This window comes from Spirosoma endbachense, assembly GCF_010233585.1.
Taxonomy (GTDB): Bacteria; Bacteroidota; Bacteroidia; order Cytophagales; family Spirosomataceae; genus Spirosoma; species Spirosoma endbachense.
In genome coordinates this window covers 6086361-6317046 of record NZ_CP045997.1, presented here as the reverse complement: position 1 = coordinate 6317046, position 230686 = coordinate 6086361, and the positions used below count along the sequence as shown (strand labels likewise).

Below are 230686 nucleotides of genomic sequence, written 5' to 3'. Positions count from 1 at the left end.
TTGGCTACCATCGATCGATAACCACCAGCGCAATGAATGTAGACTGGCTGGTCACGACTAAGTTCAGCCAGGTAGTCATTCAGGTTATCAAGAGGGAGGTTTTCTGCATCTTTGACATGTTCACTGGTAAACTCACCTGGCTTTCGAACGTCTACAACACGTGTTTGATTGGCCTGCCATTCAGCCGCAAACGCTTCAGCTGAGATAGAGTTGATCGAATCAACTTCTTTTCCTGAATTTTTCCAGGTATCAAATCCGCCGTTGAGGTAGCCAATGCAATGGTCATACCCTACACGAGCCAGTCGGAGAATTGTTTCCTGCTCCAGGCCTGCGGGTGTTACGAGCGCAATTGGTTGTATCAGATCCGGAATTAATGCGCCAACCCAGGGGGCGAATTGCCCATTTAAACCAATATTAATGGCATTGGGAATAAAGCCTTTCGCAAAGTCAACCGCGTCGCGAACATCAAGAACCAAAGCTCCCGTTTCATTGACTGCTGCCTCAAAGGCATCGGCAGAAAGCGCATGACTGCCACGCTTGAGGACTCGATCGAGGCTTTCGTAACCTTCTTTGTTAAGCCGGGCATTCTCCGCAAAATAAGCCGGAGCCGTTGTCAGGCCATCGAGAACCTGTTCAATAAATTCATCTCTGGATTTAGCCCGAAGCGCGTAATTGAATCGTTTTTGGTTGCCGAGGGAGTCCGTAGTTTCCTTACTCATATTCTTGCCGCAGGCCGACCCGGCTCCATGAGCTGGATAAACAATAACATCGTCGGCAAGAGGTATGATCTTGGTCTGCAGGCTGTCGTAAAGCATGCCTGCAAGGTCTCGTTCGCTTAAATCACCTTTGATAGCGAGGTCTGGCCGACCCACATCGCCAATGAATAACGTATCACCCGTGAAGATGGCATGGTCTTTCCCTCCTTCATCGATAAGCAGATAGGTTGTCGATTCTGGCGTATGGCCGGGGGTGTGAAGTGCCTTGATACGCACGTTACCGAGCGTAAATGTTTCACCATCCCTGGCATGATAAGCGTTATAGCTCGTATTGGCATTAGGGCCATACACAATGGTAGCCCCCGTTTTTTTTGCCAGATCAAGATGACCCGACACAAAATCAGCATGAAAGTGGGTTTCGAAAACGTACGTTATTTTCGCACCCGCTTTTTCTGCTTTTCGAATGTAAGGAGAGGTTTCACGAAGCGGGTCAATAATGGCTGCTTCGCCATTGCTCTCGATATAATAGGCTCCCTGGGCCAGGCAGCCCGTATAGAGTTGTTCAATAATCATGGCCACAATTTTATCCAGGCTTAGAGGCTAGTCAGAGTGTAGATAATTCTTTCAGAATCATATAGCAGGCTACCAACAGTACGAACCAACCAAAACCTTTTTTGAGTCGGTCGGGCGCAACAAAACGGGCTAAGTACATTCCGACGAAAATCCCGACGATGGATAAACCCGTAAATGGTAGTAGAAAATTCCAGTCCAGGTCGGTATGATGAATATCACCCATAAACCCGACAAATGAATTAACAGCAATAATCAGCACTGAGGTTGCCACTGCCCGATGAATAGGTAAGCCTGCCATCAGGACCAGCATCGGGACAATCAGAAAACCGCCCCCAGCACCGATCGTTCCGGTTAGTAAACCGACAGCTAATCCATCGAGGGCCAGCGCCCCATAGCGCGGATTCCCGTCGGCTGCTTCACCCTGTTCGGGCCGGGCGCTTTGGATCATAGCACGGGCTGCCAGAATCATTACCGTTGCGAAAAAGTATAAAATGGCATCACTTTTAGGCAATACAAAGGTATTGAACTGAAATAGCGGATCGGGCAGGGCAGGGACTAAAAAGCGACGACTTAGATAGATTGAGACAAACGACGGCAGAGCAAATGTGGCCGTTACACGCAAATCGACCTTTTTTTGCCAAATGTGATTAAGTGATCCAACCAGCGATGTTGCTCCAACTACGAATAGCGAATAAGTAGTTGCCAGCACCGTTGGAATGCCGAATACGTATACAAAGATTGGTACTGTCAGAATAGAACCTCCACCGCCTGCCAGTCCGATAACCAGTCCAACCAGCAAGGCAGATGCGTATCCAATAAACTCCTGTCCACTCATTTCAGGGCAAAGGTACGCGTCCTGATGAGATGTTTAGTCTATAGACTATTGAAAAAAGTCCCTCGGTACGTTACCAAGGGACTTTTTCAGTCAATGAGTTTTACCGCGAAGAAATTAGTCCCGCTGATTCAGATGGCTATTCCGACGGCTATAGGTGAAATAAACGATCAGGCCTAATGTACACCAGATGACAAATGATATTTTGGTATCTGTCCGGAGATTGTACATCAGATACAGATTGGCACAGATACCTAACGTGGCAATGACAGGCAAAGCTGGTGTCCGATAGGGCCGTTCCAGATTTGGTTCACGCACCCGAAGCAGCCAGACCGCTCCGCAAATCATAGCGAAAGCCAGCAGCGTACCGGAGCTACAAAGCTCAGAGACTTTATCGATTGGTGTCAGCGAAGCAACCGTTGCAACGATCAGACCGACCAGGATTGTGCTTTTCCAGGGCGTTTTGAAGGTTGGGTGAATAGAGGCAAACATGTTTTTAGGTAACAGGCCATCTTTAGCCATGCCCAGGAAAATACGGGTTTGTCCCAGCATCATCACCAACATTACCGAAGTAAGGCCGCCCAGGGCTGCAATTGTGATGATATAAACGGCCCATGTTAAACCCTTATCTGCGAATGCCTGAGCTACGGGAGCTTTCAGGTCAAGATCTTTGAAGGGCACCATGCCTGTCAGTACAAGCGAAACGAGAATGTACAGTATTGTGCAAATGATCAGCGAAGCAAGAATAGCGAAGGGTACGTCTTTTTTCGGATTGATGGCCTCTCCCGCCTGAGTCGACACGGCATCGAACCCGATATAAGCGAAGAAGACAATACTGGCCGCTGTGACAATGCCATTGAAGCCATAGTGCTGCTGCCCTGAATTATCGATAACTGGTTGCGGAATAAATGGTGTCCAGTTGGTGGTATCGATATAAAATGCCCCTACGATAATGACGAAAATAACGACCACCACCTTTACGATTACGATGATGTTGTTTGTGCTGGCAGCTTCTTTGATACCCCGTACCAAAATATAGGTCACAACAAGTACGATCAGGAAAGCAGGCAAGTTTACGGCGAATGAAAAATCGGGGATAATTTCACCCGCAGCCCGCAGTTTTTCGGCTTTTTCCTGTGCCGTAATCGGGTCATTCATTAAATAGATAGGAGGATTTATGCCAAACAAATGGAGTAACTTTTCAAAGTAGCCGGACCAGCTTACGGCAACTGTCGTGGCACCCATCATATATTCCAGAATAAGGTTCCAGCCAATAAGCCAGGCAAAAATCTCGCCCACTGTGCCATATGAATAGGCATAAGCAGAGCCTTCTACCGGAAGAATTGAAGCAAACTCTGCATAGCAAAGAGCTGCAAATGTACAGGCTACTCCGGCCAATACGAACGAGAGCGCCAGAGCAGGACCAGCCCAGTCGTGAGCAGCAATACCAGTGAGCACAAAAATTCCACCTCCAATAACGGCTCCGATCCCAAGCGATGTTAGCCCCCAGCGGGTTAACACACGTTTGAGTTCACTTTTTTTCATATCAGCTTCGTAAGCCGCAAGGGGCTTCTTACGCCAAACACTGGTATCTACTGGTTTTAGTTTGGTTTCCATGCAGGAAAAGAGAGTTTGGTGATTGTGTCTTTTAGAGAAATATTCTTGGGTTAAAACGTCTGGAAAGATACAAAAAATAAAGAGTGAAAGCGTAAAAGAGTGGAAGAGTGAAAAAATCTATTGGATTGTTCCGCTCTTCCACTCTTTTACGCTTCACGCTCTACCTTATGATTGCGATGGACGAATCAGGGGTGTTTTTACCTTCTTCTCTTTTTTCGCCGTAAACTCTTCGGGCGTGGCAGGTGCTACACTCGTAAAGTCAGATGGAATGGCGTCGAATCCGGTTTTCTTTTCAATCGTGGCGGTCGGTGTTCCGTTATCTTTCTCCTGATCACGGCTCAGCGCATCAACCACAATCGGGGTTGCTACAAACAGCGATGAGTAGGTACCGACAATGACACCAATCAGCATGGCGAACGAAAAACCACGAATGGTTTCTCCGCCAAAGATGAAGAGTACCAGCAATACCAGAATCGTTGAGAAACCAGTTACGGCCGTGCGACTCAATGTGCTGTTCAGCGCGTTGTTGATAATGGTCGGAATGCTTTCTTTTTTGCCCCGGTTTTCACTGAGGTATTCACGAACCCGGTCGAATACAACAACGGTATCGTTCATGGAGTACCCCATAATCGTCAGCAACGCACCCACAAATGCCTGGTCGACATCGAGCGAGAAAGGCAATAGGCCGTTGAAGATCGAGAAGATAGCCAGAATGATAAGCACATCGTGGAACATGGCAACAACAGCACCATAGCCAAACGCCAGTCGCTTAAATCGGATCAGGATATAAATAAAGACGACCGCTACGGCCAATAAGATAGACCATAAGGCCGATGTCAGAATATCGTACGCAATGGTTGGCCCGACTTTCTGTGAGCTTTCGATACGAGCCGGATTACCGGTCAGGCTACTTAATCCTTTGTAGATAGCGGCTTCAGCCCGTTTGTCGGCTCCCTGCGAATTATCATCAACCAGATACGGTGTCGTTACTTTTACCTGATTGGCACCAATACCCGTACCACCATAGGTTTTAACTTCGGGCGATGAGCCTAATATACCTTCGAGTGAGTTACGAACTTCGTCGGTACTTACCGATTTCTCAAAGCGAACGACGTACGACCGGCCACCTTTGAAATCGACACCCAGTCCGAATCCTTTGAAAATAACGGAGATGATACCTGCCGCAATGATAGCCGATGAAACCGTGTAGTACAGTTTCCGACGGGAAACGAAATCGAAGTTAGAATCTTTGAACAGGTTCTTTGCCCACGACGACGTAAACGTCAGCGTTTGTCCATTCCGTATGTAATATTCCAGAATGATACGGGTGATGAAAATAGCCGCGAATAATGAGGTCAGAATACCGATAAGAAGCGTTGTCGCAAAACCCAGGATTAGGCCTGTACCGAAAATGAACAGGACAATACCGGTCAGGAATGTCGTCACGTTCGAATCAATAATAGACGACATTGCATTCTGGAATCCATCCGTAACAGCCTGTTTGAAACCCTTACCCAGCGCCAGTTCTTCTTTGATACGTTCGAAAATAAGTACGTTCGCATCTACGGCCATACCAATCGACAGTACGATACCCGCAATACCCGGCATGGTTAATACCGCACCCAGTGATGCCATTACGCCCATCAGGAAGAACAGGTTAATGATCAGGGCTATATCAGCAATAAATCCGGCCCGGTTGTAATAGAACACAACAAAACCCAGTACCAGCAGAATACCGACAATCGACGAAAGCACACCGGCACTTACGGCTTCTGAACCCAGCGTCGCTCCCACAACATTTTCTTCTACGATTGTGGTTGGCGCAGGGAGTTTACCAGCTTTCAGCACGTTGGCCATGTCTTTGGTCTCTTCTACGGTGAAGTTGCCGGAAATGCTCGAACGACCATTTGGGATCTCGTTCTGCACGTTTGGCGCCGTATAAACCAGGTTATCGAGCAGAATAGCTACCGGCCGACCAACGTTGGCGGCAGTCAGGTTTTTCCATTTGCGACCACCCTCAGCGTTCATGTTCATCGTCACTTCCGGACGGCCACGATCATCGTAATCGTTAGCAGCATCAGTAATAACATCACCTTCAAGCGGAGCGCGGCCTCCTGGTTTTTTCAGGAAGTAGAGAGGCAGAATTTCTTTGCCATCCGTTGCTTTGAAGGTCTTACGATCCCAGGCGAAGATAGCGTCGGCAGGGAACAAACTGCGTACTTCAGGAGCATTCAGAACGGCATTGGCACGAGCTGTATCTTTCAGGTAAACACCTAGCTGATCCTGGCCAACGGGCAGGAACAACTGGGTAAGAGCGGTACCCTGAGCAGCCGCAGCTGCAGTATCACTTTTAGCCGTCGAGTCTTTCTTTGATCCCTGAGCCAATTGCGATTCGAGGCTATTTCCTTTGGCAGCTGTTCCTGCAGCCGGTGTTGTGGCGGTTGTTTTTATGGCTGCTTTACGGGCGGCCTCTTCGCGTAACAGATACGCGCCCATTCCTTCAATAGCGGGAGCCAGTTCGTTCAGGCGGTAAACTTCAGTGAATTCGAGCTTGGCAGCACCCGTCAACAGGCGACGAATCCGCTCTGGGTTATCAACGCCCGGTAGTTCGATCTGAATCCGGCCCGAACCGGGTAACCGTTGAATGTTTGGGTTGGCTACCCCAAACTTATCGACCCGCGCCTGGATGATCTGGAATGCCCGCCCGAAAGCGCCATTCACTTCATCATTCAGTAATTTCCGCACTTCCGAATCCGACGACTGGAAGTTGATTTTGCTCCGGTTTGCGCTCGTCGCAAAAACACTCGCCAGTTTGGTTTCCGGAGCAAGCTTCTTGAAGTTGTCAGCAAACAAGTCTACGAAGCTTGTATTACTTGTCTTCTTATCTTCAGCCGCTAGTTTCAGCGCTTCATTGAACTTCGGATCGCGATTGTTTCCCGACAGCCCGCGTAGAATATCGGCAGGCGATACTTCCAGCACAACGTGCATACCACCCTGAAGGTCAAGGCCAAGGCCAAGCTCCCGCTCGGTAACTTCCTGAAGTGTGCTACCCAGATAGACCGGTTCTTTCCAGAGCGAATCAAGATAGTGCTGCTTTTTAGAACGGTCGACCTGACCTTGCTTGTTAGTTGCGTAAGCCTCAGCATCGTCTTTGATGCCCCGCGAGACAAACGTAAATGACAGGAAGTAAACGCAGATAGCTGCAATTACGCCCGTCAGAATGAGTATTCCGGTTCGGTTTTGCATTGATTTCCACGGATTAGTGTCCGTGATTAGGATAAGTGGTACTGATAGATGAAAAAGAATATGTTATCTGGTACGAAATCCAGTAAACACAGTAGAGACGTGCGAGCTAAAACTGAACGATCAGTCGGGGAAAAACACCTGCCCGCACGTACGTTAGGGCGCATTTGTGGCAATATGATGCCCAAAGACGAATTTGAAGTAAGAAAAATAGAAATGCGGTAGTGTAAAATGCCGGAGCAGGGGAACGCTCAACAGCAATAAAATCACGAGCGTCGGAGCCGGAAGCAGAAACGCAGTCTGGCTGCCTCCATCTAAAGTAATGGCTGGGGTAACGACCGCTTCGAATTGGGCCGCGCTCAGTTGGACATCCGACGAGTGAGAATCAGTCGTTTTGCCCGCTTTGCTTGCTTGAGCAACCGCTTTCGTTGTCGCTAACGTCTGGTGATTGACTAACCCACCACGTCCCCAAACTGCCGTGAATAGCAGTAATGAAGCCAGTAGAAGACTCGAAAGACGTTGTATGACGCGTGGTTGCTTCATAAATTTCCTTAGCGGATGACAAATTTCGTACCATTTACGGAACTATGCAAGTGGTTTAGACAGGATTAACCGTATTTCCAGGAATAGAAGCTACGTGAAGGCAAAATAAGTAATGACTCAAGGCCCATAAAGGCAAACCATCACGCAGGAATCAGCGAAAAAGACATGGTTTCGATCCTGATGAAAAAATAATCTTGTTACCTTGCGCCCATGAATTTGCACGAATTTATCCAGCTGGCTCTCGCCGAAGACGTCGGCGATGGCGACCATACATCATTATCCACAATTCCGGCTGATGCGCAGAAACGCGCCCGGCTATTGGTTAAAGAAGCGGGTATTCTGGCAGGGGTGGAAGTAGCACAGGCCATTTTCGCCGAAGTCGATCCGTCCTTTCAGGTAGATGTTCTGATGCAGGATGGAGCCAGTATCAAACCCGGTGATATTGTTTTGACGGTGAGCGGGAATGCCCGCAATATCCTGACTGCCGAACGGTTAGTGCTGAACTGCATGCAGCGTATGAGCGGCATTGCTACGCACACACGTCAGCTAGTCGATTTGCTCGAAGGAACGCGGGCAAAGTTGCTGGATACCCGCAAAACCACGCCCAATTTTCGTATCTGCGAAAAAATGGCAACTAAAATTGGTGGGGCTGTGAATCATCGGTTTGGTTTGTATGATATGATCCTGATCAAGGATAATCACGTTGACTACGCCGGGGGTATTGAAGCGGCCATTACGAAAGCCGTTTCTTATCTGAAAGAAACCGACCGGACACTGCGAATCGAGATCGAAACCCGCAATCAGGCTGAGGTGGAGGAAGTGTTACGGGTCGGACAGGTAGATATCATTCTATTAGACAACTTCGAGCCGGATGGTATCCGCGACATGGTAAGGCTTATCAATGGCCGGTTTATCACCGAAGCCTCGGGAGGCATTGATGAAACGAACCTGCGTGCGTACGCTGAAACCGGTGTTGATTTTATCTCGTCCGGAGCGCTGACGCATCAGGTAAAAAGCCTGGATTTGAGTCTGAAAGCGTATTGATAAGGATTTGCTACGACTCTTCGAATAACTAACTATCTGAAGAGTAGGTGTTTATCTTGTGAAATAAACTTTCGCAATCTTTCCTGCTTCGACCTTATAAATCGCCACGGCTTTTACGGGCTCTTTGTCAGCAGCGAACGTAACGCTTTCGTGGTCAATCACCGTACTGCCAACCACAATCCGGTTAACGAGTTCACAATGCAGGTTCCTGGTCTTCTCAAACATGCCGCTGTATTGCTTGCGCATGGCTTCTTTGCCTTTATACAATAGCTTATCCGGGAAGGTATAAACCTCTACATCGTCTGCATAGGGCTCCAGAAAGGCGTCGATGTTGCGGGCGTTATAGGCGTTAAGTTGTTTCTGGGCGAGATTTTCGGGCGAGTCTGGCCGGATTTTTTCCGGTGTTGTTATGAACCCCCGGTTTACAATCGTTTCCAGACTTGTCAGCGCATCAATATTTTCCAGCGGATTCTGTTTCAGTATCAGCACATTGGCCAGTTTACCCTCTGCCAGACTACCGATCTGGGCTTCTTTGCCGAAAATCTTCGCTCCATTGATTGTCGCTGATTTCAATACATCAGCGGTTGAAAGACCAGCCCCCTGCATTGCTTTCAATTCATCCAGGAATGACGTGCCATGAAACGTACCGGGATTACCGGCATCTGTTCCGGCCACAACATTGATGCCTGCATTCCAGACTTTTTTTAAGTTAACCCGCTTAATAGAATCCCTTTTGATCGAACGTGCCTGAAATTCCGGGCTGGCCAGTAAGCTGGTATATCGTTTGCGGATTTCCGGCTCAGGTAAATGTTTGAAATCAAAAAGGGTTCCCAGAACGTATGGATTGGCATTCGCAAATTCATAAGGAGTTAGCTTCCGATCGTCGCTGAAGAAACCTGTGATACCCCGGTTTACAATCATGGTTGGACCGTAACTTACCTTATTTTTTCGCATCAGATCGATCAGTTCATCGTCAATAATACCGTCTTCAGGACTATGAACCAGAAAGTCGGCACCGTATTTCACCCCTAGTTTAGCCGCCAGCAACTCCTGCGTATGAATAGCCAGCTTGAGGCCGTTTTTATGCGTTTCGTCAATCGCAGCCTGCACAATTGGGATCATCTCTTCGCCTGGCTTTCCCATTCCCCGGATTATGAACCAAACCTTGATAAAGTCAGGCTTATAGGCCAGTTGCCGACGTACTAACTCGCGGGCTTCTTCGGGGGTATTGGCTTTGATAATAGGCGAATCATCGACTTTAAAGGCTTCCGGCTGGTAGGTTGAAACGAGCGGCCCGGTCATCAAAATCTGTGGGCTGGTGTAGAGTTTGTTGAAACGATCGCGATAAGGAAACTGGTAAAGCGGCCCACCAATGTCGATCACGGTTGTGATTCCACATGCCAGATATCGACGTAGCAGATCGCCCATATTGTCGCGGAGCCATTGTCGTTCGGTTTCGTAAGGGCGGTATTTGGCCAGATTAATGCCATCGGGCCGGGTATAAATGCTCCCCGACTGAAACAGGTGGATGTGGCTATCGATCAGACCCGGCAGCAGCCATTTGCCTTTGGCATCAATGACCGTCGTATTGTCGGGTACTTTTAGATTCTTACCAATCTTTTTGATTAGTCCATTCTCGATCAGCAGGCTACTATTTTCACGCACATTGCCCGTTTCGACATCAATTAAATTGCCACCCAGAATTAAAACCGGTTGTTTGGGTAATAGTATGCTGTCAGAATTACTGGATTGGCTATTGGCGGCTATCGTTCCGAGTAGGAATAGGCTGAATAAAAAGTATTTCATTGGTTTGCCCGTATAAATCAAGCTTTAGCGATAATCCAGGTTGCTGTCTATTATCCCAACTATATTCTCAGTTTCACAAAGTCGTAGAGTGGGCTCCCAAAGGCGTTTAATTACTTTTCTGTATAAGCTCGCTTTGGGAACGTTTGAGAGCCGTATAAGTACAGCACTTACTTTTCCATTTCACGCAGCAACTTATTGGCATAAATGAACTCATTCAGTTCCGCTACGTCAGACTGAGTTATTGTATTACTATTTCCTTCCCAAAGTTTTTTGCCTTTATAGAGGAACATAATCTTTTCGCCAATTTCCATCATCGAGTTCATGTCGTGGGTAATGACGACGGTCGTGATCTTATACTCATCCGTGATTTCTGAAATGAGTTGGTCGATCTTGATGGATGTGAGCGGATCAAGACCTGAATTGGGTTCGTCGCAGAACAGATATTTAGGATTAAGAACAATGGCGCGGGCAATACCGACCCGTTTTTTCATACCACCACTGATTTCTGAAGGCATTCGATCGCCTGCACCCTCCAGACCTACGCGCCGTAGACACTCCTTCGCCCGATTTATTTTTTCGTCTTCCGACTGTTCCGTGAGCATATCGAGGGGAAAGCGAACATTTTCAAGTACAGTCTTGGAGTCGAAGAGGGCCGAGCCCTGGAATAATACACCCATTTCTCGCCGGATCGTCTTTTGTTCTTCCAGGTCGCCAGTCAGAAAGTTGCGTCCGTCGTAAAGAACCTCCCCCGAATCAGGCTTGATCAGCCCAATCATACACTTTAGCAAAACACTTTTGCCAGTACCGCTACCACCAATAATTAAGCTAGTGTCACCCGGTTTAAACGAGCCACTAATACCTGCCAACACCTGCCGGTCGCCAAAGGTCTTCGATATATCTTTGATTTCAATCATGGGCAATGAGTGAAAGCGTCAATGAATAAACGACCGCAACGATCTATTGCGATACGCATTGACGCTTTCGCTAATTAGGTCAACAATACCTGTGTCAGAATAAAATCAGCTGCTACAATCGCAATACAACTGTTGGTTACAGCGGCTGTAGAGGCAGCGCCTACTTCCAGTGCTCCACCTTGTACATTATACCCCTGAAAAGCCGAGATTGTCGATACCAGAAACGCAAATACGACGGTCTTGATCAGGGCGAACGTAACACCAAATGGCTTATACTCAAGACGTAATCCGGATACGTATTCTTCGGGAGAAATAACGCCAGCCAGAACCCCGGCAATATAACCTCCCAGAATCGACAGGAATCCGGCCATGATGACCAGCAACGGAATCATGAGTATGGAGGCAATTACTTTGGGGAGTACCAGATAAGAGCTTGAATTGATACCCATTACCTCTAAAGCATCGATCTGCTCCGTTATGCGCATTGTGCCCAATTCACTGGCTATATTAGAACCAACCTTACCGGCCAGCACAATGCAGGTCAATGTCGGTGCCAGTTCCAAAATCGTACTATCTCGTACAATGAGTGCAATGATGTTGTGCGGCACAAAGGGGTTGGTGAGGTTATACGCCGTTTGAACGCAGGTAACGGCTCCAATGAACGAGTTCACAAGCGCCACAATAAAAACAGAACCGACGCCAATCGACGTACACTCGTTCAGAATAAGCCCCAGATAAACCCGCATTTTCTCCCGATTACGGAAGAGTGAACCCAGAAAAATGAAATATTGACCTAACCGTGACATAAATGCAAGATGCGAAGCAACCAGCCGCTCCAACTACCGGATGCGACAACATCGAGAGAACCCCGGCAAAGATAGAATGGTTTCTAACGTAACTTGCGCCGTATCCTAAACCAACAGGGTTTATACATCGATACGGGTTATAATTAAAGAGTTTTGTCTGTTTTTATGAATCCACTGATTGTTGTAACGGGAGGGTCTAAAGGTATAGGCCGCGCTATTGTCGATCGATTTGTTGGCGAAGGGTTCGATGCCGTTGTTTGCGCCCGGTCAATTAACGGTCTACACGGTCCAGGTTTACTGCCTTTTACGGCTGATCTGTCAAACCGCACGGGTGTCAATGCCCTGCTGGAGTATATTCATTCCCTCAACCGCCCCGTCGACGTGTTAGTCAACAACACAGGATTGTTCCTGCCGGGGCAGATTCAGGACGAAGCCGAGGGTACGTTTGAACAACTGATGAATACAAATGTTGGTAGCGCCTACCATCTTACACGTGGCCTGGTTGGCAATATGGTATCCCGGCGTCAGGGGCACATTTTTATGATGTGCTCAACCGCCAGCATTACGGCCTATACCAACGGCGGTTCATATTGCATCTCTAAATTCGCTTTATTGGGTATGAGTCGTGTTTTGCGGGAAGAATTGAAACCTCACGGGGTTAAGGTCACTGCTATTTTACCCGGCGCAACATTCACCGCAAGTTGGGAAGGAACCGACCTGCCGGAGGATCGCTTCATGAAGCCGGACGATGTCGCCAATAGCGTTTGGGCTGCTTATTCATTATCAAAGAGTGCGGTAGTCGAAGAAATTCTTATTCGCCCGCAGCTCGGTGATATTTAGTAAGCGGTTCTTAAGGCTGCTAATTAGAATAAATCCGTTGCTAATGAAGGAGTGTTGACTGGGTGGGCGGCCCCGTAACGACTTTTTTGTATCTTGCGGCCCACTTCATCCATCCTAAACATAACTGTTCACTGTTAACCGATTACTGTTACGAATGTCTTCTGTTGAATATTTGGGTATTGACGTCGGCGGAACGAACGTCAAAATGGGTATTGTTGATGCCAACACCGGCAAAATCTCCAATTTCTACAGCCACGATACCATTAGCTGGCGGCAGTCTGGCCACTTCGTTGAGCGGTTTGGCGATGCAGTTGCACTGCAATTATTTTCCAACAAAGATGTCAAGCAGGTTGGTATCGGCCTGCCGGGCATGCTTAGTCGGGATCGAACGGTGCCTCTTGAAATTACGGCCATCCCCGAAATCAATGGCGTTCCACTCGTCGAAATGCTATCCAAACGGTTTGCGGGCGTTCAGTTTTTCCTGGAAAACGATGCGAATGCCGCTGCTTTGGGGGAGTATTACTTCGCAGAAGAAAAAATAACGGAAAATTACATTTTCATCACGCTCGGTACGGGTGTTGGCGGAGCGGCAATTATCAATAAGAAAATCTTTACGGGTGGCGATGGGAATGCCATGGAGCCCGGTCATATTCCGTCGCGTCATGGGCGGGTGCTGGAGCGAAACATTGGTAAGAAAGAATTGCTCGATCTGGCCATCGAACGCCGGAAAGAATATAAAGGCGAAACGCATTTACCCGATGATGGTGATATTTCTACGACTGGATTGGTTGCTGCGGCTGCTGAGGGTGATGAACTAGCGCTTCAAATTTGGACAGAAGTAGGCGAGATTTTAGGCGAAGGCCTCGCAGCTCTTATCAAGATCCTGGATATTAAACAGGTATTGATCGGTGGTGGCCTGTCGGCTTCTTTTGATTATATCCTGCCTGCTGTCGAAAAAACGCTTGATTACTGGCTCAATGATTACTATAAAAACGGGCTGGCTATTAAACGGGCAACGTTAGGTAACGATGCCGGGTTGCTCGGGGCAGCATCACTCTGTTTTGAATAAAAAAGACTGTATTAACAGGAACAATGAGTATAGTCCCACTTCTTGTTCCTGTTGTAATTATCTATACGACATTTACCTCTGGTGAAATTTTTATACCAAACAAGTCCAGTACTGACTTCTGGACTTGTTTGGCAAGGGCCAGAATCTCATTACCTGTTGCGTTGCCGTAATTCACCAGGACCAGAGCCTGTTTGGCATGCACGCCCACATCGCCTGAACGATAGCCTTTCCAGCCAGCCTGTTCAATAAGCCAGCCAGCCGGAACTTTTACGAGTGTATCGCCAATCGGATAACCTGGCAGAGTAGGATATCGTAGTTTGAGTGAATCGAATTGCTCCTTCGAGATTTCTGGATTTTTAAAAAAACTACCAGCATTACCAATTTGGGAGGGGTCAGGAAGTTTACTGCGCCGGATCTGGATAACCGCGTCGCTGATGGTCTTGATTGTCAGCTTGTCTTCAGAAACTCCCATTTCGGTAAGTGTTTCCTGAATGGCACCGTACCGTGTATGAAACGTAGGGTACTTGTCTAGTTGAAACGTTACGCCCGTAATAATGTATTGGCCTTTCAGCTCTTTCTTAAAGATACTTTCCCGATAGCCGAATACACAATCTGCATGATTAAACGTGCGTTTTTGGCCAGTGAGGACATGAATTGCCGTTAGTGATTCAAATACTTGCTCCAGCTCGACTCCGTAAGCGCCAATATTCTGCATAGGTGCTGCGCCAACAGTACCCGGAATAAGGGATAAGTTCTCTAGCCCAGCATAGCCTCGCTGAACACAAAACACAACCAGCTCATGCCAGGTAACACCAGCGCCTGCTTTCAGGTAAATATGGGCATCGTCTTCGCCAGTGACGTTGATACCCTGAATATTCATTTTGACGACTAATCCGTTGAAATCATGGCAGAGTAAGACATTACTGCCTCCGCCGAGAATCAATTTAGGTGTATCAACGAAGTCAGTTAATTGTAATAGTGTCTGAATATCGTCTTCGTGATTAATTTCAACCCAATACCGCGCAGAAACGTCAATCCCGAATGTATTATGGGGCTTGAGCGACACGTGGCTTTCTATTGTCAGCATGTGTTGTTCGTAATAAGCTCCAAAATTAACCAAAATATATGTCAGGTTAGCGTACGGTTGCCGGGCTTGCGCTGGAAGAATAACAAAAGGGCAAATTTTCATTACTCCGGCCTTCTAAGCTGATTACAGCATCTCCTATCTCTGGCAAGCAACAAATGTGGCCTTATAACCTTAAGCTGTTACATTTTTGCTTACCATTTTTTGTCTAACCTGCAATGATCATCGCATGAGTACGCCAATTGGCTCATGCACACATGTGATTGTCCACGACTGCGGTGGCCGGGCTCTGAGGTGGTCCGGTTTAGCGGCACACTGAACTTGCAAGTTTAGTATAATATTCCTGCTCAAACTGTTCAGGGCTTTTGTTGCCCAGCGACGAATGCCTGCGCACCCGATTGTAGTACATTTCAATATACTCGAAGATTTCGGTTCGAGCATCCTCCACACTTAAGAACATTCCTCCCTCTAATAATTCCGCTTTTAGGCGGCTGCTTCGGCAGTCCGATCCAAAATGACTCTACAAAGGCATTATCATACGGATCGGCGGCCCGGCTCATACTGGGCCTAATATGCCACAAATTGATTAGCTCATGCAAATCACTCGATACGTATTGACCTCCTCGATCCGAATGGGTAATCAGACCAGGGAATGGCTGACGCGATTGTAACGCATTTCGCAGCGGTATGACGATCAGGTCATCTTCCATATTGTCATCTACTCGCCAACCGACTACTTTGCGAGAAAACAGGTCCATCCAACTCCCCAAATAAGCCCATTTGCCGTTAACCAATGGCAAATAGGTTATGTCGCTGACCCAAGCTATATCTGGCTCTAAAGGCAAGGGCTGATCTAACAATAGGTTAAGCCAGTAACCTTTTTCATGGGTACTATCCGTCGTGCGGGGCACAAACGACTTAGGCTGAATGGATTGTAAACCAGCTAGTTTCATAAGTGTCCGCACCTGATGTCGTCCCACTTTATGGCCTTGCTCTTTCAGTTCAGCTACAATTCGTCGACTCCCATACCGTCGCTTATGATCGGCGAAAACCTGTTCGATCAAGTGCTGTTTCTTTCCGCGCCACGGTGGCCCTTTTCAACCGTTGGTTTGTAGCTATCTCCTCGCTGGTAACGATAGTAAGCGGTTCGACTCAGGCCTAGTACAGAGCAGAGTGTTTCGATCGTAAACGTATCGGCCAGCGTACGAATAAGCGTATAGTGTAATGTCAGGTCTGTCGGCTGAAAATGCTCAACGGGGCCGCCCGGCGGGCTTTTTTTAATATCTCGCGCTCAGTTTCCAATTGCCGTACTCGATCCTTAAGTTGCTGATTTTCCAGGGCGAGTTCATTTTGTTCACCACTCGCTTTTTTTACCCCTTGGTTCTGGTTTTTCCAGCGGTAGATTAGATTCTCTGAAATGCCTAAAGCCTTGGAAATATAGGCCGCTGTCTGGCCACTGCCCAACATTTTAACGACTTCGTTTTTGAAGTCGGCATCATATTTTCGCCGAGTTTTGGGTTTGTTGGCTTGCTGCATGGTCTTGCGAAGTTAAGCAAGTCCAGTGGGCCGATTAATTAGACCATCTCACTTTACTTAAGTCGCTACATCGTCGAGCACAAAGATGAGTATTATAGTGCCTTGGCTGGTGTCTCCCAGCAAGGGGATTGGCAACGGTGGCTACTTTACATGTTACGGGCGGTAGCTCAGACGGCCCAGATGACCTACGAGAAGATCAATCGTATTCTGCAAGCGCGTGATGCTGTTCTAGAGGTAGTCGCCAGCCAGGGGAATATTCGCCGTCCGGATCAATTAACTCAAAAGATCTTCACGCAGCCGGTTACCCGAGTGCGGCATCTAACCCAAGACCGCACGTATGCAGAGAATACCGCCCGTGATTATCTTAACAAGTTAGTTGACTTGGAGGTGTTGGAGCGTAAGACGGTGAGCGGGAACCACTATTATATTAACCGGGAGTTATACGCAATCTTAGCCGAGTAGCTGAATCATACTAACGTTAATCCAGTTAATTGAGATAGGAAAAGCCGTTTGCTGGTTAACAAGCTTAATTCATTTCCTACATTACTTCCCAAAATACAAAAACGACTGTCATTATTTGCTCTCAGCTCAGATTTTAGAAAGTAGGCGTCGCCTATTTTAGTATTCAACCTGTATCAATCAGCGAGTTAGAGGTAATCCTCGATGGTCAAATCACAAAAAACATGGCAGAAAGGCGAAATTTTAACACGACTAAAGCTCCACAGATGAGCAAAGTGTTTCCCCAAGCAGTGCTGGCGGACAAATTTATTTTTTTATCTGGAACGCCTGGTTTAGATAGTAGGTCCGGCCAAGTCGTTAGTGATGATTTTGAGGATCAAACCCGACAATGTTTTCAAAATATCAAAATTATTTTGGAAGAAGCGGGAAGCGACTTAAGCAAAGTGGTGAAGACGACCATCTTTATGGTAGCACATAATGATTTTAGTGTTATCAATAAAGTGTATACTGAGTTTTTCCCTGATAATCCCCCGGCACGTAGCACACCTCAGGTGATGCCTTTTCCGGCTGGCATTTTAATTTCGGTTGAATGTATAGCTCTCCAATAGAGAATTCTCTGGGAGAGCTATAAACGGCTTTAGCGGCATTATCAGTTTTCGTACGTTCTTACTGAACGAGCGAAAAAGATTACCTATAACTGCATTTGGATTGCCTCAAAGCCCACGTTTTCCATGAAATTGATTTCTTGCTTCCTAGGAAAGTACGATAGGTAATATCGCAAGAAACGCCCATTTTGTGAAGCAGACGCATGAACGATCCATCGGCGCAACCTTGGGCGGTTTCTTCTGTCAACGCGAAGTTGGACGTTGAAGCCTTGGAACCGAATCATTTAGGCATTTGGCCTGCCGACCGTAATCCGCCCAACGAACCCAAAGCTTACCCTATTTGGACGTGCGACTTGTCACACGAAGCCCAACAAACACACCTTCCCCGCTTTTTATAGCCGCACCCAATGGTTTCGGGCTTTGCGGTCGGGTTTCAGAGCACAAAACGGTCAACCAGAGCTGAACTTGAAGTGAAGCACAATGCTTCAAGGTTGCACCGCAACGGGGGATAGTGTCCGCCCATCTGATGCAAAACCCGGGTTAGCGGTTCGTTGCCTGCATTTTTTGTCCGCCTGGTTTAAGTTGCTCAAAGTCGTTCTGTTTGGTAAAATACTCCAGTCCTAAAACTAATAACATTGAACTGATGAAAGAAATCTTCTGCATTAGGGCCAATAATCCCCAATCGCCTGAACCATATAAGTATAAGGTATAGTAAAAAGTCAATAAGCAAATGATACAGGAAAATTTAAGCAAATGAAGCTTTGTCTTTAGGAGATATACAGTAATATAAAATAAACCAATCAAGAACAAAGTGCTCGATATGATTACCATTATGTCGTGCAAGGGCGTTGCGATTAAGGAAGTAAATAGTATGTTGACAGCGCCTATCATTTTTAAGATAGTACAAGTGTGTCTTTCAGAAATCTTTTTTGCCATATTGATAAAAAAAACTCCATAACCAACCGAGTGGAATGTCATTCCAATGAGTGCCCAAATTCTGGACGGGTTCTCTGAACCATTTATCGCTATTGCTGCAAACAAGTTGCTAAAAAAATTTTTCGACCAGTCAAACCCTGTAGAATTTATATCAAGCAATGAGCCGCCAGGATAAACTAAGGTTGCTATTACTATAAAAATCACAGAATTGACCAGGCATATCAAAACAGAATATTTCTTAATCACTTGCTTACGTGTTAAATTTTCTATTGGTCGCCTTCTAACAACCTGTCTGACCGGGGCAGTTGTGCTGTCGGCGTAAGGTTGACTGGCAAACCCGAACCTGGTCAGCCGGGGTGTTGGGCTTGTCGACCGAAATCTGGAAATGAAAGCCTAAACCTGACCTTATCGGCTTGTAACCTGTCGACCGAAACGCTGAAATACAGACACTTTATGGATGAACACCCAACAAGTTATTGTACGCAAACTCTCGGAATTACATTCCGCTCCGAATCAGGCATAGTGAGTTCTGCGAGTTTTTAACAGAATGGGTTAAAGGGCTTTAAGGTGCAAAGAATTATCCAAAAATGCATCTTATCAACAGTTGAACGGTGAAATCATTTACCGGTCGATTGTAGGGGGTAATAGGTTTTCATCTTGTGTTAGTCACGATTTGGCCTACCATTTTCTTCGCCTAATTTACCGTATTGTAAAACGCCCAATTATTGAGCAGACACATGAAGATGAAACCTTTGTCTCAAATTGGAGCAATTTCTAAGAATAAGTAGCTGCTAGTTACAGGATCCTATTGAGTAATCAATCTTTCTGGCCAAGTCGTGATTAGTTCAAAACAAGCTCATGCTGATTGGGTTACTTGGTCAAATAAGTGGTATGCACCGATTCTGCCTGATAAACGATTAGGTCAAAATGATTCTTTATCCTGATTTCTGCAAACTGAGTCGTTTCCTGGGGTCTTGAGCCGATGGACCGAAAACCGGCCGACTGGTTCAGGATCGGAATCGCACCCGTTGTTCTTAGATCCAGCAAAAAATTGGGGTAATCGCTTTTTGAAAAGAAATATTCGTAGGTGCCAACGTAAGGAGGATGAACCTCATAATACGGTTCCGGCCCGTAAGCCGAATAAGTACCCCTACCATACGTAAAGCCAACGGCCAGATAATCCTTTCCGTAGTGACGATGTAGGAAATCGCCCATCTTGCCACTGGATTTGGTTACGTGTGTATTGTCTGCCGAGACAATGATTTTACAAGCCGGTTGGCAAGTGCTTAAGAATCCTTCAATGGCCCTGGCCATCTGTTCATCCCGACTTTTGGTTTTATCCGCAAGGATGGGTCTGTCAAAACCCCGAAATTCGACCTTTTGACGAGCCGTTTTATTGTAGGTGAACAGCCATTGGATGATAGCCATCATCTCCTTAGTCTGCCAACTTTTGTAGCTTAGATTTTTAGCTACTTCCTGCCGTGTTCCCTTGCCATTGAGCAGGTAGTCATTGATCCGGTCGGCTTCCAGCATGGGCATTTCCAAGGCAAAAACGGTAAAGCCAGCTTGTTCTACCAGGTGTTTCACCAAGCGGAGTTTCAATTGGTAAATAGAGGCTGAACCATGAGAGTTTTCGCCAAGGGCTACGATTCGGGCACGGCCAATTAAGCGCTTGAGCGGAGCCAAATCGTTGCTTCGGGACTGGGGGTCAATTGACTGGATCGGAATGGCTTTTTTGTTCAAGGCTTGTAGTTCCGATCGGGTAGGTTCCTTAAAATCAGGGGCACCGTTACCCTGTTGGCGTCCATCGATTTTAATGCTTATTGCATCAATCCAGTACTCGCCAGTACCTTCAGCGGAGAGTGCGACCAACAACCGATCGGATGAATAATTGACGGGAAATGAAGCCTGATGAGCAACCACTTTCCAGGTCTTGTCTGCTGAAATGATCGATTCGGAAGCAATTGGGCTACTGGTGGAGGGATTATGAAACAGCAAACGGGCCTGAAGCGAATCGGATTGAGCGAATTTTACATATCCCTCCAGGGTCACCGTTTTCCCCGCGATGAGTTTAGCTGGAATGGGTACAAACAAAAAGACTTGCGCATTTTTCAAGACCAGGTGTAAGCTTCTGTGTCCGCTATACGTGGTTGTACTATCGAGTTGAGCCGAATAGTTTTCCCCTTCCCCTTCAATGGACCAGATTCGAGGCTGGGCTTTGTAGAGGCCATATTCGAAGTCCAGATTCCAAAAGTTTTGTGGGTATCCCCTGAAAGGAAGAAGAGTGCCTAAGCCGACCAAAAATAGAAAACAGGTTTTCATAGGCTAAACAGACCGTGTCTTGAGTGAGGCTGATTAATTGACAATTCATGAGACAGGTGTTGAACCGGGCGGGTTACAAAAATTTTAGTACGTGTGAAAGGCGCGACTTCACCTGAGACGATGCCCTGCCAATATGTTCATGTAACGCCCTGATTTTCCATCTTGCCCAATGCCAATTTTTGAAGCAGATGTATGTATTGTTATTTTGTCTCACGTGGGAGCATTTAATGAGAATACATCCTTATTCGTTAGAACACAGACGAATAAGGACGTATTAGAATAAGGTCGGAAACTAAATCCCTTTCGTTTTCAAAGTGACTTAATGACCTTGGCCGGAATCTCCCCTACGATTGTATTTGGTGGGACATCTCGACTAACTATGGCTCCGGCTGCCACAATTGAATTTTCGCCAACCGTAACGCCGGGAAGTATTGTCGCCCCGGCACCAATCCAGGCATTGCGTTTGATAACAACCGGCTTAGGAATCAGTGTTTGACGATCACCAGGATCTAATGGATGGTTTTCCGAGGTAAGATTGACACGGGGACCGATCTGTACATCGTCTTCAATAATGATGCCGCCAATATCCAAAAAAGAGCAGGCATGGTTGATAAACACATGCTTGCCAATATAAATGGACCGGCCAAAGTTGGTGTAAAAGGGTGGGAAGATCGTTGTTGATATATCGATCTGGCTACCAATAATTTTACTCAACTGATTCCGTACCTGATCAACGTCGGTAGCTGTGGCATTCATCTGGACACATAACCGGATCGCACGCGAAACCACTTCAGCAAATCTGCTGTACGCTGGGTCATCTTTTCGTAAAAGCTCTCCCGCACGTAGCCGCTCGAAAATGTCTGTGCTAGCTGCTGGCAGTTTATTCAATTCCTCTCTCATCATCTTTGGATAGGTGCCTATCTGTTATTATCGGCTTTCTGACAACTCTTAAGCCAACAAGTTACTTGTTTGTGCCGCCAACCAGGCTGACTTTTTCTTTCAGCTTGGTGTCCTTTAAATACTTCGTAAAGAACGAAGTGAGTTTATCAAAAGGGATCATGTCTGTCCTATCGTATAAATCAATGTGCCGGGCTTTGGGAACAATATAGAGTTCTTTAGGCTCAGCCGCCTGTTTGTAGGCATCCTCACTGAAATAGCGGGAATGGGCATTTTCACCGATGACAAATAAAACAGGTCGGGGTGAAATGGTTTCAATATAGTTCAGCAAGGGAAAGTTCATAAAAGCCAGGCTGCTGGTTTTGGTAAAGGCACCAATTGAATTCGGATGATGTCCCCGTTTCATGCCATAGTACTCAAAGAACTCACTGGCAATTGGGTCCAGGCCTGCTGGTATAGTAGTTACCGGTTCGCCTGGGAAGGATAGTGTTAATTCGGGTGTACCGTTGTCAACGTCTTTCCATCGCTGCTCGGCGAGTTGGTCAAGGGTCGTATTCCGTTGTTCGGCGGTCATACTATTCATCCATCCGTTTCGCATAACCCCGCTCATATCGTACATACTGGTAGTCGCCACTGCTTTAATCCGATGATCAATCTGAGCCGCTTTCAGTGCAAAACCACCACTGCCACAAATACCAATAGCGCCAATTTTGGCCCGATCAACAAAGGGACGGGTGCCTAAAAAATCGACACCAGCACTGAAATCTTCGACGAACACATCCGGCGATGAAACGTGTCTGGGTTCTCCGCCACTTTCCCCATTATAAGATTCATCAATCGCCAGGGCAATAAATCCCTGTTCGGCCATGTTTTGCGCATAGATGCCTGCCCCTTGCTCTTTAACGCCACCATACGGTGTACCAATGACAACGGCAGGGTACTTTTTAGCCGCATCCATATTTTTGGGTGTATACAAATGAGCGGCAATGGTAATACCGTATCGATTTTTGTATTGAACGTTTTGCTTGGTAACCTGATCGCTCAGGGTGAAGGTTAAATAGTCTGACTTCACTGTTTTCTGTTTTGTTTGAGATGATAAACCTTGACTGAATGCCTGCCCAATCATCAATAGGGACGTAGCTAAAAATAGGGTTAGTCGTTTCATGTTGTTATTCATGTAGAGTGATACAGAGTTACTCCAACTCAAAGGTGACCGTAACATTTCCCGAACCCGGAGCGGTTGCCAGCCCCTCCGAATTATCGACATGCCCTAGCTTGGTATAGCTGTAGGTCGTTTGAAATGGCTCATAGAAAAGCACCAACGTAGTAGAACCATACAGCATCAAATCACCGGTTTGAATCGCTCTGGGGTTAGCTGCGTTCGTCGGCAAAGGAGCTGGCAGTTCAGCGTACTTTTCATTTCGATTCAGCTCGTTCATCGAAAGAGTGATCGGCAATCTGGTTTTGAAGGCGGTTACTGTGGCATTGTTCAGCAAAGTCGCTGTAAAGGTGTAGGAGCCAACCTGGATACGTAGCCGATTGGAGGAATTATTATTACCGGTACTGTCTAGCCTAATCGGTTTGTCTTCTGCCATTGGGATATCCGTTTTGCAAGCCATACTGCCTACAAAAAATAGCAGGAATGGAATGAAAAATAACTGGTTTCGTTTCATAGTCGTTGACCGTTATAGGCCTCATAAACAGGAATTTATTTCGCCTTCTAAGAAACCCACCACAAAATTATCAGGTGTAACATCGTCGCTTTTATACATTTTACGGTTTTACCTACCACTTTTACTGACAGGGCTGTGAGGCACTGTTTTAAGCAATAGATTTGATTAAAAAATCGGGACGCCGAACCGTAAGCAATGATTGTCTACGACACCATAAAAAAATACGCGGATGCTTTTAACAATAAAACCCAGCACCCGCTCATCAGTTTGGTCGATTTAGATCAGTCCAAGCCGTTAAAACGGGAGAAATTTACGCTGAGTTTTTATGCCGTTATCCTGAAAGAAACCCTCTGCGGAGACATTCGGTATGGCAACCAGTATTATGACTATGCTGAGGGAACGCTGGTCTTTTTTGGACCTGGCCAAATCATTAGCAATGAACCGGAAGGCGAAGAGCATCAGCCTTATGGGAAGGCGCTCATCTTTCATCCTGACTTAATCAAAGGCACCAGCTTAGGCAAGCAGATTCATCAGTACTCTTTCTTCAGTTATCAATCCCATGAAGCCTTACATCTTTCCAATAAAGAACGAGACGTTGTGATGGCTTGTATTGGCAATATCGTTACCGAGATCAGCCAGAATATTGACCGTCACAGTAAGGAGTTGATTATAGCCAATCTGGAATTATTGCTGAAATACTGCTCCCGTTTTTACGACCGGCAATTTATCACCCGTGGGCATGTCAATCATGGTCTCCTTGAACAGTTTGAAGAGAAACTAACCGGGTATTTACTAGGCGATAAGCTGAAAACAGATGGTGTGCCAACGGTAGCCTACTTTGCCAATGAGTTACACCTTTCGCCCAACTACTTTGGTGATTTAATCAAAAAAGAGACTGGGAAATCGGCCCTAGAGTACATCCAGCTTCAGTTGATTGATTTGGCGAAAGAGCGGATTTTTGATATCAGCAAATCCGTTAGTGAAATATCATATGAATTAGGCTTCAAATACCCCCAGCATTTTACACGCTTTTTTAAGCAAAAAGTAGGGATTTCACCCATTGAGTATAGAGGCTTGAATTAAAGGCTTATAAAACGCCTGATTTAAAAAGCAGATACATGATTATTCCTTCGTCTCACTTGGGAGGGTTTTGAGAGAATAAGTTACTTGCGGTTACAATTCATACAGCAGAAATGTGTTGCTCCATTGGAAGCTGGTTAATCTAACGGATATGTCGAGGGTCTATTCGGACGATTCGAGTAGGCAAATGAACTATTGATTTCCGCCGATCCGAGCATTTTTCCAGTAACTTTTGCGGTAGGTTTCAAAGCCCCGACGTACTTCAGTCGGATATGTTCGGAAGAATTTGGCATGTCCTCAGCCAAATTCCGGCTTTTGCAATAATCCTCCACCTTTTTGACATAATCCTCCACCGCCTTCTGCCTGCCGTCAGCTAGACTTGCGGGGCGGTTCTGCTTCATTTCGGTTAGTCCGTTTCGATTGCCCGAAGCGGCTTTCCCGATGCCCATAGACTCGCTTAACACTACCCCCTAGCTACCATGCTGAACATTTTCGTTACATCCTTTTCTCAACCAACTGTCAGACGCTACCTAGGCCGCGCACGAATTGATCCGCTTATCACCAATAACTAAACCGTTAATCTAGTACAAATCAATAATTTCCATTTTAAAACCAAAAAATCATGGCAACAATCATCGCTCGTCACCAAGTAGGAGACATTACTATCTGGCTCGCAGGTCATCAGGAGCGGGTAGATACATTTGCTCCTGTTGCAACCATTTTAAATGAATTTCAGGATATGGATAATCCCAATTCAGTGCTTCTATTAATAGAAGCAACGGACATGGAAAAGTTTGGTGCAATGGTCAATGACCCCGCCAATGCTGATTTGAAAGACAGGCACACGGTCATAGAACCCATTATTATCTCGTTACCCATCGGTGGATGAGCTTGAATCCTTATCCATGAAAACGCAAAGCCCGGCTGTTGTCGCAACGGCGCACCGTCTGGGCTTTGTGTTTTTAATGGAATGTTTTTTAGATCATGCACTCATAACTATAACTGTTGGTTAATTGCCACATCTTTGCAGCCCAGGGTACATATACAACAACTTTATCGCCTAGCTCAACTTTACTACTTAATTCAAGTCGCGAGATAGTAGGCTCTGCCAGTCGATGCGGTATTTTTGAAGTATCTGACGCTTCAAACCCCTCATCTCATGACTGACAAGGCCATTGCAATCTACTGCTTTTTGGATGACTTTTTCAAGGCTGGTTCACCTCTAGAAGCTACCCATTGTAAACTCAATGATGCCGAAATTGCTACAACAGCACTACTGGCTGCCTTATTTTTTTTATGGTAATCAAGCCTCTGCTATGAAGTATAGGCAAGAACAGCATGGGCTGAAAATGATCCATAAATCAGGATTTAACCGGCGTATCCACCGGCTCGAAGCTCGGTTGGTCGCCGTCTTTCAGGCCTTGGGCATTACCCTTAAAAACCTCAATCTCAGTAGCCGTCTGCCGGAATTGCCGGATTCCAGTTTGTAAACGGCTGCCAGGCAAAGCCTATCATGGCTACAACGAAGCCAAAAAAGAATATTTCTACAGCTTTAAGATTCAACTCATTGTCGATGAGAACTGCTTACCCGTTGATTACTTCATAGTGGCAGGCAGTTTTGCGGATGTCACGGCCCTTCAATCAATGAGTATTGATCTGCCAGCGGGTAGTGAATTGTATGGTGACAAAGGCTATACCGACTACGACCGGGTCGCCGGAGCGACAGGAGGACTTGTATGCCGAGCATGAAGAGATTTTTCTACGGATTCATCGTAAAAAGAATAGCCACCGCCCCGACGCGGCTTGGGATGTATTTCTGAAGAATCACTTTCGCAAACCGATCGAAGGAGTTTTTAATCAAATCACGGATTTAATTCCACGCAGTATTCATGCTGTAACCGCCAAAGGTTTCCTCTTGAAAGTGCTTTTGTTCCTTCTTGCCTACACTTTTGATGGACTCACACCAGAGCAGCTATAACACGCAACTTAAATTAACTAAATGAAACTGACCTAATCATAAAGCTCCAACCAATGGAGCTCTTGGTTAATCCGTAAATTTTAGTGGAGTTACTAATCGCCATTCTGACTCCGGATTTTTGCGTTCAAACATAATGTTGAAGGCGAACTCTGTATTTTCTGCCTTAATCTCGGTCAGCTTGTGTCCGTCTGGCTGCTGCTCCTGATTAAGCTGTTTATACAGGGCTACTTTATAACGGGTACTTCGGATTTTCATCTGGTTAAGACGCTGGGTTAATTCCTGGGAAAAGCGTAATGAGATTGAATGCATGCTTATTGATTGATCGATCCTTTATTGTATCCCTAAAACGAGAGATAGCACTCCTAAAGTCTTCCTGTTAAATCCGATTTACCTAAATAAAATTAAACTATATAATTAGTTAATCGTGTTAATGTTTTAAAGAAGAGCAAACAAATGTCAATCTGCCCTAAGACACCAGTTTTAACTCAGGTTACTAAGTGGTACAGATCGACAATATTGAGGGTTACTGTACTAATAATTTATTAACCTACAAGTCAAAAATCTAACGAACTAGAGGCTTCAAAACCAACCCATTGCCTCTTGGTGTGTTCCGTCATTTGATTAATGAGCTGATTAACTTACTGGCTGGTAATAGCCAATATGTTCACCTAAGGCAGCAGCTGCTGTTTATCCTCGTGGTGCTTCTTTTCTTAATCGCTGCCTATATTTTTGTTTACTCCTGCTTTCAGATTGACTGACGAAGGGGTGTAATCGACGGGAGGTTATGTCGGTCTTTTGAGCTGCCCTAAAACGAATAAGGTGGCTCCCGGTATTGACCCGTTTTGATCCACTGCATAACGTCCTGTTGGGTTTGTATGCAGGGCTGCAATCGATTAGGACGGAGAATGTTCGGATTGAATAGCAACGAGCCAAAGTGACCTGATAGTGAAGGTGCCGATCCGGATAATACTCAATTTATAGCTCAGCATTGGCTTTCAAGGAAGTTGACTGGCTTGACAGAATCAATCCCGTATTGGGCGTCTGGCCATTGACTTTATGAACCAAATAGTTCAGCAGTACGGGGTATGCAGCCTCGGACTCAGTTTTTGAGCTCATGAAACGGATCGTTCGTCATCAGAAAGTGTTGCTAATAGGTCAGCGATCAGACAATCGCTGTTTAGGCAAAGATAACGAATAAATAAGCTTAGAACTTTTTGATAGTCGAGCACTTTGTTATTCTGGTAGAAGTATTCCACCTCCAAACGGCTATACCCTAAATCAAAACGCTCGGCCAAAAATGGCTGGGCGTTTTGATTTAGGATATAGGGGTTATTGCTTTGGGGCAACGATACTAATCCATTTTTTTATGGCTTTAGTGTAGGTAACATTCGACCCCGTAGGTGCAATGTAGGTATGGCGCTGGCGTTTGTATGCGCGAATCTATCCCCTGCGTGAGTTGTGCAACGGCGGACAGTAGCCACAAGGATTTGATGAGACCATGTAACTTGTTGCGACAAACATTCATTAAGAAAATTTGTCAGTTGACGTTGTGTCAATCACACTCCCAACGAATGTAGTCGTTGTTGGAAAACAGCACTGATTTTGCTATACAGAAATAAATCTTCCTATTCGTTCACTTCAATAGTGTAGGAGGTTATTTCAGCCAGTTTCCCATTCTCAAAACGATACCAATCACAGGAGGCCACCTTCGTACGCAACTGTTCGCCGTCTGCGTAAGTAGATAAACTGTCGATCACTATATCGTTCTCCGTAGAAAGTATTAAAAATTTATCGAACGTAGTGGTGACCGTTTTCAGATAAGCCGATGATTGTTCACACGCAGCAATGATGCTTTGCGTTCCAGTTAGCAGCTGGCTGCCAATTAGGTTCCACTGAATTGTTTCCGATAAGTACGGATAAGTACTCACAAAGTCATGCCGGGAAAAAGCTTCGGCAATTTGTTGAATGGTCATGTCCATAAGATGGTGTTGTTTATCTAGAGTCAAAAATAGCCAGATTGACCGGCTTTCTGGACGTGTAAAAACGACAACGTAAGGGGCCGACTGCGACATTTGCTAAGATTGCCGCTGGTCTATCAGGTGATTTTTAGTGCCCTTCCTTTTCAACCCTATATCCCTCGTCCGGAGCCTCTCCTGCCCGCCTTTTCCAGTCAGCAGGAGGTTATCCATTGGCTCAAATACGGTCGGGATCAATTCAATCCATTAAGCTTAAGACGTTGCTGTCGATTGATGATAAATCCAATCGTCCGTTTATTTGTTTAACACCTATCGGATGACAAAAACAAGCTTGTGTCAAATGGGATATGTATTTCAACCGAATCAATCAATTGCCGTCAATCTGAATCGGATATTGTCGGAGCAACTAGAGAAAGCCCTTGAGTCGTTAGAAAACCCAGGTCAGGAAAAAGAGGAAACGATTCACGATGTGCGGAAACGAATCAAAAAGATTCGATCACTTTTTCGATTGGTCAGAAGCGACCTTAAGAAGAAAGACTTCAAACGGCAAAATAAACAGTATCGAACGATCGCCCATCTGATTTCTCCCGTCAGAGATGCCACAGTCATGTGTAAAACACTGGAAAAGCTTCAACAGACTTATCCCGATCGGATTTCTTCCAGCCAGTACGCTGCCCTCAAAAAAGCATTGGTTAACAGGCAACATCAAGTATCCAGCCAATTTTTTGAAGTGACAGCAACTCTTCAAACGGTGGCTGATGGGTTGCGGCAGGCTCACCTGAAGGCGCCTGAGCTTTGCCAACGCTGCACTGGCTTTTCCGTTCTTAGGCCCAACCTAAAAACGATGTACCGTCAGGCACGCAAAGCATTGCAAGTCGCTGCTCGTCGTCCTAGTAGTGATCATTATCATGAATTACGAAAAGAAGTAAAAACGATTGGGTATCATACCCGATTACTCGAACCCATCTGGCCGGAGCTGCTGGAGGCCTATTCAAGCGAATTAAAACAGCTGGGAGAGCTGTTAGGTGATGATCATGACTGTGGAGTGCTGGCCGAGGAAATCGAGACTGGAAGGATAGCATTGAGAGCCAAAAAAGCACGGGAAACGGTTTTACAACTGCTCGATGAACAACGGACGACGTTACAGCAACAGATTCACCCTTTAGCCAACCGGCTATTTGCCGAGAAAGCCGGTGAACTGGTGGGCAGGTACTGTCAGTACTGGAAACTCTGGCAGACCGAGACCAGGTATGACCCCGCCTTAGAACACCTTCAAACCGTTTAAGCCATGGGCATCGAAATCGAACGAAAGTTTCTGGTCAAAGGAACCGATTGGAAGCAGGTAGGCAAGGGTCAGTTTTACCAGCAAGGCTATCTGAGTAACCATCCCGATCGGACGGTTCGGGTTCGACGGGTGGATGATCAGGGCTACATAACCATTAAAGGCAAGACATCGGGGGCCAGTCGGAGTGAATATGAATACCCAATTCCCATTGAGGATGCCCTGGAGATGCTCCATGAGCTCTGTGAAAAGCCAATCATTGTGAAGGTTCGCTACCGGATTCCGTATGAGGGGTTGGTTTGGGAAGTTGATGAATTTCAAGGGGAAAATCAGGGCATGGTCGTGGCGGAGGTCGAATTAAGCTCTGCTGATCAGACTATATCCCTGCCTGACTGGGTCGGCCAGGAAGTGACCAGCGAGGCAAAATATTATAACGCGAATCTCAGTAAACACCCCTTTCCCAATTGGAGCTCACATAGGGAGTAAGCTTTCCAGAATACCTATCAAAGGCACCTTTATCAGGGTTAGTGTGGCGTTTGGTAAAACAGAACGCGGGTGTGTGCCAAGTTCGAGATTACGGAGATATTGTCATAACCTGACATAGATTACCAGTTTTGGGTAATTGACAACCTATGTTAGGCTAAGGCATCAGCTTAATTGGTTCGGCAAATAAAGGCGCATTCATACAATAGGCGTTCGAATGGATATCTAGTCTGGATTTGCTCATAGCCAACAGATTGATCTTAATTTGATAATTTTCGGCTAACAAGGCTATCCTTTGGCGATGGGTACCTTTAAGGATTTCTATGATTCAAGCAAGGGCGATCGTATAAGTTTTATCATATTTTTTACCTCTCTTGACTACTGCATAGACCCGATGGATGAGTTTGTTGCGTAATGCGTTGATGACCAACATCTTATTCTTGCCCTCGGCCACTTTCCGTTGATAGTACTGCTGAAGGTCGCCCTTGACTTGAAGAGCTGACATAGCTGCCAGATGAAGTAAGGTCTTGAGCGATTTTCGAGCCTGATGATTCACGCGGGTTTTCCTGCGAATGCTACTGCCTGAAGAGTGTTCAAAAGGGGCCACTCCTGCATGGCAGGCTAGCTTTTTGGGGTCGTCAATGGCTTTAAACTCGTCGCTGGCCAGGATCAGTTCAGTCGCTACGACTTGACCGACACCGGGTACGGAGGTCACCAACTCAAAAAGTGATTTCAGAGTAGGGTCATCTGCGATGAGTTGTTTGATGGCTTTTTCAATTCCTTTCAAGTCGCTGACTAGCGCCTTGAGTGAACTACTGCAATGCTGACTTAATTGAGCGGTCAAGCTTTTGTCGCCAAAGCGTTTCTGTTCGGTCAGGGGCACTTTCAATTGACTGATCATACCTTGCAGTCGTTGACGCAGCCGGGTTAACTCGGCTAATTTTTTCATAACAGGGCGGGGCGGTTGCCACAGCCGAAGGCGGTCCCGAAAGCGATACGCATATTCAGCAATCCGTTGCGCATCAACGCTGTCGGACTTGCCTCGCTGTAACCCACTCGCTTGTTTAATGTGTAGGGAAGCCTCCAGCCAAATCGGAAATTGGGCCTGAAAGAGCACTTCTAGGGCATGGGCATTGTAAAGGCCTGTATGCTCCATACAAACTACGCAATTTGTGTTCTTAAAGCATGCCAGCGTCTGGAGTTGTTTAATCACCGCTCGGACAGCCACCGATGAATTCTCCGATTGGGTTTGCCAAACCATTCGCTGGTTAGCATAAACGGCCCAATCTAAAGTGATCTTCGAAACATCAATACCAATGTAATAGCGAATTTCCATGTGGGTACTTAATTTAGAGTTTCCAATCAGACGCTTACTTATCACTCGCTACCTTGCTAATGGATCTGAGAATCCAAATTTCTATTCGAGGTTAAGTAAGAAAGACCGAGCGGGACCTGAATCGGCCCATAGGACGCAAACCTGGCCGGAGACGCTAGGGAAGCCCGCTCGGTTGTCTGTCTGGCAAGCTACCAAATCTTGGTTTCTTACCAGTCCTCAAACCTAAAGGTATTCTATGACCGTAGTTGTTAGGTACTGATTGGTCCCCTTCACTCACGTCAACTGAGGGATCGCGGATCAGTTTAGGTTAAGAAAACGGGAAACGCTGGAACAATTTGTTTCCAGCGTTCTTGCTTATCACGGAGGCCGAATGAATGCTCTAGCAGAAGGAGGAAAAATTGTATCTGGCATGGCTCAAACATTTTTTCGGAACAAAAATCAGGTTGATGAGCCCAACTGGCTTGAATCGGATTGGAAACAACCCCTTAAGCGGTTGTTCTGGATTAACCAGGTTCCCGAATTTGGCTACCGGGGTGGCCATCGGCACCCTTCCTGCCAGATGATGTTACAATGCGTAATCGGTTCTGTTCATGTCTATGTTCAAACCCCGTTCGAAGATCATTTTTATTATTTATCAACACCCCATCATTATTTACTGCTGGCTCCTCAGGACTGGCGCTTTATGTACCGCTTTAGTCCTGATGCCATTCTATTGGTCATGGCAGAAGAACCGTTTGACAGGACTCACTATATTGATGAACCCTATCGACCGGTTAATCTCAATCGCTTGGTACCTATCTCCAGATCAGAAGCAAAGTAGTTTTCAACCTATTTCTTCACTACATGAAACGGGCCCATAATTTTTATCGAAAATCAGTACATAAATCCAGAACGTTTCAGGACTAGATACTACTTCACCTATTAACAATTTTATAAAACGTTACTTATAGACTATTGCTTAAATTTGTATTATATGTAGAAATTCTGATTTAAAGATTTTCATTGCTGCAGGCTTCTATTAGCAGAATGGCAAGATCAAAGTTATACTTATAGATAGTAGTTATGGCGACAAAGCTGCCAGCAAAGTCCGAACTCGAATTAATACACGCGCTCGCCAACAACCAGGTGGAAGCCTTTGACGCCTTCTATCATCAATATAAACAGCCAGTCTACGCCAATATTTTTAAACTGGTGAAGCAACCGGATGCGGCCGAAGACATCCTTCAGGAAGTTTTTTTAGCGCTTTGGGAAAACCGGTATATTATTCACCAGGACAAATCGGTAGCGGGCTGGCTGTTTGTTGTTAGCTATAACAAAGCGCTATCCTACCTTAAAAAGAAACTTAAAGAATCGACGGTAGTTACTCAGCAAACCGACCTTCCGGAAACAACGGTTGCGGAAGAACCGCTCGACGAAGATTTTTTCGTTAGCCAGCTCTCGATGATCGAAGCCGCTGTCAGCCAGCTCCCCGCCCGCAAGAAAGAAGTGTTTCAACTGTTGCGCTTCGAAGGCAAGTCCTATGAAGAAGTGGCCGAACGGCTGGGGATTTCCGTTCAATCAGTCAAAGATTACCTCAAACAGGCAACCCGTCAGGTAAAAAAACACATTGAGGAGCAAAATAGATCGTCTCGCGCATCGGCTGTCTCCGTATTAGTATTCGTTATAGACCTCTTATGACGTTTTCGATGCTGGCCTTCAGCCCAATCACTTGCCCCAAAAATTACGCTTAACAATTTGGTAACACAGAAAGGCATCCCCTATTTTTCCCTTCGGTGTATTTAGGGTGTACATGATGCAGGAACTCCACCATATCGTCGAAAAATTCTGGGCGGGAACGGCTACCGAAGCCGAGAAACAACGGCTTTTGCGCCAGTTCATGCAGGACGAGCAAGCCTGGGAGAATTCGTTACATAGTGACTATGACCAGAACTTACAGAGTGACGAAAAACCCTTGACCGACAGGCAATCATCAGTAATTCTGGCACGGCTCCACCGCCAGATTCTTGGTGAAGCGGTAATACGTCCGGTTAGTACCTTCCGACAAAACTGGTTGGCCTGGGCGGCAGCAGCCATGCTGGTGCTGATTGGCGGGTGGCTTTTCTATCAATACAAACCTACTACCACAACTACCGTCGTAGCCAAACCGGAAATTCGCCAACCCTGGCGGTTGACGCACAAAACCAATACCAGTCATTCGGTCATGAACGTAATGTTGGCGGATGGTTCGACGCTGAAGCTCCAGCCGGGTAGTCGTGTTAGTTACTACGAGCCGTTTGGCAAACCATCCCGCAACATCAGCCTAACCGGCGATGCGTTGTTTACGGTAGCTAAAGATCCCAACCATCCGTTTGAGGTGCTGGCTAATGGTTTTACGACAACCGCATTGGGTACCCAGTTCTGGGTACGAGCCAGGGAGTCAGGCCAACTATCGGTCGAGTTACTGGAAGGTCGCGTGGTCGTGCGAGCCACACCCGAAAGCGGTCTGAGCCTGGCCGATGCATACTTAACTCCTGGTCAGGCATTTACGGCTGATAGAACGACGAAGCAGGTACGTATTCGACGGATTGGCGAAGCGAGAACGTCGATCCGTCGACCACCAACCGCCCCATCGGCTCCACCACCGGTTGCGTGGTTGCGATTCAACAAAGAACCGCTGATGAATGTACTGGCCGAAGTTGGAAAACGATATAACGTACAGATTGAGGCCAACCCGGCAGACGTGCAGGGCTTGTCGTTTTCAGGTACGTTTATTCCATCCGACTCATTGCGGGTTGTGCTGGAAGCCGTGTGTTCAATGAACAATTTATCATTCAAACAAGATGCGGATAAGGTAATTATCCGCAAGTCGCCCGAGTAAATCATCGCTAATTTTCTGAACTAGGCCTAACGAACGGCCTACTTAAAAACGCCCTAAAGTAGGGTTACAGTAATCTTTTTGCCTAAAAATGACCAACTGTGTCTTATGAAACACTACGTACATAACTGTAGGAAACAACTAATCCTGATGACGAGCGCTCTACTGATGCTCCTGGCAGGAACAGCAATGGGGCAGCAAACCTCGTTGCTGAAAGGAAAAGTACTTGACGAAAAAGGAGAACCACTCGTTGGCGTTACCGTACTTCTCAACGAACCGGGCAGGTCTGATGCGCGTGGAACCACAACCGATACTGATGGGTTTTTCACCCTCAACAATCTGAAAGCGGGGACAAAGTATAGCTTTACGTTCAGCTACATTGGCTACGAAAAACAACCGATCAACGATTTCCTGATCAACGCTGGCGATAACAATAGCCTGCTGGTCCGGATGAAACTCGAATCCCGCTCGCTCAACGACGCAGTCGTCATTGGTTACGGTGCCCAGTCGAAAGCGAAGATAACGGGGGTTATCTCGCAGGTAAAAGGGCAGGAACTGAATCGATACAACGGTAGTAGTTTTGCCCAACAACTGGCCGGGAAAGCGGCTGGGGTAATCATCAACGATGCTTCCGCGCAGCCGGGTTCGAATCCGCAGATAGTGATTCGCGGCATCGGTACGTTAACAGCCGGACGTAATCCGCTGATTGTGGTCGATGGATTTCCGCTCTCGGAAGGATCCTCGTTTAACTCGATTAATCCGCAGGACATCGAAACGATGGACATCCTGAAAGACCCATCATCAGCCGCCATTTACGGCTCACGGGCTGCTAACGGGGTGGTACTAATTACGACGAAAAAGGGTAAAGCCGAAAAAATGAGTGTATCGCTCGATGCGTACACGGGTATTCAGCAACGTAGTGATAATGTGGAATATGTCGATGCCTATCAGGCAGCTCAATATTTTACCGAAGCCCGAGACTGGGGCTACGTATCGAAAAACCCAGCTAATCGGAGCATCACTGATGACCGCGCCACCCGCATTGCCAAAGGGGCCAGCCTACGCGAACTTCGCCTGAACTATATCCAACCGTGGCTCGACAAGCAGCCCGGCCTGACCAATACGAACTGGCTCAACGAGCTGTTTCGGAATGGGGTGATGAGTAGCTATAACATTGGTATTTCGGGCGGCTCGGCCAGAACGAATTACTATGTATCGCTCAACTACTTCAATCAGCAGGGGATTGTAATCAACAACGGCCTGAAACGATACAGTGGCACAATTAAGGTCGACTCCAGACTGTCAGACAAGTTCGATATGGGCGTAAGCCTTAACCCGTCATATAACTCGCAGAATTTTTTTGACAATAGCGGCAACCAATCGTTCGACCCGATTGCAAACATGTACATCATGTACCCGATGTTTTCGCCTTATAATGCCGATGGGTCACTGGCCATTAGTCAACAAATTATCGCAAACACCCCCGAAGATGGCGCCTTGGGTGAAAACGCTGTGGCGCTGGCGCTAAAAATCAAGAATCAGCGTGACTTTTACCGAACCTTTGGCAATTCGTATCTTGCCTATCAACCTATTGGTGGTCTGACATTCAAGACATTACTGGGAGGTGATCTGGTTAGCAACTACTTTGATTTCTACAATCCATCGGATGTGGGCGGCTACCGGACAGCAGCGCCTAAACCGGCAGTAGCAACCGAAACCCGCGATTTTAACGTCAGTTACCTGTCTGAAAACACGATTACGTATAATCGGCAAATTAAGGATCACAGCATCGACTTGTTAGTGGGGTATACCTTTCAGAAAGAAACGGGAAGCCGTACGTTCATTACGGGTTCGGGCATTGCCGATAACAACATTACGAATATCGGCGGGGCCAGCGCCTTTACGGCATCAGCGACTCGCTATGCCTGGACCCAGGCTTCTTATTTGGCACGTGCTCAGTATGCCTACCTGAACAAATACCTGTTTACCGCCACCATTCGGCGCGATGGATCGTCCCGCTTCGGTGACGACCGGAAATGGGGTAATTTTCCATCCATTACAGGCGGCTGGATTATCAGCAACGAATCGTTTTTTCCGAAAACGAATCTGATTACGTTCGCCAAAATTCGTGGAAGCTGGGGTCAATCGGGTAATAATCAGATTGGTAACTATGGCTCTCAGGCACTAGTCAATGCGGATAGTTATGTGTATGGTAGTACACTTGCCTCTGGTTTTGCGGCTACGACCACACCCAATCCCAACTTGTCATGGGAAGTTAAAACATCGACCAATGTAGGGCTGAATCTGGGCTTGGGAAGCCGTTTTACGGTTGCAGCGGACTATTATTCGTCCATTACCAAAGATTTGCTGCTGGACGTACCAGTGCCGGAGCAATCGGGTTTCAGTTCGTCGATCCAGAATATCGGTCGCATTCAGAACCGAGGGTTTGAACTCGAAGCGAGTGGCACGAACATCAATTTAGGGTCAGTTCAATGGGGTTTTAGTGGAAACATTGCCACCAATGCCAACAAAGTACTGGCGTTGGCTCCCGGTCAGAGTCAAATCATTACGGGGGCTTCGAGCAATTTCCTGACACGAGTTGGCGGTTCTATTGCTGAACTTTATGGCTATAACGTCACAGGTGTGTTTAAAACCGAGGAGCAACTAAACAGCACCCCGAAACTGGCCGGTACGTTGCTAGGTGATTATATTGTGGAAGACCTCAACGGCGATGGTGTCATTGACCTCAACGACCGCAAATCGTTTGGTACGTTCAACCCGAAGTTTACGTACGGTTTCTCCAGCAATTTCGCCTACAAAGGTCTTGAGCTTAGTTTTTCGTTCGTCGGCATTCAGGGACGTAAAATATGGGATACGCAGTTGTCGAATCAGGAAGAAGCAGGCGAAGGATTCGGTGTCCCGAACAAATATTATTTTGAAAATCGATACCACCCCGTCGACAATCCGGATGGTTTTCTGGCACAGCCTAATCTGGGGAACTTCTCGGCGGCCCGGCGCTTGACCCGCGCATCGAACCTATTTTTCAAAGATGCCGATTATCTACGGTTGCGGAATTTGCAAGTAGCTTACAACCTGCCTAAAATGTGGACTTCTGCCGTAAAACTGTCAGGAGCGCGGGTGTACATAACGGCCAACAACCTGGTCACGTTTACCAAATTTCTGGGATTTAACCCCGATGCTACCTCAACCGATAATGTATTAACGAATGGTCTCTCGCAGGCTAATTATCCGGTTGCCAAGTCATTTATTGTCGGTGTAAACGTCAACTTTTAAGCAGTTTCTCATGAAAAAGATATTCCTCCTTTGTCTGTCACTGAGCAGTTTACTCGGTCTGACATCCTGTGATAAGCAGTTGTTTCAAGACCCGATTACGTCGAAAGAGTTGGGTAATTTTCTTCAGAACGAAATTGAGGTTGAAGAGTACGTTAACGCTACGTATGCCAAACTTCAGGCTAATGGCCTGTATGGTTTGTATTTTCCGGCCTTCTCCGAAATTCAATCCGATGTTACCTACGACGAGGTACCTGCCAATGATGGTGGTACCTATGGGCAGATCGATCAGTTCGCCATCCTTCCAGCCAATGATATGGTCACGTTGGTCTGGCGTCACTCTTATCAGGCCATCCAACGGGCCAACGTTGTGTTGAACAGAATTGATAACGTTCCCTACGCTGTTGCCGCCACCAGGCAAGCCCGTATCGGCGAGATGAAGTTTATCCGGGCAATGTTGTATTTCAATCTGGTTCAGCTTTACGGCGACGTACCACTGGTAACACAGGAAACCGAAAATCCAAATACCTATTTCGGGCAGGGCCGCACGCCATCGGCGCAGGTATACGACCAGATTAAAAAAGACCTGACCGAAGCTGTTGCTACATTGCCAGAAACCTCAACGCAGCCAGGGAAAGTAGTGAAAACGGCTGCCCAAACCTTGCTGGCGAAAGTGCATCTTACCCAGAAAAACTACGCCGAAGCCCGAACATTGCTTCTGGCTCTGGTTGCTTCGGGGCGACATGCCTTGTTGCCCAATCCGGCCGATGTGTTCAGCATCACGAATGAAAACAACAAGGAGATTATTTTCGCGGTCCAGTTTGCATCGAACGTAAACGGTAATACCGAAGGCAGCACGATGTTTTAACAGAATGCACCATCGGGTACGGTGTCGGGTGCGAAAGGGCACAACCTTCCTACCAAAAGCCTGTATGCGCTCTACACCGCTGCCGATAAACGCCGTGGCACCTTCATCACGGCAACAACCTCCGGCATTCCCTGGAGTCGTAAACTGGCCCAACCGGCTGTCATTACCGACGGAGGCAGCGATGTAGTCGTGTTGCGTTACGCCGATGCCCTGTTAATGCTGGCCGAGGTGGAAAATGAATTAGGAAACACTACCGCAGCTGCTACAAATTTAAACCTGATTCGGACACGGGCCGGACTAGCGAATACCACGGCTGCGTCTCAGGCAAATCTTCGGATAGCTATCGACCTTGAACGTCAGTTAGAATTGGTCGGTGAAGGCTATCGTTGGTTCGATTTATTACGTAGCGGAACGGCTATTTCAGTCATGAACGCCTGGTTTAAAACAAATAACATCCTGATTACCATTGCTGCTAAAGACCTGCTGATGCCGATTCCGCAAAGCCAGATCGACACCGACCCGGCCATCAAACAGAATCCAGGATATTGAGTAGGTTTATTAGGACGGTATCGACGGACTGACAGATTTATTCGTGTTTGTTGGTTTGCCGACACCGTTCCATTTTTTATAAGAAAACACTCCTGCCAACTACAAAAAGTACATTTATGCGTCGTTCATTACTCTTCATTTCAACCATTCTGATCTCAGTCTCAACATGGGCTCAATCGGGCTCGGTGGATACAATCATTCGTGAATTACACAATCCGACCAGCAAACAGGTGTTGGTTGTAGCGCATCGGGGCGACTGGCGCGGAGCGCCCGAAAACTCGGTTCTTGCTATTGAAAATGCCATCAGAATGGGCGTTGATGTCGTCGAAATCGACCTCAAAAAAACAAAAGATGGCGTACTGATTCTGATGCACGACACGACTATCGACCGGACGACATCAGGGCATGGTAAACCAGAAGACTATACCTGGGAGGAATTGCAGAAACTGACACTAAAAAATGAACACGGCGGTCCCACGCGGCAACGGATTCCAACTTTCGAGAAGTGCATGCAACTGGCCAAAGGCAGAGTCATGATCAACATCGACAAAGGCTACGACTATTATAAAGATGCGTACCAAATACTGGTTAAGACTGGCACAATCGACCACGCGATTATCAAATCGAGCAAATCGTACGACGAAGCCAAAGCCGAAAATGGCGACTTGCTCGGCGGGAAACTCGCGTACATGCCCATTGTCCACCTCGACCGGCCGGATGCCAATGCCAAAATCAGAACGTATGAAGATAAACTGAAGCCCGTAGCCTATGAACTTATCTTCCGCACGGACAGTACGCTCGACCATTCGCTGTACCGGACCGTCCCGCAAAGCGGTTCACGCATCTGGTTCAATAGTTTGTGGGCTGATCAGAATGGCGGTCATGACGACGAACTCAGCCAGGAAGAAGGCAAAGCCGAGGCAGGTTGGGGCTGGCTGATTACCCACGGAGCTACGATGATTCAAACCGACCGCCCTAAAGAATTGATCGAGTATTTACGTAAAAAAGGACTTCATCGGTAGACGATAACCTGTGATAGCGTAGTGTATTGACTACCGATGAATCGCTCAAGCATCTATATGAAAATCAGTTTTTTTGCCTTTGCCTTTCTGTGTTACGTTCAACAAGTGTTGGCGCAGGCATCGGCTGATACGTCGTTACGCTGGCAATCGGGCTATATGGATATTCACCATATCAATACGGGACGGGGTAACAGTACGTTCTTTATTTTTCCTGATGGAACCACAATGCTGCTGGACGCGGGTGATCTCAACGCAACCGCTTTTCTGCGAAAAAATGCTCCGTTAAAAGTTGCTCCTGCGCGGCCCAATGATTCGAAAACGGCCGGCAAGTGGATTGCCGAATACATCAGGCAGGCAATGCCTGGCGGACGATCGCCAGAACTTGATTACCTGGTGATTTCTCACTTTCACGCTGATCATTACGGTGACTTAACCGAACGATCAAAACCCGCTGCGGGTCAGCCTTTTCAGCGTACCGGCATTACGGAAGTCGGTGATTTAGTGCCGATTAAAACGATCATAGACCGAGGCTATCCAGCGTATAATTTCCCGGTCGATTTACGGAAGTATTACACAGAAGACGGCAGTACATTTCTTAACTACGTAGCGTTTGTGGAGGCTAAAGTCAGGCAGGGGGCCAAGGCCGAAATGATGCTGGCGGGCAGCAATAGTCAGCTTGTCCTGCGGCAGCGACCGGCCGACTTTCCCACGTTTCGGGTGCAGAATGTAAAGGCCAACGGAACAATCTGGGCAGGAGCCGACACGAAAACATTTATACACTTTACTGCCGATTCGGTAGTGAACAAGCAGGGCAAATTTAACGAAAATCCGCTGTGCCTGGCCTTTAAAATTAGCTACGGTCCGTTCGACTATTTTACCGGCGCTGATAATACTGGACTTCGGGGGTATGGACTGCCGCTGTGGTTCGACACCGAAACCCCAATGGCGCGTGTCGTTGGCCCTGTAGATGCTATGACGCTAAACCATCATGGAAATCGAGATGCGAGCAATGAAACGTTTCTACAATCACTAAATCCAGCCATTGTGATCCAGCAATCGTGGTGTTCCGACCAGCCTGGGCAGGAAGTCATGCATCGCCTGGGTTCACCCGCACTGGGCCGCAAGCGTGAAGCTTTTGCGTTGCATCTGCTGCCTGAAAGCCAAAACTATCTCGGGTTCTGGCTAAAAGCTACATATCGAAGTACCGAAGGTCACGTACTTATTCGAGTGTTGCCTGGCGGCACTCAGTTTTGGGTAGGCGTTTTAGATGACATGAATCCAACGCTAACAGTTAAACAATGGAGAGGGCCTTTCTCTGCAACGAAATAGAAGAGATTGGTGGTTTTGACGGCACAGTTATCAAGATAATTAAGCCACTCTCAGATCAGGCTGTGGAGGCTTCCTGGCTAACCAATCACTTCATAAGATGAACAGAAGTTGGTTGATAAACGAGGTGAATGGGGTACTACTCATGTGGTCAAAATTGTACCCCTCACTTTCGTAGGCTAAAGCACTCATTTACTTGCTATTAGGCCGAGATGTTTACATGTCAGATGTAAAGTCTGTCACCAATTATTACTCGACCTTTTTTAAAACAATACATTTTCTACTGGTTTTATCCGTTCAGGTAGATCAGATTCACCCAGCATATCTTTCAGATCAATTTCTATAGTACGAACTATGCTTTGTATTGGTACGTCGTTTATCAATCCTTCAAAGGGGTTTTCGCTGTAATCACCCGTGTATTCCATTAACGAAAACACCCACGATACCACCAGGTTAAACGGGAGCAGTAACCAGATCAGCTCCGGGCCATTCGATTCAAACTCCTTCAGCATCCCAAATGGGAGCAGAAATGTGAAAATCAGGATAAAGATGGCGCTTGAGGTGGCGTATTGACGGGGTAAAGGCGAGTTTTTTATCCGTTCACTTCGGCCTTGTTCGGTATAGAGTTCGTTGATAATGTTCTGTAAGGCAATGTGCCGAAAATCAGTCAGTAAGCCCCGATGTTTAAGGGCTGTTAAATGCTGAGATTGCCGATCAAGCAGTTGGGTTGCCTTGTTTTGTTTGGTAGTTATCCAGGTCATCTCCTCGCTGCTGAGACAACTGGCCGCTTCCTCATCAAAGGAGAAAAAGTTGATGCGTTTATTGAAATAGTTACGCTGCCGAATACTATCTATCTGCTGATGCTCCCAAACGGTGCGTTGCCACATGGCGTGTTTTAAGGCAAAGAGCCAGGCTAAATGCCGGTATATTAACGTCTTCACTTCGGCGTTCACTTCGTTTTGGGTAATCGTTTCCGAAGCTTGCTCCAGGGTAATGAAGGCTCGACACGATGCCCCAAACGAGCGGCTACTATTAGTGATCCCACCCCATATTTTCCGGGCTTCCCAACTGCGATCATAAGACTGATTGTTCTTAAATCCCACATAAAATGCAACCGCAGTACCAATGAGCGAAACAGGCAACCAGGGAACAGCTACCCATTTCCAATCCAGATATTCGTACGAGATCAGGGCAATAAGGCCCGTAAAGAGTGACCAGAGTACCAGCCTCCAGCTGATAAAGTAGATGATATTAAAATTAAAGTAGTGTTTTACGTACATTTTGCGGACTAATCAGTAATTGAGGAAAATTTATACTGGTTAGAACCCCAATTGAGTAGTCACCAAGGGAGCGCGTTCAATCGGATATGACAAGTTATACGTTGCTAACTTGACAATCAAATGGGAATAGGCCGAAAGAAAAACTGCTTCGACAATAATGCCTTCCCTCTGCAAACCATCCCCGTTTAGTAGAGTCAGCCTTTCCTTATTTCGTCAGTACCAATTCGTCTTTAATTTGTCCGTCTTTATTGTAGACTGTATACGTCAGTTTTTTCCCTTGAATATCCATTAATTGGTAAAAGGGGCCGGTTTTGTAACGCAGGGCAGCATACGCTTCATCCGGCCAGATTTCATGCTCGCTGGGTATGCCTATGGAGATAGTATAGATCGTGCCCTGGGCAGCACTGGCCACACTTTTTCCGTTATAGGTGGGTTTGGAGCGCATATAATAATGCACGTGACCACTCATGACCATATCCACGTGGTATCGGTCGATCAGTGGCCCCCAGGCTTTCCGGATATCGGCGTAATCTTCTTCAAACGTGTAAGGCGGAAAATGGAAAAACATAAACTTCCAATCGGCTTTCGATTGAGCGAGTTGCTGCTTAATCCATGCGGTTTGTGCGTCAATAGGGGCAGTCGCATCGATGAAGAGAAACAAGGCATTTTTATAGGTAAACGCATAGGTTTGTTCGTCTGGTACCTCGGCGTGCCTGGGGCCATTGTGGGGTAAACTGAACATTTGCTGATACATCCAGGCGCCTAAACCATCCTGACTGTCATGGTTGCCCGGAATAGGCAACAGCGGTTTAGATTGGAAAACAGTTCCCGAATACTGCCATAATTCATCCCATTCATCGCGATGCAACCCTGTGCTGACTAAATCGCCAGCTATCGAGTAAAAAGCGATGTTGGGATGCCGGGTCAGTGTTTGTTGGGCAAGCGTTCCCCAAACAGGAGATTTGTGCGTATCGCCGAACCAGATAAACGAAAAGCCTTCCCTGGTGTTGGATTGGGTTTGGAAGGAGGCCACGGCAGACCAACGGCCTTTGGTCGAACCTACCTGATAGTCATAGGTCTGGCCGGACTTTAGTCCCGTTAACTTGGTCGTAAATCGATGTACGTATCGATCATTTTCCAACAGCCGATCTTCCATTGTATAACGAACGGCCGCTTTGACCAACGTGTCTGGGCTGCCCTTCTGCCAGTATTTGACAACCCCATTCGGTACGGAAGCGGCCGTTCGCCATTGAATGTCCTGGGTGTTGGCGGGGTTACCACTCCAGGTAAGCAAAAGCTGATCGGGCTGGGTAGTTGCCGGAAATTTGGTTCGGCGGAAAGCCCCGACTAAATGGGCCTCCCGGGCTCTACCCCGAATCGTCTGAAACAAGGTCTGCCCCCGTAAGGATTCGGGTACTTCGTTCAGTGTCAAATCGCTCCAGTCGTGGTAAGTATAGGCACCTGGTTGAAACTTGGTAAGTGTTTGATGAGCCGGAAAAATAGGCGTAATGTGTAAAGGAGCGCCGGCCTGCTGCGGCTTCACACTAATGAAATAGACGGGACGATGTTTATCAAAGCCATTAATTCCTAGCGATACCACGCCCGCATCATAGGGCTTTTGCCATACTTCATAGGTGTACTCTTCATTTTTGACGACCAGCCCAGTCTTACGGAATCCACTGTCTTTCAGCCAGAACGGAAGGACTTTCTGTGCCTGATCCCGCATTAGCGAAACGATAACCGGAACATTTGCCCGGAACGTCCAGTATTGGGTCGCCAATACCATTTTCTCCTGATTGGTCAAGACTGACAATACAAAATTCTGTTGAATTGTATCGAGTTGTTGGGGTTGGTAGGTTTTATACAAACGGGTGACAACGCCGTCTATCACCGCTTTGACACCTGGCTTGGCTTGGTGGCCATCCGTAGCCATACCTGTCAAGGATAAGATAAGTAGCAGGAAAAGAAAAGAGCCAGAAATTTTCATGTAGACAGCTAGTTGAAGAGACTTAGAAACTGATCGTTCCTTACTAGTACGCCCAGCATCCCAGCAAAGGCTATCGGCTGATTATTAATTTTTCGTAATTCGATAGTGCAAGGAAAGAGCCTTGTACCATCGAGTTACGGAGCGAAACCACTCCGATCGTAAACGCCATATGGTGAAAAGGGTGGTGCTTTATCTTGATATAGGCGGTCAATTTTTAACCAAATTTGACCGCACGGCTAACCGTAACGATGCAAGATCACATGTGCGAGCTGTTGCTCGCTTTCAATACGGTGTGGAACTCAAAAAAAACACTGTTTTTCGTACCCTCTGAATGTAGTTTCACGCAGATCAAGATCTAGGCGAAAGGGTTCAGAGCCAGGCACTTTTGAAGGCCTATGCTACTACTGAATTTGGCAGATATTGAAAATTCAGAAAATTTGCTCAAGAGGAAATGGAGGTTTTTCTGAACGATGGTCAGGTAGGAGGGAAGGGCCGGAAACGGCCTTTTTGCGTCCAATAAACCCGTTCAATTTAATAGTTTAGGGTTTTAAGACGAAATAAGGTTTATCTGTACGATACTTAACTATTTTTGTTGTCTAATTAAGCTATGCCTATGCGTTTCGGACTGAGTGGAGTTTCGGTGATCGCTTTTCTGATTTTGACAAGTTGTGCGGCAAACCGACCGACGGTGTCAACCAAATCGTCTGTAGACTATAATAGCTACGACGAAGATCTATCGTCGTCGCGACCAGTCTATAATTCGACCACTACTAACCGACCATCAACGACAACCCGGCCAACTACATCTGCACCATCTCCAGTAACGACCACTGCTCCTCGTAAGAATGAGCCGGTTAAGCCACCTGCTCCCGTAGAAGCGTTGCACGTGAACCGTAAGCTGGATGCAGTAATGGATACAATTGCCGTTAAAAATCGTGCTGTGCGCTATGCCGCCGGTTATCGTATTCAGGTATATGTAGGAAATCAACGACAGGAAGTAGAAGCAGCTAAGTTACTGATTTATCAAAATTTTCCCGAACTTAGCCCATATTTGAGTTACAATCAGCCAACTTATAAACTTAAAGTAGGAGACTTTATGCGCCATATTGATGCGGAACGATACTACTCATCAATTCGTCAATTATTGCCATCAGCCCAGCTGCAACCAGATAAAATAGATGTTCGGCGTAGCCTGTCAATAAAATAATTTATATGTTTTAGGTGTTTTGATGTAGCTTTGGTGAGTTTTGTACAATTCAGACGGCAATTTTTCTCCGTGTAACGAACTATGAAAAAAGCATTAATAACCGGTATAACCGGACAAGATGGAGCCTATTTGACCGAATTACTCTTAGCTAAGGGATATGAGGTACACGGCATCAAGCGCCGGAGTTCGCTGTTCAACACACAGCGGATCGACCACATGTATGAGGATCCGCACGAAAAAAACGTACGCTTCAAACTGCATTATGGTGATCTGTCCGATTCTACCAATATCATCCGGATCATTCAGGAAGTACAGCCCGACGAAATTTATAACCTGGGTGCTATGTCGCACGTGCAGGTAAGTTTTGAGGAGCCTGAATATACAGCACAGGTAGATGGGATCGGAACGCTCCGGATTCTGGAAGCTGTTCGTTTATTAGGTCTGACGGAGAAAACCCGTATCTATCAGGCGTCGACTTCAGAATTATATGGTGGCGTTCAGGGCCATGCGCAATCTGAAACAACACCATTCTACCCACGTTCGCCTTATGCCGTGGCCAAGCAATATGGTTACTGGATTACAGTAAACTACCGCGAGGCTTATAATATGTATGCCTGCAATGGTATTTTATTCAATCACGAATCGCCCCTCCGTGGCGAAACGTTCGTGACGCGCAAAATTACACGCGCTGTAGCCCGTATTGGCCTGGGACTTCAGGATAAAGTTTATCTGGGTAATCTGGACGCGCAGCGCGATTGGGGCCATGCTAAAGATTACGTTGAGGCTATGTACCTGATCCTTCAACAGGAAAAACCGGAAGATTTCGTTATTGCCACTGGCGTTACAACCCGTATCCGGGATTTCGTACGCATGTCATTTGCTGAAATCGGTGTAGAGCTTGAATTCAAAGGAGAGGGCGCATCTGAAACGGCAGTAGTCGTTAGCTCATCAAATGCAGATTTTCCTGTTGAAGTCGGCAAAGAAGTAGTTGCCGTTGACCCCCGTTATTTCCGCCCAACAGAAGTTGACCTGCTTCTTGGCGATCCAACCAAGGCAATGACTCAGCTAGGCTGGACACCAAAATATGATCTGCCAGCACTTGTCAAAGATATGATGACGGCTGATATTGACTTGTTCCGTCGTGATCAGTTGCTTGCGCAGAGCGGTCATCAGGTACTGAACTATTACGAATAGGCTCAAGACTATAATTGACCTGGTTATAATGAAGAAAGGCCATCCTGTTGAGGATGGCCTTTCTTCATTATAACTAATTATTCGGTATTAGATGGGGACAGCGTAGTAGTACATCCGCGAACTGTTGGGATATATACCAATCAGCATCAGGCCTTCTCCTTCTTTTACAGAGGATAGAATAGCTTGCAGATCTTTCGTCGTTTTGACGTTTTTGCTATTGGCCTTTACGATGATGAAACCTTCTTCAACATCGGTTTCAGCCAATTTTCCATCCACAATTTTCTTTACACGTACACCACCTGCAACGCCTAATTGCTTGGCATCCTGAGCACTAAGCTCTTCAAAGTCGGCACCTAATGAACTAAGAGCAGCATTTGCCGTTGAAACTTCAGCTTTCTTGATGACATCGCGGCCACCATTCCGGTTACGAAGTTCAATCTTAACATCACGTTCGGTACCATCGCGGTTAATAGTAACGTTCAGAATATCGCCCGGACGACGACGACCAATGATTTCACGCATTTGAGCGTCTGAATCAAGAGATTGCCCTTCCATCTTCACGATTACATCACCTTTCTCCAGACCAGCTGTTTTGGCAGCACCATTATCAACTACGCTTTCCACGTAGATACCACGGCCAATTTTAGCACCTTTTTCTTTGGCAACCGTACTGTTCAGTTCGATAGGGATAATACCCAGATAACCGCGTTGTACGTTACCATATTTCAGCAGATCGGCCGATACTTTTTTCACGAGCGATACAGGAACGGCAAAGCCATAGCCACTGTAATAACCCGTTGCCGAGGCAATCGCCGAGTTAATGCCAACCAGCTCTCCACGAAGGTTTACCAGTGCACCGCCCGAATTACCAGGGTTGATGGCCGCATCCGTTTGAATAAAGGCTTCGATTGGCGTATCGGCTTTTGGGTCGTTTTGCCGGGCATTCTGATTCAGAATACCAATACCACGGCCTTTAGCGCTAACAATACCAGCTGTAACGGTCGATTCGAGATCGAGTGGATAACCAACAGCTAATACCCATTCGCCCAGTTTCAGCGCATCGGAGTCGCCAAGCGTAATAGCAGGCAGGTTATTCGCTTCTACCTTAATAACGGCTAAGTCTGTCAGTGGGTCGGTGCCGATAACTTTAGCTTTAAAGCTACGTTTATCAGTCATAATTACTTCCACTTCGTCAGCATCCTGAACAACGTGGTTGTTGGTTACGATATAGCCATCTTTGCTGATGATAACACCCGAACCTGAAGCCTGACCTTGCTGACGGCGCGGGCGCTGGTTTCCACCAAAATCATCGCCGAAGAAATCCCGGAAAATATCAGGTACCTGTTGTTGGCGAACGGTTCTGGTCATGGTTGTGCGAATGTGAACAACCATTGGTGTTACGGCTTCGGCTGCGGTGGAGAAGTCGCCGGGTGTGGCCGTTGGGCCGTTACCTGTCAATGCGGCTAACCTCCCCGTAATCGTCGGTGTTGGTGACGATTCATTGAAAATTACGTCCCGCTTATTGAACCCCAAAAGGTTATAAGCAGCCAGCGTGACTACACTCGATAAGAGTGCCATCAACGCCAATAGTTTCCAGTTGCTTTTCATGATTAATTTGGGAAAATCTAAAATTGCTGTCCTTATGTGTAAGACGTGTACTAATTTACTTCTACTTGTCGATATAACGGAAACTTAGTAGCGAAAAATCCGGAGTTTATCCTCCTTAACATATTTTAACAACGCTTTGTTAGGGTGGGCTTTAGGCAATGAAAAGCCCATGAGAACCTCCCTCACGGGCTTTTGCCGTCTATATAAGTAAACCGCCGATTAACCACCAATTTCTATCTGGCGGGGTGGCTTTACTTTTGCCTCCTCACGTTTGGGAATCTCAATTTTAAGTACACCATCTGTGTATGACGCCTGAATATTGTCTGCATCTACCGACGTTGGGAGCGTAAATGTCCTTTGGAAAGAGGAATAGCTAAATTCCCGACGCGTGTACTTCTCATTAGGTGTCTCAGACTCCTCCTTTTTTGTTTCCTGATAACCCGAAATGGTCAGGTTGTTGTGGTTCAGGTTCAGTTTGAAATCGTCTTTTTTCAAACCAGGAGCTGCCACTTCAATACGGAAGCCGTCCTGATGCTCAACTACATTTACTGCTGGAACGTTGCTTACCGACGCGGTATTCGCATTGAAAAAGTCGTTCACGTCGCGACCGAAAAAGTTCTCGATCAACGACGGTAGGTTGTTGTTCGTGCGCATTAACGGATTCATGACTATTTGTTGGGTTTTGTGTTAGAAAATAAGTTAACAGTTATGCTACGTTATTTTTCAAACTTTGTGCCACGCCAATAGCTCCTCAATAATAACGGCCATAATGTCATTATTCTGACTTTTTATAGGCTTGAAGTTGACAAAATGACGCGGGATGAAGCCGTAATTTGCTTTGGGAGCAAATGAATTACAGATAAGACGACTAGGCTAGTGCGGTTAAGATTCTACGGATAATGGGGAAGAACGGTGACTTATTTAGCGTCTAAAAGCTCAAGGGCTTTCTCGGCGGCTGCCTGCTCAGCTTTCTTTTTGCTGTAGCCGCTACCAGTAGCAAATTGCTCTTCATCGATTGTGACCTGCGCAATGAATTCGCGAAAATGGCTATTGCCTTTTTCGGACAAAATTTCGAAACGGATTTCTTTGCCCGCCCGTTGCGCCCACTCGATCAGGCGGCTTTTAAAGTTTACATTATTCTGAACGACCGAATCGATGTCGTAATGAGAAAGCAATTCTTTCAGAATAAACCGGCGGGAAAACCGAAAGCCTTTGTCCAGATAGACGGCGCCAACCAACGCTTCCAGCGCGTCACCGTACATGGATGTACGGGCAGGAAGGCTCCGAGTTCGGCTACCGTCGTACTCGATCAGGTGATCGAGGCCTATCTTTCGTGAAATTCCGTTCAGCGTTTCGCGATTAACAATTCGTGAGCGAATCTCGGTTAAGAAGCCTTCGTCTTTGTAGGGATATTTTTTGAACAGGAACTCCGCAATAACCATCCCTAAAACGGCATCACCCAGGTATTCTAACCGTTCATTGGATTCACGAAAGCCCTCAATCGCTGTCGCCTTCGAAGCCGAGGTATGCCGTAATGCCAGTTGGTAAAGGCCTATGTTTGACGGACGTTCCCCAATGATATGAGCGATCGACCTCCGCAAATTTTTACGGGGGTTAGCGTCGCTTGACCGGAACCAGTCGAACGGATTGAACAAACTACGGGGCAGCGCGAGTTGCACGACTCAACTTAGTTTACGAAAAATAACGATGGCATTATGACCGCCAAAACCGAACGCATTACTCATCACGGTGGTCAGTGAACGTGTCTGGGCTTTTAGCGGTGTCAGATTGAAACGAGAGTCTATCTCCTCGTCCACATTAAACAAGTTAATGGTAGGCGGTACAAGCTGATGCTCCAAAGCCTTAATACTGGCAATCGCTTCAACGGCTCCAGCCGCCCCCAGCAAATGGCCCGTCATAGACTTGGTGGAGCTGATATTTATCTTAAACGAATGATCACCAAACAATTGATGAATCGCTTTCAGTTCCTGCGGATCACCAACAGGGGTCGATGTACCATGCGTATTGATATAATCAATCTCCGTTGGCGCAATACCCGCATCGTCGAGTGCATCTTTCATGGCCAGATAGGCACCGAGTCCTTCTGGATGGGGAGCTGTGATGTGATAAGCGTCGGACGACATACCACCACCGATCAGTTCGGCATAGATTTTGGCTCCTCTTGCTTTCGCGTGCTCGTATTCCTCCAGAATGAGTGAGCCAGCCCCTTCGCCCAGTACAAAACCATCACGATCTTTATCATAAGGTCTTGATGCCGTTTCGGGAGAACTGTTTCGTTCCGAAAGAGCACGATTTGCATTGAAACCACCAATACCTGCTCTGGTAACGGCGGCTTCAGAGCCACCGACAACGCACATAATCATCCGGCCTAACCGAATATAATTGAAAGCATCGATAATGCCGTTGTTCGTTGAAGCGCAGGCCGAAACAGTAACGTAATTAGGACCACGGAAACCGTAACGCATGGAAATCTGGCCCGACGCGCTGTCGGCGATCATGCGAACGATAAAGAATGGATTGATGCGGGGAGTGCCATCGCCTTTCGCATAGTCGATCATTTCGTCTTCGAATGACTTCAGACCGCCTATACCCGACCCCCAGATGACACCAACTTTGTTTCGATCAATTTTTTCGAGGTCCATTCCGGAATCCCGGATGGCCTCGTCGGTAGCGATGAGTGCATAATGGGTAAACGCATCCATTTTGCGGGCATCCTGCCGAGGGATGAACTGCGTGACATCGAGCCCTTTTACTTCACAAGCGAACTGCGTGCGAAATTTGGAGGCATCAAATTTCGTGATCGGGCCGGCACCGCTTACGCCGGCTGATAAGTTGTTCCAATAGGTCGGTACATCATTACCAATCGGCGTAAGTGCGCCTAAACCCGTTACGACTACTCGTTTTAACGTCATACAGTTTAACTGCGGGGGTAATTAGATGAGGAAAGCGTTTGTCGCTATGCCTCGGGGATTATTTACCGGCGTTTTCTTCCAGGTAGGTAATAGCCTGACCAACCGTACCGATATTTTCGGCCTGATCGTCTGGGATAGAAATGTTGAATTCTTTCTCAAATTCCATGATCAGCTCAACCGTGTCGAGGGAGTCCGCGCCCAGGTCGTTCGTGAAGCTGGCCTCAGGCGTCACCTCCGACTCTTCTACACCCAGTTTCTCGACAATGATATTCTTGACCTTTTGTGCAATTTCTGACATTTTAGTAGTCCTTTGGGGTTGAAAAACTGCGCAAAGAAAAGGATTTACCTTGGCATTGTCAAACAATTTTTTGAACCAGACAACGTTCGTCCATGCTGACGGAATAATATTATACTATTGATATTCAATAGATTGGACTGTCGTAGGGCAAGCATGTTGATACTGTATAGAAATACCTGAGTAGCTGTTTAAACAGTCTTGAACAGCTTTTACTGCTATTAAACACTTTACTTATTCGTGTAAATAGGCCTACTTTTTTCTGCCTTTTATCTTGAATAGAGTCTCAGCACCAGTGAGTAAACAGCATCTGGCTACTCCTGAACCAAGGCAAAGATAAAGCGTGTACGGCTACTGAAATGGAGGTGCCCCTGCCCGTCACTTCAGGTTATCAAGATTAAAATGCAGACCCCGGTTTTCACGCCGGGCCATCGCCATTTTAATCACCAGATAAGCAACCTCAATCATGTTACGTAGTTCGCAAATAGGAACAGAAACTTTCGATTGCCGATATAGTTCTTCATGTTCCAGATAAATCAGCTCAAGTCTATCCATTGCCCGTTTTAATCGCCGGTTTGAGCGTACAATGCCGACATAGTTGGACATAATTGATTCCAGTTCTTTCTTCATTTCAGTGACCAAAACCAGTTCTTCCTGGTGCGTTGTGCCAGCATCATTCCAGTCTGGAATGTTATCGGGTAGGACGGCCTGTCCAAACAATTCGGTGGTTTTTTGATAAGCCCGGTGGCCAAACACAACTGCTTCGAGCAATGAATTTGATGCCAATCGATTGGCTCCATGCAGGCCCGTGCAGGAACACTCACCAACGGCATACAGGAACTGGATGTTTGTCTGGCCCCATTCATTGACCCGAATGCCCCCACAGAGATAGTGTTGTGCGGGAACAACCGGAATATAATCTTTCCGCAGATCAAGGCCCAGATGGTCGCGACAATAGGCTGTAATGTTTGGAAAATGTTCGATAAATTTCTCGTAGTCACAGTGGGTCACGTCCAGATAAACGTGTGGATCACCGGCCTTTTTCATTTCAGAGTCAATGGCACGAGCCACAATGTCGCGCGGGGCCAGCGACAGGCGTGGGTCGTAATTCTCCATGAAAGTCTCACCTTTGCGCGTACGCAATACACCCCCGAAACCCCGTACGGCTTCAGAAACGAGGAAGTTTGGCTTTTTGCCAGGTTCATACAGGGCCGTTGGGTGGAACTGAATGAACTCCATGTCCTTGCCAATGCCTTTTGCGCGGTAAGCCATGGCAATACCATCGCCCGTAGCAATATTTGGATTGGTCGTATTTTGGTAGATGTTGCCAATGCCACCCGTCGCCAATAAGGTTGTTTTCGCCAAAAACTGCTCCACTTCACCCGTTCGTGTGTTTAGCACATAAGCACCAAAACACTTATTATCGGTGTCATAGCGATGAACCGTTTCGCCAAGCTGGTGACGAGTAATAAGCTCAACGGCGTAGAAGTGGGTAAAAATCTCGATGGATTTCAGCGAATTAGCCTTTTCAAGCAAAGCGCGCTCTATTTCGGCCCCAGTAATGTCTTTGAAATGCAGAATCCGGAAGTCGGAATGGCCACCTTCTTTAGCAAGATCGTAATCGTTACCACCGTGTTCTTTATCGAAGCGAGTGCCGTAACTGATCAATTCCTGAATGCGCCCCGGCGCTTCACGAACAACAATTTCAACAATATGCCGGTCGCTCAGAAAATCACCGGCAACCATCGTGTCGTCAATGTGCTTCTCAAAGGAGTCGGCTTCTGACCATACGGCTGCAATACCGCCCTGCGCGTATTTCGTATTGGTTTCGTCGGCCTGTACTTTGGTAATAACGCCAATGCGCACAGCCTGCTGTTGGGCTTCAAAGTGCATCGCCAGCTTGGTGGCGTAACTCAGGCCCGCGATACCGGAGCCAATAACCAGAAAATCGAATTGATGGGGCATTGGTGTCAGAATAATCAGAGCAAGTCGGCGTTTTTTTGCCGACATTCAATGTGTTTTTTAGTCAATCGCTTAACATAGATGACCCTACCTGTGGCTATTTCTAGGTTAAAGCTCATTAAGCATCTCGCTGGCTGAGATTTTAGTTTAATACCCAACACAAAGCAGCATTCACGCCTTTAGTACTTCACTTCGGTGATTCCTAATTACGAGGCTGTACGACTTGTGTATAGTTTGTTTGTTATCACTTACTCAACTCCAGCATCCGCGCTACCGATTCATACGCTTTCAACCGTACATCTTCCGGAACAATGATTTCAGGCTGTTCGTAAACCATAGCATTATAGACTTTCTCCAGTGTATTCATTTTCATGTAGGGACACTCTGAGCAGGCACAGGTATTGTTCTGACTGGCCGGGGCTGGAATGATTTTTTTGTGCGGGACAGCCTGCTTCATCTTGTGCAGAATACCCGCTTCCGTTCCCACAATGAACGTCTGCTCGGGGCTATCTACTACATACTTTAACAGAGCCGTTGTCGAACCAACGTAGTCGGCCTGGCTCAGAATGTGTTCCTGACATTCTGGGTGAGCAATGAACTTCGCTTCGGGGTATTCCTGGCGGAGTTTCTGGAGCTTTTCGAGCGAAATGTCGATGTGCACAATGCAGGCACCATCCCACAGTACCATATCGCGACCCGTTTTTTTCGAAACGAAGCGGCCAAGGTTGGCATCGGGCGCGAAGATAATCTTTTGGTCTTTGGGTAGACTTTCGACAATTTTTAGCGCATTCGATGAGGTAACAATAATGTCGGACAACGCCTTGATTTCGGCCGAGCAATTGATGTATGACAGAACGATATGGTCGGGATACTGCGCTTTGAAAGCAGCAAACTTGTCGGCGGGGGCGGAGTCAGCAAGTGAACAACCCGCGTTGAGATCAGGGATGACAACTTTCTTTTGGGGAGACAGCACTTTTGCGGTTTCGCCCATAAAATGCACACCACAGAACACAATCATATCGGCGGGGGTAGCAGCTGCCTGTTGCGATAGTCCAAGGCTATCGCCAATATAATCGGCGAGATCCTGAATGGCCCCATCTACGTAATAATGCGCCAGTATGACAGCATTTTTCTCTTTTTTCAACCGATTAATTTCGGCTACTAAATCTATATCGTCCGCAACGGGTTTGTTAACATAACCCACGCGTTGAACTTCTTCCAGCAGTGCTTCCATCGATGATATGACAGGTGGTTTTTTAGTAAACAACGAATAACAGCAAAATGTCACTGCATCCGTCGGTAAGCTTGTGCCAATCGGGTATACCGGCACGATGGAAGGCATCAGATCAGCGGTAGATAATCCTCCACAAAAGCGAACCGGCGGGGCGAATTTCAGTAAATCGTTTGGGCTTTCAAACAACGGCCCGTATTTGGTTAGTTTTGGCATAAAGTCAACCGCTTCATGACCGACGATTTTCTTAAACTTCGTATTGTTCGTATTCATTCCGAAACGTCAGATACCAGAAGTTACTATCTGGAATCCCTGGACGGACGACAGGTTCAACATCGTGCCGGACAATTTCTGACGCTTATTTTGCAACACCATACCGGCGGATCGAACGTCCACGAAGTACGCCGATCCTATTCACTCAGTTCGGCAACGGATGAGCCGTTACGCTTAACGATCAAGCGCATTCAGAATGGCGAGATCTCTCGTTATCTGCACGATACATTAATGGTTGGTGATGTATTGACAAGTTTACCGCCTGCCGGTCGCTTTACCGTTGACGAAAACTTACCCGGTGACCTGGTGCTTTTAGGAGCTGGCAGCGGCATCACACCGCTATTGGCGATTACGAAGCAGGTGTTACGAACAGAACCAGAGCGACGGGTAACGTTGCTTTACAGTAATTCCAGTGAACGAACAATTATTTTTCGGGAGGAGCTGAATGACTTACAACGGCAGTTCCCTGACCGTTTTCGATTGCTGTACTTGTTGAGTAATCCATCCGAAGATTGGTCCGGCCTTCGGGGGCGGCTGAACAATGTCATGCTTGAACGGTTGATTCCCGATTTAGTTGGAGGATCTGATCCACAGACCCTTCATTTTTATGTATGCGGCCCTGGCGATTACATGCGTATGGTGCAGTTTACGCTCGTGTTCAGTGGCTTCCGGCCCGATCAGATTCGGCGGGAAAATTTTGTGGTCGAGCCGGTCGTCTTGTCGCCACCTCCTCTACTAGCACAGGATCGAACGGTGATGATCCAATACCGAGGACAACAAGTGGAGATCCAGGTTCCTGCCTACAAATCTATTCTACAGGCTGCTTTGGATGACGGTATTGCACTGCCTTATAGTTGTCGGGGTGGACGTTGTTCAACCTGTGTTGCCCGGTGTTTATCGGGAAGCGTACACATGACTATTAATGACGTACTGACCGAGCGTGACCTTCGCCAAGGCTGGGTCCTTACCTGTACGGGCTATCCCGAAAGTGATGATGTCGTTTTAGACGTATGAACTTTCGGGGGATTTTGTTATGCTCTACTTTGTGAATAGATTGACGATCATTTATTGCTTCCGTCTATGCCGACTGATCTGAGTGCCATGAATTGGCTAAACGAACCCACCTATTGGTCGTTTAACGATGGTTCACTTCATGTTTCGACGGATGCCAGCACCGACTTCTGGCAGATAACGCACTACGGATTTGCCCGAGATAATGGTCATTTTTTTTATCGGGTTCAGCCCGGCGATTTTGAAGCAGGTGTCTGCATAATCGGACAGTACCGGGATCGATACGATCAGGCCGGACTAATGGTTCGGGTCGATGCTCAACACTGGATTAAAACGGGCATTGAGTATGTCGACGGAATTCAGCAAGCCAGTGCCGTTGTGACCCGGACGTTTTCCGACTGGTCGGTCAGGCCTTACCAGCTGGCGCCTGAACGAATCTGGTTAAAACTGACCCGGCAACGTGATTTTGTCGAGATATTGATCTCGACAGACGGACAAACATTCGACTTGCTACGGCTGGCCTATTTTCCTCCAGATATACCGCTTCAAATAGGGCCCATGTGCGCCAGTCCCGATGGAGCCGGGTTCGAGGTACTTTTTACTGACTTTTACATAAAGCCATTACTTAATCATGAATAGACCCCGTTTGGCCGTCAGCCTTATTTTTTTCGTATGCGGCTTCATTTACACCAGTTGGAGTTCTCGATTACCTCGTTTACAGGACTTGCTGGATATGGACAACAAAACCCTTGGCCTGATGCTGCTTGCTTCGGCCATTGGCTCATTGTGTTCAATGCCGCTCACAGGCTGGCTCACTGTTCGCCAGGGAAGCCGCTTTGCCACTACATTGTCTGTTGGGTTGTTTTGCGGATCACTGCTGCTGCTATCGTTAGCGACGACGACCTGGGAGTTATTCGCGGCCTTTTGGGTAGTAGGGGTTTGCACTGGTGCACTCGATGTCTCGATGAATGCACAGGCAGTTCTGGTAGAGAAACAGCAAGGCCGCCCATTGATGTCTACTTTTCATGCTACGTTTAGTGTCGGCATGATGGTTGGGGCTTTGGCTGGATCATTGTTTATCGAGTTATCGCCTTCGTTATTCGTGCATTTTGGTGCTGCCAGCCTTTTCTGTGCGATCTTATCCTTTTGGGCTGTTCAACAGCTTATTACAGATGCGCCAACACCTGTAGATGATCAGGCTACAAGCAGTTTTCAATTACCCAGCCCAGCCTTATTGGGTCTTGGCCTGATTGCGTTCAGCGCCATGCTGAGTGAAGGGGCAATGGCCGACTGGAGTACGAATTACTTCAAAAATGTGGTTGGTGCCAGCGAAGCTGCGGCTCCTTTGGGTTTAACGGTCTTTTCGGGAGCAATGATGACGGGCCGGCTCCTGGGCGACTGGGCGCGACAACGGTTGGGTGATCGTTTTCTGCTACGTTATGGGGCCGCGCTGGGCGCAATCGGCTTGGCTTTAGTTCTGCTGATCCCACTATATCCTGTTTCGCTGGCTGGACTGGCGGTTGTGGGCATTGGCTTATCAACACTTGTACCTATTGTGTACAGCATGGCTGGTCACCGTACGGATTATGCCCCAGGAGTAAGCCTGGCTATGGTAACAACAGTGGGCTACTTTGGCTTTCTGGTTGGCCCGCCTTTCATTGGCTTTCTGGCCGACTGGCAGGGCTTACGATTAGCCCTGGGTATCGTTGTCGTGTTACTAATTGCTACTGTTCTCGTTAGTGGTCTAAGCCAGCCAGTCAGAACCGGCCCATCCGTTAACGTACCTTCGTCTTCAAAAATGCAATGACAACTTCAAGGCCTTTCCTGTAGTGAACATTATTGGGAATAACGATGTCGGCTTCGGCGCGGTAAGGCTTAATAAATTGCCGGTACGTTGGCTTAACGTGGTATTTCCAGCGATACATCACATCATCGAGGTCATAGCCACGTTCTTCAGCATCACGTCTGACACGTCGTTCGAGTTTGATGCTGTTTTTGGCATCGATAAAGATTTTCAAATCCATCTGATCAGCCAGCTCTCGAAAATGAAAAACAAAGATTCCTTCAACGATAATGATCGGTGCAGGTTTGAACGTCAATAGTTTCGGGACAATAGTCGGATTATTGAACGTATACTCTAATTGCGTAACGATCTCGCCATTATGCAACTGACCAATATGCTGTGCGTAGAGATGATGGTCGATGGTTTCGGGTAGATCAAAATTATGAATACCCTGATCGTCTACCGGAATGACATCGCGGCTGCGGTAGTAATTATCCTGCGAAATCAGGCAAATCTCGTCTTCTGGGAATGCACTTATCACATCTTTCAGAAAGGATGTTTTGCCTGATGCACTGCCGCCGGTAATGCCGACGATAAACGGTTTGGTGGTCATAATAAGACAAAGATACGGAGCGCACAAAAATAGTTTACTTCTCCGATTGTCCTACAATGTGAAAAAACGAATCAATAATCCACCAATTACGGCTCCAGCGAGTGGCCCAAGCACAGGTATCCAGGCATAGCCCCAGTCAGAACCTCCTTTTTGTGGGATAGGTAGTATTGTGTAGGCCAGTCGCGGACTTAGATCGCGGGCGGGATTAATCGCATAACCGGTTGTGCCACCCAGCGAAAGGCCAATGCTCCAGACCAGTATGCCGACCAGGTAGGGGCCAACACCAATGGCTAATTCACCTAAATTTTTCGAAGAGATACCCGCTAGTCCAATAATAAGGACAATCGTAGCCAGCGTTTCGCTCAGAAAATTGGCACCCAGATTGCGGATAGCGGGGCCAGTAGCGAAGCAGGCGAGTTTAGAGGCCGAGTCGGGTGTAGCAGCCCAGTGTGGATAATATTGTAACCACACTAGTGTTGCGCCCAAAAAGCCACCAATCAGTTGGGCAAGGATATACGGAACAACGTTTGTGTAATCATTGGTAGCAACCGCAAAAGCAACCGTAACCGCCGGATTCAAATGAGCGTCTATACTGCCGAAAGCTTTGGCTACGAAAACGCCCATCGTGACGGCAAATGCCCAACCTGCCGTAATTACGATCCATCCGGCCGATTCGCCTTTGGTTTGTTTTAGAACGACATTGGCCACCACACCGTTGCCCAATAGGAGTAGTACAGCCGTACCAATTAATTCGCCAAGAAAGGGAGAGGTCTGCATAAAAAGGGATTAATGGCTAACGACAAGTGGACAGAAGGAACTGCCACAAGCCGTTGTAATCAGGGTTTAGGAATAGTTTGTGCGAATTAAGTCATATTTTTGGCACATACACAACAGAAGGCTTCATCGCTTATGAAAAGCATCATTTTTGAACAAACCGGCAAACCTGCTGATATTCTTAAAGCTACAGAAATACCAATGCCTGAACCAGGGCCGAATGAAGTCCGGATAAAAGTCATTGCGTCACCCATTAATCCGTCGGATATTACATTTGTACAGAATCTTTACGGCATCAGGCCCCATTTGCCGTCGGGGGCGGGTTTCGAGGGAGTTGGTATTGTCGATGCCCTGGGCGAAGGTGTACAGATGCGGACAGGAATGCGGGTAAGCTTCACAAGCATTGGTACCTGGTCAGAATATGCCATTGCACACCAGCGGAGCCTGATTCCTGTGCCTGATGCCATCTCCGATGACGTTGCCGCTCAGTTGTTTGTCAACCCGTTTACCGCATATGCAATGGTTCAGGATTCGGGTGTGCCGGAGGGCGGGTGGCTGATGCTGACAGCTGCCGGATCGGCATTCGGAAAAATGGTGATTCAATTGTGCAAAATGCGCGGAATCAAAATCATTGGTACGGTTCGGCGTGATGACCTCAACCATGACCTCAAAGCATTAGGTCTGACTGAAGTCATAAATATCGAGACCGAAAGTTTAACCACTCGCGTGAAGCAGATTACGGATGGCGCTGGCGTTTCGTGCGTACTCGATGCCGTTGGTGGACATACGGCCACTGAAGCCCTCAAATGTCTCGCAAAGGGTGGAACCATGATTATTTATGGCGTATTGAGTTTACAGGACCCAGCTATTAATGCAGGACTGCTTATTTTTCGGGAATTGACCCTGAAAGGTTTCTGGCTAACCGACTGGATGCGCAGGGTAGATAGCCAGACCCGGCAGGATGTTGCTCAGAATGTGATTAGTCTGCTGGCATCGGGCAAAATTCAGCTACCTGTCGAAGCTTCTTATGCGCTTGACCAGATTACGGAGGCCGTTGAGCATTCGGAGCGGCACGGGCGATGGGGAAAGATTCTGGTAAAACCTGAATGAAATTTTAGGGTTAGGTGTAGGCTTATAGTGATGAGCCAATCGGTAGTCGTAATCAATTTGGCAATGATCATGAACGAGGTTGCGCTTCTATTCACTAACTTTCTCTTTCTCATAATGCAGGCTTCATTATCTTTGGAACAATATCCGAGGAAACCGGCTCGTTTGTTCCAAAACAACTACTGGTCAAACTCATCCACTTACCCGACTCGTTCGTATGCTCTTGCTTCAGGTTCCGGCCGTTGACACCACGGCCGCATCGCTGTCGGCCACAGCGGCTGCTCAACCCCAAAGTTTACAATTGTTTGATCTGGTAGCCAAAGGCGGTTGGGTCATGATACCCATTGCGTTTTTGTTCTTCTCCGCTCTTTACCTGATTTTCGAGCGCTATTTCGTGATCCGTTCCCAAACGAAATCAGATCCGAACTTTATCGATAATATTCGGGATATGGTGGCGCAGGGAAATATCAAATCGGCAGAGTCCTTTGCCAAGAATCAGCGTACGGCAATGGGACGTGTTTTTGAAAAAGCCATCGGTCGGATTGGTTCGCCGATTAGGGAAATTGAAAGTACGGTCGAAACCGTTGGGCAAATCGAATTGTCCCGATTGGAGCGGAATATGGGTTATCTGGGAATCATTGCCGGTATTGCGCCAATGATGGGCTTTATCGGGACTATCTCCGGGATCATTCGTATTTTCTATGACATTTCTCTTTCCGACAATATCAGTGTCGGGATTATTGCCGGTGGTCTTTACGAAAAAATGATCACATCTGGCGCGGGTCTGATTGTCGGCGTTATTGCCTACACCGGCTACCACCTGCTGAATATGATGATTGAACGGTTTACGCTTGCGCTCGAAATAAACGCCTTTGAGTTTATTGAAGTGCTTCAGAAACCAACTGCCGAGCCCGCCCGGATGCGGTAGTATACTGATCCGGACTCTGGATGTTAGCGAATTGGTCACCGGCCAGTTGCTAGCGTATCTACTGTCTAATAGCCAGTTCTTTCTATGAAAATCAGAAGAAAAACTAAGTTTGCGGCCGAAGTTGCGACGTCTTCGCTGAACGACATCATGTTTTTCCTGTTGTTGTTCTTCCTGATCATTTCGACGGTAGCAAATCCGAACGTTATAAAACTCCTGTTGCCCAAGGCTGCTTCGACACAGCAGTTGAGCAAGAAGCAGGTAACGCTGTCGGTAGATGAGAAAAAGCAATATTACATCGATAAAAAACCGGTCGATCCGGCCAATCTGGAAACAGAACTGAAAACCATCATGGCCGGTATTGCCGAACCGACCGTTGTTGTGCGTTTTGATAAAACATTGACGGTTCAGGATTTGGTCGATGTGCTCCAGACGGGTGCGAAACTGAATATTAAGATGGTAATGGCTACCTCGAAGTAGTCTGAAACGATAGATAAGGATTGCCCATATCAAAAAGCCGATGTAGCAATTACATCGGCTTTTTAGTTGATCGTCAAGTACTAATTCCTTAACGCCGTAAGTTTCACTACCAAACCAGTCAGATCCATCTCTAGTTAAGCGCTTTTACGATGCAACCGGTAGCCTGGTTTGTAAATTAGGCCAGTGTCATCAATCAATCTATCCTGATTTGTAGTTTATAGCACAAACTCATTCATCCTTGCTGATTATGATCGCTGACTACACCGAAGCCGCCGTTTGCCGTGTTGATGATCTTGTCGATGGTCAACTAAAAGAAGTTCGCGTTGGTGATACCGACGTCTTATTAGCTCGTGCCGATGGGCAGTTCTACGCACTTCATCCTAAATGCGCTCATTATCAGGCACCTTTGGTGAAAGGCCTGCTCAATGGCCACCGGCTCATTTGTCCCTGGCATAATGCCTGCTATGATGTTAGAAATGGACACCGACTCGAAGCGCCAGCTCTGAATGGACTATCTACGCATGAAGTACGCATTGAGGGCGGCCAGGTGTTCGTGCGGCTAACGACCAATATAGAAAGCCTTGAAAATCCGATGGTTGCGCCTGATTCGGCTACTGAAGAAACCTATGTCATCGTTGGTGGGGGAGGAGCCGGTGCTTTTGCGGCCGAGGGCCTGCGTGAAGGCGGCTTTACCGGTAAAATCGTGATGCTTACTGCCAGCCAGGAAGCGCCTTATGACCGGCCTAATTGTTCAAAAGATTACTTGCAGGGAAAGGCCCCCGATGAATGGATGCCACTCCGTTCGGATGAGTTCTATAAGGATTATGGCATTGACATTCGTACCAATCAACACGTAATATCACTTGATCCTGCTACCCGGCAAATTGAGCTAAACACAGGTGAGTCCCTTACGTATGATAAGGCGTTGGTTTGCTCGGGCGGTAAGCCCAATCCATTGCCGGGATTAGACCCTGAGTTGAAAGGGGTTTATACATTGCGTAGCCTGCACGATAGCCAAAAACTGCGTGAAATGGGTCAGCAGGGAAAGCGGGTCGTTATTGTAGGAAGCTCCTTTATCGGATTAGAAGGAGCGATGAGTTTACGAAAACTTGGTAGTGAAGTAGATATCGTTGGGGTGGAAAGCGTGCCATTTGCAAAAATAATGGGAGAAAAGATTGGCCGTCTTATACAGGGCTGGCACGAAAAAGAAGGTATCCGATTTCATTTAGGACGCAAAATAGATCGTCTGGAGGGTAGTGGTGCGGTTAATGCGGTTTTGCTTGATAATGGCCAACGCCTTCCGGCTGACTTTGTATTACTGGGATTGGGAGTAAAGCCGAATACGGACTTTTTGAAGGCTATTCCACGCGAAAAAGACGGAGGGGTCAAAACAGATAATTATCTAAAACTGGCTGATGGACTCTATGCGGCTGGCGACATCGCCCATTACCCAGTCGCAGATGGTACGCAGCGGATTGAGCACTGGAAAGTTGCTGGTTTTCAGGGATATATTGCTGGAATGAATATGGCAGGGAAAGAAGAGCCTTATTCGTCTATCCCTTTTTTCTGGACAAATCAGCAGGGGAAACGAATCAATTACATTGGCCATGCGGATCATTTCGATGCTATTATCTACGATGGAGATCCTGAAACAGACGAAGCGTTTCTGGCATTGTATGTTCAGAATGATCAGATAAAAGCTGCTGCCGGACTTAAGCGTGATCAGGATATTATTGCTATTCGGGAGTTGATGCATGCTGGGCGTATGCCGTCGGTTGAGGAAGTTCGGCAAGGCATAAAATGGGTCGACGAACTGAAAAAAGCGTAAACCGAATTTAGGCCAAGTCATGCTTTAACCTATATGGGTGGCATAACTTGTCCGCCAAACGTTTTACCTTTGTGTCCTGACCGTGCTAAATACCCGGTTTGGTTATGACGCATCAACTTGTACTCAAAAAGCCGCTGGCCTTTTTCGATCTCGAAACAACCGGCATAAACGTCGCTAAAGACCGCATCATTGACATTTGCATCATTAAAGCATTGCCCAATGGTGAGGTTTCCAGCAAAAATCAGCGTGTCAATCCAGGTATGCCCATACCATTGGAGTCCAGCATGATTCATGGTATCTATGATGATGACGTGATCGATGCTCCTCCATTTAAATCGGTTGCCCGTACGCTTGCCCAGTTTATGGATGGCTGCGATCTGGCAGGCTTCAACAGTAATCGATTTGACGTACCCCTTCTGGTCGAAGAGTTTTTGCGGGCAAATGTCGATTTTGATATGAAGAACCGGCGGATGATCGATGCCCAGCGTATTTTTCATTTGATGGAACCACGTAATCTTTCGGCCGCCTATCGATTTTATTGCAACAAAGAATTGGTGGGCGCACACGGCGCTGAAGCAGATACGATTGCATCACTTGAGGTCCTCAATGCACAGGTACAACGCTATCTTGGCATGGTCGCCAAAACCGATAGTGGTCAGGATGTTGTTTTTGAAAACGATGTTGACATGCTTCACAGCCTGACTGCCAATAAAAACGTTGATCTGGCTGGTCGGATCGTTATCAACGAAAAAGGCGAAGAAGTTTTTAATTTTGGCAAACATAAAGGGTTTCCGGTATTGGACGTGCTGAAGAAAGAGCCCTCGTTTTATGACTGGATGTTAAAGGGTGAGTTTCCGCTCGATACGAAACGTCGGTTGACCGAAATTCGACTACGGATGTTTAGTAATGGTAACGGAAGAAAATAGATAATTGGGTAGGTAGAGCAACCCGGTGCTGAAAAATAAATGCCCGGATTAAGGTTAAAGCTTTATTAATTACCCGAATTCCCTATCTACCTTAATCAACCAAATTTGAGCAAGCCCGAATAATCTTTACATTTGCGGCACTTTCTATTAACCGGCAAGCCATGCAACCCACGCAGGACGTCCTCATTCCGGAAGTCATTCAGCAGATACCGCTCACGTATTACCTGATTCTCAGCACAGCGCTGTTTGTCATCGGCATCATCGGCGTATTGACCCGACGCAACGCCATCATCATCTTCATGTCGATTGAGTTGATGCTTAATGCCGTCAACTTATTGCTCATCGCATTTTCGTCCTATCGTTCCGACTCTGCAGGGCAGGTATTCGTCTTTTTCATCATGGCTGTGGCGGCCGCCGAAGTATCGGTCGGGCTGGCTATTATTGTCATGATTTATCGCAATACCCGATCGATCGACGTTGGGCTGCTTAATAAGTTGAAATGGTGAAATAAGTTTTCAGTTCACGGTTTGCGGGCTGAATAGGACCGTAGGCCGTAATTGCAAACCGTAAACGTCAAACAATTTCATGCAAATAGAATTACTCTGTGCGTTAATTCCGCTTTTCCCGCTGATCGGTTTTCTGATCAATGGCGTTGGCTTTCGTCGAGTACCTAAGGGCCTGGCCGGGGGCCTGGCTACGGTTACCGTATTAGCTTCTTTTCTGACATCCATTTACCTGTTTGGGGTCTTCCAATCGGGTAACAGCCAAACCATCGTTGCGACGCTTTTCGATTGGATCAGCGTTGGCGATCTGCATATCAACTTCTCATTCCAGATCGATCAGTTGTCTTTATTGATGCTGCTGGTCGTAACGGGTGTTGGAACGCTTATTCACCTATACAGTATTGGCTATATGAGTCACGATGAAGGATTTGGCAAATTCATGGCCTTCCTGAATCTGTTTATATTCTTTATGCTCTTGCTGGTAATGGGCTCCAACTACGTCATCATGTTTATTGGCTGGGAAGGAGTTGGACTGTGTTCGTACCTGCTCATTGGCTTCTGGAACAAAAACACCAGCTATAACAATGCGGCCAGGAAAGCCTTTGTTATGAACCGTATTGGCGATCTGGGCTTTCTGCTGGGTATATTCATGCTCATCAATACGTTCGGCACGGTTGAATATCTTGACATTTTTAAGCAGGCTACAAGCTTAGAGATCGGGGACAAAACGATTCTTCTGATTACCATGCTCCTATTTGTGGGTGCAATGGGTAAATCGGCCCAGATTCCGCTCTATACCTGGTTGCCCGACGCTATGGCTGGCCCCACGCCAGTATCGGCACTGATTCACGCGGCCACGATGGTGACAGCTGGTATTTATATGGTTGTTCGCTCGAACGTACTTTATACGCTGGCACCGCTAACCCTCGAAATCGTTGGCATCATCGCCATCGCCACTGCATTACTGGCGGCTTCTATCGGGTTATTACAAAACGACATCAAGAAGGTACTGGCTTACTCGACTGTTTCGCAGTTGGGCTACATGTTCCTTGGTTTAAGCGCAACTGCCTATACCGCGGGCATGTTTCACGTCATTACGCACGCGTTCTTCAAAGCCTTGCTATTCCTCGGAGCTGGTAGTGTTATCCATGCCATGTCCGATGAGCAGGACATTCGCAAAATGGGCGGTTTGCGAAAATCATTGCCCATAACATTTATTACATTCTTAATCGGAACGATTGCTATTTCGGGTTTACCGCCATTTGCCGGGTTCTTCTCGAAAGACGAAATTCTGGCGCATGTTTTCGAACACAACAAACTTTTGTGGGTGCTGGGTGTAATTGGGTCCGGTCTGACTTCTTTTTATATGTTCCGGTTGCTGTTCCTGACCTTCTTTGGCGAATTCCGGGGAACGGAAGAACAACGACATCACCTTCATGAATCACCCGCAACGATGACTGCGCCACTGGTTGTACTGGCGATTCTATCGGCAATAGGCGGTGTTTTAAATTTACCGGGTTCAGGCTGGTTAGGCGATTTTATGGCTCCTTTGTTTGAAGGATCGCGTCAGGTAAATCCTGAAGCGTTTGCTGAATCGACCATTGAACACACAACGGAATACGTTCTCATGGCTGTTTCAGCGGGTGTGGCTCTAGTGGCTCTGGTCATCGCTTATGTGATGTACATTAGCCGTGGAGCGGTTCCTGATCCTGAAACCGCCGACCGGTCATTGCCAGCACAGGTTGTTTACAACAAATATTACGTAGACGAATTATACGAGGCTATCATCATTCGGCCAATTCGTGGCCTGGGCGATACCTTATATAGTTTTGGCGAAGGGATTATTGATGGAGTTGTCAATGGTGTAGCGTGGCTCGTACGGCAAAGTTCAGCTCAGTTGCGACTCCTGCAAAATGGCTCTATTAGTTTCTATGTGTTTGCAATGGTGTTAAGCATTGCTGTCATTTTTGCCCTACGGTTTTTTATTCGGTTCTAGAACGATATACGGTATCCAGCTTCCGGTGTTTAATTTTTCTGCTTAACCGAAAACTGAAAACTTGTTTAAAAAATGCTTACACTATTTTTAATCCTTTACCCCGCCTTAGCGGCCACATTGATTCTGTTGTTTCGGGGAGAACGGGTAAAACAAGCGGCTTTGGTGGCTGCGCTGGTTGAATTAGTTTTAGCTGGCTTTGCTTTTTTCAGTTTTCAGCCCGATGCCACCTCCCAGTTTGGCTTCGATTATCCCTGGCTTGGTACGCTGGGCATTCGGTTTAGTGCTGGAATTGATGGCATCAGTGTTCTGCTGGTGTTGCTGACAGGGCTACTGGTACCCTTTATCATACTATCTACATTCAATCGCAGTTACGAACGGCCCAGTACGTTCTATGCGTTGATGCTTTACATGCAGGCTGCGCTGGTGGGTGTTTTCACCGCCCGCGATGGCTTTCTGTTCTACTTGTTTTTCGAAGCAGCCCTGATTCCAATTTACTTTCTGGCGGCTATGTGGGGCGGAGAAAATCGGATTCCGGTTACCTTCAAATTCTTCGTATACACCATTTTTGGTAGTTTGTTCATGCTGGTTGCGCTGGTATATCTGTACTACCAAACACCAGCTACCGGCCTCATTCCGCATTCGGCGGCTATCGCTGATTTCTATAAACTTAAGCTGACTCCCGAAGCACAGAACTGGGTATTCTGGGCGTTTTTTATCGCCTTTGCGATTAAGATGCCTGTATTCCCATTTCATACCTGGCAACCTGATACATACGTTGAATCGCCGACCCCAGCGACCATGCTGCTTGCCGGTATTATGCTGAAAATGGGGGTTTATGGGTTAATCCGATTCATTCTGCCTATCGTGCCGCTTGGTGTTGAAACGTGGGGAAAAACGGCAATTATTCTGTCGGTAATTGGCATTATTTACGGCTCTATTATTGCCATCCGCCAGCGCGATATGAAGCGGCTGATTGCGTACTCGTCGTTCTCGCACGTTGGCTTGATGGCCGCGGGTGTCTTCTCACAAACCGAAACAGGTATGCAGGGGGCATTAGTACAAATGCTGGCACATGGTATCAATGTGGTCGGGATGTTCTTTGTTGCCGACATTATTTTCTCGCGCACCAACACCCGCCAACTCGACCAGTTAGGAGGTATTACTCAAACAACCCCTAAACTGACGGTTTATTTCATGATTATGCTGTTGGGGAGTGTCGCCTTGCCGCTTACAAACGGATTCATTGGTGAGTTTCTGTTGCTGCATGGTGTTTTCACCTATAATCACTACCTGGGTTTGGCAGCTGGCTTTACGATCATTTTCGGGGCAGTCTATATGCTTCGGATGTTCCAGAAGAGCATGTTTGGGCCCACGTCATCCCGTACCGAATCCTTCGCTGATCTGACCACTTCCGAAAGCTGGGTATTTGTCCCACTCGTTGTCATGGTCTTCTGGATTGGCATTTACCCACATACATTTTTAAAAGTTACTGAACCAGCCGTTGCCAACCTGATGAAATACATCGGAACCACAGCGGTATCAATGAAATAAGTTTGAAAAAGTTTCCCTTTGGTCAGTTTGACGGTAGCAAGCAGAAGCAACTGAAGATCGACTAGCGGAAAACGGAAAACTCAAAAATTATGCTTCCCATCGTTCTGTTATCGGTTTTTGGTATTGTGCTGTTGTTCCTTGGCTTCCTGAAGTCGAAGACCGTATTATTGCCAGCGGCATTACTTTTTCTGCTGATTACGCTAGCTGCTAATTTCCTCGACTGGAACAAGACGTACTTGTACTTCAACGATATGTTGAGAACCAATAACCTGTCAATGATCTTCACGGCTATTGTGCTGGGATCAGCGTTTATGGTGGTGGCTTTGTCGAGTAGTTTTATTGAAGATGAATCAGCGCAACCCGCTGAGTATTATGCTTTAATTCTATTCTCGCTGGTTGGCGCGATCATGATGGTCAGCTTCGAGAACCTGATTATGCTGTTTGTTGGTGTCGAAATCCTCTCGGTTGCTATGTATGTGCTGACAGGAAGCGACAAACGAAATCTGCGATCGAACGAGGCAGCGCTGAAATATTTCCTGATGGGGGCTTTCGCTACGGGCATTATGCTTTTCGGAATGGCATTGCTTTATGGCGCTACAGGGTCATTTACACTAGCAGGTCTCGATGCGTATACGGCTAATCCACAGGCAGGTCTATCGCTGCTCATTTACGTGGGCCTACTCATGCTGTTGATTGGCCTGCTGTTTAAAGTTTCGGCGGCACCGTTCCATTTCTGGACCCCCGACGTATATGATGGCGCCCCCACAATCTTCACGGCCTACATGTCGACGGTTGTTAAAACAGCCGGTTTTGCCGCCCTATTTCGGTTACTGTCTGTTTCATTTGAGGGTGTATATAGTTTCTGGTGGGTTATTTTGGCCATTATCACGGCAATAACACTCGTCATTGGTAATATCACAGCAGCTTATCAGAATAGCTTCAAACGAATGATGGCTTATTCCAGTATCTCTCATGCGGGCTACTTACTGATCGGGCTGGCAGCACTAGGTGCACAAACTAAACAAGCCATCGTGTTTTATTCGCTGGCGTATTCGGTGGCTACTATTTCCGCTTTCGGCGTTCTCCTGTTAGTTGCACAGCAGCGTAGCACCCAAACATTTTCCAGTGAAGGCGCTAGTGACGGTGTCACCAGCGAAAATTTTGATGCGTTTAATGGCTTAGCCAGGAAGAATCCGTTATTAGGCTTTGCCATGGCAGTTTCAATGCTGTCGCTGGCTGGAATTCCGCTGACAGCTGGCTTCTGGGGGAAATTCTACATGTTTTCGACGGCTGTTGAACGGGGGCAAATCTGGTTATTGGTCGTTGCCGTACTGATGTCAGCCGTTGGTATTTATTATTATTTCCGCGTAATCATTGCCATGTACTTTCGGGAAGGCGCTCTTGAACCAATTCGGGTTGCCCCATTTTACCGATACGTACTGTTGGCGGCTACTATTCTGACACTCGGTTTAGGAATTGCACCTGGTTTATTGCAAGGTCTCTTTTAGTTAGTGAGAATAGATTTCCAGCCATAGCCTAAGTAATAAGACTGGATTTTATAGGCGTTTGGCATCTAAATTGTACTTTTGAGGAATTGGGTGATAAATTGATCGATAAATAGAGCGTCTCTTCTCAGGTAAAACGTGAACGTGAGCAGCATTAACCAGCCAAAACCTAAAGAATTTAAGGATATTTTTTCGTTCTTTCTAACGGCTTTGCTGGGTGCGTCCATCAACTTCGTCAGTCAAATTTTTTATCGCAACTATTTCGATTACGCTACCAGTGTACTTTGTGGGTATCTAACAGCTACTGTTCTAACCTTTATTCCCACCAAACGTTATGCTTTTTCGGCGGGGAAAACGGGGAACACAGGCCGAGAAGCCGTCAAATTCTTAGTTATTGCCTTAGTCGCACTCATTGTTCAGGTCTATGTTGCCAAATACACGCTGGAGTGGGTTGCTAATCCGCTCTTTCCTACAGCCTCAAAGCTTTGGCGTGAAAAAGGCTCACACGTGGTTGGTATGGGCATGAGTTTTATGGCTAATTATTTTGGTCATAAACTTCTTACGTTCCGCAGCACAGGAATGTATGATAAACTGCGCTCACGGTCACCTCGGGAAAACGAAGAACAGTTTTAACGACTGGGTTCGCCTTCTTCAATCGCATCTTCGATTCGTTTTATTTGTTACTGGATTTTTCTTAGACACAAAGCTCTTTATTGTAAAATAATAAGGTAACGTTTGCACTATTAAGAAAAAAGGTATATTTGCCACCGCAAACCTTAAAATACCACCAAAGGGCAATGAAAAAAATATTCGCTTTACTGTTCGTCGGCAGCATGCTGACTTTCGCTGCTTGCCAGAGCAAACCTAAAACAGAAGAATCTACGACCGATTCAACGGCTACCTTATCTACAGACACCACTACGATGGCTACGGATTCGGCAGCGACTGTTGTTGATTCTGCTGCTACAGCGGTTTCTGACAGCGCGAAGTAATCAGTTTGCTTCCCAACAGAAAACAAAAAAGCCTTATTTTTATAAGGCTTTTTTGTTTTAGATCTTGACAGACGTATTCACATCCTATTTCCCACTGGGAACCGACATTTATTGTCGACAGCTTTGGCAGCAATATGGATTCCATTTTCGGGTTGTAAAGCCACGGCGAACACGTCTGGGCGATTTTCGTGCTTTCCCGGATGGTAAGACTCAAATTACCGTTAATGCTAATCTGAATCCATATGCTTTTCTGATTACATATGTGCATGAAGTTGCTCATGCCGATGTGAATCGTGCCTATAAACGACGTGTTCAACCACACGGAAAAGCCTGGCAAACAGCCTTTCAGCGTCTCATGCAACCGCTCATGACTGAGGCCGTTTTTCCAACCGACATTCTTCTTCCGCTTCAGCGATACATGGCCAGGCCTGCTGCAACAACCTATGCAAACCCCGCTTTGATGCTGGCTTTGCGAAGGGAAGATACGAAATACAGCAGCCCCGCTGATCCGGGCCGGATACTTCTGCGCGATGTGCCGGAAGGTGAAGCCTTTCAATTTGATAAAAAGACGTTCGTGCGGGGTACGTTACGCCGGACTCGTATCGTTTGTAAAGAGGTGTCGACGGGTAAATCATACGCCATTTTAGCACATGCCTGGGTGGAAACGAATGGAAAATGAATACTGATAAATGTATGATTGGATGCGCTGTAAAGCCAACTTATCTGCCCTGGATAAAGGCAATAGGTCTCGTCATAATTTATTGTTCGTTAGCTGTTGTTCACTCCAGCGCGCAGTCTGTGCTTAAAGAAGGGACATGGATAAAAATCGGTGTAACAGAATCCGGCGTTTATCGATTGGATCAGGCTACATTGGCTCGTTTTAATCCCGCTTTCGCCACTGCCGACCCACGTAAGTTAAGGCTTTATGGGAATGGTGGAGCGGTATTGCCACAACCGAATGCCACCTCCCGAGCGGCTGATCTGACCGAAAATGCGATTCAGGTAATCGGAGAAGCCGATGGCAAGTTTGATTCGGGCGATGCGCTGTTATTCTTTGGCCAAAGCCCCCATGTTATTCGCTATGATTCACTGGCCAGACGGTTCAGTCATCAGATTAATCCCTACTCTGACACAACATTTTATTTTTTAACCATTGGTAATGCACCAGGACTACGCATTGCAGAACGTCCGGCAGGAACATTGACGACAACACCTTCGGTCACTGTTTTTGACGATTACCAGTTCCATGAGCAGGATTTATTGAAAGTACCCGCAGTGCATTCGGGCCGCGAGTGGTTGGGAGAATACATGACCAACGATACAATAAAGAATATTTCCTTCGATATGCAGGGTGTTGTTGCGCAAACGCCTGTTCGATTGACATCGTCTGTAGTTGCCGGAGCATTATCATCAACGCAGTTTCGATTACAATTGAACGGCCAAACTGTGGGCACTCAGTTTGTATCAAGTATATCGGGGTATGAATATGACTATCAGGGAATTACTCGTATTGATACCTTTTTTGTTAAACCGACTTCTGTTGCCAGTCCTGTACAAATTGCCCTTACATTTCAGAAGAATGGTCAGTCGTTCGCGCAAGGTTACCTGAACTACATAGGCGTTCAGACCCGACGCGAGCTGCGGCAATATGACAAGCCGATTTGGATACGTCGATTAGATCCGGGGCAATGTGCTATTCGGCAAGCTACGGCTGGGTTGCGAATCTGGAATATAAAGAATCCTTTAATTCCCCAGACGCAATCCTACACCGTATCGACTACAGCAGAGGCCCGATGGGCTGCAACAGATCGGGCAGATTATTTTTTGTTCACGGATAATCAACTGCTAACACCCGTTTCGCTTGCAGTTGTAGCGAATCAAAATGTAAAAGGCTTATCAACGCCTAATTTATTGATTATTACAGCGGCAGCCTGGCGCGATGAAGCCGAGCGGCTGGCAACGTTCCGACGGGAGCATGATCAGTTAGCCGTAGAGGTTGTCACGATCCAGCAGATTTACAATGAATTTGGCTCTGGACAAGCCGATCCAACGGCCATTCGGGATGCTGCCCGTTTTTTTTATCAGAAGCAACCTAACCAGCTTCGTTACCTGCTATTGTTCGGTGATGCCACCTTCGATTACCGGAACATTAATCAACAACTCAGCTCAGCTCAATTAGCGAATACAATACCCGTTTATGAGAGTTATGAGTCGTTGCATCCCGTGCTGAGTTACTCGTCAGACGATTATTTCGGTTTCATGGATATATCGGAAGGCGAATGGCCTGAAACCGACAAGGGCGATTATAAAATGGATATTGGCGTGGGCCGCCTGCCTGTAAAATCATCGGACGAAGCGAAAACGGTTGTCGATAAATTAATCCGTTATAGTGCCGATCCGTCGCTCGTCGGTGACTGGCAAACACGGGTAATGTTTGTGGCTGATGATGGCGATTATAACATCCACCAGCAAGACGCCAACTCTTTGGCCACAACCGTAGAAACAAAAGATCCTTCCTATCGGCCCGAGCGTATTTTCCTGGATGCGTATCCACAGGAATCTACATCGAACGGCCAGAAATCTCCTATTGTCAATCAATTGATTAATCGGGGTATTGCCGACGGAAGGCTGATTATTAATTATAGTGGTCATGGGGGAGCCGAAACGCTGGCTGATGAACAGGTTGTTACGCTTCAGGATATCTTATCCTGGAAAAATCGTCGGCTTCCCTTATTTGTAACGGCTACCTGCCAGTTTGGTCGATATGATGATCCTGGTAGCAATTCAGGCGCTGAATTGGCACTACTGAGCCGGCTTGGTGGAGCCATCGCTTTATTGACTACCACTCGCCCGGTATATGCCAATACGAACCTGGTGCTGAATAAATCGTTTTACAATGCAGTTTTTGCGCCGGTCAATGGGCAAATGCCCCGACTTGGCGACGTTATGAGGCTTACAAAAAATGAAAGCCTGGTGGGACCCGTAAACCGTAATTTTGCCCTATTGGGCGATCCATCCATGCGTCTGGCTTATCCATCGGCCCAGGTGATGCTAACAAAAGTTAATGGTCATTCCGTGAGTTCGAGCAAACCGGATACATTGCATGCATTAGAAACGGTAGAATTATCAGGCGAAATTCAGCAGGATGGGCAGCGGCTGACGGATTTTACGGGTACGCTTCGACTCACACTTTATGATAAATCAACAACTCAGACAACACTTGGCACAGAAAGTGCTAAAATGAATTATAAGGCGTATACTAGCACGTTATTTGCTGGTCAGGCAATTGTGCAGAATGGTCAGTTTACCGTTCGCTTTGTCATGCCTAAAGACATTGACTATACCGTTGGGCTGGCTAAATTATACACATATGCTGTTCGGAACGATAGTTTGTTTGATGCTTCCGGAAGTTATGATAGCTTACGAGTAGGTGGCAGCCTGATTGTCGATAGTCTTGATACACAGCCGCCTGTTATGCATTTGAGCGTTGATGGTGGCATTGCCGAAGGTGAACAGATTCATGTGGCAGGACCAGATGTAACACTGCACGTCGGTTTACGCGATAATCAGGGAATCAATACAGCTCGTGCTGGTTTAGGTCATGAGCTAACTATTCAACTCAATGATCAGTCACCAATAATTCTGAATGATGTTTATGTTGCTGTTGGTAATGATGGAAAACAGGGAGAAGCCGTTTATACGTTCCGTGATGTCACTCCGGGAACTTATGTAGTCCGGGCAAAAGCGTGGGATATAAACAATAATTCAACAGAAGAGACGTTGAGCATAGTAGTTTCCGGTAAACCAGCATTGGGCATTGGTGTACTACAAGCCAGCCCAAACCCGATAACAACACAATCAACGATAACTGTTGAACATAATCGGCCCGGTGAACCACTTGACTGGATGTTGCAAATTTTTGATCTGAATGGCCGATTGTTTAGTCAACAGAAAGGCCAGTGCAGCGACTGTCCGTCTAAACTCGAAATAGGTACATGGTATGGATTGACCGATGCCGGTCAGGCAGCACCGAATGGACTATATATTTTCAGAATACACATGCAATCAGCGGCCGATGGCTCGGTGGTTGATGGGAGTGGCCGATTAATTTTACTAAAATGATTGCCGGGTTAAGGTAACCCGTTTTTTCTAATCCAACGAATCGTGTAATTTTGACCGCTCAGGACTGCCCTATTCACTATAACCAGTCGCTGTTGTTGACCAACACACTTTGTATGAAGCGCAACTTTTTCCGTGTTCTTCTCGGCGTTTGCAGTTTTTTTCCCTTCGTCGTTTTTTCACAATCCAATCTAGCAGGACAGAATCTAGGCATACCTACATCGGCAGTCCCCTTTCTGAATTTTACGCCAGATGCCCGCTCGGGCGCATTGGGTGAAGCAGGAGTGGCTTTGGGCGATCCTGATGCAAATGCTATTTTCTGGAATCCGTCCAAATTAGTTTTTGCCAAACAGTCGAAAGGGGCGTCTATTTCCTATACACCCTGGCTCCGCGAATTAATAGGTGATATGTATTACACCTATTTATCCGGTTATTCTAAAATTGGCAAAAACTCGGTTATTGGTGGTTCCCTTATGTATTTCGATCTGGGAACAGTGAATTTCACAACCGCAACCGGTGTTGCAGCCGGTACGTTTAATTCTCGGGAATATGCAGTTACGGCAACATTTTCGCAACGCCTGTCTCAGAATTTCTCACTAGGCGTCGATTTGAAGTACCTCAACTCGAATCTTGCCTCTGGCTCTTCCAATCCGGGCTTAAAGCCAGGTGGAACGGCTGCTGCTGATATTAGCGCCTTTTACCGGAATGAAGCGCGTGATAATGCAACTGGCAGAGGGCTCGGCTGGGCTTTTGGGGGTATGATTTCCAATCTCGGTGGTCGTATCAATTATGGAGGTCAGGAGCGCTATTTCATTCCAACAAATTTACGTTTGGGAACGGCTCTAACGTATTATGTCGATCAGTATAACAAGTTTAACATCGTTGCCGATGTGAACAAGCTGATGGTTCCAACACCACCCGAATACGCACGGGATGCTAGTGGAAACCTGATCCCGATTGCTGGAAGCAGCCCCACGAAATATCAGATTGCCAAAGGCCAGGACCCTGATCGTAACTATTTCAGTGCTGTATTTGGTTCATTTGCTGATGCACCGGGTGGTTTCAGTGAAGAACTCAGAGAGTTTACCATTTCGACAGGTATCGAGTATTGGTATAATGAGCAGTTTGCTGTTCGGGCCGGTTATTTTGGCGAATCGAATACGAAGGGTGGCCGAAAATACTTTACAACAGGTATTGGCCTGCGTTTGCAGGAACGATTCGGTGTCGATTTCTCTTACCTCCTACCTGTTAAACAGGGGAATCCGTTGGCCAATACATTCCGTATTTCGCTTCTTTTTAACTTCAACGGCTCTAATGCAGTAGGCTCCGAAGACGATGAGCCTTTAAGTAATGATTCAAATAACTAGAGGCCATTAATTTTGGATAACTGTACTGGTTATTGAAATAAGTTAATTGGAAACTAGTAAATCAATTTAAATACCGTCAATCAGAAATGGCATTTCGAGCTGAGATGCCATTTTCTTTATAGCTATACATCAAATGGTACTCGATAGAACACAATCACCAGCTTTTCAGGTAATTCAGCAAGTACGGCTTCCGGCTGTTCAGACGCATAAACTGGACAATGGCATTCCGCTTCACCTGATCTCCGTTTCTCACCAGCCTGTGTTGAGAATAGAGTGTATTATTGAAGCCGGTACGTGGTATGAGCAAGTGCCAGGAACGTCATTTTTCGCACTAAAGATGCTGGCTGAGGGAACACCTGGTCGTTCGTCGGCTCAAATCAGCGAATATCTCGACCGCTATGGAGCCTTTCTGGAACTGAATAGCGGGCCTGATCGGGCAAGTATAGTCGTTTATTGCCTGACGAAGTTTCTGCCCAATGTTCTCCCAATCCTTCGCGAATTACTGACGGAGCCTACATTTCCGCAGAAAGAATTAGACGATCTCCGTAATATCACGCTTCAGAATCTTCGGGTTAATTACGAAAAGAATGCCTATCTGGCTGGCGTACTCTTTCGGGAGAAATTGTTTGGTCAACAGCATCCTTATGGACGTAGTCAGCGCCCTGATGCCATAGAACACCTCACCCGGCAAAACATCGTCGATTTTTACGAGCGGGTGATACGTAATCGTCCCTATAAGCTCCTGTTGGCTGGCGAGGCATCCGAGAATGAGATTATTCTGATTAATCGTGAACTGGGTCAGTTACCTATTTATAATGAAGTTGTGCCAGCGTTTGGCGCAGAGGCTATTGCCGACGATGGCCTGCCCGTATTGTCGGAAAAGGCAGACAGTGTTCAGTCATCGATTCGATTGGGCAGAAGGCTTTTTACCCGATCTCATCCCGATTTTTTCAAGATGCTTGTAACAAACGAGCTGTTGGGTGGTTATTTTGGCTCCCGGCTTATGAAAAACATTCGGGAAGAAAAAGGCTTTACGTATGGTATTTCATCAAACATGCCATCGTTCCGGCGGGATGGTTATTTCCTGATCGGGACGGATGTCAATAAGGAGAATACACAACAGACGCTGGACGAAATCCAGAAAGAAATCCGGATTTTGCAGACGGAGCCTGTTCCGCAGGAAGAGTTAGAGACTGTGAAGAATTTTATGGCGGGGGAATTTGTGGGTTCGCTTAACACGCCCTTCGAAATTGCCGACCGATTTAAGGTTATTTTGCTGGATGGTATGCCCGCTGATTTTCTGACGACTTACATCGAACGGCTGCGGTCAGTAACGCAGGAGGATATTATGTCGACAGCAAGCAAATACCTGGCTGAAGGCAGTTTACGGGAAGTTGTGGTCGGAGGAAAATAGGACCATTTAGAAATTTATTTAGTAACTAAATTGTTAAAAATAACATAAAGTTGTTGAATCCATAACAATCGCCTAATTTTGAGGTCACATTGCTTTAACTCACCGCGCACTTCTCGTCTCTTGTCCGCTTTACTAACAACCGTTTACTAAATTCGCGTTAATGAACGTTTTATTAATTAGTATTACCACAATAGTAGCGTATTTGCTCGGGTCGATTCCAACGGCTGTTTGGTATGGGCAAGGATTTTTTGGTATTGACATTCGGCAGCATGGTAGCGGGAATGCTGGAGCAACAAATACATTTAGAGTACTTGGTAAACGGGCTGGCACGATTGTGATGCTGGTTGATGTGTTGAAAGGCTATACGGCAGCTATTATGGCTAATCTGTTATGGCATTTCGATGTGATTACCCACAATGAGATAATGACCTTTGAAATTGTGTTTGGGCTGGTTGCCGTAATCGGCCATCTTTACCCGGTTTTCGCTGATTTTAAAGGTGGTAAAGGAGTGGCCTCGTTGCTGGGCATGGTACTGGCAATCCATCCCGAAATGGCTTTAGTCTGTATTGGTATTTTTCTATTGGTTGTCATAGCCTCCCAATATGTTTCACTAGGGTCTATTTTAGCGGCTCTTGCCTTTCCGGTCCTGCTGCTGTTGCGCGTTTTTGGTGAAAAAGAAAGCCCGCTACTCATTGTTTTTGGCTTTGTTGTCTTTCTGATGGTTGTTTTAACGCATCAGAAAAATATTGGCCGATTAATGCGCGGTCAGGAAAACCGAACTGTGCTGATCCGTTTGCGGAAAAAGCGTGAAGAATAAGAAACCTATTTACTGACTATACAGAAGGCCCCGAGGTTGCGCAAAATGTGCTTAACTTCGGGGCAAACTTTTTTACGTATGATCTAATGTGTATTCAGTAGAAAGCCATACACCCACGATCATACAGACAATAGCCTGCTATGACAACTTACCTTGACGCTAACAAACAACGGTTTCTGGATGAACTCCTGGAACTGCTGCGTATTCCCTCCGTTTCGGCTGATTCGAACTTCAAAGGAGATGTTCGGCGAGCGGCCGAGTTTGTCAAAGAAAAATTAACGGCAGCCGGGCTTGACAAGGCCAGCTTATACGAAACACCCGGACATCCGGTTGTTTATGCCGAAAAGATTGTCAATCCTGACCGCCCGACCGTTCTGGTCTATGGCCATTACGATGTTCAGCCCGCTGACCCGTATGAGCTTTGGTTGTCGCCACCATTTGAGCCCACCATTCGCAACGAACGGATTTATGCACGGGGTGCTTGCGATGATAAAGGGCAGTTTTATATGCATATTAAAGCCATTGAAGCCATGATCGCTACCGATGGACTGCCATGCAATGTAAAAGTGATGATTGAAGGGGAAGAGGAAGTTGGTTCTGATCACCTTGGTACGTTTGTTGCCGAGCATCGTGATATGCTCAAAGCGGATGTAATTCTGATTTCAGATACCAGCATTATTTCAAATGAGACACCTTCGCTTGAAATGGGGCTTCGTGGCCTTTCTTACGTAGAAGTTGAAGTGACTGGTCCCAATCGCGATTTGCACTCGGGTGTTTATGGTGGTGGTGTGGCTAATCCAGTAAATGTTCTGTGTGAAATGATTGCGTCGCTCCATGACGAAAACGGGCGTATCACAATTCCCGGTTTTTATGATAAAGTCGTGGATCTAAGTGAGACCGAACGCACGGAACTAGCGAAAGCTCCCTTTAATCTAGACGATTATAAGCAGGATCTGGGCATAAACGATGTGGCAGGAGAGACCGGCTATTCGACCAACGAACGCACGTCGATTCGGCCTACGCTCGATGTGAACGGAATTTGGGGAGGATATACGGGTGAAGGCGCTAAAACGGTATTGCCGTCGAAAGCATCAGCGAAGCTCAGTATGAGGCTGGTACCTAATCAAACACCCGATGAGATTACGGAACTATTCACAAAGCACTTCACCGCGATTGCACCAGCCAGCGTATCGGTCAAAGTAACTCCTCATCACGGTGGTTTGCCTTATGTAACGCCCGTCGATTCAGTTGAATTTGAAGCGGCTAGCAAGGCTTTTGAAGACGCGTGGGGTAAAAAACCAATTCCAACACGGGGTGGGGGTAGTATTCCCATTGTTGCATTATTTGAACAGGAACTCGGCGTTAAGTCTATTCTGATGGGTTTCGGCCTGGATAGCGACGCACTTCATTCCCCGAATGAAAGCTACGGCTTATTCAATTTTTATAAGGGGATAGAAACCATTCCGTATTTCTATAAAAATTACGCAGAACTTAAGCACTAATCATAATCCTGCTTTACCCGGCGCGGTTCTTTCCTGACCGCGTCGGTATTAACTTGTTCCGATTCTATGAAGAAAGTGCTACTAGCCTTCCTATTGAGTGTTCAGATAGGAACATTGGCTTTTGCCCAGCAGCCCACTACGCCAGCGAAAACAACGGCTCCAGCCTCCCGAACATTAACCCCGGCTGAACAGCGGCAGAAAGAAAAAATAGATCGCGAAGTGCAGCGCGAACGGCAGATTCGGGCCGAATGGGCGCAAAAGCAGCGTGAGTATGAAGCTAAACAGGCTGAAAAAGAACGGCAGAAACAAGCTAGAAAAGCCGAGAAAGAGCGTCAACAGCAGGAAAAAGAAACGGCTAAATCGAAGCCCGAACCCACACCCGCCAGCACACAACCAGTTGCCCCTCCAGTTACCGAGCCAGTTACGCCAACACCAACTCCAACGACTACTCCGGCTGTTGTAGAACCGACACGCAAAGAGAAGCGGGAAAAACGAAGAAAGGAAGCAGAGGAGAAAGCTGCGGAGAAAGCTGCAACGCCCGTTAAGGAGACTCCGCCAGTAGAGCCGACACCCGTGCCTGTACCTGTTGTTACTCCCCCACCTGTCGAAACAGCGCCTGTTGAAGCGCCTAAGAAAGTTGCTAAGCCTCAACGGCCAAAGCGGGAACGGAAACCGGTCATTAAACCCGTCGATTCTGTTGCCGTATCGACTGAAATCAGCGAGCCATCGGTAGTAAGACCGCGTCGGGAGTTTTTACCGAAAGGTCACCTGTTCGAGCCAATTTTGCTCGACCCACTCGAAGCGCAGACGTATGGTAGTGTATTGCCTTTGTATTACACGGAAGGTGAAAAATATAAAGGAAGTATTGTTCCCTTTGCCTTCGGATTTGCCAAAGCATTCTACCGTCGGACACCAGAGCCTGGTCGATCGACAGAATGGGTACTTGATCTGGCTTCGTTTACCCAGTTTGAAGCCTTTCATGACGATAAGCTGAATAAAGCACGTCGGCAAATCATGAATAACGACTATAAGATCAGCATTATCTATAACGTTCGGCGTGGAGCCAATAACTATCGGTTCCGGGTTTACCATATCTCCTCACATCTGGGTGATGATTATATCTACCGAAATAAAATAACGGCCCCGTCGCCTAACTCGGTAAATTACGAACAGCTCGATGCTACTTACAGCCGGAATGTGAATAACTGGCGGTTGTATGCTGGTGCTGGTATTGTACTACGTAAAACGGAAGAGCGAAAACTTTTGAGCGCCCAGCTTGGTGTTTTTTATAAGAAACCATCCGAAAAGGCTGCGCGTCTGGTCGGTGGTGCTGATATTAAATTCTGGCAACAAACGGACTTCCGGCCGGGTATTCATGCAGGAATTGGCTTAGAGGTTGGGCGGACACAAAATAACCTGACATTTTTACTCGAAGGTTATTCAGGTTTTCGTCCCTATAGCCAGTATGAGTCACAGCAGACAAATTGGTTAGGTATTGGGCTTTACCTGAATCCTTTTTGATTGACCTAACGCCAATCGCATTAGAACCTCCCGAAAATTAGAACTTTCGGGAGGTTCTAATGCGATTGGCGTTACCTTTGCGTTTTGTTTTACCGTATGGATTTATCAGCATTAACGGCCATATCGCCCGTTGACGGTCGCTACCGACGCCAGGTTGAAGGCCTGGCTCCTTATTTTTCGGAATATGGGCTCATTCACTACCGGGTTCGTATCGAAATCGAATACTTTATCGCGCTTTGCAACTGGCCAGTTCCGCAACTATCGGGTGTTGAGCCCACGCAGTTTCCGGTGCTCCGGGCTTTGTATGAGAATTTTACCGAGGCAGACGCTTTGCGCATCAAAGACATCGAAAAGACGACCAATCACGATGTTAAAGCCGTTGAGTATTTTATTAAAGAAAGGCTGAAAGGATCAGCGGTAGAGCCTTATCTTGAGTTTGTGCACTTCGGACTAACCTCTCAGGATATTAATAATACAGCTATTCCTTTATCACTCAGCGACGCCCTCAATACCGAAATTACGCCCCTTTATCGGGACGTATTCGTTCGGCTCCAACAGTTAGCCGAGCAGTGGAAAGACATACCCATGCTGGCCAAAACACATGGTCAGCCAGCGTCACCTACCCGGTTAGGGAAAGAATTGCTGGTATTTGTCGAACGTATTGAAAAACAACTGCAACTGCTGACTGCTATTCCAACGGCAGCTAAGTTTGGCGGAGCGACGGGAAATTTTAACGCCCACGCAGTTGCTTACCCGAACGAGGACTGGAAGAAATTCGGTGATCAATTTGTGGAAAGTCTGGGTATGGTACGCAGTCAGTTTACGACTCAGATCGAGCATTATGATATGCTGGCCGCTACTCTCGATGCTTACAAGCGACTAAATACGATTCTGATCGACCTTGACCGTGACATCTGGACGTACGTGTCCATGAATTATTTCAAGCAGAAGCTGAAAGAAGGTGAAGTTGGTTCTTCCGCTATGCCACACAAGGTCAATCCTATCGATTTTGAAAATTCAGAAGGGAATCTGGGCATTGCCAATGCCTTATTCGAACATCTTTCCGGTAAGTTGCCTATCTCCCGGCTCCAACGCGATTTGACCGACTCAACCGTACTGAGAAGCCTTGGTGTTCCGTTTTCTCATTCCGTTATCGCGCTGAAATCTTTGATAAAAGGCCTGAATAAACTGGAACTCAATCCGGCCGCCATCCACGCTGATCTCGATGATAACTGGGCAGTTGTAGCGGAAGGTATTCAGACAATTCTACGACGCGAAGGCTATCCGAAGCCGTATGAAGCCTTGAAAGCGCTGACCCGTACGAATCAGAAAATTACGGCTGATACAATTCGGGAGTTTATCGACGAATTGACTATATCAGATGCTGTGAAAGCCGAATTGCGGGCTATAACTCCGTTCAGCTACACGGGTTTGTAATAGCATTCGTCTGGGTCGGCAGCAGGGTGTTTCCCTGATCCGACCCAGACGACCGATTTAAAGCTCTATCCTTTAGACAACTCCGTTGCTCGTACTTGTGCTGCTTTAATTCCCGCCACTAGTGTATCGCTGAGTGCACCAGCTTCAAAGGTGCGTAATGCGGCTTCGGTAGTGCCGCCTTTAGAGGCAACTGCTTTAATGAGTTCATCGAGTGACTTATCCGCTGTATTAATGAGGTGGTAAGCCCCCAGCATGGTCTGTTTAACCAAAAGCGCGGAAACGGCATCATCAAACCCCATTTGTTTACCGGCTTCAATCATTGCCTTCACAACGTAATAAAAATAGGCCGGACCACTACCGCTAAGGGCCGTTACGGCGTCGAGCATAGCTTCATCTTCCAGAAAAATAGACCGGCCTGTGGCATTGATGAGGTTTTCGACCCGGCGAAGGCTGGCTAAATCGACTTCTTTAGCCGCTGTAAAGCCTGTAATGCCCATTCCCAGCATAGCGGGCGTATTAGGCATGGCGCGTACCACCAGCGGATGGGCTAGTTTTTCCTGAATCTGGGCGATTGGAATACCAGCCATGATCGACAAAATGATCTGGTGGGGTTGTACTACGTCCCGGAGCGCTTCGTAAACGCTGTTAAAATCCTGGGGCTTTACCGACAGAATCACTAAATCAGTCTGGCCAACGTGGGGGCCAATGGTATCGACCACAACGCCCGCTTTTTCATTTTTAAGTGCTTCGGAACGGTCAGTGCTTTTTTCAATTAGCAGCAGGTCATCTTTTTTTACCAGATCATATTGTAGAAATGATTTGGCAAATGCCATCCCCATGTTGCCGCAACCAACAATAGCAATTTTCATTTTTTTAATGAATGAGTGTATGAATTAATAATGTAGCTAGTGATGAAGCAGCCTTTTGGGCAGGTAGCAAAAGAAAAAGGGCCAGGTTAATAACCTGACCCTACAAAACTAATAACTTGTGTTTAACCTATTGACCACCTTTCAGGATTTCCTCAAGTTTCTGCTCCAAAGCATCGCCCCGTAGATTCTTGGCAATGATTTTACCTTCTTTATCGAGAAGAAAGGTAGCCGGGATCGCCTGAACGCCGTATTGTTGAGCCGCAGCCGATTGCCAGTATTTTAAGTCAGAAACGTGGGTCCAGGTGAGGTTATCGTTGCGGATTGCCTTGGTCCAGTTGCCTTTTGTCTGATCGAGCGAAACGCTGTAGATGGCAAAACCTTTGTCTTTAAACTTGTTATACATCCGCACAACGTTCGGATTCTCCATGCGGCAGGGACCGCACCATGACGCCCAGAAATCAAGCAGAACATACTTGCCCCGTAGTGATGACAATGGAATGGGGTTACCGGTTGTGTCGCTAAGGGCAATTTCGGGAGCTTGTGCACCAACCATAACACCTTTGATGCGAGCTACCCGGCCGATCAGCGATTTGGCGTGAGGGCTATTAGGATTCTCTTTCTCAAAACGCTGTGCTAAGGCATCATAAGTCGCGAAGTCGTTATCAATATTGATGAAATTCAAGGCAAACAACGACACGAGCGATGTTCCCATATCGGGAAGCATAGCCTTTACTTTGTTGACAACCTCCTGCTCGGCAGTCTGATATTCCTGTTCGATTTGGGTAATCCGCTTATTGTCCTTTTTTTCCGTAGCGGCTGCAACCTGCTTGTTCCAGTTCGATACGCGGGTTTCCATGTCGGTGCGTAACGTCGAGAGTTTCTCGTAGTACTCCATGTTTTTAGAACCGGTTATGGTGGCTTTGCCAGCCTGACCGGTTTTGGCATCCATACGGTATCCATCAGCCGTTACGTTGAGCATTTCTCCGCCTTCAACAAGCAATGCCAGTTTCTGGCCACCGCCTACATTCAGTACAAATACTTCACCACCATCCGCTACTTTGCCGTTTAACGTAAACGCTCCTGCTTCTACTTTCGCAGAATCTAGTTTGCGGGTCGGCTGCGAGTTGGCTTCCAGGTAAACAAAGCTTCCTGGAGGTGAGTTTTTAATCTTTCCAGTTACGGTAAAAGGCTTTGTCGTTTGTGCATTGGCCGCAAAACCGATGACTAAAAAGCCAGCTACGCTCAAAAACAGGTTTTTCATGTTGTTTGTAGTGTCTTCGTTACTAATTCATTCACCAATTTAGGGTCAGCAGAGCCTTTTGATTTTTTCATCACCTCGCCCACAAACATCCCTAGTAAATTCTTCTTGCCTTTACGGTATTGAGCTACTTTGTCGGGCCAGGCTGTTAGTACTTCTTCTACCAACGATTGCAATGCATCTGTATTGCGATTCTGAATCAAACCATGAGTTTTGGCTAACTCTTCCGCTGATGCATCGGGTTGGGCAATCAGTAACGTAAGCACTTGCTGAGCCGCCGTTTGGCTGATAGTGCCGTTGTCAACCAATCCAATTAGTGAGGCCAGCCGTTCGGCCGAGATAGGGAATTGACGGTCGCGCAGCATTTTTTCGGTGAGCTGGCTTTTAACAGGCCCCATAATCCAGTTCGACGCTGCTTTGTAGTTGGGTGTATACATACAAACAGCTTCGTAATAGTCGGCCAGTTCTTTCGAGTCGGTTAAAAGAGCCGCATCATAATCTGGTAAGCCATAGTGCGTTGTAAACTTCTGGTAAAGCTCAGCCGGAAGCATGGGCATTCTGGATTGAATATCGGCCAACCAGGCATCCGAAATAACCACGGGCGTAAGGTCAGGATCAGGGAAATACCGATAATCGTTCATGGTTTCCTTTTCGCGCATGGCATAGCTTAAGCCAGTAGAAGCGTCGAAGGTGCGGGTTTCCTGAATAATTCGCCCACCTGACTCGACAACCTCAACCTGCCGTTTAAATTCGCTATCAACTGCGCGCATTACGTTCCGAATAGAGTTCAGGTTTTTTACTTCAACTTTCGTACCTAAATTAGTCGCGCCCCTGGGTCGTATGGAAACATTGACGTCGCACCGCAGTGATCCCTCTTCCATGTTTCCGTCACAAATGTCCAGATAACGCACCAACCGGCGAACTTCGGTCAGATACTGTCCTGCTTCATCGGCAGTGCGAATACAGGGGTCGGTAACCATCTCAATGAGGGGAGTTCCGGCACGGTTGTAGTCGAGCTGTGTTGCCCACTCATCGCCATCGTGAATGGACTTACCGGCGTCTTCTTCAAGATGAATATGGTGTAACTGAATTGTTGTTTGATACGATTGGCCTGTTTGGGGGTCCTTGGCCTTCACTAAAATGCCACCACCTACACAAATCGGGCCTTTATCCTGCGAAAGCTGATATCCTTTAGGTAAATCAGGATAAAAATAATTTTTTCGGGCGAAGATATTATGGCGTGTAATCTCACTGCCACAGGCTAATCCTATTCGAACAGCGTATTCAACGGCCTTACGATTCAATTTAGGGAGCGTGCCAGGATGCCCAAGTGTAATGACACTGATATTCGTATTTGGTTCGGCACCAAACGCATTAGCGTCGGCGGCAAAGATTTTGCTTTGGGTAAGTAACTGGCAGTGCACTTCCAGTCCGATTACGGCTTCGTATCGGACTTCGGTTGGCTGCGCCAGCACCTCCGGCGAAGAGTTCGCTTCGGCTACCATTGACAGAAACTATATGATTTATAGCAAAGATAGCGAAAAGGGACGCAGGGCTGAATAACAGTTACCTCATTAGTTAGAGTATACTATGACCGTAACCTAAATTACATTCAGTCGAAACTTTAAATAGGTTTGCGCCAGTAGCGCTAATTTTTGCGGATTAGGCACCCGGATTCGTTCGTTTTGAATTCGGGAAGCGGGTAACTGCTTAATTTTGTTGAATAAGGTCTGGTAATAGGCATACGCTAAATAAACGCCTAGTTTAGCCCCACGTGGAAGGTTCATGATACCTTTGTAGGCTTCATCAAAGTCACACTGGATGTCATTTTCTATAACGAGCTTGGCATCGCAACCAAATTCCTTGAAATTCACCCCTGGAAAGTATGTACGGCCCCGATCAACAAAATCGCTCTTTAAATCGCGCAGAAAATTAACCTTTTGAAACGCAGATCCTAGTTTACGAGCGGGCTCACATAAGCGGTCGAATTCGGTATAATTACCTTCACAGAAAACCCGCAGGCACATCAGCCCTACTACTTCGGCTGAGCCGTAAATGTATTCATTGTATCCATCTGCATCATAATCCTGAAAGTACAGGTCCATTTCCATACTTTTCAGGAAGGAATCGATCAATTCGTGCTCAATTTTGTATTGTTTAACAACGAGCTGAAATGAATGCAAGATGGGATTCAGGCTAATACCCTCTTCGATGGCCTGGTAAGTGTCGTGCTTAAAACGGGCAAGTAGCGTCTTCTTGTCGTAGTCATGAAACGTATCAACAATTTCATCAGCATATCGAACGAATCCATAAATGGCGTAGATAGGCATGTGAAACCTGCGGTCAAGCGTTTTAATGCCTAACGTGAAAGACGTACTGTAATGCTCTGTAATCAGTTTACTACATTTCAGTGCGGTTGTGTTGAACAACGCCATCATAGATTGGAAAGGAAGAGGTTAGTTCTGTAAGTTAGAAAAATTCTTTGGCAACTTCGTCCGCAACGACAAGGCCAGAGATAAGTGACGGTGGGACTCCAGGACCCGGAACCGTCAGCTGACCCGTGTAGAACAGATTGTTCACTTTTTTGTTTTTTAAAGATGGTTTTAGCAGGGCAGTCTGTTTAAGTGTGTTTGCCAATCCGTATGCGTTTCCCCGGAAAGCGTTGTAATCACTCTTGAAATCGCGGTGGGCGTAACTCCGCTTATAAATCAGACTGCTCCGAATATCCTCACCCACATAGGCTTCCAGCCGGGTCATAATAATGTCAAAATAGCGCTCACGGGTCGCGTCATCATCCGTGAGGTCGGGGGCCACAGGAATCAGCAGGAATAAGTTCTCGCATCCTTCTGGTGCAACACTGGGGTCAGTCTTTGAAGGAGCCGACGCGTAAAACAAGGGTTTGGTGGGCCAGCGGGGCGTTTCGTAGATTTCCTGAGCATGTAAAGAAAAGTCTTCATCGAAGAAGAGATTATGATGCTGCAAACGTGGCACCCGCTTATTGACACCCAGATAAAATAGTAGGGAAGAGGGAGCCATAACTCGTTTTTGCCAATAGTTGTCATCGTAATTACGGTAGGCAGCGTCGACCAGATTTGTCTCTACATGATTATAGTCTGCCCCGGCTATTACTACGTCCGTTTCAAAAATACCAAGATCAGTGGTGATGCTGTGGGCTCTCCCGTTTGCAATGTCAATTTTTTGGACTGTCTGGTTTAAAAGCAGCTTAACACCTTTCTCTTCGGCCAAACTGACCATGGCTTTCACAATTTCGTGCATGCCACCCATCGGATACCACGTTCCCATTACCATCTCGGCATAGTTCATCAAGCTATACATGGCGGGCGTATTGCTCGGCGTTGCACCGAGGAACAATACCGGAAACTCTACGATTTCGAGCAGGCGTGGATTTTTGAAGAATTTACGGACATGACTGGCAAAGGATTGAAAAACATCAAGTCTGGTGACGTCATACAGCAATTTCAGACTCAAAAATTCCCCAATAGAACGACTGGGTTTCCAGACAAAATTGTTCATACCGACATCATACTTGTACGATGCCTGTTTTAGAAACTCCCGCAGACGAGGACCGCTACCTGGTTCTATCTGTTCAAATAACGTTTCAAGATTTTCCAGACCGGCAGGCAGATCGACTGCTTCGTTGGGGCCAAATACAACCGAATAAGAAGGATCGAGCCGGACGAGTTTGTAATAATCGGATGGTTTCTTGCCAAAACGGGCAAAATAGGTTTCAAATACATCGGGCATCCAATACCAGCTGGGGCCCATATCAAAGGTGAAGCCATGCGACTGGAATACGCGTGCCCGACCGCCAGACATGCTGTTTTTTTCGAGAATAGTAACGTCGTAGCCTTTATCGGCCAAGCTGGTTGCAGCAGCTAAACCGGCAAAACCGGCACCAATAACAAAGATGCGCTGAGGCATTAGTAAGCAGTTGATTGAGTAATTGGGTAAGTGAGTAAATAATTGACTAACCCTTTTGTTTAAAATACGTAATTACTCAATTCCGCTATGAGTATTGCTAATTAATGGAAATTTATACGTAATAAGTTGTATATCAGTAGTATAGTAAACAAAAAAGTTGGGCGGAATCCCACCCAACTTTTCGAACCTTCCTCTTTTTTAACCAAAAACTACTCAATCAATGTGTTTGAGACGGACCAAGGTCACAAAAGTCTCGTACAAATATGCAGTGTACACAAAATTTTTTTTTAACTGTTGAAATGAGCGTACACTTTCAGTTGATCTTTAAGCTCTTTTCTGGCAATGTGGATCCGGTTTTTTACGGTTCCGATAGGGATATCCAGCTTTGCCGCAATCTCGTGGTATTTAAAGCCCCGGAAGTGCATCATAAACGGTGTCCGATAGGTGTCATCGAGACCATTTACTGCCCGGTTAATATCTTCCTGAGCGAATGACGAATAAGCCAGATTATCTGTACTGCTTTCCATCGAATTAATGTAATGCAGGTTATCCGTGGTATCAATGAATGTATTTTTCCGAACCATTCGCTGGTAGTTAGTGATGAATGTGTTCTTCATGATCGTATATAACCATGCCTTCAGGTTCGTGCCGTCTGTGTATTTATCACGATTGGTAAAGGCTTTTAAAAGTGTATCCTGTAATAAGTCGTTAGCATCTTCAACATCTTTTGTAAGCCGCAGTGCGAACGGGCGCAACGACTTGGACACTTTTCCAATATGATGAGTGAATTCGAGCGCAGTCATGATTACGAATGTTTTTTTGTTGAACCTGATTTGATTAGCAATTAGACAAAAAAACAACCAGCCTTCAACGTTTTTTTGAGAAGTCTTAAATAAAACCGATAAATAGCTAGAAGACAATAAGTTATAAAACCTATTTTTCGATTTTAGAGGAGTATATGCTATAAAGCCAATTTACTAACTGTGGAATAATTCCCACAGAGTGTGGAATATGGAGTGTAGAATTTGTTTAATGAACATGATTGTATGATTAAACAAACCGGTGAAATGTGTAAAAGGATTTCCTATTGATAGCTACAAAAAAGCCTTCCTGAAATTGATCGGATCAATTTCAGGAAGGCTTTTTTGTAGAAGGGCTTATACTAACCCTTCTTTTAACAGGTCGTGCAAGTGAACAAAGCCCTTTACGTGACCGTTTTCGGTAACAATTAGCTGAGAAATGTCCCGATCTCTCATTAACTGGAGAGCACTTATAGCATATTCATCTGCATCAATGCAAACGGGCGAAGGCGTCATCACATCTTTTGCCTGAAGATCCCAAAACGCATCGTGTTGATAAGCCATACGGCGGATATCGCCATCGGTGACAATGCCAGCCAGTTGGCCAGTATGGTATACAACGGCTGTTGCTCCGAGCCGTTTAGCTGAAATTTCAAAAATTACATCCCTGACTAACGTATCGAGGGAAACCTGAGGGCACTGGTTGTGGGGAAAAATATCACCAACTTTTAAATACAACTTTTTGCCAAGGGAACCGCCTGGATGGTAACGGGCAAAATCATGACGCGTAAAACCGCGGGCCTCTAATAAACTAACTGCCAAAGCATCTCCCAGCGCAAGTGCAACAGTTGTACTGGTTGTAGGGGCCAGGTTCATTGGGTCTGCTTCGCGTTCGGCGTAGGCATGAAGAACATAGTCGGCATGTTGGGCCAGATACGACTCGCGGTCGCTAACCAGGGCAATTAGCCGTACGCTTGTCCGCTTCAACAAAGGAAGCAGCACCTTTATTTCGGCCGTGTTTCCACTCTTGGAAATTATAAGAATAATATCGTCTGCCTGAATCATGCCCAGATCGCCGTGAATGGCATCAGCCGCATGCATAAAAAGAGAGGGCGTCCCTGTAGAATTCATAGTAGCCACAATCTTTTGGCCAATAAGAGCACTCTTCCCAACACCGGTTACAACAAGTCTACCTGTGGAGTTGAGAATTATATCAACGGCTGCATCGAACTGGTCATCGAGCAACTCAACTGCATGACGAATGGCTTCGGCTTCGGCCAGTAGTACCTCCTGGGCGATCATTTTGGAATTTTTTAATACTTTCAACGTCAGTTTTCGCGATGAAGAATAGTTTGCAGTGTATATTCGCTAACTTTATATAGCAAAGATACGCTAAGCGAATAGAGTAAAGGTAACTTTTGTACGATTTGTAGAATGATGCAGGTTGATCAGACGGTCTATGCGACCATCAAAGAGCGGCTAAAAGAGATTTTTGGGTATAGTCAGTTTCGGGGCGATCAGGAGGCCATTATTCACAGCATTTTGGCGGGCCGTAATACGTTCGTTATCATGCCTACTGGCGCAGGGAAGTCCCTGTGTTATCAATTACCAGCTATTGTCAGCGATGGAACGGCTATTGTAATTTCACCCTTAATTGCCCTGATGAAAAATCAGGTCGACCAGTTAAATGCCTTTGGAATTAATGCTCAGTTCCTGAATTCGACGCTTTCCAAGGCGGAAATGAATAAGGTTAAAAAAGATACGCTCAACAGCTCTCTTAAACTTCTATATATTGCGCCAGAGTCTCTGACAAAGGAAGAGAATTTGGATTTTTTAAAGAAAGCCAATATTTCATTTGTCGCTATTGATGAAGCACATTGTATTTCTGAGTGGGGACATGACTTCCGCCCGGAATACCGGAAAATTCGTGGAATCGTCGATAATATAGGTAATCTGCCCGTAATTGCGCTTACCGCAACGGCTACTCCTAAAGTGCAGCAGGATATTCAGAAAAACCTGCAGATGGAGGACGCCAATCTGTATAAGACCTCATTCAATCGCAAAAACCTGTACTACGAGATAAAGCCTAAGGTCGACGCCAAAAAGCAGCTTATCAAGTACGTTAAACAGAACAAAGGAAAATCAGGGATCGTTTATTGCCTGAGCCGTAAGACGGTTGAAGAAATTGCGGAGCTGCTAAGCGTCAACGATGTCAAAGCACTACCGTATCATGCTGGTCTGGACCCACAGACTCGGATGAACAATCAGGATGCTTTTCTGAACGAAGACGTAGACGTTATCTGTGCCACTATTGCTTTTGGTATGGGTATCGATAAACCGGATGTTCGTTTCGTTATCCACTATGATGCTCCAAAATCGCTGGAGGGTTATTATCAGGAAACGGGTCGGGCTGGCCGCGATGGGCTGGAGGGTAACTGCGTGATGTTCTATAGTTACGACGACATCGTTAAGCTGGAAAAATTCAACAAAGACAAGCCGGTTACCGAGCGCGATAATGCCAAACATCTGCTAACCGAAATGGTCTCTTATGCTAACCTCGGCTCTTGCCGTCGTCGGCAGTTGCTGGGCTATTTTGGGGAGTATATGGATAAAGACTGTGGTTTTTGCGACAACTGCCTAAAGCCAACCGAAAAATTTAAGGTGCAGAATGAAGTTGTGCTTGCGTTGCAGGCCGTTCTTCAAACCGACCAGCGTTTTGACGTTGCCCACTTAAGCGACGTTCTTACGGCCAACAGCAATCAGTATGTGACCAGCTACGAGCATAATCGCCTGGAAGTGTATGGGAAAGGGCGCGAATTTAATGAAAGCCCCGAGTACTGGTGTTCACTCCTGAAACAGATTACCATATACGGCTATATTGAGAAAGATGTCGATAACTATGGTATTCTGAAGTTAACCCAGAAGGGCCTGAACTTTATTGAAGACCCTTATCCAATTTCGCTCTCGAAAGATCACGATTATGAGCAGGTAGTCGAGCAGAAAGAGGATGACGATAAGGATTCGGATACGGCGTCGGGCGGGGCTGCCTATGATGAAGAACTGTTAGGGTTGTTAAAAGCCTTACGCAAGAAAATTGCCAAAGAAAAGAATTTGCCGCCCTATGTTATCTTCCAGGACCCTTCTATGGAAGAAATGGCGACAACTTATCCCACAACCCGTGAAGAAATGGCGCAGATCAACGGCGTCGGCATGGGAAAAGTGCAGAAGTTTGGGCGGCCGTTTATTGATTTGATAACTAAATACGTTGAAGATAACGAGATAGAAACGGCAAAGGATGTCGTTATTAAATCGACCGTTAACAAATCAAAAGTTAAGATTTATATCATTCAGCAGATTGATCGTAAGGTTGATCTGGAAGAAATTGCCGAATCGAAAGCACTTTCGATGGAGGACCTGATGGAAGAGATTGAACATATCTGCTATTCGGGCACTCGACTTAATCTTGATTATTACATCAATCAGGTGATGGATGAAGATCGGCAGGATGAGATTTACGAATACTTCATGCGGGCAGAAAGCGATAACATTGCCATCGCCATGCGCGAATTTGGAGGAGATGATTTTACGGAACAAGACTTACGATTGATGCGGATTAAATTCCTCTCAGAAGTAGCCAATTAATGATGAATAATGGACGGTAAATGATAGCTAAAGCGGTATATCATTTATCAGTCATTATTTATCATTCATCATTTTTTATGAATATACTAATACTGGGTTCGGGTGGGCGCGAACATGCGTTTGCATGGAAATTGGCGCAAAGCCCGTTGAGTGATAAGCTATTTGTTGCTCCGGGTAATGCCGGAACAGCTCAGGTAGCCACTAATTTATCAATCGGCTATAATGATTTCCCGGCTATTGCTGAGGCTGTTCGGACCAATGCCATTGATCTGCTCATTGTTGGGCCAGAGGAGCCATTAGTGAACGGGGTTGTCGATTACTTTCGTCAACAACCTGACTTAGCTGATCTCCGAATCGTTGGACCAGATGCGCAGGGAGCGCAGTTGGAAGGAAGCAAAGATTTCTCGAAGCAGTTTATGCTTCGATATGGCATACCAACGGCGTCATCGCAGACATTTACTGCCACCACCATTGAGAGCGGTTTGGCTTATCTGGACGGCCATACATTGCCTGTCGTCCTGAAAGCTGATGGACTGGCGGCTGGTAAGGGAGTAATTATTGCCGAAAACCTAACCGATGCGAAAAGCGCCCTGACCGATATGCTCGATGGACAGAAATTTGGTGCTGCTGGCAGTAAGGTCGTGGTAGAGCAATTTTTGCGAGGAATCGAATTGTCAGTCTTTGTCCTGAGCGACGGGGTTAATTACAAAATCCTTCCCGAAGCTAAAGATTACAAACGTATTGGTGAAGGAGATACCGGTCTCAATACGGGAGGGATGGGTGCTGTTTCGCCGGTGGTTTTTGCGAATGAGTCCTTTCTGCGTAAGGTTGAAGAAAAAGTCGTAAAACCAACGCTTGCGGGATTGCAGAAAGAAGGTATTGTGTATAAGGGATTTATTTTTATCGGTCTGATGAAAGTAAATGGTGAACCGTATGTTATCGAGTATAACGCTCGGATGGGAGACCCTGAAACAGAAGTCGTATTACCTAGAATTCAGACTGATTTCGCTGAGCTAATGGTGGCAACGGCAGAAGGTACGTTAGATAAAATCGCAGTACAGGTTTCACCCCAAACGGCTGTCACAACGGTTGTGGTGTCGGGAGGGTATCCGGATGACTATGAGAAAGGTAAAATCATATCAGAACTGGAGCGTTTAGAAGATGTTATGGCGTTTCATGCCGGAACAATGGCTCATAATGGCCATGTAGTAACCAATGGCGGACGAGTGCTGGCCTTAACGGCCCAGGCTAATTCGCTGGAAAATGCTGTTCGGAAGTCGCAGGAAGCGGCCCGAACGGTTCAATTTGATGGGAAGCAGTACCGAAGAGATATTGGGCTTGACCTGATTCGGTACGCTGATTAACTATGAGTTATAAAGTCGTAAAGGTATAAAGTTGTGTGAACCCTTATCTGTTGTAGTCAACTTTGTGCCTTTGCCACGTTACAACTCGATAACTATATAGATATGAGTTGTAAATCCTGTGCAACTGGCGGTTGCGGAACCCAGCGAGGAGCATCCGATGGTCAGAAAACGGCCACAACGGGATGCGGTAGCGGAGGATGTAGTACCGGAGGATGCAATAAGCTAAATTCGTTTGACTGGCTCAGCGATATCGCAATGCCAGGTCTGAAATATGATGTTGTTGAGGTGAAGTTTAAAGGTGGTAGAAAAGAATACTACCGGAACGTTCATCAGCTCGATCTAACAACGGGCGACTATGTGGTAGTGGAAATGCAGTCTGGTTTTCATATTGGAGCTGTTTCACTACAAGGCGAATTGGTGCGGATACAGGTCAAGAAACGAGGAGTTAAAATAAATGATGATACGAAAGTCATTCATCGAATTGCAACGCCTAAAGACCTCGAACGGCATGATCAGTCTATTCTGCGGGACTTACCGGCTCTTTATCGTTCACGGGAAATTATTCGCGAACTGAAACTGAACATGAAACTGTCTGACGTTGAGTTTCAGTCGGACAATACAAAGGCAACCTTTTATTACTCATCCGAAGAACGCGTTGATTTTCGGGAGCTGATCAAGATGCTGGCCAGTGAATTCAAGGCCCGCATTGAAATGCGCCAGATCAGCCTTCGGCAGGAAGCTGGTCGATTGGGTGGTATTGGTTCATGCGGTCGCGAACTATGTTGTTCGACCTGGCTTACCGATTTCAAAAACATTGCAACCTCTGCTGCCCGCTATCAGAATCTGTCGTTGAATCCGGCAAAACTCTCGGGCCAGTGTGGCCGGCTAAAATGCTGTCTGAACTACGAGTTAGACACATATATGGACGCTCTGCGTGACATTCCGACCATTGAAAAACCGCTCGAAACCCAGAAAGGACGGGCTTATTTGCAGAAAACGGATATTTTCCGAAAACTAATGTGGTTCGGTTACGGAACCGAAAGCACCTGGTATCCACTGCCAATCGAGCGTGTGCTGGAAATTGCCGAATTAAATAAAAAAGGTGTGGTTCCGGAGTCGTTCGATGTGTTGACGCCAATAGGAGAGAAAGAATCACCTACGGCGGCTGCGCTGAATAGTGATCTCCAGAAACTGGACGCGAAGTACGCAACGCGAAGTGCTAAAAAGAAAAAGAAGAAGTCGAAAGGAGCCGGGGATAAAGTTTTAAAACCCGTACCCAACGGCAAAGCTCAGTAATACAAACCCCGGTCATAAAGACTGGGGTTTATTTTTTGTCAGTAGACCAGTCAACACGAGTGCCCTAACTTCAGAAATCACCCGTATAGAAAGGGCTGAATACATAATAGCTGCTATCGCGCCTGGCGCGCTTAGGTGTCGTTTGAATATAGAGTATAAAACGAGCCTGTCGATTTGGCCCGTCGGTCCATTCCTCAAAGGAGCGTTCGCGGGCATAGAGCCGGTCAACTTCGCGTACGTGTACACTTTCAATCTCTTTAGGGCGAACCGATATCCCGTTTATATAAGCTTCAATATCCGTTTTGTATTCGTCGTAGAGGGTTAAATGATCATCCTTCGTCCGTTTTACAAAAGCTAGTTTATTGCTGAAAAAGGTTGCTTCCAGCAACTTATTCATCGAAAATGTATTCGATACACCCAACGGATTATCGGATACAGCAGCAGCTTCCAGAAATTGCTTCCATTTTTCTCGTATCGGATCGTTAGCTATGGTTTTGTGCGTCGTACTGATAAAGATCCGGTAAGTCTCCGGAAATTTGTTCACCCCCTGAACATCGTCCCATTTTCGATAAATTAACAAATCATTTACTTCATCGAATGTTAAGGCCGATAATGATTGAGCTGAAGCCTCCTGTCCATTAATAAATACCTTAACCTGCTCGCCATTTTGAGTTTTGAGCGCCAGGTGGTTATTACGGAGACACAAAGCCTCTGGATAATTTATCAGGAGCCTGCTGAGTCTTGGGCGTCTGTTAAGCGGTTTACTGACTTCATCAGCTAGCAGAGATGACTGCCGGAACCAGGGCATATCAGGTTTGTGGAGTTCAGCAGCAGCTATTCGTGTAGCATTCGTTAATGGGAAAGGAGCCCTTGGTTTCGTACTAAGCGAATCATCTTCGGGTTGAATATGTCGGCAGGCAAGAGCCATACTGGCCAGGAGTGCTCCCCAGATCATATAACGCCCCCAGAAGTTCACCGGGTAAGATCGTTCACGATTGATCATCGCAATTCGCTGACGCAACGTTGGACCACTGAACTGATTGGTGAATACCGATCGCCCTGCCGATAAACCTACCTTGACTAGATTGTACTGATACGCGCGTACATCGACACCTTCTGCCAAAACAGCCTGATCAGCGCCGAATTCGAGCGTTTGATGCAGTAAATGCCGAAATAAATAAGCGGCTGGATTAAACCAGAAAACAATACAGATCAATTCGGCTCCAATCATATCCAGGCTATGCCAGGAGCGAACATGGACGCGTTCATGCCTCAGAATCTGGTCCAGTTCGTCGGATGAATGATGCGCAGGGGTAAGAACTACCCAACGAAAAAACGAAAATGGTGAAGACGTATTCTCATGCAGCACGAGCGTAAACCCATCATATGGGTCATGCGCTGACCGATTGATTACCCGGACAAGCGACGCCAGGCGAAGCCCAAACCGAATGAGAAAAAAGAGAGCCCCCAATATGTAAAGAGCGATCAGACTTGTTTGCCAAAACCTAACCGACTGGCTTTGTTGTGCCAGCAAGGCAGCCTGGGTATCCATCTGATAAGTCTGGCCGTTAGGAAAGGTAATCGTTACCTCTGGCGGTCTGATGTGTGAATTCGGGAATACTTTCGGGACGATAACCTGCGCCGTACGTTGCATCACTTTTCGAACGGGCCGTGGTCGCCAATCGGGTACTTCCAGCAGAGGAAGGATCAGAGCCGCGGCCAATCCTAACCAGAGGGCAATCCGATTGGCTCCAAAGAATGTTTCGCGTCGGAGTAAAACAAAGTAGGCTATACTCACAACGCCCAACAAACCATTAGCCAGTAGTACGTAGCGCAGGAGTTCCATACCGCTATTTTTTTTGTTCGATCATGGCCAGAATTTCCCGCAGTTCATCGGCAGAAATCTTCTCATTCTTTGCGAAGTAACTGACCAGGTTTTTGTAGGAATTATCAAAATAATCATCGACCACTTTCTTGAGTACGAATCGGTTCTGATACGTTTCCTTGCTTATGATCGGATAATACTCATGTGTATTCCCATAAGCCCGGTGCCCAACATATCCTTTTTCTTCGAGGTTACGAACAATGGTCGAAACGGTGTTATAATGCAGAGGAGGGTTGGTAAACTGCGGAACCATATCTTTTACATAGCCCTGTTCCATTTTCCAGAGCACCTGCATGACTTCTTCTTCTTTAGCGGTTAACTTTTCCATGTAACAAACTTATAACTATTTTTATCGTTTACAAGCCCTCGCTATCGTTTTTTGTGATTTGAAAAGCCAGTAAGCCCGTCGTAGCTTTGTAGCGTATTTAGGCATGGTATGAAACAACTGGGTTTATTGGTATTCACCGCTTTGCTGGTGTTAGGGTGTGATATGAACGCAGGAAATGCGGTGTATAAAGAATATACAGATATTGAAGATGGTAAGTGGTACATTAAAAACGCACCGACTTTTACCTTTACGATAGAGGATGCCTCCATACCGTATAATATCTATTATAACCTGCGAAATAGCCTTTCCTATGGCTACTATAACCTTTATCTGACCCGTTATTTACGCGATTCCAGCGGTAAAGAAATCGAATCCAGGCTCGACGAATTGCTTCTGATGGACCCCAAGACTGGAAAACCAAACGGTGACGGCCTCGGTGATCTCTTCGACCATAAGTTCCTGATGAAGCGCGACTACCGGTTTCCTAAACCCGGTAAGTACACCATTCAGCTTAAACAATACATGCGGCAAGATCCGTTACTCAATATTCAGAGTGTAGGCATTACGGTTGAAAAAGCGACGCCTGCCAACTAATTCACAAATTGGCTTCTAATGGTAGTTGATTTCCTGCGAAAAAATCGATTTTTCTTCCTGCCTTACGGATTAGCCCTGGTCATTCTGGGAGTTCTGCAGTTGATCTATACACAAGCCCAATTGATGCAATGGGTTAATGTTCGGAATAATCCGGTTGCCGATGTGTTTTTTACCTATGCTACCTACATGGGCGATGGCGCCTTTTTCGTCGTGGCCTGCCTAATTGTCCTGATCTATAATAGGCGCGTAGGTTTTGTGGCTTTTGCCAGTTTTGCCCTGTCTTCCCTGCTTTCGCTGTTCTTAAAAACGATTGTCTTTCCCAATTCACCCCGGCCCTTAAAGTTTTTTGAGCACTCGACTTTTGAGTATCATATCATAAAAGGGCTTGATATACACAGCTATAATAGTTTTCCATCAGGACATACAACCTCCGCTTTTGCCCTGTTTGGCTTATTAGCCTTTCTTGATGCAAGCAAAAAGCGAGGCTATTTATTTGTGCTGTTAGGCTTTTTAACGGGCTACTCAAGGGTCTATTTATTCCAGCATTTTGTGGAAGATGTGTATGTCGGCTCACTGGTTGGGACACTATCTTCGGTGATCATCTATTTGTTTTTATATCGATGGATGAAAGGTCGAGAATCTAGAGAGGAAGCTATTTCCTGAGGTTTTCAGGTCACTAAAAATGAACAAGCCATAACACGACTGTTTTCAACAACATCGGTGTTATGGCTTGTTAACGCATGATTTACACTGAACTGGGCTATCGTAGCCGGTCCGAATCCCGCACCATTTTTTCGTCCCGACGAATGAATCGGTTCGCTAGTGCGTTGAAAACCAGGGCAGCAATAATGGCATAAAAGCCTGTCAGAAAATTGCCCTGATCGGCCGGATTGCCGTACTCTTTACCTGCATAGAGCGCCCGGTAAAGTACAATACCCATGATCGCTGTCAACATCAGGGCGTTTACCGCGCAAAGGGCCGTTTGGGTAAGGCGGTTGCGGTACTGAAAAATGGCATACAGCGCAGACAGCGCTACCAATCCCAGCAGAAGGCCCAGGTACCAGACTGACGTGACAACAGTAGTGGGAGCTACTTGTGCCGGAATACCCGCCTGTTCGGAAGCACGTTGTTGTTGACTGAATTCTAAAGCTGTAAGACGTGCCATTTCGGGGGCTTGCAATCCTGCTTTTTCCCAAAGCGGATTAGCTAAAGCGACCCCCATTGCAACGGCGATAAGAAACAAAAATATCGTTTGAATGCGTTGGATCATTTGTGAAATAGATATTTGGGAGCGCAAAAATAGTTCAAAAATCGATAGTGTATGAAAGCAGATGTTCGGTTAGTGATTACTGCTGATGGTTCACACACCGCTATAAACCAGGTACTCGATAAAACATATCATTCTATCCACGGCGCTTATCAGGAGTCGCAGCGGGTTTACATTGAGCTAGGCTTGTACGCTGCGCTAAAAATGTTTCCCCATAGCCCTCTCCATATCTTTGAAATGGGATTCGGGACAGGGTTGAACGCCCTACTAACTGCCCGGGAGGCAGAAATACATCAACATCAGGTTTTTTACACCGCTATTGAGGCATATCCAATGCCAATAGAAGAGGTTCGGCAGTTAAATTATGATCAATTCCTGGGTACATCTTATTTGACGAAGCTACACGAATCGTCCTGGAACGAGCCCGTTGAGATCAATTCCTGTTTTAGTTTAACCAAACTAGAAAGCAATCTTCAGGATCTACAAACCGACGAACGTTTTCATTTGATTTATTATGATGCGTTTGCGCCTACAGCACAGCCTGAATTGTGGGAGACTGAAATCTTTCAGCAAATGGCAAACTTGTTGCTTCCTGGCGGTATGATGACCACATACTGTTCGAGGAGTTATGTACAGCGTAATATGCGAGCCGCCGGTTTAACCGTTGAAAAGCATCCCGGTCCAGCCCATAAACGCGATATTCTAAGGGCAATTAAGCCAATGTAACTCATCTGTATATTAAAAAATGGTCTAGTGCTAATTTTATTGAATCAGTGACGTTATTTTGAAAACAGTGCCTTTACATCCAACAAAGCTATGAATCGTCTGTTCCTTTTCTTTGCCGCTTTCGTGATGCTCACGATCAGCGCGTTTCGAACCACCTTGCCTATTGAACCAACGAATGGCCCTAAGGCTGAGGCAAAACACATAAAGTGGTTGACCATTCAGGAAGCCTACACGCTGACACAAAAAAAACCTAAAAAGTTTGTGGTCGATGTGTATACCGATTGGTGCGGCTGGTGTAAGGTTATGGATCGTGAAACCTTCTCTAAGCCTGCGATTGTAGACTATGTGAACGAGAATTTTTACGCCGTTCGTTTTAATGCAGAACAGACTCAGGACATAAAGCTTGGTAAAGAGACCTTCAAATATGTCAGTACAGGTGGCCGCGGAGTTCATGAACTGGCCGCGGCCCTATTACGAAACCAGATGAGCTATCCGACGACAGTTTTTCTGGATGAAAAATTCCAGCTTATTCAACCGATTGCGGGTTATCTGGAACCCCGTACATTTCATCAGATTATTACCTATTTCGGAAGAGATTATCATCAGAAAGAGCCCTTCGATCAATACAAGACGGGTACGTATGCCAAAGAATTCCAAACGGCACTGGCAGGCAAATAAATAAAAAGTCAGACAGGTAAAGGGAAGGGGGCCGACTGAACGAATCGATTCGTTCAGTCGGCCCCCTTCTGAATGTATACTCGTCAGAACGAACGCTATCCATTAACTAGAACAAACAGCATAGAGTCTGGAACTTTAAGAAAATGGATATGTCATTTACGAGTATTTTTGTTGTCTTCATTAACCCTAGGAGTTTCGTTTCGAGCCGTGCCACGGTTTGTTTACGCATCAGTAGTAACCGTGGCACGGCTCGAAACGAAACTCCTAAACCCAACCAGTGAGATTAGATGAATAAACAACTGATTTTTCTATCGGCGATGACCGTTGCTGTTAGCGTTAAGGCCACAGCTTCTACGGCATCCCGGTTTTACCTGAACAAACCTTCTTATACGATTGAAGGAAGTAAGGTGCCGCGGCCGGGTGTACCACCCCGTAAATTCATCGATCCGCAAAATATGGATCTGTCCGTCAAGCCCGGCGATAATTTCTATCAGTATGCAAACGGAAACTGGATTCGGACGAACCCCATACCTGCTTCTAAAACCTCGTGGGGAAGTTTTAATGAATTACGCGAGAAGAGTCTTGACGCTATGAAGTCGCTGCTCGAGGATGCGACCAAAACCACAACCAGAGGCCGGCTTTATCAAATGGTAGGCGATTATTATACCAGTGGTATGGATAGTGTAACGCTCGAAAAACGCGGCTTTGATCCGATCAAGTCCGACCTGGCCCGCATTGATAAAGTCAACAATAAAGCATTGTTTCTCGATGAACTGGCCTATCAGCGGACGCAGGGCAATGGTATGTTATTTGGCTTTGGTGTAACGCCAGACCGAAAAAACGTAAATAAGTATTTGCCTCAACTTGCTCAGGGAGGTACTACACTACCAGATCGCGATTACTATCTGAAAAATGATGCCCGGAGCCAAAAGATCCGTGATGCGTATCATGATAACCTGGTCAGTATGTTTGCATTGATTGGTGAAGAGCCAACCCAGGCGTCACAGGATGCCGATGTGATCATGCGTATGGAAACGGCAATAGCCAAAGCACAAATGCCGCGTGTTGAGATGCGTGACCCGTATAAAACGTATAATAAATTGGCAGTGGCTGCTTTTAGTCAGAAAACGCCCGGCATTAGCTGGGCCGATCAACTGATCAAATACGGTGCCAAAGGTCAGGATACGGTACTCGTGCAGAGTCCTGCCTTTTTTCATTCACTCGATAGCTTGCTAACGGCAACCCCAATCGAAGACCTGCGGACATACATGCGCTGGAATATTTTGAAGAATGCGGCCCCCTATCTGAGCGATGCTTTTGTTCAGCAGAATTTTGCCTTTACGAAGGTATTGACTGGTCAGAAAGAGCAGACACCACGCTGGCAGCGTGTAAGCAGCCTGATTGATGGTACACTCAGCGACCTCCTTGGGCAACTTTATGTGCAAAGCTATTTTAAGCCTGAAGCCAAACAGCGAATGCTGGCTCTGGTCGATAATCTTGAAGCTTCCTACAAAGACCATATCAAAAATCTGGACTGGATGAGCGAAGACACCAAAAAGAAGGCACTTGTAAAATTGCTGGCGTTTAAGCGAAAAATTGGTTATCCCGACAAGTGGAAGGTATACGAGGGCGTTGTCATCAGCCGGAATGATTTCTATGGCAACGTAAAAGCAGCTAATAAATGGCAGTATAATCACGTACTTGGCCGATTGGGCAAACCGGTTGATCGGACGGAATGGGGTATGACGCCACCAACCGTAAACGCACAATACAGCCCGGTCAATAACGATATTTCGTTTCCTGCCGCTATTCTGCAATTTCCATTCTTTGATTTCGATGCCGACGATGCCGTTAATTATGGCGGCATCGGTGCTGTTATCGGCCATGAAATGACACATGGCTTCGACGACTCTGGCAGGCAATATGACGCTGATGGAACCTTACGCGATTGGTGGAGTAAAGACGATGCTACGAAATTTAAAGAACGTGCCGACAAAGTACGGGATCAGTTTTTCGGCTTTAAAGTGCTGGATTCTATCAAAGTAAACGGACAACTTACATTGGGCGAAAACCTGGCCGATCTGGGCGGACTGGCTATTGCCTACGATGCCTTCAAGAAAACGCCACAGGGTAAGTCAAAAACCAAGATAGATGGCTTTACGCCCGATCAGCGGTTCTTCCTGTCATGGGCACAGGTGTGGCGTAGCAACCAATTGCCTGAATCGACAGCGCAACGAATTATGACTGACCCGCATGCACCTGACGTTTATCGGGTCAATGGGCCGCTATCGAATATTGATGCCTGGTATCAGGCGTTTGCTATTCAACCTGGCGATACCATGTATAAGCCAAAAGAACAGCGGATTAAGGTTTGGTAGAACAAGCCATTCAGTAATAAATAAGAGGGTAATTGATGGAAATAAGTAGCTGCCGGGATAATCTGGGCTTATAGTACACCAATTACCTTTTTATCTTTCCGACTGAATTTAGTACGATACCCTTAACCGCTCGCTTTACACGTATGAATGCGTCCCGACTTATAATAGTAGGCTTGTTAGCTATCAGTCTCTCATGCCAGACAAAACCAAAACAGGAGGCTACAACTGCCTCCGATACTGCCACTGAGCAACCCGACAGTGCAGCAAATTTGGCGAAACGACCCGGCCCTGATTCTCCCCGAACCGCTGCTGACCGATTGATCAGAGCGCTTTATTTTGAACATAATGCGAAAGAAAACCCATTCCGTGAAAAGAAAAACAGAACGCTGATCGATCAGTTTTTTGCTAAATCGACGGCCGATCTTATCTGGAATGACGCACAGAAAGCATCGGGCAAAGTAAATAGAACGAAAACCAACCTGCTTTTTAACGCTCCCGATGCAGCCGTTAAGAAAACCTGGGTCGAACCGGCAGCCATCGGTGGAAAAAGAGCAATCGTATATGTGACATTTCAGGATAACGGTAAGCCACAAGAAGTTAAGGTCGACATGAATCAGGTGGACGGGGGGCGGTGGCGCATCACAGAGATGTTCTATCCGGATGGTAAGCAACTGACGCAATTGCTGAAATAAACGTAAAGCCGTGGAATTGTGTTATCGATAGCAAATAGATTCGTCCAGTCAGGAATAAAGGAGACGCTAATAGACGAACGAACAATTTATCTTCTGCGCTGAATACCAGGTTGTATGGCTCAGTGTAGACAAAATAAATGCAGGGTTTGTGACGCTTAAAAAATAATTCAGTTCTATTTTCTCTAAATTATTTTTAAGTCATTTGTTGACAACACGATAAAAGCGTGTAATTTTGCAACTCCAAACCCGAAAGGGGGGCGGAAATTGTTCTTTACGAGTGTTTTTGGGGAGTTTCCAGAGTGGCCAAATGGATCAGACTGTAAATCTGCTGGCGTACGCCTTCGGAGGTTCGAATCCTCCACTCCCCACTAAAGGAAGTTATAAAGTTTATCTGGTCATAAAGTTCTGGAGTTGAAAGACTCAAAGACTTTAAGGCTCTCCAACTTTGTAACTTCTTTTTTGCGGAAGTAGCTCAATTGGTAGAGCGATAGCCTTCCAAGCTATAGGTTGCGGGTTCGAGACCCGTCTTCCGCTCTATTAATGAATCGTGTAGAATGAAAAATGTATCGTGCTGTAGTTTCTGCAACCTCATTTTCATTCTACATTACCCATTAGTAAGTAAGCCGTTATAGCTCAGCGGTAGAGCACTTCCTTGGTAAGGAAGAGGTCCGGGGTTCAAGTCCCCGTAACGGCTCAAGACTTCTTTAGTGAAGTCTTATTGACGGGGCCGCCCGTGCGGTTTCAAGCCAAAACGGTGTCAGACCTCAATGGGTAGATATCGTCTGGCCTTATTTACGTTCAGCGAGTTCACCCAATAACAAACAACAGTTCATAATAGCGTTTTAAAAACATGGCAAAAGAGAATTTTGACCGCTCGAAACCGCACGTAAACATCGGTACGATTGGTCACGTTGACCACGGTAAAACGACGCTGACGGCTGCCATTACGAAAGTGCTGGCCGGAAAGGGTCTGGCCGCAATTCGGGACTTCTCCTCGATTGACAACGCTCCGGAAGAAAAAGAGCGTGGTATCACCATCAATACATCGCACGTTGAGTATTCAACCGCAAACCGTCACTATGCGCACGTTGACTGCCCAGGCCACGCTGACTATGTGAAGAACATGGTTACGGGTGCTGCCCAAATGGACGGTGCTATCTTGGTAGTAGCTGCAACGGATGGTCCAATGCCCCAAACGCGTGAGCACATTCTGCTCGCTCGTCAGGTTGGCGTACCTCAGCTTGTTGTCTTCATGAACAAAGTGGACATGGTAGACGATCCAGAGTTGCTCGAACTCGTAGAAATGGAAATCCGCGAACTGTTGAGCTTCTACAACTTTGACGGTGACAACATCCCAGTTATTCAAGGTTCGGCTCTTGGTGGCCTGAACGGCGATGCTAAATGGGTCGCTACCATCGAAGATTTGATGCAGAATGTGGATGATTTCATCCCCCTGCCTCCTCGTATGACCGAATTGCCATTCCTGATGCCGGTTGAGGATGTGTTCTCGATCACGGGTCGTGGTACGGTGGCTACAGGTCGTATCGAACGGGGAATTATCAACTCGGGCGAACAGGTTGAAATCCTGGGTATGGGTGCTGAAAACCTTAAATCAGTCGTAACTGGCGTTGAAATGTTCCGGAAAATTCTGGACCGTGGCGAAGCTGGTGACAACGTAGGTTTGCTGCTCCGTGGTATTGAGAAAACCGATATCCGTCGTGGTATGGTAATCTGTAAGCCAGGTTCGGTAACTCCCCACCTGAAGTTTAAGGCGGAGGTTTATGTACTCTCGAAAGAGGAAGGTGGCCGTCATACGCCGTTCTTCAACAAGTACCGTCCTCAGTTCTACTTCCGTACCACTGACGTAACTGGCGAAATTACATTGCCTGCCAACGTTGAGATGGTAATGCCAGGTGATAACATTACGATTGAAGTTAGTCTGATCAACAAAATCGCTATGGAAAAAGGTCTCCGTTTCGCTATCCGCGAAGGTGGTCGTACCGTAGGTGCTGGTCAGGTAACAGAAATCCTCGATTAAGTAAGTAATTCAAAACAAGTGCATTTCTTTACGGGGTGCACTTGTTTTTTGATATTATTTCGTACTTTTGCAGTCCGAATTCGGAAGCACGCCGGTTCGGTTTTTCAATACGGGTGTAGTTCAAGGGTAGAATAGCGGTCTCCAAAACCGTTGATGGGAGTTCGAATCTCTCCACCCGTGCCAATCCCTTACATACAATGGACAAGTTTATATCGTTTCTGAAAGCCTCTTGGGAGGAGGTTCAGCATAACGTGACTTGGCCTAAATTCGGCGATCTGCAATCCAGTTCAACGCTGGTATTGGTAGCATCGCTGATTTTTGCGCTATTGGTCGGGTTAATTGATTTAGTATTTGAGAACGGACTGAATGCATTTTATCAGTCATTCTAACGTATGATTTGGGATTGCTGATTTATGATTGACAGAAATCATACGTCAAAAAATCAACAATCATAAATCTTTACCAATATGAGCGGCATACAGTGGTACGTCATTCGGGCGGTATCAGGACAGGAGAAGAAGATCAAATCCTATCTCGATAACGAAATTATCCGGCAAAAGTTGGATGAAATCATCCCGCAGGTTCTTATTCCTTCGGAGAAGGTGTACGAAATGCGTAATGGCAAGAAACGGGTTCGTGAGAAATCGTTTTTTCCGGGCTATATCATGATTTCGGCCGATTTGGGTAATAACCGTGCGCTCGATCTGATCCTGAACATGCCAGGTGTTCTGGGATTTCTGGGAAATTCGCAGGCAGGTACAACGACTAAAGTTCCAGTTCCGTTACGGCAATCAGAAGTTAATCGTATGCTGGGCCGGATGGAGGAAGAAGCACAGGAAGTTGCAGCTCCAACTGTAGGTTACCTCAAAGGTGAAAATGTAAAAGTTGTTGATGGACCGTTTGGCGGTTTCATTGGCACCGTAGAAGAAGTATTCGACGACCGGAAGAAATTGAACGTCGTTGTAAAGATATTTGGCCGGAGTACTCCGGTAGAACTCAGTTACGCACAAGTAGAAAAAGAAAGCTAATCAAAAATTGGCTTTCAATTGGTCAGGCCTCCTATGCTTCCCTCAGAGGACAAATGACTAAAACAGCCTGGTTCATGGTGAATGGGTCTGATTTTATGAATGTGACTAATAAATCAGGCATCAGACTTCATAAATCACAACTTTTAATACGATGGCAAAAGAAGTAGGTGGCTATGTAAAGCTGCAAGTCAAAGGCGGGCAGGCTAACCCCTCACCTCCGATCGGTCCGGCGCTTGGTTCCAAAGGTTTAAATATCATGGAATTCTGCAAGCAGTTCAATGGCCGTACGCAGGATAAAGTAGGTATGGTATTGCCGGTTTTGATTACGTACTATAAGGATAAATCCTTTGATTTCGTCATCAAAACTCCGCCAGCACCAATTCTGCTGATGGAAGCGGCTAAACTGAAAAGTGGCTCTGCTCAACCAAACCGCAACAAAGTTGGCTCTGTATCATGGGATCAAATCCGGACAATCGCTGAAACGAAAATGCCCGATTTGAACGCTTTCACGGTAGAGTCTGCAATGAAGCAAGTGGCCGGAACGGCCCGCAGCATGGGAATTACGGTGACTGGCGCTGCGCCATTCGAGAACTAATAGACTTGCCCAGGCAAACACAGAAATGGCTAAGTTAACGAAAAAACAAAAGGAAGCTCAGTCGAAGTACGACGCTGCCAAAGAATACTCGCTGGAACAAGCAGCTTCTATTCTGAAGGAGATTTCGTACACTAAATTCGACGCTTCCGTGGATATTGATGTACGGTTAGGCGTTGATCCGCGTAAAGCCGACCAAATGGTACGTGGCGTAGCTACGTTGCCACATGGTACGGGTAAAACGGTTCGCGTTCTGGTGCTTTGCACCCCGGACAAGGAGAACGAAGCGAAAGAGGCAGGTGCCGATTACGTAGGGCTGGATGATTACATTCAGAAGATCGAACAAGGCTGGACGGACGTTGACGTGATTATCACGATGCCGAACGTAATGGCTAAAGTTGGTCGGCTGGGTAAAGTTCTGGGTCCACGTGGTCTGATGCCGAACCCGAAATCGGGTACGGTAACACCTGACGTAGCAAAGGCTGTTCGCGAGGTGAAAGCTGGTAAAATCGACTTTAAAGTTGACAAAACCGGTATTATTCACACCAGTATTGGTAAAGTGTCGTTTACGCCGGAAAAACTGGCCGAAAACGCTCAGGAAGTTATATCGACTCTGATGCGCCTGAAGCCTTCATCGGCGAAAGGTACATACGTGAAGACAATCTACCTGTCGAGCACAATGAGTCCGGGAGTAAATATTGATAAAGGCACAGTCGCCGGAATTTAAGCCATGAAGCGCGAGGAAAAAGGAGCGATTATTGAGGAATTAACTGACAAGTTTCAGCGCATTCCCTTCTTCTACATCACGGAAGCCAATGGCATGACGGTTGCTGAAACCAACAATCTCCGTCGGATGTGTTTTGAGCGGGGCATCGAGTACAAAGTGGTGAAGAATTCCTTCATCAAAAAAGCACTCGAAACCCTGGATACGGATTTTACGCCGTTCAACGAAACGGTGCTGCATGGCCAGTCAGCGGTGATGTTTCACCCTGAAAATGGTAAAGCACCGGCGCAGCTTATCAAGGAGTTCCGTAGAACAAATGATAAACTGCAACTGAAGGCTGCATCGATTGATTATAGCCTGTTTATTGGCGCTGACCAACTTGATACGCTCATCTCACTGAAGAGTAAGCAGGAACTGATCGGCGAAATTATCGGCCTGTTGCAATCACCTGCCAAAAATGTCATCTCGGCATTGCAGGGTGGTGGTAACAAACTGGCTGGTATCCTCAAAACGTTGTCGGAGCGCGAGGAAGCAGCTTAGCTGTAATGCGGGGTTCGTCATAATGACATAAGCCCGCATCTTTCGACACTAAAAAGCGGGCTTCGCCCCGCGCTATTAACAAATCGTATCACAATCAAATTAAGAAAATACTACAATGGCAGATTTGAAAGCGTTCGCTGAGCAGCTTGTAAGCCTGACGGTTAAAGAAGTTAACGAACTGGCTGCTATCCTGAAGGATGAGTACGGAATTGAGCCGGCTGCTGCCGCTCCCGTAATGGTAGCTGGTGGTGCTGCAGGTGGCGGTGATGCTGCTCCAGCTGTTGCTGAGAAAACTTCGTTCGACGTAGTTTTAAAAGCGGCTGGTGCTGCTAAACTAGCTGTTGTGAAACTGGTTAAAGACCTGACAGGTCTGGGACTGAAAGAGGCTAAAGAATTAGTCGATACAGCACCGAAACCAGTTAAAGAAGGCGTTAGCAAAGACGAAGCAGAAGCACTGCGGAAACAACTCGAAGAAGCTGGTGCTGAAGTAGAAGTTAAGTAAGCAACCACTTGATCGTATATCGCTCCAGGCAGGGGAGGCCAGACCAACGTCTGGTCTTTTCCTGTTTGGAGACTTTTTTGTCTATGCCCTTGCAAAAGACAAACTTATTCGTATTGCATTACGTTGTCTATTCACGCCCCTTAGGTTGGGTGACGCCCGGGGCCTGAATGACCGCTTAGTTCGGGTGCCGTTGTAAATCTTCACAACGCGCTCATAGAGAATCGGTTACGCAACTAAACGAAGAACAATCTTGGCTACAAACGCGAAAATCAGTACGCGCAAAAATTTTGCGACGATTCAGCCAGTGATTGGGTATCCAGATTTTTTGGATATTCAAGTAAAATCCTTCAAAGATTTTTTCCAGCTTGATACCCCCTCGAATCAACGTTCGGAGGAAGGATTATTCAAGGTTTTTCAGGAAAACTTCCCAATTTCAGACTCCCGCGAGAATTTCAAGCTGGAGTTCATTGATTACTCTGTTGATCCACCGAAATACTCCGTTGACGAGTCTATTGATCGGGGGTTAACGTATTCGGTGCCTTTGAAAGCCAAGCTGCGCCTGTCGAATAACGATCCTGATAACGAGGATTTTGAAACGATCGAGCAGGAGGTATTCCTGGGTAACATTCCGTATATGACCGAGAAAGGCTCCTTCGTCATTAACGGAGCAGAACGGGTTATTGTTTCACAATTGCACCGTTCGCCGGGTGTGTTCTTCTCCATGAGCAAGCACACAAATGGCACCAAACTCTATTCAGCCCGGATTATTCCATTTAAAGGGTCCTGGATTGAGTTCTCGACAGACGTTAACAACGTCATGTATGCGTACATCGACCGGAAGAAGAAATTCCCGGTTACAACGCTGTTACGTGCAATTGGTTTTGGGTCAGATAAAGACATTCTTGATCTGTTTGGTCTATCGGAAGAAGTACCGGCAACGCCAGCAAACCTGAAAAAAGCGATCGGTCGCCGGTTAGCTGCCCGGGTGCTGCGTACATGGACCGAAGACTTCGTTGACGAGGACACAGGTGAAGTAGTTTCGATTAGCCGGAACGAAGTATTGCTTGAGCGTGACTCGGCTATCTCGGCGGACGATATCGATGTAATTACGGACTCAGGTCAGAAGTCAGTCATCCTGCATAAGGAGGACATGAATATGGCCGATTATAATATCATTTATAATACGCTGCAGAAAGACAGCTCAAACTCTGAAAAAGAGGCCGTTGAGCAAATCTATCGGCAGCTTCGGAATGCTGACGCACCCGATGAGCAAACCGCTCGGGAAATCATCCAGAGTCTGTTCTTTTCAGACAAACGGTATGATCTTGGTGATGTAGGCCGTTACCGGATTAACAAAAAACTCGGTCTCGACATTTCTTCGGAGATGAAGGTTCTAACGACAGAAGATATTGTTTCTATCGTGAAGTACCTGATTGGCCTGATTAACTCGAAAGCCGTTGTCGATGATATTGACCACCTCAGCAACCGGCGTGTCCGGACTGTAGGTGAGCAGTTATATGCCCAGTTTGGTGTTGGTTTGGCCCGGATGGCCCGGACAATCAAAGAACGGATGAACGTACGGGATAACGAGGACTTTAAACCCGTTGACCTGATTAACGCCCGGACTTTGTCGTCGGTGATCAATTCGTTCTTTGGAACAAACCAGCTGTCGCAGTTCATGGACCAGACGAACCCACTAGCCGAAGTGACGCACAAGCGTCGTATGTCGGCTCTTGGACCCGGTGGTCTGTCGCGCGAACGGGCTGGCTTTGAGGTTCGTGACGTACACTATACGCACTACGGTCGTCTGTGTACCATTGAAACCCCGGAAGGTCCGAACATCGGTCTGATTTCGTCACTTTGCGTCTATGCTAAAATCAATAGCATGGGCTTTATCGAAACGCCATATCGTATCATTGAAAACGGTAAGGTGTCAATGGATAAGCCTGTAATGTACCTGACGGCTGAAGAAGAAGATACGCACTATATCGCTCAGGCAAACGCCGGTATCGATGATAAGGGTAACTTCCAGGTTGATCGTCTGAAGGCCCGTTTCGAAGGTGACTTCCCAATGGCTGAGCCTGCGAATGTAACATTCATGGATATAGCGCCGAACCAAATTGTATCGGTAGCTGCTTCCATGATTCCGTTCCTTGAGCACGACGATGCGAACCGCGCCCTGATGGGATCGAACATGCAGCGTCAGGCAGTTCCACTGCTCCGCCCGGAAGCTCCAATTGTAGGAACAGGTCTGGAAGGACGCGTAGCTGTTGATTCACGGACGCTGGTTATTGCAGAAGCTGATGGTGTTATTGAGTTTGTCGATTCAACCAAAATCGTAGTTCGCTACGAGCTTGATGATGATCAACTGGCCGTAACATTCGATGAAGACCGGAAGACTTATAATCTGATCAAATTCCGCCGGACGAACCAGGATACTTGCATCAACCTCAAACCAACTGTCCTGAAAGGCCAGAAAGTGAAGAAGGGCGATGTACTCTGCGAAGGCTATGCTACACAGGCTGGCGAATTAGCACTTGGCCGGAACATGAAGGTTGCCTTCATGCCATGGCAAGGGTACAACTTCGAGGATGCTATTGTGATTTCGGAGCGGGTTGTTCGTGAAGATATTTTCACCTCGATCCACATCGAAGAATTTGAACTGGAAGTACGCGACACGAAGCGTGGTGAAGAGGAACTAACCTCCGAAATTCCGAACGTGAGCGAAGAAACGGTTCGTAACCTCGACGAAAACGGTATCGTTCGTATTGGTACAGAAGTGAAGGAAGGCGATATTCTGATTGGTAAGATTACACCAAAAGGAGAGAGCGATCCTACGCCAGAAGAAAAACTGCTCCGTGCTATCTTCGGTGACAAAGCCGGTGACGTGAAAGATGCTTCTAAAAAGGCACCACCGTCATTGAAAGGCGTTGTTATTGACACTAAGTTATTTGCGCGTCCGGCTAAAGAAGACCGGGGTAAGCACAAAGACGAAGTGAAAGCACTGATGAAGAAATACGGCCGTGAGCTGAATGACTTCCGTGCCCGCATGATCGAAAAAGTGGTTACACTGCTCGATGGCAAAACCAGCGTGGGTGTTAAGCATAAATTCGGTGACGAAATTGTCAGCAAAGGCGTGAAGTTTAACCGCAAGAACATTACGGAAAACTTATTCCCTGACAAGAACTCATACCGCGACGAAAGTGGTTACGCTGTGCCAGAAGAAGCGAACATCCTGATCGATGTCAATTTGGATGGCTGGACGGACGATGATAAGCTGAATCAGATGATCGTTCATCTGGTGAAGAACTACAACAATCGTCGGAGCGAAATTACGGGCCGATTCAAGCGTGAACGCTTTACGCTTGAAGTTGGTGATGAATTGCCAGCAGGTATCGTGAAACTGGCTAAGGTCTATATCGCCAAGAAGCGGAAGCTGAAAGTAGGGGATAAGATGGCCGGTCGTCACGGTAACAAAGGGGTAGTTGCCCGGATTGTACGGGATGAAGACATGCCATTCCTGGAAGATGGAACAAAAGTCGACATCGTATTGAATCCGCTTGGCGTGCCATCCCGTATGAACCTTGGGCAGATTTATGAAACCGTATTGGCATGGGCTGGTCAGAAGCTGGATCGGAAGTATGCAACGCCAATTTTTGACGGAGCTACGGAACAACAAGTTGTTGATGAGTTAGATGCTGCCGGTTTGCCATCATTTGGTCGTACATACCTCTATAATGGTCTGACGGGTGACCGCTTCGATCAACCAGTAACGGTTGGTATCATCTACATGCTCAAACTCGGACACCTGGTGGACGATAAGATGCACGCTCGTTCAATTGGGCCCTACTCGCTCATTACCCAGCAACCACTGGGTGGTAAGGCGCAGTTTGGTGGTCAACGGTTCGGGGAGATGGAAGTATGGGCGTTGGAGGCCTTCGGGGCATCGAACATCCTGCAGGAAATCCTGACTGTGAAGTCGGATGACGTTGTTGGCCGCGCGAAGGCATATGAAGCGATCGTGAAAGGTGAAAACCTGCCGAAGCCGAATATTCCGGAGTCGTTCAACGTACTCGTTCACGAATTGCGTGGTCTGGCACTTGAAATTACACTTGAATAAAGTATTAGAAGCGAGTATTAGGAGTGAGAAGCTGCGTAAGTGTCTTCTGCTCCTAATACCAATACTCGTTACTATTACTCGTTTTAACTTATAATCTCCAACCAATGTCGTTCAAAAAGAACAAGAAACTCAATAGCGACTTTGCCAGCGTGACGATCAGCTTGGCGTCGCCAGAGTCTATTTTGGAGAGTTCCTACGGCGAGGTGACACAGCCGGAGACGATCAACTACCGGACCTACAAACCCGAAATGGGTGGCTTGTTCTGCGAGCGCATCTTCGGGCCAGTGAAGGACTGGGAATGTCATTGCGGTAAATATAAGCGGATACGCTATAAAGGCATTATCTGCGATCGCTGCGGTGTTGAAGTAACCGAGAAAAAGGTTCGCCGGGAGCGTATGGGCCACATCGAACTGGTGGTGCCTGTTGCGCATATCTGGTATTTCCGCAGCTTGCCGAACAAAATCGGTTATCTGCTGGGTCTTTCGACCAAAAAACTCGATCAGGTGATCTACTACGAACGGTATGTCGTAGTTCAACCAGGTGTGAAGGCCGAAGACGGCATTAACCAACTCGATTTCCTGACGGAAGACGAGTACCTTGATATTATTGACAAACTGCCGAGCACGAACCAGCACCTCGACGACAAAGACCCGAATAAATTCATCGCAAAGATGGGGGCGGAAGCGTTGGAAATGTTACTGTCGCGCGTTGATCTCGACGAACTGTCTTATTCCCTGCGTCACTCAGCAGCAACCGACACATCGCAACAGCGGAAAGCTGAAGCCTTGAAGCGGTTGAAAGTTGTCGAAGCGTTCCGGGAGGCAAACGGCCGGATTGAAAATCGTCCAGAGTGGATGATCATCAAGATGGTACCAGTAATTCCCCCAGAGTTGCGCCCGCTCGTTCCACTGGACGGTGGTCGTTTTGCAACTTCCGATTTGAATGACCTGTATCGCCGGGTAATCATTCGGAACAACCGTCTGAAACGTCTGATCGAAATCAAAGCGCCAGAAGTAATTCTCCGTAACGAAAAGCGGATGTTGCAGGAAGCGGTTGATTCACTGTTCGATAACTCGCGGAAAGTGAACGCTGTTCGTTCGGAAGGTAACCGTGCCCTGAAGTCTCTGTCTGACATGCTGAAGGGTAAGCAAGGGCGTTTCCGTCAGAACCTGCTCGGTAAGCGTGTCGACTATTCCGGTCGTTCGGTTATCGTGGTTGGTCCTGAGCTGAAACTGCACGAGTGTGGTTTGCCGAAAGACATGGCTGCTGAATTATTCAAGCCGTTTGTTATTCGGAAGCTTATCGAACGGGGTATCGTTAAGACAGTGAAATCGGCGAAAAAGATCGTTGACCGGAAAGATCCTGTTATCTGGGATATTCTGGAAAACGTGCTGAAAGGCCACCCTGTACTGTTGAACCGGGCTCCAACGCTGCACCGTCTGGGTATCCAGGCATTCCAGCCGAAGCTGATCGAAGGGAAAGCAATTCAGTTGCACCCACTCGTCTGTACGGCTTTCAACGCTGACTTTGACGGTGACCAGATGGCCGTTCACGTGCCGCTGGGCCAGGAAGCTATCCTTGAAGCCTCGCTGTTGATGCTGGCATCGCACAACATTCTGAACCCTGCCAACGGTGCACCGATTACGGTACCTTCGCAGGACATGGTGTTGGGCTTATATTACGTAACTAAAGGTCGTAAGAACACGCCTGAATATCCAATTTCGGGTGAAGGAATGACGTTCTACGGTGCTGAGGAGGTAATTATTGCCATCAACGAAGGTAAAGTTTCCAAGCACGCCAACATTAAGTGTCGGGTTAAAGTCCGGGATGAAAGTGGTGAGCTGGTTTATAAAGTAATTGACACCGTTGCTGGCCGGTTGTTGTTCAACCAGGCTGTACCGGAAGAAGTAGGCTATATCAACGAACTGCTGACGAAGAAAAAGCTGCAACAAATCATTGCACTGATCTTCAAGATCTCGGGCGGTGCGCGTACGGCTCAATTCCTCGACGAAATCAAAGAACTTGGGTTCCAGATGGCGTTTAGAGGTGGGTTGTCAATCGGCTTGAGCGATGTCATGATCCCTGAAGCTAAACAGGGACTCGTTGAAGAAGCGAAGGCTGAAGTACAGAGCGTTTGGGACAACTACCTGATGGGTCTGATTACGGAGAACGAACGTTACAACCAGGTTATTGATATCTGGACGCGCGTAAATTCCCGTCTGACCGAGACGCTGATGAAGCAGCTCGAAGCCGATCAGGGCGGATTCAACTCAATTTACATGATGATGCACTCGGGAGCCCGTGGTTCTCGCGAGCAGATTCGGCAGTTGGGTGGTATGCGTGGTCTGATGGCTAAGCCACAGAAAAACCTGCAGGGTTCTGTTGGTGAGATTATCGAAAACCCGATCCTGTCGAACTTCAAAGAAGGTCTCGACGTATTGGAGTACTTTATCTCAACGCACGGTGCTCGGAAAGGTCTGGCCGATACAGCTCTGAAAACAGCTGATGCTGGATACCTGACCCGTCGTCTGCACGATGTAGCACAGGATGTTATCATCAGTGAAGATGATTGTGGTACGCTACGTGGTCTGCAAGTTTCGGCCCTGAAAGATAACGAAGACATCGTTGAACCACTGTCCGAACGGATTCTTGGTCGTACAACGGTTCACGATATCTACGATCCGCTGTCGAAAGAGTTGATTGTTGCTTCGGGTGAACTTGTTACGGAAGAAGTAGCTGCCCGTATTGACGAAACCAGTATCGAAACGGTTGAAATTCGTTCGGTATTGACCTGTGAGTCACGGCAGGGCGTTTGTGCAAAATGCTATGGTCGTAACCTGGCATCGGGGCGCATGGTAGACATCGGTGAAGCTGTGGGCGTAATTGCTTCTCAGTCCATTGGTGAGCCAGGTACACAGTTAACCCTGCGTACATTCCACGTTGGTGGTACGGCCTCTAACATTGCTGTCGATGCCTCGATCAAAGCGAAATTCGATGGTCTGATCGAATTTGAAGAAATGCGGACAGTACAGTCGGAAGACTCCGAAGGCAACGCTCAAACGGTCGTTATGGGTCGTTCGGGTGAAATTCGGATTGTTAATCCAAATGACCGTAATGTCGTTCTGATCAGCAATAACGTTCCTTATGGCGCGTTCCTGCGGGTGAAAGACGGCGATACGGTGAAGAAAGGTGACGATATCTGCGCATGGGACCCTTATAACGCCGTTATCCTGTCGGAACTGACTGGTACACTGAACTTCGACGCGATTGAAGATGGTATCACCTATCGCGAAGAGTTTGATGAACAGACGGGCTTCCAGGAGAAGGTGATTATCGAAAGCCGTGATAAAGCCAAGAACCCAGCAATTGTTGTGAGTGGAACAAGCTCGCTGTTGCTGCATCTTGACGAAACAGGCAATGGTCAGCTTCAGAAAGGCTATAACCTGCCGGTTGGTTCGCGCCTTGTTGTAAAAGAAGGACAATCGATTAAGGCTGGTCAACCGCTGGCTAAAATTCCACGTAACGTTGGTAAAACCCGTGATATTACGGGTGGTCTGCCACGTGTAACGGAATTGTTCGAAGCCCGGAACCCATCAAACCCGGCTGTAGTGAGTGAAATTGATGGTGTTGTTACGTACGGTACGATCAAACGGGGTAACCGCGAGATCTTCATCGAGTCGAAAGACGGCACCAAGAAAAAGTACCTCGTACCACTGTCGAAGTTTATCCTTGTACAGGACAATGACTTCGTACGGGCCGGTGCACCGTTGTCTGACGGAGCCATTACGCCGAGCGATATTCTGGCTATCAAAGGCCCGACTGCCGTTCAGGAGTATCTCGTGAACGAAATTCAGGAAGTATACCGTCTGCAAGGCGTAAAAATCAACGATAAGCACATTGAAGCTATTGTGCGTCAAATGATGCAGAAAGTTGAGATTATCGACTCTGGAGACACCAACTTCCTCGAAGGTCAGGTCGTTGACAAGTGGGCATTCCGTGAAGAAAACGATAAAGTTCTCGATGCGAAAGTGGTCATGGACGCTGGCGATTCGCCAAACTTCAAACCTGGCCAGATCGTAACGAGCCGTCAGCTGCGCGATGAAAATTCGAGCCTGAAACGTCGTGATCTAACGCTGGTGACTGTCCGTGATGCAATGGCCGCTGTTTCGCAGCCAACGCTGATGGGTATCACACAATCGTCGCTGGGTACTGATAGCTTCATTTCGGCTGCTTCCTTCCAGGAAACAACGAAAGTGTTGAGTGAAGCTTCTATCCGTGGCAAGCGCGACATGCTGGAAGGTCTGAAAGAAAACGTTATTGTTGGTCACCTGATTCCGGCAGGAACGGGTCTCCGCCGATACCAGAGCGCGATTGTTGGTTCGAAAGAAGAACTGGAGTCGATCACTGAGTCACGCGAACAGTTCGCCCGCAGCAAAAAACGGGCGACGGTATAAGCGTCAGACTGAGAATAGTTATAAAAATACCCCAACTGGAAACGGTTGGGGTATTTTTATGCTGAGATTAGAACAAAGAAGGTTAATTACAGATTATCTTGTAAAACATTCATCCAATACACAATATGCAACTCAACGCTGGTTGCGAACTTTCGTTCGAAGCTCAGGAACCAACCCCATTAATATTAATGCTACGTCCTCGCTCGGGAGCTGGACAATGGATTATCCGCGAAGAATATCAAATTACACCTGCTGTTAATGTTACTGAATTTACTGACATGTATGGCAATTTATGTCAGCGTGTTGTTGCACCGCAGGGGCCGTTCTCCATTCACTTTTCGGCAACCGTCCAAACGGCGGATCTTATTGATGTGTCAATTGGGGCACCTTATACCCCGGTTGAAGACTTGCCCGATGATGTATTGCATTATACCTTGCCTAGTCGTTACTGCCAGTCAGACCAATTAGGCGATCTGGCAACTGAGATCACAAGCAATAGTGAGCCCGGTTACGATCAGGCCGAGGCCATTCGGCGGTGGATTCATACGAACATAGTGTATCAATATGGAACTAGCGACGCCAGCACATCGGCAGTTGATACCGCCAATAAGCGCATTGGCGTTTGCCGGGATTTTACGCATTTGGGTATTTCGCTTTGTCGTTCACTCAATATTCCGGCCCGGATGGTAGTTGGTTATCTTTACCAGTTAGACCCAATGGATCTGCATGCCTGGTTTGAAGCGTATGTAGATGGGCGCTGGTTTACGTTCGATGCTACCCAGGATCAACCGCGTGGCAATCGAATTACGGTAGCATATGGGCGAGATGCCGCTGATGTTGCTTTTACAACTCAGTTTGGAGCAATGACGCTCAACGATATGAAAGTCTGGGTTGATGCCGTTGAAGTAGATAGTGAAGAAAAAAAGTAGATGGAGACGCAACCCTTTCAGTTTCAATGGAGTCTATAGAAAAAAAGGATACCAGCCGATGAACAGACAATTCCTTTTCTTTGCTTTGTTAGGGTCTATAACTGCCTGCCAGCATGAAAACGATATTCAGCCAAGTGCATCGTCATTGGCAGGCGAAGTGACTGGTAGCTACCAGACAAACTTTTTTCTTGATCCATCCTGTGTAGCTGTTCCAACCGATCAAATGCCTACTGCTGAGTTAAAAGCTGAATCAGATAGTACAGTTACCTTGCTTTATACAAAATTCTTTCCGAATAAAGAGGTTCGGCAACTATCGCATGTCAGCTTAAGTCGTCAGGCCGATGTGGTTCAGCTACGGATGGCTGATTCAAGTATTGGGTCATTTCAAACCGATCGTATTTTTACGAATAACGGCATGGAGAAACAGGGTAAAGTGTTACGGATAACCATGCAACAGAATCCACAGGAGGCACTGTTTTTTACCGGTTATAAAAAGTAAAAAGCGCGACACCGTTGGGTGCCGCGCTTTTAATTCATTTAAAATGGCTGTTATCTACCGAACTGCGAACTCGCCAGCTCCTATCCGGAACCCTTCTGAGTACAATTCAATAGTGTATTTACCGGGTTTGTAAGGAATTCCCCGCGTATACAGTAACTCGACGTTTTGACCATTGCTGGTGTAATTTACCGTTTGCTTGGTCGTGTAAATCGTTTCGTTACCGTCAACAGTAAAGGTGCCAGAGCCATTGGCCATATCAGACACTACAGCACCACTTGGGTCAAGTACGCGAACAAAAACTTCTTTCGGCTCTTCCTTCGTGAGTGGGTTATCGAGCAACGTATAAACTAGCTTGATTTTGTCCAGACGTTTTGCTTTGTAAGCATCATCCTCTTTAACCTTGCCTTTTGCGTTAACAGAAAAGACTTTAACGTTCTGAGCCTTCAATGCAGCCGCTCGGGTCACTTTCGTACTTAGTTCCTGATTCTGCGATACAACCGTTGTAACTGAGTCTGCCAGACGTTGCTTCTCCGTTTTAAGGCCGGTGTTTTCTTCATCCAGAACCTTGACATTGGTTGCCAGTGTTACGTTTTCTCGCTGGAGGTTAGCAATGAGGGTGTCTTTCTCCACCAGAAACGCTTCGTACTGTTTGATTTTAGTTTCATACTTAGCAATCGAAATCCGATTGCCTTTCCGCAGAGATGCTTTATCTACTTCCAGTTGAGCTTTCACTTTCTCCAGCTCCGATACGTCACCACCTAATTTTTGTACTTCGGCAATTTTAGCATCCAAAGCTGTCGAAATTGAATCCAGCTTAACACGAGTGGTTGACAGCTCCTCAACACGCTCTGAGATAGTTACTTCCTGATTCTCTGAAACTTTCTTCTGGTCAAAATACAGATAACTGGATACACCAGCTAAACCTGTCATTATAATCAGGGCCGCCAATAAGGCACCATTTGTCTTTGACCTTGGGGGATTGTTCTCCATAGCAAATTTTCAGTTTAACGGTTTAACATGCACAGACTAAAAAAAGCCGCTTGCGCGGTTGTGTAGAGGTTGTTACATCTGAGTGTAGTGTTGGGCTAAGAATCGTATATTTTTGTTATAGAAGAACTCGTTTAAAGCGCGACATGAATTTGGAACGCCCTCCGATACTGGCATATTGCATCAAACAACTCATTTATGTCCAAAAAAGTTTTTTTTAAGTATATGCCAGACAAAGGTAATGCATTGTGACTATCAATTTGTTAAACCGAATAATAAATAATTTTAGTAGCCTATATAAAATACCGTATAGTAAGAAAATACAGTGCCATACACAACAATAACAACTGACAAACACAATTGGTTATCTCCCCATGCCCGAACTACCCGAAGTTGAAATTCGACGTCAATATCTTGAAACATCTGCGCTTTATCAACCAATTAACCATATCGAGGTTGAGGATAAAAAGCTACTAACTACTGATTATAACACATTAATCAATACACTTGAAGGTCGCTCATTTACCGGTACACGTCGGATCGGTAAAAATTTGTTCGTCCTGACAGACAACACTGATATCATCGTTCACATGCATTTTGGCATGACTGGCGATCTGCAGTATTATCATGCTTCTCTTGACCGTCCGCGCTTCGCCCGAATCGTATTTGAGTTCGAAACCAATTTTAATCTGGGCTTTCTCTGTCCGCGAAAGTTTGAGCGTGTTGGCTTAATAGACAATATTGATGTCTTCCTGCAACGTAAAAAAATTGGCAAAGATGGTTTAGACATCACGTTGGACGAACTTTCGGAGCGAGTTAAACGCAAAAAAGCGCTAATTAAACCGGTGCTTCTTGACCAAAGCGTGGTGGCTGGCCTTGGCAACTGGATTGTCGACGAAGTTCTTTTTCAGGCATTTGTCCATCCCGAACAACGTGCTGACTCGCTCACTAACGGACAGCTTAGTCAGATTCATGCCGCAACTCGCCTTGTTCTGGAGACCGCGATTCGCAATGAGGCAACATACCGTGATTTCCCCAGCAGTTTTCTAATTCACGTCCGCGAATGGGACAACTCGCCTTACGACGACCTGGAGGCTCATAAGTTTTGTCCTCGATGTGGTACACGGATCGAGCGAATCGTTGTTGGCGGACGTACAACCTTCCTGTGCCCGAAGGAGCAACTGCTTTAATGAACTTGTCGATGTGGAACAATGTTGGCGTATTAAATGTATTTACATTAATTATGGCAACACAACGCGCTATTTCAGCAATACATACAGCTACCCCAAACAATGTTGGTGATGGCTTTATTGGCTTAAATGCATTTCATCCGCAAGGGTCCAGACCATTTAATCCATTTCTACTTTTAGATCATCATGGGCCAATGACGGTACAACCCTCCAATAAACCAAAAGGGGTTGATGAACATCCGCATCGGGGTTTTGAAACAGTGACAATTGTTTATAAAGGCGCTTTGGAACACCGCGATTCGGCAGGCAACCATGGAAAACTCTTTGCTGGTGATGTACAATGGATGACGGCAGCGTCGGGCATCATTCATGAAGAAAAACACGAGAAAGAATTTTCCCGTCAGGGTGGTCAACTGGATTTTGTACAACTGTGGGTTAATCTGCAAGCTAAAGATAAAATGAGGCCACCCCGTTATCAGGATATTGCATCGACAAGAATTCCGACGGAAACACTGGCTAACGGGGGGCAACTTCGGGTTATTGCCGGTGAACTATCGGGCTTGCAGGGGCCAGCTCAGACTTTTAGTCCAGTGGTTCTTGCCGACTTATCGTTGTCGGCGGGCCAGTCAGAAACCATACAGGTGCCTACCGATTATTCGCTGATGGTTTATGTCTTAAGTGGGTCGGCAGCTCTGAACGGTGAATCACTCCAACGTGGTCAGATTGCTTTACTGAATCACGATGGCGAGTCGATTACGCTTTCGACCACTGCTGATGCGAAATTACTCATCCTGGCCGGTGAGCCAATTCATGAGCCTCTGGCAGCTTATGGCCCATTTGTAATGAATAGCAGGGAAGAGCTAATAGAAGCATTTAATGACTTTCAGGCTGGCCGCATGGGCGTACTGAATTGAGTTTTAGTGTCTTCGTAACAGAAGTAGGAGTTCCGCTCAGAACTGTACCACGGTTTTTTTTCGTATCATTAGTAATCGTGGTATAGTTCTGAGCGGAACTCCTGAGGAGAAAACCAGTGGTAATTTTCATCCCTTCGCTTAAATACCTGTTCAACTAGAACAGCTCCAACCAAATACTATGGTCGGGTTTGGTCAATGGTCTTTAAAACAAAGAAATAAGGTCTTTAAAACAAAACCCTCAAAATCCGCTCGGCCTACTTTTGTTCCAACCATTTATCTCTTAAATCATGGAACAAGAAACAAGCGTAGACTATGCCAACGGGGCTCTGCAGAAGCCAATCCATTCCGGTTTTACAGCCACTTCCACCACCACTGACGTCATTAAAGGAATTGACCTTAGCGGAAAAACAGCCATCGTAACCGGAGGTTATGCAGGAATAGGGTTAGAAACGGTTAAAACCTTTGTAGAGGCAGGAGCACATGTTGTAGTGCCTGCTCGTGATGTTAACAAGGCGGCAAAAAATCTGGAAGGCATCCCGAACATTCTCATCGAACCGATGGATTTGATGGACTCACCTTCCATTGATGCGTTTGCGGCAAAATTCCTCAGTACCGATAGGCCGCTACATATATTAGTCAACAATGCGGGTATAATGTGGGTACCGCTCCAGCGGGATGCACGAGGATATGAATCTCAACTGGCCACGAATCATCTGGGGCATTTTCAACTCACGGTAAGGCTTTGGCCAGCCCTAAAAAAAGCGGGTAATGCCCGAGTTGTCAGTGTTTCTTCTTTTGGTCATCAGATGGCACCCTTTAACTTTGACGACCCCAACTTTGACCACCGAACCTATGAAACCCTGGTAGGCTATGGCCAGTCTAAAACGGCAAATAATCTTTTTGCTGTAGAACTGGATTCCAGGGCCAAAGCGTTTGGAGTTCGTGCCTTTTCGCTTCATCCGGGATCCGTTAATGGAACTGATTTAGGGCGGGTTGCTCCCATGGACTTATTTCAACAAATGGGCACCCATGATACCGAAGGCAACCTGTTTCCTGAGGTTGCCCGGAAACTAAAAACGATTCCACAGGGTGCCGCAACAACCGTTTGGTGTGCAACCAGCCCGCAACTGGCTAATCTGGGCGGAGTGTATTGTGAGAATGCCGATGTGGCCGAATTAGATCTGGGAAACATTGACCATCACTATGATGACCCATTGACACTTCGTGGTGTAAAACCTTATTCAGTCGATGCGGAAAATGCGAAACGATTGTGGACGTTGAGTGAAGAGCTAACAGGCGTTTCGTTTGTAACGGAGTAAGATCTGTTTTCTACCTACCAATGGGTTAAAACGGGTAAAAAGGTAGCGTTTAAGACTCTACCTTTTTACCTGGGTCGATGGGTGTGCCATTCGTATGACCGTCAGATTTTACAAAGAGTTTGTTTTGTACCATAGCCTTTAAAAATCGTGGGACATCAAGCCTACTATATCCATCCTGACCTGAAGCTGTCATCCTTCGATGATAAGTTTTATAAAGCCGACGTGCTGTTCGAGCATCATTTGCTGGTCTGGTTTATTTCAGGAGAAACCAAGATCGTGCAGGGGGATAAGGTTCATTGGTTCGGTGCTGGCGACATCTTATTGTTTCCCCGTAATCAGCTCGTGACGGTAATCAATTATCCTAAAGACGGTTTGCCGCACAAATCAGTAGTAATGCATCTGACTAAGAGTCGATTAACCGGGTTTTACGCTAAAAATAAGGTTGACGTTAAGCAGATGCAGCCTCCGAAATTCCACACATTTGACCAGCATCCGCTTCTAAAAAGCTGTCTGGCCTCCTTGATTCCCTATTTTGAGCTGAAAGAATCATTGCCCGATACAATTGCTTCCATAAAAATAGAAGAAGCCATTACTATACTTAGGATGATCGATCCCAATATCGACCATTTGCTGGCTAATTTTGATGAGCCCGGCAAGTTAAGTCTTGTCGATTTCATGGAGCAGAACTACATGTTCAACATGTCGATGGATAAGTTCGGTTACCTGACTGGCCGCAGCTTGACCACGTTTAAGCGGGATTTTAAAAAAGTATTCCAGACTACCCCGCAAAAATGGCTTATGGATAAGCGATTGGAACTCGCCCATTATCAGATCCGGGAAAAGAAGCGAAAGCCTTCCGAGGTTTATCTGGAGGCTGGCTTTGAGAATCTATCCCATTTTGGCTATGCCTTTAGAAAACGTTATGGTTATGCACCAACCGAAATAGTGGGTTAGCTAACTGACACCGAAAAAGTAAGTACTGGCACTATCATCGTTATAGCTTATTGAAATACCCGATTATTGTTTTCTCTTACAGGCAACCCTCTGTTGTACAACGTTATAAATCCTTAATATTCCCAGATCCAATTACGTCTCTATAAACAGGATTCTCACGAAGTTCCGTAGCGCGAACGAGTTTATCGGAGCCGAACTTTGTTTTTAGATCATAGAGTGTTTGCCGAAATTTATACTTACGTGTCGTATCGGTAAACAGACAATACTACTTCGGTTGGTATGAACCGGAAAACAACAACGTACATGGTATGCAGGAGTTCGTTTAAAACGGGTTCGCAACGATGAGCTGCCTGAAACTTATCCAATCGTCCCCGAATAATCTGATAAAGTTCGATACCATCCTGTTTCGGTTCAGGAAAATGAGCTTCGTAGTTAAAGGTCTTGCCCGTGTGGTATCGGCACGGGAATGACATATCCTGGCAAAATACGCCCTGCTTCACCATCCTTCGTTCGAGTGTAAGACAGAGCGACCGAAGTAATTCATCTAAGCGTTCTGGGGTGTGCCGCTGTTCAACTGAAATCGTTCGCATGGCAGACATGCTTTTGTTGCCGTCGTTCGTTTGTAAATCGACCTCTCCGCCAAAGTTTAGGCGCAAATGCCAGTGCCAGCCAATAATACTTTTGCAGATAGCCTTGAGGTGATTTGGGGAGGCATAACGGAGATCGAGCGGAGTGTATACTCCTCCTGCCTGCAACCGTGCGGCCATGCGGTGCCCAATGCCGGGCAAATCAGTCAGAGAAAGCGTTTGCAGCACATTGTCGATCGTATCTGGTGTAATGATGGTTAAGCCATCCGGTTTTTGGATATCTGATGCCAGTTTTGCCAGAAATCCATTAGGCGCAATCCCAATAGAACATTGCAGATAATCGCCCACTTTCTCCCGAATCACCTGCTTGATGTTTCGGCCACCTGTTGCATGTCTTTATAAACCAGCTGTTAACTCGTCAGATCAACGACAGCTTCGTCAACACTTTTTGGAACAACATCGTCAGAAAACGTACGCAGAACGGCAATAATCTTCGTATGATATTCCCGATACCGATTTGGGTGCGTCTCTATTGGTACTGGTTCCTGGCATAAGAAAATGGCCTGATTGAGCCGCATTCCTGTTTTTACGCCTTTCTGTTTAGCTTCTATCGAGGGAGCAATTACACAACCATGCCGACCTGTATACACACATACGCCTACAGGACGCCCACGCAGCCAATAATTTTCCTGCTGTTCGCAGGAAGCAAAGAAACTGTTCATATCCACAAACAGTACCGTTGGAGAAGTATGCGTCGTGAGTCGGTTGTGGTTCATTAATTTTACGAAAAGAAAGTGTCTTTTGGCCTATTCATTCGTCTGTATTTGTTGTATGTTTGTTGTAATACAAGCGCAATATATTTTACTTGTATTATGTTGTCGACAATCTATACGACAATGGCAGGAAAATGTTTAGAAAAAATTAATGACGCAGTGACTATACAAGATCGATTAAAGCAGGTGTTTGATGCGTTGGGCATTACTATCTATCAGATTGCCAAAGAATTAGGCGAAAATCCGTCTAAATTTTATAATATTCTGAATGGGCGGGCCAAACCATCGTATGACACCATCATGAGTTTACTGGCGTGTTATCCTCAAATCAGTGCAGATTACCTGATACGAGGGATTCTTCCTGTGCTGAATTCGCCAGAGCCCAATGCAAAAATGATGCCATCCGATGATGAAACCGTCGAGGTGCCGTTTGTGCCGGTCCGATTCTACGCCACATTTGTGGAGAGTTATGCCGATGGCTCCAGCGCGTCAGAAACAGAATCATTCCGGGTCCGAAAACCCGTTATGAAAGGACATAGGCAGGCGGTTGTGCTGGAAATCTCGGGCAATAGCATGAGTCCACAACTCGCCCACGGAGCCAAAGTATTAGCGGTACGCATCAGCGAAAGTGACTGGGAGTATCAATCTGGGGGTGTTTATGCCGTCATGTACCGTGATTACTTTGTTGTGAAACGTATCCGCGACAATGAACTGATCACACGGAAATACCTGACACTACACTCTGATAATCCAAATGGAGGGAACGTGACGGTTCCATTACAGGATATTCGCGGGATGTGGAAGATTGTAACAATCGTAGAAGCACCAGTAGAGTAAATTTACAAGCTATCGACTTGATGGTTTTCACCCTGCAAGGCTTCTTTCTGATGCGCCCACATTTCCTGAAAAGTAGGACTTCGCGTCAACAGCGTTGAGAAATTACCTTCATCGACAATACGGCCATCCTGCATAATGTAGATATAATCGAACAGCGGTAGTAAGTGGAGTCGATGAAGGGTTGATACTAAGGCCTTGTCAGAAAATTCGCGCAGAAGCTGACGATAAACAGCCAGCTCAGTTTTGGGGTCTACACTGCTTGTTGGTTCATCCAGGAGTACAATATCGCTCGTTCGGGCGGCTAATATGCCCCGCGCCAGCGCTAGTCGTTGCCGCTGGCCACCCGACAGATTCACACCTTTTTCCTGAATATTCGTTTCGAGACCATTCGGTAATTGCCTGACTACATCATCAAAACGAGCAATTTGACAAACCTGGGTAATCTCATCATCGTTAAAGGGTAAGCCAAGAGTAATGTTGTAGGCTATTGTGTTCTCGAAAATCTCCGGTTCTTGTGGAAACAGCGTTACCGTGTTAGAAACACCGTTTAGATTGGAAAAATGTTGACCATCTATCCGCACTGACAAGCCAGATTCTGGCGCATACAATCCGCGTAGGAGCGTCAGTAAAGTACTCTTGCCAGAACCACTTTCCCCAATAAAAGCAATTCGTTTGCCTCGGCTTAGGCTAATTTTTAGATTATTTAAGGTCGGGGCCTTACGATCTGTTGAGCCTGAGCGACTATGTGAGAAATTGAGTCCCGTTATGTCAATAGTTTGCCATCTATCGGGTAGCGTTTCGTAGTCTGGCCGTTCGTGTTGACCATAAGCTTCTTTAATACCCCGTGCTGTTTGGACATCTGTATTGAACTGTACGATCTGGGTATATTGCCAGGCTACATCATGAAAAACACTCGTAAATTGATTCACATAGCCCAGCAGTGTCACTAAACCCCCGATAAGAAAGACCTGTCCTGGTGTGTAATGCTGGTAAACATAGCCTGTTGCCAGAACAATATAAATGAGCGCTACCAACATTGAGGCTACAAACCACTTCCACTCATTGATTCGTACCTGCCTCATGAACGGCGGAAAAACGGCCGCGATTTTACTGCCTAAGCTCTCCTGAATCCGTTGTTCTAACCGTAGGGTTATGACAGTAATAATATTGGATAAACTGTCGAACAGAGTCGATGAAACAACGTGCTCGCGTTCATTCGTCTCGTCAAGTGCCTTAATGAAAGGACGGTCGAAGCGGAGAATAACCCAAATAGTTAAGGCACCCAATGCAACACCGGCCAGCCCAAATAAAGGAGAGAAGAATAGCATAGCTCCAAATGAGAACACAAATTTGGAGAGCGCCTGAATATAAATAAAGCCGTCCTGAAAAAACGTTTTCAGGGCATCGTAAGCCTTTCGGATTCGATTGATTGTTGCCCCACTGTGGTGATCTTTATGCCAGCCAACCGGAAGATAGAGGGTCTGGTGAAATAATTCGTCCAGAAAATTACGGCTTAAATTGAATGCTAATCGGCGTTCCATAACCCTTGCCGGTCCATGAAAAGCCCATTCTAGTAGTTCAAGGGTTACGTAACCACCCGCATAAAGCCAGACCAGCCGTAAAATGGCTGTGTCCTGCTGTTGAAGCTCCCCAATAAACCACCCGAATAGCAATGGTCGAATAGCCGCCACAACATTGGCCATAATAAATAGGAAATAAACCAGTATATACTGCCGCTTTTCGTGCCGGGCATACGTCCAGGCTGTTCGAAGTAGGGTTATATATGGATTTTGCATGATTCTAAGTTACAGACACGATTTTGTAATGCATTCCACTAACAAAATTGACAAAAAAGATGAAGAGTTTTCGTTATATTCTTAGTTTATTCATTTGTTTTCTGATTGGCTTTCAGTAATTTTGCGACCTGATTCGTGAAAGGTGCCGTTTGCGAACTTTGCGGCTCCTTCCTGCTGTTTTAGAATTAAATAACTCTCAGTATAACAAGCTAATGGCTCGCGATTTAAATTTCACGAGAAACATCGGTATCGCTGCTCACATTGATGCAGGTAAAACGACCACAACCGAACGAATTCTCTATTACGCCGGGGTAAGCCACAAAATCGGTGAGGTACACGATGGTGCCGCCACGATGGACTGGATGGAGCAGGAGCAGGAGCGTGGTATCACGATCACTTCCGCTGCGACTACCGTTGACTGGACCTACCGGGACAAGAAATACCACATCAACATCATTGATACGCCGGGCCACGTTGACTTCACCGTTGAAGTGAACCGTTCGCTGCGCGTTCTTGATGGTCTGGTGTTCCTCTTCAGCGCCGTTGATGGTGTAGAACCACAGTCAGAAACCAACTGGCGTCTGGCCAACAACTATAACGTAGCTCGTTTGGGCTTCGTTAACAAAATGGACCGTTCAGGAGCCGACTTCCTGAATGTGTGCAAGCAGGTAAAAGAAATGTTGGGTAGCTACGCTGTTCCTCTTCAGTTGCCAATCGGCGAAGAAGAGAACTTTAAAGGTGTAGTTGACCTCGTTAACTTCCGCGGTATCCAGTGGAATGAAGACGATAAAGGTATGACCTTCCAGGAAGTTCCTATCCCGGACGATATGCTGGACGAAGCCACCGAATGGCGCGAAAAACTCCTTGAAGCAGTTGCCGAATTCGACGACAGCCTGATGGAGAAATATTTCGAAGATCCAGAGTCGATTTCGGAAGACGAAATCCTGGCTGCTCTTCGTAAAGCTACCATCAGCATGAAAATTGTGCCGATGCTTTGCGGTTCTTCGTTCAAAAATAAAGGTGTTCAAACCATGCTCGACTATGTGATGGCCCTGTTGCCATCGCCTATGGACAAAGAAAGCATCAAAGGCACCAATCCAGACACAGGTGAAGAGATTTCGCGTAAGCCGTCATCTACCGAACCATTCTCGGCTCTGGCGTTCAAAATCGCAACAGACCCCTATGTAGGTCGTTTGTGCTTTGTTCGTTCTTACTCGGGTGTGCTGGAGTCAGGCTCTTACATCCTGAACAACCGTTCGGGTAACAAAGAGCGGATTTCGCGGATTTTCCAGATGCACGCCAACAAGCAGAACCAGATCGATCGTCTGGAAGCTGGTGATATCGGTGCTGTGGTTGGTTTCAAAGACATCAAGACGGGTGATACCCTGTCGGATGAGAAGCACCCAATCGTTCTGGAGTCGATGGTATTCCCTGACCCAGTTATCGGATACGCTATCGAACCGAAGAAATCAGCCGATCAGGATAACTTCTCGAAAGCGATCGGTAAACTGATCGAAGAAGATCCAACCTTGAAGGTTGAATCGAACGAAGAAACCGGTCAGACCATTATCCGTGGTATGGGTGAGCTTCACCTTGAAATCATCATCGACCGGATGCGTCGTGAGTTCAAAGTTGAAGTAAATCAGGGTGCTCCACAGGTAGCCTACAAAGAAAAGCTTACCAAAAACGTTGAACACCGTGAAGTTTATAAGAAACAAACGGGTGGTCGTGGTAAGTTTGCCGACATCGTATTTGAACTCGGACCACGGGGCGAAGACGAAAATGGTATCGTGCAGCCTGGCCTGGAATTCGTAAACGGTATTGTTGGTGGTGTTATTCCTCGCGAATTCATCCCAGCCGTACAGAAAGGCTTTGACGAATCGCTGAAAAACGGTCCGTTGGCGGGCTTCCCGCTCGAAAGCATGAAAGTTCGGTTGTTCCACGGTTCGTACCACGACGTTGACTCCGATTCTTTGTCTTTTGAAATGGCGGCTCGTCTGGGCTTCCGTGAGGCAGCTCGTCAGGCTGGTCCTAAACTGCTTGAACCAATCATGGCAGTTGAAGTACTGACGCCAGAAGAATATACCGGTCCAATCACGGGTGACCTGAACCGTCGTCGTGGTGTCATGAAAGGTATGGACACGAAAGCCGGATCGCAGGTGATCAAGGCCGATGTTCCTCTATCGGAACTGTTCGGTTATGTAACGGATCTACGGACGATGTCATCTGGTCGTGCTACGGCTAACCTGACGTTCGCGCACTACGAAGTTGTGCCACAGAACATTTCAGATACCGTTGTAGCCAAAGAAAAAGGTACAGTGAAGGCGTAAGCCTGTTCGATATTGGGCAGTAAGTTAAAATTGACTTACTGCCCATTTTTTGTGCTGTCGGAGTAAATGGTTCTTTCGGCGGCACTTCTTATAAACACATAACGAACCACAACACAATGAGCCAAAAAATTCGCATTAAGCTGAAATCGTTCGACCACATGCTGGTTGACAAATCGGCGGAGAAAATCGTAAAGGCCGTGAAATCGACGGGCGCTATCGTTAGTGGTCCCATCCCACTTCCGACCGACAAAGAGATTTACACCGTACTGCGGTCACCCCACGTCAACAAGAAAGCGCGGGAGCAGTTCCAACTGTGCACCTACAAGCGTCTGGTCGACATCTATAGCAGCAGTGCTAAAACGGTTGATGCATTAATGAAACTCGAATTGCCGAGTGGTGTTGATGTAGAGATCAAAGTCTAACGATCTTTTCCTACAGGCTTACAAAGCCGCCAGTATGATACGTAAACGTGTCAGGCTGGCGGCTTTTGTTTAATTCATTGGGGCACACAGATAATGATTCAAAAATACTTCAAAATATATTTTCCATTTCTCCCAACTATTTTATACTTTTGCACTCCCAAACTCGAACGAGAGTCGAAGATATACGAAGGTGAAGGTCCGCTATAAAGTGGAAACCACATCTGACTTTTGGGCAAACAAACCTTGTTCTGCAAGGTGTTGTCTGCCCATGAAAGGTCAGGTGTAATGCACCGGACCTTTTTTTATGTCTTTTTGGCCCTGATTGTTAAGCAGATATAGGATTCGTCCGACAATTTGTCTACCTTTGCGGCCCGATTCAGGTAATGCGACTGGTATTGCATGGCTGAGGACGGGAATAATTTTTCAATTACCTGCTTACTTTAAACAAACACAAATGTCTGGTTTAATTGGCAAGAAAATCGGGATGACCAGCGTGTACAATGCGGACGGGCAGGCTCTGGCATGTACAGTGATTGAAACGGGTCCCTGTGTCGTAACTCAAGTTCGTAGCGTCGAGAAAGACGGCTACGCGGCTGTGCAGCTGGGTTTCGGCGACAAGAAAGAAAAGCACACCAACAAGCCGGAGTTGGGCCACTTCAAAAAAGCTGGTACCACACCTAAGCGCAAACTCGTCGAATTTAAAGAATTCGTACAAGAGTTTAACCTGGGTGATACACTCACGGCGGCCGACGTATTCGGCGAAGGCGACTTCGTTGACGTAGTCGGGACAGCCAAAGGGCGCGGCTTCCAGGGCGTTGTGAAGCGTCACGGATTCGCCGGTGTTGGCGGTCAAACGCACGGTCAGCACAACCGGGGTCGTCACCCAGGTTCGATCGGTGCCTGCTCATTCCCATCACGGGTTTTCAAAGGTCTGCGTATGGCTGGCCGTATGGGTGGTAACCGCGTAAAGGTGCAAAACCTGCGCGTTCTGCGCGTTCTGTCTGAGCAAAACCTGCTCGTTGTTAGTGGTTCGGTTCCAGGAGCCAAAAATTCATACGTTATTATTGAGAAATAGGCCATGGACGTAATCGTATATAACAGCAAGGGCGAGGACACGGGCAAGAAGGTCACGCTGCCGGAAGAGGTTTTCGGTATTGAGCCGAACCAACACGCGATTTATCTCGACGTGAAACAATACCTGGCTAACCAACGTCAGGGAACGCACAAAGCGAAAGAGCGCGCTGAAAATGCACACTCGACTCGCAAACTGAAGAAGCAAAAAGGTACAGGTGGTGCTCGCGCAGGTAGCGCTAAATCGCCGGTATTCGTTGGTGGTGGTACGATTTTCGGACCTCGCCCCCGCGATTATAGCTTCAAACTGAACAAGAAAGTGAAATCGCTGGCCCGCAAATCGGCTCTTGCCGCTAAAGCACAGGCTGAAAAGATTTCGGTTATTGACAGCATTACGCTGGAGTCGCCCCGCACAAAGGATTACATACAGTTTTTGAGTGACCTGAATTTGACAGGCCGTAAAACACTGCTTATCCTGCCGGATGTGAACTTGAACGTTGTGTTGTCGAGCCGGAACGTGCAGAAGGCAAAAGTGACAACCGCTTCGCAGGTAAATACCTACGATCTGGTAAACGCCGACCAACTGCTGATTAGCGAAGAAGCTTTGTCAACCATCCAAACGCTGTTCGACAAATAATCATGAGCGTACTAAAACGACCAATCGTCACCGAAAAAATGACGGGCCTTAACAAGCAGGGGAAGTATGCTTTTGAGGTTGAATTGAAAGCGAACAAACTCGAAATCGTTAAAGCTGTCGAGAAATTGTATGGCGTAAACGTCGAGTCTGTAAACACATTGCGGTCGCTTGGTAAAAAGCGTAGCAAGAATATCAACGGACGCGTTGTAACGGGCAAGACCCCAACTACCAAGAAAGCAATCGTAACGGTTGCAGAAGGCGAAGTAATCGATATCTACGCTGACTTGTAAACCGGGCATTGCCCTACCAATTAATCAGTCATGGGAGTTAAAAAACTAAGACCAATAACGCCGAGTACACGTTTTCGCGTGGCACCCGACTTTGCGGAAATAACAGCCTCCAAGCCGGAAAAAAGTCTGCTGGAGCCCCTAAAGAGAACCGGTGGCCGGAATAATGAAGGTCACCGCACTATGCGCTACATTGGTGGAGGTCATAAGCGGCACTACCGTATTATTGACTTCAAGCGCGATAAAGTCGGCCAACCCGCCGAAGTTTTGACTGTAGAATACGATCCAAACCGTTCAGCCCGCATTTCGCTGGTACAATATGCTGACGGAGAGAAACGCTACATCATTGCACCACAAGGTATCACCGTAGGTCAGACGATTCAGTCTGGCGAAGGGGCAACCCCCGACGTCGGTAATGCGCTTCCATTAGCTTCTATGCCAATCGGTACGATCGTTCACAACATCGAACTGACTCCCGGCAAAGGCGCAGCAATGGCTCGTTCTGCCGGAACCTATGCACAGTTAGTTGGTCGCGAAGATAAATATGCAATCCTGCGCCTTCCTTCTGGTGAAACCCGTCGGGTTTTGAGTGCTGGTATGGCGACGGTTGGCTCTGTGTCGAACCCGGATCACATGAACGTTGTGGTAGGTAAAGCTGGTCGTAACCGTTGGTTAGGCCGTCGCCCACGTGTTCGTGCTGTGGTAATGAACCCTGTCGATCACCCAATGGGTGGTGGCGAAGGCCGGGCTTCCGGTGGTCACCCACGTTCGCGCAATGGCCAGTTCGCTAAAGGTCAAAAGACCCGCAACAAGAACAAGGCATCAGAAAGCATGATTATTAGCCGACGCAAAAAGTAACAGATACCAATGGCACGTTCACTCAAAAAAGGCCCATATATTGATTTTCGCCTGGACAACAAGGTACAGGCGCAGAATGATTCGGGCAAGAAATCGGTCATCAAAACCTGGTCGCGTCGTTCAATGATTTCGCCGGATTTCGTAGGCCACACATTTGCTGTACATAACGGCAACAAGTTTATCCCGGTTTACGTAACGGAAAACATGGTAGGCCACAAGCTCGGTGAGTTTTCGCCGACGCGCAACTTCCGGGGTCACACCGCAAAGAAAGACAAGGGCAAACGATAATAGTTAGCAGAAAGCAGTAGGCAGTCGATAATGACTTGTCAGCTGCCCACTGCAAACTGCAAACTGAAGACTAAACATGGAAGCAGTAGCAAGACTTAGAGATGTGCCCACGTCGCCCCGTAAGATGCGGTTAATCGCCGATCTGATTCGTGGTCAGCGCGTTAGCCGGGCGTTGGGTCTGTTAAAATATCAGCCGCAAGCCGGTGCCGCCGTATTGCAGAAAGTGCTGTTATCGGCAGTTGCCAACTGGCAACAAAAAAATGAGAATGAGCGCATTGAAGACGCCGACCTCTTTGTAAAAACGATCTTCGTAGACGGCGGTCCAATGCTGAAACGTCTGCGCCCCGCCCCCCAGGGTCGTGGTCACCGGATTCGGAAGCGGTCAAACCACATCACCATCGTGGTCGACAGCGCTGCTCAGCCGGTATTAGGTCAGGCAGAAGTAGAAACCCCAGAAAACGAGAACTAAGAAATGGGACAAAAAATTAATCCAGTTGGCCTGCGACTTGGTATTGTTCGAGGCTGGGAGTCGAGCTGGTACGGGGGTAAAGAATTTGCAGATAAACTCGTTGAAGACGAGAAAATCCGTAAATACGTTGCAGCCCGTATTCCGAAAGGAGCTATCGCACGGGTTGTGATCGAACGTACCCTGAAGCGTGTTACTCTAACGATCCACACAGCCCGTCCAGGCATTGTGATCGGTAAAGGTGGTGGCGAGGTCGATAAGATCAAAGAAGAATTAAAGAAGGTTACGGGCAAAGATGTCCAGATCAATATCTTCGAAATTAAGCGGCCTGAAATCGATGCGAAACTAGTTGGTGAAGCCATTGCTCAGCAATTACAAGCGCGTATTTCGTTCCGTCGTGCCATGAAGCAAGCCATTCAGTCGGCAATCCGAGTGGGTGCGCAAGGCATCAAAGTGAAAGTATCAGGTCGTTTGGGCGGTGCTGAAATTGCCCGTTCAGAGCAGTATAAAGAAGGACGCGTTCCTCTTCATACGCTTCGCGCTGATATTGACTATGCTATTTCGGAAGCACAAACCGTCTATGGTAAAATCGGCATCAAGGTGTGGATTTTCAAAGGCGAAGTTTACGGTAAGCGTGATCTGTCTCCAGCGGCTATGATGAGCCAGGCGCAGGCGGGCGAACGTAGTGCCAGTGCTAATGACCGTGGTGACCGTCGTGGCCCACGTGGTGATCGTGATGGTAACGACCGTGGTGGTCGTAACCGTGGTGATCGTGGTGGAAACGACCGTGGCGGTAACAACCGTGGCGGTGGTGGCCAGGGCGGCAACCGTGGTGGCGGTGGTGGCCAGGGTGGTAACCGTGGCGGTGGTGGTGGCCAGGGTGGTAACCGTGGCGGTGGAGGACCAAGACGATAAACTTTAGTCATCAGTTGTCAGTCGATAGTCATCCGCAAGTGAGCGACTAACGGCTAACCACTATCGACTCGCAACTTTTAGAGCTATGTTACAGCCAAAAAGAACAAAATTTCGCAAGCAACATAAAGGACGGATTCCTGGTATCGCATCGCGGGGCCACGAAATAGCGTTCGGTACGTTCGGCATTAAATCGCTGGAACCAGGCCGGATCACTGCCCGTCAGATTGAAGCCGCTCGTATTTCCGTAACGCGGGCTATGAAACGTGAAGGCCAGGTTTGGATTCGTATTTTCCCCGACAAGCCGATCACCAAGAAGCCAGCCGAAGTACGGATGGGTAAAGGTAAAGGTGCACCCGAGTACTGGGTAGCCGTAGTAAAGCCCGGCACGATAATGTTCGAAGCAACGGGCGTTGATTTAGCAACAGGTATGGAAGCCCTGCGGTTGGCAGCTCAAAAACTGCCGGTTCGGACCAAGTTTGTGGTCCGGCGCGATTATCAGGAGCAAGGCGAGTAATCCCCCTAAGCGACGAACAAGATGAAAAAAGAAGATTTGAAAGGATTGTCGGCTGACGAGTTACGCACTGAACTCGGTGTGGAACAGGACCGCCTGCTGAAACTAAAGTTCGCCCATGCGGTATCTCCAGTGGAGAACCCAATGCGCATCCGCGAGAGCCGCAAACGGATTGCTCGCCTGAATACAGAACTGACGGTTAAATCGCGGCAAGCCTAATAAGATACGACGATGGAAGAGCAACAAGCACCAGCACCGCAGGAAGAAGCAACTGCTTCGGCGGTCGTAGCAACAGAACAGCCGCAGGCAGCCGCTCCCGTAACTCCAGTAGTGAGTGAGGAAACGGCGTCGGAGCGGAACGCTCGGAAAGAGCGTATCGGACGGGTGACTAGCAATAAAATGCAGAAAACAATCACGGTTGCGATCGAACGCAAAGTGAAACACCCACTGTATGGTAAGTTTCAGAAGAAAACGAAGAAACTGACCGTTCATGACGAGAAAAATGAGTGTGGAATCGGTGACACAGTTCGTGTGATGGAAACCCGCCCATTGAGCAAGAATAAGCGTTGGCGTTTAGTCGAAATCATCGAAAAAGCGAAGTAAGCCATGGTACAGCAAGAATCTAGATTAGGTGTAGCCGATAACAGTGGCGCGAAAGAAGTGCTGGTTATCCGCGTTCTGGGCGGTACAGGTAAGCGTTATGCATCGGTCGGTGACAAGATTGTCGTCACGGTGAAACAGGCTCTGTCGTCCAGCAGTATGAAGAAAGGTACGGTATCGAAAGCCGTTGTCGTTCGGACTAAAAAAGAAGTACGTCGTAAAGACGGTTCATACATCCGTTTTGAAGACAATGCGGCTGTGCTGCTTAACAACAACGATGAGCCTCGCGGCACCCGGATTTTCGGACCTGTGGCTCGCGAATTGCGTGAGAAGCAGTTTATGAAAATCGTATCGTTAGCTCCAGAGGTATTGTAAGCAATGGAAAAGAAAATAACGCTGCCGAAGCACAAATTCCACATCAAGACGGGCGATACGGTCCTCGTGATTGGTGGTAACTCAAAAGGCCAGCGCGGTGTGGTGAAAGAAGTAATCGTGGAAAAAGATCGTGCTCGGGTTGAGGGCGTCGCCATGATTACCAAACACATGAAGCCAACCGCTTCAAACCCGCAGGGGAGCCTCGAAAAAACGGAAGGTTCAATCCACATCAGTAATCTGAAAGTGGTTGATCCGGCCACCGGCGAACCAACCCGCACGGGCCGTAAGTTGAACGAGAAGGGTAAGCTACAACGCTACTCGAAGAAAACCGGCAATTTCATCCCTGACCAGTCTGCTGGCGCGGGTCGTAAATAATAAAGGTCTAAGAAAATGGCAACGCCAAGACTGAAAGAAAAATATTTAAACGAGGTCGTTCCTCAGTTGAAAGACAAGTTTCAGTATAAGTCGGTAATGCAAGTTCCGCGTCTGAGCAAAATTGTTATCAACAAAGGGATCGGTGCCGCTGTCGCAGATAAAAAACTGGTCGATGTAGGTGTCGAAGAATTAACGACCATCACGGGTCAGAGAGCCGTTCCGACAATGTCGAAAAAGGCTGTTTCGAACTTCAAACTACGGGAAAAAATGCCCATTGGTGCGAAGGTAACGTTGCGTGGTGAGCGGATGTATGAATTCCTGGACCGGTTGACGAGTGTTTCGTTACCCCGCGTTCGTGACTTCAAAGGTATCAGCGATAAAGGATTCGATGGCCATGGCAACTACACGTTCGGTGTGCAGGAGCAGATCATCTTCCCTGAGATTAGTATTGACAAAGTAGCCCGGATTTCGGGGATGGACATCACATTTGTGACGACCGCCAATACCGATAACGAAAGCTACGAGTTGTTGAAATCATTGGGTATGCCGTTTGCAAATTCTGGCAAGAAATAACCGACCGACATGGCAAAAGAATCAATCAAAGCACGGGAACGGAAACGTGAAGCACTGGTAGCTAAGTATGCTACGAAGCGGGCTGCTCTGAAAGCTGCTGGCGATTATATCGGTCTGGACAAGCTGCCAAAAAATGCATCGCCTGTTCGTCTGCACAATCGTTGCAAACTCACAGGTCGCCCACGGGGTTACATGCGTAAATTTGGTATTTCGCGGGTAACATTCCGTGAGATGGCATCGGCAGGTAAAATTCCAGGTGTAACTAAGTCTAGCTGGTAGTTCCAGTCATCATTTCCATTTGTAATTCAGTTTCCGTAATTTTGCGAACTTTCTTGGAAACAGGGGTTTGCAAGTAACGCAACGCAAAGAATGAATACAGATCCAATAGCAGATTTTCTGACTCGTATCAGAAACGCTATCCGGGCCAAGCACCGGGTTGTGGAGATTCCTGCTTCCAATATAAAGAAAGAAATTACAAAGGTTTTGTACGAAAAAGGGTACATCCAGAACTATAAGTTCGATGATAGCTCGGTACAGGGTACGATTAAAATCGCTCTGAAGTACAACCCAACAACAAAGCAATCCGCTATTGTTGACCTACAGCGCATCAGCCGTCCGGGTCTTCGTCAATACCGGGGCGCTGATCACCTGCCCCGTATCCTGAATGGATTGGGCGTCGCTATCATCTCGACCTCGAAAGGCGTTATGACCGATAAAGAAGCGAAAACGCTGAACGTGGGTGGTGAGGTATTATGTTACGTGTATTAATCCGAACTGAACGATGTCACGCATAGGTAAGAAACCCATCGCCCTCCCAAGCAACGTTACGCTGTCTGTAGATGGACAGAACGTTGTGACTGTGAAAGGGCCCAAAGGCACGCTGACCCAAACGATTGACCCGGACATTTCGGTAGCAGTCGAAGATGGGCAGATCCAGGTGTCGCGCCCGACGGAGCAAAAACGTCATAAAGCCCTGCACGGCCTTTACCGTTCGTTGGTAAACAACATGGTAACAGGTGTTAGCGAAGGCTTCAAACTCGATCTGGAAGTGATCGGGGTTGGTTATAAGGCTTCAGTTGCCAACAATGTTCTCGAATTGCAACTCGGTTACTCACACAACGTGTACCTGGCCGTTCCTACAGAGATCAAAGTAACAGCTGTAACCGAAAAAGGTCAGAACCCGAAAGTATATTTGGAAGGCTCTGATAAACAACTGCTCGGCGATGTAGCGGCCAAAATTCGCTCGCTCCGTAAAGTTGAGCCTTACAAAGGCAAAGGTATCCGCTTTATTGGTGAGCAGGTTCGCCGTAAAGCTGGTAAGTCTTCGTCGAAGAAATAAATGATTTGTGGTTTGTTGTTGGTGCTTTACGGTCAAACGTCAAAGGCAAGCAACAAACCACGAATACCAAACTAACATTCGCCTATTTGGTCGGAATCAAATAACATGGCAACAAGTAAACAAGAAAGAAGACAGCGGATTAAGTTTGGCATCCGGGCAAAAGTTTCCGGAACGGCTGAGCGTCCACGGCTGTCAGTTTTTCGCTCGAACAAAGCGATCTACGCCCAATTGATTGATGACGTCGCTGGTAATACACTGGCTGCCGCTTCATCGGTCGAACTGAAGAGCGAAGTAGAAGGCAACACCGTCGAAACGGCGAAGAAAGTCGGACAACGGCTGGCCGAAAAAGCCCTTGCCAAGAACATTGACACTGTCGTGTTCGACCGTAACGGTTATTTGTATCACGGTAAAGTAAAAGCACTGGCCGACGCAGCCCGCGAGGGTGGCCTTAAGTTCTAAATGATGAACACGAACTCAGCAAGACCGACAAAGTTTAACGAAGCCGACCTGAAAGAAAAGGTGGTAGCCATCAATCGCGTTGCGAAGGTGGTAAAAGGTGGTCGCCGGTTCAGTTTTTCGGCAATTGTCGTTGTCGGAGACGGTAACGGTGTCGTCGGATACGGACTAGGAAAAGCCAATGAAGTAACGGACGCGATTGCTAAAGGTGTAGAAGATGCTAAGAAAAATCTGGTGCAGATTCCCCTCCTGAAGCATACGGTACCTCACGAAATGGAAGGTAAATTCAGCGGTGGCTTTGTCCTGCTGAAGCCAGCAGCACCAGGTACAGGTGTTATCGCCGGCGGTGCTATGCGGGCTGTTCTTGAATCAGCTGGCGTACGCGACGTATTGGCGAAATCGAAAGGTTCGTCGAACCCACACAACGTAGTGAAGGCTACCTTAGATGCGCTGCTGAAAATGCGCCTACCTCATCAGGTAGCATTCCAGCGTCAGATAAGTCTGGCTAAAGTGTTTAACGGTTAATTAGAAAGGAGCAACAGACATGGCACGAGTACGCATCACGCAGGTCAGCAGCACCATCAAACGACCGCTATCTCAAAAAAATGCGATCAAGTCGTTAGGCTTGGGCAAAATCAACCGTAGTGTTGAACTGGAATACAACGACTCTTTAAAAGGTGCTATCAACAAAGTACAGCACTTAGTGAAGGTTGAAGAAATTTAAGTATCTTTGCGATTCTTTTGGCTTCCTGTTTGCCATGGCCCGGTGTCATGTGCGTATTGAGAGGTCAAAAGAATCAGCTTTTTAATAATAATAAGATGAATTTAAGCAACCTTAGACCGGCAAAAGGTTCCGTCAGAGAGCGCAAGCGAGTCGGACGCGGGCAAGGATCAGGCATGGGCGGAACGTCTACGCGTGGTCACAAAGGAGCGCAGTCGCGTTCAGGTTATAGCCGTAAGACACACTTCGAAGGTGGCCAGATGCCATTGCAACGTCGTGTGCCGAAATTTGGCTTCAAGAATATCAACCGCGTCGAGTACAAACCCCTCAATCTGGATTCGATCCAGGCCTTGGTAGACGAAACCAAAGCAACTGTAGTGGATATCGACTTCCTGCTTCAGCATGGGTTGGTAAGCAAAAAAGATCTTGTGAAAATCTTAAGCCGTGGTGAATTGACATCGGCTGTAGAAGTTCACGCACATGCTTTCTCGAGCAGCGCTAAAGAAGCGATCGAAAAAGCAGGTGGTAAAGCAATTGTGCCCGCTAAACAAGCGAAAGAGGAAGCAACGAACTAAGTTGTGAGCACGGCATCAGCCGCCTACTTTTATGAACCGACTGATCACCACGTTTAAGAATATTTTTGCAATAGATGAGTTGCGGAGTCGTATCCTCAACACGTTATTGTTTATTACGGCGTTTCGTCTTGGTTCAGCAATTGTGCTACCGGGCGTTGACCCTAACAAACTGAATCTGAATCCGCAGGGATTACTCGGTTTGTTAGACACTTTTTTGGGTGGTGCGTTCAGCAAAGCGTCTATTTTTGCATTGGGCATCATGCCGTATATCTCGGCATCGATCGCTATTCAATTACTTACCCTGGCTTTGCCTTACTTCCAGAAAATGCAGAAGGAAGGCGAATCGGGTCGTAAGCGATTGAATCAGATCACACGTGTGCTGACAATTGGCGTAACGGCAGTGCAGGCAATTACCTACATCCGTACAACGATTCCTGCTGAAGCACTCCTGATCGATCGGGGTCTGTTCACGATCTCCTCCCTGTTTATCTTAACCTCAGGCACGATCTTTTGTATGTGGCTGGGTGAACGGATAACAGACAAGGGTATCGGAAATGGTATCTCCATGATCATTATGATCGGGATTGTTTCCCGGCTACCAGGCGCTATCATTGGCGAACAACAGTCGAGAGGCACAGGTGGTATCCTTCTTTTCGTACTTGAGTTAGTTGCTCTATACTTCGTTGTTATGGGAGCAGTTGTATTGACTCAGGCCGTTCGTCGGATTCCAATTCAGTATGCCAAACAGGTGATTGGAAACAAAGTGGTAGGCGGACAACGGCAATATCTGCCATTGAAACTGAATGCTGCTGGTGTAATGCCGATCATTTTTGCTCAGGCACTGATGTTCATTCCCGGTTATCTGTCAGGATTGTTTGCCGAGAAAAGCGATTTTGCCGCAGGTGTGCAAAATGCATTCCAAAGCTATACGACCTGGCAATATAACGTGCTGTTTGCGTTGCTGATCATCATCTTCACGTTCTTTTATACAGCGATTTCGGTTAACCCGACTCAAATTGCTGATGACATGAAGCGCAGTGGTGGATTCATTCCAGGAGTTAAACCAGGAATTCAGACTTCTGAATACATTGGTACGGTTCTGGACCGGATTACCTTGCCAGGGGCGATCATGCTGGCGATTGTGGCTATCCTGCCTGCCATTGCTAACTTGCTGGGAATGACCAGCGGTTTTGCACAGTTCTTTGGCGGAACGTCACTGCTTATCATGGTCGGTGTAGTACTTGATACATTGCAGCAAGTAGAAAGCTATCTGTTAATGCGTCGGTACGAAGGATTGATGAAGTCTGGTCGCGTACAGGGCCGGACTAACGAGACAGTTGCAGCCTAACAGAAATGGCTAGTTCTGATAAGAAAGAAAAAATGATTTATTACAGGAGCGATGAAGAAATCGCCCTGATAAAAATCAGTGCGCAGGTACTTGGGAAAGCCCACGCTGAAGTAGCCAAGCTAATCCGTCCTGGCATTCAGACGAAGGAACTGGATAGGGTCGCCGAAACGTTTATTAAGGATAACGGTGGCTCTCCATCTTTCTTAGGTTATAATAAGTTTCCGGCTTCATTGTGTATATCGGTTAATGATGTGGTTGTCCACGGATTTCCAAGCCGATATGAACTTCGCGACGGTGACATTATCTCGATCGACTGCGGAGTAAAACTTAATGGCTATCATAGCGATAGTGCTTACACCTATCCCGTTGGAGACGTTAATCCTGCAACACGGCGATTGCTGACCCGGACAAAAGAGTCACTCTATATTGGTATAGAAAAGGCTGTTGAAGGGAATCGGGTAGGCGATATTGGGTACGCCATTCAGACATACACGGAAAAATTCGGGTATTCAGTCGTTCGGGAGTTAGTAGGTCATGGCGTTGGTCAGAACCTGCATGAAGCTCCTGAAGTGCCAAATTATGGCAAACGAGGACAAGGGCCAAAATTGCGTGAAGGTATGATTTTGGCGATTGAGCCGATGATTAACTTCGGGAAAAAAGGAATTTTTCAGGAGCGGGATGGCTGGACAATTCGAACGGCCGATCGTAAACCCTCTGCTCACTTCGAACACACAGTAGCTGTTCGTAAAGGTAAAGCGGAGATTCTGACAACCTTTGAATACATTGAAGCAGTCACCGCGAACACAAGCCTGATGGTCGAAACACAGGAACTGATGGCGGCATAAAGCGAACATGGCAAAGCAGAATTCTATAGAACAGGATGGTGTGATTTTGGAGGCATTATCAAATGCAATGTTCCGGGTCGAACTGGCAAACAAGCACGAGGTAATCGCTCATATCTCTGGTAAAATGCGGATGAACTACATCAAAATTTTACCGGGAGATCGCGTGAAACTGGAAATGTCGCCTTATGATTTAAGTAAGGCACGGATTGTGTACCGATACAAATGAGTTTACAGTTTTCGGTTTAGAGTTTTCGGTCTGTATCTGACAACTCGCAACTGAGAACTTACAACTGAAAACTTTTTAATCATGAAAGTTAAAGCGTCCATCAAGAAGCGCAGCGAAGACTGCATCGTGATCCGTCGGAAAGGAAAGCTGTACGTGATCAACAAGAAGAATCCCCGTTATAAACAAAGACAAGGCTAAGAATGGCACGTATTGCAGGTGTTGATATTCCAGACAAGAAGCGTGGCGAAATCGCGCTGACATACATCTACGGCATTGGCCGCAGCCGGGCAAAGAAAATCTTGACCGACGCAGGTATCAATGTTGACAAAAAAGCCAGCGAGTGGTCGGATGAAGAAGCTAGCGCAGTGCGTAATGCGATCTCAAACGAGTACAAGGTAGAAGGTCAGCTACGTTCTGAAGTTCAGTTGAGCATCAAACGCTTGATGGACATTGGTTGCTACCGAGGCCTACGTCACCGGAAAGGCTTGCCCGTTCGTGGTCAGCATACGAAAAACAACTCCCGTACTCGTAAGGGTAAACGGAAGACTGTTGCTAACAAGAAGAAAGTCACCAAATAATTAATTGGTCGTTTCTGGTCATAATGATAGTCATGTGCGGTTATCGGCTGTTAATCAGCAAATAGATAACAAATTATGACAGTTTATGGCAATGACGATTACCTAAAAAACAATGGCTCAAGCAAAACGCAAAGACAAAGCGAAAAAGCGGGTGGTAGTTGTTGAATCGGTTGGCCAGGTACACATCCGGGCTACGTTTAACAATATCATCATTTCGATCACTAACATGAACGGCCAGGTAATCTCCTGGGCATCGGCCGGTAAAATGGGCTTCCGTGGCTCTAAGAAAAACACGCCGTATGCTGCTCAGACTGCCGCTCAAAACTGTGCTGCCGTTGCCCACGATCTGGGTATGCGCAAAGCCGAAGTGTTCGTGAAAGGTCCAGGATCAGGTCGTGAATCGGCGATCCGTACCATTCAGAACTCAGGGATCGAAGTAACCACGATTCGTGATATTACCCCGCTGCCGCACAATGGTTGCCGGCCGCCAAAACGTCGTCGCGTATAATTACGGATGGCATGAATAGGGGCAGGCGACATTCGGTTGTGTCTGTCCAATGTTTCACAATTATTCATTCATTGAAGAATGGCACGTTACACTGGGCCTAAAGCCAAAGTTTCGCGTAAGTTCGGCGAGCCCATCTTGGGACCGAGCAAGGCGCTCCAAAAGAAAAATTACGGACCGGGTATGCACGGTCGCGGACGCAAACGGAAACAATCCGAATATGCGCTCCAATTGCTCGAGAAGCAAAAAGTAAAATATACCTATGGCATTCTGGAACGCCAGTTCCGGGCATTGTTCCACCGGGCTCAGGTTCGGGAAGGTATCACCGGCGAAAACCTGTTGAAGTTGTGCGAAGCTCGGTTAGATAACACAGTTTATCGCCTTGGTATCGCTTCGTCACGTCGTGCAGCTCGCCAGTTAGTATCACACAAGCATATTATTGTTGACGGTGAAGTTGTCAACATTCCTTCTTATTCATTGAAGCCAGGTCAATTGATCGGCGTTCGTGAAAAATCGAAGTCGCTTGAAGCCGTTACTTCCAGCCTGTCAGCTCGTAACACAAAACGTTACAACTGGGTTGAGTGGGACAATCAGGAGCTAACGGGTAAGTTCATCAGCTATCCTGAACGTGATCAGATTCCTGAGAACTTCAACGAACAGGCCATCGTCGAATTATATTCGAAGTAATCAGGCTGGCAGAACTCATTCGGGTTCTGCTGGTTTTAGTATAAATCGTTTATGGTTTACTGTTTTGGTTTGTCGTTCCTGACAACGAAATGCTTCAAACTATAACCATAAACTTGTTTCAGTCTTCACGCCAAGGCAGAGAACTGCTGTAAACAATACGAAACGTATGTCAATTTTAGCGTTCCAAATGCCCGACAAAGTCGTAGTGGAGAAAGCTGACGACTTTCACGGGGTGTTTGAATTCAAACCCCTTGAAAAAGGATACGGTGTAACAATCGGCAATGCGCTTCGGCGTATTTTGCTGTCATCGCTGGAAGGTTATGCGATCACAAGCGTAAAATTTCCGGGTGTGTTGCACGAATTTTCTTCAATCGAGGGTGTGGTTGAAGACGTGACTGAAATCATTCTGAACCTTAAAATGGTTCGTTTTAAGAAGATTTCAGACATGGTTGACAACAAAATTACGGTCAACATCAAGAAGCAATCAGTCTTAAAGGCTGGTGATATATCCAAATTCTCGCCATCATTCGAGGTGCTGAATCCAGAACTGGAAATCTGCCACATCGATGATACACGGGATCTGGAAATGGAAATCTTCGTGGAAAAAGGTCGTGGCTATGTTCCGGCTGATGAACCACGGGCGAATGAACTTCCGTTTGGCCATATACCCATCGATGCTATTTATACGCCAATCAAAAACGTAAAATATAGCGTTGAAAACACACGGGTTGAGCAGAAAACAGATTATGAGCGTCTTTTACTGGACATCGAAACAGATGGTTCGATCCACCCCGAAGAAGCGCTGAAAGGTGCAGCTTATATTCTGATTCAGCACTTCATGCTGTTCTCGGATCAGACGATGACGTTTGAAACGACGAAGCCTGAAGAAGAAAACGTGGTCGATGAAGAAGTACTGCACATGCGGAAACTGCTCAAAACCTCGTTGGCTGACCTCGACTTGTCTGTTCGTGCTTACAACTGCCTCAAGTCGGCTGATGTGCGCACATTGGGTGATCTTGTTCGGTTAGAAATTTCGGACATGATGAAATTCCGCAACTTCGGTAAGAAGTCATTGACGGAATTGGAACAACTCGTTGCGGAAAAGAACCTGACGTTCGGTATGGACGTCGCTAAGTACAGATTAGACGAAGACTAAGTCGGTTTACGGTTTATGGTTTGCAGTTTCTCGTCGATATTTCGACATAAAGCTGTAAACTGTAAACCATAGACCGTAAACCTCACAAGATAATGAGACACGGTAAAAAAGATAATCACCTCAGCCGGACGCACTCGCACCGCGAAGCGATGTTGCAGAACTTGGCGTCTTCGCTAATCCTGCACAAGCGGATCGAGACGACCGTAGCGAAGGCGAAAGAACTCCGCAAATTTGTGGAGCCTATTTTAACGCGGGCTAAAGACGATACCTACCAGAATCGTCGGGTTGTGTTCCAATCACTGACCAACAAAGAAACTGTAAAAGAACTATTCGGTGCAGTAGCTGATAAAATCGCCAGTCGTCCAGGTGGTTATACCCGGATCATCAAACTGGGTAACCGGTTAGGTGATAACGCCGAAACCTGCCTGATCGAATTAGTTGATTTCAACGAAGTACTGATCTCGGCTGCTGCTGAAAAAGCTGCATCAACGACCAAAACACGTCGTAGCCGTCGCGGTAGTGCTCGCCCAACTGCTGAAGCTGCTCCTGCTGCTGAAGCGACCGAAACGCCTGTTGCTGAGGTTGTTGTTGAAGAAGCTCCTGAAGCTGCTCAAACAACGGGTGATGATCTGACGCTGATTGAAGGTATTGGCCCAAAGATTGCTGAGCTGCTCAACAACGCTGGTATCACTACATTTGCACAACTAGCTGCTTCAGAAGACGAAGCCGTTCAGCAAGTGCTGACAGACGCAGGCTCTCGCTTCAACGTACATGATGCAACAACCTGGAACGAACAGGCTGCTCTGGCACGTGATGGCAAACTAGACGAACTGAAAGAGTTACAGGATCGTTTGAAAGGTGGTAAAGAAGAATAATTGAGTGATCTACCAACCAGTCATATAGAAATGGGTTAGCCGCACTGGTTAGCCCTTTTTTTTAGTCTTTTAAGCCAAAACGCAAAAATGAAACATACGCAGCAACCTGAGGCCTTGCTTGTTTTGCAAGATGGTACCGTATATCGGGGATTAGCTCTTGGTAAAAAAGGTACAGCCGGCGGAGAAATTTGCTTTAATACCGGGATGACCGGGTATCAGGAAATTTATACCGACCCGTCTTATTATGGGCAGGTTATTATCAATACCACATCGCACATCGGAAATTACGGTGTGTTGAATGATGGCGAACAGGAGTCCAATAGTGTGAAGATTCGGGGGATGGTTTGCAACTTCTTCTCAAATATCCACTCGCGCTATACGGCCGATGGATCGCTACAGGATTACTTTGAACAGGCTAATATTGTTGGTATTCATGGCGTCGATACGCGGCAACTGGTACGTTATATTCGTTCGAAGGGCGTAATGAACTGTATCATCTCGTCTGAAATACTTGATCCGGTCGTTTTATTGGCAGAGCTGCACAAAGTGCCGGATATGGAAGGGCTTGAACTTTCGTCGGAAGTAAGCACAAAGGAATCTTACGAGCAGGGCGATCCGGAGTCGAAACTACGGGTAGCTGTTCTGGATTTAGGTGTGAAGCGTAGTATATTGTCCAACTTCAACGAGCGGGGTGTATTCTGCAAAGTGTTTCCAGCAAAAACACCATATAGCGAATTAGAATCCTGGAAGCCAAATGGCTATTTTATTGCCAATGGTCCCGGTGATCCCGCTGCGATGCCCTATGCTGTTGAAACCGTGAAGCAGGTATTGGATGCTGAAACGCCCATGTTTGGCATTTGTCTGGGCCACCAGATCTTATCGCTGGCAAGCGGTATTTCGACCTATAAAATGCATAACGGCCACCGTGGCCTCAACCATCCGGTCAAAAATTTGATTACGGGCCATTGCGAAGTGACGTCGCAAAATCACGGGTTTGCGGTGCGGGCAGAAGAGGTTATGGACACGGCTAATGTCGAGCTTACTCACATTAACCTGAATGATAAAACGATTGAAGGTATTCGTCGGACAGATAAACCCGCCTTTTCGGTGCAATATCACCCGGAATCGTCGCCAGGGCCGCATGATTCGCGTTACCTGTTCGATCAGTTTGTTGGCATGATGAATGAATAAACTAAAAAGGCCTGGACGAATCCAGGCTTTTTTAATTACCAGCTGATCGCCAGAATTCACGGCTCCAGAAGCGTTGAAAGGGCCAGTTTCTGGCTCGGAGCGCAATTGGTAAATAGGCGTGGGATTGCTTCAACGACTGTTGGTAATAAGCCTCATCATCGGTTAAAACAAGCGATTCATAGAACCCGTTAGCCTTAACCGTTAAGTCTGCGAAAGGAAGTTCAGTTCGCCAATTGGGGTGCTGAGCTTCTAATTGAACTTTTAATAGTGAATTGATCGCCAGAATTGGGTTTGGCTGATAATAAGACTCAAAATCTCCCTTAGCTACCCTGAGGGCGTACTCCAAGTAAGAGCGTAGTAATTTGGGGCCTTCATTTGCGGCCTCAGCCACATTTAATTGTTCGGGCCATAGACTGGTAACGACATACACACGCTCACGCGCTCGCGTGACTGCTACGTTCAGGCGATTAGCACCCCCTTTTGCATTTAAGCTACCAAATTGCATTGAAAGCCGCCCCCGTTCATCAGGAGCGTAGCCGATGGAGAAAATAATAATATCCCGTTCGTCACCCTGAACATTTTCGATGTTTTTTACCAGCAAAGGCGCTGAAAAGTCTCGCTCAGAATCAGCAGAAGATAGATTAGACCTGTCAACCATCTTAGTTTCCAGCATATCCTGAATCAACTGCTGTTGCGGATAGTTGAAGGTCACAACACCAACCGATCGACCGGGCATTTCAATGGCGATTTGATCGAGAAGTTCCAGAACGGCTTCGGCCTCAGCGAGATTCGTGTTTTTATCCCAGACGCCTTTAACGTTCAAATAGCGAATAGCGGGTTCGTGTCGGTTAGCATCGTTGAAATAAGGCAGGAGTTGTAATTTGTTCTGATAAAAATGCTGATTCGAGAACGTGATGAGGTCTAGAGAGCGGCTACGATAGTGTTCGGTTAGCGAAATCTGCGGCAATTGCTGAGCTGCTAATTCAAGTAACGATTCAACTTCAAGAGCGGTCGGGAGGGTTTCGTCAGCAGTTTCTGGATCATCTACCTGAACACGATAAAGATCACTGGGCCGAAGTTGTTGATTATCGCCAGTGACAACGACCTGCTTAGCCCGAAACATCGCAGGAATACCATTTTCTGCAAAACACTGAGAAGCTTCGTCGAAAATAACGAGATCGAAGAGACCTTCGCGAAGCGGGAACATCGCCGATACCGATTCGGGTGAGGCCAACCAGCAAGGCACTAGTTTAAAAACCTCCTCGGCAAACGACTCCATTAGTTTCCGAACTGGCCAGATGTTTCGCTTCTTGGTTGTTTGATGAAGCAGATCGCGGTAGGTTACAATGTTATTGAGCCGATTGAAGGTCAGATTACGGTAGGTTTGCTCCCGAAGTTTCATGAGCAGAATATCACGGCTAAGCGTCTGCTTACGCTGAACACTCTCCTGTAAGGCATCTTCAGTGTGCCCCATTTTCAGCGAAGAAACACTGCGCAGCTCAGGATATTTACGCTCCAGGTGATCGAGCCAGGCTAAGCGAAGGGAGTTCGTGAAGGTCTCGACCCATTCGGCTGGGTTCCTGGACCCCAGTTGTTCAACGACCAGTATTTCAATTTCTGAAAACCCCTCTTTGAGCCGGTCTGCTTCCACCAGCAAGTCAAAATCCTGACGGAGCGATTGCCGAAGTAGTTCAGCCAATGAACGATTCTGCCAGATTTCTTCCAGCTGGGAGTCAAGTAAGTATTTCTGTGAAGCGATTCGTTGCTGATCGACCATGCTTGCTGTTGAGAGCAAGCGGGCAATAGTGTCACGAAATGTAAGGCTCGTTAACCAGGCTGATATCGGCAATTGATCGAGTACCCGAATCGATTTTAGCCGCTCGACGAAGTGAATAGCCCGCCGGAGAAGCCGTAAACCGGCAGGAGTCTCGGCTAGTGGCAGATCGGCTAGTAGTGGGCTGATTTGCCGCTTAATCGTCTCGAGCTGGATTCGTTTTGCTACCCGGTCCCGAAGCGTTTGCAGATCTCTTTCCGACAGGGTCAACTGATTGGAAGCCGCTACAACCTGTAGCTGGGTTTTGCCCGTATTGGTTAACTGCCACCAGTTCCAGCGTACCCAGGACGGGCGAGCCTGTAACGCGTCGGCCACTAATAACGCAAATGCTGGGGTTTCAACTGTAGATAATGTCGATTCAGGACCTGGTGATGCCAGCGCTGTTTCCCAATCGTTGGCCAATGATTCGAGCTGAATCTCACTGCTACTGAAAACGGGATGGTTGGGAGTGCTTCGCAGATAGTGTATAATGGGCCAGAATTCTGTCTCATTGGTGTCATCGAGCAGAGACAGTAACGCGGTTAACTCCCAATCGTGCGCTAGCCAGTCAGTTAATTGAGGTACAGAGGGCGATTGTCCCAGAAGAATACTTGTTTGTTCAATTGCCGTTTGTGCCGTCTCAGACCATTGTTTAATAGTCTGATCAGCCTTCGCCAAATCCAGTGGTGCAAACGAACTGAAGCTAACTCGTTGACTCCAGAGATGGTTCGATCCTAGCCGTTGTTGGTAATCTGCATAAGCGCCGAGCCGCCGAAGAAAGTTATCCACAGCGTCAACAGGGAAATGTGGATAACTTTCTTCCAGCGGAATCGAAGGGACAGCTGGATTCGTCGTTAAATAAAGCTCCTTAGCAGAAACTCCGCACTCACTGGTATTAAATAGGGCATCTTTAAATACCTGAAGTTCAGTGACTGCCTCATCAATTCGACGGCTTTCCTGATCAAAATCCCGTTCAAGCAGCACCGCATTAAGGCTGTTGTTTTTCTGGCGGTAACTGTCCAGCTGCTCAACCTGTCCGGCAATCTGTGCATACAGTGCGCGACGGTCGTCCTGAAAGTCATGAATAAGGGCAAGAAACGGGGCCATACCGACCTGTCGGAGACGTTCCTGTACAACATCGAGCGCGGCACGTTTCTGGCAGACAAGCAATACCCGCTTACCTCCGGCGGCCGCGTCGGCCATTAAGTTCGCAATCAGTTGGGACTTGCCTGTACCCGGAGGTCCTTGCACAACCAGCGACTGCCCACTTTTCACCGCGCGTAAGGCGACTTCCTGCGAAGCATCGAGCGGCAGGGGAGTATGAATTTTATTTTCGGGCAGGAATGAAGGTGTGGGGAAGGAGAGGGCAGAGGGAAATAATCCCTGAAATTCGTCATTGTCCGCATCCTGCTCCTCGTCTCTTGCCAGAAGTGCATCATAATCGGGTACCAAAAACGATCCGGCCTGAGGAAAAATGCCTAAAACAGCTTCAGAATGGAGTTTTAGCTCACCAATGCGCTCCAGTTGACCAAGGCTTTTGGCCGTCTGTTTATCAAAAAACTGGAGGATATCAGTGAAAAGATTCTGATTGAAGTTGATTTCCAGCGGGCTGGACTTTAGCCACTCGTAAAGCTGTGTACGAAAAACGAGTACATCGCGGTCAAAGTCGTCCAGCGGTTTTTCAAGGACTTCATCCGAAATTTTGACCTGATTAAACTGCCCGTAAGCCAACGCGAACGTCGGGTTAAGAAAGACAAATTCGTCACCTCGCCGTATCAGTTTCCAGAACTTACCCTGTTGTTCGATTTGCACAGGGAAAAAAAGAAGCGGTGCATGAACTACGGTATCATCCAGAAATTTACCCCGCACAAATGGCCAGCCAATGTATAAATCCTCCGTGCCGCGTTCTTCGGTTATGAACGTAGCCGTCCGGGCAATACGCCTGATTTTTTGACTTACTTCATTGCTGCGTTCCTGTCGGGGGTCAAGCACTTCACTTATTGTCAGGGACGCTTTCCTCCCGATAAGATCAGCAATCAGGGTAAAGGATGGCTTGTTAAGCAGAAAATCAGTTTCGTGTAGGTCCAGAAATTGTCCGGCTGGTAAGCTTGTCAATAACAGGGACCGATTACGACTGCTAAGATTAGTCAGGCGTCGTCGGAACGAACGGAGTATGGTCTGAACCTGCTGGCGATTTTGATCGATTTTCACAAGATTTGTCTGATTCACAGAATTAAAACGCAAAATCCTGAAAATCTTCTTAATCTTAAGAGTCTGGGTTCGGACTTTTTTCGGGTATCAGCCAGGATGCCAGAATACTTACACTTAAAATACCGACAATAATATAAAGGGAATAAACCGGTTGGAAGCCCATTTCAGCCAGCCAGTGTTCAGTAAGCATCTTAATGCCAATAAAGGTTAAGAGTACCGCCAGGCCGACTTTGAGGAACCTGAATTTACTCATGATACTCGACAGGAAGAAGAACATGGAACGAAGGCCCATGATGGCAAAAACGTTCGAGAAGAAGACGATGTAAGGATCTTTCGTAATCGAGAAAATGGCCGGTATAGAGTCAACGGCAAAGACCAGATCGGTAAAGGCCACCACAATGACAATGATAAACAGGGGTGTAACAAATAGCTTATGGTCAGACTTACGGCGGACGAAGAAGTTGTCCGTCACGTTTCGGTGGTAGACGTTCAGGTATTTACTGGCGAACCGAACAACGGGATGTTTGGAGGGCTCAATCTTCTCGTCTTCATCTCCCTGAAAAAACAACTGAACCCCCGTATAGACCAGAAACGCGCCGAAGAGGTACATGATCCACTCGAACCGCTGAATCAGCGCTGAGCCGAGAAAAATGAAAATAAAGCGTAGAATGATGGCTCCCAGAATTCCCCAGACCAGAATTTTTTTATAAAACCGCTGATGAACGCCAAACGAATTGAAAATCAGAATGAATACGAAAATATTGTCGGCAGAAAGAGAATACTCAACCAGATAACCTGTTATGTATTCCAGTGACATATTTGACTGGAAGTTTGCTAAACTGGCCGGAAAATTGTTAGGTACTAATTTGACGTGTTCAGCGTAGCGGTTTCGGATTTCCTCAAGCCGGTCCATACCAGTAATGCCATGGACGAGATAACCGAATTGTTGTAGAAAGAAGTAGAAGGCAATAGAAAGAGCAACCCAGATCGTACTCCAGATTGCTGCTTCTTTAAATTCGACAATGTGACTCTTTTGTTTGGTAAAGGCTCCCAGGTCGATGGCCATGATGAGCAGAACAAACGTAGCGAATGCGAGGAAAAATACAGTTTCGTTGGAGAGCATAAACAGTAAGGCGGATAGAAAACTAACGCCGTGAAGACGGAAAAGTTGACATCAATCCGCAAATCTACGCTCAAACTGTTGAAGCTACCGGCTTCGTTGAGCAAATAATTGGCATAATGCCCCTAACCCGTTAGTTTTGGCCTATGTTTAATAATAAAAAAGTTATTGTGGTAATGCCCGCTTATCGGGCAGCACTAACGCTTGAGCGTACGTACCGGGAAATTCCGTTTGATCTTGTCGATGATGTAATTCTGGTAGACGATGCCAGTCCTGATAATACCGTTGACGTTGCCCGGCAGTTGGGTATCCGGCACGTTATCCGGCATGACCGGAATAAAGGCTATGGCGGTAATCAAAAAACCTGTTATGCCAAAGCCCTGGAGCTGGGGGCTGATATTGTTGTGATGTTGCATCCTGATTACCAGTATACACCCATGCTGCTACCCGCCATGATCTCTATCATTGGTAACGGGCTTTATCCTGTCGTTTTTGCGTCGCGTATTTTAGGAAAAGGGGCACTCAAGGGTGGTATGCCAATGTACAAATACATTGCCAACAGATTTTTGACGTTTGCGCAGAATCTGTTGATGAATCAGAAGTTGTCGGAATATCACACGGGCTACCGGGCTTTCTCTGGTGAAGTACTGCGGAGTTTGGACTTTACGCATAATTCCGACGATTTCATTTTTGATAACGAAATGATCGCCCAGATTTTCTACAAGGGTTACGAGATTGCCGAAGTTACCTGTCCAACAAAGTACTTCAAAGAAGCTTCGTCGATCAACTTCCGTAGAAGCTCCATCTATGGCTTAGGCGTTCTTCGGACCTCACTGTTGTATTTTTTTACAAAACTGGGACTAATGCGCTGGAAGATTCTGACGTAGCAAAATCAGGAATTATAGATGATTCATTGACAAGGGCTTCAAGAACCATCGCTTCCAGGGTCAGGCCCGGACCGAATGCGCAACTCAGAATATTGGGCCGGTCAGTATCGAGCCTGGCTACGCCGGAAATAAGATCCTCCCAAACCGCTTTTAAGACAAATAAGACCGTTGCCGAGGACATATTACCAAATTGCCGCAACACATTATACGCATAACGGTCATCATTGGCCGTGATACCGAGTTGTTCTTCGATTACTTCCAGAATTCGACGGCCACCAGGGTGTAGCGCATACTGACCAATATCGCCTAATGTCAAACCGCATTGAGCCAGCAGTCGTTGCATGAGCTGGCCAATACCTCGCTGAATGTGAGTTGGCACGTCAGCCGTAAGAGTCATTTCGAAGCCAAAATCGCTAATATGCCAGGCCATAGCGTCTTTTCCTTCGGGCAGCAAATCACAATAGAACGATCGCAGGCGAAACGATTGCTCAGGACGGGGTTTGCTTTCGACCAACACAGCAGCTGAGCCATCAGCAAACAGCGCGTTTGAAAGTAAATAGTCCGTTTCTGTTTTCTTCTGAAAGTGGATGGTACACAATTCAATACAAACGACCAGCACTTTTGCATCCGGCTCAGACCGAACGATGGCATTGGCCGCTTTCAGGCCGTTGAAAGCCCCATAGCAACCCATAAAATTGATTGCCAGCCGTTGAGTGGTGGTAGGTAATCCCAGCGCTTCAATGATCTCAATATCTGGCCCTGGTGCATACAGCCCCGTACAACTGACGGTAATCAAATGGGTAATGGTTTGTGGATCGAAGTCGGGATAGCTGCTAAAACAATCGCTAATGGCCTTCAAGGCTAGTGGAACGGCTTCCTGCCGATAAACGCCCATTCGCTGGCTCACCGTCGGAAACGGTTCCATACCAGGCGTGTTAGGATAGAAGGTAAATTCGCCCATGGAGCGCGTATAATCGGCCATAACCGTGTGCCGCTTTTCGATTCGGGTATAGCGGTACAAGGTCATCAATCGACGGCGATCGCGATCATCGAGCTGAAGGAGATCGGCCATGAATTCTGCCGCATGTTGTTGAGAGGCATAGTAAGCAGGTACTGAAGTACCGATAGCATTGATATAACCGTCTGGTTGAGATTGCCGTGGAGCCATTCGCCGAAGCGTTCATTTATTCATAGAACGCCATTGGTTGTATAACTATGCTGATTGCCGAAAGTTCTGTAAATTGACGACTCTCATTAAAAACACGCCATGACCGCCCGTACTATTTGGCTACACCTGCGCGTACCCTTCTCGTTTTTCTTATTGCCAATGTTCTGGTTTGCCATTAGTCAATCAGCGACTCCAGATATTACCAAATCTATAATCGTGCTTTTAGTTGTGCATTTGCTGCTTTATCCGGCCAGTAATGCCTATAATAGCTATTTTGATAAGGATGAAGGTAGCATTGGCGGCCTGGAAACGCCCCCTCCCGTCGACAAAGATCTGTATTGGGTATCGTGGGTGCTCGATGGGGTCGCGCTTTTGCTGGGAATGTTCGTCAACTGGCCTTTTGTGCTCTACTTACTTGTTTACGGGTTTGTTACAAAAGCGTATAGCCACGACCGAATACGACTCAAAAAGTACCCGATTTTGAGCTGGTTCCTGATCAGTATTCTTCAGGGAGGGCTAACGTACATCATGACCTATATTTCCATCAATGATTTGCCGTTATCCACTATTACAGAGCCTAAACTCCTCTTTGGCGGCTTGCTGGCTACCTTAAATCTGATGGCCTTATACCCTGTTACGCAGGTATATCAGCATGAGGAAGATGCCCGTCGGGGTGATATGACCATCAGTCGGATGATGGGCATTCGAGGTACATTCCTAAGTGCGGTGATACTTTATGCGTTGTCGCTAATTGGCTTCTATACGTATTTTGATGGTAGCTATGTTGTATTATTATATCTGGCGTTTCTGTTTCCGGCTGTTGTTTTCTTTCTGCGCTGGTTTTGGCTGGTATATCGAGACAGTAGTCTGGCGAATTATCGTACAACCATGCGGATGATGTGGATTTCGAGCATTGGCTTGAATAGTTTTTTTCTGGTTTTAATTGCATTAACTCGTTCGTAATCAGTTTTGAGCGGCTTATTTGAGGGGAGCAGGTAAATTTTTTTTCAGCGATAGACTTGACAAACGGATAAAACCCACTAAATTTGCATCCACAATTCGCCGAGGTAGGGCAAATTGAAAATGCGAAAGTAGCTCAGCTGGTAGAGCGCGACCTTGCCAAGGTCGAGGTCGCGGGTTCGAACCCCGTCTTTCGCTCCACGAAAAAAGGCACCGACCCACGGTGCTTTTTTCGTAAATGTCCGCTTCTGTGGAAGCGCCGGGATGGTGGAATTGGTAGACACGCCGGACTTAAAATCCTGTGGGCTTTACGGCCCGTGCGGGTTCGACTCCCGCTCCTGGTACAACACTCTCTAAAAAGGGAAAAACACAAAAGCCACTGACTATCAGTGGCTTTTGTGTTTTTTTGGGTCAATCTACCTTCTTGTAGAGGACATTGTTTTTTTCTATGTTTGTGGTTTTGCCGCGGAAACAGGTATACCGTGGTGATGTTACAACCTCGGATTCTTCGATAATCTAATTGATTCCCGTATTGCCGCATGAGCCCTACTTTCAGATGGATTTGTCGGAGCACTGTGTCGTTCTGGCGCGACACAGACAGCTCAGTCGGGTATTGCGAGGTAATGAATCTTAACTGGCCTTTCGTTCGGGTTAACCTAAATACGAATTGAGTATCCGGCGACGCCAATAAGCTATTAATGTGAAAATTACGGAGGCATAAATCCTATATCGTAATTGCAGGGTTTCGTTTGAAGTGACTATACTGTCGCCTTTGTATTTCTTATAAAGGGCAAGGCTTTATCAAAAAAAGACACAAAAAACGATTTCCAGGTTTGCCGTTTCTGCTCTATTGCATAGCCTATTATCATAGTGACGATGCCAATGCACAAAGCAATTGGCATCCACCATGTTGAGGTATAGCTTACCAGGGATTGAAATAAAATAATGAGCGGGTAATGTAGAATATAAAGTGAAAAGGTTAGATCGGCAATGAGCCTAAATTGGGTAAACCAGGATGGCTTTTGCAAGGGCAGGTCTTGAAACGGGAAGAAGTAGATGGCGGCTGCAACAAAAAGCCCAAATAGCCAATCGGTAATGAATTGATTGGAAAAATAAAATGGCGGATAACCAATTGAATAAGGCATCCCTGGATTTGAAAAGGCAATGACGGCTCCCGTAACTGACACTATTGATAGGATGCAAAGTAGACCGATTCCTAGATTTGATTTGGGAAGCCGTTGTATGTAACATCCCATTAGCCATACGGGCATGAGCAGTACTATTTGGGGGCCTGCCAGTAGGCCCGCCAGGACCGCAAGGAGTTTGCCTTTAGCGCTAATACGTCCTCTATAAATCCAGAGACCAAAAAATAGGTAATACCAAAATTCATAGCATAGCGACCAAAGCGGTGAATTTATGGTCGGGTAAGATGAAAGTCCCCAGATCTGGGACAAGAAGCAAACCGATAGTACATACCGAATCACTTCATACCTCCTGGTGTATTGGTGAGCCAGGACAGGATCAATGTAAAGAATGAAAAGGTGAATTAGTACGGTAATTAATAGGGCTGGGATTAGGACTGAATATAGCCTGGTAAGCCGCGCAATTGCGTACCCTAAGGCGCTTGGTTTTCCAGATGTACTGTATGAAATAACATAGCCAGAAAGCACAAAGAAAATAATAACGGCATAGTGGCCTGTATCACCTCTAAAGATTTTGGTAGAAGGAGAAAGCTTTTCTTCTGAATGAACGAGTAGGACTATGACAGCCGAGCAAATTCGGAGGAAATCCAGAAAAAGGCTAGTGGTCGTAGGCAGTGTCGATTTTCTGTTTTCCATATCTACCAATATAGAAATAGGACAATGAATCAAGGAACGAAGTGATTAACCGGCTACAAAAACCATAACCCACCACTTATTAATGATTGCCATCACCGGCGAAGCGGGCGAAATCCTCCAGCTTTTCGAGGATCAGAACCTGATCTACCGATTGTTAACCGAGTTTATAGGTCTGGATTGTCGATTATAAATGTTCTTATACTTGGATTAGTTCGCAGGCTGTTAACCTGGTATCCCCAAGGCTCTGTTTCTGTAATCCAGAAAATGCGAACAAAGAGCGTACGAAATCAGGGATCTATTCGGCCCGCAACTTCATTTTGGTAGTTCTAAGGCAGTATGTGCAGGTAGATGCAAGCCTTTAGCAGTTAGTGATTGACTACACAAGCCTCCATTTTAAGCCAATGAACTATTTAGTAACCCTTTTGCTTTTTGCTTTCCTGATCACATCTGGTCGCGCACAAACGCCATTGAAGCTTGCCATTGCCGGGTTAAGTCATGGACACGTAGGCTGGATTTTTAACCGACCGGATAAAAAGGACGTTGAACTGGTTGGTATTTACGAACCGAATCAGGAACTGGTTGATCGTTTTATTAAACGATACAATCTGGATAAGAAGCTGTTTTTTAGTGATTTAACGAAGATGCTGGATCAGACAAAACCAGATGCTGTTTCGGCTTTTGGAGCAATCAGTGACCATATCACGATTGTACGTGCCTGTGCACCCAGAAAAATAAATGTAATGGTGGAAAAACCACTGGCTACTACGTTTGCCGATGCAAAAGAAATTCAGACCCTGGCTCAGAAGAATACGATTAAAGTCCTGACCAATTTCGAAACGTCCTGGTATGCCAGCAACCAGTACGTTAATGAATTGTATCAGGCCGGTAAATTAGGGGAAATTAGAAAAGTTATGGTCAATGACGGGCACCAGGGACCTAAAGAAATCAACGTCAGCAACGAGTTTTTCGCCATTTTAACTGATCCTGCCAAAAACGGGGCGGGTGCTTTGGTCGATTTTGGCTGTTATGGCGCTAACCTGATGACCTGGTTGATGAAAGGCAAACGTCCCCTTTCCGTGATGGCCGTTACGCATCAGAATAAACCCGATATATATCCGAACGTGGATGATGAAGCGTCCATCATTTTACAATATCCGACAGCCCAATGCATTATTCAAGGCTCCTGGAACTGGACATTTGCCCGCAAGGACATGGAAGTGTACGGAACAAAGGGATATGCTGTGGCTATTGATGCAACAACAGTCAGGGAACGGTTAGACGGTAAAGCCCCGGAAGAGCGAAAAAAACTTGATCCCCGCCCTGCCCCTTTTACAGATCCTTTTTCGGTATTGGCCGACGTAGTGCAAGGTCGCCTGAAACTGGATGAAAACGATTTATATGAATTACCAGTCAACGTAACGGTTGTTGAAATTCTGGAAGCAGCCAAAGCCTCCGCAAAATCAGGCAAGTCAGTTTCGTTAAAGTGATTAAAGATACGTCTGATAGCCGTTTGGGCTCACTAACAGTAAGCCCAAACGGCTATTGATTTAATAATTTGCGAATTATCGCCATATCTGGATGGGTCAAACCGGCGGCTTCCAATTCATCCAGGTCGGCTAAAAACGTCTTTTTGTACCTGCCAGATCGGTGGGGTTTGTTTTTCAGATACGTATAGAGCGATTTGGCATCGTCAAGCTTGCCCTGCATCAGGTAGGCCATCGCTAAATTGGCATTAACCCATGCTTCGTGGTCATCGTAGGAAAGCGACTTCTCCGCTAATGATTGAGCTTTGGCAAACTTTCTGCTGAAAAGCGAGTGATACGACCAATTGCTCAATTCACGGGCCATCAGCGCCGAATCTGCATCACCAAATTGTTTTTCGACCAGTTCAACCACTTTTTGCTGTAAGGAATCAGCTTCCAGAAAATAGCTGCTACGCTCCTGTGCATCGCTTAGGAGCGCCAGTCGATGCAGGACCTGAATCTGTAGCGAGGTCGACTGTCCGCCATCTGTTGCGGCAAGTCGCTCCAGGATGTCTTTGGTCCTTACATACGCGCCTTTGGCTTCTCTGGGCCGTTCTGTGTCGAAGTAGAGATTTCCCATATCCATCAGTGTATACACCAGGTCGGGCTCAAAATCGATTGGCTTCTTTTTCGCAAGCTTTTCCTGAATCGTTTTGGCCTCTTGATAAAAGGCTTCGGCTTCGGGGTAGCGCTTCATTTCGGTGTAGAAAAAGCCCATATCGCCCAGAGTCATCGCCAGAGTCGGTTCGAACAGCTCGGCAAACTTACCGGCGAGTTTCTGCTGTATCGTTTTGGCACGCGTATACGTTGCTTCGGCTTCTGGATAGCGTTTTGTATCCCGGTAAAAATTACCGATATCAGTCAGGGTTTGTGCCAGGTCGCCCTCAAACTGGTCGGGGTTTTTCTGGGCGAGTTTTTCCCGAATGGTTTTGGCCTGTTGATACGAGGCTTCTGCTTCAGGATACCGCTTCGTCAGGCTATACAGATCGCCTAAATCATTAAGCACCTGCGCCAGACTCGGTTCATATAGGTCAGGGTTTTTCTGAGCGAGTTTCTCCCGAATGGCTTTAGACTGTTTATAGGCCGTTTCTGCGTCGGGTATCCGTTCCAGGTCAGAATTGAGCGTACCCAGATTATTCAGGGTAGATGCCAGATCCGGTTCATATTGATCCGCATTTCGGCGAACAAGCCGATCCTGTATCGTTTTGGCGCGGAGATACGTCTTTCCGGCGTCGCCTAACCGTTTGTTGATGTAATAAAATGTACCCAGGTTATTGAGCGAAAACGCCAGATCGGCTTCAAACTCATCGGCATACTTTTCAACCAGTTTCTCGCGGATGTTCTTGGCCTGAACAAAGGCTTTTTCAGCCTCATCGAATTGTCTTTTTTTCGAGTAAAGTGTCCCTAATCCATCCAGCACGTGGGCCAGACCCGGCTCATTCTGCTCAGGATTAGTCCGGGCCAGTTGCTGTCTTAGAGTTTTGGCTTGCTGAAGCGCGGCTTCGGCTTCCTCGAACCGATTGTTGGCCATGTGATAATAGCCCAATTCAACGTAGATGTCGGCCTTAAGCGAAGCGGGTGGATTGAGGTCCAAGGCTTTCTGATACCAACGCCCTGGTTCCAGAGGCCGATTCAGTTGCTGTAGGAAGTTGGCGTAGGTGAGTATGTTTTCCACCTGCGTCGGATCGGCCTGGATGGCTTCCTCATACCAATGTGCCGCCTGGTCCATGTCATACTGGCTGCGGTAAATGTTGGCTTTTAACAAGCACTTACCGATGTAGACAGCCCGATCCTCCACCGGTACTTGATTTGTTTGCTCATTTGCACTAGAAGAAGCACCATTCGGAGGAGCGCCGGTGCCTACCTGAGCGCTCTTCTTCATGGATTGTTTGATGCGTATATCATCATCGTCCAGCGCCGATAACGCTTTCGCAAACTGGCCTTCTTTATATTGCAGGAAGGCTTTCTGATAACTGCTGTCGATTGCGGTTTGCTTCGCAAAAACGGCCGCCATTGCCTGGGCTTCGCTCAGCTGTTTATCCCGTTCGCTCAGGGCCTGCTCATAGCGGTTTTGCATCCGGGACAGGCTGTCGCGCAGTTGCTCGATTGTCTTATTTTTTTCGGTACTGGCCAGCTCGTTCTGCCGGCTCTTTTGCCAGGCCAGTTCCTTTTTGCCCAGACTGTCGAGTAGTCGCTGGTTCTCCTGTTTTTGCTGTTCAACAAGTTTTCGTAACTCCCCAGACTTATCGTTCTGCCGGGTCGAATCCTGTTGCTGCACTAGTTTCGTCAGCAATTGCTGATTTTCCTGCCGCTGTCGATTCAGGATTTTTTCTAACTCGGCAATTTTACTTTGCTGGCTGGTTCCTCCACGGCCCAGACTGTCGATCAGTCGTTTGTCAGCTCCCCGCTGCTTTTCGAGTAATTTCTGCAACTCATCAATGCGACTGGTGAGCATCGCAGGCGCTTTGACCAGACTATCCAGTACGCGCTGATACTCTTTTTGTTGCTGTTGCAGCCGTTGCTCCAGAGCGCCGGTCGATGGTTGCGGTTGTCCCTCCGGTTTTTTCGCTCCATTTGCCATGAGCCGCTGTTGATCAACTACCAGATCGGTTAGTTTCTTGATGTCTCCTTTCATCGACGTCAAGCCTTTATCCAACGCCACGCCGGCAATAGTGGCGTAGTACTGACGCCTTGCTTTTTCGATGTCCTGGACTTGCGCCACAATCAGCTTAAACTGAAAATCAGAGGGGTCGGCCAGTTGGCGGATCGTATAGGAATAGATTTCGCTGTGGTTAACAATATCCCAATTGCTGCCGCCTAACTTGATGCGAACCGTCATGCCCGGACACTTATTCAGGCGATACCGAAAGATACCATTGGCATCGCTCAGTGGCCCCTGATTGCCGTCAATCACAATCGGTATCTGAGGTAACCGGCCTTTGTTGGTGTAAAGGGTTATTTCGCCCTTATATTCCTGTAAACAGGGAGCCTGCGCCTGCATTAGCAGCGGCAGACTCACCCAAACGATTAGTGCAATTACCGTTTTCATGGGCTATAGAGGAAGTGATACCGACGTTTCTTCGCGGGGAGTCGCGTGTACGGAGGCTTGCTGCTGGTTTTTACGGGCCGTCACGCGGATGCTGGTTTCCTGTTGGTACTGTACCGGCAACGGGAGGACAAAACGCCCTACGCTGTCAGTTTGCTGGGCCGGAAAGTTCTCCGCCCAAACGGTGGCTTTGGGAACGGGCTGGCCGTTGTTATCGTAGACCGTGCCACGAATGCAGCACAAATCCTGGTGCGGAATTAACAACAATGTGGCTTCGGTTTCGGCCAATAGGAGCGTATCGACGGATGTACCGTTGCTAAACGCCTGATCCGGGCTGTTGAGCAGTTCGATGCGAACGGGTTTTTCCTGAAACTGGGCCGGAATTCCCGCAATCACTACCCGGCCGTTTGCATCGGCTGTTTCCTCACGGGGCGTATTTCCCAGAAGCAGCCGTAGTTTGACTTTACCCGCAACCGGGGCCTGGCCTTGCCCAGGGCGTAGGTAAACGATGTAGTCGAAACTCTGATGCGTGCGAAAATACTGATAACTCCCGCCCACAATCGCTATACTGCCCAGAATCAGGGCCAGGCGGATGTTGCGGTCGTAGCGGGTCCGGCGCTCGGCACTACGCAACTCCTCCCCGGCGGGCAGCTTCCATTGCGTAGTTACTTCATCGGGTGTCGAGAAGTACCATTGATTTCGGCTTACCTCTTCCAGTTCGGTAACGATACCGCCCCGGATGGTTTCGATCACAGTTGAGTCTTTAACCTGGAGTTCCAGACGTGCCCGGTCCAGTGCTTCCGCCAGGGTCGTGCCACTGATCAGGGCGCGGTAAAACGTAATCGAGAACTGGGTCGCTACCGTATCCTCAACGGGGGTGCTGGTGGCAATGATAGCGGCTTTGCTGTTTTGCTGCCGAAGCAACTGGATGTGTTCCAGCGTGGAACAGCCATTTAAAAAGATCAATCGGAGCTGCGGGCAACGGGCCAGCAGTTGCGCAACCCCCACGGCTCTGGCTGGTGAATCTTCCAGATGGAGCATGGAAGCCCCCGCGTGTCCACTGTAATGAAACAGACACAACGAGTCCTGATACGTAATGATTTTGCTGGCAATGGAGTTGGTTGTGGCGAATGAATCCCGAATCTTTTGAAAGTGTTGTTGGCTGCTTAATGGGTCCAGCAACCGATCAATGGTATCGTCCTCGCGCCGTAGTTCTGGCAGCGGACGATCCCGGTCGTTGGCAAAGCAGAAAAGAAGGGTTTTCATAAGTGAAAGAATACAGAAATCACTATAAATCTAGCGCAAAAGATTATATATCAGCCTGTTTACCTGGGTAATTATTGAGTTGACGGTACGCCAACTTATGATCCATTAGTAACCGGTTACATCCTGTTTTCATACGGCTCATTTTCGTACATGGCAGGTCTCGGCTTAGGCAGCAGCGGAATGAGCGATTCGTTGGCCCCGACATCTATCAGCCCTCCTGTCCGGACTTGCAAAAGCGGACTGCGATCGTAGGAAGTTCCTGGGAACTCATGATCCAGAGGAACTAAGTGGTAGATAAACGTGAAATTCAGTGAAATTGCCTTCTTCCGTGTGAACGTCTATACGCCCGCCGTTGCCGTTGGTAACGATGTCGTAGCTGAGCGATAGGCCCAGCCCAATACCCTGTCCGGTGGGTTTGGTCGTGAAAAATGGCTGAAAAATCTTGGGACGGATCGACACGGGAATGCCTGCACCATTGTCGTATACGGTGAGTTTAACTTCGTTTTTCGTCCGTTCCGTCCGAACGCATACAGTTGGCTGATAATCGGCAGGCTGCTTCCGGGCTTTCTGAGCCACTTCGTAAAAAGCGTTATTGAACAAATTCTGCAACACCCGCCCCATATCCTGCGGCACCAGATCAATCATGCCCACCTTAGGGTCTAGGTCGGTAATTAGCTGGGCGTTAAGTTGAGCCAGCGAACCCGACTTGTCTTTGGCCAGCAGGGCGTGATAGCTCAAATGGATGTACCTGTCGGCCAAAGCGTTAAGGTCTGTGGGTTGGCGCGGGCCAGAGGTGCCAGTACGGGCGTGTTCAAGCATATTTCCAACGATGTCCGCTGCCCGCTGTCCGTTCTGTGCGATAGACTGTAAATTTTTTCGGATATCACCCGTCAGATCGGTCACCAACGGATAGTCGTTCGTTTCTACACCCTCTTTCAACTCATCGGCCAGCTCGACCGACATTTTGGCGAAATTATTGACGAAGTTGAGCGGATTCAGGATTTCGTGGGCAATACCCGCCGTCACTTCGCCCAGCGACGCAAGTTTTGCCTGCTGAATCAGTTGCGTCTGGGTGGCCTGCAGCGTGGTTAATGTTTTCTGCAATTCTTCCTTCTGACTATGTAGTTCCGCCGTGCGTAGGCTTACTTTTTCTTCCAGGATAGTGTTCTGCTGCGCTACCAGTTGCCGGTTGGCTTCGGTCAGTCGAAGCTGTTCCTGTACGGCAGCTTCCTGCTGTTGTTTGAGCAGGTTTACCTTGTTGGTCAGGGCGAGCGTAAATAGAATAATCTCAATGCCCGACCCCAGATGCAGGCTATTATAAGTCCAGAACGAGTACGGTAACGTCCCGTTGGCGTAAGCCAGAAAAAGGAAAATAGACGCAAAAAAGACCAGGTTACCAATGACGTAGAACAGGGCGGGCCGGAATCCCCGACGGAAGATGATGATCCCCGCCGTTACGCTGAAAATGCCTTCCAGCAAGGCAATTTGGGGAACAAAGTCCAACCGACGGCTTTCGCCCACTGACGCACTGACGCCGATGAGGTTGAGAACGATCCCGATCGCGTAGAGGATCAGTATGCCGATGCCCAGTTTGTAGAATAGCGGAGCTCGCTGGCGCAGACGAAGAAAGGCCAGCGTGAACGGGATATGCACCAGCCCCGTAAGCCCGGCCAGGACCGTAGCGTAGCGCTCGATAGCGGGGTTCGACGGCCAGAAAAACTCGTTGGTATGACCCCGAAAAAGGGCCAGTTGCAGCCCCATAAAAATGACCCAGATGCTATACAGGAGCGTATCGTTTTCCCGAAGCCGAACGTATAGAAGCAGGCTGTAAATAATGATAATCAGGATAAATCCGTAATAGAGGCCGTAAAACAGATCGTCCCGGTGCAACGTTTGCAACAACATCCCCGTGGCCTGGGCGTAGATGGGCAGCGCCGTAGTGAATACTCCGCGCATCTGCACATAGAAGACGTGCGTTTGGCCCTGGCGAACCGACGTAGGGCACACTTCATTACTTTTCAGATATGTGTATGTCCGTTGGGGTTGGAGCGTGCCGAGTTGATAGGTCTCCAGGAGCTTTCCATCAGCCACTTCATAAACGGTGATGTATTCGGTTCCAGCGTAAACGAAGTGCAGAAACAGGTCCGATGCGGTTTGGTTTGTCAGCTCGAACCGAAACCAGTATTCAAACTGGCGATAATAAGGTTTGATCAGCCCATGCTGGGTAGGTACAAATTGATACCGTTCTGGGTTTTGCAGCAAAGCCTTCATCGATAAACTCCCTGCTTTCGTCTCCAGCAGCGTACTGGCATTGAAGAGATTATAGGATTGAGCTGGGTCCTGAACAACGACCGGCGCTGCCCGAAGCGAACTAATCAGCAGGAAGGCCAACAAGGCGAAGAGATAACAGCGTTTTATGGGCATGGATCAACGGGTAATTAAGCGACTTCGGGCAGCAACGCCGTTCGAAGCATAACATCTATTTTGTGGGCGGCCGTTCCGAATTCCTGTTTGGCAATGCGTTGCAACGGCATTCGCAACAACACCGGCGGATGCACGATAGCGTCGCCCAACGCGGTGGCGTCGGCTTCAAGCTGGGCGAGCAGCCGGGCGTATTCGGTGGTGTCGGTTGCCCGATGAAGTTGTCCGCTTTTCTGCCAGGCCAGCTCACGGCCTTTTTTCATCACTTCGCTCTCAAGTCGTATGATTTGGTCGGAAAAGTAGGTCAGTATACGACCGAAAGGCCGGAAGATCCGCCCGACATTGTCGTTCATCTGGTGGTACAGATCGTCGAAGAGCGCGTTCATCTGGGTAAAATCGTCTTTGAACCGCTCAATGTCTTTACCTCGATATACCTCCGCTACGACAATGGGCAGGTCATACGTGATATGCGCGTTGGCTGCCGAAAAAATATGCTGATCGGTAGTGAGGAGCGTCTGGGCAGCATCGAACGAAAGTTGCCAGGGACCCGGTGCGGGTTTGCCGTCGAAGTACAGATTGATAGCCTCAAAATAACGGTTTCCAAATCCCACATCGACCTGTTCCATCTCCACCGGATTCTCAAATAGGCCGAGTCGGATACCAGCTGCCACGCGCTCCGTAACCAGTTTATAAACAGCACAGAACAGCCCCATTGGATTGTTCTGTGCCCGAAAGTGGCGCGCCAGTTTATCCAGGTAACTGATCATATCCTCAATACGATCGAGGGGTGGAATCCGAAAGTCGGGCGTGACGGCCTCCCAGTCGTCGGTCAGAGCCGAGGGTAAGTAAAACTGTTCGTGTTTCGCGGCATTGGTAAACCGCATGAATCCAGTGACCATGCTGTGGCTCAACGAGCGGCCCAAAGCTGCCAGCAGTAGGTTCCGCTCGTTCATTCCCCGAATGCCCTTGTCTAACCATTGAGCCGCTTCCAGTACAAACGAGTTGTCTGGATCGACGGTTGCGATGCGGAGCATGTCGGCGTAGTGATCGCCAATGAAAAATCGGACAAAATAAGGCGACAGCCGCTTGAGCGGCCCCACCACCATCCGCTCGTTCATGAGCTCGATGCACGCATTGGTTAGTTCGGCCCCTTCCATGGAAGGTCCGGCCTGGTGGTCCATAATGGCCTTCATCAGGGCACGAGCCTCGTTTTCGTCTTCTACTGCCAGATCGGGGTCAATGCCTATCATCGTCCCTACGACGCTCCACAGGTGCATATACGCACTACGCTCTTCGGGCGTGAGCATTACGCCGAGCTGGTCCAGCCCATCAAGGATAGTTACACTGAAGGACAAGAGCGTACCGGCTAAATCTTCCTGGTTAATGGGAATGCCGTAAGTATCTATGTCCCAGGCCCGCTGTTGCGCAAAGTACCGGATGGTCGCGTGTATAAGCCGGACTTTCTGCGTAGCGACAATGGCTGTACCGTCATGCTCAAAATTATTGTGCGTCATCATGTCTACCACAAACTGGGCGGTTTCCATTACCCGTCGGCTAAAGGCATCCAGAGAGCCGTCGTTAACGCGCAACCGACCGGTGCGATACAGCACTTTGGCCCCTCGCCAGCAGGTGTAGCAAAGCGGAAGCGACTTGCAGAGCAGAATAAACAGGATTTTCGGGCCATGATGCTTGAACACCTCGCTGGCGATCATCAGTTTGAACGGCTCGGCGTTGGCGGGTAGCTGGCGGGTTTGCCCGAAATAATTCTCAACGATGCGCTTAACCGGATCAGGCAGCACGTCGAAAGCAGGATTGGGAAAGTGTCGGTTTCGCACGAGCACCTGAAAAATCTGGTCGATTTCGCCTTTTTGGTTTTCGGCCAGCAATGTTTCGATAACGTGGTCGGCCAAAGGGTCGCCTAACAGGCGCTTGCTTTCCAGGTAAGCGGTTGACCAACGTTCGGGGGCGTCGCCATCCTCACCGGTTGCGTCGGTGGATGCGGCATCGATACTGTCGGTTTTTCCTTCCTTGTGGTTGATGTGGCTTACATATCGTGAAGCCAAACGCAGAAAGCCTTTGTCGTTGGGATGAACTTCATCGTACCAGTAATCGGCGGGCCGGTTGGTGCGCTGAATCGTACTGCGCAAATCAAGATACGTTACGTTCGAATAAGCATCCGACACCCGGCGGAGTTCGTTGTTAAAGGCATCGACTACATAGCGGATAATTGCTTCGCGCTCGTTGGCGTCCGTAATACCTTTGGCTACCAGGATTTTACCTAGCCAGCCGGGTTGCCTATTCATGGCGGTATTTGCCGGAATGACATAATCGTAACCGTGTATCAGTACGTTTACCTTCGGATATCCCTGCTGCACGAGTCGCAGCATACGGGTGAAGCGTTCATTTAGCTGCGCCAACGTTTCGTCAATAGCGTCGGACACATATCGGGAAGCATCCGATACGTCGGTACGGGGTACGTCGCGAATGAGTCGGGGAAAGGCTTCACCAAATAACTCATCGCCCCCTCCGCTTAGAAGGAAAAATGCTGGTTTTACCTGTGCGATAGCCTCCAGAAAACTACCCTCTTTCAGGTAGTCATCCATCGTGGCCCCCGCACTGGCTACGTTGTAAACGGTATAAACTCCCGACAGATAATCGACAATATCCCGCAGCAGAAACGGATAATGGAACCAGGAATCACCCTCCGCCACGATGCGGATACGGTCTGGATAGCGGATCAGGTTTTGTCGGTATTGCCGATTCCGTAACTGGTTCGCTATCCGATTGGCAATGCCTACTTTCAGGTCGTTCCAGAGCCCACGTTCGCCCTCGGCCGGGTGTATCAAAACCAGTTCGTCGCGGAGTTGTAAATCTGGCAGCAACCCATTGGCCTGGGTCATTTTGTAATATAAACCCAGTGCAAAATCAGTCTGAACGGAGTAAGACCCGTCAGCAACCGGTTCCAGCATTTGGCTTACTTCATCCGCCCGAACCTGGTTGTAAAGCGGATTAACTAGTTGAAGGGTAATAGTTTGCGTACTCCATTCGGGTAGGGGTTCGGTTTCGTCGGCGTCGATTTCGAATGCTCCCCGGTTCATTCCCTCCGGTTTGTTGCGGTCGGTCAGTACTGGGGGCGAAGGCAGCGCGTTTAACTTTATAAACGCCAGTGTTTTCTCCGACAGCGGCTCCGTCGTAATAAGTAATTTAATCTGTTCGAAAACCGTGGGCCAGTTATACTGTCGGATTACCTCTTCCAGTCCCAGCCGCAATGTTGTTTGCCGACCCGTCGGCGCTTTTCGATCGGCCAAACCCAACGCGACGTTTTGGCCAGCTTCCAGGCGGTAATTTGTGGGCAGAAAATCCAGAAACGAACCAAAATCCCGCGAAAGATACAGCACCGTACAATACAGCGCCTGATCATTGGGATTAGTCAGCCGAATGCGAAGTTGCGCCAAATAAGGTTTAGTTGGGTTTATACGGGTAAACTGAACAGGCAATGGCGCTGGATGGGCTTCAGTTAAGGGTATGGACTGCTCCGATGTGGTTTCTACCTCTACATTTAATACCGGATCAGTAACCTCGGGGTTACGGAGATGGGTCAGGTAGTGCCAGCGGGCCAGGTGGCGCAGGTCTTCCGCCAATCCCTCAAACGCCTGCGGATTGTCGGCCTGAACGGGGCGAATGAGTGGTCGCTCGTGGGCTAACGGATCGGTTATATCAGGATGGGTGATGTAATAGAGTCCGTTACGAACGTGCAGGCAATAGTCGGCTTTAGCCGGATCATCTTCCGTCACGAAGCAGGCGCCAGCCCGATTGTTTAGCTCGCTCAACAAATCGGGTAAATCGCTTGCCAGGCCACCGTGATTGAACAACTGAAGCCGAATGGGTTGACTCAACAGACCCGCCACTGTTGCCCGATAGACGATCATTTTGTCGAGTATAGGCCGTAAAGCATCGGGAAGGGTTACAACGCTATAATCGGCCCCGATCCGTTCAATACCGAGCAGATAACGTTCTCCATCGCGGTCATACAGATAAATAGTTTGATCGGACTTCCCGACTCCATGAATAGCCCCCACGTCGAGCAGCCAGCCTTCCTGTCTATTGAACATAACAGAGGCCGTGAGCGTATCGGCATCAAGCGGCTGGTTCAGAAATCCCCGGCTCAGCAGGCTATCCCCACCATCGCTGGGTGAGCCTGCCGCCGGTGTATATATTCGTAGGTGCTGTTCGTAGCCGAACCGCATCGTTTGCCGAACGCGGTTGTGCAAATCGCCATACGATAACTGCCCGTGAGCCGCTCCCAACACCGCCAGCAGATGTTTGGTAAAAACGCCTTCGCCATTAACTTCCACCGCACTCTCATCCGACTCACAGGCGGCCATCTGAACATGCGCACCCTGAGGCAGCGCCGTTTCGATGCCATGGCTTTTAATCAATTCAGCCGGCACCGTGGTGTGAAAACAAAAGCCATTATACGGGCGTTGAGGGGCGTTGAAGGTCAGTCGTCGTTCGCGCACATCCTGTTCGGCAAGCGCGGCCATCAGCAACACGTCGGATCGGGTATTATCGCCCGAATGACAGCAATCGAACGCGGTGACGACGTGCGCCCCCGTTGCGCCGACCTGACCGATGAGGTAGCGCAGTTCTTTGTCGGCCAGCAGAAAATCCCATGTATTGGCAGTGCCCGCATCATGGCAAACCAGGCATTCAAGTTGTCCGTCGGTTTCGGTGAGCCAGATTGTTGAATCGGCGGCTTCCTGCGTGCCATGCCCGGCAAAATAAAACAGCACGGTATCATCCGGACCCGCCTGAGCCAGATGGGTCTGAAACCCGTCAATAATGGCGGTTTTATTGGCTTGCTGGTCGGTTAGGACCTGTATGTTCAGGGTGAAATGGGGCGCTAATAGTCCTAAATAATTATTGACAGAAAGCGCATCGTTAACGGGCCCGCGTAAAGGGCGTACCCGTTCGTAAGCGCCAATACCCACAATTAAGGCATAAAGATTAGGGCTAGGCATGTTGACGAGTATAGAGGAAAGTATGCGTTAAGGTACGTAATGTTGGCGGAAAATTCTTTAAAATTTTGAGTGTTAGGTTAGTTGTATTTCGCCAACCGATGATTGAGTCGGACAGCCATTAAAATCGTCGAAATACGGCCGCGCCACAGAGGCTTCATCTGGCACATTTCGCCACCGGGTGCCCGGCGAAACCTGGGCTTTCGTTTACATTGATATGCATCTGATAGGGGCCGGGCGGCCAACTAGTTCAGGGAAGATGTTAGCCAAAGGAGCTTAGTAAGACAGTCTGCTTCGGCGTAGCGCGGCCTATGCCGTCCGATCAAATTAGTATTTGCTTCGAACTGGAGTAGGATTGTCATTTTTTTAATACCTGTCAAATACGATCAGTCGCATAGTATACACACTACGTTGCAAACTCCGCATTGAGCTGTGACTACAAACAAAGCTCATAAAATAACTCGTTTGATCGTATTCCGTCAGGCCACACTCGTTCTTCCGAGTGAGTGAAGTTGAAGCCAGCCTTCTGATTAGCCGCTTTCGACATTAGATTGGTATCACGGTGTGAAACTATGGCTTTATCGTATCCATTTTGTTTGGCCCAGTCGATCCGTGCATCGTAAAAGAGTTTCGATAATCCTCGGCCTCGATGTTCTTTCTTTATATAGGAAGCGACCAGAACAACCGAATTGCCCATGCTTGTTTGTCTTCCGATACCAGTGATGCCAACGCATTCTCCATTATCCAGAAACAGCCCAAAATACGCCTTATCTTTCGCAGCGAGCCTTTCCTGCCAGCTACTATCGGAAAGCAGTGATTCTTTTGCAAATGAGCTACCGAAGACTCCTGGTTCTTCTGTCAACGCTTCGAGTCTTATTTTTTTTAGAGACATCCAGTCCTGTTTTTCAAACTGGTAAAGGGAGTAACCATCTCTTTCAAAATTAGTACCACGCATACTTATCTGTAACCGTTCGTGACTTCATAATCCTTACTTTCTGACGACTTCCTTACCCCTTTATGATGAAGCATCTGACCTATCTCATTGGCTAAATAGATTGACGCTTCGATCTCGGCTTTGCGAATGGCAACGCTTTCGATATTGAAGCCGAAGGGGATAGAGCGTTCCATACAGTAGGTGGTCAGCTCCGAAGCGATATCGAGGCATATCTTTACAGATTTCTCCAGAATATCGTCTGATTTTTTCAGGTCTTCTTTCAATTCATCCGGTACGTGAATACCTAGCCACTCCATAAAATGCAGTGTTTTGGTAGATCCACAGGCGGTAATCGTGAAAATGATGGTCGGGGATTTTATGTGCTCCCTGTTACAACTGATCGCCAGGTCTTCGATGACCTGCTTTGCGTAGTCAAGATTGAAAACACACTGTGAAATAAAGTAAGATACTCCGCAGTTCATCTTATCCAGCATCCTGACATCTTCATCTTTCAGCACTTTATGCCTTTCGGGGATGGTTACAGCACCGATAACGGAGGTATCCTGGTGTTTGCTCCAGATCTTGTAAGCTTCCGGGAGGCTAGTTTTTACCGGGAAATCCGGCGCTGGTACGCCTACAAAAACAGGGTAGAAATTGTATCCGTGCAGCTCTTCCAGCCAAGCTGATAGCTCGACGTTAGAAAATTTGCCGGCAGGTCGGTAGATTATTTTCGGGATGTTTAAAGTCGACAGATAGTCGGCGGCAAAAACAAGAGGGTCAAGCGCATTTAAAAACGGAAAGGGCCTTTTTTCTGTTGTCCGGGCCGACTCATCCTGTACATCATATACCACGAGTGCATCGATATCCAGGGTAGACAGTCGCTCCATTGTTTTTTGGGCAATTTCGGCAATGCGTTCAGGGGTAGTACCGGCTTTGGGCGGAGTGATGCCGTAAAGCAGCACGCCTGATTCTCCGGATTTGATCTTTTCTAGAAACATGGTGGTATTTGAACCAGGGCTTAAGGCTTCTTCATCTGGTTTTTAAAGATACTATCTATATGATGGATTTTCCGCCTTCATCGCTTGTACTTCTGTAACTCCATCTCATCTTCGGGCCTACGGCATCGTGTCCTTACCCGTTTAGGCGAGTCTGTTTCGACTGGAGTTAAAAGTAGCTCAGTAGCATCTGGTCTTTCAAGGATAATCGGACATTTCCTACTTTGATTTAAGTACCTGTCCCACTTTTTCGTAGCCTACATACTACAACGCAAGCGGGGTGAGTAGCTCTCACAGGCTTATCGATGGTATGAATCACAAACTGAAACCCGACTTGAGCCTAATTGATTTTTCCTGGCTGGATAGAGGCTGAAGAAGTTTCAGTAATCGAGCAAAACGCATCATTTGTCAGGCCGGTGGCTAACTTCAACCAAAATGTAGGGGGCTGTTGGAACACCTCACTTACGAACAAAACCTATTAAGGTCTCAATACGCTTATTCTTCTTCAATGTTCAGTACTGATAAGAATCATCATTACACGAAGAGCCATAATACTTGACAAAAAGTCTATAATACTTGACAAAAAGAAACGTTTACATATCTTTGAAAGAAGCTAAACAATAGAACATAATGGAACACTCTAAAAAAAACTGAACCAACGCTCGGTTATCTTCGCCCTCCTGCACGTAGCCACCTATTTGCCGGCAACATGGCTGTTAACAGGTCAACGATTTAGTCAACCTGTTTCGGTACTTATTGCAGTAGTACCAATTATTACGTTCGCCATTTTTATTGTTAAATTCATCAACGACTTTTCGGTATTGGACGAAGTGAAGCAACGGGTGCAATTGGAAGCCGTTGTGATCGGTTTTGCATTGACAGCTATGCTGCTGATGCTGTTGTTTTTGCTTGGCCTATGTGATATTTCGAACCCCGACCTGTTTGGCTATGGACAACTGGCGGGCTATTGCTGGGGTTTTTATTTTATTGGCTGGTTGATTTCGAAAAAAAAGTACGGAGTATGAAAAACACGATTAAGGTGGAACGAGCTAAGAAAAACTGGACACAGGCCGACCTGGCAACACACATCGGGATATCCCGACAGGGGCTAAATTCGATTGAAACCGGGAAATTTATCCCATCCACGGTACTTGCCTTACGGATGGCTAAGGTTTTTAATACGACTGTCGAAGTTTTGTTTCAATTGGATGACTTAGAGGAGTGATTAAGGAGGAATCGGAAAGGATTTTGAAAAAGGTCAACTATTGAAAACTCAAATTTTCGGCTAAATAGCCGTTTCTGAATTAGTTAGTCATCAAAATTTCCGTTGGACCTTACCACAAATGAGTTATGCAACAATCACGTAGATTATCTTTTTAGTTTGTAGCTGCCTGTGAGGAACCATTAAAAGTAACTGCTTCTTCTTAAAGAGCATTTCTTCGCTAGTTGAAGTAGAGTCTGCTAATTGGCCCATAACTACTTCGTAAAGTAATTCAGCACTAATGACGACAAAACGATACGTCTTTTTAATTCTGATTTTGGGTTCCTTATCGGCTCTGGGCCCTTTCTCAATCGACATGTATTTGCCCGGTTTTCTGGCTATCGCCAAAGACCTACACACCACCGTTGCCAGTGTCTCGCTTTCCCTGTCGAGCTTCTTTATCGGCATCTCAGCCGGGCAATTGCTATATGGACCGCTACTTGACCGCTTTGGGCGGAAGAAGCCGCTTTGTCTGGGGCTGATTCTCTACGTAGTAGCATCCGCCGGTTGCCTTTTCATCCACTCTGTCGATACGCTGATCGCTCTTCGATTTGTTCAGGCGATTGGTAGTTGTGCCGCTGCTGTTGCTGCGGTGGCAATGGTCCGGGATTTGTTTCCCATTGAGGACAATGCCAAGGTATTCTCCCTGCTCTTGCTGGTGCTTGGGGCTTCACCCATGATTGCCCCCACAGTAGGCGGCTACGTAATCGCGGCTTATGGATGGCAGGCGGTATTTTTGATTTTAATGGTGTTGGGAACACTCATCCTGCTGGCTACCTTTTTCTGGCTGCCTGAAAGCTATCAACCTGATCCATCGTATTCGTTAAAGCCCAAACCAATTCTTACCCGGTTCTGGTCGGTGCTTCGGGAGCCCCAGTTTTATACCTATGCGCTGGCAGGTGCGGTTACGTTCTCGGGTTTGTTTGCTTATGTGGCTGGATCAGCGCAGGTATTTATGGGTATATACAAAGTCAGTGGCCAGGGATATGGATGGATATTCGCCTTTTTGTCTGTCGGCTTTATTGGCTCCAGCCAACTGAACAGTATCGCTTTGCGTTACTATCGAAGTGAACAGATTGTACCTGTCGCCTTACTGAGCCAATCGATAATTGGCCTCATTTTCTTAATTAGTGCGCTATTGGGCTTGCTGGGACTGTTTAGCACGATTGCGTTTTTATTTGCCTTTCTGTGTTGCCTGGGTTTTACCAATCCTAATACGTCGGCGTTATCATTAGCGCCGTTTGCGAATAATGCCGGAAGTGCATCGGCGCTGATGGGTGCTCTCCAGATGGGCATTGGGGCGCTTGCTTCGGTGGCCGTAAGCCTATTTGATGTTCAATCGGCAGTGCCCATGATCAGTATAATGGCCGTGGCTGCAACGGGCGCACTGCTGATTTTGCTCATTGGCCGTCGGAAGATTGTTCGACCTGTAGTAGAGGATGGTCAAACAGCGCCGGTTTTCCATTAATGACCAATTCAGTTTATACGTAGCAACTACTAGGTGCTCTCCCAAACCAGCCAGCATTTGGAGAACACCACATCTGTCTCTTTAGCTTGTTTTACAACCGGTTAGCCTGTATTTTTAGTCACTTCCAAATTAGAAACCCCACTTCACTGGAAAAATGAAACTATTTATAGTGCTCTGGAGTGCTATCCTGATCAGCCTAAATGGATATGCCCAGGCAAAATTTCCCACGGGTACCGAATCAGATTACGCAATCAAAAACTTCAAATTTGAAACTGGTGACGTTCTCCCCCAACTCAATATCCATTACACAACCCTTGGGCAGCCAGTAAAAGACAAAACCGGAACGGTGATCAATGCCGTCTTAATCATGCATGGCACGACCGGCAGTGGCCGTGGTTTTTTAAGCGATCTGTTTGCCGGGAATCTATTCAGCCCCGGCCAATTGCTGGATGTCGCCAAATATTATATCATATTACCCGATGCCGTAGGGCATGGAAAATCGAGCAAGCCAAGCAATGGTTTACGCATGAAGTTTCCTGAATACACCTATGATGATATGGTTGCCGCCAACTACCGACTGCTCACCGAGCATTTAGGTGTCAATCATCTTCGCCTGGTTTTGGGTACCTCCATGGGCGCTATGCAGGCGTGGGTATGGGGCTATACCTACCCTGATTTTATGGATGCCCTGATGCCGCTGGCGAGCCTTCCTGTAGAAATTGCGGGTCGAAATCGGATGGTGCGGAAAATGGCCATTGATCTGATTAAAATGGATCCGGAATGGAAACAGGGGGAGTATACCTCGCAGCCAAAGGTTGGCTTAACGGGTGCCATATCATCCCTGATTTTTATGACCAGCAGTCCGTTTCAGATGCAAAAAGGGTCGCCCACCAAATCAAAGGCCGATTCGTCCCTGGTGATGCTGGAACAGAGGTATTTTACGTCCCTGGATGCCAATGATTTTATTTATCAATTTGATGCCTCCCGGGACTACAATCCCGCACCTAATCTGTCTAAAATAAAAGCGCCTTTGTTTGCTATAAACTCTGCTGATGATCAGGTTAATCCCCCTGAACTCCAACTCATGGAAAAGCACATCGGAAGCGTTAAACGGGGTCGCTACATTCTACTGCCTATATCGGACAAAACGACGGGCCATGGTACCCATTCCAACCCGACCATCTGGGGCGGTTATCTTCAGGAATTATTGACGCTGACGGCTAAAGAATAAGGTAATTACTTTTTTTATTTTTCTGGGTGCAACTGATTGAGCCGCGACGGCGGGTATTAATTCATCTCTCATGCAATGCCTGCAAAGCGAACCGTCGGTTCATCGTGTAAACAAATGAGCAACTATTTTTTTTAGAAATATAAGCACTACACAACCCTGGTTTAATGCACACACTTTTACCTTTTCTGCTCGCCATGATAGCAGCCATCGTGTTGCTGAACATGTGGGCTAACAAACTGAAAATTGCTTATCCGGTTCTGCTGGTTATTGCCGGGCTGTTAGTTAGTTTTATCTCGGGTCTGCCAAGGGTACGAATCAATCCTGACCTTATCTTTTTTATTTTCCTGCCACCACTCTTATTTGAGGCTTCCTGGACGATCTCGTTTAAGGAGATGAAAAAATGGTGGCGTATCATTGGTAGTTTTGCCTTTCTGGTGGTGTTTTTTACCGCATTGTCGGTAGCGGTAGTGGCTACTCATTTCATTCCAGGATTTACCATTGCCTTAGGATTTTTATTGGGAGGAATCATATCACCACCCGATGCGGTGAGTACCGGAGCCATTACCAAATTTGTTAAAATTCCCAAATCCACTTCGGCTATTCTGGAAGGTGAAAGCCTGCTCAATGATGCTTCATCGCTGATCATTTTCCAGTTTGCCCTGGTAGCTGTGGCTACAGGTCAGTTTATCTGGCAGCAAGCGGCTCTGAGTTTTTTATGGATGGTAATAGGTGGTGCGGGTAGTGGCTTATTGCTGGCCTGGATTTTTGTTGAGGCTCATAAACGACTCCCTCTCGATGCTCAATCAGCTATAGCACTGACGCTTATTGAGCCTTATTTTATGTATTGGGTAGCTGAGCAGTTTCATTGCTCGGGTGTGCTGGCGGTAGTAAGCGGTGGCTTGTTTATGTCGACCAGGCGGCTTATTTTTCTAAACAGTGCCAGCCGTATTCAGAGCTTTAGTGTCTGGGAAAGTTTTGTATTTATATTGAATGGTATTGTCTTTCTGATCATCGGCCTGGAGCTTCCCGAAATTGTCGAAGGGCTACATGCTAAAGGCATTCCATTACGGACCGCCATTGGCTCTGGCGTATTGGTAACAGGCGTGTTGATTGCGGCCAGAGTCATTAGTTCTTATGTAGCATTACTGGCTACGTTTATCTTCCGTCCTGGCGTACTTCCTCGTGCCAGATCCAATAGAAGGCGTTGGCTGATGCCTCTGCTTCTGGGTTGGACGGGTATGCGGGGGGTGGTGTCGCTGGCTGCGGCTTTAGCAATACCCATCACGCTAGACAATGGTATCGCTTTCCCACAAAGGAACCTGATTCTGTTTGTCACGTTTGTTGTGATCCTGCTTACACTCCTGGTGCAGGGACTTACGCTCCCTTATTTGATAAAACGGTTGAGATTGTTTGACGGCTTTATCGAAGAAGAACCAGAAGAGTTGACCAGACGAAACATGAAACAAGGCCTGAAACAACACGTCTATCAGTTTCTGAAAAATAAATATGAAAGCGAGCTGAATGGTTACGCCGGTATGGAGAAATTCCTGAAGCAATGGGAAGAGCGGGCCAAAGCCACCGATGATAGCTGGATGACTGAAAAGACAAAGGTAATTTTTGTGGAATTGCTCGAAACTCAACGGCAATACCTTACCGAACTCAACAAAGACCCGAAGATTGATGAAGATATTATCCGTCAGCAGTTATATCAAATCGATTTGGAAGAAGAACGGTTGAAAATCATTTAATCCTGACAAAAACGGCAAGTTCACGTTCTATCATTCAGTTTATGCCTTTCGCTTCGAGCCTTGCCACGGTTAGTTTATCCATCCTTAGTACCGTGCCACGACTCTCAGCGAAAGTCCTATAAAGTAATATCGGATTATTTGCCAGTTAAAATAACGACCTATTACTTTTGGTATATGATAACAGAAACCTCGTCGCATTACGATCATTTGGAGCAGATGTCGGTTCACGACTTGCTGACGAATATTAATAAGGAAGATAAAACGGTGCCCTTTGCCGTCGAAAAGGCAATTCCTCAAATTGAAGCATTGGTTACCGCGATTGTCAAACGGATGAAAGAAGGCGGTCGCCTTATTTATATTGGCGCCGGAACAAGCGGGCGGCTGGGTGTTGTCGATGCCTCTGAATGCCCACCTACCTATGGCGTTCCGCATGATCTGGTGATTGGCCTGATGGCTGGTGGCGATGGGGCTATCCGCAAAGCGGTTGAGTTTGCCGAAGACGATGCCGAGCAAGCCTGGAAAGATATTGAACCGTATCATCCAGATGAGCATGATACCGTGATTGGTATTGCCGCATCGGGCAGAACCCCGTACGTGATTGGTGGTTTGAATCAAGCGCGGGCGGCTGGTCTTCTCACAGGTTGTGTCGTCTGTAATCCGGGTTCTGCCGTAGCGCAGGCCGCTGAATTTCCGGTTGAAGTGGTTGTTGGGCCAGAGTTCGTTACAGGCAGTACGCGTATGAAAGCAGGCACTGCTCAGAAGCTTGTGCTCAATATGATTTCTACCTCGGTCATGATTCAGCTAGGTCGGGTAAAGGGGAATAAAATGGTTGATATGCAATTGACCAATATTAAATTACAGGACCGGGCTGCCAAAATGGTGATGAGCGAAATTGGGGTTAGTCGGGAAGAAGCGGAGGAGTTGCTGGCAAAATATAGCAATGTCAGAGGAGCTATTGACGGCTATAATCAGTCCCGTTAATTGTCAACTTCCCGAATGCCTTAAACAAACGTTCGGGAAGCTCTTGAATGGCCAATTAAAAATAAACCTGTATCAGTTAGACGCCGTCCACGCAACCCGGCAGCAGACGCTTGTTTCAGAATTTATTGAAGCAGGAAGTCATACGTTTTCTACGTCAATTGCTGTAAATGACAAAAGCTCAATCAATTTTCTGGTTGCTGAAGTCAATACCCAAGAATTGGCCGTGATTGCTTTATAGTCGTTCAATTTATGCGAATATGTCGGCCTACTGGCTGCAATTGGGCGCATTTAGTTAGCGTCTGTGCCGTTTCGGCGAGGCACCGAATGAGCGAAAAGCAACCAATTGGGGCAATTGCCTTTGCCGCCAGCAACGGCTGATTGTTCTGACCAACGGCTACATGCCACCCAGTGTGTTTGGGGTCCGGAAAGTATTGGAACGTAAAATCATGGATACGCTTAATCCACTTCGGGCATTCTGGATGGCGAGTTTGAAAGTAGCTTTTAGCCAGCGCCGAGATCGCTTCAACCTGTACCCATGCCCATTTCTGGCTCCATTCGGGGAAAATCAGCGGTTGATTTTTCAGGTCTACATACTGATTGAGCCCCAGCGTCGACTCCGACCAGGCAAGCTCACACATGCGAAGACTCCAGGTTGTAGCCTGCATGGCTAATTTACGGTTACCTGATTCGGCGCAGAGATCAAGCAGAAAACCAATTGCCTGAAAGGTTAGTCCAACGTTAAGTCGTCGTCCATCGGGTGTATTGAAAAACGAACCTTCGGGCAGCACGTACTCGCGCAATGTATCCGTACGGCGATCCAGAAATTCGCGTAACAACACATTCAGTACAGCCTCTATGTTTTCCTTCCAGGTCTCCTCATCCAATAGCGATTGAATCTCAAGTAAAGTTTTAAGCAATAGCACCGGTTCGCTCAGGTGACACTGTTGTCGAAAACCACCCACGATCTGTGCCTGCTCTGTGCGCGTATTGGTCCAATGTTGGAATAGAGTCGAAAAAGTTTGCCTGGCCAGCATTGCCCACTCATCATCTTTGGTGGCGCGATGGAGCTGAGCATAGGCTATAACCAGCGAACAATCGGCTAAACAATCGTTGGAAGGGGCGACCGAACGACCCCGGCGATCGAGTTGACCATAGGCGTTTAGCGTTTCATTATGGGCAAACTGGCTCAGAAAAACAGCTCCGTGACGGGCATGTTCAAGCCAGGCGGGCTGGCCATCAAACTTATTGTGGAGCCAGGCAAATGCCCACACCTGTTGTGCCTGAGTGGTAACGAATTTATCGCCTTCAATAACTTGCCCCGTATCAGTCAGATAGTCAAAATAGCCACCACATTGCTCGTCGCGGCTGTGTTTAAGCCAAAACGGTACAATCTGGCGAAGCAAAGCCTGCTGATAGTCGGCGGAAAGTTTATGAAAATCAAGCACGGTGTAAAGATAAAAACGCGGCTCAAACGAATTGTACGACTCAAACGGATTATCCGCTTTTAGTTGTTAAAATTCGTTTGAGCCGCGCTCCTTTGGTACTTAATATACGCGCTCTACTTCACGCTGTTCTTTGTCTTCGGGTAACACAAACTTCATCGGCTTGCCGACTTTGCCAGGTAAAAGCGCCATTTCAAGTACCTGATCGACTGTATCTGCGTAATGAAACTTGAGATCTTTGATATAGGAGGCATTGATTTCCTCAATATCCTTACGGTTTTTCGAACACAGGATTATCTCCTTGATACCGGCCCGATTAGCTGCCAGAATTTTCTCCTTAATCCCGCCAACTGGCAATACCTTACCGCGTAATGTAACCTCACCGGTCATGGCCAGATAAGGCTTAACTTTACGCTGGGTATAAATCGACGTCATGGATGTCAGCATCGTAATCCCCGCCGATGGCCCATCTTTTGGTACGGCCCCCGCTGGAATGTGAATATGCAGATCGTAATGACTAAAAATTCGATAATCTATGCCCAGATCATCGGCGTGGGCTTTCAGGTAGGAGAGGGCAGTTATGGCTGACTCCTTCATGACATCACCCAATTGACCCGATAAGGTCAGGGCACCTTTCCCACGGCTCAAGCTCGACTCAATAAGCAGAATTTCTCCCCCAACCTGGGTCCAGGCCAGCCCCGTTACAATACCGGCGATGTCATCATCGGCATAAAGCTCTTTATCGAAAATCTCGGCCCCCAGCATTTTAGGGACGTCGGCAGCTTTGATCGTGTGATTATATTCCTCCTCCATTGCGATGGATTTGGCTATTTTCCGGACCAGAGCCCCGATTTTTTGCTCCAGATTCCGAACCCCCGACTCACGGGTATAGCCCTCAATGATCCGCAGAATGGCTTTGTCTTCAAACAGTAAATCTTTGGGCTTCAGGCCGTGATCTCTACGCTGCTTGGGAATCAGATACTTCTTCGCAATCTGGACTTTTTCTTCTACCGTGTAGCCCGCAATATCGATAATTTCCATCCGGTCGCGTAGGGCGGGGTGAATGGTATCGAGCGAGTTCGCCGTGGCAATGAATAACACCCTCGACAGATCAAACTCCGTTTCGAGGTAATTGTCCATGAACGTCGAATTCTGTTCAGGATCAAGAACTTCGAGCAGGGCCGACGATGGATCACCCCGGAAATCTGAACTAACCTTGTCGATTTCGTCCAGGATAAAGACCGGGTTCGATGTGCCGCACTTTCTAATGTTCTGGATCACCTTACCTGGCATAGCACCAATGTAGGTTTTACGGTGTCCCCGAATTTCGGCTTCATCGTGAACACCACCTAGTGCCATCCGGCTATATTTACGGCCCAATGCCTTAGCTACCGACTTGCCCAGCGAGGTTTTACCCACGCCCGGAGGCCCGTAAAGGCACAGGATCGGCGCTTTCATGTCGTTCTTTAACTTCAGAACGGCCAGGTATTCAATGATTCGCTCTTTTACTTTTTCGAGTCCGAAATGATCGGCATCCAGTATTTTCTGCGCTCGCTTCAGATCAAAATTGTCCTTGGTGTATTCATTCCAGGGCAGATCGACCATCAACTCGACGTAATTCATCGTCACCGGATATTCCGGCGCCATTGGGTTGATACGCTGTAGCTTATTTAGTTCTTTATCAAAATGAGAACGTACTTCGGTAGGCCATTTTTTGCGATCGGCCTTTATCCGTAGCTCGTCGATCTCACGATCGGGGTTATCCATGCCCAACTCGTCCTGCAAAACCTTCATTTGCTGGCGCAGGTAATAATCGCGCTGTTGCTGATCGAGGTCAGAGGATGCTTTGGACTGAATTTCGCGCTTGAGTTCAAGCAACTGGACTTCCCGGAGCATGTATTCAAGCAGCAAATTCGCCTGCTGATTGCCTTCAAGCGTTTCCAGAAGGCGTTGCTTATCACCTACTTCGGCATTGATGTTCGACGACAGGAAGTGTAACAGGAACGTTGGGCTCTCGATATTATCGAGCGCAATACGTGCTTCCTGGGGTATTTCCGGATTGAGCCGCAGAATTTTATAGGCCGAATCTTTAAGCGATTGCAGCAAGGCTTTTCCTTCCTTTTTCGTCACACTTGGAAACGAATCCTCAATCTGACGAACCTGTGCCGTCATGAAGGGTTCTTCCTGCGTGATCTGCTGAATTTCAAAGCGCTTTTTACCCTGAATGATAATGGTAATGTTACCATCGGGCAGCGTAATCATCTTGATGATATAGGCCACTGTACCGAAACGATAGAGATCGTCGGCGGTTGGTTCATCTTTTTGTTGATTCAACTGCGCGACAACACCAATGATCCGGTTTCCTTTATATGCTTTTTTTACGAGTCGGATTGATTTTGCCCGACCCACCGTAACGGGAATAACCATACCTGGAAACAACACCGTATTACGAACCGGCAGGATTGGCAGGTTCGGCGGAAGGTCATAATCATCATCTAACCCTTCTGGCGACCCAAGTGGCACAATCTCTAAATTGTCCGAGTCGAAATCGGCCAGCATCAAACGGGTAGCTAATTCTTTTTCTGAAATCATATGTGAACTGCCAAACTGACAGCTTTCATTATGTGGTAGGTGTCTTATAATGTCAGGAAAGGCAAGGTTATGAGCCAATTGCAAGAGCCGTGCCATAGCACTAACCTATGACGAACCGACAGGTCACCTGCGTTTACTGCAAAAGTAATTAAATAGGATGGGCACTGAACCAATAAATTTATTATTCAGAACGAAACATCCTGAACGGGCTGATTTTTTTTAAAAACAAATGTTTTTTTCTGTCCCTGATATTGAATATTGACCATATTTACCTGATCATCAAACAGTTCCATGAGTGCATTTTGCTTTAGCACCCCCCCCTTAAATGGTTCGGCATACGGCATTTCGAGATAAATCCAATTTGCATCGGCCTCAACCTCATTGCCCACATACTCAATAACCTTAGTTTGTTTTTGTGAATTTACGTAAGCAAAATGTGAACGAATATATTTTTCTATTAACGGGTCATTTTTATCATTCGGTCCGCCCGGAGATCCTGATAAATGTACTTTGGTATTTGTTTCCTGAGATAATGCTTTTTCAAAATCGTCCGTAAAAATTCGGACACTAATTTCAAACGTTCGTTCTTTCGAATTATACTGCATCTGCGTGACACTGGCATGAAAATCATGAAGTGTCAGTGGCCGGCTGCCTATCAGGCAACCGGCCACCATTATTATCAGCGCTGTGATTAATTTAGGCGATTTCAATGCTTAAAAAACAGCTTTAAAGACGTCATTGAAGATAGCAAAGGCCATTAAGCCAAGCAGAATCACCATACCAACCCGCTGAGCGGCTTCCAGAAAACGATCAGACGGTTTGCGGCCAGAGATGATTTCGTAGCCTAAAATCGTGGCATGGCCACCGTCGAGCGCCGGAATTGGTAAGGCGTTCATAAAGGCCAGAGCCATTGAGAGGAGGCCTGTAACAGTCCAGAAACGATCCCATACCCAAATGCCACCAAACAGGTTTTGGGCGATACCGATTGGGCCGCTCAGCGCTTTTGATGCCGATACTTCACCACGGAAAATCTTGCCAAAACCTTTAATGTTGTCAAACACAACCTGGAATGCTTTTTTGGTACCAATAGACAGCGCCTGGCCGAACGTGTACTCTTCTTTCGTAAGTGGAAGCAGCAGGTCAGGGTAGAAACCAATCGTTCCCTCTTCGGTGGTGGTCATATTGAGCGTAAGCGCCTGTCCATTGCGATTGATGCCCAGAGCAATGGGTTTCCCCTTCAGCGGTTTTACAACTTCGGTAAACTCATGATAAAACCGGATTGGCTTGCCATTGGCACTTGTTATAAAATCACCTTTCTTCAGACCAGCTTTGGTCGCTGGTTGACCAGGTACTAATTCGCCAACTTTAAAAGGCTCTATAGCTTCAACAAACTGACCGGCAGATTTCTTGTCGGCCAGCTTATCCACAAAATTATTGGGGATATAAATGTCTTCAAGCTTGCCGTTTCGTTCAACCGTATAGGAGCTATTATTACCAAGGAATACGTCAGAGCTACGAATTTCATTGAAATCGGTGATCGGCTTGCCGTTGACTTTAACAATCTTATCGCCTGTTTGCAAACCAATGCCCTTGGCCAAATCGTAGGCAACAATGCCGTATTTCGCATCTTTGGCCGCCAGATACGTATTCCCGTTTTTGTAGGTCAGGATCACGAAAATCAGGATGCCAACAATCACGTTTACGATGATACCGCCAAGCATAACGATGAGTCGTTGCCAGGCTGGTTTAGCCCTAAACTCGTAGGGTTGTGGTTCGGTATGTGTATGGGCCGTATCAAGGGATTCGTCGATCATCCCCGAGATTTTTACGAAGCCGCCGAGCGGAATTGCTCCGACGCCATATTCGGTTTCGCCCCGTTTGATACTCCATATTTTAGGAGGAAATCCAATGAAATATTGCTCTACCCGCATGCCAAAAGCTTTTGCGGCCAGCAGGTGACCTAACTCATGTAACCCCACCAAGATGGACAGACCCAGAATGAGCTGTCCGGCCATCACTAAAATTTCCATGTATTCAACAGAATGATAAGATCAAATTTAAGATTATTTAACGACTGCGTATCAACTGGGCCGATGCCAAAGGAGTAATTTACAGGATTGGTCAGCTAAATTCAATACGTCGTGATCGTAAAAACGATATGTTCAGGTCATATAATACAAACAGTTAAACAAAACTTTTAATTCGTTCTGAAGCTAATCGACGGGCTTCATCGTCCGAGTTGACGTAATCGTCATAAGTCGGATTCTGAACAAAGGTCGATTTCGCTAAGCATAATTCAATTATCTCCGAAATTTCCAGAAAACCAATCTGATCATGAAGAAAAGCATCTACGGCTACTTCATTGGCAGCGTTGATAATACAAGGGGCATTCCCGCCCCGATCGAGGGCTTCGAAAGCGAGTTGCAGATTCCGAAATGTTTCCAGGTCCGGCTTTTCAAACGTTAGTGACGGATAGTCCAGAAAATTGAAACGAGGGAAATTGGACGGCAATCGATTCGGATACCCAAGGGCGAACTGAATCGGCAGTCGCATATCGGGCAGACCCATCTGAGCTTTCAGGCTTCCGTCTTCGAACTGAACCAGCGAATGAATGATGCTCTGTGGATGCACGATTACGTCAATCTGGGCGGGTGTCAGGCCGAAAAGCCATTTCGCTTCGATTACTTCCAGTCCTTTGTTCATGAGCGTAGCCGAGTCGATCGTGATCTTGGCACCCATGGTCCAGTTGGGGTGTTTAAGCGCCTGCGCTTTCGTGACCGTCGATAGAAACTCCCGCGATTTCCCCCGGAATGGCCCTCCAGAAGCGGTCAGGATGATTTTCTCAATCGGGTTGTGGAACTCGCCAACCAGACACTGAAAAATAGCAGAGTGCTCAGAATCAACCGGATAGATGTTGACACCCTTTTGCGCAGCCAGTCGGGTAATTAGCTCGCCCGCAACGACAAGGGTTTCTTTATTGGCCAGCGCGATGGATTTTCCGGCTTCAATCGCCTTAATGGTCGGCAGTAAACCCGCATAGCCAACCATTGCGGTCAGGACCATGTCAATCGTGTCCATCTGCACTACCGACGCTATCGCTTTGGCCCCTGCATATACCTTAATGCCTAGCGGATCAAGCGCGCCAAATACCTGATCGTACCTGGTTTCGTTGCAGATCACGACAACGTTAGGTTTCAGGTCGATGGCCTGCTCAATGAGTAAGTCCGCATTGTTGTTGGTCGTCAGCGCTTCGACCTGAAACTGGTCGGGATGGCTCTTGACCACATCAACGGCCTGCGTTCCGATGGAGCCCGTCGAGCCAAGGATGGCGATATGGCGTTTTTTTATATCAGTCATTTAGTTTTCACTAAGTCAAAATTGACTTTTACCTGTAATTCTTCTTCAATGGCGCGGATGAAGTAAAGTCCGTCTCGGTCAGTCAATAATAAATCATCAATAAACCTTTGGCTAGTTTTTCCTGACCAACTAATGGTTTCTCGTATGCGTTTTATGTAGCGTTTACGTGTATTCGCCAATTGCTCATCATCCAATTTCAACAATCGAATCAAGTTTATTGCTGCACTGTCAGCTGTTGAAGCTGGATAATATTCACCTTCAACATATATAATACGGTTCTCGAAGTCAATAGAGGTTGGATGTAAGATAGGTCGGTCTGGGTTCCATTTCGTTGCTTTTTCGCTATTCCATTGCGATTTAACAAGGAACCAATTATCAAAGCCATCCTCTGCTTTACCCTTCAGAGTTGGATTGAAATGGTCAATATCTTTCTTGTCCGAACGCCCCAAATAGGTTTCCGTATAAGCACAGATATTATGTTGTTCATCACATAATGCTTTTGCAAGCTTTGAATTATTTCCTCCAACCTTGTAAATAAGCTTGTTCTTTAAAATCTCGGAGGTTACTGGCTTATTAACTCTTCGCATTCGACTCAGAAATTATAGCGATTACCTAATTCTATCCGCTCGACAATAAGTTGGTTTTTCTTTTCTTCATTTGTTTCCGACCGAATCTGCATCGCAAGCTGGCGGTACTTTTCGTAAGCTTCCAATCCTTTCTGTAACATCAAGTCGGCCATAGCAAAATCCTGTCGCAAAATATCATTTGGGTCGTCGCCTTCTGGCGCAATACCGTTATGGAACTTCACTTCGCCATTCTCGTCAAAATACAGAATGAACCGTTCGCATGGCTCAAAAGCAGATGCGATAATGGGCGAGTGAGTAGCGAAGAAAAACTGGGCCGTAGGAGCGAGGGATGTGTAATGGCTTATTAGTTCGCGCTGAATATCAGGGAATAGGGAACGCTCTGGTTCATCGAACAAGATAACTCCTTCACTAATATTGATTTTATAAATTGGAATTGATGTAGTTAGCAACTGTTTGGTCCCCGCACTAAGGTATTTTCCAGATATATGATCTCCCTGATTAGTTTTTAAAACAAGCCTAGACTCAGTGCCATCTGTATCTACTTCCAAATAAAGTAGACGAAGAATTTTATTCAAACAGTTTTCTGCTAAGTCTGCCCTTGGGTTTGGATGGTCTTTCTGCCACTGACTTATTTGACTAATTAAACGGTTCTCACTGAATGAATTTTTGCTCACCAGATTAGCTGCAAATTGCTTTAAATCATTATCATAACTATCTATATCGCCTAGTACACTTGACCATAAACTCTCAGAGGGGTATTCACTTAAGCCTAATATTGGCGTGTTGATTTTCGTATCAGTAAAACTAGATGCCTGCTCTTTAAGTATAACTATACTTTTATCTGCTGAATCTCTTTCCTCCAGAAGATTTTTAGATGAGCTAACAGCAGATTCATCTATGTACAAGCATAGTTTTCCTTCTCGTGTAATTTCTTTTAGATTTTTGTAAATATTTTGACCTTTTAACCAATGAAAGCCTAAAGATGCGAAGTCTGATTTTGTATCTAGATCTAACCAATCGGAATCTCCTCCAAGAAGGGAGCTACCCAGCGTAATTTTATTTTCTTCAAGAGTGGAGTGAATAGTAACTTCTTTGAAAGTTTTATAAGGTTCGTCGTTTACAGGAATATGTTTGTTAGCTAATCGCTGAAAGCTGGTGCTTACAACTTGAAAGAAATCCCAAATTACATTCAGCAACGTCGTCTTCCCTGTACCGCTCTGCCCGATAAAGCATACCTTATCCAACGGCAGACCTGCTTTGGTTGGGTGGTCGGCCGGATACGTAAAATCAAATTTTATATTTTTAAACTGGCGGTAGTCGCCAATGTCGATTCCTGTTATTTTCATTACCCATTATTCATTAGGCATTGGACATTATTCCTGCTAACCCCTCCGCAATTTTCCGATCATTAGCCAAACGTGGCACTTTATTTTGGCCACCTAGTTTTCCCTGCGACTTCATGTAGCGCTGGAATGCCCCACGAGGCAGGCTGGTTAGCTTGAGCGGTTGCAGGATCGAGCCCGTGATGAGGTCGTCGTAATATACGTTTAATCCGATTAATCGGTTGTCGATGTCGCGGGCAAAGGCAGCCGGATCGTTGGGGGGAGTGGCAAATTCAATTAACCATTCGTGGTAGGGTAATCCTTCTTTGGGGCTAACCATCGGCGCAACCGTAAACTCTACGACCTCTGTTTCGGGGTGAAGCTGCATCGCGTACTGCAAAGCCTTTTCAACTTCTTCGCCAATAACGTGTTCGCCGAAGGCCGAAATAAAGTGCTTGATGCGTCCTGTTACGAGTAACCGGTAAGGCTCCCGCGAAACAAATTTAACCGTATCGCCCAGAGAATAGCCCCACAGCCCGGCGTTGTTATTGATGATGACAGCGTAATTTTTACCTAGTTCGACCTCATCAATCGTTAATCGGCGCGGGTTTTCGGTAAAGTATTCGTCGGCCGCAATGAACTCGAAGAAGATACCACTGTCGAGTAACATCAACAAACCTTCTTCGGTCTGCGTATCCTGAAAAGCGATAAAACCCTCTGATGCCGGATAGGTTTCGATCGAATCGATCCGCTTGCCGATGCTCTCGAACAATTTGGCACGGTACGGTTCAAAATTGACGCCACCATAGACAAACACCGAAAAATCGGGGAAGACATCTTTAATCAGCTTTCCCGTTCGGTCCTGAATTCGGTCGAAATACATTTGGACCCAGGGAGGAATGCCCGAGATCAACGACATGGGCTGCGTCAACGTTTCGTCGATGACACGCTCCAGCTTGGTTTCCCAATCGTCGATAACATTGGTTTCGTAGCTGGGTAACTGATTCGACCGTAGATAAGCCGGAACATGGTGATTGGCTATGCCCGACAAACGCCCGATATTGATACCCGCTTTTTGCGCCAGTTCGGGACTACCCGATAGGAAAATGAGTTTTTTGTCGAGAAAAGCACTGTTTCCCGTTTCGTAGATGTAATTCAAAAGCGCATCACGGGCTGAGTTGATGTGGTTCGGAATGGAATCCTTCGTAATCGGAATGTATTTTGTACCGGAGGTTGTTCCTGAGGTTTTAGCCAGGTACAATGGCTGGCCTTTCCAGAGCACATCCGGTGTACCGGCCAGGATCTGATCAATGTAAGGTTTGAGATCTTCGTAATCGCGTACAGGAACCGCTTGCCGAAAATCGTCAACCGTTTGTATATCCCGAAAGTGGTGAATACGGCCAAACACCGTGTTGCGACCACCTTTAACCAACTCCTGCAACCAACGCTGCTGGGCCTCGGCGGGTTGATACATCCACGACTGCTGTCTTTCTACAACCCATTTAGCCAGTGGCTTACTTACGACTGAGCGAATTCCCATAATGATGCAAAGTTACGAAAACAGTTGGCAGTCTTCAGTAAGGGAGTTTGTAATGGGTAATAGCAGCGCGGGTTGGCAGGCCGATCTTGATTAATTGGTACAAACTAAGGGTCGAAAATTGCTAACTGTTCTGATTGTCATATAAAAAAAGCAATACTGTATTTACATAGCATCGTTGTTTCTCTTGAATAATCCATATTTTTGCAAACCTTTTAAAAACGGTACTTGTAAAAAGGAACAACAGCAACCAGGAATGGGACTTTTCAATTTTTTAACCAGCGACATTGCGATTGACCTGGGCACGGCGAATACCTTGATTATTCACAAGGATCGGATTGTGGTGGATGAGCCTTCGATTATTGCAATGGACAAAGCCAGCGGAAAAGTGCTGGCCATTGGCCATAAGGCCATGCAAATGCACGAAAAGACCAATGAAAATATTAAGACGATTCGCCCGTTGAAAGACGGCGTAATTGCCGACTTTACTGCCGCCGAACTAATGATTCGGGGCATGATCAAGATGATAGATACCGGGAGCAAACTGTTTTCACCTTCGCATCGGATGGTTATTTGTATACCATCGGGGATTACCGAAGTGGAAAAGCGCGCTGTTAAAGACTCTGCCGAACATGCCGGGGCGAAGGAAGTTTACATGGTACATGAACCAATTGCCGCGGCAATTGGCATCGGTATCGATATTACACAGCCGAATGGTACCATGATTGTCGATATTGGCGGTGGTACTACCGAAATTGCCGTAATTGCTTTATCAGGAATTGTCTGCGAACAGTCGATCCGGATCGCCGGAGACGTTTTCACCCGCGATATTGTCGATTACATGCGTCGGGAACATAACCTGCTTATTGGCGAACGCTCAGCTGAACAAATCAAAATGGAAGTTGGCTCGGCTTTGCCCGAACTCGACAACCCGCCCGCCGATTACGAAATCCGGGGTCGTGACTTAATGACCGGTATTCCGAAAGAAATTAAGGTTACCTACAGCGAAATCGCCTACGCTCTCGACAAATCAATTTCAAAGATTGAAGAGGCTACGATGAAGGCGCTGGAAATTTCGCCACCGGAACTTTCGGCCGACATTTACACGAACGGTATTCACCTGACGGGGGGCGGTGCCCTGCTGCATGGTCTCGACAAACGGCTGGGCGCAAAAACCAAGCTGCCCATTCACGTGGCCGATGATCCGCTCAAAGCTGTTGTAAAAGGTACGGGCGAGGTGATTAAGAATCTGGATATGTACAGATCCGTTCTGATTAGTTAAGTTTTGTAATGTAGCCTGGACTTTAGCCCGGTTAACCGAAGGCTGGATTGTAGCTGGTATTTTGTCTCTACAACCTGGCCTCCGGCTACCCGACCAAGTCCAGGCTACATTGTTAAGATGTTCCCCACTTTATGGGAGAGTTAGTCGACTTTTTTATTCGAAGCCGAAACTTCATCTTGTTTGTGTTACTGGAAGTGTTCTGCTTCTATTTTATCATTAACACAAGCAATTACTGGAGCGTGACCTATTTCAACACATCGAACCGGTATGCGGCTCAGGTGTTGGCGTGGTCCAACGCGGCCAATGAATATGCTCGTCTGCGGCAGGTTAATGCTGACCTGGCCATGGAAAACCAACGGCTCAATACCCAACTAACTCAGTTACTGCAAAGTAAGCCCGCGTCTCCAAGAGAGTATCTGGCCGACTCGGCTTTTGCCGACCGCTTTAAGTACACTGTTGCTAAGGTAATTGACAATACAACACAGTTCGCTAACAACTACATTACGATCGATAAAGGTACCGATGATGGAATCCGACCGGGTATGGGCGTGATTTCGCCAACGGGTGTCGTCGGTAAGGTGAAAGTGTGTAACCGACATTTTTCGGTCGTTACGTCGATTTTGCATTCTGGGTTTCTGGTGTCGTCAGCTTTAACGAAAGCGGATGAAATTGGGACGGCGAGGTGGGATGGCGTAGACCCGAGCCTGATCAAGCTGAATGACATTTCGCTGACAAAGACGGTTCACAAAGGCGATTCGGTCGTTACCTCGGAGCGTAACTCTACGTTTCCTCCGGGTATCTTGGTCGGCTATGTCCGAACAGTTGGCGTCCAGCCCAATCGGGTCTTTCACGATATTACACTTAATCTGGCCACAAACTTCGGCAGTCTGGCCTTTGTATATATCGTAGAAAATCGCCTGCAGGCAGAGCAGGAGCAGTTAGAAAAACAAGTTGAAACAGAGAAATAGTAAGCAGTAAGGAATGGGCAGCCGGCAGTGAGAAACTAGCCAACTGCCAACTATCGACTGCCCACCGCCTACTACAAGATGACTTTACGCGAAATTCTGTCTACTGCGTTTTTATTTTTGCTGTATCTGGTATTGCAGATCCTGCTTGTGCGGAATTTGGTGCTCTTTGATTACGCGTTCTGTTTCGTTTACATCGCCTGTATTCTGTTATTGCCCAACGAGACCAGCCTTACCTGGCTGCTGCTCATTGGGTTTGTGACCGGAATTATTGTCGATACGTTCTACAATACGCTCGGTATGCATGCGGCCGCTACGGTGCTGATGGCTTATTTTAGGCCGTTTGTCGTACGAACACAAATTGACGTGCCGGGTATGGAATCACGAATTGAGTTTTCATTGAAGGAACTGGGAGTCGGCGTGTTTTTTCGGTATGTATTTATATTGGCACTGATACATCACTCGGCCCTGTTTTTTATTGAAGCCAGCAGCCTGACCTTATTGATTCCTACGCTGATTCGGGTTGGAGCCAGTACGCTGTTTACGACCCTAAGTATCGTTCTCATTCAGTTTTTTACGCGGAACTAACTCCGTTTTGTTTTTTGTCATTCTACTACTGCATCAATAAGCAGTATCGATAAAAATGGCAGAATCCTTATTTCTCCCCCAGACCGCCGATCGTCGGCTGGTTTACGATAGCCTGATTCCGCAAATTGCCGCACTTATTGATGGCGAACCGGATCTAATTGCTAATCTGGCCAATATTTCGGCCGCGCTGAAAGAAGCCTTTGGTTTCTTTTGGGTTGGCTTTTATATCAAAAAAGAGAATCAGTTGGTACTTGGACCGTTTCAGGGGCCTATTGCCTGCACACGTATCGCGTTCGATAAGGGTGTTTGCGGAGCAGCCTATACCCGGCGTGAAACAATTCTGGTGCCCGACGTTGAGCAGTTTCCCGGACATATTGCCTGTAGTTCGGCGTCGAAATCGGAGGTTGTTGTGCCTGTGTTTGATCGGGCGGGAACAGTTCGTATGGTACTGGATGTCGATAGTGATCAATTAAATGACTTTAGCGACGTCGACGTTCAACATCTGGAACGCATCGCGGCATTGATTACCGATTTACACTATACTGCTGAATAGCCCTCTTCGATAAACCTGGTTAAGATGCTATTAAATTCTGGCGATTGCTTAAACCATAGGCTGTTGCAGGTCGTCTTAGGTTCGAATAAAACGATCACGAACCATGTTTAAGAAAATTGCATTTAGCGGACTGATGCTTTCGATGCTCTCTTTGTCGCTGTTGGCCCAGCAAACGACTACCCCCGATGCCCCCGCTTCAGCCCAGAGAGGTAGAGGCCGGGCCATGCAGGAGTATCAGGCTGGTGACCCAGCTACACGTGCCCGGAAAATGACCGACCGGATGACGCAGCAACTAGGGCTGGACGAGGCTACTTCTAAAAAGGTTTATGATGTAACCTTAGCCCGCGCTGAGAAAGTGGATGCGATTCAGAAAAGTTCTGATGACAACAAAACAAAAGCAGAGGCTTTGAAGGCTAATGCCGACGATTTTAAAAGTAAACTGCAAAGTATTTTGACACCCGATCAATTCACTAAGTTTGAATCGATGCGTGGCCGCATGGGAAGAGGCAAGGGTGGAAATCATGGAAGTAAGGACGATCAGGAAAAAAACTGAACGAATTAACCTAAACGGCAGAGGCCTGATTCTTGCTTTGAAGAATCAGGCCTCTGCCGTTTAGGCGTTTCCCGGAATCGGGCTACCTGCTGATTCGCCTGAGAATGGACAAGGCAGGCCAGTAAGCATGCTGGTAACAGTAAAGTTTAGGGCCAACTTCCTTTTTCTGTAAATAGTACAGACACCATGGCTTCTTCGTTTTCGCGTCGCTCATTTATTCGGCAGGCATCGCTCGTAGCAGCGGCAAGTACCTCCGTACCAACGATTCTTTCGGCAAAAACCAATCGTTATAGCGCCGAAACAACTGTTTTAGGGCATAATGGATTCCGTTATCGGGTAGTGCCAGGCTGGGGCGTATTGGATGCGGGAAAAAATCCCGTTAATGATTGCCACGAGATGGTACAGGACGCTAAGGGGCGAATCATTCTCCTAACCAACGAGACCAAAAATAATATTCTCGTTTATGATAAGTCAGGTAAGTTGCTCGAAACCTGGGGCCACGACTACCCCGGTGGTCATGGCTTAACGCTGGGTGGAGAAGGCAATGACCAATACCTGCTGATCAGCGATACCGACCGGCATCAGGTCATTAAGACGGATCTGAAAGGGAGTGAACTGATGAAGCTAGACTATCCGAAAGAAACGGGCGTTTATGCCTACCCGACGCAGTTTAAGCCGACCGAAACCGCTATAAACCCAGCCAATGGCGATATTTATGTAGTCGATGGGTATGGCCTGAACTACGTAATGCAGTATGACAAAGCCGGTAAACTTATCCGGTATTGGGGTGGTAAGGGCGAAGCGAACGATACGTTTGATTGCTGCCACGGTATTGTCGTTGACCGCCGAACCAGTAGCCCAACGCTGCTCATTACTGATCGCCGACGGAATGCGCTCAAGCGTTTTACACTCGATGGCAAATACGTTTCGACCATATCGCTGCCTGGATCATACATTTGCCGACCGGTTATTCATGGCGAAAATATCTATGGTGCTGTTTTTAGGAGCACATCTGATAATTATCCTGATTCGGGTTATATTACCATTCTGGATAAAAACGACCGGGTAATTTCGACCCCCGGCGGATCGGAGCCAGTCTATCAGGATGGCAAACTTGGTGAACAACGCAAAGAACGTGGCGTTTCGGCGTTTCTGCATCCACATGATGTGCTGGTAGATGAAGATGATAGCATCTATGTGGCGCAATGGAGTTCCAAGAAAACCTATCCTATAAAATTAGAACGGGTTTCCTGAATCGAGTGCTAACTATGAATAAACTGATTTTTTTGCAGGCGAATGCTGCTCAGCCCTCGGACTGGGTATTGTTTTTTGGCCATTTCCATCCGCTGATTGTCCACCTGCCGATTGGGTTTTTGCTCATTGCGGGCTTGCTCGAAATTGACCGTCTGACTCGCCGTAATTCGGTTAGTCCCCATACAATTACCCTGATTTTATTCTGGTCGGCGGTAAGTGCAACGATGGCGTGCGTGTTTGGTTATATGCTTTCTCTGGGCGGAGGCTATGACACCGAAACGCTCAATAACCATAAATGGGAGGGGATTGGCGTAGCAGCGTTTGCCTGGATTGCCTGGGCTGTAAAATCGGAGAATCTGGGCCGGGTGATCCCGTTTGCCCAATTGATGTATCTGCCTGCTCTGGGCGTATCGCTGCTGTTGTTGCTGGCAGCTGGGCATCAGGGCGGAAACCTGACCCACGGTTCGGATTTCCTGACTCAGTATGCACCCGGACCACTGAGAACACTGGCTGGCTTACCGCCTAAGCAGAAAGAATTTAAGGCGGAGCCGATCACCGACGTCAATCAGGCAATGGTGTATAAACAGATTATCAATCCTATTCTCCAGACGCGTTGCGTTCAATGCCATAATGCCGATAAGTCGAAGGCTGGCCTTCGGCTGGATTCGCCCGAAATGATAAAGAAAGGCTACGAAGATGGTCCTGTTTTCGTAGCGGGTAAAAGTAGCACCAGTGAAATGGTGAAGGTTTGCTTACTGCCCGAGGAAGATGATCACCACATGCCGCCAAAGGGTAAATCGCAGCTTAGTGAAGGGCAGATCGCCTTGTTGACCTGGTGGATCGATCAGGGGGCTTCTTTTGACAAAAAAGTATCGGAATTAGCCGTGAACGACGCCATCAAACCCGTGTTGGCATCGCTGGGTGGTAGCGGTTCGACCAATGCCTCCTCTGGCAGTGGAATTGCTGCGGGTCCTGCGCCCGAATCGCCCGTGCTGACAATGAAAGTTCCGGCGGCTGACCCTAGAGTAATTGAGGAACTTAAGAAAACCGGTTTACTGGTCTTGCCGCTCTCAAAAGAACAGAATCAGCTGGAAGTTAGCGCGGTTAATGCACGAACCTACAATGATGCACAGGCGGCCTTGTTACCCAAACTCAGCAACCAGATTGTTTGGCTGAAGCTGGGTGAGACCGACATATCTGATGCGACATTAGCGCAGCTATCTAAATTGAAAAACCTGCAAAAACTACATCTGGAGCAGACGAAAATAACTGACGCTGGCTTGAAACAACTAAAAGGGCTGGCTAACCTCGAATACCTGAACCTATATGGTACGGCTGTGACCGACGCGGGCCTGGCGGAGCTGACAACCTTGAAAAACCTCAAAACGGTTTACCTCTGGCAAACAAAAGTGACTGCTCAGGGACTGGCTACCCTGAAGCAAGCGATGCCAAAACTAGATGTTGTTGGTGGCATTGATGAGCAGGCCGTTGCCGCATTTGCCAAAGCTAACTCGGCTTCCGAAAAGCCGGAAGAATCCAAGAAGAATTAGCGCAGGTAATAGCTAAACGTGGCGATTCATGAACTTCAATCAACCAATTGCTCTAGCCCAGGAAATGGCGAAAACGGTCCATCCATCTGGCTCGGTTTGTAGTGAAAACGAAAAGCCATGATTAAGTAAAATCTCCCGTGTTAGGGTCAGGCCGATGCCCTGTCCGTTGGGGCGGGTACTATAAAAAGGGTTGAATAAATTAGCTACTACATCCTCTGGAATAGGAGCACCATTATCTCGAATGATCAGGTGACTGGGTGTAATCAGGACTTCTACACGATTGCCTGGCTCACAAGCCTCAATCGCATTCTTGACAATGTTGACCAGTACCTGTTCCAGTTGCCCTAAATCGACGGGGTGCATAACCGGAGTATCGGGAGCCGTGATGGTTAGCGCCACATTACTGGCTTCAGCCTGTGGTTGCATAAGCCGCACAACGTTACGCGTTAACTCAGCCATATCGCTGGGAGCCAGGTTAGGCTGAGGTAGCCGCACAACGTCGGCAAAGCGACGCATGAAGCGATTGAGCCGATCGTTGCGGTCGATCGCTACCCGAACGGCGCGTTTTAACTCAGAGTCGGGTAGTTCGGATTCTGTCACGCTCAGAATGGAGTTTACGGCCCCAATGGAGTTATTGACCTCGTGTGCCATCATCCGAATTACTTTGCTGTATGCTTTCTTTTCAGAAGCCAGAATCTCAGGCGTTAACTCTTCAATGATCAGAAACGATCGGCGGAATCCCCGATCGATGAAGTTTGACCGAAGTACTTTGTAGGTTTCAATCCCGTTGGGCTTCATCACCCGCGACTCGCCGTCGGCCAGATCGGCCATTTGAGCAAGCAAGGAGTAACCCAGCTCAGCCAACCGTTTCATGAGCATTGCTTCGGGTTGCATTCCCAGAAGTTGGCAGGCCCTTGGATTAACGGATGCAATTCGATCGTCGAAATCAAAGATCAGTATGGCAATTGGAGCGGCTTCGATCAGTTTATTTAGGAAGAACTGCTGCTCAACCTGCCGGGTGCGCTCCTGCCGAAGCTGGTCAATCATCAGATTATAGACCGTGATCAACTCATCGACTTCGTAATTACCAGTCGGCACGAATTTGACGGTAAAGTCTTTATCCCGAATCGCTTCGATTCCTGACGCAATGAATTCCGACGGCTGCTGAAACGCCCGATAAATACGAATGGCAACGTATACTGAAATCAGAATCAGAACCTCTGAGGCAATAAACAATGCTTTTTGTTCTCTCAATACCCAGCCGATTAAAGCGACCAGCGCGAGATGAACCGTGATAATGTAAAGCAGGTAACGCGTACGCAGGCGTAAATTCATTCCTCAGTTGTGTAGGGAATGCCAAATTTCTCTAATCGGCGGTAGAGTGCAAAACGAGTAATGCCCAGCGCTCTGGCAACTTTGGCAACCCGATTGTTATGAAAAGCCATCGCCTGTTGAATCATTTGGTATTCCATTTCTTCGAGCGTCATGGTTCCTACTTCGGGCAGTGAACGGGAAGCCTGGAGTTTGGGACTCACAGTGAGGTTTTGTTCGAAGTCAGCGATCATTAATTTGTCGTTGTGGGCCAGCAGCACCGTTCGCTCTACGACATTTTTCAACTGGCGAATGTTGCCCGGTAATGACAGCGTTTTGAGCCAGTTCATCGCTTCTTTGCCGATGTGCAGATCAGGTCGTCCGTAGAGCGTTTTCAGGTTGTTGACAAAAAAAGTCGCCAGCCTTGCAATGTCGTTCGGCCGTTCGCGTAGGGAAGGTAGCCGAACCATGATGAGGTTGATCCGGTACAGCAAATCTTCCCGAAATAACCCTTTGGCGACCATATCCTCCAGGTTTCGGTTCGTCGCGCAGATCACCCGCACATCAACCGTTCGACTTTTGCTGCTACCCAGCGGCTCGAACGTCCGATCCTGCAATACACGTAGTAATTTTACCTGACTGGCTGGGTCAAGGTCACCGATTTCGTCCAGAAAAATACTGCCTTTGTTGGCCAGTTCAAATCGCCCTACGCGGTCGGTTCGGGCATCGGTAAAAGCACCACGAATATGCCCGAATAGTTCGCTTTCAAACAGTGTCGATGAAATACCGCCCAGATTAACTTTGACAAACGGCTGTCGTTTTCGTCGGCTGTTCTGGTGAATGGCTTCTGCAATGAGTTCTTTGCCCGTACCACTCTCGCCCGTAATGAGTACAGGAGCATCGGTAGGTGCCACGCGTCCAACGGTTTTCAGAATAGTTAACAGGGTTGGATCTTCGCCAACGATGTTATCAAATGAAAATTGCTGATCAAGCTCCCGACGATCGGGTGAGACCGGATCTGACTGGGCCAGGTTTAGGGCCGTTCTGACCGACTGAACCAGGTAATCATTCTGCCAGGGCTTGGTAATGAAGTCTTTGGCTCCGGCTTTCATGCCCTCTACGGCGAGGTCGATGCTGCCCCATCCGGTAATCAGAATGACTGGTACATCCGGCAGGCGCTCCCGAATCCGGCGGAGCAAGCGTAAGCCATCATCACCGGAGGTATCGACGGAGAAATTCATATCCAACAGAATGACTTCCGGCGTTTCCTCCTGCAAAATCTCGAAGGTATCAAAAGGCCCGTCGGCCGTACGTACCGTGAACCCTTCTTTCCTGAACAGGAGGGAAAGAGACGTCTGGATGGCAATATCGTCGTCGATGATGAGGAGCATGCTGGTCTAATGGCGAATGGACAAGGGATACTGTAAAATGGTAGGTTTTGGGTTTTCAGGGTTTACAGCATTCACTCCCTGTTCATTCTTCATGAAGCGCTACGGCTGGTTGAATGGTTGCGGCCTGTCGGCTTGGGAATAAGGCACAGAGCGTAACGATCAGGTAGATGACTATGATTGAAACGACAATGGCTGTTATATAGACATTTGCGTGTAAATCAAATACGTTCAGGAGTGGGAATTGAGCGGCAAATAACAAACCAATCAGCATTCCAAAGGTGGCCAGCACCCAAATTTCACCAATGAACTGTGTCGAAATCCCTTTTTCTGTAGCCCCCAATGCCCGACGTAATCCTATTTCGCTCCGCCGTTTAGCAATGCTCAGATTGAGAATACCAAATAGGCCCAGGGCAACATTGATCAGCAGAAAGCTACACACGATCAGAAAAATTATGACAGGCACGAGTGTAAGATTATGCTGGTTTTTTCGGGAATCGGCCAGATGATCAACTTCTACACTCCATCCTGTCAGCATCGATGTAATATTCTTCACAATTTTAGCTTCAAACACGGCGTCCGTACCGGGTTTTACCCGAATAAGCAGCAAATCGTTCCAGGGACTTTTGGCATTTAATAATTCAAATACGGCGGGTTTATCAGCCATAAATTCGCCTTTCGCCTTAAAGGTATTAACCGTGCCTACTACCTTAAAACGTTCGCCAATGATCTTGCCCATTGGGTTTTCATCACCAAACAGGCCTTCTTTCGCCTTTTGATTGATGATAACGGGCGTGTATTTACCGATGCTGTCAGCATTTCGGTACCACTTCCCGGCAGCCATGGGAATATCGAGTGTTTTGGCGAAATTATCGTCAGTTACGTAAAAATCAGCCATTATCTTTTTTTTGTTGTACTCTACCCCATTGTTCATTGAGTTTGCTGAAAATGGGAAATTACTACTCATTCTCGTAGCGGATTCTACATCGGCGTATGTCTTTAACTGTTGCAGGGCTCGTTGAATTTTCTGCTCGACATTGGTAGTGTCCTGATTACTTTTCAGACTGATTGCCCAAACATTTTTGTACTCAAAACCTAAAGGTTTCGTGTAATTGCCGACATTATAGACAATCAGTGAGGCCAGCCCAAAGAGGACCATAAACGAAGCCCAGATCTCTATCATCAGCAGAGCGTGGGTTTTCTTCTTGTTCCAGATTAATTTGAAAAGATGACGGATCATGGTATAAAGAGTAGATGAATGAGCGAAAGTGTGAAACAGCGAATGACTGAAAGAGCGAAAGTGTGAATGCGTGATTAGTAGGTGAATATCTTGCGTCAGCAATTCACTCTTTCGCCATTCACGCATTCATTCTTTAAGCTTTAAGGGCTTCGGCAATATTAAGTTTCGACATACGCAAGGCCGGTAGCACACCCGATAAGAGTCCGAATACGAGACACACCAATAGGCTGATAATGAATACGTTCATGTTGATCGTTAGATCGGCATATGCGATCCATCCGCTGTTATTGATGAGCTGGATGATCATAAACGTGAGCACGAGTGCAATGGCCCCACCGATGAATGTGATGAAAATGTTTTCGACAATAAATTGCCACACAAGCGCTTTTACGGGTGCACCAAATGCTTTTCGTATGCCTATTTCTGACGCCCGTTCCATAATTCGACTAACGTTTATGTTTACCAGATTGATGGCCGGTAAACCCATAAGCATGAACATAATAAAGCCAATGACGCCAAAAAATATGGTCCTCAGGCCGGGGCCACCATCTAAAAGGGTGCCAATGAAGTTTTCCAGATAAGGATCACTTTTTACCTCCAGTACCGAGTACTTAAACCCATCCTGATTGCCAGGTAATGGAATCCGGTTTATATGACTTTGAAATTCATCCTGAATCGCTTTCAGGTCAGATTTATTTTTGGCTAATAATATCGCTACATAACCGCCCCGAAATCCAGACCGCTGATAATTACTTTTGGGAGTCGTATATGGAAAATAAACATCTGCATACGTAAACGGCCGGGTAACGGGGCTACCTTTTACCACACCGATTACCTTATAGTGAATGTTCTCAATTTCAACATCCTTACCAATGACCGATTCTGTCGTATTACCAAAATAGTGATTTTTAAAATCGTCGGTAATCACCGCTACATAGTCACCATTCGCTATATTTTGTTCATTATAGGGTTTCCCCTCCAGAAATTCAAAGTCAGTTACCTGCCAGAAATCAGCATCCGTAAATTTGGTATTAAGCTTTATTTTCTGGGAGCCTACATAGGCGTTCGAACTGTTGATGAAGGTGCAGAGTGTTACCCTTTCCGGCGTTTTCAGCGATTTAGCATAGTCTGTCAGAAATTTGAAGCTCATAGGACCCATACTTCTCGAACTTCTGCTCGAATCGGTCTGGAGCATCTGCATGATATAAAGCGACCGATCCCGTTTGGTTTCTGGATAGTGACTTCCAATCAGATGGTCGAGAAAGGAGGTTAGCACCATCAGCACTGTTAAGGTAAGGCTAATGCCAAAGAGTGTAATGAAGGTATAGAACGGATGCCGTAGCAGGACCTTCCAGGCGATTTTTATGTAGTTGATTAACATGGCGCAAAGAGTGGGAGGGGTATGGAACGCGGATACCCGTTGTGATTCGTAAGCCTATAAAGTTGATTGTTCTTCCGATGGGAAGACACGCCCAATACCGGTCTCCATGCTCAGAGCTCCTTGTCCAATGCTGGAGTCTCCCACCATCGATCCGTCGAACAGCCGTACAAGCCGATGCGTTTTTTTGGCCATCGATTCATCGTGCGTTACCATAACAATCGTGCTACCGTCGGTATTGAGTTGCTGGAGAATGGCCATAATTTCATTTCCCATCCCGCTGTCGAGGTTTCCGGTCGGTTCATCGGCCAGAATAATATCAGGACGACCAACAATCGCACGGGCAATGGCAACCCGCTGTTTCTGCCCACCCGATAACTGGTTCGGAAAGTGCTTTATCCGGTTGCTCAACCCCACACGCTCAAGCGCCTGACGCGCCAGTTCCCGACGTGACGCGCCCGTAGCATCGCCTTTCCGGTAGAGCAATGGAATCTCGACATTATCGAGTACCGATAAGTCGTTGATCAGGTGAAAGCTCTGGAAAATAAAGCCAATTTTCTGGTTCCTGAGCTGAGCCAGTTCTTTGTCGCGATAATGCGTTACAGCCTGACCACCAATTTCAACGCTGCCCTGGCTGGGTGCGTCTAACAGGCCCATCAGGTTCATTAGGGTCGATTTGCCGCAGCCGCTTGGCCCCATGATAGAAATAAACTCACCAGCCCGAATGTCGAGGTTGATGTTCGTCAGCGCCAGCGTCTCGATGCTGCTGGTCCGGTAGACTTTTTCGATGTTTTTGAGCGTAATCATGGCGTTGGGAAATGGATAATGGTGAATGTCGAATGTCGAATGGATGGCGGATGGTCTCATTCAGGTATTGACTCTACAATAGCTCCTGCCTTTCGCACAAAACCGTGCCACGGCTTGGGTATAGTCAATTGTAACATGGTTCTGGTCGAAAGGCATGCATCCATCATTTGATTTTCTGATTTGTTTCAAAATCATATAACGTCAATAAGCGAAGCGCATAAAATGCCTGCCAGTAATCGCGTAAGGCCAGAATCGCGTCGCGACGGGCACGATCTTTATCCTGCGTGGCAATTCCGAGATCGGTTACACTCAGGTTGCTGAGTTTAAAGCGATCCTGGGCGATCTGATAACGGCTTTGAGCAATTTGATCAGCCTCGGCGGTTAGTTTAACCTGCTGTCGAAGCATTTCCAGTAAGGTTACCTGCGTATAAATCTGCTGCTCGAATGTTCGTTTCGATTGTTCGACCGTTTGAACCGTGAGTTGCTGGTTGGCGCGGGCCGTTTCGGTTCGGGCCTGGGCTCGCCCCCACGTCATAATGGGAAGCGTAAACTGTATTTCGACAAACTCCCGATCCTGTGGGCGTACGTATACATCACCCGGCCGATTGCCTCGGTTCGACAAGCCAAAAGCTGCATTTAAGGTAGCATTTAGGCCGTTTTCTTTACGTGCTTTATCCAGATCGCGATCGGCTTCGAGAACCTGACGACGAAAGGCGATAGAAGCAGAGCGATTGGCAAATGCTTCAGCCAGAGCCTGGTTGATGTCTACCGAAAAATCGGTCAGCTGTGTCGGCACGACTAATTCAAATCGTTGCGGTTGCCCGCTGCCTTCATTTTTAGAGTTCAGGTATGATCGCAGTTTCAATGATGCAACTTCGGCTGTTTGGCGCGCCGATGCCAGATCTTTTTTTGCATTCAGAACGCTTAGTTGCAACTGGAGCAGATCGTTTTGTGAGATTTTCCCCAGCTCCAGCTTATGTTCGGCTATTTTGAAGAGCGTATCATTATTGGCGCGATTTGTTTCGGCAATCTGAAGGTTCACCTGCGACACCAGTAGGTCAAAATACAGACCTGTAGCATCGAGGGCAACCTGTTCGAGAGCCTCGATGTATTGCTGGTTACTTTCTGCATAGCGTAGTGGTTCGGTCCGGCGGTCCCATTTCATCTGGTTGAAACGAAACAGCGGCTGAGTCAGGCCGATGGCGAAGGGAATTCCGTTATAAAGCGTACTGCTGTTCAGGAAGTTATCGAATCGCTGGAGTTGTTGTTGAATAAAGATTGAGCCACCTGTTAATGGAATATTCTGACTCAGCGACAGGTTCAACACCGAGTTATTATTCGAAACGGGCTGAAAAGCAATGGTTCCATCGGGTTGTGTGACCTGAACAAACGAGCGTGTAAAGCTCGGCAACGATCCATCGAGGCTCAACTGCGGTTTAAAATCAGCCAGAAATGAGCGGTATTTCCAGTAATTGGTTTTCTGCAATGTAGCCGCCTGTTTGCCCGCTATCGATTGCTCGCGGGCTAGTTGTACTACCTCATCGAGCGTAAGCTTCTGGGTTTGTGCTACAGCCAGATGGCTCACAAGAGGCCATAATAGCCCTAAGCCCCATTTTGTCAGCGAGCGCATAAAGTTGCCCGTTCCAGTAAGAAGTGCGTTCATCGTCAGGGCTTGTTAGGGTCAATAGTGAGTTGTTCGAGGTGTTCATACTCACTCAAATCCGTCAGAATGACCCGGTCGCCAGCCTGCAATCCACTCTTGATTTCTACCCAGTCGAAGTTTGACAGTCCCAACTGCACTTCTCGTCGGGTAGCCACAGTAGGACTGGTCATTATATACACAAACTGCTTCCGTTTACCCTTAAAGGCAGGCCCATTGGCTACCCGCACCGACTGAGCAACCCGGTTTGTGACGATAAATACTTCGACTTTCTGATTGGGGCGAAGTGAGGTATGGTGGTTATCGTCCAGATCTACTGCAAACTGCACCACACCATTCTGGACAGACGGTTTTACCTGCGTGATCTGTCCGCGGAGGGAGGTTTCATTGATTTTTACGATTACTGGCAGGCCCACTTTTACCTGTTCGGCATAAATATCGGAGCAGGAACCTTCCACGCGAAAACTGCCCAGATCCGCTAATCTTGCCAGCATTTCGCCCTCGCTTACGGCCGAACCGATGTGTTCATTTACCCAGGTCAGCACACCTGCCCGGTCGGTGAGTATATCGGCTTGTTTGAGTTTATGATCGAGTACTTTAAGATTTGTGGCTTCGATTTGCGCCTGTAATTCAGACTCTTTCAGGCTGGCGCTCATCGACTGACGGTTATAGGCCAGATCGTTCTCGAGTTGTTTTTTTTCTAATTGAGCGATTTGCAGAAGGTTTTCGGCACGGGTTACATCTTCGGGTGTTTGACCGCCAACTTTCAACAGGCGTTTGGCATCGCCAAGTTCGGCCTTGAGCTTGTTGATTGTCAGTGATTTGATTTGATCGTCAACATCGGCATCGTAGAGTTCCTTGTTTAGTTTAAGCCGCAGTTGTTCGATGCTATTTTTCTTGAGAGCAAGCTGGTCTGCTATTTTTTCGTACTCAATCTGAGTTAGCGACTTATCAAGTTCAAGAATGGGCTGGTTGGGCCGAACGCGAGTGCCGGGTGTGAGCAATACCCGCCGGATACTGGCGCGAATGGGGCTGGTTATGATTTGTTCGTAAGCTGGAATAATCTCGCCCGTAGCGCTCAGGGTGTTTTCAACAAAACCGATTTGAGCAACCGCCGTTCGGATTTTGCTCGCTTCAACGGATGTTTTTAATATCTTTTGGAACCAGACGATGCCAGCTGCCAGACTGATAAACACGACGGCGCCAATCAGCCAGCTTCTTCGGCGGGTTCGGGCAACAAGTTCGGGTGCTAATTCGCGGTCCATTTTTGGCTAGTGTAGTTACCTACCTGGTACGCCAAACACTATGCCATGTATAAATGATTGTATATGAGGGTTTTATTTGGATATTGCTATGAAAAAACTGTGCGAAATCGCACAAGATGTGCGATTTCGCCCGATTGGGAAAGACTCCAGAATTTTACGACGTATCAATGTGTAGAAACTTACGTAAGCAATAACGATGAGCTGTGCCACGGTTCATATGGGAGTTATGGTTAACCGTGGCACGGCTCATCGTTATTGAAGGGTCAACTTTTCCGGTTGGGGTTTATAAGTGGAACCGGCCGGTTTTACGGCAACCAACGTGATAATTGCTGATAAGAAGAGAGAGCCAGCCATAAAAATATAGGAAGCGCCGAACCCACCGGTTGTTCCATTTAAATAGCCAACGATATACGAGCCAACAAATGACCCTAAAGCACCTAAACTGTTGATCAGGGCCATAGCGCCACCTGCCACATTTTTGGGTAAAACATCTGGAATAATGGCAAAAAATGGCCCATAGGGTGCATACATCGCACCGCCAGCAATGATCAGGAGCACGAAGGATATCCAGAAATGATTTACGCCGATTAAATATGAACCATAGAAAGCAATGGCACCCAATAATAAAAACGGCCAGACAAATAGCTTTCTGTTCAGGGTTTTGTCGGAAAAATAGGACGCACTTAACATACCGATTATAGCCAGTACGTAGGGCACTGAAGACAGCCAGCCGGTTTTTACAATATTCATGTTTGGTGCTGCATTGATAATGGATGGAAGCCACATAACAAATCCATAAACACCAATACTCCACAAGGCATATTGCAGACTCAACAGAATAACAATTCGGGATTTAAATGCTTCCGCATAGTTTTTAACCGGCTTAATTCCTTGTTGCTCTTGCTGTAACTGCTCTTCTACGGCCTGTTTTTCAGATTCGGTTAACCAGGTTGCATCTTTTGGCTTATCATCGACTAACCGCCACCAGAAGAAAGCCCAGACTATTGCCGGAAGCCCTTCCAGAATAAACATCCATCGCCAACCGACCGCTTTGATTAAATAACCCGAAAGAACTGACATCCAGAGTATGGTTGCCGGATTGCCAAGAATTAAAAACGTATTGGCCTGAGAGCGTTCAGCTTTCGTAAACCACCGGCTTAAAAAAAGCAGCATGGCAGGCATGACCGCGCTTTCGACAACACCAAGCATAAAACGAATAACAATCAACAAATTGACATTGCTGATTATTCCGGTTGCCATGGCTAATCCACCCCACAGAATTAACGACCAGAAAATTAGCTTTTTCGCACTTCTGTTTTCCGCATAGATCGCGCCGGGTACCTGGAAGAAGAAATAGCCCAGAAAGAATAGAGACCCCAACAAGGAAGACATGGAGGGCGTGATCTTTAAATCAGTAGCCATTCCACTGGCCGCTCCAAATCCAAAATTTGCTCTGTCGAGGTAAGCAAGGCTATAAGTAATAAACGCTATGGGTATCAGACGATACCAGCGGGATTTTGCTAAGGGTTGTCCCATTTTAAGCTTACTTTTATGAATATACGTACTGATTCAAAACCTGTGGTTGGCACCCTTGGCCATTAGAAAGAATAAAAAATAGAGACTAACTAGTATAAGCGGATAAATTTTCGGGCACTCACCGCTTGTCAATGCTAGTCCGGCACTAATTTATTTCGCCAAAACCTACCAGTCTTATAAAGACCGGTAAACCCTTTTATAAGACAGTCAGTTGCCTATTTTCCTCTATGTTGAGGTTTATTCCTCAGAATTTATTTGAATGCTATCTAAACGCCCTGCTCCAATGCAGGCCGAATCGTCTTTATGAGCTTCTGATCGGATCGTCAAAAAATTGACAGGAAGGGAAATAAGTATGGCTTCTATTCGCACTGGAAGAGACAGTTCAGGGCACATAAATGCCTTTTAACCATACGTCTATTAGTCTAGGCGGGTTTATCGATTGCTAACTGGCGCCGTTTTGCGATACGAGCAATTCCAGAAAATATATTGATAGGAAGAGAACTGGCCCGATAAGTAAATGAGAAGTCTATTGGTTTGACGATGATGAATCACTGGCAGGAAAGAAATTCGGCTACAAGTGTTTGAGCAGAGGTGTTGAAATAAGATTATACCTGGATTAATTCATCAAGTCTTCTGGCAACTTGCTGTTGATAGAGCTGCGATTTAGCCATTTGCTGCTCATACCGATCAATTTCCAGGTTATAATGGAGTATAAGTCTGGATCTTATGGATTGATCCCGAATGCTCACTTCAGCCCTTATTAATAAAGCTTTGAACCGGCTTATCACCAGTTTCTGGCTTGATACATTAGCCTCGCATTGATGCATCCGTTTCCTGGTCAGGTCAATCAACTCTTGATCTATAATAGAAATAGAGCGAACGGGTTGGCTTAACAGATATTTCCACTCATTCTCTAATTGTTGTATGGGCTCCAGACAGGGAAAACCGTCAAATACCTCCAGAGGGAGTTCACTCTCCTTACCATTCTCGATAAGCAATACCTTGATCAGCGTTTCTCCACCCGCGACTACAGTATTAAGAAAGTCAAAACCAACCTCAAGTTTATCGAGCATGCAGGAAAACTCTCGAAATTGGGCCTGGCGGTCTAAGATAGTTAGGCGGAATAGCATACAGTTTATTTAATCGGTTTAAAAACTCATTGATTTTAGAAACTGTAGTCATGTGACCTCATCACCTGCTTTTATCCCTGAGGTAATTAAACAACTATTTATGACCAATTGATTTAACAATGTACGATAACTAAACCAGATTGTGAACAAAAATGTCTTTTGATAAAACCTGAACGGCTGTAAATCACAGGGATAAGGCTGTTGCCGGATGGAATACTGTTCTCAAGACAAGATCTACTGATCCAGAAGGGGTATCCTGGCTCAGAGCAATAGAAATAAATTGGATGCCTGTTCAATTAGGATACGTTCGTGCGAAGCTAAGTAATCGGATTAAGCGCTGAACGGTAGGGAATTTTTTAGGGGTAACTACGATTTTTAGGTTTTTTGAAACTGTTGCTTTGATGTATAACTTAGCCAGTAACAAAACGTAGTAGATAGGTTTAGGAGAGGTCTGCCTGCCTAATCAAAGTTTGCCAAAAATTACCAATTGGTTAGTAGATTTAACTGTGGATAACGGAAATCAACACAGATTAATTCTAAAAAAACGCCCGATTAAGGTAAGCCGTAAAAGCGCCGAAAATTTTACTATTAATCAATATAATTCAAAAAAAGCTACGTCACAGGAGAATGGGGGCATATTTACTTCCTATAAATTTTTGCTGGATTTGACATGTGTAACCTCGCTGGCTTAATGCTAGTAAGTTGCTGGATTTTATAGCCGCAAAATAAGTATGAACGTTATATTTGTAGCTTATTAGAAGACCGTATCGCGATTGTATTCACCCTAACCTTGATAGTTTAGTTATGTTATTTGAAATTGGAAGCGCTGTTGAGTCAACGATTTATGGATATCAGGGGTCCATTGACCTAATAGCACCAAACTTCTGGCAGGTTTATGACGGACCCAAATCGGAAGGTATGTGGTGGCTGAATCAGCAAAGTGTTGAACCTACTAAAGATCAAATAAATAATGAACGTTGGTATCATGTAAAAGGCTTTGGGAAGGAAAGCTTTTTCTCCTGTGAGTCTCGTCTACGACTTATTTCGCCCGTTAACTTTAAAGATCCATTAAGTTTTGATGGCCAAATTGCCAGCGTTGAGAACCAGGCCGGTCGGTTATGTCTGGTATTAGATAAGCGAATAGAGTCCTGGTCTGGAAAGATGCCGACCCTGACCATCCAAAATCCTACAGTAACCCCTTTTGTTGGCGATTGGATCTATGGAACTAGTCAATCTGTTTCGATTGCTGCTGATGGACTTATTTATCCTTATAAACGTGAGCAGGATCTACTAACTCAAGGCTGGTAATACCAGCCGTTAAAAAAGTGAACCTCTATATGTGCTTAGGGCTTGCCAAAGCTAGTAGTGCCAGACTACATAATATTGAGCTATAATTATATAAACAAATCTGACAATCCGTTGATTATTAGTAAATTACGACTTTAAATTAAAATCCTGCCTGCTCCCGAAAAAGGACCAGGGCCACTTATATAATTTCCTGAGGATAATCGAACAAGAAACTAGTTTTTGGTTAGGGCACAAGTAGCTATATATTAGGGCCTGAATCAGGAGGCAGTTTCGGTTTGCCCGACTAGATAGATTGGAAAGCCTTTTTGTTTAGGCGGATCTAATCTCCAGCTGCAATGGGGAGTCAAAGCGTATGCTAACTGGGTTTTGTGCTCGAGGAAATCGACTCACCTGCTTCGGTTGTGTGGCTAACAGTAAAAGTGACTTGTCCTTGTCAACAGGTAATGAGTATCCCTGTCGTACTAAGGAATAGAATGATTCCGACTCCCTTCTCGTACCTGATCGAAGAGCATGAACGCAGGCTGGGCCGGTGAGTGGTTATTTTTTTGACAGATTGATTGTATGTTTGGCCAACATCTGTTTACTATTCCAGCCTTAGAATCTATAGTCAAGTTTACTATTATACTATATTCTAAAAATCAAAATTTTAGTTTTTTTGTGCAGTCTTATTAAAAATATTGATCGTAAATTTTATTAGATCACTAAAAAAGAATAAATATTTTCGGTTGTTTTAGATCGAAATTTTAGTGAAATGGCATGGTAATAAAAACAAACACTATTTTACAAATGTAGATGCGAAATAATGCCTTTCTTCTGCTATGCAAGTTTACTTGTTAGTCTGTTGGTGGCCACGTATTTATTTTTAACAAATTATTTCGCCGAATCATACAAAAAAGCTCATTTATTTTTAAACCAGAAGAAGTCTCGCCGTAAGATGCTGTACCTGGCTTCTTGAAGTATGAAGATTTGAGCCGAATCAGGTTTTTAGTTACTCAATAAAAACTATAAAAATGCCACTTACCTATTTATTCAGGGCTTTCTTATAAAACCAGTTCTTGATTCATGAACTGAATCAATGTTAGGAATTTGTCGGCAAAGTCTTCTAGTTGAGCAACCATATTTTTGGGCTTTTTTCGCCCTAACAAGTTGATAACCACATCGGCGAACCGTCGCATCGGCGAACCGTCGCATCGGCGAACCGTCGCATCGGCGAACCGTCGCATCGGCGAACCGTCGCATCGGCGAACCGTCGCATCGGCGAACCGTCGCATCGGCGAACCGTCCTCTCTGTGTCGGCTTTAAGAAACCTCTCCGTGTCAGTTTGAAGAAACTGCCATCACATCACCACAGCGGCTTCTTTACTACGAATTCACGGGTCAATGAGGCTGCTTCATTTCGTGATAAACAACCCGTAATAGGATCAATTACGTTGCAAAATCAGATCTATATAATTATCAAAACTTTACCATTTTTCTATTTTCCGACTAATACATTATACTCTTCAGGAATAGTCATCCCGGTAAAATGATTGGTCAATCCGTATAGAATCAGAACTGCCAAAATAAGCCCGGTATAGAGCAGTAATTTTGCCTGGACTTGTGGTGATAAACCAAATACTCTGACTGTCATTTTCTTTCTGTGTACAGCTGCAATGTGCCCCCATACAGCCATAATAGCGAAACTGTAGTAAGGGATAAAAAACAGGCTGAACGGGAATGTATTGATGCCTGCCGCTCCAAAGTATAAATTCGTATCAAGATGTAGAACAAGCCGCCCGAACAATATAGCAGATACATGAACCAGAAGAAAAAAAGCCAGATAGAGACCGGTCCATATTTGTAACTTATCAAACAAGCCGTTGACGTCCTTTCGTTTGCTAAAAAATAATCGCAAACCTGACGTAATCTGAACTACTACAGCCAGTAATAAAAACGTCTCAGCAATTCTATTTCGATATAGATGACGCAGAAACGCCATTGTCTTTAAATGGGCCTCTTCGCCCAGTACACTGATAGCATGGTTAGCTAAGTGAAGACCAATAAAAATTGATAGTGTTATCCCCGATAAGTAATGAATACGCTTCCAGTCCATTTGGTCTCATTTTTTCGCAAAGGTTGGGCTAAAATGAGGGGCTTCATTTGATCTAGATCAAATTCGTTTCTTCGGATGTCTAATTCGACTTAACGTCTCCAGCGTTATTCCTAAATAAGAAGCAATATGGCCAAGAGGAACCCGATTCGTGATGTCGGGGCGGATGGCCAGCAGATTTTCAAGTTTCTGGTGCGCAGGCTCAAACTGAACAGACACAATTCGCTGTTGCAGTTGTAACATCGTTTTCGTGACTATAACCCGGCATAATCGGTCGAAGCTATGATGCTTGTCACATAGCTCGAGCATGGTATCTCTGGAAACTTCTATTAGTATTGATGGCTCAATTAATTCAATAAAATGAGGACTTGGCACATCAAGAAAAAAGCTATTAATTGACGAGATAAAATCGTTTTCAAAGGCAAACCAATCGGTAATTTCTTTGCCATCTTTTAAGTAATAGGCTCTGGCAGCACCCTCAGCAATAAAAAAAGTTTTATCTGAATATTGCCCTTCTTTTACCAGAAGTGTATTTTTTTCAAACCGTATAGTTTTACAGCGATCAATTAAATCTTGAGTGGCATCGGTAGACAATTCTGAATAAAAGGTTTTGATAGTATCGATAATAGTCTGTACTGTAGTCTCCATTCAATATTTCAATGAGGAAAGGCTCATTTTTTAGCCTTTATTTTTGACGAATTGCCCAACCATAACAAGCTGTCGATAATCAGTTTATTCTGCGTTTCATTCGTAAATGTAAATGACAGTTCTTTATTGGTTTTGTTTTCATAATCAATATCATTATGCCCCATGTTTGCATAAATCATGTTGTATTTTTTATTCGTCCAGACTACCGGATAATAACCGCTATGCCATATTTCGTGCGGTTTTGGTCCCGTTCCCAATGGGTAACTTGTTGAGTCAATTGATAGTAGTATTTTAATATCCGGATTCGTACGCAGATCATTCGTCCACCTGTACCATTCATTCGGTGTCGACTTAAATGTTTCGGACAAATGCTTTGTGGCCGGGTGCTTCCGATCTTCAACCCGTAAAATAGCCGAAGTGGGTCGCCAGGTATTGCTTTTATATTGACCTGATCCTAAAAACTGGTTATGATACCAGTCCCAGTTCTGCGGAAAAGCAGATGGAGTCAAGGCAAATCCCGCAAAGTGAAAACCCATCCAGGCACCACCCTTTTCTATGTACTTCTGAAACGCTTCCCGCTGAGCAGGTTCCTCAGGCCGGCTGTCTAGAAACAAAACAACCTGATAATTGGCCAGAAAATCAGCATTTAGATTCGTCCAATTGTCTGTCGAATCGTAGGTAAAATTATGCCTGGCAGCTTCTTTAGGAAACCACCGATTAGCTTCATGTACGTAGCTAATGTGCGCCTGATCGCTTTTAGCCCTGTAAAAAGCGATCACGTTAAACTTGCCCGCCTTACTCTGTGCCTGTATAGTGGAGATGAAACAAATGAGGCAAAAAACAATGGCTATAAGTTCCTTACTGCTAACTAGGCGCATAATAAATCGGTAGATGAGGTCATCAAGGAAGGCCGGATTCGGGCAAACCTACTCACCCTTCACCAGACTGGCCCCAGGTCTTTCGCGGCTAATAACTCAATGCACCAAACGTCAGCGGTGTTTCGGGTACGTGTGTCGGTCGACGGCCCTGAACATCGGCCAATCGTACAGTTGGCAGATGCGGCAAAACCAATTTCCCAAAATACCCGCACTCCTCAATAAGTGGGTAACCCGAGAAAATAAACGACCGGATACCCATGTCCATGTAGCGGTTGAGCTGGGCCAGAATCTGCTCTGGTGTTCCGACCAATGCGCCACCTGCCCCCGATCGCGCCCGACCTATGCCCGTCCACAGAATTGGCTCCACAAAACCCTCCTCATCGGCTCCCTGTCGCATCTCATCCTGCCGCAAGACGCCCAGAGATTTACCGTCCTGGGTCCGTTGTTTCAGCGCTTCTGCCTGTTGTGCATTGAATTTGCTCATTAATCGTCGGGTGTACGCACGGGCTTCGGCTTCCGTTTCGCGCACAACGACGTGAATCCTCAGGCCAAAATCAATCGTCCGGCCGTGGCGAGCCGCCCGAGCCGACACATCCTGCATGGTAGCATACAGGCTTTCCTCTTTCTCGGGCCACATCAAAAATACATCACAGTATTGCGCACAAACTTCACGAGCCCCATCGGCAATACCACCAAAATACAATAGCGGCCCACCCTTTTGCTGATAAGGCTTAACAGGATCGGTAGCCATAGTAAATTGCCCATACACTGGTCCATTGTGAATAATTTGATTTTGAGTCCAGCCCTGGCGCAAAATCTCAATGGTTTCAGAACATCGCTGGTAACGAAGCGCCCCATCCTCTTTATAACCGGGAAGGTCAGAATTAATAATATTGATTGTCAGCCGCCCTTCGAGCAGATGGTCGAGTGTACTGATGGCCCTTGCCAGCATGGGTGGATGGAACTCTCCGGTACGAATGGCGACCAGTAAACTGATATCCTGCGTCAGGTGAGCCACTGCCGATGCAAACGCAATCGGCTCCTGCCCAACGACGTAGGAGGTTGGTAGCAAAATATTCTTGAAGCCCTGTTTTTCGGCGGTAAGCAAGATGTCGCGACAGTGCTCAAAACTACTGCGACGGTCCGGGTCGAGTTGGCCCAGGAATTCAGTATCTCCTCCGCAAAGATCACAGAACCAGGCAATTTCAGCCACGCGATCGGCAGTGCGAACGGCGACAGATTTTATAGTATCAATCATACAATTAATTCATAATCGGTTCTTACCGACCCCTTACGAACCAGCTCGTCACTAGCGAAACAACTCATCAAACGTAACGCTCACGTAATACAACCCGCCGATCCGGGCAAGGCCATAGCCCTGAGCGTAGTATTTATTGAAAATGTTGGTACCACCGAGTTTAACCGTTGATTTATAGTCCGGCACTTTATACGATACCTGCGCATCGACACTGCTCCACGATGGAAGCCAGACGTCGCCCGCTGTAGTTCCCTGTTCAACCCACATTTGATCTGTCCAGCGATAGGTAAGCGTGGCTCCGATCCGATCAGTCAGGCGTGCATTGTTCAGGCTGATGTTATAGCGATTTTCGGGCGAAATAAAGAAGTTCCGGCCTTTCTGCGCCACTTCAGGGTTACTCATTTTCCGCTTTACGATATCAAGACCCGCATTGTCTTTAATGATGTTGCCCTGTGCATCGCGAAGCGTTACGGTGCCAACCTGATAGGTGTAATTACCACTGAGCGTAAATCCCCGACCTAGTCCGTACTCCAGACCCAACCCGGCGCCATTTACGAAAATCTCGTTAAAGTTGTTGAAATTGATTTGTAGTGTCCGGTAGGTATTCGTTGCAAAATCAGCAATCTGGCCATTGGTTGGCTGATAAAAGCTCTGAGCGGCAATGAAATCGGTGTATTTGCTGTAAAAATAGAAGGCGTCTATGTACAGTTTATTCTGAATCAGGGCTTTGTAACCTATTTCCCAGGTTTTGATTTTTTCGGTCGTAAAATTAGCCGGATTATAGGCCCGACTACGCAGTTGAGCTTCTGTAATGCGCCCTGCCGCAAAATCTTTAACGTCGCTATCCAGATAAGCCGGATTGGAAAATAATCCGGCTGACTCAGCCGCCAGACGTGCCCCACCCACTTCGCCCCCTTTGCCAGCCGCCGGAACGGAAAACAACTGCCCCGGCGATGGATTCCGGAAAGCCGATTGCCACGAAGCCCGGAAATTATGAACCCCAGCGCTTATCACCGCCGATGCTCTGGGCGTAAAACCACCACTGAAATACTGATTCTTATCGTAACGAATGGCCACTGTTGGCTTTATCGTTAGCGAGGAGCCAAGCTTTACTTCTTTGGCAACCTGTAAATAGGCACCGTATTCGTTGATGGTGTACTCTGAACCATCCGCTTTCAGCGTAATGGCAGTTCCGCCAGTGTTCAGGGCATAATGCCGGATGCTGCCCCCCGCAATCACCTCAGCCACTTCGAACAGATTCGTGAAGTTGTACATACCTTCGTAGTGCCAAAGGGCTGAATTATCGCGAAAGCGTGTTCCTTTCGCGCCTTTATAGCCAGGAACGGTATCGGTGTTGAAGGTATTGGCAAACAGATCCCGCACGAGATTAAAGCTCGCAGAACCGGGCAAATAACGTCCACGATCGGCCTCATTCCGGGCCAGTCCGGCACTCACTTTATTTTCTACGTATACCTGCCCAAACTCAGTAGCCCACTGTGTCAGTGGTTTCCAGGCATTATTAATAGCAACGGCGGTCTGACCAATGTTCCAGCCTTCAGCTTGCTGCTGGGTGGTATACGCCCGTAGAAAGAAATTCTCACCCCGAATTTCAGCCTTGAACTGATGCCGCTGATAGTCCGGAAAATACTCCCGGAAACCGGCCGTGCGAATAAAATTGCCATTGCCGTAATACCAACCCAGTGAGGCCTCAATAGTACCCGACAGTTTGTAATGCAGGGATACGTTAGCGCGATTATTAAATACCTTACCATTGTTACCCAATACGGCCAGTTCGGTATAGCCAGTGCGGGTTACCAGCGTATTCCGCAGGGATGAATTGCCATAATTGGCGGGAAACGTGTAGGCACCTCCCGCATTGATGTCGTCACCATAGACATTCACGCCATCGTACTGAAGGTTCGTATTGGAGTCGTTGTTTGGCACAAAACCGATTCCGGTGGCAATGTTTCCCCGAGTAGCATCCGTTGCAAAAAAATTCTCCCGCGCACGAGTCGAGCGGTCGCTGTAGTCGTCGGCAATGAAATCGGTACCACTTAATCGCTGGAAATTCACTTTAAACGCAAAGCGTGTCCCGAGCTGTTGGGCGTATCGAATGGCGAAATCACCATACCCTTTTGGCCCAAACCCCGACTTCCCGACATTATTGACGCCTACTTTTACCTGAGCGCTCAGGCCCTGATACGTAAACGGATTCTTGCTGGATGTCAGCATTAAACCCTGCAATGCGTCAGGCCCATACAGAGCTGATGACGCCCCCGGAATAAGTTCAATGCTCTCAACATCCAGATCAGAAATACCGGCTACGTTGCCAAAGCCAAACCCTAAGCCCGGTGAGCGGTTGTCCATGCCATCGGTCAGTTGCAGAAAGCGATTGTTGTTGTTAGCCCCAAATCCCCGCAGATTAACTGATTTAAACGTCAGGCTTTGTGTCAGCAAATCGACTCCTTTCACGTTTTGCAACGCATCAAACGGACTGGCTGCCGGCGACTGCTGAAACTGTCGGGCACCGAGTTTCTCGACTGTTACGGCTGCTTTTCGGATATCTTCAGGAACACGGCTAGCCGATATGATCACCTCATCGGCAGTGATCGCTTCTTCGGTGAGCGTCACAGAAATACTGCGAAAGTTATTTCCTCTTACGGCCACATCCTGACGGCCATAACCGATAAACGAAATACTAATGGTCAGCGGTAATGATTCTGTGGTTGGTAATATAAAGTGCCCGTCTGGCTGCGTGACCGTACCCGTATTCGTTCCCCGAATAATAATGGTCACACCCGCCAGCGGCTGATCTTTTTCGTCAGTAACCCGGCCCTCGATATTTGTCTGTGCCCGGACACCGATCAGGCCGAACAGCAGAAACATCATTAGTAAAAGAAGTTTCTTCATAGCTGAGTTATTAAAAGTGTAATTTTTTATAAAAGTTGGATACAAATGACACAAAAATACAAAAGCTGACCACGTTAAATAAATTTAACGTGGTCAGCTTTCTAAAATCAAGTCAATGAATTAGCGCACTAACTCTCAGCAATGGCCCCTGCTAGTGTAGCTTCGGGTACATCAATCAACCTGCCGGTCCTAACGTCGTAAATGTAACCATAAACGGCAATGTCAGCAGGAACCAGTGGGTGGCTTTTAATGCGTTCAACGTCTTCCGTTACGCTGTCTGCCAGATTACTAATGGTCAGGAACGAAACGAATTTGGCTTCGTCGGAGCCACCTTCTTCTGTTACATTCCGCCATCCGCTGGCGTCGATCGTTGCGGTTTTCAGGCTTTTTTTCAACAAACCACGGATGATGTCGTCGGTAAAAAGCTCCATGCCACAGTCGGTATGATGAATGACAAACCACTCCGTTGTGCCAAGTAATTTGTGCGAAATAATGAGCGACCGGATCGCATCATCACTAGCCCGGCCACCGGCATTTCGAATAACGTGAGCGTCGCCTTCGGCCAGACCCGCATATTTGGCCGGGTCCAGGCGGGCATCCATGCAGGTCAGAATGGCAAAATGTCGGCCCGGTGGCAACGGTAAACTCCCTTTATCACCGAACGATTCAACATAGGCTTCATTGGCAGTCAATACCTCGTGTAATACCTGGCTCCGGACTTGGGTTTCCATAACAATTGATTGTTTATATGGTTGGGTATTCAGAAAACTCTTCCAGGTGGCAAGTCATCCCAACAAGCCAGAGCACCAGGTTTTACGTGTATCGAGTGATCAGGCTGTTTGCTCAATCCGTTAGAACGTGTATCGTAAGGTAACGCCATAGGTACGCGGATCGCCTACAATGCCGGCATAATGGCCTGCGCTTCCGGGAGCCGCCAATAATTGCTCAAAGTAATTGGTATTGAACAGGTTTCTACTCCAGACAAAAATCGAAATTCCGGTGGAAGCTCTAAAACCAAGCCTTCCATTTGCCAGGGTGTAATCGTCAATATTTAAATATTGAGACGGTGATGGACTCGACGAAAAGGAGGAGCGATAAAAAGCATCTAAGCCAACAAAGTAATTTCCTTTTAAACTGATGAGCTTTCCTTTAGCAGTTACCTCGCCACCTACCGAACCTGACCATTTTGAGATACCGGGTAACACCCCACCCGAAATGTCTTTGAAAGCCTGCTCACCGCCAGTTTCTTCGAGCGGCACTGGCGCATTCTTGAATGTCACATACTTGCCATCTGTATAAGCAAAGGCCGCGTTCAGGGTTAACCGATTGGCTATCCGTATATTTCCATCCACCTCAACACCCATTACACGCACTTTCTCGGCATTGGCCAGATAACCTCTGTTTACGCCCGGTTCAGGCGTTTGTACCTGTGTCTGATAATCTTTAATCTCTGTATTATAGAAGACCAGATTCAGGATCGAGTTAGGCGATGGTTTTGTTTTTAGGCCAAATTCGACGTGGTTTACATGCTCGGGCTTCACCCTGGCCAGGTCAAGTAATGTCTGCCCATTGGCCGTTGGCAATCCGCCAATATTAATCCCGACGGGTTTGTAGCTTATAGCATAGGTTGCAAAGGCATTGATCGCACTTCCTGCTCTATATTGCAGCGTAACCTGTCCGGAGAAATTATCCTCTGATACGTCCGTATCGAACGCCTGATTGGTATAAACTCCGTTCTTTAAGGCGATCAAAGCCGCATCGGTCGTTTGCAGACCTCCGTAGGTTTCTCGTTTATAGTTGGCTACCTTCTTGTCGTAATTATACCGGATACCTGGTAAAACGTGGATTTTATCTGTTAAGGCCCAGTCAAGTTGTCCAAATGCCGCCAAACCCGTGCTCTTGATTCTATTGGTTGTCCGAATACCGAAGTTATCGAACAGGCCCGGCGTTTTCCAGAGGGCACTTGTCGAGCTTTGGGCAAAGCGCCATTGGGCAGAACCGGCTTCTTCGGTCTGTACGGGGTCAGATTTCAAATCCTGCCAAAGGCCGAATAAGCCAACAACACCGCTCAACCGGGATGAAACTTTACCCGCATACCGTATTTCCTGCGACCACTGGTCATGAACCGAATTACCCGCCGAAATCGTAAAGACGGGTAAACCGATGTAGTCGCGGTCATTCAACGGGGTCCATTGCCAGTGACGCCAGGCGGTTGTAGAGGTTAGGGTACCACCCCCTATTTTAATGTCGGCGTTCACTGATACGCCACCAAGCTGATTATCTGCTTTTGATGGTGTATCCAGGTCAACAATCCGTTCAAAAGCGCTTGAATACGGGAGTTTGTAATTTAAATCGGCAATGATAGCATTGAATTGACGATAGGCAGCCCGCTTGGTGGGAACAACACCGGCTACTGGCCAGCCATAACCATTCGGTTTTTGATCAGAAACATCCCCGATTATGGTAATTCTTACATTTTCGCTTGGTGTATATAAGAGTTGCGCGCGCACACCAATATTATTAATGTCGTTGATTGGAAGCTGGGTATGTACATTGAAAAATGTGCCGTTCCGTTGCGTACCCGTAAACGATACCCGTGCGGCAAGCTTTTTACTCAGTGGCCCCGTTAGTGAGCCTTTAGCCTGGATATACCCATAATTGCCATAACTTAATTCAAAGCTACCGCTTGGGGTAAAACCAGCAGGACGCGTCGAAATGTTAAAAGCTCCGGCTGTTGTGTTTTTACCAAACAACGTTCCCTGAGGACCTCGTAACACCTCTACCTGCTCAATATCGATGAAATCGAGTGCTGTAGCTGCTGGACGAGCGTAGTAAACGCCATCGACATAAAATCCGACGCCCGGATCAATACCATCGTTCGTTAAGCCATACGTAGAGCCTAAGCCACGAATATTAAGCGTTGTATTTCGCGCATTGGAGGCATACAACTGAACGGTAGGCACCATTTCTTTCAATCGGTTCACGTTGAAAGCGCCAGCATCTTCGGCCCGGTTACCACTGACAACCGAGATCGGAATAGGAACGTCCTGTGCCGACTCCTGACGACGTCGGGACGTAATCACTACGTCGGCTAACTGATTGGCCCCCTCTTCGAGTTGAATTTCTGTGTTGTCATCAGATACCACAACTTCTTTGGTCTGATAACCCAGGAAGGACACAACCACTGCCAGGGGAAGCTTTTGAGCTGTTAGTAGCCTGAATTGACCGTTTTGATCGGTTGGCCCTCCATTGGTCGTTCCTTTAATGGTTACAGTAGCACCAATTAATAGTTCTTTCGTGCGGGCATCAATAACTTTCCCAGTAATAGTGGAATTGATGACGGGGGGATTTTGAGCTGATACGAATAAGGGTAAAAGAATAACCCCTATCAGAAACATTGACTTTAAAACTTGTTTCATTCCGATTTTTTGTGGTAAATGTGATTAGTGTCACGATATAAGACGTACATAATTGACGAAATCTCAATAGCTGCGCGTGCTTTCGTGCCAGTTCATTTTAGTGTTGTCTATGTATTCTCCCTATACTCCCGGTACTGGATAGACTATTAGTACTTATAATCTATTGATATTATAGACTTTACAAAGGAACAACCACTTCCCTCTCTTTTCCAAACATTCGCCTGGAAAAAATACTTAACCTAATGATTTTCTATAGTTAAAAACTCCGTTTAGTCGCAACAACAACCCTTGAAGAAACTCTACATTCTGCTTTGTAGTCTGTTACTGATTAGTAGCCAGAGCAGGGGTCAGGTACTTAAAGATGTCACGTCATCTAACCAGGTATGGTTTGCCTATTACAATCAAACCCGGCTAAGTGATAAGTGGAGCATCTGGTTCGACACGCACGCGCGACGCACCGATTTTCTGGGACGCTGGGCAACGCAGATTTTCAGGCCCGGCGCAGTTTATCACTTATCCGATAAGGCGCGACTCATGGCTGGATACGCTTATGCCCGTTTTTACTCCACTGAACCAGAGGGCGATGTTCGGCCAGAGCACCGTCCGTGGCAGCAGGTAAACTGGGAAGGCAAACTAGGGCGATTTGAAACCAATCATTGGATACGAATCGAGGAGCGGTTTCGCCGGAATCTGGTCAATGAGCAATTGGCCCCCGGTTATGGCTTCAATTTCCGATTTCGGATAATGGTATCCGCTCAGTTGCCACTATGGGGTAAAGAAGCAAAGCCGGGTGTCCCGTCTATACTTGCCCAGAATGAAATATGGTTTAACGCTGGCGGGGAAATCGTATATAATTACTTCGATCAGAACCGGTTATTTCTAGGGATCGTCTACCCGTTTTCGGAGCAGCTACGGCTTCAGGCAGGTTATATGAACGTGTTTCAGCAGCAGGAAGAAGGGAATGAATTTCAGAACAAGCATGTATTAAGGCTATTTCTCTACCACGATCTTGATTTCAGGTAGCGGCCGGATGCAGGCCCGTTTTTACTCAAAATAGCCTGTTAATTCGCCATAACCCAGAATGTGGCCTTTCATGGCGTCTATAACCTGTTGTTTATTGGGCACATCCGTAAATGATAGCGCTTCATCGAGGGCATACACACGAAATACATACGCATGGCGTCCTGCTGGTGGGCAAGGGGCGATAAACTTCAGATTACCAGTCGAGCTTTTTCCAATTTTACCACCCAGTAACTGCAATTGCTCGGTAGTCAGGGCTTCCGGAAGGCTTCGGACCGATGCGGGTAAATTGTACAATACCCAGTGCGAAAGGTTGAATATTGGAAAAGTTGGGGTTGGCACGTCGTAGTCAGTTACCAGAACAACGTAAGCCTCCGCATCGGCCTGATTGCTTTCCCACGCAAGCGCCGGTGATACCCCGCTTCCACGGCAACTGCAATTGACAGGCATATCACCGTTGGGCGGAAATGAACCGCTGGAAACCGTGATGCTTTTTCGTAATGTGGTCAGGTAAGCTTCTTCGTCTTCATGCTGGGACTTTGCCCTAAAGTGCATTACTATCATAAATAGCCCGAAAAGCACAATCAAGCCAAATAGTATCCGAGTAATTATACGCATAAAAAAGCCGGCTAGGTACATTCGCATCCTTAACCGGCTGATTATAAATAAAGTTTATGAAGTTTCCAGCGTCTATTCCAAAAAAAATCAGGAAATAGGGCTTCTTACAGCCTACGCGGCCCGGCTACTCTGCGGACGGCGCAGCGTTGTTGTGCGAAGCGGCTGCGTATTGCTCCGGGCTTCTTCAATTACCTGTTCCGAAACAAGCCCAAGGTGATTGGCACGTTTCAGCACATAATCGAAGGGCAGGTTAAAATAATTAGCCACTTCGCTCCGGAAGCTTTCGGGAAATTTTGACAGACGCAAGCCAAAAAACTTACGGACTTCATCTTCCGGCAGCATAGCCGCCAATGCCACACGCTCTGCTTCGGCCAGTAATTCCAGCCGCGATGGATATAAATACTCCAGCCCAATGGATGCTGACAGAATATTCAGGAACAGGTTTTTATACATTGCCGACAGTTCGGAAGGCATAATTACCCAGCCCTGTTCCCGGAATTTAGCCGAGAAGCCCGTCAATCCCTGCTCTCCGCGAATTTCACCCGCCATAAGCTCCGTAGGAAAACGAAGTCTTTCGTCGGTTTTCTGTAGCCGGAAAACGACCGCTTCAACGGGACTTTTGGTAAATAATAAATCGGAAGGCAAGACTCGAGTGCTTTCCCACTGGTCGGTCATGCGCATAAACAGACTTTCGTTGACTGGCAGATTTTCAGGGCTGCCAAGACTGATGAGTATCCGGCGGAAAGCCGCCAGAAAATCGATCTGGAGTTGGTTCGGATTTGAGCGTCGCTTCATGCGGTTGGCTTGCCGGTCAATTGCTTTTCAAGAGCCTAAAACCGGCATCATTAGTATGGTTGTCTGTTGGAAATTGGGGAGGTAAATATACACAACAGAACACGCAAAACAAAGCGTTAACGCCAACAATATCAGACAACTTACCGAATCAATGTTGCGGCCGGGCTTACGTTGATTTAGCGGCCAATTTGTGGTTGTTTAAGCCAGAAAATCATGACTGATCGGATCCTTTGCCGTGTCGGATCAGAGCAGTCATCGTTCAGAATCCGACCACTAATCGTACGCCGGGATAAACCTTCTTAAAAAACCCATTCATATACAATTCGGGCTGGACCTTAATGAACTTATTCTGATAAACTGTGCTGCCCAGCCGGATCGTGTTTGACTCAAAATACGGCCCTTTCCGATGAACTGGAATACCAACATAAAACGAAGCGATCTGACGGTTGAAATTTGTGAATCGACCGGTTTTATTTTTATGATAAAAGACGACTCCAACATTCAGAAAGTCGTTTCTGAAAATCGAAAATTGATCAGTGGTAGCGGGTCTATCAAAGAAGAAATTAGCCGTGTAACCGACAACATACCCTACCCTTTGATACTGACTGGGAATAAACTGAACATCAAAATTGAGCGATGGCACCCATTGATTCCGAATCAGGCCAACGCCAACACCGGCCGTAATTTCGAGAAACGGATTTTTTGCCGAACCCGGATTCAGGAATCTGGATTTGTTGTCGGCGCTCTGAAGCAGCGTAAACGCCATTTGGGGGCTGGTCAGATCATGGTTTTTATAGTCTCGCACCGATTCGAGCGCTTGATTCAGTTTCTGATTCATTCCTCCTGCCTTCAGCAAGCGTTCAATATCGCTTAGGCTATTGACCAGCAGATGTAAGCTAAAATTATTGGGTGTATCCTGCGATTCCAGTGATGTCCATAAAATCTGGAGTGTATCCTGCTGTGTTTTTACCTCAACCGGCTTGTCGTCTTCCTGAAATTGGAAATTCGTTGTTGGCTGGGGCGTGTAGCGCAACGCCAAAGCCTGATTCGTTTCGCCAAGCCGAAAGAGCGCATGTGTTGCCCGAGTCGGGCTTTGCGTTGTATCCTCCACTTTCTGATAGTCAGTCATGAACAGGTGCAAGACCGAATCAATATTTTTTCGGGCCAGAACCTGTGCATATTGATCGAATGCGATAAGCAGTGCGTTTCGCTGACCTAGATCAATTTCGATATGACTAAGACCCGGAAACTTCTGTCTAACCTCCTGTTTCGCAAAACGTGGGTTGGTCGGTTGAGATATGACAATCCCGACTATGCTCAGCATGAGCACAGTAATCAAACAAAATAGACGCATGTTTATTGGTTTGGTTTACTCGTTAAGGGCATTATTAAGGTAGAATGACGCTCTTCCTGAGCCGGTTCTTCACGCTGACCAGTGCCTAACCGGACAAAATGTTCGGTATGGTATACTTTGGGGCGGGTTTCCTCTTCAGCCCGCAGCTCGTTTTCGTGAACTATCCGAAACCTTCGTTTTGGCGTATTCGTCGCCACCGTCGGCTTACTGGATACGATTTGTTTCTCAACCACTGTCGGAATCTCCTCAACCGTTGGTAAAGAAGGAATTTGGGGCAATGCTGCGATTGGCTCTGGATCGACTGGTGTTGCTGGTTGGTTCGGAGTTTCTCTGGAATGGCTAGTCGTTTGTGGTCGTACGCCTAATCGTCTTTTTTCAGAAAATACGATTTTAGGGGTGATAACCTCATCCACTAGCTTCGCCTTACGACTGGCCGCCGACGATGTAGGTCCTTTACGATTAGTACCAGCCACGCTACCTTTAGTCTGTTCGTCAGTTGATTGATGTAAACCAAACCAGCCCAGAACCAACCCGGCCAGACAGGCTGCAATTGCCCATCCAATCAGGCCAGTTCGCCGACGAGGTTGGGTAGACTGAAGCTCGGGACGCATCTGTTGCCACAACCGGTCGGCATCAAACGAAGATCCGGGCGGTGGTGAATCGGGCAAACGGCTCAGTGACTGCCGCACCCAGAGATCAAGAGGTTCGTCGGGTTTCTGCTTCATAACCGTATTGTATCAACCAGGTTTGTAACAAGGCCCTCGCCTTGCTTAACTGCGATTTTGAGGTATTTTCGGAGATGCATAACTGATCGGCAATTTCGCGGTGTGTATATCCTTCAATAACATAGAGGTTGAATACCGTTCGATAACCAGGTGGTAACTCCATAATCAGCCGATGAATGCGTTCGGCATCGAGCATACTATCAGGCAGTGGCTCAGTGTCTGGCTGAATTTCGGCGAGCTCATCGGCCTGAAAAAGAGGCAGATTTCGATTAGCCCGCAGGTGTTGTAACGCTTCATTAACCACAATACGTCGAAGCCAGGCTTCCAGACCATTATCGTCCCGATAGGTAAAGCCCCCGATCGAGCGAAAGGCTTTCAGGAAACCGTTCATCAACACCTCTTCAGCATCTGATTCATTTCGGACATAGCGTAGACTTACCCGAAACAGTCGGTTAACAAACTGATCGAACAGTCGTTTCTGGGCAAAAGCGTTACCCTTCTGACATTGTTCAACAAGTTGTTGCGACATAATGGTGACTGGTGATTCGTTTTCAATGACAGAAATGCCGGGTTTGCCTAAAGGGTTGCCTGACGCACAAAAAAAGTCATTGCCCGTTCGAACAATGACCTGAATAATGGGCGGTTTTGGGTTCAATTAACCAGCATAGGGCTGTGTTCGCGCATATCATAGCGTTGTCGTGCATTCATAATCTGATCGCTGTGGTCGGTGGCCCATTCACCCAGATCAATGACTTGCACCAATAAGCTATAACCCAACTCTGTCAGTTCGTATTCAACTCTTGGTGGGATCTCAGGATACACCCGTCGCGAAACCAGACCATCGCGTTCCAGATTGCGCAGTGTTACGGTAAGCATTCGCTGGGAAACGCCATCGATCCGTTTCTTGAGTTCATTGAATCGAAGGGTTCCGGCATTGCCCAAATGAAAAATAGACAATATCGACCATTTATCGCTGAAACGGTCCAGAATATTCCGGGTTGGGCACCCACCCGATACACGACCTGAAGTTCCTAAAATTTTCTGCAACTTTTCTTGCAGTCTATCCTGCTGATTATCAACAATAGTTCTGTTCATGTTCCTGAGGCACTATAAAATGCCTTCTTGCGGTGATTACAGTTACTAAATACTTTTGAGTTACCAAAAGTAACTAAGTAACGAATAAAAACCAAGCATCTAATGATCGCAATTACCGGAGCATCTGGCCATCTAGGAAAAGCCACACTCGAATTTTTACTAGCTAAAACAAATGCCGATTCACTGGTTGCCATTGCCAGAGATCCCGAGAAAGTAGCAGATCTGGCCAGCCAGGGAATCATCGTTCGTCAGGGAGATTATGGAGATCCGGCTTCGCTCGTAGCCAGTCTGGCAGGTGTTGATAAAGTACTGTTAATATCCAGTTCTGTTCTGGGAGAGGAACGCGTTCGCCAGCACACCAATGTTATCAATGCGGCCAAAGAAGCCGGTGTGAAGCATATTTTTTACACCAGTGCTCCGAACCCATCCCCATCAGCGCACTTTGCGCCAGCTATTGATCATTTCCAGACCGAAAACCTGTTGAACGAATCAGGTCTGACGTATACTATCTTCCGCAATAATCTGTATCTGGATGTATTACCGGGGCTGATTGGCGACGCTGCCCAATCGGGGAAACTCTACTATCCGGGTGGTGATGGAAAAATCAGCTTCGTACTGCGAACAGACATTGCCGAAGCCCTCGCCACTGCGCTGACCAGCGAAGGTCATGAAAACAAGGTGTATGACATTGGCGCTCCAACGGCCTGGTCGTTCGGTGATATTGCCAGGGCGTTGAGCCAGGCTGATAAGTCTGTTGAGTACATCGATATTCCCAATACGGCCTACGAAGCCGAACTTGTCAAACACTTGCCTGCTCCAGTGGCCAAAGTCTACGCAGGAATGGCCGAAGGCATAAAGGATAATGACTTTAATCAGCCCGATTCAACCCTGGAAAAACTATTAGGTCACCAGCCCGTCAGTCTGGAGAGTTTTCTAAAAACTCTGGCCCTGGCATAAAATGAGTCGTTACG

Annotated in this window: 205 protein-coding genes, 6 tRNA genes and 1 pseudogene (1 of these 212 running past the window's edge); 123 read left to right on the top strand and 89 right to left on the bottom strand. The window is 47.0% G+C overall.

Annotation, left to right across the window (positions count from 1 at the left end; all coding sequences use genetic code 11):
- From GJR95_RS25730 to GJR95_RS25710, 5 genes are all read right to left on the bottom strand, one after another.
- A protein-coding gene (locus GJR95_RS25730) for an MBL fold metallo-hydrolase (RefSeq protein WP_162388588.1) crosses the window boundary here: on the bottom strand, window positions 1-1289 show its 5' portion. Its footprint begins 112 nt before the window's first position; only the first 1289 of its 1401 coding nucleotides appear in the window; the start codon lies at window positions 1287-1289; its stop codon lies off the left edge, out of view.
- A 31-nt stretch (window positions 1290-1320) separates the two neighbouring features.
- A complete protein-coding gene (locus GJR95_RS25725; protein ID WP_162388587.1) occupies window positions 1321-2124 on the bottom strand; it encodes a sulfite exporter TauE/SafE family protein in 804 nt (267 codons plus the stop codon).
- Window positions 2125-2238: 114 nt separating this feature from the next.
- On the bottom strand, window positions 2239-3738 hold the full coding sequence (locus GJR95_RS25720; protein ID WP_162388586.1) for an APC family permease: 1500 nt from the start codon (window positions 3736-3738) through the stop codon (window positions 2239-2241).
- A 165-nt stretch (window positions 3739-3903) separates the two neighbouring features.
- Window positions 3904-6984 (bottom strand): protein translocase subunit SecDF, encoded by a 3081-nt coding sequence (gene secDF / locus GJR95_RS25715; protein WP_162388585.1) that lies wholly within the window; start codon window positions 6982-6984, stop codon window positions 3904-3906.
- A 153-nt stretch (window positions 6985-7137) separates the two neighbouring features.
- Window positions 7138-7524 carry a hypothetical protein gene (locus GJR95_RS25710; protein ID WP_162388584.1) on the bottom strand — a complete coding sequence of 129 codons (387 nt, stop codon included), beginning with the start codon at window positions 7522-7524 and terminating at the stop codon, window positions 7138-7140.
- A gap of 210 nt (window positions 7525-7734) precedes the next feature.
- Here GJR95_RS25710 and nadC point away from each other — a divergent pair, with 210 nt between their 5' ends.
- Complete coding sequence (nadC, locus tag GJR95_RS25705) at window positions 7735-8568, top strand: carboxylating nicotinate-nucleotide diphosphorylase (RefSeq protein WP_162388583.1); 834 nt, start codon at window positions 7735-7737, stop codon at window positions 8566-8568.
- A gap of 51 nt (window positions 8569-8619) precedes the next feature.
- Here the strand turns inward: nadC and GJR95_RS25700 are convergent, their stop codons facing one another.
- The 3 genes from GJR95_RS25700 to GJR95_RS25690 all read right to left on the bottom strand — a co-directional run bounded on the left by GJR95_RS25700 (window position 8620) and on the right by GJR95_RS25690 (window position 12094).
- Window positions 8620-10374 carry an amidohydrolase family protein gene (locus tag GJR95_RS25700; protein WP_162388582.1) on the bottom strand — a complete coding sequence of 585 codons (1755 nt, stop codon included), beginning with the start codon at window positions 10372-10374 and terminating at the stop codon, window positions 8620-8622.
- 167 nt (window positions 10375-10541) lie between these two features.
- Window positions 10542-11288, bottom strand: a complete 747-nt coding sequence (locus tag GJR95_RS25695; RefSeq protein ID WP_162388581.1) for an ABC transporter ATP-binding protein — start codon at window positions 11286-11288, stop codon at window positions 10542-10544.
- Window positions 11289-11362: 74 nt separating this feature from the next.
- Window positions 11363-12094 carry an MlaE family ABC transporter permease gene (locus GJR95_RS25690; protein WP_162388580.1) on the bottom strand — a complete coding sequence of 244 codons (732 nt, stop codon included), beginning with the start codon at window positions 12092-12094 and terminating at the stop codon, window positions 11363-11365.
- 165 nt (window positions 12095-12259) lie between these two features.
- Here GJR95_RS25690 and GJR95_RS25685 point away from each other — a divergent pair, with 165 nt between their 5' ends.
- Together GJR95_RS25685 and GJR95_RS25680 are read left to right on the top strand one after the other, a co-directional pair.
- Complete coding sequence (locus tag GJR95_RS25685; protein WP_162388579.1) at window positions 12260-12934, top strand: SDR family oxidoreductase; 675 nt, start codon at window positions 12260-12262, stop codon at window positions 12932-12934.
- A 154-nt stretch (window positions 12935-13088) separates the two neighbouring features.
- Entirely contained in the window at window positions 13089-14003 is a 915-nt protein-coding gene (locus GJR95_RS25680; RefSeq protein ID WP_162388578.1) for an ROK family protein, read from the top strand.
- Between the two features lie 61 nt (window positions 14004-14064).
- Here GJR95_RS25680 and murB read toward each other — a convergent pair whose 3' ends face one another.
- From murB to GJR95_RS25665, 4 genes are all read right to left on the bottom strand, one after another.
- The gene (gene murB / locus GJR95_RS25675; RefSeq protein WP_162388577.1) at window positions 14065-15090 is read right to left on the bottom strand and encodes a UDP-N-acetylmuramate dehydrogenase; all 1026 of its coding nucleotides are present in this window, start codon (window positions 15088-15090) and stop codon (window positions 14065-14067) included.
- Between the two features lie 301 nt (window positions 15091-15391).
- Window positions 15392-15547, bottom strand: coding sequence for an IS3 family transposase (locus GJR95_RS42285; RefSeq protein ID WP_232540865.1), 156 nt, complete (start codon window positions 15545-15547; stop codon window positions 15392-15394).
- On the bottom strand, window positions 15498-16151 hold the full coding sequence (locus GJR95_RS25670; RefSeq protein ID WP_162388576.1) for an IS3 family transposase: 654 nt from the start codon (window positions 16149-16151) through the stop codon (window positions 15498-15500). The genes GJR95_RS42285 and GJR95_RS25670 overlap by 50 nt, the downstream gene beginning before the upstream one ends.
- Window positions 16152-16314: 163 nt before the next feature.
- The gene (locus GJR95_RS25665; RefSeq protein WP_162388575.1) at window positions 16315-16623 is read right to left on the bottom strand and encodes a transposase; all 309 of its coding nucleotides are present in this window, start codon (window positions 16621-16623) and stop codon (window positions 16315-16317) included.
- A 102-nt stretch (window positions 16624-16725) separates the two neighbouring features.
- On the opposite strand from GJR95_RS25665, the gene GJR95_RS25660 reads away from it, so the two are divergent.
- Window positions 16726-17085, top strand: coding sequence for a Fic family protein (locus GJR95_RS25660; protein WP_198424745.1), 360 nt, complete (start codon window positions 16726-16728; stop codon window positions 17083-17085).
- Window positions 17086-17306: 221 nt separating this feature from the next.
- Window positions 17307-17690, top strand: coding sequence for a RidA family protein (locus tag GJR95_RS25655; RefSeq protein WP_162388574.1), 384 nt, complete (start codon window positions 17307-17309; stop codon window positions 17688-17690).
- A gap of 537 nt (window positions 17691-18227) precedes the next feature.
- On the opposite strand, the gene GJR95_RS25650 is transcribed toward GJR95_RS25655, so the two are convergent.
- The 5 genes from GJR95_RS25650 to GJR95_RS25630 form a co-directional block, all read right to left on the bottom strand.
- Window positions 18228-18869 (bottom strand): hypothetical protein, encoded by a 642-nt coding sequence (locus tag GJR95_RS25650; protein ID WP_232540864.1) that lies wholly within the window; start codon window positions 18867-18869, stop codon window positions 18228-18230.
- 624 nt (window positions 18870-19493) lie between these two features.
- Window positions 19494-20945: an erythromycin esterase family protein gene (locus GJR95_RS25645; RefSeq protein ID WP_162388573.1), complete on the bottom strand. Its 1452-nt coding sequence runs from the start codon at window positions 20943-20945 to the stop codon at window positions 19494-19496.
- Window positions 20946-21254: 309 nt separating this feature from the next.
- Entirely contained in the window at window positions 21255-21848 is a 594-nt protein-coding gene (locus GJR95_RS25640; RefSeq protein WP_162388572.1) for a DapH/DapD/GlmU-related protein, read from the bottom strand.
- A 58-nt stretch (window positions 21849-21906) separates the two neighbouring features.
- A complete protein-coding gene (locus GJR95_RS25635) occupies window positions 21907-23007 on the bottom strand; it encodes an alpha/beta hydrolase (protein ID WP_162388571.1) in 1101 nt (366 codons plus the stop codon).
- Window positions 23008-23035: 28 nt separating this feature from the next.
- Window positions 23036-23515, bottom strand: a complete 480-nt coding sequence (locus GJR95_RS25630) for a cyclophilin-like fold protein (protein WP_162388570.1) — start codon at window positions 23513-23515, stop codon at window positions 23036-23038.
- A 195-nt stretch (window positions 23516-23710) separates the two neighbouring features.
- Between GJR95_RS25630 and GJR95_RS25625 the strand changes: the two genes are divergently transcribed.
- Window positions 23711-24598 carry a helix-turn-helix domain-containing protein gene (locus tag GJR95_RS25625; RefSeq protein WP_162388569.1) on the top strand — a complete coding sequence of 296 codons (888 nt, stop codon included), beginning with the start codon at window positions 23711-23713 and terminating at the stop codon, window positions 24596-24598.
- A 134-nt stretch (window positions 24599-24732) separates the two neighbouring features.
- Here the strand turns inward: GJR95_RS25625 and GJR95_RS25620 are convergent, their stop codons facing one another.
- Window positions 24733-24996, bottom strand: a complete 264-nt coding sequence (locus GJR95_RS25620; protein WP_162388568.1) for a hypothetical protein — start codon at window positions 24994-24996, stop codon at window positions 24733-24735.
- A gap of 221 nt (window positions 24997-25217) precedes the next feature.
- Between GJR95_RS25620 and GJR95_RS25615 the strand changes: the two genes are divergently transcribed.
- Together GJR95_RS25615 and GJR95_RS42975 are read left to right on the top strand one after the other, a co-directional pair.
- Window positions 25218-25484: a hypothetical protein gene (locus GJR95_RS25615; protein WP_162388567.1), complete on the top strand. Its 267-nt coding sequence runs from the start codon at window positions 25218-25220 to the stop codon at window positions 25482-25484.
- Between the two features lie 270 nt (window positions 25485-25754).
- Window positions 25755-26573 (top strand): annotated as a pseudogene (locus tag GJR95_RS42975) (IS982 family transposase).
- 66 nt (window positions 26574-26639) lie between these two features.
- Here the strand turns inward: GJR95_RS42975 and GJR95_RS25605 are convergent.
- From GJR95_RS25605 to GJR95_RS25595, 3 genes are all read right to left on the bottom strand, one after another.
- Window positions 26640-26882, bottom strand: a complete 243-nt coding sequence (locus GJR95_RS25605; protein ID WP_162388566.1) for a hypothetical protein — start codon at window positions 26880-26882, stop codon at window positions 26640-26642.
- A 666-nt stretch (window positions 26883-27548) separates the two neighbouring features.
- Window positions 27549-27689, bottom strand: a complete 141-nt coding sequence (locus GJR95_RS25600) for a hypothetical protein (RefSeq protein WP_162388565.1) — start codon at window positions 27687-27689, stop codon at window positions 27549-27551.
- A gap of 509 nt (window positions 27690-28198) precedes the next feature.
- The gene (locus GJR95_RS25595; RefSeq protein WP_162388564.1) at window positions 28199-28546 is read right to left on the bottom strand and encodes a nuclear transport factor 2-like protein; all 348 of its coding nucleotides are present in this window, start codon (window positions 28544-28546) and stop codon (window positions 28199-28201) included.
- 343 nt (window positions 28547-28889) lie between these two features.
- Between GJR95_RS25595 and GJR95_RS25590 the strand changes: the two genes are divergently transcribed.
- Both GJR95_RS25590 and GJR95_RS25585 read left to right on the top strand, forming a co-directional pair.
- Window positions 28890-29834, top strand: coding sequence for a CHAD domain-containing protein (locus GJR95_RS25590; RefSeq protein WP_198424744.1), 945 nt, complete (start codon window positions 28890-28892; stop codon window positions 29832-29834).
- A gap of 3 nt (window positions 29835-29837) precedes the next feature.
- Window positions 29838-30317 (top strand): CYTH domain-containing protein, encoded by a 480-nt coding sequence (locus GJR95_RS25585; protein ID WP_162388562.1) that lies wholly within the window; start codon window positions 29838-29840, stop codon window positions 30315-30317.
- A gap of 325 nt (window positions 30318-30642) precedes the next feature.
- Here GJR95_RS25585 and GJR95_RS25580 read toward each other — a convergent pair whose 3' ends face one another.
- Complete coding sequence (locus GJR95_RS25580) at window positions 30643-31650, bottom strand: IS110 family RNA-guided transposase (protein ID WP_162388561.1); 1008 nt, start codon at window positions 31648-31650, stop codon at window positions 30643-30645.
- A 370-nt stretch (window positions 31651-32020) separates the two neighbouring features.
- Here GJR95_RS25580 and GJR95_RS25575 point away from each other — a divergent pair, with 370 nt between their 5' ends.
- The 8 genes from GJR95_RS25575 (at window position 32021) to GJR95_RS25545 (ending at window position 41563) form a co-directional block, all read left to right on the top strand.
- Window positions 32021-32470 (top strand): sugar 3,4-ketoisomerase, encoded by a 450-nt coding sequence (locus GJR95_RS25575; protein WP_162388560.1) that lies wholly within the window; start codon window positions 32021-32023, stop codon window positions 32468-32470.
- A gap of 242 nt (window positions 32471-32712) precedes the next feature.
- The gene (locus GJR95_RS25570; protein ID WP_162388559.1) at window positions 32713-33327 is read left to right on the top strand and encodes an RNA polymerase sigma-70 factor; all 615 of its coding nucleotides are present in this window, start codon (window positions 32713-32715) and stop codon (window positions 33325-33327) included.
- 112 nt (window positions 33328-33439) lie between these two features.
- Entirely contained in the window at window positions 33440-34507 is a 1068-nt protein-coding gene (locus tag GJR95_RS25565) for a FecR family protein (protein ID WP_162388558.1), read from the top strand.
- Window positions 34508-34654: 147 nt separating this feature from the next.
- Window positions 34655-37798, top strand: coding sequence for a SusC/RagA family TonB-linked outer membrane protein (locus GJR95_RS25560; protein ID WP_162388557.1), 3144 nt, complete (start codon window positions 34655-34657; stop codon window positions 37796-37798).
- Window positions 37799-37808: 10 nt separating this feature from the next.
- Window positions 37809-38663: a RagB/SusD family nutrient uptake outer membrane protein gene (locus GJR95_RS41890; RefSeq protein WP_198424743.1), complete on the top strand. Its 855-nt coding sequence runs from the start codon at window positions 37809-37811 to the stop codon at window positions 38661-38663.
- 21 nt (window positions 38664-38684) lie between these two features.
- Window positions 38685-39212: a RagB/SusD family nutrient uptake outer membrane protein gene (locus GJR95_RS41885; RefSeq protein ID WP_198424742.1), complete on the top strand. Its 528-nt coding sequence runs from the start codon at window positions 38685-38687 to the stop codon at window positions 39210-39212.
- A gap of 116 nt (window positions 39213-39328) precedes the next feature.
- Window positions 39329-40234: a glycerophosphodiester phosphodiesterase family protein gene (locus GJR95_RS25550; RefSeq protein ID WP_162388556.1), complete on the top strand. Its 906-nt coding sequence runs from the start codon at window positions 39329-39331 to the stop codon at window positions 40232-40234.
- 57 nt (window positions 40235-40291) lie between these two features.
- Window positions 40292-41563: a ComEC/Rec2 family competence protein gene (locus tag GJR95_RS25545; RefSeq protein WP_162388555.1), complete on the top strand. Its 1272-nt coding sequence runs from the start codon at window positions 40292-40294 to the stop codon at window positions 41561-41563.
- A 260-nt stretch (window positions 41564-41823) separates the two neighbouring features.
- Here the strand turns inward: GJR95_RS25545 and GJR95_RS25540 are convergent, their stop codons facing one another.
- Together GJR95_RS25540 and GJR95_RS25535 are read right to left on the bottom strand one after the other, a co-directional pair.
- On the bottom strand, window positions 41824-42840 hold the full coding sequence (locus GJR95_RS25540) for a bestrophin family protein (protein WP_162388554.1): 1017 nt from the start codon (window positions 42838-42840) through the stop codon (window positions 41824-41826).
- A gap of 205 nt (window positions 42841-43045) precedes the next feature.
- Window positions 43046-44827, bottom strand: coding sequence for a purple acid phosphatase family protein (locus GJR95_RS25535; protein WP_162388553.1), 1782 nt, complete (start codon window positions 44825-44827; stop codon window positions 43046-43048).
- 607 nt (window positions 44828-45434) lie between these two features.
- On the opposite strand from GJR95_RS25535, the gene GJR95_RS25530 reads away from it, so the two are divergent.
- A complete protein-coding gene (locus GJR95_RS25530) occupies window positions 45435-46034 on the top strand; it encodes an SPOR domain-containing protein (RefSeq protein WP_317167018.1) in 600 nt (199 codons plus the stop codon).
- An 81-nt stretch (window positions 46035-46115) separates the two neighbouring features.
- Window positions 46116-47228, top strand: a complete 1113-nt coding sequence (gene gmd / locus GJR95_RS25525) for a GDP-mannose 4,6-dehydratase (protein WP_162388552.1) — start codon at window positions 46116-46118, stop codon at window positions 47226-47228.
- A gap of 87 nt (window positions 47229-47315) precedes the next feature.
- Here the strand turns inward: gmd and GJR95_RS25520 are convergent, their stop codons facing one another.
- The 7 genes from GJR95_RS25520 to nadA form a co-directional block, all read right to left on the bottom strand.
- Window positions 47316-48836, bottom strand: a complete 1521-nt coding sequence (locus tag GJR95_RS25520) for a Do family serine endopeptidase (protein ID WP_162388551.1) — start codon at window positions 48834-48836, stop codon at window positions 47316-47318.
- A gap of 219 nt (window positions 48837-49055) precedes the next feature.
- Complete coding sequence (locus GJR95_RS25515) at window positions 49056-49502, bottom strand: Hsp20/alpha crystallin family protein (RefSeq protein ID WP_162388550.1); 447 nt, start codon at window positions 49500-49502, stop codon at window positions 49056-49058.
- Between the two features lie 251 nt (window positions 49503-49753).
- Window positions 49754-50515: a ribonuclease III gene (rnc, locus tag GJR95_RS25510; RefSeq protein ID WP_162388549.1), complete on the bottom strand. Its 762-nt coding sequence runs from the start codon at window positions 50513-50515 to the stop codon at window positions 49754-49756.
- Between the two features lie 3 nt (window positions 50516-50518).
- The gene (gene fabF / locus GJR95_RS25505) at window positions 50519-51769 is read right to left on the bottom strand and encodes a beta-ketoacyl-ACP synthase II (protein ID WP_162388548.1); all 1251 of its coding nucleotides are present in this window, start codon (window positions 51767-51769) and stop codon (window positions 50519-50521) included.
- A 58-nt stretch (window positions 51770-51827) separates the two neighbouring features.
- On the bottom strand, window positions 51828-52067 hold the full coding sequence (locus tag GJR95_RS25500; protein ID WP_009284998.1) for an acyl carrier protein: 240 nt from the start codon (window positions 52065-52067) through the stop codon (window positions 51828-51830).
- 375 nt (window positions 52068-52442) lie between these two features.
- Entirely contained in the window at window positions 52443-54029 is a 1587-nt protein-coding gene (gene nadB, locus GJR95_RS25495) for an L-aspartate oxidase (RefSeq protein WP_162391855.1), read from the bottom strand.
- A gap of 241 nt (window positions 54030-54270) precedes the next feature.
- Window positions 54271-55260 carry a quinolinate synthase NadA gene (gene nadA / locus GJR95_RS25490; RefSeq protein ID WP_162391854.1) on the bottom strand — a complete coding sequence of 330 codons (990 nt, stop codon included), beginning with the start codon at window positions 55258-55260 and terminating at the stop codon, window positions 54271-54273.
- Window positions 55261-55488: 228 nt separating this feature from the next.
- On the opposite strand from nadA, the gene GJR95_RS25485 reads away from it, so the two are divergent.
- From GJR95_RS25485 to GJR95_RS25475, 3 genes are all read left to right on the top strand, one after another.
- Window positions 55489-56544, top strand: a complete 1056-nt coding sequence (locus tag GJR95_RS25485; RefSeq protein WP_162388547.1) for a ferredoxin--NADP reductase — start codon at window positions 55489-55491, stop codon at window positions 56542-56544.
- A gap of 66 nt (window positions 56545-56610) precedes the next feature.
- Entirely contained in the window at window positions 56611-57180 is a 570-nt protein-coding gene (locus GJR95_RS25480; protein WP_232540860.1) for a DUF1349 domain-containing protein, read from the top strand.
- Entirely contained in the window at window positions 57173-58348 is a 1176-nt protein-coding gene (locus GJR95_RS25475) for an MFS transporter (RefSeq protein ID WP_162388546.1), read from the top strand. Before GJR95_RS25480 ends, GJR95_RS25475 begins: the two co-directional genes overlap by 8 nt.
- On the opposite strand, the gene udk is transcribed toward GJR95_RS25475, so the two are convergent.
- Complete coding sequence (gene udk, locus GJR95_RS25470; RefSeq protein ID WP_162388545.1) at window positions 58317-58937, bottom strand: uridine kinase; 621 nt, start codon at window positions 58935-58937, stop codon at window positions 58317-58319. The two genes, GJR95_RS25475 and udk, sit on opposite strands and share 32 nt — an antisense overlap.
- Before the next feature lie 51 nt (window positions 58938-58988).
- On the bottom strand, window positions 58989-59714 hold the full coding sequence (locus tag GJR95_RS25465) for an MIP/aquaporin family protein (protein ID WP_162388544.1): 726 nt from the start codon (window positions 59712-59714) through the stop codon (window positions 58989-58991).
- Window positions 59715-59846: 132 nt separating this feature from the next.
- On the opposite strand from GJR95_RS25465, the gene GJR95_RS25460 reads away from it, so the two are divergent.
- The 10 genes from GJR95_RS25460 to GJR95_RS25415 all read left to right on the top strand — a co-directional run bounded on the left by GJR95_RS25460 (window position 59847) and on the right by GJR95_RS25415 (window position 71165).
- On the top strand, window positions 59847-60821 hold the full coding sequence (locus tag GJR95_RS25460; RefSeq protein WP_162388543.1) for a zinc-dependent alcohol dehydrogenase family protein: 975 nt from the start codon (window positions 59847-59849) through the stop codon (window positions 60819-60821).
- A 214-nt stretch (window positions 60822-61035) separates the two neighbouring features.
- Window positions 61036-61746, top strand: a complete 711-nt coding sequence (locus GJR95_RS25455) for a MotA/TolQ/ExbB proton channel family protein (protein WP_162388542.1) — start codon at window positions 61036-61038, stop codon at window positions 61744-61746.
- Between the two features lie 84 nt (window positions 61747-61830).
- Window positions 61831-62223, top strand: coding sequence for an ExbD/TolR family protein (locus tag GJR95_RS25450; protein ID WP_162388541.1), 393 nt, complete (start codon window positions 61831-61833; stop codon window positions 62221-62223).
- Between the two features lie 247 nt (window positions 62224-62470).
- Complete coding sequence (locus GJR95_RS25445) at window positions 62471-64051, top strand: FAD-dependent oxidoreductase (RefSeq protein ID WP_162388540.1); 1581 nt, start codon at window positions 62471-62473, stop codon at window positions 64049-64051.
- A 104-nt stretch (window positions 64052-64155) separates the two neighbouring features.
- Window positions 64156-64977: a 3'-5' exonuclease gene (locus tag GJR95_RS25440; protein WP_162388539.1), complete on the top strand. Its 822-nt coding sequence runs from the start codon at window positions 64156-64158 to the stop codon at window positions 64975-64977.
- 161 nt (window positions 64978-65138) lie between these two features.
- Window positions 65139-65483, top strand: coding sequence for an NADH-quinone oxidoreductase subunit NuoK (gene nuoK, locus GJR95_RS25435; protein ID WP_020597411.1), 345 nt, complete (start codon window positions 65139-65141; stop codon window positions 65481-65483).
- Between the two features lie 79 nt (window positions 65484-65562).
- Window positions 65563-67476, top strand: coding sequence for an NADH-quinone oxidoreductase subunit L (gene nuoL, locus GJR95_RS25430; protein WP_162388538.1), 1914 nt, complete (start codon window positions 65563-65565; stop codon window positions 67474-67476).
- A gap of 72 nt (window positions 67477-67548) precedes the next feature.
- Window positions 67549-69027 carry a complex I subunit 4 family protein gene (locus GJR95_RS25425; protein ID WP_162388537.1) on the top strand — a complete coding sequence of 493 codons (1479 nt, stop codon included), beginning with the start codon at window positions 67549-67551 and terminating at the stop codon, window positions 69025-69027.
- Between the two features lie 89 nt (window positions 69028-69116).
- A complete protein-coding gene (locus GJR95_RS25420; protein WP_162388536.1) occupies window positions 69117-70535 on the top strand; it encodes an NADH-quinone oxidoreductase subunit N in 1419 nt (472 codons plus the stop codon).
- A 135-nt stretch (window positions 70536-70670) separates the two neighbouring features.
- The gene (locus GJR95_RS25415; RefSeq protein ID WP_162388535.1) at window positions 70671-71165 is read left to right on the top strand and encodes a GtrA family protein; all 495 of its coding nucleotides are present in this window, start codon (window positions 70671-70673) and stop codon (window positions 71163-71165) included.
- Window positions 71166-71226: 61 nt separating this feature from the next.
- On the opposite strand, the gene GJR95_RS25410 is transcribed toward GJR95_RS25415, so the two are convergent.
- Complete coding sequence (locus GJR95_RS25410) at window positions 71227-71550, bottom strand: hypothetical protein (protein ID WP_162388534.1); 324 nt, start codon at window positions 71548-71550, stop codon at window positions 71227-71229.
- A 38-nt stretch (window positions 71551-71588) separates the two neighbouring features.
- On the opposite strand from GJR95_RS25410, the gene GJR95_RS25405 reads away from it, so the two are divergent.
- From GJR95_RS25405 to purB, 8 genes are all read left to right on the top strand, one after another.
- Complete coding sequence (locus GJR95_RS25405; protein WP_162388533.1) at window positions 71589-72203, top strand: SprT family zinc-dependent metalloprotease; 615 nt, start codon at window positions 71589-71591, stop codon at window positions 72201-72203.
- Complete coding sequence (porU, locus tag GJR95_RS25400) at window positions 72200-75646, top strand: type IX secretion system sortase PorU (RefSeq protein ID WP_162388532.1); 3447 nt, start codon at window positions 72200-72202, stop codon at window positions 75644-75646. Before GJR95_RS25405 ends, porU begins: the two co-directional genes overlap by 4 nt.
- 113 nt (window positions 75647-75759) lie before the next feature.
- Window positions 75760-77010: a type IX secretion system outer membrane channel protein PorV gene (gene porV, locus GJR95_RS25395; protein ID WP_162388531.1), complete on the top strand. Its 1251-nt coding sequence runs from the start codon at window positions 75760-75762 to the stop codon at window positions 77008-77010.
- 133 nt (window positions 77011-77143) lie between these two features.
- A complete protein-coding gene (locus tag GJR95_RS25390; protein ID WP_162388530.1) occupies window positions 77144-78424 on the top strand; it encodes a M16 family metallopeptidase in 1281 nt (426 codons plus the stop codon).
- 160 nt (window positions 78425-78584) lie between these two features.
- Window positions 78585-79241 carry a glycerol-3-phosphate 1-O-acyltransferase PlsY gene (gene plsY, locus GJR95_RS25385; protein WP_162388529.1) on the top strand — a complete coding sequence of 219 codons (657 nt, stop codon included), beginning with the start codon at window positions 78585-78587 and terminating at the stop codon, window positions 79239-79241.
- 140 nt (window positions 79242-79381) lie between these two features.
- Window positions 79382-80743, top strand: coding sequence for a dipeptidase (locus GJR95_RS25380; RefSeq protein ID WP_162388528.1), 1362 nt, complete (start codon window positions 79382-79384; stop codon window positions 80741-80743).
- Window positions 80744-80809: 66 nt separating this feature from the next.
- Window positions 80810-82264: a DUF1207 domain-containing protein gene (locus GJR95_RS25375; protein WP_162388527.1), complete on the top strand. Its 1455-nt coding sequence runs from the start codon at window positions 80810-80812 to the stop codon at window positions 82262-82264.
- A 96-nt stretch (window positions 82265-82360) separates the two neighbouring features.
- Entirely contained in the window at window positions 82361-83701 is a 1341-nt protein-coding gene (gene purB / locus GJR95_RS25370) for an adenylosuccinate lyase (protein ID WP_162388526.1), read from the top strand.
- A gap of 65 nt (window positions 83702-83766) precedes the next feature.
- On the opposite strand, the gene proC is transcribed toward purB, so the two are convergent.
- The 7 genes from proC to GJR95_RS25335 form a co-directional block, all read right to left on the bottom strand.
- On the bottom strand, window positions 83767-84570 hold the full coding sequence (proC, locus tag GJR95_RS25365; protein WP_162388525.1) for a pyrroline-5-carboxylate reductase: 804 nt from the start codon (window positions 84568-84570) through the stop codon (window positions 83767-83769).
- A gap of 127 nt (window positions 84571-84697) precedes the next feature.
- Window positions 84698-85831, bottom strand: coding sequence for a TlpA disulfide reductase family protein (locus GJR95_RS25360; RefSeq protein ID WP_162388524.1), 1134 nt, complete (start codon window positions 85829-85831; stop codon window positions 84698-84700).
- Window positions 85828-87333, bottom strand: coding sequence for an Asp-tRNA(Asn)/Glu-tRNA(Gln) amidotransferase subunit GatB (gene gatB / locus GJR95_RS25355; protein ID WP_162388523.1), 1506 nt, complete (start codon window positions 87331-87333; stop codon window positions 85828-85830). The genes GJR95_RS25360 and gatB overlap by 4 nt, the downstream gene beginning before the upstream one ends.
- A 96-nt stretch (window positions 87334-87429) precedes the next feature.
- Window positions 87430-88266: a phytoene/squalene synthase family protein gene (locus GJR95_RS25350; protein ID WP_162388522.1), complete on the bottom strand. Its 837-nt coding sequence runs from the start codon at window positions 88264-88266 to the stop codon at window positions 87430-87432.
- 31 nt (window positions 88267-88297) lie between these two features.
- Window positions 88298-89770 carry a phytoene desaturase family protein gene (locus GJR95_RS25345; protein WP_162388521.1) on the bottom strand — a complete coding sequence of 491 codons (1473 nt, stop codon included), beginning with the start codon at window positions 89768-89770 and terminating at the stop codon, window positions 88298-88300.
- Between the two features lie 287 nt (window positions 89771-90057).
- On the bottom strand, window positions 90058-90573 hold the full coding sequence (locus GJR95_RS25340; RefSeq protein WP_162388520.1) for an RNA polymerase sigma factor: 516 nt from the start codon (window positions 90571-90573) through the stop codon (window positions 90058-90060).
- 354 nt (window positions 90574-90927) lie between these two features.
- Entirely contained in the window at window positions 90928-91896 is a 969-nt protein-coding gene (locus GJR95_RS25335) for a KpsF/GutQ family sugar-phosphate isomerase (protein ID WP_162388519.1), read from the bottom strand.
- A gap of 108 nt (window positions 91897-92004) precedes the next feature.
- Between GJR95_RS25335 and recQ the strand changes: the two genes are divergently transcribed.
- The 3 genes from recQ to GJR95_RS25320 all read left to right on the top strand — a co-directional run bounded on the left by recQ (window position 92005) and on the right by GJR95_RS25320 (window position 96872).
- Complete coding sequence (gene recQ, locus GJR95_RS25330; protein WP_162388518.1) at window positions 92005-94212, top strand: DNA helicase RecQ; 2208 nt, start codon at window positions 92005-92007, stop codon at window positions 94210-94212.
- A 77-nt stretch (window positions 94213-94289) separates the two neighbouring features.
- On the top strand, window positions 94290-95576 hold the full coding sequence (gene purD / locus GJR95_RS25325; RefSeq protein WP_162388517.1) for a phosphoribosylamine--glycine ligase: 1287 nt from the start codon (window positions 94290-94292) through the stop codon (window positions 95574-95576).
- A 102-nt stretch (window positions 95577-95678) separates the two neighbouring features.
- Entirely contained in the window at window positions 95679-96872 is a 1194-nt protein-coding gene (locus GJR95_RS25320; protein WP_232540859.1) for a PSP1 domain-containing protein, read from the top strand.
- A 70-nt stretch (window positions 96873-96942) separates the two neighbouring features.
- Here GJR95_RS25320 and GJR95_RS25315 read toward each other — a convergent pair whose 3' ends face one another.
- Both GJR95_RS25315 and GJR95_RS25310 read right to left on the bottom strand, forming a co-directional pair.
- Entirely contained in the window at window positions 96943-98718 is a 1776-nt protein-coding gene (locus GJR95_RS25315; RefSeq protein ID WP_162388516.1) for a M56 family metallopeptidase, read from the bottom strand.
- A 4-nt stretch (window positions 98719-98722) separates the two neighbouring features.
- The gene (locus GJR95_RS25310) at window positions 98723-99085 is read right to left on the bottom strand and encodes a BlaI/MecI/CopY family transcriptional regulator (RefSeq protein ID WP_162388515.1); all 363 of its coding nucleotides are present in this window, start codon (window positions 99083-99085) and stop codon (window positions 98723-98725) included.
- A gap of 108 nt (window positions 99086-99193) precedes the next feature.
- Here GJR95_RS25310 and GJR95_RS25305 point away from each other — a divergent pair, with 108 nt between their 5' ends.
- Both GJR95_RS25305 and GJR95_RS25300 read left to right on the top strand, forming a co-directional pair.
- Window positions 99194-99679 (top strand): gliding motility lipoprotein GldH, encoded by a 486-nt coding sequence (locus GJR95_RS25305; RefSeq protein ID WP_162388514.1) that lies wholly within the window; start codon window positions 99194-99196, stop codon window positions 99677-99679.
- An 18-nt stretch (window positions 99680-99697) separates the two neighbouring features.
- Entirely contained in the window at window positions 99698-100342 is a 645-nt protein-coding gene (locus GJR95_RS25300) for a phosphatase PAP2 family protein (protein ID WP_162388513.1), read from the top strand.
- 97 nt (window positions 100343-100439) lie between these two features.
- Here GJR95_RS25300 and GJR95_RS25295 read toward each other — a convergent pair whose 3' ends face one another.
- Entirely contained in the window at window positions 100440-100949 is a 510-nt protein-coding gene (locus tag GJR95_RS25295) for a DUF4293 domain-containing protein (protein WP_162388512.1), read from the bottom strand.
- A gap of 51 nt (window positions 100950-101000) precedes the next feature.
- Here GJR95_RS25295 and mnmD point away from each other — a divergent pair, with 51 nt between their 5' ends.
- From mnmD to GJR95_RS25200, 19 genes are all read left to right on the top strand, one after another.
- Window positions 101001-101672 (top strand): tRNA (5-methylaminomethyl-2-thiouridine)(34)-methyltransferase MnmD, encoded by a 672-nt coding sequence (gene mnmD, locus GJR95_RS25290; protein ID WP_162388511.1) that lies wholly within the window; start codon window positions 101001-101003, stop codon window positions 101670-101672.
- 90 nt (window positions 101673-101762) lie between these two features.
- Window positions 101763-102350 (top strand): thioredoxin family protein, encoded by a 588-nt coding sequence (locus GJR95_RS25285; protein WP_162388510.1) that lies wholly within the window; start codon window positions 101763-101765, stop codon window positions 102348-102350.
- A gap of 287 nt (window positions 102351-102637) precedes the next feature.
- Complete coding sequence (locus tag GJR95_RS25280) at window positions 102638-104728, top strand: M13 family metallopeptidase (RefSeq protein WP_174260225.1); 2091 nt, start codon at window positions 102638-102640, stop codon at window positions 104726-104728.
- A 143-nt stretch (window positions 104729-104871) separates the two neighbouring features.
- Window positions 104872-105420 carry a hypothetical protein gene (locus GJR95_RS25275; protein ID WP_162388509.1) on the top strand — a complete coding sequence of 183 codons (549 nt, stop codon included), beginning with the start codon at window positions 104872-104874 and terminating at the stop codon, window positions 105418-105420.
- Window positions 105421-105705: 285 nt separating this feature from the next.
- Window positions 105706-105788, top strand: a tRNA-Tyr gene (locus GJR95_RS25270).
- Between the two features lie 93 nt (window positions 105789-105881).
- Window positions 105882-105954: transfer RNA gene (locus GJR95_RS25265), tRNA-Gly, on the top strand.
- Between the two features lie 88 nt (window positions 105955-106042).
- A tRNA-Thr gene (locus tag GJR95_RS25260) sits at window positions 106043-106114 on the top strand.
- Between the two features lie 156 nt (window positions 106115-106270).
- The gene (tuf, locus tag GJR95_RS25255) at window positions 106271-107458 is read left to right on the top strand and encodes an elongation factor Tu (RefSeq protein WP_162388508.1); all 1188 of its coding nucleotides are present in this window, start codon (window positions 106271-106273) and stop codon (window positions 107456-107458) included.
- Window positions 107459-107567: 109 nt separating this feature from the next.
- Window positions 107568-107641: transfer RNA gene (locus GJR95_RS25250), tRNA-Trp, on the top strand.
- Between the two features lie 14 nt (window positions 107642-107655).
- Window positions 107656-107847 (top strand): preprotein translocase subunit SecE, encoded by a 192-nt coding sequence (gene secE, locus GJR95_RS25245; RefSeq protein WP_162388507.1) that lies wholly within the window; start codon window positions 107656-107658, stop codon window positions 107845-107847.
- A 78-nt stretch (window positions 107848-107925) separates the two neighbouring features.
- Complete coding sequence (gene nusG / locus GJR95_RS25240) at window positions 107926-108486, top strand: transcription termination/antitermination protein NusG (RefSeq protein ID WP_162388506.1); 561 nt, start codon at window positions 107926-107928, stop codon at window positions 108484-108486.
- A gap of 151 nt (window positions 108487-108637) precedes the next feature.
- Window positions 108638-109081: a 50S ribosomal protein L11 gene (gene rplK, locus GJR95_RS25235; RefSeq protein WP_162388505.1), complete on the top strand. Its 444-nt coding sequence runs from the start codon at window positions 108638-108640 to the stop codon at window positions 109079-109081.
- Window positions 109082-109106: 25 nt separating this feature from the next.
- Window positions 109107-109805, top strand: a complete 699-nt coding sequence (gene rplA / locus GJR95_RS25230) for a 50S ribosomal protein L1 (RefSeq protein WP_162388504.1) — start codon at window positions 109107-109109, stop codon at window positions 109803-109805.
- Between the two features lie 3 nt (window positions 109806-109808).
- Window positions 109809-110342 carry a 50S ribosomal protein L10 gene (gene rplJ, locus GJR95_RS25225; RefSeq protein ID WP_162388503.1) on the top strand — a complete coding sequence of 178 codons (534 nt, stop codon included), beginning with the start codon at window positions 109809-109811 and terminating at the stop codon, window positions 110340-110342.
- 115 nt (window positions 110343-110457) lie between these two features.
- Entirely contained in the window at window positions 110458-110844 is a 387-nt protein-coding gene (rplL, locus tag GJR95_RS25220; RefSeq protein ID WP_162388502.1) for a 50S ribosomal protein L7/L12, read from the top strand.
- Window positions 110845-111094: 250 nt separating this feature from the next.
- Window positions 111095-114964 carry a DNA-directed RNA polymerase subunit beta gene (gene rpoB, locus GJR95_RS25215; protein WP_162388501.1) on the top strand — a complete coding sequence of 1290 codons (3870 nt, stop codon included), beginning with the start codon at window positions 111095-111097 and terminating at the stop codon, window positions 114962-114964.
- 104 nt (window positions 114965-115068) lie between these two features.
- Window positions 115069-119418 (top strand): DNA-directed RNA polymerase subunit beta', encoded by a 4350-nt coding sequence (gene rpoC, locus GJR95_RS25210; RefSeq protein ID WP_162388500.1) that lies wholly within the window; start codon window positions 115069-115071, stop codon window positions 119416-119418.
- A 125-nt stretch (window positions 119419-119543) separates the two neighbouring features.
- A complete protein-coding gene (locus tag GJR95_RS25205) occupies window positions 119544-120347 on the top strand; it encodes a transglutaminase domain-containing protein (RefSeq protein ID WP_162388499.1) in 804 nt (267 codons plus the stop codon).
- A gap of 58 nt (window positions 120348-120405) precedes the next feature.
- Window positions 120406-120846 carry a hypothetical protein gene (locus GJR95_RS25200; protein ID WP_162388498.1) on the top strand — a complete coding sequence of 147 codons (441 nt, stop codon included), beginning with the start codon at window positions 120406-120408 and terminating at the stop codon, window positions 120844-120846.
- Window positions 120847-120900: 54 nt separating this feature from the next.
- On the opposite strand, the gene GJR95_RS25195 is transcribed toward GJR95_RS25200, so the two are convergent.
- Entirely contained in the window at window positions 120901-121836 is a 936-nt protein-coding gene (locus tag GJR95_RS25195; RefSeq protein ID WP_162388497.1) for a hypothetical protein, read from the bottom strand.
- A 371-nt stretch (window positions 121837-122207) separates the two neighbouring features.
- Here GJR95_RS25195 and GJR95_RS25190 point away from each other — a divergent pair, with 371 nt between their 5' ends.
- The 4 genes from GJR95_RS25190 to GJR95_RS25175 all read left to right on the top strand — a co-directional run bounded on the left by GJR95_RS25190 (window position 122208) and on the right by GJR95_RS25175 (window position 126210).
- A complete protein-coding gene (locus GJR95_RS25190; protein ID WP_162388496.1) occupies window positions 122208-123023 on the top strand; it encodes an Fpg/Nei family DNA glycosylase in 816 nt (271 codons plus the stop codon).
- A gap of 53 nt (window positions 123024-123076) precedes the next feature.
- Entirely contained in the window at window positions 123077-123937 is an 861-nt protein-coding gene (locus GJR95_RS25185) for a pirin family protein (protein ID WP_162388495.1), read from the top strand.
- Between the two features lie 287 nt (window positions 123938-124224).
- Entirely contained in the window at window positions 124225-125256 is a 1032-nt protein-coding gene (locus GJR95_RS25180) for an SDR family NAD(P)-dependent oxidoreductase (RefSeq protein WP_162388494.1), read from the top strand.
- Between the two features lie 147 nt (window positions 125257-125403).
- A complete protein-coding gene (locus GJR95_RS25175; protein ID WP_162388493.1) occupies window positions 125404-126210 on the top strand; it encodes an AraC family transcriptional regulator in 807 nt (268 codons plus the stop codon).
- 236 nt (window positions 126211-126446) lie between these two features.
- On the opposite strand, the gene GJR95_RS42260 is transcribed toward GJR95_RS25175, so the two are convergent.
- Both GJR95_RS42260 and GJR95_RS42255 read right to left on the bottom strand, forming a co-directional pair.
- A complete protein-coding gene (locus GJR95_RS42260) occupies window positions 126447-127160 on the bottom strand; it encodes a DNA polymerase Y family protein (protein ID WP_232540858.1) in 714 nt (237 codons plus the stop codon).
- Window positions 127161-127207: 47 nt separating this feature from the next.
- The gene (locus GJR95_RS42255) at window positions 127208-127573 is read right to left on the bottom strand and encodes a DNA polymerase Y family protein (RefSeq protein ID WP_232540857.1); all 366 of its coding nucleotides are present in this window, start codon (window positions 127571-127573) and stop codon (window positions 127208-127210) included.
- A 120-nt stretch (window positions 127574-127693) separates the two neighbouring features.
- Between GJR95_RS42255 and GJR95_RS25165 the strand changes: the two genes are divergently transcribed.
- The gene (locus tag GJR95_RS25165) at window positions 127694-128407 is read left to right on the top strand and encodes a LexA family transcriptional regulator (RefSeq protein ID WP_174260224.1); all 714 of its coding nucleotides are present in this window, start codon (window positions 127694-127696) and stop codon (window positions 128405-128407) included.
- Window positions 128408-128409: 2 nt separating this feature from the next.
- On the opposite strand, the gene GJR95_RS25160 is transcribed toward GJR95_RS25165, so the two are convergent.
- On the bottom strand, window positions 128410-130203 hold the full coding sequence (locus tag GJR95_RS25160) for an ABC transporter ATP-binding protein (protein ID WP_162388492.1): 1794 nt from the start codon (window positions 130201-130203) through the stop codon (window positions 128410-128412).
- A 212-nt stretch (window positions 130204-130415) separates the two neighbouring features.
- Here GJR95_RS25160 and fusA point away from each other — a divergent pair, with 212 nt between their 5' ends.
- The 32 genes from fusA (at window position 130416) to carA (ending at window position 150413) form a co-directional block, all read left to right on the top strand.
- Window positions 130416-132533: an elongation factor G gene (fusA, locus tag GJR95_RS25155; protein ID WP_162388491.1), complete on the top strand. Its 2118-nt coding sequence runs from the start codon at window positions 130416-130418 to the stop codon at window positions 132531-132533.
- A gap of 116 nt (window positions 132534-132649) precedes the next feature.
- The gene (gene rpsJ, locus GJR95_RS25150; RefSeq protein WP_077922220.1) at window positions 132650-132955 is read left to right on the top strand and encodes a 30S ribosomal protein S10; all 306 of its coding nucleotides are present in this window, start codon (window positions 132650-132652) and stop codon (window positions 132953-132955) included.
- 454 nt (window positions 132956-133409) lie between these two features.
- A complete protein-coding gene (rplC, locus tag GJR95_RS25145; RefSeq protein ID WP_162388490.1) occupies window positions 133410-134030 on the top strand; it encodes a 50S ribosomal protein L3 in 621 nt (206 codons plus the stop codon).
- Between the two features lie 3 nt (window positions 134031-134033).
- On the top strand, window positions 134034-134663 hold the full coding sequence (gene rplD, locus GJR95_RS25140) for a 50S ribosomal protein L4 (protein ID WP_162388489.1): 630 nt from the start codon (window positions 134034-134036) through the stop codon (window positions 134661-134663).
- Between the two features lie 2 nt (window positions 134664-134665).
- Window positions 134666-134953 carry a 50S ribosomal protein L23 gene (rplW, locus tag GJR95_RS25135; protein ID WP_162388488.1) on the top strand — a complete coding sequence of 96 codons (288 nt, stop codon included), beginning with the start codon at window positions 134666-134668 and terminating at the stop codon, window positions 134951-134953.
- Between the two features lie 30 nt (window positions 134954-134983).
- Entirely contained in the window at window positions 134984-135808 is an 825-nt protein-coding gene (gene rplB, locus GJR95_RS25130; RefSeq protein ID WP_162388487.1) for a 50S ribosomal protein L2, read from the top strand.
- A gap of 9 nt (window positions 135809-135817) precedes the next feature.
- Entirely contained in the window at window positions 135818-136096 is a 279-nt protein-coding gene (gene rpsS / locus GJR95_RS25125; RefSeq protein ID WP_012930238.1) for a 30S ribosomal protein S19, read from the top strand.
- 76 nt (window positions 136097-136172) lie between these two features.
- Window positions 136173-136565 carry a 50S ribosomal protein L22 gene (rplV, locus tag GJR95_RS25120; protein ID WP_162388486.1) on the top strand — a complete coding sequence of 131 codons (393 nt, stop codon included), beginning with the start codon at window positions 136173-136175 and terminating at the stop codon, window positions 136563-136565.
- A gap of 3 nt (window positions 136566-136568) precedes the next feature.
- Window positions 136569-137477 (top strand): 30S ribosomal protein S3, encoded by a 909-nt coding sequence (rpsC, locus tag GJR95_RS25115; protein ID WP_162388485.1) that lies wholly within the window; start codon window positions 136569-136571, stop codon window positions 137475-137477.
- An 85-nt stretch (window positions 137478-137562) separates the two neighbouring features.
- Window positions 137563-137991, top strand: a complete 429-nt coding sequence (gene rplP, locus GJR95_RS25110) for a 50S ribosomal protein L16 (RefSeq protein ID WP_162388484.1) — start codon at window positions 137563-137565, stop codon at window positions 137989-137991.
- A gap of 21 nt (window positions 137992-138012) precedes the next feature.
- Window positions 138013-138207, top strand: coding sequence for a 50S ribosomal protein L29 (gene rpmC / locus GJR95_RS25105; protein WP_162388483.1), 195 nt, complete (start codon window positions 138013-138015; stop codon window positions 138205-138207).
- A gap of 12 nt (window positions 138208-138219) precedes the next feature.
- Complete coding sequence (gene rpsQ / locus GJR95_RS42250; RefSeq protein ID WP_162388482.1) at window positions 138220-138591, top strand: 30S ribosomal protein S17; 372 nt, start codon at window positions 138220-138222, stop codon at window positions 138589-138591.
- Between the two features lie 3 nt (window positions 138592-138594).
- The gene (gene rplN, locus GJR95_RS25095; RefSeq protein WP_018618706.1) at window positions 138595-138963 is read left to right on the top strand and encodes a 50S ribosomal protein L14; all 369 of its coding nucleotides are present in this window, start codon (window positions 138595-138597) and stop codon (window positions 138961-138963) included.
- Between the two features lie 3 nt (window positions 138964-138966).
- Window positions 138967-139338: a 50S ribosomal protein L24 gene (gene rplX / locus GJR95_RS25090; RefSeq protein ID WP_162388481.1), complete on the top strand. Its 372-nt coding sequence runs from the start codon at window positions 138967-138969 to the stop codon at window positions 139336-139338.
- 15 nt (window positions 139339-139353) lie between these two features.
- Window positions 139354-139911, top strand: coding sequence for a 50S ribosomal protein L5 (rplE, locus tag GJR95_RS25085; RefSeq protein ID WP_162388480.1), 558 nt, complete (start codon window positions 139354-139356; stop codon window positions 139909-139911).
- 9 nt (window positions 139912-139920) lie between these two features.
- Window positions 139921-140190, top strand: a complete 270-nt coding sequence (rpsN, locus tag GJR95_RS25080; RefSeq protein WP_162388479.1) for a 30S ribosomal protein S14 — start codon at window positions 139921-139923, stop codon at window positions 140188-140190.
- A gap of 90 nt (window positions 140191-140280) precedes the next feature.
- Window positions 140281-140679, top strand: a complete 399-nt coding sequence (gene rpsH, locus GJR95_RS25075) for a 30S ribosomal protein S8 (RefSeq protein ID WP_162388478.1) — start codon at window positions 140281-140283, stop codon at window positions 140677-140679.
- A gap of 13 nt (window positions 140680-140692) precedes the next feature.
- Window positions 140693-141250 (top strand): 50S ribosomal protein L6, encoded by a 558-nt coding sequence (gene rplF / locus GJR95_RS25070; protein ID WP_162388477.1) that lies wholly within the window; start codon window positions 140693-140695, stop codon window positions 141248-141250.
- A 105-nt stretch (window positions 141251-141355) separates the two neighbouring features.
- On the top strand, window positions 141356-141709 hold the full coding sequence (gene rplR / locus GJR95_RS25065) for a 50S ribosomal protein L18 (protein WP_162388476.1): 354 nt from the start codon (window positions 141356-141358) through the stop codon (window positions 141707-141709).
- Between the two features lie 3 nt (window positions 141710-141712).
- Window positions 141713-142231: a 30S ribosomal protein S5 gene (gene rpsE, locus GJR95_RS25060; protein WP_162391849.1), complete on the top strand. Its 519-nt coding sequence runs from the start codon at window positions 141713-141715 to the stop codon at window positions 142229-142231.
- Between the two features lie 19 nt (window positions 142232-142250).
- Complete coding sequence (gene rpmD / locus GJR95_RS25055; protein WP_162388475.1) at window positions 142251-142430, top strand: 50S ribosomal protein L30; 180 nt, start codon at window positions 142251-142253, stop codon at window positions 142428-142430.
- 95 nt (window positions 142431-142525) lie between these two features.
- Window positions 142526-143002, top strand: a complete 477-nt coding sequence (rplO, locus tag GJR95_RS25050) for a 50S ribosomal protein L15 (RefSeq protein ID WP_162388474.1) — start codon at window positions 142526-142528, stop codon at window positions 143000-143002.
- A gap of 31 nt (window positions 143003-143033) precedes the next feature.
- A complete protein-coding gene (gene secY, locus GJR95_RS25045; RefSeq protein ID WP_162388473.1) occupies window positions 143034-144350 on the top strand; it encodes a preprotein translocase subunit SecY in 1317 nt (438 codons plus the stop codon).
- Window positions 144351-144382: 32 nt separating this feature from the next.
- The gene (gene map / locus GJR95_RS25040; protein WP_162391848.1) at window positions 144383-145195 is read left to right on the top strand and encodes a type I methionyl aminopeptidase; all 813 of its coding nucleotides are present in this window, start codon (window positions 144383-144385) and stop codon (window positions 145193-145195) included.
- A gap of 7 nt (window positions 145196-145202) precedes the next feature.
- Window positions 145203-145421 (top strand): translation initiation factor IF-1, encoded by a 219-nt coding sequence (infA, locus tag GJR95_RS25035; protein WP_009284801.1) that lies wholly within the window; start codon window positions 145203-145205, stop codon window positions 145419-145421.
- 81 nt (window positions 145422-145502) lie between these two features.
- The gene (ykgO, locus tag GJR95_RS25030) at window positions 145503-145619 is read left to right on the top strand and encodes a type B 50S ribosomal protein L36 (RefSeq protein ID WP_009284800.1); all 117 of its coding nucleotides are present in this window, start codon (window positions 145503-145505) and stop codon (window positions 145617-145619) included.
- A 2-nt stretch (window positions 145620-145621) separates the two neighbouring features.
- Window positions 145622-145999 (top strand): 30S ribosomal protein S13, encoded by a 378-nt coding sequence (rpsM, locus tag GJR95_RS25025; protein WP_162388472.1) that lies wholly within the window; start codon window positions 145622-145624, stop codon window positions 145997-145999.
- A gap of 112 nt (window positions 146000-146111) precedes the next feature.
- A complete protein-coding gene (gene rpsK / locus GJR95_RS25020; protein ID WP_162388471.1) occupies window positions 146112-146507 on the top strand; it encodes a 30S ribosomal protein S11 in 396 nt (131 codons plus the stop codon).
- Window positions 146508-146585: 78 nt separating this feature from the next.
- Complete coding sequence (gene rpsD, locus GJR95_RS25015) at window positions 146586-147191, top strand: 30S ribosomal protein S4 (protein WP_162388470.1); 606 nt, start codon at window positions 146586-146588, stop codon at window positions 147189-147191.
- 166 nt (window positions 147192-147357) lie between these two features.
- Window positions 147358-148347 carry a DNA-directed RNA polymerase subunit alpha gene (locus tag GJR95_RS25010; RefSeq protein ID WP_162388469.1) on the top strand — a complete coding sequence of 330 codons (990 nt, stop codon included), beginning with the start codon at window positions 147358-147360 and terminating at the stop codon, window positions 148345-148347.
- A 92-nt stretch (window positions 148348-148439) separates the two neighbouring features.
- Complete coding sequence (gene rplQ, locus GJR95_RS25005; RefSeq protein WP_162388468.1) at window positions 148440-149222, top strand: 50S ribosomal protein L17; 783 nt, start codon at window positions 148440-148442, stop codon at window positions 149220-149222.
- 87 nt (window positions 149223-149309) lie between these two features.
- A complete protein-coding gene (gene carA / locus GJR95_RS25000; protein WP_162388467.1) occupies window positions 149310-150413 on the top strand; it encodes a glutamine-hydrolyzing carbamoyl-phosphate synthase small subunit in 1104 nt (367 codons plus the stop codon).
- A gap of 31 nt (window positions 150414-150444) precedes the next feature.
- Here carA and GJR95_RS24995 read toward each other — a convergent pair whose 3' ends face one another.
- Window positions 150445-154437 carry an AAA domain-containing protein gene (locus GJR95_RS24995; RefSeq protein WP_232540856.1) on the bottom strand — a complete coding sequence of 1331 codons (3993 nt, stop codon included), beginning with the start codon at window positions 154435-154437 and terminating at the stop codon, window positions 150445-150447.
- Window positions 154438-154492: 55 nt separating this feature from the next.
- Window positions 154493-155560: a TerC/Alx family metal homeostasis membrane protein gene (locus GJR95_RS24990; protein ID WP_162388465.1), complete on the bottom strand. Its 1068-nt coding sequence runs from the start codon at window positions 155558-155560 to the stop codon at window positions 154493-154495.
- Window positions 155561-155703: 143 nt separating this feature from the next.
- Here GJR95_RS24990 and GJR95_RS24985 point away from each other — a divergent pair, with 143 nt between their 5' ends.
- Window positions 155704-156444 (top strand): glycosyltransferase family 2 protein, encoded by a 741-nt coding sequence (locus GJR95_RS24985; RefSeq protein ID WP_162388464.1) that lies wholly within the window; start codon window positions 155704-155706, stop codon window positions 156442-156444.
- Here GJR95_RS24985 and GJR95_RS24980 read toward each other — a convergent pair.
- Window positions 156404-157612, bottom strand: a complete 1209-nt coding sequence (locus GJR95_RS24980) for a type III polyketide synthase (RefSeq protein ID WP_162388463.1) — start codon at window positions 157610-157612, stop codon at window positions 156404-156406. The genes GJR95_RS24985 and GJR95_RS24980 overlap by 41 nt on opposite strands.
- 99 nt (window positions 157613-157711) lie before the next feature.
- On the opposite strand from GJR95_RS24980, the gene GJR95_RS24975 reads away from it, so the two are divergent.
- The 3 genes from GJR95_RS24975 to GJR95_RS24965 all read left to right on the top strand — a co-directional run bounded on the left by GJR95_RS24975 (window position 157712) and on the right by GJR95_RS24965 (window position 158916).
- Complete coding sequence (locus GJR95_RS24975; RefSeq protein ID WP_162388462.1) at window positions 157712-158575, top strand: UbiA family prenyltransferase; 864 nt, start codon at window positions 157712-157714, stop codon at window positions 158573-158575.
- A 122-nt stretch (window positions 158576-158697) separates the two neighbouring features.
- Window positions 158698-158773 (top strand) — tRNA-Gly (locus GJR95_RS24970).
- A 57-nt stretch (window positions 158774-158830) separates the two neighbouring features.
- Window positions 158831-158916, top strand: a tRNA-Leu gene (locus tag GJR95_RS24965).
- 414 nt (window positions 158917-159330) lie between these two features.
- On the opposite strand, the gene GJR95_RS24960 is transcribed toward GJR95_RS24965, so the two are convergent.
- On the bottom strand, window positions 159331-160410 hold the full coding sequence (locus GJR95_RS24960; RefSeq protein ID WP_162388461.1) for an acyltransferase family protein: 1080 nt from the start codon (window positions 160408-160410) through the stop codon (window positions 159331-159333).
- A 401-nt stretch (window positions 160411-160811) separates the two neighbouring features.
- Here GJR95_RS24960 and GJR95_RS24955 point away from each other — a divergent pair, with 401 nt between their 5' ends.
- Window positions 160812-161897: a Gfo/Idh/MocA family protein gene (locus tag GJR95_RS24955; RefSeq protein WP_162388460.1), complete on the top strand. Its 1086-nt coding sequence runs from the start codon at window positions 160812-160814 to the stop codon at window positions 161895-161897.
- Between the two features lie 52 nt (window positions 161898-161949).
- On the opposite strand, the gene GJR95_RS24950 is transcribed toward GJR95_RS24955, so the two are convergent.
- The 6 genes from GJR95_RS24950 to GJR95_RS24925 form a co-directional block, all read right to left on the bottom strand.
- On the bottom strand, window positions 161950-164982 hold the full coding sequence (locus GJR95_RS24950; protein WP_162388459.1) for a tetratricopeptide repeat protein: 3033 nt from the start codon (window positions 164980-164982) through the stop codon (window positions 161950-161952).
- A 3-nt stretch (window positions 164983-164985) separates the two neighbouring features.
- On the bottom strand, window positions 164986-166245 hold the full coding sequence (locus GJR95_RS24945) for a carboxypeptidase-like regulatory domain-containing protein (protein ID WP_162388458.1): 1260 nt from the start codon (window positions 166243-166245) through the stop codon (window positions 164986-164988).
- Between the two features lie 267 nt (window positions 166246-166512).
- Entirely contained in the window at window positions 166513-168669 is a 2157-nt protein-coding gene (locus GJR95_RS24940; RefSeq protein WP_162388457.1) for a sensor histidine kinase, read from the bottom strand.
- 14 nt (window positions 168670-168683) lie between these two features.
- The gene (locus GJR95_RS24935; RefSeq protein ID WP_162388456.1) at window positions 168684-173687 is read right to left on the bottom strand and encodes a DUF5995 family protein; all 5004 of its coding nucleotides are present in this window, start codon (window positions 173685-173687) and stop codon (window positions 168684-168686) included.
- A gap of 433 nt (window positions 173688-174120) precedes the next feature.
- A complete protein-coding gene (locus tag GJR95_RS24930; protein WP_162388455.1) occupies window positions 174121-174639 on the bottom strand; it encodes a GNAT family N-acetyltransferase in 519 nt (172 codons plus the stop codon).
- A gap of 2 nt (window positions 174640-174641) precedes the next feature.
- Window positions 174642-175616, bottom strand: a complete 975-nt coding sequence (locus GJR95_RS24925; protein WP_162388454.1) for a methylenetetrahydrofolate reductase — start codon at window positions 175614-175616, stop codon at window positions 174642-174644.
- 695 nt (window positions 175617-176311) lie between these two features.
- Here GJR95_RS24925 and GJR95_RS24920 point away from each other — a divergent pair.
- The 6 genes from GJR95_RS24920 (at window position 176312) to murQ (ending at window position 182302) form a co-directional block, all read left to right on the top strand.
- Window positions 176312-176638, top strand: a complete 327-nt coding sequence (locus GJR95_RS24920) for a hypothetical protein (RefSeq protein WP_162388453.1) — start codon at window positions 176312-176314, stop codon at window positions 176636-176638.
- Window positions 176635-176838: a helix-turn-helix transcriptional regulator gene (locus GJR95_RS24915; protein WP_162388452.1), complete on the top strand. Its 204-nt coding sequence runs from the start codon at window positions 176635-176637 to the stop codon at window positions 176836-176838. Before GJR95_RS24920 ends, GJR95_RS24915 begins: the two co-directional genes overlap by 4 nt.
- A gap of 277 nt (window positions 176839-177115) precedes the next feature.
- A complete protein-coding gene (locus GJR95_RS24910) occupies window positions 177116-178342 on the top strand; it encodes a multidrug effflux MFS transporter (protein ID WP_162388451.1) in 1227 nt (408 codons plus the stop codon).
- Window positions 178343-178496: 154 nt separating this feature from the next.
- Window positions 178497-179573, top strand: coding sequence for an alpha/beta fold hydrolase (locus tag GJR95_RS24905; protein WP_162388450.1), 1077 nt, complete (start codon window positions 178497-178499; stop codon window positions 179571-179573).
- 164 nt (window positions 179574-179737) lie between these two features.
- Window positions 179738-181321, top strand: a complete 1584-nt coding sequence (locus GJR95_RS24900) for a Na+/H+ antiporter (protein ID WP_162388449.1) — start codon at window positions 179738-179740, stop codon at window positions 181319-181321.
- Between the two features lie 174 nt (window positions 181322-181495).
- The gene (murQ, locus tag GJR95_RS24895; RefSeq protein WP_162388448.1) at window positions 181496-182302 is read left to right on the top strand and encodes an N-acetylmuramic acid 6-phosphate etherase; all 807 of its coding nucleotides are present in this window, start codon (window positions 181496-181498) and stop codon (window positions 182300-182302) included.
- 242 nt (window positions 182303-182544) lie between these two features.
- On the opposite strand, the gene GJR95_RS24890 is transcribed toward murQ, so the two are convergent.
- From GJR95_RS24890 to GJR95_RS24855, 8 genes are all read right to left on the bottom strand, one after another.
- Entirely contained in the window at window positions 182545-183747 is a 1203-nt protein-coding gene (locus GJR95_RS24890; protein ID WP_162388447.1) for an AGE family epimerase/isomerase, read from the bottom strand.
- Window positions 183748-183846: 99 nt separating this feature from the next.
- On the bottom strand, window positions 183847-186336 hold the full coding sequence (gene lon, locus GJR95_RS24885; protein WP_162388446.1) for an endopeptidase La: 2490 nt from the start codon (window positions 186334-186336) through the stop codon (window positions 183847-183849).
- A 185-nt stretch (window positions 186337-186521) separates the two neighbouring features.
- On the bottom strand, window positions 186522-187046 hold the full coding sequence (locus GJR95_RS24880) for a DUF6702 family protein (protein WP_232540855.1): 525 nt from the start codon (window positions 187044-187046) through the stop codon (window positions 186522-186524).
- Window positions 187047-187049: 3 nt separating this feature from the next.
- A complete protein-coding gene (gene rseP, locus GJR95_RS24875; protein ID WP_162388445.1) occupies window positions 187050-188366 on the bottom strand; it encodes an RIP metalloprotease RseP in 1317 nt (438 codons plus the stop codon).
- Between the two features lie 154 nt (window positions 188367-188520).
- Entirely contained in the window at window positions 188521-189693 is a 1173-nt protein-coding gene (locus GJR95_RS24870; protein ID WP_162388444.1) for a 1-deoxy-D-xylulose-5-phosphate reductoisomerase, read from the bottom strand.
- Complete coding sequence (locus GJR95_RS24865; RefSeq protein ID WP_162388443.1) at window positions 189690-190280, bottom strand: HNH endonuclease family protein; 591 nt, start codon at window positions 190278-190280, stop codon at window positions 189690-189692. Before GJR95_RS24865 ends, GJR95_RS24870 begins: the two co-directional genes overlap by 4 nt.
- 5 nt (window positions 190281-190285) lie before the next feature.
- Entirely contained in the window at window positions 190286-191626 is a 1341-nt protein-coding gene (locus GJR95_RS24860) for an AAA family ATPase (protein ID WP_162388442.1), read from the bottom strand.
- A gap of 13 nt (window positions 191627-191639) precedes the next feature.
- Window positions 191640-193142 carry a GH3 auxin-responsive promoter family protein gene (locus GJR95_RS24855; protein WP_162388441.1) on the bottom strand — a complete coding sequence of 501 codons (1503 nt, stop codon included), beginning with the start codon at window positions 193140-193142 and terminating at the stop codon, window positions 191640-191642.
- 253 nt (window positions 193143-193395) lie between these two features.
- On the opposite strand from GJR95_RS24855, the gene GJR95_RS24850 reads away from it, so the two are divergent.
- From GJR95_RS24850 to GJR95_RS24820, 7 genes are all read left to right on the top strand, one after another.
- The gene (locus tag GJR95_RS24850; RefSeq protein ID WP_077923646.1) at window positions 193396-194421 is read left to right on the top strand and encodes a rod shape-determining protein; all 1026 of its coding nucleotides are present in this window, start codon (window positions 193396-193398) and stop codon (window positions 194419-194421) included.
- A 131-nt stretch (window positions 194422-194552) separates the two neighbouring features.
- On the top strand, window positions 194553-195389 hold the full coding sequence (mreC, locus tag GJR95_RS24845; RefSeq protein WP_162388440.1) for a rod shape-determining protein MreC: 837 nt from the start codon (window positions 194553-194555) through the stop codon (window positions 195387-195389).
- Window positions 195390-195467: 78 nt separating this feature from the next.
- Entirely contained in the window at window positions 195468-195974 is a 507-nt protein-coding gene (locus tag GJR95_RS24840) for a hypothetical protein (protein WP_162388439.1), read from the top strand.
- Between the two features lie 55 nt (window positions 195975-196029).
- The gene (locus tag GJR95_RS24835) at window positions 196030-196527 is read left to right on the top strand and encodes a GAF domain-containing protein (protein ID WP_162388438.1); all 498 of its coding nucleotides are present in this window, start codon (window positions 196030-196032) and stop codon (window positions 196525-196527) included.
- Window positions 196528-196630: 103 nt separating this feature from the next.
- Window positions 196631-197080 carry a DUF4890 domain-containing protein gene (locus tag GJR95_RS24830; protein ID WP_162388437.1) on the top strand — a complete coding sequence of 150 codons (450 nt, stop codon included), beginning with the start codon at window positions 196631-196633 and terminating at the stop codon, window positions 197078-197080.
- 186 nt (window positions 197081-197266) lie between these two features.
- Entirely contained in the window at window positions 197267-198334 is a 1068-nt protein-coding gene (locus tag GJR95_RS24825; RefSeq protein WP_162388436.1) for an NHL repeat-containing protein, read from the top strand.
- A 14-nt stretch (window positions 198335-198348) separates the two neighbouring features.
- Complete coding sequence (locus tag GJR95_RS24820) at window positions 198349-199884, top strand: c-type cytochrome domain-containing protein (protein WP_162388435.1); 1536 nt, start codon at window positions 198349-198351, stop codon at window positions 199882-199884.
- 39 nt (window positions 199885-199923) lie between these two features.
- Here the strand turns inward: GJR95_RS24820 and GJR95_RS24815 are convergent, their stop codons facing one another.
- From GJR95_RS24815 to GJR95_RS24775, 9 genes are all read right to left on the bottom strand, one after another.
- Complete coding sequence (locus GJR95_RS24815) at window positions 199924-201219, bottom strand: sensor histidine kinase (protein ID WP_162388434.1); 1296 nt, start codon at window positions 201217-201219, stop codon at window positions 199924-199926.
- Window positions 201216-202586: a sigma-54-dependent transcriptional regulator gene (locus GJR95_RS24810; protein ID WP_162388433.1), complete on the bottom strand. Its 1371-nt coding sequence runs from the start codon at window positions 202584-202586 to the stop codon at window positions 201216-201218. Before GJR95_RS24810 ends, GJR95_RS24815 begins: the two co-directional genes overlap by 4 nt.
- Window positions 202587-202668: 82 nt before the next feature.
- Window positions 202669-203823 (bottom strand): ABC transporter permease, encoded by a 1155-nt coding sequence (locus tag GJR95_RS24805; RefSeq protein WP_162388432.1) that lies wholly within the window; start codon window positions 203821-203823, stop codon window positions 202669-202671.
- Window positions 203824-203956: 133 nt separating this feature from the next.
- On the bottom strand, window positions 203957-205204 hold the full coding sequence (locus GJR95_RS24800; protein ID WP_162388431.1) for an ABC transporter permease: 1248 nt from the start codon (window positions 205202-205204) through the stop codon (window positions 203957-203959).
- 54 nt (window positions 205205-205258) lie between these two features.
- The gene (locus tag GJR95_RS24795) at window positions 205259-206008 is read right to left on the bottom strand and encodes an ABC transporter ATP-binding protein (protein ID WP_162391846.1); all 750 of its coding nucleotides are present in this window, start codon (window positions 206006-206008) and stop codon (window positions 205259-205261) included.
- 163 nt (window positions 206009-206171) lie between these two features.
- Window positions 206172-207638 carry a TolC family protein gene (locus GJR95_RS24790; protein WP_162391845.1) on the bottom strand — a complete coding sequence of 489 codons (1467 nt, stop codon included), beginning with the start codon at window positions 207636-207638 and terminating at the stop codon, window positions 206172-206174.
- Between the two features lie 35 nt (window positions 207639-207673).
- Entirely contained in the window at window positions 207674-208933 is a 1260-nt protein-coding gene (locus GJR95_RS24785; protein ID WP_162388430.1) for an efflux RND transporter periplasmic adaptor subunit, read from the bottom strand.
- Between the two features lie 252 nt (window positions 208934-209185).
- Window positions 209186-210469, bottom strand: coding sequence for an MFS transporter (locus tag GJR95_RS24780; RefSeq protein WP_162388429.1), 1284 nt, complete (start codon window positions 210467-210469; stop codon window positions 209186-209188).
- A gap of 605 nt (window positions 210470-211074) precedes the next feature.
- Window positions 211075-211542 carry a hypothetical protein gene (locus GJR95_RS24775; protein WP_162388428.1) on the bottom strand — a complete coding sequence of 156 codons (468 nt, stop codon included), beginning with the start codon at window positions 211540-211542 and terminating at the stop codon, window positions 211075-211077.
- Window positions 211543-212403: 861 nt separating this feature from the next.
- On the opposite strand from GJR95_RS24775, the gene GJR95_RS24770 reads away from it, so the two are divergent.
- Window positions 212404-212907 carry a hypothetical protein gene (locus GJR95_RS24770; RefSeq protein ID WP_162388427.1) on the top strand — a complete coding sequence of 168 codons (504 nt, stop codon included), beginning with the start codon at window positions 212404-212406 and terminating at the stop codon, window positions 212905-212907.
- A gap of 1040 nt (window positions 212908-213947) precedes the next feature.
- Here GJR95_RS24770 and GJR95_RS24765 read toward each other — a convergent pair.
- The 8 genes from GJR95_RS24765 to GJR95_RS24730 all read right to left on the bottom strand — a co-directional run bounded on the left by GJR95_RS24765 (window position 213948) and on the right by GJR95_RS24730 (window position 224108).
- Window positions 213948-214178, bottom strand: a complete 231-nt coding sequence (locus GJR95_RS24765; protein WP_162388426.1) for a hypothetical protein — start codon at window positions 214176-214178, stop codon at window positions 213948-213950.
- 202 nt (window positions 214179-214380) lie between these two features.
- On the bottom strand, window positions 214381-214998 hold the full coding sequence (locus GJR95_RS24760) for a hypothetical protein (protein ID WP_162388425.1): 618 nt from the start codon (window positions 214996-214998) through the stop codon (window positions 214381-214383).
- A gap of 57 nt (window positions 214999-215055) precedes the next feature.
- The gene (locus tag GJR95_RS24755; protein WP_162388424.1) at window positions 215056-215643 is read right to left on the bottom strand and encodes a Crp/Fnr family transcriptional regulator; all 588 of its coding nucleotides are present in this window, start codon (window positions 215641-215643) and stop codon (window positions 215056-215058) included.
- Between the two features lie 23 nt (window positions 215644-215666).
- Complete coding sequence (locus tag GJR95_RS24750; RefSeq protein ID WP_162388423.1) at window positions 215667-216521, bottom strand: ThuA domain-containing protein; 855 nt, start codon at window positions 216519-216521, stop codon at window positions 215667-215669.
- 88 nt (window positions 216522-216609) lie between these two features.
- Entirely contained in the window at window positions 216610-217779 is a 1170-nt protein-coding gene (locus GJR95_RS24745; RefSeq protein WP_162388422.1) for an LLM class flavin-dependent oxidoreductase, read from the bottom strand.
- Window positions 217780-217830: 51 nt separating this feature from the next.
- Window positions 217831-220689 (bottom strand): TonB-dependent receptor, encoded by a 2859-nt coding sequence (locus GJR95_RS24740; RefSeq protein WP_162388421.1) that lies wholly within the window; start codon window positions 220687-220689, stop codon window positions 217831-217833.
- A 128-nt stretch (window positions 220690-220817) separates the two neighbouring features.
- Window positions 220818-221420, bottom strand: a complete 603-nt coding sequence (locus tag GJR95_RS24735; RefSeq protein ID WP_162388420.1) for a beta-class carbonic anhydrase — start codon at window positions 221418-221420, stop codon at window positions 220818-220820.
- 120 nt (window positions 221421-221540) lie between these two features.
- On the bottom strand, window positions 221541-224108 hold the full coding sequence (locus tag GJR95_RS24730) for a TonB-dependent receptor (RefSeq protein WP_162388419.1): 2568 nt from the start codon (window positions 224106-224108) through the stop codon (window positions 221541-221543).
- Between the two features lie 288 nt (window positions 224109-224396).
- Here GJR95_RS24730 and GJR95_RS24725 point away from each other — a divergent pair, with 288 nt between their 5' ends.
- Window positions 224397-225131 (top strand): DUF2490 domain-containing protein, encoded by a 735-nt coding sequence (locus tag GJR95_RS24725; RefSeq protein ID WP_162388418.1) that lies wholly within the window; start codon window positions 224397-224399, stop codon window positions 225129-225131.
- A gap of 21 nt (window positions 225132-225152) precedes the next feature.
- Here the strand turns inward: GJR95_RS24725 and GJR95_RS24720 are convergent, their stop codons facing one another.
- From GJR95_RS24720 to GJR95_RS24695, 6 genes are all read right to left on the bottom strand, one after another.
- Window positions 225153-225746, bottom strand: coding sequence for a YbhB/YbcL family Raf kinase inhibitor-like protein (locus tag GJR95_RS24720; protein ID WP_162388417.1), 594 nt, complete (start codon window positions 225744-225746; stop codon window positions 225153-225155).
- 111 nt (window positions 225747-225857) lie between these two features.
- Window positions 225858-226541, bottom strand: a complete 684-nt coding sequence (locus tag GJR95_RS24715; RefSeq protein WP_174260222.1) for a hypothetical protein — start codon at window positions 226539-226541, stop codon at window positions 225858-225860.
- 259 nt (window positions 226542-226800) lie between these two features.
- Window positions 226801-227895, bottom strand: a complete 1095-nt coding sequence (locus tag GJR95_RS24710; RefSeq protein WP_162388416.1) for a hypothetical protein — start codon at window positions 227893-227895, stop codon at window positions 226801-226803.
- A gap of 2 nt (window positions 227896-227897) precedes the next feature.
- On the bottom strand, window positions 227898-228620 hold the full coding sequence (locus GJR95_RS24705; RefSeq protein WP_162388415.1) for a hypothetical protein: 723 nt from the start codon (window positions 228618-228620) through the stop codon (window positions 227898-227900).
- Window positions 228592-229275 (bottom strand): RNA polymerase sigma factor, encoded by a 684-nt coding sequence (locus GJR95_RS24700; RefSeq protein ID WP_232540853.1) that lies wholly within the window; start codon window positions 229273-229275, stop codon window positions 228592-228594. Before GJR95_RS24700 ends, GJR95_RS24705 begins: the two co-directional genes overlap by 29 nt.
- Complete coding sequence (locus tag GJR95_RS24695; RefSeq protein ID WP_162388414.1) at window positions 229272-229715, bottom strand: winged helix-turn-helix transcriptional regulator; 444 nt, start codon at window positions 229713-229715, stop codon at window positions 229272-229274. Before GJR95_RS24695 ends, GJR95_RS24700 begins: the two co-directional genes overlap by 4 nt.
- A 102-nt stretch (window positions 229716-229817) precedes the next feature.
- On the opposite strand from GJR95_RS24695, the gene GJR95_RS24690 reads away from it, so the two are divergent.
- On the top strand, window positions 229818-230672 hold the full coding sequence (locus tag GJR95_RS24690) for an SDR family oxidoreductase (protein WP_162388413.1): 855 nt from the start codon (window positions 229818-229820) through the stop codon (window positions 230670-230672).
- Window positions 230673-230686 lie beyond the last annotated feature (14 nt).

Bases quoted from the DNA above. Each gene is read 5' to 3' on its own strand.
- GJR95_RS25725 (WP_162388587.1), bottom strand. From the start codon at position 2,124: ATGAGTGGACAGGAGTTTATTGGATACGCATCTGCCTTGCTGGTTGGA.
- GJR95_RS25720 (WP_162388586.1), bottom strand. From the start codon at position 3,738: ATGGAAACCAAACTAAAACCAGTAGATACCAGTGTTTGGCGTAAGAAG.
- secDF (WP_162388585.1), bottom strand. From the start codon at position 6,984: ATGCAAAACCGAACCGGAATACTCATTCTGACGGGCGTAATTGCAGCT.
- GJR95_RS25710 (WP_162388584.1), bottom strand. From the start codon at position 7,524: ATGAAGCAACCACGCGTCATACAACGTCTTTCGAGTCTTCTACTGGCT.
- nadC (WP_162388583.1), top strand. From the start codon at position 7,735: ATGAATTTGCACGAATTTATCCAGCTGGCTCTCGCCGAAGACGTCGGC.
- GJR95_RS25700 (WP_162388582.1), bottom strand. From the start codon at position 10,374: ATGAAATACTTTTTATTCAGCCTATTCCTACTCGGAACGATAGCCGCC.
- GJR95_RS25695 (WP_162388581.1), bottom strand. From the start codon at position 11,288: ATGATTGAAATCAAAGATATATCGAAGACCTTTGGCGACCGGCAGGTG.
- GJR95_RS25690 (WP_162388580.1), bottom strand. From the start codon at position 12,094: ATGTCACGGTTAGGTCAATATTTCATTTTTCTGGGTTCACTCTTCCGT.
- GJR95_RS25685 (WP_162388579.1), top strand. From the start codon at position 12,260: ATGAATCCACTGATTGTTGTAACGGGAGGGTCTAAAGGTATAGGCCGC.
- GJR95_RS25680 (WP_162388578.1), top strand. From the start codon at position 13,089: ATGTCTTCTGTTGAATATTTGGGTATTGACGTCGGCGGAACGAACGTC.
- murB (WP_162388577.1), bottom strand. From the start codon at position 15,090: ATGCTGACAATAGAAAGCCACGTGTCGCTCAAGCCCCATAATACATTC.
- GJR95_RS42285 (WP_232540865.1), bottom strand. From the start codon at position 15,547: ATGTTCTTAAGTGTGGAGGATGCTCGAACCGAAATCTTCGAGTATATT.
- GJR95_RS25665 (WP_162388575.1), bottom strand. From the start codon at position 16,623: ATGCAGCAAGCCAACAAACCCAAAACTCGGCGAAAATATGATGCCGAC.
- GJR95_RS25655 (WP_162388574.1), top strand. From the start codon at position 17,307: ATGGCAGAAAGGCGAAATTTTAACACGACTAAAGCTCCACAGATGAGC.
- GJR95_RS25645 (WP_162388573.1), bottom strand. From the start codon at position 20,945: ATGAAAACCTGTTTTCTATTTTTGGTCGGCTTAGGCACTCTTCTTCCT.
- GJR95_RS25640 (WP_162388572.1), bottom strand. From the start codon at position 21,848: ATGATGAGAGAGGAATTGAATAAACTGCCAGCAGCTAGCACAGACATT.
- GJR95_RS25635 (WP_162388571.1), bottom strand. From the start codon at position 23,007: ATGAAACGACTAACCCTATTTTTAGCTACGTCCCTATTGATGATTGGG.
- GJR95_RS25630 (WP_162388570.1), bottom strand. From the start codon at position 23,515: ATGAAACGAAACCAGTTATTTTTCATTCCATTCCTGCTATTTTTTGTA.
- GJR95_RS25625 (WP_162388569.1), top strand. From the start codon at position 23,711: ATGATTGTCTACGACACCATAAAAAAATACGCGGATGCTTTTAACAAT.
- GJR95_RS25620 (WP_162388568.1), bottom strand. From the start codon at position 24,996: ATGAAGCAGAACCGCCCCGCAAGTCTAGCTGACGGCAGGCAGAAGGCG.
- GJR95_RS25615 (WP_162388567.1), top strand. From the start codon at position 25,218: ATGGCAACAATCATCGCTCGTCACCAAGTAGGAGACATTACTATCTGG.
- GJR95_RS25605 (WP_162388566.1), bottom strand. From the start codon at position 26,882: ATGCATTCAATCTCATTACGCTTTTCCCAGGAATTAACCCAGCGTCTT.
- GJR95_RS25600 (WP_162388565.1), bottom strand. From the start codon at position 27,689: ATGAGCTCAAAAACTGAGTCCGAGGCTGCATACCCCGTACTGCTGAAC.
- GJR95_RS25595 (WP_162388564.1), bottom strand. From the start codon at position 28,546: ATGACCATTCAACAAATTGCCGAAGCTTTTTCCCGGCATGACTTTGTG.
- GJR95_RS25590 (WP_198424744.1), top strand. From the start codon at position 28,890: ATGGGATATGTATTTCAACCGAATCAATCAATTGCCGTCAATCTGAAT.
- GJR95_RS25585 (WP_162388562.1), top strand. From the start codon at position 29,838: ATGGGCATCGAAATCGAACGAAAGTTTCTGGTCAAAGGAACCGATTGG.
- GJR95_RS25580 (WP_162388561.1), bottom strand. From the start codon at position 31,650: ATGGAAATTCGCTATTACATTGGTATTGATGTTTCGAAGATCACTTTA.
- GJR95_RS25575 (WP_162388560.1), top strand. From the start codon at position 32,021: ATGAATGCTCTAGCAGAAGGAGGAAAAATTGTATCTGGCATGGCTCAA.
- GJR95_RS25570 (WP_162388559.1), top strand. From the start codon at position 32,713: ATGGCGACAAAGCTGCCAGCAAAGTCCGAACTCGAATTAATACACGCG.
- GJR95_RS25565 (WP_162388558.1), top strand. From the start codon at position 33,440: ATGATGCAGGAACTCCACCATATCGTCGAAAAATTCTGGGCGGGAACG.
- GJR95_RS25560 (WP_162388557.1), top strand. From the start codon at position 34,655: ATGACGAGCGCTCTACTGATGCTCCTGGCAGGAACAGCAATGGGGCAG.
- GJR95_RS41890 (WP_198424743.1), top strand. From the start codon at position 37,809: ATGAAAAAGATATTCCTCCTTTGTCTGTCACTGAGCAGTTTACTCGGT.
- GJR95_RS25550 (WP_162388556.1), top strand. From the start codon at position 39,329: ATGCGTCGTTCATTACTCTTCATTTCAACCATTCTGATCTCAGTCTCA.
- GJR95_RS25545 (WP_162388555.1), top strand. From the start codon at position 40,292: ATGAAAATCAGTTTTTTTGCCTTTGCCTTTCTGTGTTACGTTCAACAA.
- GJR95_RS25540 (WP_162388554.1), bottom strand. From the start codon at position 42,840: ATGTACGTAAAACACTACTTTAATTTTAATATCATCTACTTTATCAGC.
- GJR95_RS25535 (WP_162388553.1), bottom strand. From the start codon at position 44,827: ATGAAAATTTCTGGCTCTTTTCTTTTCCTGCTACTTATCTTATCCTTG.
- GJR95_RS25530 (WP_317167018.1), top strand. From the start codon at position 45,435: ATGCCTATGCGTTTCGGACTGAGTGGAGTTTCGGTGATCGCTTTTCTG.
- gmd (WP_162388552.1), top strand. From the start codon at position 46,116: ATGAAAAAAGCATTAATAACCGGTATAACCGGACAAGATGGAGCCTAT.
- GJR95_RS25520 (WP_162388551.1), bottom strand. From the start codon at position 48,836: ATGAAAAGCAACTGGAAACTATTGGCGTTGATGGCACTCTTATCGAGT.
- GJR95_RS25515 (WP_162388550.1), bottom strand. From the start codon at position 49,502: ATGAATCCGTTAATGCGCACGAACAACAACCTACCGTCGTTGATCGAG.
- fabF (WP_162388548.1), bottom strand. From the start codon at position 51,769: ATGACGTTAAAACGAGTAGTCGTAACGGGTTTAGGCGCACTTACGCCG.
- GJR95_RS25500 (WP_009284998.1), bottom strand. From the start codon at position 52,067: ATGTCAGAAATTGCACAAAAGGTCAAGAATATCATTGTCGAGAAACTG.
- nadB (WP_162391855.1), bottom strand. From the start codon at position 54,029: ATGCCCCATCAATTCGATTTTCTGGTTATTGGCTCCGGTATCGCGGGC.
- nadA (WP_162391854.1), bottom strand. From the start codon at position 55,260: ATGGAAGCACTGCTGGAAGAAGTTCAACGCGTGGGTTATGTTAACAAA.
- GJR95_RS25485 (WP_162388547.1), top strand. From the start codon at position 55,489: ATGACCGACGATTTTCTTAAACTTCGTATTGTTCGTATTCATTCCGAA.
- GJR95_RS25480 (WP_232540860.1), top strand. From the start codon at position 56,611: ATGCCGACTGATCTGAGTGCCATGAATTGGCTAAACGAACCCACCTAT.
- GJR95_RS25475 (WP_162388546.1), top strand. From the start codon at position 57,173: ATGAATAGACCCCGTTTGGCCGTCAGCCTTATTTTTTTCGTATGCGGC.
- udk (WP_162388545.1), bottom strand. From the start codon at position 58,937: ATGACCACCAAACCGTTTATCGTCGGCATTACCGGCGGCAGTGCATCA.
- GJR95_RS25465 (WP_162388544.1), bottom strand. From the start codon at position 59,714: ATGCAGACCTCTCCCTTTCTTGGCGAATTAATTGGTACGGCTGTACTA.
- GJR95_RS25460 (WP_162388543.1), top strand. From the start codon at position 59,847: ATGAAAAGCATCATTTTTGAACAAACCGGCAAACCTGCTGATATTCTT.
- GJR95_RS25455 (WP_162388542.1), top strand. From the start codon at position 61,036: ATGCTCTTGCTTCAGGTTCCGGCCGTTGACACCACGGCCGCATCGCTG.
- GJR95_RS25450 (WP_162388541.1), top strand. From the start codon at position 61,831: ATGAAAATCAGAAGAAAAACTAAGTTTGCGGCCGAAGTTGCGACGTCT.
- GJR95_RS25445 (WP_162388540.1), top strand. From the start codon at position 62,471: ATGATCGCTGACTACACCGAAGCCGCCGTTTGCCGTGTTGATGATCTT.
- GJR95_RS25440 (WP_162388539.1), top strand. From the start codon at position 64,156: ATGACGCATCAACTTGTACTCAAAAAGCCGCTGGCCTTTTTCGATCTC.
- nuoK (WP_020597411.1), top strand. From the start codon at position 65,139: ATGCAACCCACGCAGGACGTCCTCATTCCGGAAGTCATTCAGCAGATA.
- nuoL (WP_162388538.1), top strand. From the start codon at position 65,563: ATGCAAATAGAATTACTCTGTGCGTTAATTCCGCTTTTCCCGCTGATC.
- GJR95_RS25425 (WP_162388537.1), top strand. From the start codon at position 67,549: ATGCTTACACTATTTTTAATCCTTTACCCCGCCTTAGCGGCCACATTG.
- GJR95_RS25420 (WP_162388536.1), top strand. From the start codon at position 69,117: ATGCTTCCCATCGTTCTGTTATCGGTTTTTGGTATTGTGCTGTTGTTC.
- porU (WP_162388532.1), top strand. From the start codon at position 72,200: ATGAATACTGATAAATGTATGATTGGATGCGCTGTAAAGCCAACTTAT.
- porV (WP_162388531.1), top strand. From the start codon at position 75,760: ATGAAGCGCAACTTTTTCCGTGTTCTTCTCGGCGTTTGCAGTTTTTTT.
- GJR95_RS25390 (WP_162388530.1), top strand. From the start codon at position 77,144: ATGGTACTCGATAGAACACAATCACCAGCTTTTCAGGTAATTCAGCAA.
- plsY (WP_162388529.1), top strand. From the start codon at position 78,585: ATGAACGTTTTATTAATTAGTATTACCACAATAGTAGCGTATTTGCTC.
- GJR95_RS25380 (WP_162388528.1), top strand. From the start codon at position 79,382: ATGACAACTTACCTTGACGCTAACAAACAACGGTTTCTGGATGAACTC.
- GJR95_RS25375 (WP_162388527.1), top strand. From the start codon at position 80,810: ATGAAGAAAGTGCTACTAGCCTTCCTATTGAGTGTTCAGATAGGAACA.
- purB (WP_162388526.1), top strand. From the start codon at position 82,361: ATGGATTTATCAGCATTAACGGCCATATCGCCCGTTGACGGTCGCTAC.
- proC (WP_162388525.1), bottom strand. From the start codon at position 84,570: ATGAAAATTGCTATTGTTGGTTGCGGCAACATGGGGATGGCATTTGCC.
- GJR95_RS25360 (WP_162388524.1), bottom strand. From the start codon at position 85,831: ATGAAAAACCTGTTTTTGAGCGTAGCTGGCTTTTTAGTCATCGGTTTT.
- gatB (WP_162388523.1), bottom strand. From the start codon at position 87,333: ATGGTAGCCGAAGCGAACTCTTCGCCGGAGGTGCTGGCGCAGCCAACC.
- GJR95_RS25350 (WP_162388522.1), bottom strand. From the start codon at position 88,266: ATGATGGCGTTGTTCAACACAACCGCACTGAAATGTAGTAAACTGATT.
- GJR95_RS25345 (WP_162388521.1), bottom strand. From the start codon at position 89,770: ATGCCTCAGCGCATCTTTGTTATTGGTGCCGGTTTTGCCGGTTTAGCT.
- GJR95_RS25340 (WP_162388520.1), bottom strand. From the start codon at position 90,573: ATGACTGCGCTCGAATTCACTCATCATATTGGAAAAGTGTCCAAGTCG.
- recQ (WP_162388518.1), top strand. From the start codon at position 92,005: ATGATGCAGGTTGATCAGACGGTCTATGCGACCATCAAAGAGCGGCTA.
- purD (WP_162388517.1), top strand. From the start codon at position 94,290: ATGAATATACTAATACTGGGTTCGGGTGGGCGCGAACATGCGTTTGCA.
- GJR95_RS25320 (WP_232540859.1), top strand. From the start codon at position 95,679: ATGAGTTGTAAATCCTGTGCAACTGGCGGTTGCGGAACCCAGCGAGGA.
- GJR95_RS25315 (WP_162388516.1), bottom strand. From the start codon at position 98,718: ATGGAACTCCTGCGCTACGTACTACTGGCTAATGGTTTGTTGGGCGTT.
- GJR95_RS25310 (WP_162388515.1), bottom strand. From the start codon at position 99,085: ATGGAAAAGTTAACCGCTAAAGAAGAAGAAGTCATGCAGGTGCTCTGG.
- GJR95_RS25305 (WP_162388514.1), top strand. From the start codon at position 99,194: ATGAAACAACTGGGTTTATTGGTATTCACCGCTTTGCTGGTGTTAGGG.
- GJR95_RS25300 (WP_162388513.1), top strand. From the start codon at position 99,698: ATGGTAGTTGATTTCCTGCGAAAAAATCGATTTTTCTTCCTGCCTTAC.
- GJR95_RS25295 (WP_162388512.1), bottom strand. From the start codon at position 100,949: ATGATCCAACGCATTCAAACGATATTTTTGTTTCTTATCGCCGTTGCA.
- mnmD (WP_162388511.1), top strand. From the start codon at position 101,001: ATGAAAGCAGATGTTCGGTTAGTGATTACTGCTGATGGTTCACACACC.
- GJR95_RS25285 (WP_162388510.1), top strand. From the start codon at position 101,763: ATGAATCGTCTGTTCCTTTTCTTTGCCGCTTTCGTGATGCTCACGATC.
- GJR95_RS25280 (WP_174260225.1), top strand. From the start codon at position 102,638: ATGAATAAACAACTGATTTTTCTATCGGCGATGACCGTTGCTGTTAGC.
- GJR95_RS25275 (WP_162388509.1), top strand. From the start codon at position 104,872: ATGAATGCGTCCCGACTTATAATAGTAGGCTTGTTAGCTATCAGTCTC.
- tuf (WP_162388508.1), top strand. From the start codon at position 106,271: ATGGCAAAAGAGAATTTTGACCGCTCGAAACCGCACGTAAACATCGGT.
- secE (WP_162388507.1), top strand. From the start codon at position 107,656: ATGGACAAGTTTATATCGTTTCTGAAAGCCTCTTGGGAGGAGGTTCAG.
- nusG (WP_162388506.1), top strand. From the start codon at position 107,926: ATGAGCGGCATACAGTGGTACGTCATTCGGGCGGTATCAGGACAGGAG.
- rplK (WP_162388505.1), top strand. From the start codon at position 108,638: ATGGCAAAAGAAGTAGGTGGCTATGTAAAGCTGCAAGTCAAAGGCGGG.
- rplA (WP_162388504.1), top strand. From the start codon at position 109,107: ATGGCTAAGTTAACGAAAAAACAAAAGGAAGCTCAGTCGAAGTACGAC.
- rplJ (WP_162388503.1), top strand. From the start codon at position 109,809: ATGAAGCGCGAGGAAAAAGGAGCGATTATTGAGGAATTAACTGACAAG.
- rplL (WP_162388502.1), top strand. From the start codon at position 110,458: ATGGCAGATTTGAAAGCGTTCGCTGAGCAGCTTGTAAGCCTGACGGTT.
- rpoC (WP_162388500.1), top strand. From the start codon at position 115,069: ATGTCGTTCAAAAAGAACAAGAAACTCAATAGCGACTTTGCCAGCGTG.
- GJR95_RS25205 (WP_162388499.1), top strand. From the start codon at position 119,544: ATGCAACTCAACGCTGGTTGCGAACTTTCGTTCGAAGCTCAGGAACCA.
- GJR95_RS25200 (WP_162388498.1), top strand. From the start codon at position 120,406: ATGAACAGACAATTCCTTTTCTTTGCTTTGTTAGGGTCTATAACTGCC.
- GJR95_RS25195 (WP_162388497.1), bottom strand. From the start codon at position 121,836: ATGGAGAACAATCCCCCAAGGTCAAAGACAAATGGTGCCTTATTGGCG.
- GJR95_RS25190 (WP_162388496.1), top strand. From the start codon at position 122,208: ATGCCCGAACTACCCGAAGTTGAAATTCGACGTCAATATCTTGAAACA.
- GJR95_RS25185 (WP_162388495.1), top strand. From the start codon at position 123,077: ATGGCAACACAACGCGCTATTTCAGCAATACATACAGCTACCCCAAAC.
- GJR95_RS25180 (WP_162388494.1), top strand. From the start codon at position 124,225: ATGGAACAAGAAACAAGCGTAGACTATGCCAACGGGGCTCTGCAGAAG.
- GJR95_RS42255 (WP_232540857.1), bottom strand. From the start codon at position 127,573: ATGAACCACAACCGACTCACGACGCATACTTCTCCAACGGTACTGTTT.
- GJR95_RS25165 (WP_174260224.1), top strand. From the start codon at position 127,694: ATGGCAGGAAAATGTTTAGAAAAAATTAATGACGCAGTGACTATACAA.
- GJR95_RS25160 (WP_162388492.1), bottom strand. From the start codon at position 130,203: ATGCAAAATCCATATATAACCCTACTTCGAACAGCCTGGACGTATGCC.
- fusA (WP_162388491.1), top strand. From the start codon at position 130,416: ATGGCTCGCGATTTAAATTTCACGAGAAACATCGGTATCGCTGCTCAC.
- rpsJ (WP_077922220.1), top strand. From the start codon at position 132,650: ATGAGCCAAAAAATTCGCATTAAGCTGAAATCGTTCGACCACATGCTG.
- rplC (WP_162388490.1), top strand. From the start codon at position 133,410: ATGTCTGGTTTAATTGGCAAGAAAATCGGGATGACCAGCGTGTACAAT.
- rplD (WP_162388489.1), top strand. From the start codon at position 134,034: ATGGACGTAATCGTATATAACAGCAAGGGCGAGGACACGGGCAAGAAG.
- rplW (WP_162388488.1), top strand. From the start codon at position 134,666: ATGAGCGTACTAAAACGACCAATCGTCACCGAAAAAATGACGGGCCTT.
- rplB (WP_162388487.1), top strand. From the start codon at position 134,984: ATGGGAGTTAAAAAACTAAGACCAATAACGCCGAGTACACGTTTTCGC.
- rpsS (WP_012930238.1), top strand. From the start codon at position 135,818: ATGGCACGTTCACTCAAAAAAGGCCCATATATTGATTTTCGCCTGGAC.
- rplV (WP_162388486.1), top strand. From the start codon at position 136,173: ATGGAAGCAGTAGCAAGACTTAGAGATGTGCCCACGTCGCCCCGTAAG.
- rpsC (WP_162388485.1), top strand. From the start codon at position 136,569: ATGGGACAAAAAATTAATCCAGTTGGCCTGCGACTTGGTATTGTTCGA.
- rplP (WP_162388484.1), top strand. From the start codon at position 137,563: ATGTTACAGCCAAAAAGAACAAAATTTCGCAAGCAACATAAAGGACGG.
- rpmC (WP_162388483.1), top strand. From the start codon at position 138,013: ATGAAAAAAGAAGATTTGAAAGGATTGTCGGCTGACGAGTTACGCACT.
- rpsQ (WP_162388482.1), top strand. From the start codon at position 138,220: ATGGAAGAGCAACAAGCACCAGCACCGCAGGAAGAAGCAACTGCTTCG.
- rplN (WP_018618706.1), top strand. From the start codon at position 138,595: ATGGTACAGCAAGAATCTAGATTAGGTGTAGCCGATAACAGTGGCGCG.
- rplX (WP_162388481.1), top strand. From the start codon at position 138,967: ATGGAAAAGAAAATAACGCTGCCGAAGCACAAATTCCACATCAAGACG.
- rplE (WP_162388480.1), top strand. From the start codon at position 139,354: ATGGCAACGCCAAGACTGAAAGAAAAATATTTAAACGAGGTCGTTCCT.
- rpsN (WP_162388479.1), top strand. From the start codon at position 139,921: ATGGCAAAAGAATCAATCAAAGCACGGGAACGGAAACGTGAAGCACTG.
- rpsH (WP_162388478.1), top strand. From the start codon at position 140,281: ATGAATACAGATCCAATAGCAGATTTTCTGACTCGTATCAGAAACGCT.
- rplF (WP_162388477.1), top strand. From the start codon at position 140,693: ATGTCACGCATAGGTAAGAAACCCATCGCCCTCCCAAGCAACGTTACG.
- rplR (WP_162388476.1), top strand. From the start codon at position 141,356: ATGGCAACAAGTAAACAAGAAAGAAGACAGCGGATTAAGTTTGGCATC.
- rpsE (WP_162391849.1), top strand. From the start codon at position 141,713: ATGAACACGAACTCAGCAAGACCGACAAAGTTTAACGAAGCCGACCTG.
- rpmD (WP_162388475.1), top strand. From the start codon at position 142,251: ATGGCACGAGTACGCATCACGCAGGTCAGCAGCACCATCAAACGACCG.
- rplO (WP_162388474.1), top strand. From the start codon at position 142,526: ATGAATTTAAGCAACCTTAGACCGGCAAAAGGTTCCGTCAGAGAGCGC.
- secY (WP_162388473.1), top strand. From the start codon at position 143,034: ATGAACCGACTGATCACCACGTTTAAGAATATTTTTGCAATAGATGAG.
- map (WP_162391848.1), top strand. From the start codon at position 144,383: ATGATTTATTACAGGAGCGATGAAGAAATCGCCCTGATAAAAATCAGT.
- infA (WP_009284801.1), top strand. From the start codon at position 145,203: ATGGCAAAGCAGAATTCTATAGAACAGGATGGTGTGATTTTGGAGGCA.
- ykgO (WP_009284800.1), top strand. From the start codon at position 145,503: ATGAAAGTTAAAGCGTCCATCAAGAAGCGCAGCGAAGACTGCATCGTG.
- rpsM (WP_162388472.1), top strand. From the start codon at position 145,622: ATGGCACGTATTGCAGGTGTTGATATTCCAGACAAGAAGCGTGGCGAA.
- rpsK (WP_162388471.1), top strand. From the start codon at position 146,112: ATGGCTCAAGCAAAACGCAAAGACAAAGCGAAAAAGCGGGTGGTAGTT.
- rpsD (WP_162388470.1), top strand. From the start codon at position 146,586: ATGGCACGTTACACTGGGCCTAAAGCCAAAGTTTCGCGTAAGTTCGGC.
- GJR95_RS25010 (WP_162388469.1), top strand. From the start codon at position 147,358: ATGTCAATTTTAGCGTTCCAAATGCCCGACAAAGTCGTAGTGGAGAAA.
- rplQ (WP_162388468.1), top strand. From the start codon at position 148,440: ATGAGACACGGTAAAAAAGATAATCACCTCAGCCGGACGCACTCGCAC.
- carA (WP_162388467.1), top strand. From the start codon at position 149,310: ATGAAACATACGCAGCAACCTGAGGCCTTGCTTGTTTTGCAAGATGGT.
- GJR95_RS24990 (WP_162388465.1), bottom strand. From the start codon at position 155,560: ATGCTCTCCAACGAAACTGTATTTTTCCTCGCATTCGCTACGTTTGTT.
- GJR95_RS24985 (WP_162388464.1), top strand. From the start codon at position 155,704: ATGTTTAATAATAAAAAAGTTATTGTGGTAATGCCCGCTTATCGGGCA.
- GJR95_RS24980 (WP_162388463.1), bottom strand. From the start codon at position 157,612: ATGGCTCCACGGCAATCTCAACCAGACGGTTATATCAATGCTATCGGT.
- GJR95_RS24975 (WP_162388462.1), top strand. From the start codon at position 157,712: ATGACCGCCCGTACTATTTGGCTACACCTGCGCGTACCCTTCTCGTTT.
- GJR95_RS24960 (WP_162388461.1), bottom strand. From the start codon at position 160,410: ATGGAAAACAGAAAATCGACACTGCCTACGACCACTAGCCTTTTTCTG.
- GJR95_RS24955 (WP_162388460.1), top strand. From the start codon at position 160,812: ATGAACTATTTAGTAACCCTTTTGCTTTTTGCTTTCCTGATCACATCT.
- GJR95_RS24950 (WP_162388459.1), bottom strand. From the start codon at position 164,982: ATGAAAACGGTAATTGCACTAATCGTTTGGGTGAGTCTGCCGCTGCTA.
- GJR95_RS24945 (WP_162388458.1), bottom strand. From the start codon at position 166,245: ATGAAAACCCTTCTTTTCTGCTTTGCCAACGACCGGGATCGTCCGCTG.
- GJR95_RS24940 (WP_162388457.1), bottom strand. From the start codon at position 168,669: ATGCCCATAAAACGCTGTTATCTCTTCGCCTTGTTGGCCTTCCTGCTG.
- GJR95_RS24935 (WP_162388456.1), bottom strand. From the start codon at position 173,687: ATGCCTAGCCCTAATCTTTATGCCTTAATTGTGGGTATTGGCGCTTAC.
- GJR95_RS24930 (WP_162388455.1), bottom strand. From the start codon at position 174,639: ATGCGTGGTACTAATTTTGAAAGAGATGGTTACTCCCTTTACCAGTTT.
- GJR95_RS24925 (WP_162388454.1), bottom strand. From the start codon at position 175,616: ATGTTTCTAGAAAAGATCAAATCCGGAGAATCAGGCGTGCTGCTTTAC.
- GJR95_RS24915 (WP_162388452.1), top strand. From the start codon at position 176,635: ATGAAAAACACGATTAAGGTGGAACGAGCTAAGAAAAACTGGACACAG.
- GJR95_RS24910 (WP_162388451.1), top strand. From the start codon at position 177,116: ATGACGACAAAACGATACGTCTTTTTAATTCTGATTTTGGGTTCCTTA.
- GJR95_RS24905 (WP_162388450.1), top strand. From the start codon at position 178,497: ATGAAACTATTTATAGTGCTCTGGAGTGCTATCCTGATCAGCCTAAAT.
- GJR95_RS24900 (WP_162388449.1), top strand. From the start codon at position 179,738: ATGCACACACTTTTACCTTTTCTGCTCGCCATGATAGCAGCCATCGTG.
- murQ (WP_162388448.1), top strand. From the start codon at position 181,496: ATGATAACAGAAACCTCGTCGCATTACGATCATTTGGAGCAGATGTCG.
- lon (WP_162388446.1), bottom strand. From the start codon at position 186,336: ATGATTTCAGAAAAAGAATTAGCTACCCGTTTGATGCTGGCCGATTTC.
- rseP (WP_162388445.1), bottom strand. From the start codon at position 188,366: ATGGAAATTTTAGTGATGGCCGGACAGCTCATTCTGGGTCTGTCCATC.
- GJR95_RS24870 (WP_162388444.1), bottom strand. From the start codon at position 189,693: ATGACTGATATAAAAAAACGCCATATCGCCATCCTTGGCTCGACGGGC.
- GJR95_RS24865 (WP_162388443.1), bottom strand. From the start codon at position 190,280: ATGCGAAGAGTTAATAAGCCAGTAACCTCCGAGATTTTAAAGAACAAG.
- GJR95_RS24860 (WP_162388442.1), bottom strand. From the start codon at position 191,626: ATGAAAATAACAGGAATCGACATTGGCGACTACCGCCAGTTTAAAAAT.
- GJR95_RS24855 (WP_162388441.1), bottom strand. From the start codon at position 193,142: ATGGGAATTCGCTCAGTCGTAAGTAAGCCACTGGCTAAATGGGTTGTA.
- GJR95_RS24850 (WP_077923646.1), top strand. From the start codon at position 193,396: ATGGGACTTTTCAATTTTTTAACCAGCGACATTGCGATTGACCTGGGC.
- mreC (WP_162388440.1), top strand. From the start codon at position 194,553: ATGGGAGAGTTAGTCGACTTTTTTATTCGAAGCCGAAACTTCATCTTG.
- GJR95_RS24840 (WP_162388439.1), top strand. From the start codon at position 195,468: ATGACTTTACGCGAAATTCTGTCTACTGCGTTTTTATTTTTGCTGTAT.
- GJR95_RS24835 (WP_162388438.1), top strand. From the start codon at position 196,030: ATGGCAGAATCCTTATTTCTCCCCCAGACCGCCGATCGTCGGCTGGTT.
- GJR95_RS24830 (WP_162388437.1), top strand. From the start codon at position 196,631: ATGTTTAAGAAAATTGCATTTAGCGGACTGATGCTTTCGATGCTCTCT.
- GJR95_RS24825 (WP_162388436.1), top strand. From the start codon at position 197,267: ATGGCTTCTTCGTTTTCGCGTCGCTCATTTATTCGGCAGGCATCGCTC.
- GJR95_RS24820 (WP_162388435.1), top strand. From the start codon at position 198,349: ATGAATAAACTGATTTTTTTGCAGGCGAATGCTGCTCAGCCCTCGGAC.
- GJR95_RS24815 (WP_162388434.1), bottom strand. From the start codon at position 201,219: ATGAATTTACGCCTGCGTACGCGTTACCTGCTTTACATTATCACGGTT.
- GJR95_RS24810 (WP_162388433.1), bottom strand. From the start codon at position 202,586: ATGCTCCTCATCATCGACGACGATATTGCCATCCAGACGTCTCTTTCC.
- GJR95_RS24805 (WP_162388432.1), bottom strand. From the start codon at position 203,823: ATGATCCGTCATCTTTTCAAATTAATCTGGAACAAGAAGAAAACCCAC.
- GJR95_RS24800 (WP_162388431.1), bottom strand. From the start codon at position 205,204: ATGTTAATCAACTACATAAAAATCGCCTGGAAGGTCCTGCTACGGCAT.
- GJR95_RS24795 (WP_162391846.1), bottom strand. From the start codon at position 206,008: ATGATTACGCTCAAAAACATCGAAAAAGTCTACCGGACCAGCAGCATC.
- GJR95_RS24790 (WP_162391845.1), bottom strand. From the start codon at position 207,638: ATGCGCTCGCTGACAAAATGGGGCTTAGGGCTATTATGGCCTCTTGTG.
- GJR95_RS24785 (WP_162388430.1), bottom strand. From the start codon at position 208,933: ATGGACCGCGAATTAGCACCCGAACTTGTTGCCCGAACCCGCCGAAGA.
- GJR95_RS24780 (WP_162388429.1), bottom strand. From the start codon at position 210,469: ATGGGACAACCCTTAGCAAAATCCCGCTGGTATCGTCTGATACCCATA.
- GJR95_RS24775 (WP_162388428.1), bottom strand. From the start codon at position 211,542: ATGCTCGATAAACTTGAGGTTGGTTTTGACTTTCTTAATACTGTAGTC.
- GJR95_RS24770 (WP_162388427.1), top strand. From the start codon at position 212,404: ATGTTATTTGAAATTGGAAGCGCTGTTGAGTCAACGATTTATGGATAT.
- GJR95_RS24765 (WP_162388426.1), bottom strand. From the start codon at position 214,178: ATGCGACGGTTCGCCGATGCGACGGTTCGCCGATGCGACGGTTCGCCG.
- GJR95_RS24760 (WP_162388425.1), bottom strand. From the start codon at position 214,998: ATGGACTGGAAGCGTATTCATTACTTATCGGGGATAACACTATCAATT.
- GJR95_RS24755 (WP_162388424.1), bottom strand. From the start codon at position 215,643: ATGGAGACTACAGTACAGACTATTATCGATACTATCAAAACCTTTTAT.
- GJR95_RS24750 (WP_162388423.1), bottom strand. From the start codon at position 216,521: ATGCGCCTAGTTAGCAGTAAGGAACTTATAGCCATTGTTTTTTGCCTC.
- GJR95_RS24745 (WP_162388422.1), bottom strand. From the start codon at position 217,779: ATGATTGATACTATAAAATCTGTCGCCGTTCGCACTGCCGATCGCGTG.
- GJR95_RS24740 (WP_162388421.1), bottom strand. From the start codon at position 220,689: ATGAAGAAACTTCTTTTACTAATGATGTTTCTGCTGTTCGGCCTGATC.
- GJR95_RS24735 (WP_162388420.1), bottom strand. From the start codon at position 221,420: ATGGAAACCCAAGTCCGGAGCCAGGTATTACACGAGGTATTGACTGCC.
- GJR95_RS24730 (WP_162388419.1), bottom strand. From the start codon at position 224,108: ATGAAACAAGTTTTAAAGTCAATGTTTCTGATAGGGGTTATTCTTTTA.
- GJR95_RS24720 (WP_162388417.1), bottom strand. From the start codon at position 225,746: ATGCGTATAATTACTCGGATACTATTTGGCTTGATTGTGCTTTTCGGG.
- GJR95_RS24715 (WP_174260222.1), bottom strand. From the start codon at position 226,541: ATGAAGCGACGCTCAAATCCGAACCAACTCCAGATCGATTTTCTGGCG.
- GJR95_RS24710 (WP_162388416.1), bottom strand. From the start codon at position 227,895: ATGCGTCTATTTTGTTTGATTACTGTGCTCATGCTGAGCATAGTCGGG.
- GJR95_RS24705 (WP_162388415.1), bottom strand. From the start codon at position 228,620: ATGAAGCAGAAACCCGACGAACCTCTTGATCTCTGGGTGCGGCAGTCA.
- GJR95_RS24695 (WP_162388414.1), bottom strand. From the start codon at position 229,715: ATGAACAGAACTATTGTTGATAATCAGCAGGATAGACTGCAAGAAAAG.
- GJR95_RS24690 (WP_162388413.1), top strand. From the start codon at position 229,818: ATGATCGCAATTACCGGAGCATCTGGCCATCTAGGAAAAGCCACACTC.